The sequence below is a fragment of the Paracoccus ferrooxidans genome (assembly GCF_029909815.1).
In the GTDB taxonomy this organism is placed as follows: Bacteria; Pseudomonadota; Alphaproteobacteria; order Rhodobacterales; family Rhodobacteraceae; genus Paracoccus; species Paracoccus versutus.
The window spans coordinates 404,116-626,545 of the sequence record NZ_CP038202.1; the positions used below are offsets into that span (position 1 = coordinate 404,116).

Here is a 222,430-nt window from a genome sequence, read left to right on the forward strand (position 1 = left end):
ACAAATCGGCAAGCACCTGCTCATTCATATCCATAATCCTCCTCCCTGCCTCGCGATTTCCTGTTCCTGCCGCCCGGTTTCATACGGAAAGGGGCGCGGATATTACCGAGGGATTTCCATGTTCCTGGGCATCCTCGCCTTGCGGATTGGCCGCGGTTTCGGAAAGCCGCCGCCGCCAGCCCAATCTTCGTTGATCATCGCAGGGCCCGACCGATCTTTTTCGTCGAGGTGGATCCATTCCTGGCAAGCTGGGGGATCATCCGCGTCTCTTTTGCTTACTTTCGAGTAAGTAAATCTAATCCCGATTCGCGTCAACATGTTTTGCGAAGCGAAACTGGATGTCGCAATGTATTCGACACACCCTCCGCTCTGCGCCGCAACAACGGCTTGCGTCACCCCACGGGCCCGTCCGCAAGGCGCAAAGGCGCGGGCCGATGCGCGGCCGCAGGTCAGGCGGCGTTGTCGGCGCGGATCATCTCTGCCGCCTTCTCGGCGATCATGATGGTGGGCGCATTCGTGTTCCCCGAGATGATCGCCGGCATGATCGAGGCATCGACGACGCGCAGCCCTTCGAGCCCATGCACCCGCAGCCTTTCGTCCACGACCGCCATCGGGTCGCTGGCCGGCCCCATGCGGGCCGTGCCGCAATGGTGAAAGGCGGTGCCGCCGAACTGGCGGGCAAAGTCCAGGATCTCGTCGTCGGTCGAGACCTTGTCGCCCGGAAATTCCTCGCGGACGTAATAGGGTGCGAAGCTTTTCGCGCCCAGCAGTTGCCGCGCGTATTTCAGCACCTGGACGATGGCCATGCGGTCGCGTTCCGTCGCCAGGTAGTTGGGCTGGATCTCGGGCTGGACCGCCAGGTCGGTGGACACGGCCCGCACCCAGCCCCGGCTTTCCGGGCGCTGCATGTAGCCGCCGCAGGTCATGCCCGGATAGCGGTCCAGAAGCCCCGCCACCCCTTCGCGATAGCTGGCCGGGGTGAAGGAAAGCTGAAGGTCGGGCGCATCCAGCGCCGGGTCCGAGCGCATGAAGACCCGCATCGGCACCGGCCCCATGCCCAGGATGGTGTCGCGGCTGCCAAGGGCCCATTTCGCGACCTCCGAAACCAGCGCCAGGCCCCGGCCGCGTTCGTTGACGGTGCGGATGTCCTTCAGCCGCACCGCCGCGCGCACCTGGTAGTGGTCGGTCAGGTTCGCGCCCACGCCGGGCAGGGCGGCGACCGGGTCCACCCCCAGCCCGCGCAGATGTCGAGGATCGCCGATGCCCGAGATCTGCAGCAGCCGCGGACTGTTCAGCGCGCCCGCCGACAGGATGACCTCGCGCCGGGCGCGCACCTCGCTCGGCGTGCCATGCGGGCCGCCGGCATGATAGCGCAGGCCGATGGCGCGCTTGCCCTCGAACAGGATGCGCGCCGCATAGGCATGGGGCCGCACCGAGACCCGGCCGGTTCTTTCGGCCGGATGCAGGAAGGCGCGGGCCGTGCTCATGCGGACCGAGCGCCGGCCCGACAGGTCGATGGTGAACTGGAAGCCGCCGACGCCTTCCTGCGCGGCGGCGTTGTAATCCTCGACCTCGGGGATGCCCATTTCCCTGGCCGCCTCGACGAACATCCGGCACAGCGGGCTGTCGAAGGCCGGGTCGGTCACGGTCAGGGGGCCGTCGGTGCCGCGATAGTCCTGATCGGCAGCGCCGCCCCGCTTTTCCGAGCGGCGAAAGGCGGGCAGCACGTCGTCATAGCTCCAGCCCGGATTGCCGCGCTGCGCCCACCCGTCATAGTCGGCCCGCTGGCCGCGATTGTAGACCATGCCGTTGATGGCGCTGGAGCCGCCCAGTGTCTTGCCCTGCGGCAGCCCCACCGAGCGCCCGCCGATGCCGGGGACCGGCTGGCTGACGAAGCCCCAGGTCAGATCCTTGTTCATGACGTTCTTCACATATCCGGCGGGGATATGGATGAAGGGGTTGCGGTCCGGCGGGCCAGCCTCGATCACGCAGACGCTATGGTTGCCCGTCTCGGTCAGCCGATGCGCCAGGACGCAGCCCGCGCTGCCGGCGCCGATGATAACATAGTCGAATTCTTCCAATGCCCTGCCCTTGCGTTGATGCCCCGGCGACAAGAGATCCGCCCCGCCGCAACGGATGTCGCGGCGGGACCGGCCGCTGTCGCGTCAATCGGCTGCGGCTTCCTGATGCGCCCTCAGCACCTCGCTGCCCGGCAGGCCGGCCTTGTCCATGACCTCGGCCCAGTGGACTGCGCCCTGCTTCAGCCGTTCGACGAATTCCTCCTGGGCGGGGCCTTCCAGGGTGGTGACGGTATAGCCGTCCCGCGCCGCGACCTGGTCCCGAAGCTCGCTGTTGTTTTCGTCGATATAGGCGCAGAACGACTGCTGCGCGGCCAGCGCCGCCTCGCTCATCACCGCGCGCTGTTCCTCGGTAAGGCGGTCCCAGCTGCGCTGGTTGACGGTTATGAAGAACACGCCCGAGCCGAAGTTGACCCCGTCGACCGCATATTTCAGCACCGGCTCAAGCTCGTACTGGACCAGGCCGGAATAGGGGAACACGGCGCCGTCGACGGTGCCGCGGGTGGCGGAATCGTAAAGCTCGGTCGAGGAGACCTTGATCGGCACGCCGCCCATCTCGGCAATGGCCTTTTCGGCCGCCGGGCCGCTGGACCAGATCTTCAGGCCGCGCACGTCGTCCAGCTTTTCGACCTTGCGGCTGCCGGTGAACAGCACATAGGGGGCCAGCATGTTGGCGTTCAGGACGCGCAGCCCCTTGGGCGCGAACTCCGCCTGGTCCAGGATGCCGCCGGGCTGGGTCAGCGCCCACATCTTGGCCGAGCCCTGGCAGGCACTTCCGGCGCCTTCCGGCAGCTCCCCGACCGAGGACAGCGGGAACTTGGCCGCATAATGCCCGGTGATGACGACGCCCAGGTCCAGCAACCCGCTGCCCATGGTGGCGGGCACGTCCTTGCCAAGCTGCGCGGCGGGATAGCTTTCGAACTTGATCGCGCCGTTCGTCCTTTGCTCGACATCCGCCATGAAGACATCGACCAGGTGCTGGTGGATATAGTGCCCGGCGGGCAGGACGCTGCCCAGCTTGAGCGTCACGTCCTGCGCATATGCGGCCGAACCGGCCGCCATGCCAAGGAACGCCATCGCCGTTCCCGCATGCAATGCTGTCCTTGCCAGCGAGATGGTTTGTTTCATGTCTTTCTCCTCCCCAAGATGAAATGCAAGAAACCTGCCGGCGGGGCAGGGCGCGCCCTTCGCTTTGGCGCGGAAAGCGCGCGCGGCCGAGGCGCGGCAGGTCGTCCTTCCTCGGGCAAATTACTTTTAGGAAATGTGTTTTGCAATACGGAATTTGATGCCGTTTTTGTAAATTTTGCAAAGCGCCGGCAAGGCAGGGTTTTTGGCAATGCTGGCGGGGATCAAGGATGCAGCACATCGCCCGCATGAAGCGGCGGCGATCGTCAGCAAGAAGGTGGGCAAGGTTCCCTGTCAATCCCAGGGAGGGGTTATCGAACAAGGCCATTCGGGCACTTGTCTTCGATATGCGAATACGGCGCGGCTTTTCGCGCCAATGACGTCATAGTTGTCGCAGGAAACCATCTCGTATTTTTCGGTCTGCGCAACCGAAATGGTCGGGCGCATATCCGTATTAAGGATACGCCTAAACTTTCCGAATTGCAGAGATCGCCTTCCGGTCGGTTTCCCGCCGGGCGCAGCCTATCCCTGCGGGCTCATCCACATCTCCCCCACGCTTACTTTCTAGTAAGTAAACCTCGTTTCGATTCGTGTCAACATCATTTTGCAGGGCGGAATCTTTGGGCGTATACCGCGGAGCCGCCCAGGTCTCATGTCGCGGCGCAGGGCTGACCATCATGAAGTTAGTTTACTGTTTTCGCTAGGTAGTATTCCGCAGGGGGACCTCTCTCCGTCAGGGCCTCTGATGCTGGAATCCTCGGCGCGACCTTCCGCCCCGCGGCGGCTGGGCGCTTGCCAGTCGCGCCTCGGGCGGTTAGGTTCGGTCCGGTGATCCTTCCTTATAACAGCCCCCTGATCCTCGACGATTATAAGGTGAACCGAACGAAACGACCCGGTTGCTGGCGGTTCAACCAGGACAGCCGTCGTCCGAAAAACGAGATTGAGAACCGATCTGTGCGCAGTTCAAGCGGGGTTGCATGGCTCGGCAGGGAAACTGTCGCCCGAAAGATCAATGGGCGCTGTTCATGGGGCAAATGCCATCATGGCCGCGCGACGGACGAGCAACAATAATTCCTTGATGACGAGAAGCCACGACCATGACGCCGATCTCAAGAACTCCGAATGCGCGGCCCAACCTGACCAGGGACGAAATTTTGCGGGTTTCGGCGGATCTGTTCCGAAAGAAGGGGTATCGCGGCACCAGTCTCCAGGAGGTTGCCGACCACTTCGGCGTGCGCAGGCCCGCGATATATTACTGGTTCAAGAGCAAGTCCGACATCCTTCTGGAAATACACCAGAGATTCATGGAGATGTCGACGGCGCAGCTCAATGAAATCCTGGAAATGGATATTGGCCCGCATGAAAAGCTGGTCAGGATCATGAGCGGCCGGATCGACATGTTTTCCTCGAACATGGCCGACCTTGCCGTATATATCGAAAACGAATCCGAGCTTCCGGAAAGCGCGCTGGTCCAGGTCCGGGAAGTCAAGAAATCATACCTGCGCACGGTAGAGCAGATATATCGGGAGGGCGTCGAAAAGGGGGTTTTCGTGGATGTCGATCCTCATATAGCTGCAAGCATAATTCTGGGGATGACGCTCTGGATGTATAAGTGGTATCGCCCCGGCGGGCGGCATTCGGTGGAAGATGTCACCTCGGCCATCATCAATTTTGCTTGCCATGGGTATCTGAAACCGGACAACCTGCCCGCCGGGCTTTCGCTGACACCCGCATCGGCAGAGGCCGGAGGGGAGGCTGAAGGCATCGGGCACGGCTCCGGCCGGCCGCAAAGATAGCCGTTCGGCCCGAGCCCACCGGCCGGATGCGGTCGATACCGTCGGCATAGACCAGCCCGCTGCCCGCATGGGCTGAGAGACGCCGCCCCCGGTTCCTTCGCCATGGCATGCCGGCCCCCAGGGCCGGCTTTCAGCCCTTGTGCACCGGACGGCTCGTGCGTGTTCCGGTGCTGCGGCAGGCCTGCAGGACATGGTCGGCGACACCCAGCGCCGCCAGTTCCGCGCCCATCCGCGCCAAGGCCGCCCCGTCGATCAGGGTGGGATCGACCGTCGTGCGCACCTGGTGGGCCGTGCCGCTGGCCAGCAGCAGCCGCAGGCTTTCCCTGGCCCTGTCGCCGCTGCCGGCTGCGCCCGTCACCCGCCGATAGCCGGAAAACGGCGCCTTCACGTCGAAGCCGACCCAGTCGCAAAGCGGCAGCACCGCCGCAAGCCGGGCGGGGTAGGGGCCGGCCGTGTGCAGGCCGGTCCTGAACCCCAGGGCCCGGACCGCCCGCAACGCCTCGGGCAGGCCGCGCTGAAGCGTCGGCTCCCCGCCCGAGAACACCACGCCGTCGAGCAGGCCGCGCCGTCCCGCCAGAAAGTCCAGGATCTCTTGCCAATCCAGCGCGCCCTCGGCCTCGGGCGGGATGAGATGCGGGTTGTGGCAATAGGGGCAGTCCCAGGGACAGCCCTGCAGGAAAAGGGTGGCGACCAGCTCGCCCGGCCAGTCGCAGCTGGACAGGCGCTGCAGGCCGCCGATGCGGATCTCAGCCAAGATCGGCCCGCCGCTCGCTGAAATACAGCCGCTCGCGGAATTCGCCCTTCTTGCCGCGGTTGAACGAGGATACCGGGCGGTGATAGCCCATCACCCGCGTCCAGATCTCGCAGGGCTGGCGTTCCTCATCCGCCAGCAGGATCTCTTCCGGTCCGGTTTTCCAGTCGTCGAACATGGTCTTTTCCTTCCTCAATGCGCGGCCGATTGCCGCTTTTTCGCGATAAGCTCTTCGTCGCAGCGCGGGCAGAACGCGTGTTCGCCCGCGATATGGCCATGCCTGGGGCAGACCGAGAATGTCGGCGTGACGGTGATATAGGGCAGGCCGAAATTCTCCAGCGCCCGGCGCACCAGCTTGCGGCAGGCCTCGGCCGAGGACAGCTGCGTGCCCATGTAGAGATGCAGCACGGTGCCGCCGGTGTATTTGCGCTGCAGCGCCTCTTGCCGTTCCAGCGCCTCGAACGGGTCGTCGGTAAAGCCGACAGGCAGCTGGCTCGAATTGGTGTAATAGGGCTCGTGTTCGGTGCCGGCCTGGAGGATGCCGGGAAAACGCCTGCGGTCCTCCTTGGCGAAGCGATAGGTGGTGCCCTCTGCCGGCGTCGCCTCCAGGTTATAGAGATGTCCGGTCTGTTCCTGGAAGGCGGTGATGCGCGCCCGCAGATGGTCGAGCAGTCGCAGCGCGAAGGCATGGCCCCATTCGGTGGTGATGTCATGCGTATCGTCGGTGAAGTCGCGGATCATCTCGTTGATGCCGTTGACGCCCAGGGTCGAGAAATGATTGCGCAGCGTGCCCAGATAGCGCCGGCTATAGGGAAACAGCCCGTCGTCCATCAGCCGCTGGATCACCCGGCGCTTGATCTCCAGGCTGTCGCGGCCCAGGTCGAGCAATTCGTCCAGGCGCCGCAGCAGCCCGGCCTCGTCGCCCTTGTGCAGATGGCCCAGCCGCGCGCAATTGACGGTGACGACGCCCAGCGAGCCGGTCTGCTCGGCGCTGCCGAACAGCCCGTTGCCGCGTTTCAGCAGCTCGGTCAGGTCGAGTTGCAGCCGGCAGCACATGGACCGCACCATGTTCGGCTTGAGGTCCGAGTTCAGGAAGTTCTGGAAATAGGGCAGGCCGTATTTCGCCGTCATCGCGAACAGCAGCTTGGCGTTCTCGCTGTCCCAGGGAAAATCCGGCGTGATGTTGTAGGTCGGGATCGGAAAGGTGAAGACCCGGCCCTTTTCGTCGCCGCGCGTCATTACCTCGATATAGGCGCGGTTGATCATGTCCATCTCGGCCTGCAAGGCGCCATAGGTGAAACCCATCGGCTGACCGCCGATGACCGGCACCTGGTCGCGCAGATCCTCGGGGCAGACCCAGTCGAAGGTCAGGTTGGTGAACGGGGTCTGCGTGCCCCAGCGCGAGGGGACGTTGAGGTTGAAGATCAGCTCCTGCATGGCCTGCCGCACCTCGGCATAGCCCAGCCCATCCTTGCGGATGAAAGGGGCCATATAGGTGTCGAAGGATCTGAAGGCCTGCGCGCCGGCCCATTCATTCTGCAGCGTGCCCAGGAAGTTCACGATCTGGCCGATGGCGCTGGACAGGTGCTTCGGCGGCCCGGCCTCGACCTTGCCGGGGACGCCGTTGAACCCCTCGGTCAGCAAGGTGCGCAGCGACCAGCCGGCGCAATAGCCGGCCAGCATGTCGAGGTCGTGGATATGCAGGTCCCCCCGGCGATGCGCCTCGCCCACGGCGGCCGGATAGACATGCGACAGCCAGTAATTGGCCACCACCTTGCCCGAGACGTTCAGGATCAGCCCGCCGAGCGAATAGTCCTGGTTGGCGTTGGCATTCACCCGCCAATCGGCGCGGTCCAGGTATTCGTTGACCGACGAGGCGACATCGATGGCGACATCCCTTGCCGGCGCGATGGGCGGGGACGTAAGCGGCGCCGGCATCAACGCGCCCTCCCTTGCCTGCGGCTTGCTGCCGCCCTTGCGGTGCTGCGGACGGCGGCGCCGGCCTTGGCAGGTCTGGTGGTGAAGGATGGCCGCATCTGTTCCCCGTGCTGCTGGGGGCGGGGCAGGCCAGGACGCATGGAGCCCTGCGGCGACAAGGCCGCATTGCCAGGCGCACCGCCGGGACACCCCGCCCGTGGTTCATCGTCATCATCACGGCAGGTCTCCTGGCTCGCAGGTCGCCGCCCTTGCCGGCCTTCCCAATGCCGTGCGGCACCAGTGGCGTGATCCGGCGCAGGCTCGCTGCTTACAGTTGCGGGGGCAGCGTCGGCCTTGCCCCGAAAGGCGCACCGGCTTCCCTCTTCGCTTTCGGACCGGATCGACCCGAAAGAACCGTGATGCCTACATATAGGGATGATGGCGCCGTATCCGTCAAGATATTGTGCGGGCCTGCGACATTTTGTGCAGGATAGTCCGGCCGCCTGGGCAGGGACCACGAAGCCCGATCCCGATCCGGGGCACGGCCTTGGGCGGGCTGGTTGCGAGATTGCGCTTCGTGGACCTTCGGGTCGTCCCCCGGCCTTTGTGCCCATGGCCAGGCAGGGCTGGCACCGGAATGACCTTGGGCAGGAACCGCCAGCCATGGGCCTTTGCCAGCCTGGCTGACAGGGGCGCTAGATCGTCACCTTGACGAAGCTGTCGCGCAGCGCCGCGGACCAGGCGGCGGACATGGCCATGAAGGCCGGGTCGCCTTCCAGGATGCGGCGCTTGTGGCTGACCCGGCAGTCGTCCTTGCGGATCACCGCCAGGTCCAGCGGCATCCCCACCGACAGGTTCGAGCGCAGCGTCGAATCCATCGACAGCAGCACCGCCTTTTGCGCATCGGCCAGCGAGGTCTGGGGCGTCACCACCCGGTCGAGGATGGGCTTGCCGTATTTGTGCTCGCCGATCTGCAGGAAGGGGGTGTCCTCGGTCGCCTCGATGAAATTGCCCTCGGGATAGATCAGGAACAGCCGCATCTCGCCGCCGGCGCGCTGGCCGCCGACGATCATGCTGGCGCTGGCCTGCTGGTTCAGGTCGCGGCACTGGTCCACGATCTCGCGCCGGGTGCGGTTCAGCGTCTGGCCGATGATCGTCGCCACCTGCAGCATGGTGGAGGCGCGCATGATCGAGGTCTCTTCATCGGCCTCGGGCAGTTCGATGGCCTCTTGCAGGCGGGCGATGGTTGTCTGGGTCAGCGACAGGCTGCCGGCGGTCATGATCGCGATCACCCGCTCGCCCGGCTGCTCGAAGAAGAACATCTTGCGATAGGTCGATATGTTGTCCAGCCCGGCATTCGTCCGGGTGTCCGAGAGCAGGACGAGCCCCTCGTTGAGCTTCAAGCCGACGCAATAGGTCATGACCGTTCCATGGCACAAAATCCCCCGAGGGATACGACCGCCCCGCGCCCGGCGCAACAGGCAGGGCTACTGCTCCATCTCCTCGACCTGCACCCGCACGTCCAGGCTTTCCTCGCCCGTGCCGAAGGTGGTGCCGCGCACCGGCGCCGCGTCATCCGCATCCAGACCCGAACCCAGCCGGACATAGCGGTCGTCGGGACAGCAGGCATTGGCCGCATCGAAGCCGACCCAGCCCAGGGCGCCGACATGGACCTCGGCCCAGGCATGGGCGGCGTCATGCGGCTCGCCCCCGGCGTTGGAATGCAGGTAGCCCGAGACATAGCGTGCCGGCAGGCCGCGTTCGCGGGCGCAGGCGATCAGCGCATGGGCATGGTCCTGGCAGACGCCCTGGCCGAGCGCCAGCGCCTCGGCGGCGGTGGTGTGCGACTCGGTCACGCCGGGGACGTAGGCGATGGCGGCCGATACCGCCTCGGCCAGCCGGTGGGCCAGGTCCAGCGCATCCTCGCCCTGCACGGAACGGGCAAGCTCGCATAACCCCGGATCGGTCCCGGTCACGGCGGTCGGACGCATGTAGACCAGCGGATGCACGGTCTCGCGATGGTCGCGCAGCACGCCGGCGGTGTCCCGCGTCTCGACCTGGCCGGCGATCGAGACCACGACCTCCTGCACCGGGCCGCGCACGGTCCAGCCCTCGATCCAGTCGCCCGCGCCGTCGCGGAAGCTCGCGCCGCGCTGGCCGCCCGAGACCGAGATGGTCCAGCCCGAGACCCGCTGCCCCTGGTGGACCGAGGGGGTCAGGCGCAGGCTCTGCACCAGCCCCTGCGCCGGCGGATCGTAGAAATAGCTGGTTTCATGGATGATCTTCAGCCGCATGGCATCTGCCCCCTACATCCGCCCGCTCAGGTAATCGTCATGCACGGCGTTCGAGATGCTGGCCAGCTCGTTGATGAACCAGGACAGGAACTCGTGCAGCCCTTCGTCGAAGATCGCCTCGATGTCGCGCGCCATCAGCTGCTCCAGCGTCTCATGCGCGCGGCCCGAGGCGCTGGCCGGCACCTCGGCGCCATAGCGGCGCACCAGGCCGTCCAGATGCCAGACCGCCTCGTAAAGCGAGGTCAAAAGCGATCGCGGGCTCTCGCCGTTCAGGATCAGGAAATCCGCCACCTTGCCGGCCGTCACCTCGCCGCCATAGGCCCAGTGGAAGGCCCGATGCGCCGAAAGCGCGCGCAGGATCACCTGCCATTGATAGTTGTCGAGGCCCGAGCCCACGAACTCCACCCGCGGCAGCAGCACGAAATACTTCACGTCCAGCAGCCGCGCGGTCGCGTCGGCGCGTTCCAGCGAATAGCCCAGGTTGACGAAATGCCAGCCGTCGTTGCGCAGCTGGGTCGCATTGATCGCGCCGCGCACGGTCGAGCCGTGCCGGGTGGTGAAATCGGTCAGCATGGCGGTATCCAGCCGGGCGCGCGGCTGCCGCTCCAGCGCCCGCAGCTCCTGATAGGCCATGTTCAGCGCATCCCAGACCTGGCTGGTCAGCGCCGTGCGCACGATCCGCCCGCCCTCGCGCGCCCGCTCGATGCAGGAGGCGACCGAGGACGGGTTGGCATGGTCGAAGAACAGCCAGCTTTCGATGTTCTCCTGGGTGATCTCGTCGCCGTAGCGCTCGGCAAAGGCGGCCTGCGCCCCCGAGGCGCGCAGCAGCGATTCCCATTCGTTGCGATAGCCCTCGGCGGTGTTGGGCAGCAGGGTGATGCGCGCGCCCACGTCCAGCAGGCGGGCGGCGGTTTCGGCGCGTTCCAGGTGGCGGCCCATCCAGAACAGGTTGGCGGCGGTGCGGCTGAGCATGGCTGACCCTCCCATCATTCCGACAGGATCCAGGTGTCCTTGACGCCCCCGCCCTGCGACGAGTTCACCACCAGCGAGCCCTCGCGCAGCGCCACGCGCGTCAGCCCGCCCGGCACCAGCTCGATCCGGTCGCCGCAGAGGCAGAAGGGCCGCAGGTCGACGTGGCGCGGCGCCACCCCCTCGTCGACAAAGGTCGGGCTGGTGGACAGTGCCAGCACCGGCTGGGCGATGTAATTGCCGGGGTCGGCCTGGATGCGCAGGGCAAAGGCCTCGATCTCGGCCTGGGTCGCGCAGGGGCCGATCAGCATGCCGTAGCCGCCCGAGCCATGCACCTCCTTGACCACCAGATCCTTGAGGTTGGCCATGACATAGCGGTAATCCTCGTCCTTCCACAGCGTCCAGGTCTGGACGTTGCGCAGGATCGGCTCTTCGCCGAGGTAGAAGCGGATCATCTCGGGGACGAAGGTATAGACCGCCTTGTCGTCGGCCACGCCCGCGCCCGGCGCCGAGGCGATCGAGACCCCGCCCGAGCGATAGACATCCATCAAGCCCGGCACGCCCAGCATGGAATCGCGGCGGAAGCACAAGGGATCGAGGAACTGGTCGTCGATGCGGCGATAGATCACGTCCACCCGCTTCGGCCCCTGGGTGGTGCGCATGTAGACGAAGCCGCCATCGACGAACAGGTCGCTGCCCTCTACCAGCTCGACGCCCATCAGGTTCGCAAGGAAGCTGTGTTCGTAATAGGCGCTGTTGTAATGGCCGGGCGTCAGGATCACCACGGTCGGCGGTCCATCGCATTTCGCCGGCGCCACCGAGGCGAGCGTGCGGCGCAGCAGTTCTGGATACTGGTCCACCGGCTCGATGCAGTTGTTGCGAAACAGCGCTGGGAACATGCGCATCATGATCTCGCGATTCTCCAGCATGTAGCTGACGCCCGAGGGGGTGCGGCAATTGTCCTCGAGCACGTAGAACTCGTCCCGGCCGGTGCGGACGATGTCGATGCCGACGATATGCGAAAACACCCCGCGCGGCGGCACGAAGCCGACCACCGCCTTTTCATAGGCCGCGTTCTGGTAGACCAGCCGGGCGGGGATGCGGCCGGCGCGCACGATCTCGCCCCGGCCATAGACGTCGCGCAGAAAGGCGTTGAGCGCCCGCGCCCGCTGCTTGATGCCGCGTTCCAGCCGGCGCCATTCGCTTTGCAGGAACACCCTGGGCATCATGTCGAAGGGGATCAGCCGGTCCGGGTCGCCGCCCTCGCCATAGACCGCGAAGGTGATGCCGATGCGGCGGAACAGCGCCTCGGCCTCGGCCTGCTTCATCTGGCGGATCTCGGCAGGCATGGCCTCGATCCAGTCCGAGAGCATGGCATAGGGTTCGCGGACCCGGCCGCCATCGACCATTTCATTGTAATACATCGTCATCGCCGCCACCCTTGCCTCTGCCCATGATCTTCGCATCTGGGCGGGCACTGTCCACAGCCGGGCCGCCTGCGGCCAAAGCGAAATCAGGATTTGACGAGCGTCGGGCATTTTCTGGCGGAATAATAGGCAGAAAGCGAACCTCGCCCGCCGAAAGCGCCGGAAAGCCCTGCGATGGGGCCGCATCGTCCCTGCCGGATTTGCGGGCAGCGCGCCCAGGCGGCGCAAACGGCGTGGAAGCCGATGCCCCGCTCTCACCCCCCGGCAGCCCGCATCTGAGTCGGTCGGGCTATCTGGCTGTCAGCGGCAGCGCAAATCCTCGACGGGCGTGCAATCCTTTCACCCGCAGACATACGGCGGGTTCACAAAGTAAGCCGTCGGCTGCGCCGTGAGCGAGAATGCAACGACGATGGAGGTTTCGGTCTGGCGCGGGTCTGGTGGACCGGGGCGTCGTGGCAAGCAGACCGTGCTCGACGTCGTCAGCGGGATCCAGCGGACCGTCGATCCGTCCCTGACCTGTCGCTCTGCCTGCCGCCTCGGCATGTGCGGGATCGCCGACGGCCGGCCGCACCGGACCTGCCGCACGCATGCCAAGCGCGTGCTGGCGGATGGCGGGCTGCAGGTCCGCTGCGGAACCTGCCGGTGATCGAGGATCTGGCGGCGGACATGGACCCGTTCTTCGGCAGATGGATCAAGCCCGGCGGCGTCCATCAGCCCAGCCGGACGGGCGGGGAACGGATGAGCCCGGCCCCGTTGCCGAGGGCGATCGAATGCGGCGGGCAAGGGGTTCCGGTCCGGGGCCTATGACCGCAAGATCCTCGGCGGGATATTTCGCTCCAGTTCGGCCTGGCGCGGGCGGCCAAGGATCTGGACCTTGCCTTGATCTATGCCGCCAGCCTGAACCTGCCCTTGGGCGTCGGCGCCGCGGCCTTCCCGGTCCATGCGATGTCGCGGGCGGATGGCTTTGGGCAGAGCGGCGGGTCGGCGGTGCCGGAGACGCTCAGGCGCAAGGCCGCCTTGCCGGGCGTGGCGTTCAGCGGGTAGGGAGCCCGCTGAAGCGCCCCGGCCCGGCCGTCGCAACGTGCTGATGATCGCATGGCCCCTTGGCGGAGCCTTGCGCGGGGCCGTCATTCGATCCGGGACAGCAGCGCCTCGGGCAGGTCGATGCCTTTGGCGGCGGCGGCCTGGCGCAGGGCGATGCGCCTTGATCCGGGGATGCGGGCGTGCGGCTGCGCCTCGATGGCTGCGGCCAGGCGCTCGATATGGGGCAGGGCGTCCGTGCCGCCGATGATCCGGGAGCAAGGGCGATGATGAGAGATCGGGCGGGACGACCGCCCGTCCGCGATGACATTTCCGGCGATGACCCAGCGGGTCGCGATGGTCCTGGCAGTCGCCTGTTCGGTCGGGGTGATCCGGTTGTCGCAACTGTTGGGCGGTCGCGGCGCCGGGGCGGCGCTGGCCGATTTCCGCGCGGTCTTGCTGCCCATGGGCCTGGCGGGGGGCTTGCCGCGCTGTCCTTCCTGCGCCTTGCCGCATCGACCGGAGCGGCGGCGCTGGCCCGCCCGCCGGCCTGCCGATAGGGTTCCCGCCGGCGGCTTCCGCAGCCGGCCGTCACGTCCCGAAGCGGCCGAACCTCAGGACGACGCCGCCGAGCCGGTCGGCCTGCGGCAGCACCAGCGCGTCGTCGATCCAATGCGCCTCCAGGCCGGCCGCTGCCGCCTTCTCTGCAACATCGGCAGGCCGGGCGGTCATCAGGTCGATGGCCGCGACGCTTGGCAGGGTCGCATCGGCCAGCATGTTCGGGATGGTGCCGTGCCGCGCGATGAACCCGGCGCGGTCGGTCACGGTCCAGCCGCCCCTGGCGGTGGCGATCCGCAAGGTCCGGGGGTCCAGCCTTTCCGCCTTTGCGGCATGGATGCGCTCGAACCAGTCGACGACCGCGGCGGTGTCTTCGGGATCGGCGACCACCGTCAGCCCGGCAATTCCGGTGACGCCGTTCGGGTGATCCATCCATTCGGGATATTCGATGAGATCGCGGCGGAACTGCTGGCATGCGAACAGCGAAAGCCGCGGATGCCGGTCGTTTGCCAGGATCTTCAGCTGCGTCCGCGTCCGGTCCGGGGTTCCGTCCGAGCGGGTGACGGCGCGGCCGAAGTCGATGGTGCCGGTGACGGTCACGCCCCGCCGCCCCAGCGCCTCCGCGTCGGCGGCGGCATCGGCGGAGTTGAGCGCGGTCAGGCAGACGCCCTCGCGTTGCGCCAGATGGGCCTCGACATGGCGGCCGAAGCGAAAGCCGCCGGCCTCATGGCCATCCAGCAGCGCGGGGTCGCCGATGCCGACGATCTCGAAAAGCTGGTCCCTGAAGATCAGCACCGTCGTGCTGGTGCCCCAGGGATGCTGGCTGAAGCCGCGGCTGAGAAAGCCAAGCCGCAGGTAGCTGTCGCGCACCGCGACGATGTCGTTCACGCAAACGAGCGCGTGATCGATGCCCAGCGAACGGATCATGCAGACTCCCGCAGGAAAATGCCCAGGGGCGGGCCGGAACGCAGCATAGTCGCGGGGGATGGGCGCGGTCAAACCGCGCCGCATGGGTTGGGCGACCACTGCGGGATGCGCGTGGGATCGGCGCGGGTTGCGACCGATCCCCCGGTCACGGGAACCGCTTCCCGCGATCAGCCGGGCGCGTAGCCGAAGCTTACCGGCGGTTGGGCCGCGGTCTCGACCCAGACGCTTTTCGTCTGGGTATAGGCCAGCAGCGCCTCTTGCCCCGACGAGCGGCCATAGCCCGAGCGGCCGAAGCCGCCAAAGGGCGAGCAGACGTTGATCGTCTTGTAGCCGTTCACCCAGAAGGTGCCGGCGCGGACCGCCGCGGCCATGCGATGCGCCCGGCCCACGTCCGCGGTCCAGACCGCGCCCGCCAGGCCATAGGGGTTGTCGTTGGCCAGGGCGACGGCCTCTTCCTCGGTCTCGAAACCCAGGACCGAGACGACGGGGCCGAAGATTTCCTCGCGCGCCACGCTCATCTGCGGGGACACGTCGTCGAGGATCGTCGGGGCGAAGTAGAAGCCGCCGGTTGCCTCGAGCGATGCCGGCCGGCCGCCGCCGGCGGCGAGGCGGGCGCCCTCGGCCACGCCGGCGCCGACCATCTCGGCGATCTTCTGCCACTGCCGGCGGTTGTTGATCGGGCCGACATGCGTCGCCTCGTCGAGGGGGTGGCCCAAGGCGATCCGTTCCGCCGCCTCGGCATAGGCCGCGACGAAACGGTCCTTGATGCTGCGATGCACCAGCAGGCGCGAGCCCGCGACGCAGCTTTGTCCTGCGCCGGCAAAGATCGCCGCCTGGGCGCCGACGACCGCGCGCGGCAGGTCGGCATCGGGAAAGACGATATTGGCCGACTTGCCGCCCAGTTCCAGCACGCAGGGCACGGTGTTCCGCGCCGCCGCCGCGGCGATGGCCGAGCCCGCCTGCGCCGAGCCGACAAAGACCACCAGCCCCGTCCGGGGGTGGGTGACGCCGGCCTGCCCCGCCGTCGGCCCGGCCCCGGCGATGACGTTGACCAGCCCGCGCGGCGCGCCGCCCAACTCGCACATCCGGCCCAGGATCAGCGTGGACAGCGGCGTCAGTTCCGAGGGCTTGATCACCACGCCGTTGCCGGCGCAGATGGCGGGCGCGATCTGCCAGCCGCCGGTGAACAGCGGCGCGTTCCAGGGGGTGATCTGCATGACCACGCCGATCGGCTCGTGCCGGGTATAGTTCAGGTGGCTGGAGGGCACCGGGATCACGTCGCCGTAAAGCTTGTCGCACCAGCCGGCGTAATATTCGAACATCTCGGCCACGCGCAGCGCCTCGCCGCGGATGTCGCGGATCGGGCGCCCGGCCGAGCGGCTTTCGATCTCGGCGATGAGCGGGGCGTGGGCGCGGATCCGGCCGGCGATGGCCCACATCATCCGGCCGCGCGCGGCGGCGGGCATCGCCATCCATTCGCGCTGCGCCTGGGCCGCCGCCGCCATGGCGGCGTCGATCTCGGCCGCGCCGGCATCGGCATAGCGCGCGAAGACCTGGCCCGAGGCCGGGTCGGTCAGCTCCAGCTGCGCGCCCGAGCCGGGCAGGATCTCCCCGCCGACCAGGCTGCCGATGTCGGCGCCCGGAAAGATCTCGCGATAGAGCGCCAGGATCCGGTCGGCCTGTTCGGCGGCGTCGATTGTCGTCACGTTCATGTCCCTTACCTCATTTCGCCCGGAAATCGCCCATGCGGGTAAAATCGTCGCTGCCCTGATAGGGCGCATCGGCCCAAAGCTGCGCGGCCTTTTCGGTCAGCGGCAGTCGGGCGCCGCATTCTTCGGCCAGTTGCCGCGCCAGCCGCACGTCCTTTTGCATCAGCGCCATGGTGAAGCCGCTGTCGAAGGCGCCGTTCATCACCCAGTTGGGGAAATGCACCTCGCTGAGCATGGACCTGCCGGACGCGGCGTTCAGCACCTCCAGCACCGATTGTGCGGGGATGCCCGCCGCCTCGGCCAGGCGCAGCCCTTCGGCCGTGGTCAGCATATGGGCGGCGCAAAGCAGGTTGTTGACCAGCTTGGCCACATTGCCCGCGCCGCTGTCGCCGACATGGATCGCCTTGGCCGACAGCGCGTCGATGACGGGCCGGGCATCGGCCAGGTCGGCGGCGGAACCCCCGATCATCATGGTCAGCGCCCCCTTGGCCGCACCCGCCGGCCCGCCCGAGACCGGGGCGTCCAGGAAGCCGTGCCCCATGGTCGCCAGCCGTGCCGCCAGCGCCCGCGACACCGCGGGTTCCGAGGTCGAGGTGTCGATGACGACGATCCGCGGCCGGGCCTGCAGCACCCCCGAGACCTGGTCGATGACCCCTTCGACATCGCGCGCCGTGGGCAGGGAAAAGACGACGTGATCGGCGGCAAAGACCTGGGCCAGATCGCCCGCCGGCTCCACGCCCGCGGCGCGGGCCTGTTCGGACCGCTCGGGGGACAGGTCGAACCCCAGGGTGCGGAAACCGGCCCGGACGGCCGAGGCCGCCATGCCAAGGCCCATCGCGCCCAGGCCCACGACGCCGACGGTGGATGTTTCTGTCATGTGATCCTCTCCTGTTGATGCCCGACAATTCCCGCAACCGGGGTGCCGGCGCTAGCGGTCGGATCACGAACGAGGTGTTGCCCCCTGCGCAACATCGGCAAAGCTGGCCATGCTGCGTTCCAGATGTCCGGCCAGTTGCGCCACCGAGGCCGGCAGCCGTCGCCGCGCCCGCACCATCAGATGCGCCGTCGCCCCCAGAAGCGCCAGGTCGGCCAGTTCGCGCACCACCGCCGCGCCCTCGGCCAGGTCCATGGCGACCGAGGCGCGGGGCAGGAAGGCAAGCCCCAGCCCCGCGGTCACGAAGCGGCGCAGCGCGTCGATCGAGGTGGTCATCAGCTGCGGCGCCAGCGCAAGCCCGCTGTCCGAGGCGACGCGCGCCAGCAGGTCGGTGGTGCCGTGCCCCCTGGGCAGCAGCGCCAGGGGAAAGGCCAGGCAATCGGCCAGCCGGACCTGCGGCAGGCCGGCCAGCGCATGGCCGGGCGGCATCACCACGCAAAGCGGGTGGCTGGCCGAAACGATGCTGCGCACCGATCCCGTCACCGGCGGGTTGTAGGCGATGCCGATGTCGCTTTCGCCATTGGCCAGCGCCGCGACCACCGTGTCCGTCGAGCCGATCAGCAACTCATAGCGCACATGCGGGCTGTGCGACACGAATCCGGCCAGGCCGTTTCGGATGAAATCCGCCAGGAATCCCTCGCCGCAATGGATGCGGATGTTGCGCTGCTGGATGCCGCGCAGGTCGGCCAGCTGTTCCTGAAGGAAGCCCGCCTCCTCGACGACATGGCGGGCATGTTCCAGCACCAGGTTCCCGGCATCGGTCAGGCGCACCCCTTTCGAGCTACGCTCGAACAGCACGACGCCCAGCTGCGCCTCGAGGTCGGCGATCTGGCGCGACACGACCGAGGGCGCCAGCCCAAGCTGGTCGCTGGCGGCGCGGATCGAGCCATAGCGATGCACGGCCAGATAGATGCGGATGTCGCGGCGGTCGAGGGTCATCATCGCCTCACGATGATGACCGTCCGTCTCGGGAGTCAAGGCGCGCGCAGCTCTGCCAGCGCCAGGTCCAGCCAGAAGCCGACGGCAGGCGGGATCAGCGCATCGTTGAAATCGAAGCGCGGCGAATGCAGGCCCGGATTGTCGCCGGTCTCGCGGGCGGACCCCATCCAGAAATAGCAGCCCGGCACCTGGTTCAGCATGAAGGCGAAATCCTCGGCCGCCATGCTGGGCGGGGCATCGACGACCGAAAGCCCGCCCGCCGCCGCGACCTTCCGCACCAGGGCGGCGTTCTCGGGCGTGTTGAGGGTCGAGGGATAGCGCCTTTCATAGTCGATCCCGGCCGTGCAGCCGAAACCCTCGGCCACCGATGCGGCCAGCTTGCGCAGCCGCGCCTCGATCAGGTCGCCGACGGCCGGATCGAACCAGCGGGTGGTGCCGCGGATGACGGCCGTCTCGGGCAGCACGTTCCAGGCGTCGCCGCCATGGATCTGCGTCACCGACAGGACCGCGCTGTCCAGCGGGCTGACGTTGCGCGCCGCGATGGATTGCAGCGCCGTCACCAGATGCGCGGCGGCCAGCAGCGTATCCGCCCCTTCATGCGGCATGGCGCCATGCGCGCCCTGGCCCAGAAGGCGGATCTCGAAGGTGCCGAAGGCCGCCATCATCTCGCGGTCGCGCGCGACCAGCGTGCCGAGCGGCAGGCCGGGCCAGTTGTGCAGCGCATAGACCGCATCGACCGGGCAGTCGCGGAACAGCCCGTCCTCGACCATGGCCCGCCCGCCGCCCTCGTTCTCCTCGGCCGGCTGGAAGATGAAGCGGAGCGTGCCCTCGAACGGCATCCCGGCCAGCAGGCGGGCGGCGGCCAGCGCCACCGCCGTATGGCCGTCATGGCCGCAGGCATGCGCCCGGCCGGGATTGCCCGAGGCCCATTCGACGCCGCTGGCCTCGGCGATCGGCAGGGCGTCGATGTCGGCGCGGATGCCGATGGCGCGATTGCCGCTGCCTTTCGCCAGGCTGCCGACCACCCCGGTCCGGCCGATGCCGCGCCGGACCTCATAGCCGAATTCCGCCAGCTTCGCCGCGATGAAACCGGCGGTCTCATGCTCCTGGAACCCCAGCTCGGGGCTGCGGTGCAACTGCCTGCGCCATGCGACCGCATCGGCCACCACCTCTGCCGGCAGATCGCGCATCAGAAGAGCCTCAGGGTCAGGTCGGCGATCACCACCGAGCCCATATAGGTGCCCAGCATGACGCAAATGGCGACGATGACGATCTTCCAGCCCGAGCTTCTGGCGATGGCAAATTCCTTGGCCGACAGCGCCAGCCCGCCATAGGCCAGGGCGGGCGTGGCCAGGGACAGGAAGTTGATCTTGTCGGCCTGCCGCACCACCCAGTCCGAACCGGGAACGCCGGGGATCGTGGCGACGATGGCGATCAGCGACACCCAGGCGACGGCCGGCAGGTAGAAGGGCACGAAGCGGGCCAGCATCAGCCCGACGACCGAGCAGAGATACAGGAAGGCCATGCCCGGCAGCGCCTCGAACGCGCCGGTGCCGGTCGAGACATAGTTCGCAATCGTGCCGATGACGCAGGCGATCAGCAGCAGGATCGCGGTTTCGCCGATGCGAATCCGGCGCTCGTCCAGTTCCTCGTTGCCCAGGGGCAGGTTTTCAGCGGTCTTGCTCATGATCTCATCCCTGGTTGTAAAGCTCGGGCCGGGCCTTGCGGAACAGCCATTCGGTCAAGGGCAGGGCGACGAACATGCCGACATAAAGCCCGGTGGCATAGGTCAGCACGTTCGAGGCGCCCGCCAGGCCCAGGATCAGATCCTTCTGCTCGGGGATGACATTGACCAGCGCGCCGGTGCAGGCCGCCAGCATGGACCCCGAGCCGACGCCGCAGGACATGGCCAGCGCCCGGACGTCGAAGACGCCAAGCGCATGGATCAGGGGCGGCATGATGGCAAAGACGAAGGTGCCGATCAGCGTGCCGGTGGCATAGACGCCCATGACGCCCGCGCCCTCGGGGCTGTCGAGGCCGTATTTCTCGGCGATCAGGGCGAGGTTCGGCTCGCGGTCGATGGAATAGACCGCGCCGATGGTCTCGCGCCCCATGCGCAGCAGGAAGACGGCGACCGGGAAGGCGATGACGATGGTGCCGAGGTTGCCGATCTCTTGCAGGACCAGGGCGGGGCCGGCGTCGATGATGGCCTGGATCTGGGGGCCGACCGTCGTGCCGAACTTGGCGACGAAGGGGGTGATGGCGATGGTGATCATGCCGCCCGCGAACTTCTGCACGCCGGGGGTCAGCAGCCGTCCGGTCGCGCGCGTGATGTTCGGGTTCAGCACGATGCTCATGGCGAAGGCATAAAGCATCGGCAGCAGGATGATGGCGGCGATGCCGATGGGCAGCCTCAGCACGCCGATCGCCTCGGCGATGCAGACGATGACAAGCACGGTCGCGTGCAGCGCCCAGGTTCCGGGGCTGAAGGCAGGGGTGTCCCGCATGGGATTTCCTCTCTGTTGTGGCGGTTTTTCGACGGACTATGAAATCTTGGTGCGGGATCGACCAGTCCGGGAACTGGAACATCGCGTTGCCCGGACAGCAACGAAAGCCCCCTGGCCGGGACGGGCCAGCGCCGGCGGGCCTTGCCGTCTTGCGCCCTGCGCGGCCTTGGTGTGCGCCCTTCGCGACATTCGCTTGACGCATGGCAATATCTTTACATACGAATGTATGCATCTTCTGTCGTTCCCGAAGGGAGAGCGGGGGCCGCAGGGGCAAGCGGGGCGGGGAGGCCCCGGATCAGGGAGGAACGAATGAACGGAACAGAACCAGGCCGCCTTGCGGCACTGGCCGGAGGCGCGATGCTGACGGCAATCCTTGGCGCAACTGCGGCCGAGGCCACGAACGGCTATTTCGCCAATGGCTATGGCGGCACCTCGAAGGGGATGGCCGGGGCGGGGGTCGCGATACCCACCGGCATTCTGGGCCTGGCCCAGAACCCCGCCACGGGCACCGCATTGCCGACCCAGGCGGGGATTTGCCTGACCGGCTTTGGGCCCGAGCGCGGCTTCAGCATCGCCCCCGGCGGGCCGCTGGCGCCCGGCAGCCAGACCAGCGGCAACAGCCTTTTCTGGATCCCCTGCGGCGGGTTCAACTACAAGCTGGACGAGCAGAGCTCGGTCGCCGTCTTCATGTTCGGCAATGGCGGCATGAACGTGGAATACGGCACCAACCCCTTTGCCGCCCTTGACCCGTCTGCGTCCACCGATCCGCTGGGGATCAACCTGGAGCAGGCCTTCATCAGCCTGAACTATTCCCGCAAGCTGACGCCGCGGCTCTCGGTAGGCCTGGGGCCGGTGCTTGCGGTGCAGCGGTTCAGCGCAACGGGGCTGGGGGCCTTTGCCGGCATGTCCGCCGCGCCCGGCGCCGTGACCCATGGCGGCGACGATTGGTCGACCGGCCTGGGGGTGTCGCTGGGCGTGCTTTACCAGGTGGACAGCCAATGGACCCTGGGCGCGTCCTGGCGCAGCCGCATCGACATGCAGCCCTTCGAGGATTATGCGGGCCTTTTCGCCGACGGCGGCGAATTCGACATCCCGGCGATGGCGACGCTGGGCGTCGCCTTCCGCCCGGCCGGCCGCCCCGGCCTGACGCTGACCGCCGAATATCATCGCATCTTCTATGGCTCGGTCCCCTCGCTGGCCAATAGCGGGGCGATGCTGGCCGCGCCCCTTGGCAGCGCCGGCGGCCCCGGTTTCGGCTGGAAGGACATGGACGTCGTCCGCGTCGCCGCCGCCCAAAGGGTGAACGACAGGCTGACGCTTCGCGGCGGCATCAGCCATGCCTCGAGCTTCATCGACCAGGGCGACGAGGTGCTGCTGAACATCATGGCCCCGGCGACGCCGCGCTGGCATGCCTCGATCGGGTATAGCTACAGGCTGGGCGAGCGGGCCACGCTGACCGGCAGCTACACCCATGCCTTCCGCGAATCGAAGTCCGGCGCCAACCGGACGCCGGGCCTGGGCCAGCAGACCACCCTGTTCATGGAGCAGGACGAGGTCTCCATGGGCATCAGCTGGGATTTCTAGCCGCCTTGGGGCGCCCCTGCCGGGGGCGCCCCTTGTCCAGTCCGCTTCGGAAAAACCCCATGGCGGCCGCATCGCGCGCGGCGGCGCCGATCCCCTCTCAGGGCTCGGCCGCCTGCATCATTTCGTTGAACACCTGGTATTCATCCGCAAAATGCCGCCGCAGCCGGTCGAGTTCGTCCGCCCCGTAGTGTTTCAGGATGTCCCTGGCCGGGACCGGGTTGACATGCGCATGCCCCAGCTCCACCGGGCCGCCAAGAAGCTTTTGCGCAAAGCCCTCCAGGCTCGCCAGGGTTCCGACGGAGCCGAGCCATTTCGATGCGGTGGCGGTGTTCGGGATGTGAAAGCGATAGCCGCGCCGGATATGGGCGATCGACCGGGTGGCGAAGTCGACGGCGGATATTTCGTATTCCCCGCCCGACAATATGGCGTCGAGATAGGCGCGCGCGTCGCGGAAATGCAGGAAGGCGGTGGCTTCCTCGACGGTCCAGGGGCTCTGGTAGGTCGGCCGCCCCTGCCGCAGGCGCGACATGAACCCGCTGACGATGCGCTCCAGCGGGTCGCGCAGCACGAAGGATATCCTGATTCCGGGAAACGCCGCCCTGATCCTGGGGACGGTCCAGTCGTGATGAAAGATCAGCGGGACGCGGAACGGCTCGGCCGCAGCCACCCTTTCGGCGGCCGCCCGGAAGGTCGTCCCGCCGGTCTTGCCGATGTGCAGATAGGCTCTCGTGCGGTCGCGCCCTTCGGAAATCTGCCTGAGGATGAGGGGGTCGTCGGTCATGGCGTCCTGGAAAATCCTGCTTCGGGACCATTAATGCATCAGGCCCGGCGCTGCCAGTGCGGGCAAGATCTTGCGCATCCGCCCAGGCGGTTTGGGCAGGAACGGGCCGTGCGATTTGCCCGCGGCTGCCGCCGGCGGGGTCGGCGCGCTAAACTTGCCGGCATGGGAGCGACGCTTTTTCTGTCCATGACCGCGCTTGCCGCGTTCCTCGTCGGCCTCGACCGCAGAGGAGCCGCGCGTCTGCTGGCCTTTGGGTTCGGCGGCATGGCTGCGGCGGTGGCGCTTTGGGTGATGGCGGCGCTGATCGCGGTCTACCGGCCCTTCTGACCTTGCCCAGGCATCGCTGGCTCGGGGTGGCCGGCCGGGGGGAAATCCGTCCGGCGGGCGTATTCGCCCGAATCTGAAATTACCAAGCAATATCAAAGGGAAGTGGCGGAGAGGGTGGGATTCGAACCCACGGAACCCGTGAAGGCTCAACGGTTTTCGAGACCGCCCCGTTCGACCACTCCGGCACCTCTCCGCGCTTTTCGGGTGGTGGCGGCGATTTAGACGGGCGGGGGTTGAAGCGCAAGGGCCTTCGCGTCAAAACCGCGAAAAATTTGTCTCTCGGGGGAATCATGGGCGGAATGCGCAGGGCAGGGCGGATCGCCAGCGCCAAGGGGCCGCAGCCATGCCGCTGCTGATCGGACCGCTGGCCCATCCGCTCATCCGCGCCCGCCTTGCCCCGCAGGCGACCGGGGCCGGTTCGCTGCAAGGCCGGCTGGAGGGCGGCGGGCTGGCCGGGATCGCCGCCGACGCCTGGCCGCGGCTGGCGCCCGGCGATGACGACCTGCCGCTCTGGCAGGCCGACTGGACGCCCGCCCTGCGCCGCTATGCCGAAATCTTCGGGCTGGAGCCGCAGGGCCACCATGGCCGGGAACTGCTGGGCCTGGGCGAGCCGGCAAGCGATGCGCCCGATTGGCAGCCCGAACTCGCCGCCGCCATGGCCGACTGGCTGCTGGCCCTGCCCAAGGACCGTCCGGCCGCGGCGATCCGCAGGCGCCTGCCGATGATTGCGACCTGGGTCGCCTCGCGCCAGCGCGCCGGGGCCGAGACCCAGGGCCTGCCCCATGTCGGCCCCGCCGCGGCCGAGCGGGTCAGGATCGATTCGGTCGAGGAACCCTATGCGGAATATTTCTCGGTCGAGGCGATCCGGCTGAGCCAGCACCGCAACGACGGCGGCTGGACCGATCCCTTGGCCCGCGCCGTCTTCGTCTCGGGCGATGCGACGGTGGTCCTGCCTTGGGATCCGTTGCGCGACCGGGTCATGCTGATCGACCAGCTGCGCGCCGGCCCCCTGGCGCGCGGCGATGCGCAGCCCTGGCTTTACGAGACCGTGGCCGGCCGCGTCGATGCCGGCGAGACGCCGCAGCGTGCCGCCCGGCGCGAGGCGGTCGAGGAGACGGGCATCGCGATTTCCCGCCTGTTCGCCGCGCCGCACAACTATCCCAGCCCCGGAGCGGTGGCGGAATACCTGTATCTCTATGTCGGCATCGCCGAGCTGCCAGACGGCAGCGCCGGCCTGGGCGGGCTTGCGACCGAGGACGAGGACATCCGCTCGCACCTGATCCCGCGGGCCGAGCTGACGCGCATGGCGCTGGCCGGCGAGATCCGCAACGGGCCGCTGCTGAACCTGGCGCTGTGGCTGGAATTGCGCCACCAGGACATCCGCCGCGAATTGGCCCAGGAAGCCAAGACCGTCCCGGCGGGGTTGCCGCCGTCATGAAGCGGCGTGTAAACCGGGCGGGAACATCCTGCGAAAGGCCAAGCCCATGCGCATCTGCCCCGACCTCGCCTCTGCCATCGGCAATACTCCCCTGATCCGGCTCAACCGCGCCTCGGAAGAGACGGGCTGCGAGATCCTGGGCAAGGCCGAGTTCATGAATCCGGGCCAGTCGGTCAAGGATCGCGCCGCGCTCTACATCATCAAGGATGCGGTGGCGCGGGGCGAGCTGAAGCCGGGCGGCACCATCGTCGAGGGCACGGCCGGGAACACCGGCATCGGCCTGGCGCTGGTCGGGGCCTCGATGGGCTTCCGCTCGGTCATCGTCATCCCCGAGACGCAGAGCCAGGAGAAAAAGGACATGCTGCGCCTGGCCGGGGCCGAACTGGTCGAGGTGCCCGCGGCGCCCTACAAGAACCCCAACAACTACGTGCGCTATTCCGGCCGCCTGGCCGAGGAACTGGCCAGGTCCGAGCCGAACGGCGCCATCTGGGCCAACCAGTTCGACAACGTCGCCAACCGCCAGGCGCATCTGGAAACCACTGGCCCCGAGATCTGGGAGCAGACCGCCGGGCGCGTGGACGGGTTCATCTGCGCCGTCGGCTCGGGCGGGACGCTGGCGGGCGTGGCCATGGCGCTGCAACCCAAGGACGTCAGGATCGGCCTGGCCGACCCCGAGGGCGCGGCGCTTTACAGCTATTATACCGAAGGCGTCTTCGAAAGCCCCGGCTCCTCGATCACTGAGGGCATCGGCCAGGGCCGCATCACCGCCAACCTGGAAGGTTTCACGCCCGACTTCGCCTATCGCATCCCGGATGCCGAGGCGCTGCCGGTGATCTTCGATCTGCTGGAATACGAGGGGCTGTGCCTTGGCGGCTCGTCGGGGGTGAACGTGGCCGGCGCGATCCGCATGGCCAGGGACATGGGCCCCGGTCACACCATCGTGACGGTGCTTTGCGACTATGGCACGCGTTACCAGACCAAGCTCTTCAACCCCGAGTTCCTGCGGGCCAAGGGCCTGCCGGTGCCGGAATGGATGGCCCGCAAGCCCGCCGACCTGCCCGAGGTCTATCAGGACTGAACCGAACCATGCCCCGATTTGCCGTGCTGCCCCGGCTCGCCTTGCTGATCCTTGCGCTGTTCCTGGCGCTCGGCCAGCCCGTCCTGGCCCAGCCAGAGCAAGAGGCGCCGGACCTGGCCGCCTGGAACAAGCTGGCCGACCAGGCCGAGCAGATCCTGGAATCGGGCTCGGCCAACGACGTCCGGCTGCAGACCATCCGCGACGAGGTGGTGAAATGGCGCGAGCGGCTGAAGGCCGCCCAGGGCGTCAACGCCACCCGCATCGCTACGCTCAAGGACCAGATCGCCGCGCTGGGGCCGGCCCCGGCCGAGGGCCAGACCGAGCCCGAGGAGATAGCCGCCCGCCGCAAGGAACTGGGCGAACAGCTTGCCACGCTGCAGGCGCCGGGGTTGCAGGCGGTCGAGGCCTATGGCCGCGCCGACGGCATCGTCGCGCAGATCGACCAGACCCTGCGCGCGCGCCAGACCTTCGCGCTGATCCGCAAGACGCCGACGCCGCTGAACCCGGCGAACTGGGGTCCGGCCGTGGCCGAGGCGGGCCAGGTCGCCAGCCATATCTATGCCGAAGCGCGGGGGCGCTGGGACAGCACCGCCGGCGCGTCGGGCTTTTCCGAGCGGCTGCCGGTCTTTGCCGGGCTGCTGCTGGTCGCGCTGCTGTTGTTGTCGCGCGGCCGGCGCTGGGTCGATTCGCTGCCCTCGCGGCTGTCGGCCCGCGCCAGCGAGCGATCGCGCGCGGCGCTGGTCTTCGGCGTCTCGCTGGGCCAGATCGCCATCCCGCTGGTCGGGCTGATCCTGTTCGCCTCGGCGCTGATGTTCTCGGGGCTGTTCGCGGAATGGGGGCTGCCGCTGGTGATGTCGCTGGCCGGGGCGGGCGTGTCCTTCTTTTCCGGGCTGTGGCTGGCGCGGCGGCTGTTCCCGGCGCCCGACACCGCCGTCGAGCCACCCCTGCCCATGGGCGAGGAACGCCGCGCCAAGGCGCGCTTTCGCGCGACGCTGCTGGCCGCCTCCCTGGCGCTGCACCAGCTTTTCGCACGCTCGGTCCTGCCGCTTTCGGGCTTTCACAGCCAGAACGACAGCGACACCGTTCCCCAGCGGCTCAGCGAGGCCTCGGCGGGGGTCTGGCATTTCCTGCTGGTGCTGTTCGGCGCCTTCTGCCTTTTGCGCCTGTGCAACGTGCTGCGCGGCCTGCGCCAGCCCGAGCCCGCCGATACGCCCGACTACCGCATCCGCGTGGTCAGCTTCCTGGCGATGATGGGGCGGCTGGTGGCGGTCATCGCGCCGTTGCTGGTGGCGGCGGGCTATGTCACCGCGGGCAATGCGCTGCTGTGGTCCGCGATCATGACGCTGGCGCTGGTCGGGCTGCTGATCATCCTGCAGGATTTCATCGCCGATCTCTACGCGCTGGCCAAGGGCGGCGACCGCTCGGCGCGAGATGCGCTGATGCCGGTGCTGATCGGCTTTGCGCTGATCCTGCTGTCGCTGCCGGTGTTCGCGCTGGTCTGGGGCGCGCGCGCCAGCGACCTGGCCGAGGCCTGGACCAAGGCGCAGCAGGGCTTTTCGCTGGGCGGGGTGCGGCTGTCGCCGATGGCGCTGCTGACCTTCCTGATCGTCTTTGCCATCGGCTATTTCCTGACCAACTTCGTGCAGGGCGCCTTCCGCAGCTCCATCCTGCCCAAGACGAGGCTGGATGCGGGCGGGCAGAACGCCGTCACCTCGATGATCGGCTATGTCGGCGTGGCGCTGGCGGCGGTCTTTGCCGTGACCTCGGCGGGGATCGACCTGACCTCGCTGGCCTTCGTCGCCGGTGCGCTTTCGGTCGGCATCGGTTTCGGCATGCAGCAGGTGGTGTCGAACTTCGTCTCGGGCATCATCCTGCTGGTCGAGCGGCCAATCGCCGTCGGCGACTGGATCGAGGTCGGCGGCCAGCAGGGCATCGTCAGGAAGATGGCGGTGCGCGCCACCCAGATCCAGACCTTCGACCGCACCCAGGTCATCGTGCCGAACTCGAACCTGATCACCCAGCCGGTGACGAACTGGACGCGCGGCAGCCTGGCCGGGCGGATCATCGTGCCGATCACGGTGGGGGTGACGGCCGACAGCCGGCAGGTGGCCGCGCTCCTGCGCGAGATCGCCGAGGACCAGCCGACGGTCCTGGTGAACCCGGCCCCCGCGGTCCTGTTGCGCAGCATCACGCCGACGGGACAGAATTTCGAACTGCGCGCCGTGCTTTCCGACATCAACGGCGGCAGCTCGATCGTGTCCGAGATCAATCACCAGATCCTGGAACGCTTTGCCGCGGCGGGGATCGTCCTGCCCGGCAGTGCGCGGGGCGCGCAGGACATCTACCTGCATCAGGCCGAGGCCGAGGCGCCCGCCGCCCTCTCCCTCGCCGACGCGCAGGACGAAAAGGACCGGCCCGGCCGCAGCAGCTGAGAAGGCGCCGCGCCTTGCGCGTTCCGCGGGCCGCGCCGCGGAGGCCGTCCGGTCCAGGCCGGGCGCCGCACCTTGCGCTTCTTCGTTCCCCAAATACTCCTAGCGGCGCAGGCCGCTGGGCGGTTCCTGTTCCGGCAGGCCCTCTTGCGACAGCATGATCGCCACCGGGCGCAGCCAGGGGATCTGGGCGCAGACGATCATGATCGCCACCATGATCGGCACGGCCAGGAAGGTGCCGGCGATGCCCCAGACCACGCCCCAGAAGGCCAGCGACAGCACGATCCCGAACGAGGACAGCCGCAGCGTCTGGCCCAGCAGCATCGGATCGAACACGTTGCCGATGATGAACTGCACCGCCACCGTCAGCCCGCCCACCGTCAGCGTCACCGCCGGATCGCCGGTCTGCGCCAGCACCATGGCGATGGTGATGACCGTGGCCGCGATCGAGCCCAGCGTCGGGATGAAGTTCAGGATGAAGGTCAGCATGGCCACCGCCCCGGCCAGGTCCAGTCCCTGCACTCGGAAGATCGCCCAGATCAGCGCCGCCGTGACCGCGCTGATCGCCGCCTTGACCACCAGGTAGCGGTTCACCCGGCGCATGATCTTGTGGACCGTCTCCAGCACCTGCCGGGCCTGGGCGGGATCGCCGGTCAGGCGCTCGATCTTGTCCGGGAACCAGATCCGCTCGCTGAACATGAAGCCGACGAAGGTCAGGATCAGCACCGAGGCCGAGATCAGGTTCGACGCCTGCGCCGCGGCCGAGCGCAGCCAGCCGGCGACGTCGATGCTGCCCATGAAGGTGCCGATGGCCTCCTGCACGTTCGGTCCCCAGCGCTGGCTGAGCCGCGCCAGGGCCGCCTGTGCCCGGTCGGCATAGGCGATCGAGGTCGAGACCACCTCGTTCACCTGCGCCACCACCGCGGTCGCGGCCCAGAGCAGGCCGATGGCGATGGCGATCAGCGCCAGCGTGGTCGCCAGCCAGTTCGGCACCTTCAGCCGGGCAAAGGCGGAAATCGCGTCGCTGGTCAGCGAAAAGATGATGATGGCAAAGACCAGGCAGATCAGGATGAAACGCGCCTGCACCAGCAGGAACAGGATCAGGCCAAAGGCGATCACGCCCAGAAAGCCGGTCTGCAACCGCTCGCTCAGATGCGAGTCCCGCCCGTCCAATCGCGTCCCCTCATTCTTTCCGGCGGCGGGGCGCGGCCTGCGCGCCCTGCCTCGTCTCAGGCTTCGGCCTCATCCTCGCCATTCTCGGCGATGCGGGCAACAGAAACCACCTCTTCGCCCGGCGCCGTGTTGAAGACGCGCACGCCCCCGGCAGAACGCGAGCGGAAGCTGATGCCGTCCACCGGCACCCGGATCGACTGCCCGGTCGAGGTGGCCAGCATGATCTGGTCGTCGCGATCCACCGGGAAGCTGGCGACCAGCGGTCCGCCGCGCATCGCCTTGTCCATGGCCATCACGCCCTGGCCGCCGCGCCCGCGCACCGAATAGTCGTGCGACGAGCTGATCTTGCCGGCGCCGCGGGCGGTTATGGTCAGGATCAGATCCTCGGCTGCCGACATCTCGGCATAGCGCTCCTGGCTGATCGCGGCCTCGGCGACGGCATCCTCATCCTCATCGGCCTCGGCGCCGTCGTCCAGCGCGCCCTCGACGGCGCGGCGCATCTTCAGATAGGCGGCGCGTTCCGAGGGGTCGGCCTCGAAATGCCGGATCACCGACATGCTGACCACGCGGTCGCCGGGCGCCAGGCGAATGCCGCGCACGCCGGTCGAATCGCGGCCCTTGAAGACGCGCACGTCGGTGGTCGGGAAGCGGATCGCCCGGCCCGCGGCCGTCACCAGCATCACGTCGTCGTTCTCGGTCGCCATGCGCGCGCCGATCAGTTCCACCCCCTCGGGCAGCTTCATGGCGATCTTGCCGTTGCGCATGACATTGGTGAAATCCGACAGCGCGTTGCGGCGCACGTCGCCTTCCGAGGTGGCGAAGATCACCTGGTAGTCGTCCCAATCCTTTTCCGGGGCATCCACCGGCATCAGCGCGGCGATGGAGACGCCGGACTGGATCGGCAGGATGTTGACGATGGCCTTGCCCTTGGCCGTGCGCCCGCCCAGCGGCAGCCGCCAGGTCTTGAGCCGATAGACCATGCCGTCGGTGGTGAAGAACAGAAGCTCGGTATGGGTATTGGCGACGAACAGGGTGGTGACGACGTCGTCCTCTTTCGTGGCCATGCCGGACAGGCCCTTGCCGCCGCGGCGCTGCGACCGGAACTCGGCCAGGGCCGTGCGCTTGATATAGCCGCCCGAGGTGATGGTGACGACCATGTCCTCGCGCTCGATCAGGTCTTCGTCGTCCAGGTCGCCCGCCCAGTCGGTGATCTCGGTCCGGCGCGGCACGGCGAAATGCTGCTTCACCTCGCGCAACTCGTCCGAGATGATGCCCATGATCCGTTCGCGCGAGGCGAGGATGGCCAGGTATTCGCGGATCGCATCGGCCAGCGTCTTCAGCTCGTCGGTGACTTCCTGCACGCCCAGCTGGGTCAGGCGCTGCAGGCGCAGCTCCAGGATGGCGCGGGCCTGGGTCTCGGACAGGTTGTAGGTGCCGTCCTCGTTCACCGGATGCAGCGGGTCGTCGATCAGCTTCAGGTAGACCACGATCTCATGCGCCGGCCAGCGCCGGGTCATCAGCCGCTCGCGCGCCTCGGCGGCATCGGCCGAGCTGCGGATCGTCGCCACCACCTCGTCGACGTTCGAGACCGCCACGGCGAGGCCGCAAAGCACATGCGCGCGCTCGCGGGCCTTGCGCAATTCATAGGCGGTGCGGCGCGCCACCACTTCCTCGCGGAAGGTCAGGAAATGGGTCAGGAAGTCGCGCAGCGTCAATTGCTCGGGGCGGCCGCCGTTCAGCGCCAGCATGTTGGCGCCGAAGCTGGTCTGCATCGGGGTAAAGCGGAACAGCTGGTTCAGCACCACCTCGGCGGTGGCGTCGCGCTTCAGCTCGATCACCACCCGCACGCCGACGCGGTCGGATTCGTCCTGGACGTGGGCGATGCCCTCGATGCGCTTTTCCTTGGCAAGCTCGGCGATCTTCTCGATCAGGCTGGCCTTGTTCACCTGGAAGGGGATCTCGTCCAGGATGATCGCCTGCCGGCCGGCGCGGGTTTCCTCGATCCGGGTCTTGGCGCGCAGGATGATGCTGCCGCGCCCCTCGAGGTAAGCCTTGCGCGCGCCCGAACGGCCCAGGATGATGCCGCCGGTGGGGAAATCCGGGCCGGGCACGATCTCCAGCAGCCGCTCGGTCGGCAGGTCGGGGTTTTCGATCAACGCCAGGGTGGCGTCCACCACCTCGCCCAGGTTGTGCGGCGGGATGTTCGTGGCCATGCCGACGGCGATGCCGCCCGCACCGTTGACCAGCATGTTCGGGAAGCGCGCCGGCAGGACGGTCGGCTCGCGGTCCTTGCCGTCGTAGTTGTCCTGGAAATCGACGGTGTCCTTGTCGATGTCCATCAGCAGATAGGCCGAGGGCTTGTCCATCCGCACCTCGGTATAGCGCATGGCCGCCGGGCTGTCGCCGTCCATGCTCCCGAAGTTGCCCTGGCCGTCCAGAAGCGGCAGGGACATGGAAAAGTCCTGCGCCATCCGCACCAGCGCGTCATAGATCGAGGCGTCGCCATGCGGGTGATACTTACCCATGGTGTCGCCGACCGGGCGGGCCGACTTGCGATAGGGCTTGTCATGGGTGTTGCCGGTCTCGTGCATGGCGAAGAGGACGCGGCGATGCACCGGCTTCAGCCCGTCGCGCAGGTCGGGAATTGCCCGGCTGACGATGACCGACATGGCATAGTCGAGATAGGACGAGCGCATCTCGTGCGCGATGTCGATCACCGGGCCGTCGTGATGCATCACGGCGCGCTCCGATCCGCCGTTCTCGGGGGTATCGTCGTCGTTTTCAGGGATGTCAGCCACGGGGAAAACCTCAAGATCTTGTTGGGCACGGGTCTATCCCATACCCGCTTTGGGTGCAATCTTGACGGGCCGCCCCGGTGCGGGAATTGCGGCTCAGGCCAGCCCGGCCTCGCGCCTGCGGCCGCGGACCGAGGCCAGCCACAGCGCCGACAGCCCGGCCGAGAGGATCGCGTTCCAGCCGGCCATGGAAATGCCGAACAGGCTCCAGGCCACCTCGTCGCAGCGCACGACCGGCGCCTTTTCCAGCGCCGCCATCAGATCCTGCGTGGACATGCTGGCCAGGCCCGAGACCCCGCCCGAGCAATGCTGCGGCCCCTGCCAGACCTGCAATTCGACGCCCGCGTGATAGATGGCAAGGCCGGTGGCGCAAAGCGCGGCCAGCAGCCCCAGCGCCGCCAGCCAGCGCTTCCAGCCGAAGAACCAGATCAGCCCGCCGATGATCGCGGCGACCAGATGCGGCCAGCGCTGCAGGATGCACAGCTCGCAGGGCGCATAGCCCAGGGCCTGGAAGGTCAGCGCGGCGGCCAGCAGCGCGGCGGAACCGGCGCCGGCGGTGACGGCGACATGCTTGCTTGAAAATCCGTTCATGGCTTCCGGTTAGGACCGCGCCTCGCGACCGGCAAGTGCCAATCGCGTGAACTCAATGCGGCTTCCAGGTGACGACGCGGTAAAGATAGATCGCCACCACCGCCACCACCACCAGCTTGGACAGCGGATCGACCCAATCCGCGACCAGCGCATAGTTTTCATGCAGCATCAGCCCGGCAAAGGTCAGCACCCCGGTCCAGAGCGCGCTGCCGATCACGGTATAGAGCAGGAATTTCCACATCGGCATCCGCGCGAGCCCCGCCGGGACCGAGATCAGCGTGCGGATCGCCGGGATCATGCGGCCGAAGAACACCGCCATGGCGCCGTGGCGCTGGAACCATTCATGCGCGGCGTCGATGTCCGAGGGCGAAAGCGTGAGCAGCCGGCCGTGCCGGGCGGCAAAGCGCTTCAGCCGCTCCTCGCCGAACCACAGGCCGATGTAATACCACATCAGCGTGCCCAGGACCGAGCCGATGGTGCCGACCAGGATGGTCAGCGTCAGCGACATCCGCCCGCTGCCGGCCAGGAAGCCGGCCAGGGGCATGATCACCTCGGAGGGGATGGGCGGAAAGACGTTCTCGGCCACCATGAGCATCAGCACGCCCAGATAGCCCCAGCTCTCGATCGTCGAAACCACCCAGTCGAACATGCCTGCCCCTTTCGTTTGGGAACGTGCTGCGGGCTGGGGCCGGAACTGTCAAGCCTGCGCGCGTGTTGCGCCGTGGCGGGGTTGCGATAAGCTCGGCAGGCGGGATCACGGCGGGGAGGACGGCGCGATGGAATGGCGGGGCAGGCGCGGCAGCAGGAATGTCGAGGATCGGCGCGGCATGGGCCGGGCCGCCGGCGCGGGCGGCATGGGCGTCGTCGGCGTGCTGGTGGTGCTGGCGGTGGGGTATTTCTTCGGCATCGACATCTCGCCCATCGTCGGCGCCCTGGACGAGGGCGGCGCGCCCGGCGAGTCGCGCGAGCTGACGCAGGAAGAGCGCGAGATCGGCCAGTTCGTCTCGGTCGTGCTGGCCGATACCGAGGAGGTCTGGGCCGGCGTGCTGCCCGACCAGGCCGGCATGCGCTACCAGGATCCGGGGCTGGTTCTGTTTTCGGGCGCGGTGCAGTCGGCCTGCGGCGGCGCCTCGGCGGCGATGGGGCCGTTCTATTGCCCCGGCGACCGCAAGGTCTACCTGGACACGGATTTCTTTCGGGTCATGGCCGGCAAGATGGGGGCGGGGGGCGATTTCGCCTATGCCTATGTCATCGCGCATGAGGTCGGCCATCACGTGCAGAACCTGACCGGCACGCTTTCCGAGGTGAACGGGCTGCGCGCCCGGCTGGGCGAGCGCGATGCGAACCGGTTGTCGGTCGCCACCGAATTGCAGGCGGATTGCTATGCCGGGATCTGGGCGCGGCAGGCCAGCGAGCAGTTCGGCGCCGTCGAGGAGGGCGACATCGACGAGGCGATCAATGCCGCTGCCGCGGTGGGCGACGACACGCTGATGGAAAGCGCCGGCCGGGCGGTGGTGCCCGACGCCTTCACCCATGGCTCGGCCGCCGAGCGGCAGGCCTGGTTCAAGCGCGGCTTTGCCTCGGGGCAGATGGCGCAATGCGACAGTTTCGCGGCTTTGGGGAATTAGGGGCGGCGGCGCGGGTGGCACGGCCGCGGGGAGTATTTGCAGAACAGAGAAGGGCAGGGGTGGTGCCCCCGATGGGCCGGCCGCTATCCGTGGCGCGGTCGCAGGAGTATTTGGGAAACGGTGAAAGGCTGTGCCGCGGCGGGGTGCGCCAACCTGTCGCGGCGGCGGTCAGGGGCGCTGCAGCTGGATGCCGCGCGGGCGTTCGGTGGTGGCCCAATCGGGCCAGAGGCCGAAATGTTCGAGCCCGGCAAGCAGCAGGCCGGCCGCGATGACGCCGAGGACCAGCGCGACGGTTCGGGCGCTGGGCGGGTTTCGCGCCCAGCGGGCGGCCCGGATCAGCCAGATGAGGTTGTTCATGCGCCCGTTCCTTTGCTAGTGCTGCCCCCGGAAACCGAAAATGCGCCGGGACGACCTCTTGCCTCAGCATAGCGACAGCCGAATCCTGCCCTATAGCGCCGACCAGATGTATGCGCTGGTGGCCGATATAGAAAGATACCCCGAGTTCCTGCCCTGGAACACTGCCGCGCGCATCCGCGCGCGCCGGCCCGGCGCCTCGGGCAGCGAGGTGGTCGAGGCCGACCTGGTCATCAGCTTCAAGGTGTTCCGCGAGCGCTTCGGCTCGCGCGTGACGCTGTGGCCCGAGACGAAGCGCATCGACACCGAATACCTGGACGGGCCCTTCAAATACCTGCGCAGCGGCTGGAGCTTCGCCGACCTGCCGGAGGGCGGCTGCAAGGTCGAGTTCTTCGTCGATTTCGAGTTCCGCAACGCCATCCTGGGCAAGGTGATCGGCGTGGTCTTCGGCGAGGCGATGATGCGTATCGTGCGCGCCTTCGAGGACCGGGCGAAGGCGCTTTACGGCGCCTGACGCGCGTCCTGCCAGATGGCGCGGTCGGCGGCCAGGGCGGTGCGCAGCCGCGCCTCGGCCTCGGGCGCCAGGTCGGTGACGGCGGGGGGCGAGACATTGCTGCGCCGCAGCGCGACCGGCTTGCCGAGGCGCTGCGCCAGGAATTGCGTCAGCGCCGGCATCGCCTCGTAGCGGAAGAGGTGATCGACCGCGATCCGGCCGTCATTGTCGACGAGGAAATCGGATTGCCGGCCCAGCCGGGCATGGGCCGGGCGATCGCCGGGGCGCAGGTAGTCGTCCGCGAAACGCTCGAAGCTGACATGGGCGGTGCTGTTCGGATGGCCGATCAGCTCGTCGCGGGCGCGAAAGCGATACCAGCTGCGCAGCCAGTCCAGCGGTTCGCGGATCACCGCCACGGTTTCGAACGCGGGCCCGCCCAGCGGCTCGAGCAGCGGCCGGATGCGGCTGCGATATTGCCGCAGGTTCAGGTGCTTGATCTCGGGCCGGGTGCGAAAGACGATCTCGGCCCTGGGCGCCAGTGCCTGTTCCAGCGCCGTCGTCCCGGTCTTGGGCACCGACAGCAGCACGATGCGGGGCTGGAGAAAGATCAGCATGAGGGGGCGATGGGCAGGGGCATGGTGCCGCTTAGCGGTCCCGGCCCGTGCTGGCAAGGCGGGCCGGGATGCGGCCCGCCTGCTGCGGCATCAGATCACGCCGAAGGCGCGCATCGGTTCGGCCACCCGGATGAAGCCGGCGATGTTGGCGCCGATGACGTAATCGCCCGGCGCGCCGAATTCCTCGGCCGTGCTGTAGCAGCTGTCATGGATGTCGCGCATGATCTCGGCAAGCTTGGCCTCGGTCTTTTCGAAGCTCCAGCGGTCGCGCGAGGCGTTCTGCTGCATCTCCAGCGCCGAGGTGGCGACGCCGCCGGCGTTCGCCGCCTTGCCGGGGCCGAACTTGACGCCGGCCTGCTGGAAGGTGCGGATCGCCTCGGGGGTGCAGGGCATGTTCGCGCCCTCGCCGACCGCGGTCACGCCGTTCTTGACCAGCTTGGCGGCGTCCTTGCCGGTCAGCTCGTTCTGCGTGGCCGAGGGCATGGCGACCTCGCAGGCCACGTCCCAGATCGAGCCCTCGCCGGATTTCACGAAATAGGCGCCGTTGCCTTCGCCCTTCATCCGCACGTATTGCGAGATGCGGCCGCGGCGCACTTCCTTGATTTCCTTGAGGAGGCCAAGGTCGATGCCGCCCTCGTCCACGATATAGCCCGAGCTGTCCGAGCAGGCGATGACCTTGCCGCCGAATTCCTGCACCTTCTCGATGGTGTAGATGGCGACGTTGCCCGAGCCCGAGACCACGACCGTCTTGCCGTCGAAATCGGTGCCGCCGGTCTTCAGCATGGCCTGGGTGAAATAGGTGTTGCCGTAGCCGGTCGCCTCTTTGCGCGCCAGCGAGCCGCCGTAGAACAGGCCCTTGCCGGTCAGCACGCCCGCCTCGTAGCGGTTGGTCAGGCGCTTGTATTGGCCGAACATGTAGCCGATCTCGCGCGCGCCCACGCCGATGTCGCCCGCCGGCACGTCGGTATATTCGCCCAGGTGGCGGTAAAGCTCGGTCATGAAGCTTTGGCAGAAGCGCATGATCTCGCCGTCCGTGCGGCCCTTGGGATCGAAGTCCGAGCCGCCCTTGCCGCCGCCGATGGGCAGGCCGGTCAGCGCGTTCTTGAAGATCTGCTCGAAGCCCAGGAACTTGATGATGCCCACGTTCACCGAAGGGTGGAAGCGCAAGCCGCCCTTGTAGGGGCCCATGGCCGAGCTGAACTGCACCCGGAAGCCGCGGTTGATCTGCACCCGGCCCTTGTCATCGGTCCACGGCACGCGGAAGATGATCTGGCGCTCGGGTTCGCAGATGCGCTCGATCAGGGCGTCCTCCAGATAGTCGGGGCGCTTGGCGACGACGCGGCCAAGGCTTTCCAGAACCTCGCGCACCGCCTGGTGGAATTCGGGTTCGCCTGCGTTGCGGCGGACCACCTCCTCATAGATGGGGGCAAGCTTGTCGTCGATCTGCGGCATGTCGCGGAATCCTTTCCCTTGGGGTCGGAGGGCTCCTTAGCCCAAGGTGCGGGCAGTTTGAATGGGGCAAGAGCAATATTCGGGTAAAATGCCCGAGTTTTTGGCGTAATGCCAAATTATCCCAGGGATAAATCACGTGATATCAATGGCTAGATGGTTTTCGTTCTGCCCGTTCTGCGGGCAGCGGCTTTTTGCCACGCTTCTTGCCATGACATGTCGCTTGCAATGACACCTGCCTTGCAAAGCAAAAGACCGCCCGGCGCCTCCTCGCGCCGGACGGTCCAGTTGCGCCGGGGTCGGGGTCAGCGGCGCCCCGCCTCCAGCGCGTCCTCGAAGGTGCGCAGGCCCGTGACGGGGGCCTGCACCAGCACCGCCATGTTGCCGGGCTTGTGTTCGTTGCGCAGCATCTTCAGATGCGCGGCCGGGATTTCGGCCCAGGGAAAGACCTCGGACATGCAGGGGTCGATGCGGCGCTCGAGCATCAGCTTGTTGGCCGCAGACGCCTGTTTCAGATGCGCGAAATGGCTGCCCTGCAGGCGCTTCTGGTGCATCCACATGTAGCGCACGTCGAAGGTGCAGTTGAAGCCCGAGGTGCCGGCGCAGATCACCACCATGCCGCCCTTCTTGCAGACGAAGGTCGAGACCGGGAAGGTCGCCTCGCCCGGATGTTCGAAGACGATGTCGACGTTGTTGCCCTTGCCGGTGATGTCCCAGATCGCCTTGCCGAACTTGCGCACCTCGTTGAACCACTCCTTGTATTCGGGGGTGTTCACCTTGGGCAATTGGCCCCAGCACTTGAAGTCCTTGCGGTTGATGACGCCCTTGGCGCCAAGGCTCATGACGAACTCGCGCTTGTCCTCGTCGCTGATGACGCCGACCGCATTGGCCCCGGCGGCGTTGATCAGCTGGATGGCGAAGCTGCCAAGCCCGCCCGAGGCGCCCCAGACCAGCACGTTCATGCCCGGCTTCAGCTCATGCGGCTCGTGGCCGAAGAGCATGCGGTAGGCGGTGGCCAGCGTCAGCGTGTAGCAGGCCGATTCCTCCCAGGTCAGGTGCTGGGGGCGGCGCATCAGCTGCTGGGCCTGGACGCGGGTGAACTGGGCGAAGCTGCCGTCCGGCGTCTCGTAGCCCCAGATGCGCTGGCTGGGCGAATACATCGGGTCGCCGCCGTTGCATTCCTCGTCGTTGCCGTCGTCCTGGTTGCAATGGATGACGACTTCGTCCCCGACCTTCCAGTTCTTGACCTTGTCGCCCACCGCCCAGACGATGCCCGAGGCATCCGAGCCCGCGATGTGATAGGGCGCGCCATGGCCGTCGAAGGGGCTGATCGGCACGCCGAGGCCGGCCCAGATGCCGTTGTAGTTGACGCCCGCCGCCATCACCAGGACCAGCACCTCGTTGCTGTCGATCGGCGGCGTCTCGACCACCTCGACCTGCATGGCCTTGTCGGGCTCGCCATGGCGTTCGCGGCGGATGGCCCAGGCGTACATCTGCTGGGGCACATAGCCCAGAGGCGGCATCTCGCCGATCTCGTAGAGATCCTTTTCCGGTGCGTCATAGGGCGCGATCGGGGTGGGTTGGTCCAGGGCCATCTCAGAGTCCTCTTTTGCCGCTTTCGGCGCCGGGTTTCCGCCGCGGCGCAGAATCAGCGCGGGTTGCAGCGCCCGTTGTAAGGATGACTGCGCAACATTGCAATATTACTGATGTAGAAATTGTAATAATCTGTCGTAACGAATGCGCGAACCGCCGCAGTGCAGCGGAACCCGGCGCCCCGATGGCTGGGTCGGAGCAGGGCCTGCCGGGCTCAAGGCGGCGCTTGCCCGCCGAATCGGTGGCGCAGCGGGCGGGGTTGGGCCGTCGGATGCGCCCAGCCCGCATTTCCTGCCGCCCCCTGCCTAGGCGCGGCCGCGGTTGTTCGCCTTCCGGCCTCTAGGCCAGCCCTCGCTGCGATCCGCGCTGCACCTGCATTGCCGGGCGCAAATGCCGAATTTTCCCGGCATTTCCGGGGGCAAGGCCTGAAACGACAGGCGATGGAAGCCCGGAAATCCCTTGTTTTCCGCCATCCCAAGTGTGGTTGGACGGTGACTTTGCCCATTTGCCAAGGCCATTGGCGCTCATCGAAACTTCCCGAAAAAAAAGCCGCCCCGAGGGACGGCCTGGCCGATGAAATGCTGCGATTGCTAACTAAAGATCCGCGAGCCGATAGATTCCGCAATCGCGATTCGAGCCGTGGAGGATCGACCGGATGCCGCGCGTCCACAACTGTCGTCGGAGTTCCTCCTTTTCGAGCGAGCGCTGTCGCGCCAGGGTTGCGAGCGAGACATGAGCGGGTCGGAAGCGATAGAAACTGTCGAGTTCGATATGCCAGGGCGCCTCGCGGTCGCCGATGATCGGAACGACGCGCTTCAGTAGGGGGTGCCGTCATGATTGGCCAGCCGCAGCAGGCTGGCTACGGCGCCGTCGTCGATGCCGAGGATTTCGGCGGCTTCGTCCTTGCTGATCCGGGGGCATGCGCGGTGCGTAGAGAGCGCCCGTCATTTCCTCTTCATCGATCAGGATCGAATCGAAACCTGCCTGTCCCTGGGCGTGTGCCGCGAAGGTGTCGTTGACATGCAAATACTTATCCTCGCTGTCGGCCGGCAGGCCGAACGCGATCAGGACCGTCGTCAACGAACCTCGTGGAACACCCGTTTCATCGCAGAGCGAGGTGATGCTATGGCGCCGCCGCTGGGCTGCCACTTCGCCGAGCAAGGTTTCTCCGGCGGCGATCGACATGCTGTCAAGGATATGGCTCCGCAGGATGTCCTCGGTCGGCCGATGCCATCTGGATCGGAGAGGGCGCCGGAGTAGAGCGGGCCGTATGCGGATCGCGGCGTCGACACGGGCTGTTGCCGTTTCACGGCGCTGAAGATTTCCTCGAGGCCGTCTCGAACGCCGTCAGGCCCCCGTGAGATGAATCCGAACCCGACCTTTCCGCTCTCGTCCCATCGCTCTTGGGTCAACAAGGAGGCTTTCACCAGCGTGCCATGGAAGAGGCAGGCGCCGAGCAGTTGCGTGGCACGGGCGACCTGATCGATGCGCTGGCTGTCGAGCCACTGGGGGCCTGCCTGCCCGTCAATACGGGCTGCGACATAGGCCTGAAGCGGCGAGACCCCATGCCGAGGGGTTTCCGCGGCCAGGCGTTCGAGCGCGTCATCCGATTCGGCGAGCGCGCCCGGCAACTGGAATCGCTCCTCCTCCGTAGCGGCCTTGCGGCGGATCAGGGGGATGCCATGGCGCGGGCAGGTCCTGACAGGGGCGAACATCCAGTGCAGCCGTCCGACGCGTTGTCCATGGCTTCCGGCCGCCATTTGGCGATCTTCCAGCAGGCAGGCGGGGCAGAAGGTGATCCGCCGACGATCGAGAAACCTGATGTCGAACAACTGTCCCCGGTGCTCATGGCCCGCCTTGCCGGCCGGCAGGATCGCGGCGCGAAGCAATCCGGCCCGAGGCATGCCGCTGAGCGCCGCGATGCGCTCCACGGTCTCGGGCGCCGCTGGCATGACGGATTGGCGAGCCAGATCCAGAAAAGCCATGAACGGAAGGCCGCCATCCCGGCATGGAACCGGGCCATGCGCGCGACATAGGACATCAGGGATTCGCCGGCGGCCAGCGGAAGGAAGGGAAGAAGCGGCATGGATCAGGACCTCGACAGCTGCTTGCGTTGGCGTTCGGTGCGGATCGCGGTGGTCTTGCCACCGCCGGCGGGCTCGATCAGCGCGATGCCGCGGGTCTCCTGCCCGGCGGTGAAGCGCGCCGGCAGGGGCAGGAGGTTTCCCTCGTCATCGGTCTGGAACAGGCGCTGCAACTGGAGCTTCAGATCCCTGTCGCGGTCGCTCTCGATATGAATGCGTCGCAGCCCGGCGATGACCTGTGCGACGGGCTTGGGGGCGGCCGGCGTCGGGACTGCGGGGTATCGGCGGTCATGGATCAGTCTTCCATCTCGAAGTTGTTGGCGCGGCGTGCCGGGGCCTGCTGGGGCGCGGCATCGGTCTCCGTGTTCCGGGGAGCACGGGGTTCGATGGAGCGGCCGTAGCCATCTTCCGACCTCTGGGTCCGGGCGGTGTTCGCAGCCACCTTGAAGCTGTCGAACAGGGAGGATTCGAGCTTTTGCAGGCTCTCCACCGTCCAGTTCTTGTCGATCAGGCCGAAGGCCAGCTTGCTGGTGGTGTTCATGTGTGAACCGGCGTGCAAAATTGACCCCGTAACGGGGTAATCGGCTTCCAAAAATGACCCCCCTTACGCTGATGGTCATGATGCCTCCGAGGCTATCGGGGGGCACAGTGTGGGATGCTGGTTGTGGAGACGATTGCGAAGATCCGCCGGGCGTATTTCCAGGACAAGAAGTCGATCAAGCATATCTGCCGAGAGCTGCGGGTATCGCGGAACACGGTTCGGAAGGTGATCCGGTCCGGCGCAACGGAGATGACTTACGAGCGAACCGTCCAACCGCAGCCGAAGATCGGTCCCTGGAAAGGCAAGCTCGACGAGATGCTGGCGGCGAATGCGCGCAAGCCGAAGCGCGAGCGGCTGACCCGCATCCGGATTTTCGAAGAGCTCAGGGCCCTCGGATATGACGGCGGCTACGACGCGGTCCGACGCTATGCGGCTTCGTGGTCGCAGGCGGAGCAGGAAGCGTCAGCCGCCGCCTATGTGCCACTGAGCTTCGATCCGGGTGAAGCCTACCAGTTCGACTGGAGTCACGAGGTCGTTCTGATCGACGGCGTGACCACCACGGTGAAGGTGGCTCACGTCCGGCTTTGTCATAGCCGGATGCTGTTCGTCCGGGCCTACCCGCGAGAGACGCAGGAAATGGTGTTCGATGCCCATGACAAGGCCTTTGCCTTCTTCGGCGGCGCCTGTGCGCGTGGGATCTACGACAACATGAAGACGGCGGTGGACACGATCTTCGTCGGCCGCGACCGCGCGTATAATCGCCGGTTCCAGCAGATGTGCGGACACTACCTTGTCGATCCCGTCGCCTGCACCCCCGCGTCCGGCTGGGAGAAGGGACAAGTAGAGAACCAGGTTGGCGTTGTCCGGCGGCGGTTCTTCGTGCCGCGGCCGCGCTTCAAGAGCTACGCGGAACTCAACGCCTGGCTTCAGGATCGCTGTATTGCCTGGGCCAAGGCCCATCCGCACCAGGAATTGCGTGATCGGACAATCTGGGACGTGTTCCAGGATGAGCGGGCGAGCCTGGTGCCCTACGTCGGCCCTTTCGACGGATTCCATGCCGTGCCGGCCTCGGTGTCCAAGACCTGCCTCGTTAGGTTCGACAAGAACCGCTACTCGGTCGATGGTCGCGCCGTCGGCCGTCCGGTCGAGATCCGCGCCTATGCCGAGCGGGTCGAGGTCTGGCAGGACGGCAAGATCGTCGGCCGGCACGACCGCGCCTTCGGGCGCGACAAGGCCATCTATGACCCGCTGCACTACATCCCGGTGCTGGCCCGCAAGCCCGGCGCCCTTCGAAACGGCGCTCCCTTCAAGGAATGGGAACTGCCGCCGGCGATACGACGCGTCCAGCGTAAGCTGGGGCGCGTGCCGAACGGTGACCGTCAGATGGTCCAGATCCTGAGCATGATCCCAACGGATGGACTGGAAGCCGTCGAGGCTGCCTGCGTCGAGGCCCTGACCGAAGGCGCCCCGGCGGCATCGGTCGTTCTGAACATCCTGGCCCGACATCGCGAGCCACCACCTCCGTTGACCATCGCCACGCCGGACGCGTTGCGCCTGACCTGCGAGCCCGTGGCCGACTGCAAACGCTACGACAGCCTCAGGAGACCCCGCCATGGAAAGATCACAGGTGCTGGACGCGATGGGCCAGTTGAAGCTCTACGGCATGAAGGCCGCCTACGATGAGATCATCGCCACGGCGGTGAAGCGACAGCACGAACCGCAGCAAATCGTGGGCGACCTGCTGAACGCCGAGATCAGCGAGAAACAAGCTCGCTCGATCAAATACCAGATGACCATCGCCAAGCTGCCCTTGGCCAAGGAAGTCGACGAGTTCAGCTTCGAAGACACGCCCGTAAACGAAACGCTGGTGCGCGATCTGGCCTCCGGAGAGTTCCTCGAGCATCAGCGTAACGTCGTCCTCATCGGCGGCACCGGGACCGGCAAATCCCACCTTGCCGTCAGCATCGCCCGGGCCTGCATCCGCCGTGGCAAGCGCGGCCGCTTCTTCAACGTCGTGGACCTGGTGAACAAGCTGGACGCCGAAGCCCGCGCCGACCGACAGGGACGCACTGCGGATCTCCTGTGCCGCCTCGACTTCCTGATCCTCGACGAGTTGGGATATCTGCCGTTCGCCCAGACGGGTGGCCAGCTCCTGTTCCACCTCATCAGTCGCCTTTACGAACGCACCTCGATCATCGTGACGACGAACCTCGACTTCGGCGAATGGCCGACCGTCTTCGGAGACGCGAAGATGACAACGGCGCTCCTCGACCGACTGACCCATCACTGTGACATCGTCGAGACCGGCAACGAGAGCTGGCGCTTCAAGACGCGGGAATGACCGAGACGCCGCTGGCCCGATCCGGTTGCGCTGTATGGAGGCTACACCGCATCGGGCCAGCTACCCGTGCTGACCAAGCGGGGTCATTATTGGGCGCCGAAAGGGGGTCAAAGTTGCGTGCCGATTGACAGCGAAGTCCCAGGGCAGCAGAACCCAGGCCGGTGACCTGCCCCCCGGTCGTCCCTCGTTCATAACGAGAGTCCTTGGGGTTGATATTGGTTGGTTTCGGGTGTGGCAAGCGCGCCGGGCGCGGAGCCCTCAGATTGCTCAAGCGCTCGGCGCGCGTCGGACGGGGTCTTGTTGCCCAGCGAGGAATGGGGCCTGACGTTGTTGTAGTCGTAGCGCCAGAGGGCCAGTTTGCGGCGGGCATCAGCCAGGCTGTCGAAGATTTCCTCGTTCAGGCATTCGTCGCGCAGGCTGCCGTTGAAGCTTTCGATGTAGCCATTCTGCTGCGGCTTGCCCGGGTCGATGTAGTGCCATTCGACGCCGTTCGCGTTGGCCCATTTCAGGATGGCCTTGCTGGTGAACTCGGTTCCGTTGTCGCTGACGATGCAAGCGGGCTTGCCGTAAATCCTGACCAGCGCATCCAGTTCCCGTGCCACCCGAGCCCCAGAGATGCTCGTGTCAGCGATCAACGCCAGGTTCTCGCGGCAGCAATCGTCGTTCACAGCCAGAATGCGGAACTTGCGGCAGGCCCCGAACGTGTCGGACAGGAAGTCTAACGACCACCGCTGGTTTGGCCTCAACGGCGCTGGTATTGGCGTCCGGCTACCTCGTGCCCTCTTGCGGCCACGCCTGCGGCGCACCGACAGGCCCTCTTCCCGGTAGATGCGATAGAGCTTCTTCTCGTTCATGATCATGCCCTTGCGCTCCAGCAGGATGCCCACGCGCCGGTAGCCGAACCGCCGGCGCTTCTCGGCAATCTTGTGCATCTCCTCACGGATTTCCGGGTTGTCGGGTGGCCTGTCACGCCGCACCGTCTTCGGATCGACACCGATCAGGACACAGGCCCGACGCTGAGAGATCGGATGATCCTTCATCGCCCGCAGCACCGCGTCCCGCCGTTGCACCGGTGTCGTCAGGGCTTTCCCAAGAGATCCTTCAGAACCACGTTGTCCAGCATGGCATCGGCCAGAAGGCGCTTCAGCTTCGCGTTCTCGTCCTCGAGCTGCTTCAGCCGCTTGGCGTCCGACAGGTCCATCCCGCCATACTTCGCCTTGAGCTTGTAGAACGTCGCGGGGCTCAACCCGTGCTTCCGGCAAAGCTCGGAAGTCGGCAAACCCGCCTCCTGCTCCTTGATCATCCCGATAATCTGCGCCTCGGTGAACCGGCTTTTCCTCATGTCGTCTGCTCCTTCTCAGGTTGGGCAGACTCTACATCACAGCGAGGGAACTTCCGGGGGGCAGGTCATCCCCAAAGCACGGTTTCGTCGATCCCGGCCAGGTCACGGCAGCCGGTCAGGGCCATGGCGACCTCCAGCTCGGCGCGCAGGATGGTCAGCATATGCGCGACCCCCGCCGCGCCGCCCACCGCCAGGGCGTGGATCTGCGGCCGCCCGACCAGCACCGCCGATGCCCCCAGCGCCAGCGCCTTCAGCGCATCGGTGCCGCGGCGGATGCCGCCGTCGCACAGCACCGGGATGCGCCCGGCGACCTGGCGGGCGACGACCGGCAGCGCCTCGGCCGTCGCCGGCAGCGTGTCGAGCGCCCGGCCGCCGTGGTTCGAGACGATCACCCCGTCCACCCCCACCGCCACGGCGCGTTCGGCATCATGCGCCGACATGATGCCCTTCAGGATCACCGGCAGCCGGGTCTGCGACTTCAGCCAGGCGATGTCCTCCCAGCGCGGGGCGGCATCCATCAGGCCCAGGAAGGTCGCCGCCCGCCCCGGTTCGCTGCGGATCTGCGGCGGGCGCATGCCGTCCAGGTTGACGGCGCGGATGCCCTCGGGCAGGCGGAAGCCGGCGCGCTGCTCCATGTTGCGCAATCCGTTCACCGGCGCATCCACGGTGACGACCAGCGCGCGACAGCCCGCCGCCTCGGCCCGGCGGACCAGCGACAGCGTATCGCCGCGCTCGGGCTGCATGTAGAGCTGGAACCACAAGGGCCCCTGCGCGCGGGCCGTGATCTCTTCCAGCGGCAGGCCGGACTGGGTCGAGACCACCATCAGGCTGCCCGTCGCCGCCGCGCCAAGGGCGGTCGCGTGTTCGGCCTCGGCATGGGCGAGGCCGTGAAAGGCCACCGGCGCAAGGATCAGCGGATGCGGCAGGTCCAGCCCCAGCAGGCGCAGGCCGGTATCGGCGCCGCGCAGGTCCGCCAGCACCCGGCCCTGCAGCCGGATCGCCTGCCATGCGGCCAGGTTGGCCTGCGCCGTCAGCCCGTCCGCACCGGCGCCGTCGACATAGGCCCGCAGGGGCGCGGGCATCCGCTCGGCCGCGTGCCGCTCGTAGTCGCACAGGGCCACGACATCGGCGGGGATCTCAGCCTGGCCAGCCACCCGTCAGGTCTCGGCCCAGTGGCGGATCATGTTGTGGTAATGCGCGGTGATCCCCGTCACCGCCGGATCGTCGTCGGGCAGCATCGCGCGGATGCGCATGATCGACATGTCCAGGTCATAGAGCATGTGCCGCCGCCAGTCGTCGCGCACCATCGACTGCGCCCAGAAGAACGAGGCCCAGCGCGAGCCGCGCGTCACCGGCGTCACCGAATGCAGCGAGGTCGCGGGATAGACCACGGCATGGCCCGCCGGCAGCTTGACGCTGTGCTGGCCATAGGTGTCGTGCACGACCAGTTCGCCGCCCTCGTAATCCTCGGGCGGGGTCAGGAAGACGGTGGTCGAGACATCGGTGCGGATGCGCTGGCCGGTGCCAGGTATGACGCGGATCGAGCCGTCGACATGGGCGCCGAAGGTCATGCCCTCGTCATAGCGGTTGAACATCGGCGGCAGGATATGCGCGGGCAGCGCGGCCGAGGAATAGACCGGGCTGCGGCCCAGGGCCCGCAACACGATATTGCCCAGCTCGCGCGCCTCGGGACTGTCCACCGGCACCTGGAGGTTATGCTTGACCTTGGCCGCCTGGTCGCCGGCGGTGCTGCGGCCGTCGACCCAGTCGGTGCCTTCGAGGATCTGCCGCATATAGGCGACCTCCTCGGGCGTCAGCAGGTCCGGGATGGTGATCAGCATGGCGGTCCTCCAGCGGTGGCATGCGGGCGCAGGATAGGACCGGCGCCAAGGAAGGTTAAGGGTTTTTGTCGGACATTCGGGACGCCCGCACTGCAAGAAAGGGGGGCGGGCGATTGGACCCGCCCCCGATGCTTCCGATTCGGGGATCAGAAGCGATAGTTCAGCTTTGCGGTCACGCTGCGACCGGGCGCGCGGTTGGCAAAGATGCCGACATGCGAGGCGTCGTAAAGCCGCTCGTCAAAGGCGTTATTGACGTTGACCTGCAACTCGGCCGTCTCATTGATCTTGTAGGCGGCCATCAGGTCCACCCGCCATTGCGAGGGCAGGGCGGCCGTATTCTCGCCGTTCAGGTAACGCTTGCCGGTATAGGTCGCACCGCCGCCGACGGTCCACCTGTCGGAGACCTCATAGGTCGTCCACAGGCTGAACGAGTGCCGGGCAACGAATTGCAGGTAGTTGCCGTTATCCGCACTGGGTTCGCCGTCGTCGAAGCCGCCGTCTATCGTCTTGGCGTCGACAAAGGCATAGCCCGCCGACAAGCCCCAGCGTTCGTTGATCTGGCCGGCTGCGCCAAGCTCGAAGCCGCGGGCGCGGTTGTGACCCAGAAGTGCGACATTGCCCAGATCGTCCTCGACTCGGGCGTTCTTCTTCTCGGTCTGGAAGATGGCGGCGGTCAGCAGGAGCTGGTCGTTCAACACCTCCCACTTGGTGCCCAGCTCGATGCTCTTGCTTTCTTCGGGCTCCAAGTTGACGCTGTTGCTGGTCAGCGTGCAGGCCCCCGCGCCATCGGCGCCGCCGGCCATGCCCGCGCATTCGCCCGACGGGTTCGAGGAGGTGCCGAAGGCCAGATAGACCGACCCGTTCGGCGCCGGCTTGTAGACCACGCCGGCCGAGTAGTTCAGCAGGTTGTCCTTGCGCGAGATGGTCCCGTCGCTGACCTCGTATTTGTCATAGCGCAGGCCCAGGTTCAGCGACCACTGTTCGTTGAAGGTCAGCGTGTCGAAGATGTAAAGCGCCTTGGACGTGGTCTCGATCGGCGTGCCCCAGTCGCCCCAGACCAGCGAGCCGGTGACCGGATCCCACGGGTTGGGGTTGGCCAGGTCCGAGATCGGTAACAGCGGAGTGCCCTCGGATGAGGCTTGCCGGACCTTTTCGCGCGACAGTTCCAGGCCCACCGCGAAATCGTGCTTGACGGCGCCGGTGTGGAAATCGCCGGTCAGCGCGGTGTGGAAGGCAACCGCCGAGTTATCCCTCTTGCCCGAGCGTAGGTCGCGATAGGCTAGGTTGCGGTCCGGATCCCAATCTGGGTTAAGGATTGGCTCAAGAGCGCCGCGTGGCTGGATATATTCCGGCACCACGCTTGGCCGGCTCATGATGTATTCCTGCTCGGAGCCGATCCAGGCCAGGGTCGAGTGCAGCTTGAAATTGTTGCTGAATTCATGCTCGAATTTCAGCATCGCGCTCTGGTTCTCGACCTCGCGATAGTCGCGCAGGGCCGAGCCGTAGAAGGAGTCCTTGCCGGCCAGCTCGATCGGTAGCCAGGGATCGGACTTGGTGCCGCTGCCGAAGCGCACACCACCATTCAACTCGGGCCGGTAATCAGGATTACCTCTCGCATCGGTATTGGCCATCGGCACGCCCAAGTCCGGCGTCGCATCGGTCTTGCTGTGATAGAGGTTCAGCGACAGCTTGGACGCGCCGAAGCTTTTCGACAAAGCCGCGGCGATGCCCTTGCGGTCGTCCTGAAGCACGTCGCGGCCCGGAACGTCGGAATCCTGCCACATCAGGTTCAGTCGCGCAGCCAGCCCGTCGCCAAGGTCGACATTGCCGTCATAGGTCAGCCGCTTCTGGCTGGCATTGCCGACAAGGCCGGAAAATTCGTGGAAGGTCTCGCCTTCGCGGGCCTGTTTCGACACCAGGTTGATGGAACCACCCGTTGCACCGCGGCCGGAATAGGCGCCGCCCGGTCCCTTGGCGATCTCGACCGATTCGGTGGCGAAGGCTTCCTGCGTGGTGCGGCCCAGGTTGCGGATGCCGTCGACCATGATGTCGGTCGCCGCCTGATAGCCGCGCACGAAGGGCCGGTCGCCCATCGGCGTGCCGCCTTCGCCCGAACCCAAGGTGATGCCGGGCGTGGTGCGCAGCACCTCCAGGACCGAGGTCGCGTTCCGCTCTTCCATCTGGCGCTGGGTGACGACCGAGATGGTCTTGGGCGTATCGACCAGCGGTGCGGTCAGCTTGGGGGACGAGCCCTCGGTGACGCGATAATCGGTGGATGCCTGGGCGCCGGTCTGACGCTCGATCACGACGGTGTCCAGAACAACCGTGCCTTCCGCATCCTGCGCCACCGCAGGAGCGCCCACTGCGGCCGCGATGATCACGGCTGGCAGCAGGCCAAGGCTAGGCAACAGTGAGCCGGTCGTTTCCTGTGCTGCAAGGGATAAATTAGGTGGCGTCATAGGCTTTCGTGTCCTTCGCTGGAGCAGATGTAAAATACCCCCGATACGGGGATCGGAGGATGAAGGGCACCTGGCTGGCGAGTTGCTGGCGAATGGTGGTGTCGCATATTCCGTTCCGTCGCCGGCGGCTTAATCGGACAACAGGATCGATGCGACCGCTGACCAACACCATCATCAAATGTAGCAGTAAAGGGGCGGAAAGCGACAATTCGCGAGCGATGCAGAAAAACCGCCTGGACTGTGAATCAAACCATCCGGCTTGCCTTGAGAACCATTAATAAATTGATTTAAAATCATTTTACGAAAGATCGGGGTCGGGCTTCCCCGTGCTTCAAGTTGGCCGAGGTAGGATGCGGGCAATGAATGAGCACTACACAAGGCTACATTGGCTCCGTGGTGATGCTCAAGATTCGAAACGGCTCAGTTCGAGTGATGTCTACGGCTAGGCTGAATGGCCCGTGCATCACTGCTGCCGCTAACGATGCGTGGAACTCTTTACCTCCCACTGAGCCTTCTTCCAGCCGCGACCGAATAATTGATGGCGGTCCATATAAGGTGACGGAGCTTGGGGCGCGGCGCAGCTTCAGGCATTTGATACGCCAAAACCAAGATACCGGCACACGAAAGCCGTGTCGGATTTGCGCTGGCATGGGGACGAAAACCATTTCGACAAGGAGAGAGGCCCGGCATGGCGACTCCGATCACTGGCGTTCGGATTCGTCTGGCAATATCGGCCACGCTGGCGATCATAGGGGCTGCGGCAGGGGCTCGGCCCCTTTCTTGCGATCTGGTGGCTCGCGGGCAAGGCGCTGGCGGAGCTGGTGACTGCGGCGCAGGTCTTGCAGGCTACGCTGGCGGCGATCACGGCGCTGGCTGCGAAGTCGCTGCTTCTGTCGGCTTCCACCACCATTTCCCACAGCGCGGCTTTCACCTTGCTGTTCCGCCTGCGCAACGAGATGGTGGACGGGATCGCGGCCTTGCCGCGGGCGGTCGCGGACCGCCGGGGCACGCCGATCTGCGCCGTCTCGTGATCGAGGATATCGACCAGATCGAGGATTTGATCGCCCCTGCCATTCCCGATCCGGCTCAGGGCATTGCGCTGCCCTGTCTGACCTTCGCAGCCCTTGCGCTGATCGATTGGCGGCTTGTGCTGGCGGCAGTGACGCTGTTTCCGCTGTTGCTTTGGCGCTATCCGCTGACGATATGCGCTACACGAGAGGATTACGGTCGCTGGTATGCCGCCCTGGCCCGGCTGCGCGAAGCTACGCGCCATCTGGTCGGCGGAATCGCGGTAATCCGCGCCTTTGTCGGTGCCGAGCGCGGCTTTGATGCCCATGAGCAGGCGGTCGCGACAGTGCGCGAGACGGGGTATCACGCCGGAACCGCGTCGCTCTGGCAGATGAGCCTGCCCTATACCGGGCTGCGCGGCAACGGGCAGGTGCTGATTCCGGTCGGTGCGGCGCTTTTCCTTGGCGGCGATGCCTCCGCGCAGGATCTGGTGCTGATCCTGCTGCTTGGCCTGAACGCCTCGGCCCTGCGGCTGATCTTTACCGCCGGGAGCTTCACCTGGTGGATAAAGGCCGCGATGGCGCGGATGGCCAAGATCCGCGGCATTCCCCTTTTGGAGCAACTCGAGTCCGCCGGAGTCCCGCGCGGAAACGGTCTTGCCCTGGAACGGGTGGCGCTGTCGCCGGGCGAAAGGGTGATCCTGCAGGATATCAGCCTTTCTGTCCCCCGACGGGGGCACGCTCGCCATCGTCGGCCCATCGGGGGCGGGCAAGACGACGCTTTTGCGGGTGATGGACCCGGATGCAGGCCGGATCACCCTGGGCGGCGCCGGTCTGCGGCGAATTCCGGGCGCCATGCTGCCTGCACGGTTCTCGGCCGTGCTGCAACGGGCATGGCTGATCGATGCGACCATCCGCGAGAATATCCGCGCGGGCCGGCCCTCGGCCTCGGATGCCGAGGTGGATGAGGCGGCCCGGCGCGGGCAGGTCATGGGATTTGCCAGGGTGCTGCCCCAGGGCCTCGACAGCCGGTCGGCGAGGGCGGGCGCAACCTTTCGGGCGGCGAGCGCCAGCGGGTCGCCATCGCCCGTGCCATGCTGCGCGATGCGCCCGCGCTGCTTCTGGACGAGGCGACCGCCGCCCTCGACCCCGAGAACGGGGCCGAGGTTCTGGCGGCGCTCGATGTGCTGAAACGGGGCCGCACCGTGGTCGTGGTGGCGCATCGGCTGCACACCATCCGGCACGCCGACCGGATCGCGGTGATCGAGGCTGGCCGCCTCATCGACAGCGGCCGCCATGAGGAGCTTATCGCTCGCTGTGCGCTCTACATGCGCCTTGGCGTCTCGGTCGCCCGTGCCATCCACGACATGTCGGCATGGATTTCGGCAGCGATCTCATCGGCACGGTGCTTGCTGGGGATCCGGATCAGCCTTTGCCCCTTCACGGAATACCTCAAGCCTCTCGCGGTCTTTCCGGGCGAGGTGCTGGAGGCCGGAGATGGCCTCTGATCGCGCTGCCAGACAGGCGGCGCGGCGCTGGAGGCGTTGCCTCGAGGACCAGGGGATATCAATGTCATCCAGACGGTCCAGGCAGCCTGTTTCATCGACCGTCCATCCGCCCTCATCGGCGGGTCGATCCCGTCGCGCCTGGCACGCAGGCGCTGGTAGTGCCGCCGCAAGCGCGACTGGATCTCGGCCTGGGACGGGCCTTCCGGAGGAAACCGCAGCTCGACGAAGGGAATGCGGGTCATGGGCAAGGCTGTATCGACAGGCATGACGGCGCTCCTTCGAAGACAAGCCGATCCCGTTCGGGAAAGCGGCGCTTTCCCGGCGGAGAGGGGCGGAACTGGTGGGGCCCGGAGCGAGTGGCGGTCTTCTGCATCTGCATTGCCGCCAGCCCCGGCGGGCATGCCGCGACCATCTTCGGCAGGGGCTGCTTCGTCAACGGGAGGAGTTGAAGGGCTGGTCGCCAGGCAGAGCGATGAGCGACCCGAACTGCCGGTTTCGATAAGATCAGATAACATATTGTAATAAAATAATTGATCGAGCCGATCGGGTGGGCGCTAATGACTTGGGAAATGGGCGGCGAAATCCCAAAAATGGGCCTTGATCGCCTGCCGATTCAGCCCGCGCCAAGGCGGAGCGCGGCAAAAAATCCTTTCTGCATTGCGGCGAATTGACTGGGCATGATTATTACGTTATCGCTTCACCAGTCGTAATATTGTTGCGAGGGCAGATCGTGGCCGAGAAAGACAAACCCTGGCTTTTCCGCACCTATGCGGGCCATTCGACCGCCGAGAAATCCAACGCACTCTATCGGGGCAACCTCGCCAAGGGGCAGACCGGCCTGTCGGTGGCCTTCGACCTGCCGACCCAGACCGGCTACGACAGCGACCACGTCCTGGCGCGCGGCGAGGTCGGCAAGGTCGGCGTGCCCGTCTGCCACCTGGGCGACATGCGCATGCTCTTCGACCAGATCCCGCTGGAACAGATGAACACCTCGATGACGATCAACGCGACGGCGCCCTGGCTCTTGTCGCTCTATATCGCCGTGGCCGAGGAACAGGGCGCCGACATCGCCAGGCTGCAAGGCACGGTGCAAAACGACATCATCAAGGAATACCTGTCGCGCGGCACCTATATCTGCCCGCCCAGGCCCTCGCTCAGGATGATCACCGACGTCGCGGCCTATACGGCGAAGCACCTGCCGAAATGGAACCCGATGAACGTCTGCTCGTATCACCTGCAGGAGGCGGGGGCGACGCCCGAGCAGGAGCTGGCCTATGCGCTCGCGACCGGCATCGCCGTGCTGGACGACCTGAAGACCAAGGTCGAGCCGCAGGATTTCCCCGCCATGGTCGGGCGGATCTCGTTCTTCGTGAACGCCGGCATCCGCTTCGTGACCGAGCTGTGCAAGATGCGCGCCTTCACCGAGCTCTGGGACGAGATCTGCCGCGACCGCTATGGCATCGAGGAAGAGAAATACCGCCGCTTCCGCTATGGCGTGCAGGTGAACAGCCTGGGCCTGACCGAGCAGCAGCCGGAAAACAACGTCTATCGCATCCTCCTGGAGATGCTGGCCGTCACGCTGTCGAAGAACGCCCGCGCCCGCGCCGTGCAGCTGCCGGCCTGGAACGAGGCGCTGGGCCTGCCGCGGCCCTGGGACCAGCAATGGTCGCTGCGCATGCAGCAGATCGTCGCCTACGAGACGGACCTGCTGGAATACGGCGACCTTTTCGACGGCAACCCGGTGATCGCTGCCAAGGTCGAGGAGCTGAAATCCGGCGCCCGCGCGGAGCTGGCGACGCTGGACGAGATGGGAGGCGCCATTGCCGCCATCGAATACATGAAGTCGCGGCTGGTCGAATCCAATGCCGAGCGGCTGAACCGCATCGAGGCGAACGAGACGGTGGTCGTCGGCGTCAACCGCTGGCAGCAGGGCGAGTCCTCGCCGCTGACCGCGGGCGATGGCGGCATCATGGTGGTGGACCCGGCGGTCGAGCAGGACCAGATCGCCCGGCTGCGCGCCTGGCGCGAAGCGCGCGACGAGACGGCCGTCGAGGCCGCCCTCGCCGCGCTGCGCGATGCCGCGCAGAGGGGGCAGAATGTGATGCCGTTTTCCATCGCCGCCGCCAAGGCAGGCGCCACGACCGGCGAATGGGCGGCGGTGATGCGCCAGGTGCATGGCGAATATCGCGGCCCGACGGGGGTCTCGGCCAGCCCCTCGAACCGCACCGAGGGGCTGGAGCCGATCCGCGAGGCCGTGGATGCGGTCAGCCGCCGCCTTGGCCGGCGGCTGAAGTTCCTGGTCGGCAAGCCCGGCCTCGACGGCCATTCCAACGGCGCCGAGCAGATCGCCTTCCGCGCCCGCGATTGCGGCATGGACATCACCTATGAAGGCATCCGCCTGACCCCCGAGCAGATCGTGACCCGCGCCGCCGAGGACAATGCCCATGTCGTCGGCCTGTCGATCCTGTCGGGCAGCCACCTGCCGCTGATCGAGGATCTGATGGAGCGGATGCGCGCCGCCGGCCTGGCGCATGTCCCGGTCGTGGTCGGCGGCATCATTCCCGACGAGGACGCGGCCAGGCTGCTGAAGATGGGCGTGGCGCGGGTCTATACGCCCAAGGATTTCGAGCTCAACCGGATCATGATGGACATTGTGGCCCTGGTCGAGCCCGAGGAGGCCGCCGCCTGAGCCGGTGGCACGGCCGCATGGGTATTTGAGCAACGAAGAAGTCCGGCGCCGCGCCCTCGGCTTCTTCGTTGTCCAAATACCCATATTGCAACCACGCTGTCAGTCCTTCAGCAGCAGAAGCAGCGCGGCGACGGTCGCCAGCACCCCGGGCAGCACGGCGAGCGGCGGCAGGCCGCGGGTCAATGCGGCCTCGAGCCCGATGACCCAGATCGGCGTCAGGTAGGTATAGGCCATCACCTTGGACGAGGGCAGCCGCATGGTGGCGAATTGCACCAGCGCCGTGGTCAGCGCGCTGGCGAAGATCGCGACATAGAGCAGCGTCACCCAGACGATGGCCGGCAGATGCGCCCAATCCGTGTCGAGGATCGCCCGGCCGCCCCAGACAAGCAGGATCAGCCCGCCGGCGCAGAGCGTGGCGAAGGTCGAGACGATCGGCGTCTCGCCCCGGTTCAGCCGGCGCACCATCGGGGTATAGAGCGCATGGGCCGCGCAGCCGACCAGGTAGATCGCCTCGCCGCGGCCGAATTCCAGCCTGATCAGCGCTGCCGCGTCGCCGCCGAAGATCACCCAGAGCGAGCCCGCCGCCCCCAGCGCCAGCGCCAATGCGATGCGCCCGGTCATGCGCTGCCGCATCAAAAGCCAGCCGAAGCCCGCCGACATCAGCGGCGTCAGCGTGAACACCGCCGCCGCCGAGACCGGCAACGCGGTTTTCAGCCCCTCGAACATCAGCACGAAATAGGCGGCGAAGAGCCCGCCCAGCACCAGGTAGCGCCAGGGCGCGCGGAAGGTTTCCCGCGGGATGCCCGGCCCGGCCATGGCCACGCCGCCGACCACGCCCGCGGCGATGGCGAAGCGCGCGGCCGAGATCGCCGCCGGGTCGATCAGGTTCGCCGCCCGTGCGCCCAGCGAGAAGGAGCCCGCGATCGCGGCCGAGAACAGCAGCATCGCCGCGTGGCCCTGCAACGCCTCGCGCCGCATCTGCGGCACCGCCGAAAGCTCGGCCATCAGCCGCGCCCGAGCATGTAGAATTCGTCGTTCGGCCGGATGTCGCCCGCGTTCACCAGCCGGTTCGACATGCCGAAGAAGGCGGCGATGGCGCCGATGTCCCAGATCTCGTCCTGGTCGAAGCCGGCCTCGCGCAGCGCGACATGATCCGCCTCGCCGATCCCTTGCGCGTTCAGCGCCACCTTTTCGGCATAGGCCAGCATGGCGCGTTCGCGTGGCGTGAGGTCGGCCTTGCGCCAGTTCACCGCCACCTGGTCGGCGATGAAGGCGTTCTTTGCCCGGATGCGCAGAATGGCGCCATGCGCGACCACGCAATACTGGCACTGGTTCAGCCCCGAGGTCGCGACCACGATCAATTCGCGCTCGGCCTTGGTCAGGCCGCCCTCGCGTTCCATCAGCGCGTCGTGGTAAGCGAAGAAGGCGCGGAATTCGTCCGGGCGATGCGCCAGCGCCAGGAAGACGTTCGGGACGAAGCCCGATTTCTCGGCCACCTTGCGGATGCGCAGGGCGATGTCTTCGGGCATCTCGTCCAGCGAGGGCACGGGAAAGCGGCTGATGGGATGGGTCATGGCTCGGTCCTCCGGGGCGCGAGGTTTTCACCAAAGCCGGGGCAGGGTCAACCGGGGCGCGCTTGACTTTGGCGGGCATTGGCCCTATCCACGCCGGGATTCCCGGAAGGTCTGTCCTTCCGGTCCCCGCGCCTTGTCCGGGGATCGCCCCCCGTCAGCGCGTTGCGCCCACGGGGGCGCACCTGTTTATTCGCGCCCGTGTTCCTCGGGCAAACGGCAACCATTGGAGGGCCGCCGATGTTTGAAAACCTGTCCGACCGCCTTGGCGGCGTCTTTGACCGGCTGACCAAGCAGGGCGCGCTGTCCGAGGATGACGTGGCCGCCGCCATGCGCGAGGTGCGCGTCGCGCTGCTGGAGGCCGATGTCTCGCTGCCCGTGGCGCGCAGCTTCGTCAAGGCGGTGACGCAGAAGGCCACCGGCGCGGCCGTCACCAAGTCGATCACCCCCGGCCAGCAGGTCGTCAAGATCGTCCATGACGAGCTGATCAAGGTCTTGCAGGGCGAGGGCGCGCCCGATGCGCTGCGCATCGACAATCCCCCGGCGCCGATCCTGATGGTCGGCCTGCAGGGCTCGGGCAAGACCACCACCACGGCCAAGCTGGCCAAGCGCCTGAAGGACCGCGAGAAGAAGCGGGTGCTGATGGCCTCGCTGGACACCAACCGTCCGGCCGCCATGGAGCAGCTGGCGATCCTGGGCCAGCAGATCGGCGTCGATACCCTGCCCATCGTGCCGGGCGAGAATGCGGTGCAGATCGCCAGGCGCGCCAAGCAGCAGGCGACGCTGGGCGGCTATGACGTCTACATGCTCGACACCGCCGGCCGGCTGCATATCGACGAAGTGCTGATGGACGAGGTGCAGGCGGTCCGCGACGTGGCCAGCCCGCGCGAGACGCTGCTGGTCGTCGACGGGTTGACCGGCCAGGACGCGGTGAACGTCGCCAGCGAATTCGACGGCAAGGTCGGCATCTCGGGCGTCGTGCTGACCCGGATGGACGGCGACGGTCGCGGCGGCGCGGCGCTGTCGATGCGCGCCGTGACCGGCAAGCCGATCCGCTTCGTCGGCCTGGGCGAAAAGATGGACGCGCTGGAGGTCTTTGACGCGCAGCGCATCGCCGGCCGCATCCTCGGCATGGGCGACATCGTCGCCCTGGTCGAGAAGGCGCAGGAGGTGCTGGAGGTCGAGCAGGCCGAGCGCATGATGAAGCGCTTCCAGAAGGGCATGTTCAACATGAACGACCTGCGCAACCAGCTTGAGCAGATGCTCAAGATGGGCGGGATGCAGTCGATCATGGGCATGATGCCCGGCATGGGCAAGATGGCCAAGCAGGCCGAGGCGGCCGGTTTCGACGACAAGGCGATCAAGCGCCAGATCGCGCTGATCAACTCGATGACGAAAAAGGAACGCGCCAATCCCGACCTGCTGCAGGCCAGCCGCAAGAAACGCATCGCCGCGGGCGCGGGCATGGAAGTGTCGGAACTCAACAAGCTTCTGAAGATGCAGAAGCAGATGGCCGACACGATGAAGAAGCTGGGCAAGATGGGCAAGGGCGGCATGCTCAAGCAGGCCATGCGCGCCATGACCGGCAAGGGCGGCGGACTGCCCGACATGGCCAATGTCGATCCCGAGAAGATGGCCGAGGCCACGCGGATGCTGCAAGACCCCAAGGGGCTGGGCGGCCAGCTGGGCGGCATGGGCCTGCCGGGCGGGCTTTCCGGCCTGTTCGGGAAGAAGTGAACGCATGATCCGGCTTGCCGACACGCCCGTGCTGACGACCGAGCGGCTGGTCCTGCGCGCCCCGCAGGCCGGCGACTGGCCGGCATGGCGCGACTTCTTCGAAAGCGACCGCGCCGGCTTTGTCGGCGGGCCGATGATGCAGCCCGGCCAGTCCTGGCGCGCCTTTGGCCATTTCATCGGCCATTGGGTGCTGCGCGGCTATGGCATGTTCGTGCTGACCGAGCGTGGATCGGACCGGGCGCTGGGGGCGGTCGGGCCGTGGTTTCCCGACGGCTGGCCCGAGCATGAGATCGGCTGGACGGTGTGGTCCGCCGGGCTGGAGGGCCGGGGCTATGCGCAGGAAGCGGCCCTGGCGGCGCGCGATTTTGCCATCCGCACGCTCGGCTGGTCGCGGCCGGTCAGCTATATCGACCAGGCCAATGCGCGCTCGATCTCGCTTGCCCGGCGGCTGGGCGCCCTGCGCGATCCCAAGGCCGAGGCGCCGCATTTCGGGGATGACCGCGCCCCGCCGCATGTCTTTCGCCATCCCGCCGGAGCCGCGGCATGAATGGCGCGTCCCGTGTAGATGCGGTGCTGCGCATTTCAATCCCTGGAGACCTGAATGAGTGATCCGACCGCCCGCGCCGCGACCCTGCTCAAGGAGCATCGTGCCAGCATCGACCGGCTGGACGCGATCCTGGTCTATACGCTGGCCGAGCGGTTCAAGCACACCCAATCCGTCGGCCGCCTGAAGGCCGAACACGATCTTCCTCCGTCCGATCCCGTCCGCGAGGCGAGACAGATCGAGCGGCTGGAACGCCTCGCGCGCGAGGCCGACCTGGACCCGGAATTCGCGCGCAAATTCCTGAACTTCGTGATCGCCGAAGTGATCCGGCATCACGAGAAACTCCTCCCCTGAGGCGGGGTTTTCCCCCGCCGACCCCGCCATTCCAAAGGAGAAAACGCAATGGCAATGAAAATCCGCCTGGCCCGTGGTGGCTCGAAGAAACGCCCCCATTACGCCATCGTCGCGTCCGATTCGCGCATGCCGCGCGACGGCCGCTTCCTCGAGAAGCTGGGCACCTACAACCCGCTCTTGCCGAAGGATTCGGAAGAGCGCATCAAGATGAACCTCGAGCGCGTGCAATACTGGCTCTCGCAGGGTGCGCAGCCGACCGACCGCGTCGCCCGCTTCCTGGAAGCCGCCGGCGTCAAGGAAAAGACCGAGCGCAAGAACCTGAAGAAGGGCGAGCCCGGCAAGGCCGCCAAGGAACGCGCCGAAAAGCGCGCCGCGCGTGAAGCCGCCGCCAACGCCCCGGCCGAAGAAGCCGCTTCGGAATAATGACCGAGCGGGTCTGCGTCGGTGCGATCGCGGGCGCCTTTGGCGTCCGGGGCGAGGTGAGGCTGAAGAGCTTTACCTCGCAACCGAACGATATTGCCGCATATGCCCCGCTTTATACCGAAGACGGCAGCCGCTCGTTCACCGTCCGCCTGACGCGGCCGGTGACGGGCGGGCTTGGCGCCCGGCTGTCGGGCGTCGAGACGCGCGAACAGGCCGAGGCGCTGAAGGGCGTGACGCTCTGGGCCGACCGCGACAAGCTTCCGGCCCTGCCGGACGACGAATTCTATCATGCCGACCTGATCGGCCTGTCGGTCCATGACACCGGCGGGGCGCTGATCGGCAAGGTCCGCGCGATCTACGACCACGGCGCGGGCGACATCCTGGAGATCCACGGACCCGGACGGCGGCAGGTGCTGCTGTTGCCCTTTACCCGTGCCTTCGTGCCCACGGTCGACCTGGCCGCCGGCCGCATCGTCGCCGACCCGCCGGACGAGCAGGAATGACCGGCGGGGCGATGAAATCCCACGGCCGGCTGTCGATCCGGGCCAGCCTGCAGCCGCGCGACCTGATGGCCGAGCCGCAGGTCAGGGGCGCCTGGACCGCGCAGGTCGTCACGCTTTTCCCCGAGGCTTTTCCAGGGGTTCTGGGGCTTTCCCTGACCGGCAGGGCGCTGACCGAGGGGCTGTGGAACCTGCGCAGCATCGACCTGCGCCCCTTTGGCATCGGCAAGCACCGCAACGTGGACGACACGCCCGCCGGCGGCGGCGCCGGCATGGTGATCCGCGCCGACGTGATGGATGCGGCGCTGCGCGAGGCGGGGGCCGACCTGCCGGTGATCTATCTGTCGCCGCGCGGCAGGCCCTTTACCCAGGCCCGCGCCCGCGAACTGGCGCAGGGCCCCGGCATGACCCTGATCTGCGGCCGGTTCGAGGGCGTGGACCAGCGCGTGCTGGACGCCCATGGCGTCGAAGAGATCAGCATCGGCGACTATGTCCTGACCGGCGGGGAACTGGCGGCTCAGGTCTTGATCGACGCGACGGTTCGCCTTATACCGCGCGTGCTGGGGAATCAGGACTCTCTGGCCGAGGAATCCTTTTCCCCGGACCATGGCGGCCTGCTGGAACATCCGCAGTACACGAAGCCCGCCCTTTGGGAAGGCCGCGCGATCCCGGACGTGCTTTTGTCCGGCAATCACGCGGCTATTGCCAATTGGCGTCACGACATGGCCGAAAGGCTGACCAAGGAACGCCGCCCCGACCTGTGGCGGGCATATGAGCAGGCTCATGTGGACCCGGCAAAGGACCGACAGCTCTCGGGCGCATCAGACCAATCGCGGGACTACCGCGAGCAACCGAAGGAACCAAAGCGATGAACCTGATCGCCCAACTGGAAGCCGAGCAGATCGCCGCGCTCGGCAAGGACATCCCCGATTTCAAGGCCGGCGACACCGTTCGCGTCGGCTACAAGGTGACCGAGGGCACCCGCACCCGCGTGCAGATGTACGAAGGCGTGGTCATCTCGCGCAAGGGCGGCGGCATCGGCGCCTCGTTCACCGTGCGCAAGATCTCGTTCGGCGAGGGTGTCGAGCGCGTCTTCCCGCTCTACTCGACCAACATCGACTCGATCACCGTCGTGCGCCGTGGCCGCGTCCGCCGCGCCAAGCTGTATTACCTGCGCGATCGCCGCGGCAAGTCCGCCCGCATCGCCGAGGTCAGCAACTACAAGCCCAAAGCCGAAGCCAAGGCCTGAGGAGACGCGCCATGAAAGCAGACATCCATCCCGACTACCACCTGATCGAGGTCAAGATGACCGACGGCACCACCTATCAGGTGCGCTCGACCTGGGGCAAGGAAGGCGACACCATGTCGCTGGACATCGACCCGAACTCGCACCCGGCCTGGACCGGCGGCTCGGCCAAGCTGATGGACACCGGCGGCCGCGTGTCGAAGTTCAAGAACAAATACGCCGGCCTGGGCTTCTGATCCCGCTGCCGACCGGACTTGCAAACGCCGCCCCGAAAGGGGCGGCGTTTTTCGTTCGTGGGCGGTGGGCGGCCCAGGGGAGGGGACGCGGCCGGGCCAGGCAGGCCGCGCCGGATCGGCGGCTCAATAGGCCAGGCCGAAGATCGGCATCCAGGCGGGCATGCTGGGCGTGCGGTTCAGCGCCAGGCCGGTCAATTCGCCCCGGCCGGTGTCGATCACCACGCGGCCGTCGCGATATTCGCGCAGCACCGGCCCTTGCGCGCTTTGATAGGGCGACAGCGCGATGGTGGCATAGCCGCGGTTCGGCTTGGAGAAAACGGCGTGGATCATTGGATCGCTCCTTTCCGGTCGAGGCGATGGATGGCGGTGTCCCACCGCGCCGGATCACGGTCGCGCATCAGGTCGCGCGCGGTCTCGAAGGGGTCGCAGGTGATCAGCCGCAGCGGAATGTCGGAAATGCGATGCGGCTTGCCCGTGCGCCGGTCGATCAGGCTGACGGCATAGCGGGGCGAGACAGGCATGGCGGCCTGCAGCGCGCGATCGGCAAAGGCCGACAGATGGTTCAGCATGGTCATCTTTGGCTCCTTCCCTTGACTGACCCGGCCGGAGATCCCGGCATGGCTATATAACGACATAGCTGATCGTCTTTTGCAAGATAAATATCGACCGGCTTTGTCGTGATGAAAGAATGAAGCTGGAACAGATGGTTGAACAGCCGGCGGGGCAGGGCTGTCCCGCAGCGAAAAGCGCGCGCCGGGCCGCGATTCGGCCGGTCTCGGCGCTTTTCATCGTGCCGGGCGCGGCCTATTGTCCGGCGCGACGCGGGCCGGCATCGCAGGGGGATTCGTGGCGCATATCATCGTGGTCGGGAACGAAAAGGGCGGTTCGGGCAAGTCCACGACCTCGATGCATGTGGCGACCGCGCTGGCCCGCATGGGCCACCGGGTCGGCGCGCTGGACCTGGACGTGCGCCAGCGCAGCTTCGGCCGCTACCTGGAGAATCGCGCCGCCTTCGCCCAACGCGAGGGGCTGGACCTGCCCACCCCCCTGCTCGGGCGCCTTGAGCCCGAGACCCAGGGCGGCCCGGACCCTTTGTCGCAGGCGGTGGCCGCGCTCGAGGCGGAATGCGACTTCATCCTGCTGGACTGCCCCGGTTCGCACACGCGGCTCAGCCAGATGGCGCATACGCTGGCCGATACGCTGATCACGCCGATGAACGACAGTTTCGTCGATTTCGACCTTCTGGCGCGGATGTCGCCCGAGGGCAGGATCCTCGGCCCCTCGATCTATGCCGAGATGGTCTGGTCCGCCCGCCAGCTGCGCGGCGAGGCGGGGGCCGGGCCGATCGACTGGCTGGTGCTGCGCAACCGGCTGGGCACGCAGGCCATGCACAACAAGCGCAAGGTCGGCGGCGCGCTCGCCACCCTGTCCAGGCGCATCGGCTTTCGCGTGGCGCCCGGCTTTTCCGAGCGGGTGATCTTTCGCGAGCTGTTTCCGCGCGGATTGACGCTGCTGGATCTCAAGGACATCGGCACGGAACAGCTCAGCATGTCCAACATCGCCGCCCGGCAGGAACTGCGCGACCTGATCGGCGAGTTGAATCTACCCGGCGTCAGCGTTTCGTTCTGAAACCCGGCCGGCATTGTTGCCGATGGCCGGCGCCATTATGTTGCGCCGCAGATTGGTTTGGAGGGGACGATGACGGCAACCTGCCGGATCACCGGGATCGCGATGCTGGCGCTTGCCCTGTCCCTGGGACCGGCCGCGCCGGTCATGGCCGAGACGGCGGGCGCGGTCGAGCAGTCCGAATTGCCCGTGGTCACGCTGGCCACGGCCCAGCAGGACTGGATCGAGGCGCGGGTGCCGGTCTCGGGCTCGCTGGTCGCCCGGCAGGAGGTGCAGGTCCATGCCCTCGTCTCGGGGCACGAGATCACCAGCATCGAGGCCGAGGTCGGCGACCGCGTCGAGGCGGGGCAGGTGCTGGCGCGGCTGTCCGAGGATGTGCTGTCGGCGCAGCTGGCGCAGGCCGAGGCCGAATATCAGCGCGCCGAGGCCGGTGTCAGCCAGGCCGAAAGCCAGATCGCCAGCACCCAGGCCAGCCTGACCCAGGCGGTCTCGGCGCTGGAGCGCACCCGTAGCCTGCGGCAAAGCGGCAATGCCAGCCAGGCGGTGCTGGACCAGGCCGTCGCCACCGAGGCTTCGGCGCGCGCGGCGGCCGCCTCGGCCTCGGACGGGCTGGGTGTGGCGCGGGCGGCCGTGGCGCAGGCGGATGCGGCGCGGCGCATCGCGCGGCTGAACCTGGACCATGCCCGCATCACCGCCCCGGTCGGTGGGCTGGTGGTGGCGCGGACCGCCCGGCTGGGCGCCATTCCCGGCGGCGGCGGCGAGCCGCTGTTCACCCTGATCGCCGGCGGCGAGGTCGAGCTTGAGGCGGATGTGATCGAAACCGCGCTGAGCCAGCTCAAGCCCGGCGATGCCGCCGAGATCGAGGTCGCGGGCCTTGGCCACGTCGAGGGCAAGCTGCGGCTGGCGCCTGCGGCGGTCGATCCGGTGACGCGGCTGGGGCCGGCGCGCATCGCGCTGGACCCCGATCCGCGGCTGCGCACCGGGCTGTTCGCCAGCGGCTGGATCATCACCGACCGGCGGCAGGCGGTGACGGTGCCCGCATCGGCCGTGCTGGCCGATGCCTCGGGCGAGCGGGTGCAGGTGGTCAAGGACGGCCGGATCGAGACGCGCGAGGTCCGCAGCGGGCTGATCTGGCAGGGCCGGCGCGAGATCCTGGAGGGCGTCGCATCGGGCGAGACGGTGGTGGCCCGCGCCGGCGCCTTCTTCCGCAGCGGCGACCAGGTGCGGGCGGCGCCATGAACTTCTCGGCCTGGTCCATACGCCATCCGGTGCCGCCCATCGCGATCTTCCTCGTGCTGGTGATGATGGGGTTCTACAGCTTCAGCCGGCTGGCGGTGACGGCCATGCCGAACATCGACCTGCCGCTTGTCAGCGTGGTGGTCAACCAGCCGGGCGCGGCGCCCAGCGAGCTGACCCGGCAGGTGATCCAGCCGATCGAGGATTCCATCGCCTCGATCACCGGGGTGCGGCATATCACCTCGGCCGCGACCGACAGTTCGGCGCGGATCTATGTCGAGTTCGAGCTGGAGACCGACACCGACCGCGCCGTGAACGACGTCAAGGACGCGGTGGCCAATGTCCGCGCCGACCTGCCCGAATCCATCGTCGAGCCGCTGGTCCATCGCGTCGATGTCAGCGGCATGGCGATCCTGACCTATGCCGTCAGCAATCCCGGCATGAGCATCGAGGAACTGTCGGATTTCGTCGACGACGTGGTGTCGCGCGACCTGTCCACGGTGCCGGGCGTGGCCAGCATCACCCGCATCGGCGGTGCCGACCGCCAGATCAACGTGGACCTGGACCCGGACCGCATCATGGCCTTCGGGCTGACGGCGGCCGAGATCTCGGAGCAGCTGCGCGCCAAGAACATCGACATGGGCGGCGGGCGCGGCGACCTGGCCGGCACGGAATATTCCATTCGCGCGCTGGGATCGGCGGGCGACGTGGCCCGGCTGGCGGCGACGCCGATCCTGATCGGCTCGGGCGAGGGGGGCGGGCGCACGGTGCGGCTCGACCAGCTGGGCAGCGTCACCGACGGCGCCAGCGAGGAACGCAAGTTCGCCCTGCTCGACGGCCAGCCCGTCGTGGCCTTCGGCGTCTTTCGCGCCTCGGGCGAATCCGACCTGGAGGCGGGCGACGGCACCAAGGCCCGCATCGCCGAGATCGAGGCGCGCAACCCCGGCACCCGGATCACCCTGATCGACGATGCGACCACCTATACCTCGGGCAGCTATCACTCGACCATGGAGACGCTCTACGAGGGCGCGGCGCTGGCGGTGGTGGTGGTGTTCCTGTTCCTGCGCAACTGGCGCGCGACGCTGATCGCCGCGGTGGCGCTGCCCCTGTCGATCATCCCGACCTTCTTCGTCATGCATTGGCTGGGCTTCACGCTGAACGGCATCAGCCTTTTGGCGATCACCCTGGTCACCGGCATCCTGGTCGACGACGCCATCGTCGAGATCGAGAATATCGTGCGGCACATCAACATGGGCGTTCCCGCCTATGAGGCCAGCATGGAGGCCGCGAACGAGATCGGCCTGACCGTCATCGCCATCAGCTTCTCGATCGTCGCGGTCTTTGCCCCGGTCAGCTTCATGGGCGGGATTCCGGGGCAGTATTTCAAGCAGTTCGGGCTGACCGTCGCGGTCTCGGTGCTGTTCTCGCTTCTGGTGGCGCGGCTGATCACGCCGATGCTGGCGGCCTATTTCCTGCGCGACAACACCCGCCTGGCCGAGGAACGCGACGGGCCGGTGCTGCGCGGGCTGATGGCGGTGCTGGCCTGGACGCTGCGCCATCGCGGGCTGACGCTGCTGATGGGGCTGGGGGTCTTCGCCGGCTCGATCTATTCCGCCACGCTGTTGCCGACCGAGTTCATCCCGGCCTCGGATGTCGGCCGCAGCCAGATCAGCATCGAGCTGCCGCCCGGCGCCACGGTGTCGGAAACCGAAGCCGCGGCGCGGATGATCTCGCAGCGCATCGAGGCGGTGCCCGAAGTGCGCTCGGTCTTCGTCAACGGCGGCGAGGACGACGTGGCCAAGGCCAAGCTGATGGTCAATTACGGCCCCAAGGAAGAGCGCGAGCGGTCGAGCTTCGTGATCGAGGACGAATTGAAGCGCGACCTGTCGCAGATCCCCGACCTGCGGATCAATTTCCAGAACGAAGAGGGCAATGCCGACCTGTCGATCTCGGTCCTGGGCGACAGCGAGGCGGGCGCGGCCCAGGCGGCCGAGCGGCTGATGGCGGCGATGAAGACCCTGCCGGTGCTGGAGGGGGTGACATCCTCGGCCAGCCTGCAGCGGCCCGAGATCCAGGTCCATCCCCGCCCCGAGGTCGCGGCCCAGCTGGGCGTGACCGCCAGCGCGCTGGCGACGACGCTGCGGGTGGCGACGCTGGGCGACACGGAATCGAACCTTGCCAAGTTCAACACCGGCGACAAGCAGATCCCGATCATGGTGCGGCTGGACCAGGAGGCGCGGCGCGACCTGATGACGGTGCGCAACCTGCGGGTGCCCAGCTCGGCCGGGCAGGTGCCGCTGGAGGTGGTGGCGGATGTCTCGATCTCGGCCGGGGCGACCGAGATCGGCCGCTACGACCGGCGCTATCGCACCACGGTATCGGCGAACCTGGCGGGCGGCGCGCTGCTGGGGCCGGTGAACGCGCAGGTCACGGCCTTGCAGCAACAGGTCGAACTGCCGGCCGGGACAGAGATCCAGCCCTCGGGCGATGCCGAGATCATGGGCGAGGTGTTCCAGGCCTTCACCGTGGCGATGGTTTCGGGCGTGGTGCTGACCTATGTCGTGCTGGTGCTGCTGTTTCATAATTTCGTCACCCCGGTCTCGATCCTGATGTCGCTGCCCCTGGCCATCGGCGGCGCGATTCTGGCGCTGTTCCTGACCGGCAATTCCATCAGCATGGCGGTGGTGATCGGCTTCCTGATGCTGATGGGGATCGTGACCAAGAACGCCATCATGCTGGTGGAATTCGCGGTCAGCGCCATAGACCGCGGGGTCGAGAAGCGCGAGGCGATCCTGGACGCGGTCCACAAGCGCGCCCGGCCGATCGTGATGACCACCATCGCCATGACGGCGGGCATGGTGCCCTCGGCCATCGGCACCGGTGAGGGGGCGGAGTTCAGCGCGCCCATGGCCATCGCGGTGATCGGGGGCTTGCTGCTGTCGACGCTGCTGTCGCTGCTGTTCGTGCCCTCGCTGTTTTCCGTCGTGCATGGCGGGCAGGTGCGCATCGGCGGCTGGCTGCGGCGGCGGATCGGGCTGAACGCGGCACCCGAGGCGGCCGGGGAGTGAGGCCGGACCGGGGGCTTCGCGCCCCCGGACCCCCGCGGGATATTTGGACACGAAAGAAAAAGGGGGCCGGCGAGGGCCCCCTTTCCTTCGTTCCTGGCAGCCGGGTTCAGGCCAGCATGCCCATCGGGTTTTCCAGGTGCCCGACGATGGCTTCCAGCAGCTGGGCGCCGAGCGCGCCGTCGATTACCCGGTGGTCGACCGAAAGCGTCATCGACATGACGTTGCGGATCACCACCTCGCCATTTTCGGCCACCGGGGTCTGGATGCCGGCGCCGACGGCGAGGATCGCGCCATGCGGCGGGTTGATCACCGCGTCGAAATTCTCGATCCCGAACATGCCGAGGTTCGAGATGGCGAAGCTGCCGCCCTGGTATTCGTGGGGCGCGAGCTTCTTGGTCTTGGCGCGGTTGGCCAGGTCCTTCATCTCGGCCGAGAGCGCCGAGAGCGTCTTTTGCTGCGCGTCCTTGAGGACCGGGGTGAAGAGCCCGCCCTCGACCGCGACGGCGACGGCGACGTCGGACGGTTTCAGCTTGAGGATGCGGTCGCCGGCCCAGACGGCATTGGCATCCGGCACCTCTTGCAGCGCCAGGGCGCAGGCCTTGATGATGAAGTCGTTGACCGACAGTTTCACGCCCCGCGAGTCCAGCTGCTTGTTCAGCATGGCGCGGAATTTCATCAGCTCGTCGAGCTTGGCGGACCGGCGCAGGTAGAAATGCGGGATGGTCTGCTTGGCCTCGGAAAGCCGCGCGGCGATGGTGCGGCGCATGCCGTCGAGCGCCACTTCCTCGGTCTCGCGGTCGGCGTAGATCTTGAGGATGGTTTCGGCCGAGGGGCCGGCCGGGGCTGCGGCCGCGGCGGGTGCCGGGGCGGCTTTCGGCGCCTCGGCGGCGGCCGGCTTGGCCGCGCCGGGCTTCGCGCCCTCGACATCCGCCTTGACGATGCGGCCATGCGGGCCGGAGCCCGTCACGCCGGCAAGGTCGATGCCCTTTTCCGCCGCGATGCGCCGGGCGAGCGGCGAGGCGAAGATGCGCCCGCCATCGGCCGATTTCGGCGCGGCCGGGGCAGGGGCGGCGGTGGCCGTCGCTGCCGGGGCGGCTTCGGCTTTCGCCGTCTCGGGCTGGGCTTCCGCCTTGGGCGCCGGGGCGGCGGCGATGTCATCGGCGGATTCGCCCTCTTCCAGCAGCACGGCGATGGGGGTGTTCACCTTGACCCCCGCCGTGCCCTCGGCCACCAGGATCTTGCCCATCCGGCCCTCGTCGACGGCCTCGAACTCCATCGTGGCCTTGTCGGTTTCGATCTCGGCGATGATGTCGCCGGATTTGACCTCGTCGCCCTCTTTCACCAGCCATTTGGCCAGCGTGCCTTCCTCCATGGTCGGCGACAGGGCGGGCATCAGGATTTCAGTCGGCATCTTCTGCCCTCCCCTTAGCGATAGGTGACTTTTCTCACCGCCTCGACGACCTCGGCGGCGGTGATCAGCGCGTGTTTCTCAAGGTTCGCGGCATAGGGCATGGGCACGTCCTTGCCGGTGCAGTTGATCACCGGCGCGTCGAGCCAGTCGAAGGCGTTTTCCATGATATGGGCCGAGAGGTGGTTGCCGATCGAGGCGACCGGGAAGCCCTCTTCCACCGTCACGCAGCGGTTGGTGCGCTTGACCGATTCGATAACCGTGCCGTAGTCGAGCGGGCGCAGGGTGCGCAGGTCGATCACCTCGGCCTCGATGCCGTCGGCGGCCAGCTTCTCGGCCGCCTCCAGCGCATGGACCATGCCGATGCCGAAGCTGACCAGCGTCACGTCGCGGCCGGGGCGCACGATCTTGGCCTTGCCGAAGGGGATGGTGAAATCCTGCAGGTCCGGCACCTCGAAGCTGCGGCCGTAGAGGATCTCGTTTTCCAGAAAGATCACCGGGTTCGGGTCGCGGATCGCGGTCTTGAGCAGGCCCTTGGCGTCGGCGGCCGAATAGGGCATCACCACCTTGAGGCCGGGGATCTGCGCATACCAGGCGGCATAGTCCTGGCTGTGCTGGGCCGCCACGCGGGCGGCGGCGCCGTTCGGGCCGCGGAAGACGATCGGGCAGCCCATCTGGCCGCCGGACATGTAAAGCGTCTTGGCGGCCGAGTTGATGATATGGTCGATCGCCTGCATGGCGAAGTTGAAGGTCATGAACTCGACGATGGGACGCAGCCCGGCCAGCGCCGCGCCGGTGCCGATGCCGGCGAAGCCGATTTCCGAGATCGGCGTATCGACCACGCGGCGGGGTCCGAACTTGTCCAGCAGGCCCTGGCTGATCTTGTAGGCGCCCTGGTATTCGCCGACTTCCTCGCCCATCAGGAAGACGGTCTCGTCGCCGGACATTTCCTCTTCCATGGCCTCGCGCAGGGCTTCGCGCACGGTCATGGTCTTCATCGGCGTGCCTTCCGGCCAGTCGGGCGACTGGTCCGCGACCGGGGCCGGCGCGGGGGCCGCGGCCTGCGCGGGGGCGGCCGGAGCCTCGGCCCTGGCCTCGGCGGGCGCGGGCTCGGCCTTGGGCGCGGGGGCGGCATCGACGGATTCGCCTTCCTCGACCAGGACGGCGATGGGGGTGTTCACCTTGACCCCCTGGGTGCCCTCGGCGATCAGCAGCTTGCCGAGGATGCCTTCGTCGACCGCCTCGAATTCCATCGTGGCCTTGTCGGTCTCGATCTCGGCGATGATGTCGCCGGATTTCACGCTATCGCCTTCCTTGACCAGCCATTTGGCCAGCGTGCCTTCCTCCATGGTCGGCGACAGGGCGGGCATCAGGATTTCGGTTGCCATGGTTCCCTCCCCTCAGGCGTTCTGTTCCGCGCCGCCCTGCGGCACGTCCTGGGCGTAGATGTCGGTCCAGAGCTCCTCCAGCGGCGGCTCGGGGCTTTCCTTGGCGAACTCGGCGGAATCGTTCACGATGTCCTTGATCTCCTTGTCGATGGCCTTGAGGTCGTCCTCGGAGGCATGCTGGCCTTGCAGCAGCAGTTCGCGCACATGTTCGATGGCGTCGCGTTCGTCGCGCATCTTCTGCACTTCCTCGCGGGTGCGGTATTTCGCCGGGTCGGACATCGAATGGCCGCGATAGCGATAGGTCATGACTTCCAGGATGTAGGGCCCCTTGCCGGCGCGGCAATGCGCCACCGCCTTTTCGCCCGCGGCCCGGACCGCCAGCACGTCCATGCCGTCCACCTGTTCGCCCTTGATGCCGAAGGCTTCGCCGCGGCCGTAGAGCGTGGTCGACTTGGTCGAGCGCTTCATCGAGGTGCCCATGGCATATTGGTTGTTCTCGATGACGAAGACGACGGGCAGGCTCCACAGCTCGGCCATGTTGTAGGTCTCGTAGACCTGGCCCTGGTTCGAGGCGCCGTCGCCGAAATAGACGAAGGTGACGTTGTCGTTGCCCAGATACTTGTCGGCGAAGGCCAGGCCCGCGCCCAGCGGCACCTGTGCCGCGACGATGCCATGGCCGCCGTAGAAATGCTTTTCGCGGCTGAACATGTGCATCGAGCCGCCCTTGCCCTTGGAATAGCCGCCGATGCGGCCGGTCAGCTCGGCCATCACGCCGCGGGCTTCCATGCCGCAGGCCAGCATGTGGCCGTGGTCGCGGTAGGAGGTGATGCGCTTGTCGCCTTCCTTCGCCGCGGCCTCGAGGCCGACGACGACGGCTTCCTGGCCGATGTAGAGGTGGCAGAAGCCGCCGATCAGGCCCATGCCGTAAAGCTGGCCGGCCTTTTCCTCGAATCGCCGGATCAGCAGCATGTCGCGGTAGTATTTGAGCAGCTCATCCTTGGACACGTTGGGCGTGCTTTGCTTGGCTGCGGGCTTTCTGACCATGGGCCTCCTCCTCGGGGCGGGGATAGTTCAGCGTTAAACTAATTCTAGGCGAAGCTTTCGGGGGAAGTAAACCGGCGTTGTGCATCCGTCCAGAGGGCAGATGCGGAAAGCCGCTTGCCCCAGCCGTCGCCGGTCGCGCCGGTGGCGCGGCCGCAGGGGTATTTGGACAACGGAGAAACCGGAGGTCGGGGCCCTGGGGGGCCGTCAGCGGATGATGATCTCGTCGGCGCGCACCAGGCCCAACACGTCGCGGGCGCGTTCGTCCAGCAGGTCGATGTCGAGGTATTCGTCCGACAGCCGCCGCGCCAGGTTGCGCATCCGGTCCACCTCGGCCTGCAGCTTGTCGCGCTGCTGGACCAGTTCCTGCGTTTCGGCCTGCAGCTGCACCCGGCGCAGGATGCCCGAGGGGCCCTGCACCGCCGCATAGGCGAAATAGACGCCTAGGAGGATCATCACGACGAAGAAGATGATGGCGCTGATCGACAGGCGCTGGGTCATGCTTGGGCCATGGGGCTGCTCGTTGGGCTGCTCGTTCTTTTGGCCGGATCATGCCACAGGCGGCCCGTCGGGGGAATCCCCTAAGCGCCGCGCAGGATGTCGTCCAGCACCAGCGCCATGACGCGGGCGGAATCCTGCATGTCCTGCACGCCCACCCATTCGTCGGGCTGATGCGCCAGGTCCAGCACGCCCGGCCCGTAGGCGATGCAATTCTGCAGCTTGCCGATGCGGTCGATGTGCTTCTGGTCGTAGGTGCCGGGGCTGACGACATAGCCCGCCTCGCGGCCCAGCACCCGCCGGATGGCGGCGGCGGTCGAGCGCACCACCGGCGCCTCGCGGTCGGTCATGCTGGGGACCACCTCGAAGAGGTCGCGGATCTCGTAGGTGAAACCGGGGCGCGCCGCCTTGACCTTTTCCAGCAGCGCCGTGACCTCGCGCTTGACCTCGGACAGTTCCTCTTCGATCAGGAAGCGGCGGTCGATGGTGATGCGGCAGCGGTCGGCGACGCAGGGCGCGGGCAGGCCGGTGAAATCCGGGCCGAGATCCGGCTCGCCGCCATGGATCGAGTTGATGTTCAGCGTCGAGTTCCGCGCCCCTTCGGGGATCACCGGCATCTCGGTGCGCTTGGTCATCAGCAGCGGGAACAGCGTGCGCTCCATTTCCTCCAGCACCGCGCCCATGTGGCGGATGGCGCTGTCGCCCAGGAAGGGCATCGAGCCGTGGGCGATGCGGCCATGCGTCTCGATCTCGGCCCACCAGACGCCGCGATGGCCCAGGCAGATGCGGTCCTTGTGCAGCGGCTCGGGGATGATGACATGGCCGACATGGGCGAAGGCGCCCTGTTCTGCCAGGTAGGCCACGCCGCCGAAGCCGCCCGATTCCTCGTCCGCGGTGGCGCTGATCTCGATCTGGCCGGGATGGTCGGGGTAGAGCGCCACGAAGGCCTCCGCGGCGATGATGCTGGAGGCCAAGCCCCCCTTCATGTCGCAGGCGCCGCGGCCGTAGATGCGGCCGCCGTCCAGTTCCGCGGCGAAGGGATCGCGGCTCCAGCCGTGGCCGACCTCGACCACGTCGTGATGGCTGTTGAAATGCACGCATTCGCCGGGCGGGCCGCCGCGGTGGCGGGCGACCAGGTTCCAGCGCGGAAAGGCCTCGCTGTCGCCGGGCGCGCCATGGGCGCGGATCAGTTCGCAGGCCCAGCCCTGGGGCGCCAGCCGCGCCTGCAGGTATTCGCAGATCTCGCGATAGTTGCGGCCCGGCGGGTTCAGCGTCGGGATGCGGATCAGATCCTGGGTCAGGCGGACCAGGTCGTCGCGGCGGTTTTCGATCTCGAGGGCAAGGGCGTCCATGGCGCAAGGCTAGGCCGGGCGCGGCGGCGCGGCAATGGGGTCATTGACAGTCGCGGCGCGCCGGCCTTCCATGGGGCTGGCTTTTCGCAACCAGGGTCTGCCCGATGATCGCCTTTCTTCGCCTGATCGGCATGGTCCTGCTCGTCGAGCTGGTCTTTTACCTGCTCATCGGAACCTATATCCGCAGCCTGCGCCGCGAGGAGCTTGAAAAGGAATGGGATCGCCGCCATCCCGAGCGCGCGGGCCCGTCCCCGGAACGCGCCGAGTTCGTGCGGCGTTCGATGGTGGGCTTCAGCAAGACCCTGCGGGGGCGGCTTGCCCTGCTGGTGCTGGTCCTGCCGGTGGTCGCGATCATCGTGATCATCGTGATCGTGAACTACTATTGAGGGGGCGCCGATGCGCTGGTTCCTGACCGTCCTTGGGGTGATCTTCGGGATCGTGGTCTTTCTGTTTCTGGACTACACGCTGCCCTCGAAGCAGACGGTCCGCATCACCAACACCTACAACCGGCTGACCGACATCGGCGCCAATGCGTTCTTCTATGCCTCGCCCGATACCGGCACGGTGCAGAACGCCCAAGGCCAGCGCGACGTGCGCTTCATCGACACGGTGCGCCCGAACGGCAAGCCCCATGTCTATCGCAACGAGGATACCGGCTGGATCTGGCCGCCCTATTTCAAATACGACAGCTCGAACCTGCATGCGCAGGCGACCGACCTGCGCTCGACCGCGGCGAGCCCGGAATGGGTCAGCGTGACCTCATACGGCTGGCGCATCGCCTGGCTCTCGGTCTATCCCAACGCCATCTCGATCAAGCCGGTGGCGGGGCCCGAGGTGAAGCCCTTCAACTGGGCGGCACAGATCATCCTGCTGATCCTGGGGGCGCTGCTGTTCCTGCTTTGGCGGATGTGGAACCAGTTCCGCGAGCGCACCATCGACCCGGCCGTGCGTTCGGCGGACGAGGCATGGGACCGGCTCGACGCCCGCGCCGACGCGGCGCGCGACCGGGCACGCGGGCGGATGCGGCGCTGGTGGGACGGGCTGCGGGGGCGCTGAGCGATGGAGCGCAAGAACCCCGGCACCGATTTTCGCCTCGACTGGTTCGAGAACATCCAGGTCAACACCCCGGCGGCCGAGCGCCGCGCCGCGAGCCTGACCGCGCGCCGCAGCCTGAAAAAGGAATGGCAGGCGGCCTGGCTTCTGAATGCGGTGCGCTGCATCGACCTGACCACGCTGGCGGGCGACGATACGCCCGACCGCGTGGCGCGGCTTTGCGCCAAGGCGCGCCAGCCGGTCGATGCCGGCCAGTTGGCGGCGCTGGGGGTCGATCACCTGACCACCGGCTCGGTCTGCGTCTATCCGACCATGGTGGCGGCGGCGAAACGGGCGCTGCGGGGCAGCGCGATCCCCGTCGCCTCGGTCGCGACCGGCTTTCCCGCCGGGCTGATGCCGCTCGACCTGCGGCTGGCCGAGATCCGCTATGCGCTGGACCAGGGCGCGGACGAGATCGACATCGTGATTTCCCGCGCGCTGGTGCTGCGCGGCGAATGGGCGGCGCTTTACGACGAGATTTGCGAGATGCGCGAGGCTTGCGGCGCGGCCCGGATGAAGGCGATCCTGGCGACGGGCGAGCTGAAGACCCTGACCAATGTCGCCAGGGCCAGCCATGTCGCCATGCAGGCCGGCGCCGATTTCATCAAGACCTCGACCGGGAAGGAGCCGGTGAACGCCACGCTGCCGGTGTCGCTGGTCATGCTGCGGGCGATCCGCGACTATCGCGACCGGACCGGCTTCGCCGTCGGCTTCAAGCCGGCGGGCGGGCTGAAGACGGCCAAGGACGCGCTGAACTGGCAGGTGCTGATGGCCGAGGAGCTGGGCCGCGACTGGCTGGACCCGAGCCTTTTCCGCATCGGTGCCAGTTCGCTGCTCTCCGACATCGAGCGGCAGGTTTCCCATCACGTCACCGGGCGCTATGCAGCCGCCCATCGTCTGGCCGCGGGGTGATGATGCCGAAGGTAAGCGAGATCATGGAAAGCATGGAATACGGTCCCGCGCCCGAGGACGCCTCGGCCGTCCGCGATTGGTTGCGCGAACGCGGCAGCTTCGGCCATTTCATTGCCGGGCGGTTCACCAGGCCGGGCGAGACCTTCGCCAGCCGCGATCCCTCGAGTGGCGAGGAACTGGCGCAGGTCACGCAGGGCACCGCCCGCGACATCGCCAAGGCGGTGCGCGCCGCCCGTCGGGCGCAGCGCAGCTGGGGCGCCATGCCGGGGCACGACCGGGCGCGCTTTCTCTATGCCATCGCCCGCACCATCCAGAAGCGCGAGCGTTTCCTTGCGGTGCTGGAGAGCCTGGACAACGGCAAGCCGATCCGCGAAAGCCGCGACATCGACGTGCCGCTGGTGGTGCGGCATTTCTACCACCATGCCGGCTGGGCCGAACTGGCCGAGACCGAGTTTCCCGGCCATGCCGCCTTGGGCGTCTGCGGCCAGATCATCCCCTGGAACTTTCCGCTGCTGATGCTGGCCTGGAAGGTGGCGCCGGCCCTGGCCGCCGGCAATTGCGTGGTGCTGAAGCCTGCCGAATACACGCCGCTGACCGCGCTGGCATTCGCCGAGATCTGCGCCCATGTCGGCCTGCCCGCCGGGGTGGTGAACATCGTCACCGGCGATGGCGAGACCGGCGCGGCGCTGGTTCAGGCCCCGGTGGACAAGATCGCCTTCACCGGCTCGACCGAGGTCGGGCGCGGCATCGCCCGTGCCACCGCCGGCTCGGGCAAGCGGCTGACGCTGGAACTGGGCGGCAAATCGCCTTTCGTGGTCATGGAGGACGCCGACCTGGACGCCGCGGTCGAGGGCGTGGTCGAAGGGGTCTGGTTCAACCAGGGCGAGGTCTGCTGCGCCGGCTCGCGCATCCTGGTCGCCGAATCGGTCGCCGCGCGGTTCGAGACGCTGTTGCGGGCGCGGATGGGCAAGCTGCGGCTGGGCGCGCCGCTCGACAAGTCCACCGATGTCGGCGCCATCGTCGATCCGGTGCAAAAGGACCGCATCCTGCGCATCCTGGACCGCGCGACCGCCGCCGGGGCGGAACTGGTCGGCGGCGCCGCGGCGCCGGGCTGCTTCATCGCGCCGGGCTATCTGCGCAACATCGCCCCCGCCAATCCCGGCATGGTCGAGGAGATCTTCGGCCCCATCGCCACGCTCTCGACCTTCCGCACCCCGGACGAGGCGGCGGATCTGGCCAACAATACCCGCTATGGGCTGGCGGCCTCGGTCTGGTCGGAAAGCGCGACTGTGGCCACCGACATGGCGGCGCGGATCAAGGCGGGCGTGGTCTGGGTGAATTGCGCCAACCTTTTCGACGCCGCCGCGCCCTTTGGCGGCCTGCGCGATTCGGGCTATGGCCGCGAGGGCGGGCGCGAGGGGATGCTGGACTATCTCGCCGCCCCGGTCGCCGCGCAGCGCGACCCGGCGCCGTCGGAAATCGCCCCGGCCGAGGCGCCCGAGATCGACCGCACGGTCAAGCTTTACATCGGCGGCGCGCAGAAGCGCCCCGACGGCGGCGCCAGCTATGCGGCGCAGGACGAACTGGTGCCCCTGGGCAACCGCAAGGACATCCGCAACGCGGTCGAGGCGGCGCAAGGGGCCTTGGCGAAATGGCAGGGTCTGGGCGGCCACGGCCGCGCGCAGGTGCTGTATTTCCTGGCCGAGAACCTGGCGCAGCGCCGCGCCGAATTCGCCGGCTATGCCAGCCCGGCCGAAGTCGATGCGGCGATCCGCCGCTGCTTCTTCTATGCCGGTTTCGCCGACAAATACGACGGCGCCACGGTTTCGGCCAAGCCCGGCCACCTGTGCCACGTCCAGCCCGAGCCGCATGGCGTCATGGGGCTGGTCGCACCCACGGCCGCGCCGCTGGCGGGCTTCATGGCGCTGGTGCTGCCGGCCATCGCCATGGGCAATGCGGTGGTGGCGATCCCGTCGCAGGACCGACCGATGGCGGCGCTGACGCTGGCGCAGGTGCTGGCCTGTTCGGACGTGCCGGGCGGCGTGGTCAATATCGTCACCGGCCCGCGCGACGAACTGGCGCGGGCGCTGGCCGGCCATGACGGCGTCTCGGCGATCTGGCATGCCGGCCAGGGCGAGGGGCTGGCCGAGGTGCAGCGCGCCGCGGCCGAGACCCTGATCCCGGTCTGGACCCCGGCGCCGCGCGACTGGAGCGATCCGCAGGCGCAGGGCCGCGAGTTCCTGCGCGCCGCCAGTCGGACCAAGACCGTCTGGCTTCCCTATGGCGCGCTTCCCGCCGGCACCGGCAGCGCGGCCTATTAGCAGGCTGCTGAAAAAAGATTTTGAGAGGGCGGCGCAGCGGAAATCGTTCTGGATCCAGCTAATATCGGCCCGAAAATGGGGTGTTTTCGGCAAATTTGAGGCGGATTTCCTGGTTCCCCGCCCGCGCTGTCCTGTCGCAAGGACTTTTTCAGCAGCCTGTTAGTTCATCGACTGCGGTGGGCGGATGGCGTTGTCATCCGCCCGCCCAGCGGACAAACTCGGGCGGTCCCAGCATCGGAATCGCCCATGTATATCCCGCCGCATTTCCACGAGATCGACCCGCAGGAGATCGCTGCGCTCATCGAGGCGGCGCCCCTGGCCTGCATCGTGGCGCAGACCGCCGAGGGGCTGGTCGCCAACCACGTCCCGCTGCTGGCCGGTCCCGACGGCACGCTGATCGGCCATGTGGCGCTGGCCAACGACATGCACCGGCTGATCGCCGAGGGCCAGGAGGTGCTGGCGATCTTTCGCGGCGAGGACGGCTATGTCTCGCCCAATTTCTACCCGACCAAGCCCGAGCACCATCGCCACGTCCCGACCTGGAACTACCAGGTGGTCCATGTCCATGGCGGCATTGCCTTCCAGCATGACGAGCGCGCCAAGCGCGCGGCGGTCGGCCTGCTGACCCGCAGCCACGAGCGGCGGCTGAACGGCGCCGATGCTTGGCGCATGGCCGATGCGCCGGCCGATTACATGCAGCAGATGCTGGCCGGCATCGTCGCCTTTCGCATCGAGATCCGCCGGACGCTGGCAAAGTCCAAGCTGAGCCAGAACCGCGAGGCGCGCGATTACCAGGGCGCCATCGCAGGGCTGAGGGCCAGCGGGCACGCGGCGATGGCCGAAACGATGGCAAGGCGGCGGCCGGGGGATGCCTAGCCGCTGAGCCTCGATAACGGCGGCCGGGACAGGCGCGACAAGCGGCTGGACGGCGGGATTTGAACGGTGCGGCGCGCTGGTCCGCGCCTGCGCCATTGCCGGAGAACGAGGGCTTCGATCCCTCGGCGGGTCGATCGGTTGCGTTGCAACGGCTATCCCCGGCCTTCCGTGGCATCCTGCGCCGGCGAAGCGCAAAGATCACGGCATTCGCCGACGAACACCACGCGCTTTGCGGCGGCGTTCTTTCCCTGCCACGGGCCGCCCTCATGGTCCTGGCGCCGAAACCTCGGCTCGCCGCAGGGCTGCGACTCCGGTTCGGAGGCGGCGTGCTGCGGATCGGTTCCACCGAACCTGCCTTTGGTTCGAGGGCTGGCAAACCTTGCGAGGGGATCGCGAAAGGATATTCGCCCGCCGACCGGAAAATCCCACCATGGGATCGCGGAGGCCATTTGTTCGCAGGCCGGCAAGCCTTGCCGGGGGTGGCAAAGGACATTCATCCGAAGGCCGACAAGCCCCGCCATGGGATCGCAAGGAACAGTCGCCAGCAGGCTGGCAAATCTCATGAGGGGAACGCAAAGGCCAGCGCCCCGCCGCGGCAAGCCCGACCTCGGTCGCGGTGCCGGGTGGCTTGGCCGGTGCCGAGGGCTGCAAGCCTCCAATCCGCCGCCGCACCGTCCGGGTCGAGGGGACGCGGTCCGTGCGGCGCGCGCGGTCGAAAACCGCGGGCAGAGGCGCCCCGCCGCCCGGTCAGGCCAGGCGCAGCCAGCGCAGCTTGGCCTCGGTCGAGGTGCCGGGCGGTTTGGCCGTGCCCCAGGGCTGCAAGCCCGCGATCCGCCGACGCATCGTCCGGGTCGAGGGGACGCGGTCCGGACGGTGCGCGCGGTCGAAAACCGCAGGCAGGGGCGCCCCGCCGCCCGGTCTGGCGAGGCGCAGCCAGCGCAGCTTGGCCTCGGTCGCGGTGCCGGTGGCCTAGCCGGTGCCGAGGGCTGCAAGCCTCCAATCCGCCGAACGCCTGCCGTCCAAGCCGAGGGGACGCGGTCCGGGCGGTGCGCGCGGTCGAAAACCGCAGGCAGAGGCGCCCCGCCGCTCGGTCAGGCCAAGCGCAGCCAGCGCAGCTTGGCCTCGGTCGCGGTGCCGGGTGGCTTGGCCCGTGCCGAGGGCTGCAAGCCCGCGATCCGCCGACGCATCGTCCGGGTCGAGGGGACGCGGTCCGGACGGTGCACGCGGCCGAAAACCGCAGGCAGACGCGCGCCGCCGCTCGGTCAGGCCAGGCGCAGCCAGCGCAGCCCGGCTTCGGTCGAGGTGCGGGGGGTGTATTCGGCGCTCACCCAGCCGCCATAGCCCGAGGCGTCGATGGCGCGGAACAGTTCGGCGAAGTCGATGTCGCCCTGCCGCGGCTCGTGCCGGCTGGGCCAGTCCGAGATCTGGATGTGCCGCACCCGGCGGGCATGGCGCTGCCAAACGGTCAGCGCATCGCGATGGATCATCTGCGCATGATAGACGTCGAATTGCAGGCCCAGGTTCGGGGCCCCGACCTCGTCCAGGATCTCGGCCGCCAGTTCGAAACTGTCGAGGAAATAGCCCGGCATGTCGTTGCGGTTCATCGGCTCGATGGTCAGGCTGGCGCGGGCGTCGCGGGCGCAGGCCCATTTCAGGTTCTCGACGAAGGTGCGCCGCGCCAGCCCGCCCTGGGCCTTGCCGGCCATCACATGCAGATGCTTGACCCCCAGCGCCCGGCCGAAGCGCAGGGCACGGTCGAAATCGCCGCGAAAGCGCGATTCGTTGCCCGGCTCGGCGGCAAAGCCGCGCGGGCCGCCGGCCCAGTTCGGCGGCGGCGTGTTCATCAGCACGAACTCCACCCCCGCCGCCTGCGCGGCCTGGGCCAGTTCCTTGACCGCGAGGTCATAGGGAAACAGGATTTCCACCCCGCGAAAGCCCGCGCGCTTTGCGGCGGCGAAGCGCTGCAGCATGGGCATTTCGGTGAACAGATAGGTCAGGTTGGCGGCGAATCGCGCCATGGTCAGGGCTCCAGGGGAAAGACCGTCCCTCCCGAGTGCAATTCCATACGCCCGTTTTCGCCGGGCATAGCCGCATCGGCCAGTCGGTAGAATGTCTTGCGGTCGATCAGTGCCCAAAGACCGCGGCGGATATGGACATAGGGCCGCGGCTCCTCCGGCGTCCCGCGCATTTCTATCGCATGCTCGGGGCCGGCGCTGACCCGGTCGCCCACATTGGTGGTGAAGACGATGTCTTCGCCGATTTCGGCATCGACGGCGATGAAGGGCGCGTCGACCACGCGGATGCCGACCTTTTCGACCGGGGTGACGAGGAAATAGCCATCCCCCTCGCGCTTCAGGATCGAGGCGAAAAGCCGCACCATTTCCGGCCGGCCGATGGGCGTGCCGTTGTAGAACCAGCTGCCGTCGGCGCGGATCTCCATGTCCAGGTCGCCGCAGAAGGGCGGGTTCCACAGATGCACCGGCGGCGGCCCCTTTTTCGAGGCGCGGCTGGCCGAGGCGGCGATTCCGGCCGCATCGCTCACGGCATTGTCAGTCTTTTCCTCCATTCCCTGTGGACCCCGTCACACCTGCCTTTATGTTGTCCTAGAACAGAAACGGGGCATTGTCATGGCCGAGAATGAGAAACTGGTTTCCGAAGTCCTGACGCTGACCGACCGCCTGGCCCAGGCCCGCGCCAGCGTCGAGCATCGCTTCGTCGGCCAGCATGCCGTGGTCGAGCAGGTTCTGGCGGCGATCCTGTCGGGCGGCCATGCCCTGCTGGTCGGCCAGCCGGGGCTGGGCAAGACCATGCTGGTCGATACGCTGGCCACCGTGCTGGGGCTCGACTCGGCGCGCATCCAGTTCACCCCCGACCTGATGCCGGCCGACATCCTGGGCTCCGAGGTGCTGGACATCCGGCCCGACGGCACCCGCGCCTTCCGCTTCATCGAGGGGCCGGTCTTCACCCGGCTGCTGATGGCCGACGAGATCAACCGCGCCAGCCCGCGCACGCAATCGGCGCTGCTGCAGGCCATGCAGGAGGGCGAGGTCACCATCGGCGGCGAGCATCGCCCGCTGGGCCGGCCCTTCCACGTGCTGGCCACCCAGAACCCGATCGAGCAGGAGGGCACCTATCCGCTGCCCGAGGCGCAGCTCGACCGTTTCCTGTTGCAGATCGACGTGGACTATCCCGACCGCGATACGGAGCGCGCCATCCTGCTGGCGACGACCGGGGTCGAGCAGGGCCGGGCCCATGCCGTCTTCGACGCCGAGGGGCTGGTCGCGGCGCAGGCGCTGATCCGGCGCATGCCGGTGGGCGAGACGGTGCTGGACGCGATCCTGGACCTGGTGCGCGCGGCGCGTCCCGGCGCGCCCGAGGCGCCGGGCTGGATCGCCGACACGCTGGTCTGGGGGCCGGGGCCGCGCGCGGCGCAGGCGCTGACGCTGGTCACGCGGGCGCGGGCGGCGCTGAACGGCCGCTTTGCCCCGACGCTCGACGATGTCGAGGCCATGGCCGCCCCGGTCCTGCGCCACCGCATGGCGCTGAGCTTTGCCGCCCGCGCCCGCGGCGAGACCATCGAGGGCGTGATCGCGCGCCTGCTTGGCGACCGGATGCGGGCGGCGGCGTGAAACCCCAGGCCGATCAGCTGCGCGCCGGCGCCGAGGCTGCCTCGGCCGCCCTGCCTGCGCTGATGCTGTCGGCCGAGCGGCTGGCGGCGGCGCTGGTGCCCGGCGCGCATGGCCAGCGCCGCGCCGGCATGGGCGAGGATTTCTGGCAATACCGTCCGGCCACGGCGGGCGATACGGCGCGCAGCATCGACTGGCGCCGCTCGGCCCGGTCGGATGCGCAGTTCGTGCGCGACCGCGAGGCGCAGGTGGCGCAATCGGCGGCGATCTGGGTCTCGGCCGCGGCGGGCATGGATTACACCGGCAGCGCCGAGCGGCCCAGCAAGCGCGACCGCGCCGACCTGCTGGCGCTGGCGCTGGCCATGGCGCTGCTGGCGGGGGGCGAGCGGGTGGCGCTGGCCGGCCAGCCGCCGCGCCCCGGCCGCCTGCAGGCCGAGCGCATGGCCGAGGCGCTGGTCGCGCGCGCGCCCCTGCCGGGCGACGAGGACGCCCCCCCGGCCGAGGCCCTGCGTCCCGGCCAGCGGGTCATCCTGTTCGACGATTTCCTGGGCGATCCGCAGCCGGTGCTGGACTATCTGGCCCGTGCCGCCGGCCTGGGCGTGCAGGGCGCGCTGCTGCAGGTGCTGGACCCGGACGAAGAGGGCTTTCCCTGGCGGGGGGCGGTGCTGTTCCGCTCGGCCTCGGGGGCCTTGCGCCACGACACGCGCGACGCGGCCGGGCTGCGCGCGGCCTATCTGGCGCGGCTGGCCGAGCGCCGGGCGCAACTGACGGGCGCCGCACGCATGGCGGGCTGGCATTTCGGCACGCATGACACCGGGGCGGCGCCGTCGCAGGCGCTGCTGTGGCTCTGGTCGGTGCTGGAGGGCTGATGCTGCTGATCGGTCCCATCGGCTTCCTGACGCCCTGGATCCTGGCGGCGCTGGCGGCGCTGCCGGTGCTGTGGCTGATCCTGCGCGCCATGCCGCCTTCGCTGAAGCTGGTGCGCTTTCCCGGCACGCGGCTGCTGCTGGGGCTCAAGGATCCGCATCCGGTGGCGCGGCACACGCCCTGGTGGCTGCTTCTGCTGCGGGTGCTGGCGATCGCGGCCCTGATCCTGGGCTTTGCCGGCCCGGTGTGGAAGCCCTCGCCGGATCAGGCCGGGCAGGGGCCCTTGCTGGTGGTGATGGATGCCGGCTGGGCGGCGGCGCCAGACTGGCCGCAGCGCCAGGCCCGCGCCCTGCGCGCGCTGGACCGCGCGGCGGCGGCGGGACAGCCGGCGGCGCTGCTGGTCGCCGACGGCACCGCGACGGGCGCGCTGCCTTTCCTGCCCGCGACCGAGCTTGCGGCGCAGCTGCGCGCCCTGCGTCCCGCGGCATGGGAGACGCGCTATCCCCCCGACCCGCAGGCGGCGCTGGCCGAGGCGCCCGCGGGCCTGTCGGTGCTGTGGCTCAGCGACGGGCTGGACCATCCCGGCCGGGCGGAATGGCTGGCGGCGCTTGCCGGGCGCGGCGGCGTGACCGTGGTGCCGCCCGACGGCCCGCGGCAGTCGCTGGAACTGGTGGCGGGCGACCAGCCGGCGCTGCGGCTGCGCTCGACCGGGGCGGCCGCTGTCGATGTGCTGGCCATCGGCCTCGACCCGCAGGGCACGCCGCGCGAGCTGGCGCGGCTGCGCCCCGGCGAGGGCGGCGGGGCTTCGGCGGATGCGGGCGTGACCAGCTGGCTGGTGCCCATCGACCTGCCCTCGGAATTGCGCAACCGCATCACCCGCTTCGAGGTCGAGGGCCATGGCTCGGCCGGGGCGGTGCTGCTGGCCGACGATTCCCTGCGCCGGCGCAAGGTCGCGCTGGCGGGCGACGACCGCGCCGGCGAGGGCCAGCGGCTGCTTTCGCCGCTGCACTACCTGCGCCGGGCCCTGGCGCCGACCACCGACCTGATCGAGGGGGGGCTGGGCGACGTGCTGCAAGCCTCGCCCGACGTGATCGTGCTGGCCGACCAGTTCGGCCTGGCCGAAGAGCCGGGCCTGCGCGAATGGGTCGAGGGCGGCGGGCTGTTGATCCGCTTTGCCGGGCCGCGCATGGCCGCCTCGGAACGGCTGGCCGAAGAGCCGCTGCTGCCCGTGCGGTTGCGCGCCGGCGGGCGCGACATCGGCGGCGCCCTGGCCTGGGGCGAGCCGCGCAGCGTCGCGCCCTTTGCCGCCGACGGGCCCTTTGCCGGGCTTTCGCTGCCCCAGGACGCCACCGTGCGCGCCCAGCTTTTGGCCGAGCCCGCGCCCGACCTGGGCGATCGCACCATCGCCCAGCTTTCCGATGGCACGCCCTTGGTCACGCGGGCGGCGCTGGGGCAGGGGCAGCTGGTGCTGTTCCACACCACGGCCAACGCGGAATGGTCGAACCTGGCGATCTCGGGCCTGTTCGTCGAGATGCTGGACCGGCTGGTGCGCAGCGCGCGGGTCGGCAGCGCGGCGCCCGAGGCGGATCGCGCCGAACAGCCCTTCTGGCTGCCCGAACTGGTGCTGGACGGCTTCGGCCGCACGACCGAGCCGCAGGATGCCACGCCGGTCGCCGCGGCCGATTTCGCGCGCGGCCCGGCGCCGGGCGCCCCGGCCGGGCTTTATCGCGGCGGCGAGCAGGTGGCGGCGCTGAACGCGGGCGGGCCGATGGCGCCCGCCGACTGGCCCGGCGCCCGCATCGAGCGCGCGGCCGAGGCGCCGGGCCTCGACCTGCGCGGCTGGCTGGTCGCGCTGGCGGCGGTCCTTTTCGCGCTGGATGCGCTTGGCAGCGCCTGGCTGGCGCGCGGCAGGCAGGGGGCGACGGCATGAGGTGGCTTCTGACCCTGGCCGCGCTGATCTGGGCCGGCGCGCTTTGGGCGCAGGACGATCCCGCGGCCCCGCCCGACCCCCATCTGATGCGCGCCGCCGACGAGGTGGCGCTGGCCTATGTGATCACCGGCGATGCCGAGGTCGATGCCGCCTCGGAAGCGGGGCTGCGCGGCCTGTCCCATGTCCTGACCGCCCGCACCACGGTCGAGCCGGGCACGCCCATCGGCATCGACCCCGAACGGGACGACCTGTCGCTGCTGACCTTCCTTTACTGGCCGGTGACCGAGGCGCAGGCCCCGCCCTCGCCCCAGGCCTATGTCCGGCTGAACCATTTCCTGCGCTCGGGCGGGATGATCCTCTTCGACACCCGCGACGGCGACATCGCCGGGCTGGGCGGGCCGGACGGCGGCGCCGCGCTTCAGGGGCTGGCGGCGCCGCTGGACATCCCGCCGCTGGCGCCGATCCCCGCCGATCACGTCATCACCCGCAGCTTCTACCTGCTCAGGGATTTTCCCGGCCGCTACCAGGGCCGCGAGGTCTGGGCCGAGGCGCCCCCCGCCGATGCCCAGGCGGCCGAGGGCGTGCCCTTCCGCAATCTCAACGACGGCGTCTCGCCGGTCATCATCGGCGGCAATGCCTGGGCCGAGGCCTGGGCGATGGATGAGAACGGCCTGCCCATGTTCAGCATCGGCTCGGGCTTCGAGGGCGAGCGGCAGCGCGAGATGGCCTATCGCTTCGGCGTCAACCTGATCATGTATGTGCTGACCGGGAACTACAAATCCGACCAGGTGCATGTGCCCGCCCTGCTGGAGCGGCTGCGGCAGGAGGAGGTCGTGCAATGAGTGGCCTTGCCTTCGATCCGCTGCTGCCCTGGCCCTTGGTCGGCGGGCTTGCGGCGCTGGCGCTGCTGGTGGCGCTGTGGTCGCTGTGGCGCGGCCTGCGCGGCTGGGCCTGGCGCGGCATCGCCGGGCTGGCGGCGGCGGCGGCGCTGGCCGGGCCGGCGCTGGAATCGGGCATCCGCCACAAGCTGTCGGACATCGTGATCCTGCTCGACGACCGCAGCGCCAGCCAGTCCCTGCCGGGCCGGGCCGAACAGACAGACGCCGCCGTCGAGGAACTGACCCGCCAGCTTTCCGCCCTGCCCGATACGGAAATCCGCCGCGTGACCGTGGGCGACGACCCGGACGGCACCCAGGCCGGCACCGCGCTGACCCGCGCGCTGGCGGCCGAGCCGCAGGCCCGGCTGGCCGGGGTGATCGCCGTCACCGACGGGCTGGCCCATGATGCGCCGATGGTCCCGGCCTCGGCCCCGGCGCCGGTGCATGTGCTGCTGACCGGCCAGGCCCAGGACTGGGATCGCCGGCTGGTGATCGAGGAAGCGCCGGCCTACGGGCTGATCGGCAAGCCCGTCACCATCCGCCTGCGCGTCGAGGACCAGGGCGCCGTTCCCGTCGAGGTGGCGCAGACCTCCGCCCGGCTGCGCATCCTGCTGGACGGAGAAGAGATGCGCAGCCTCGACCTGCCGCCGGGGGTGACGCTGGACCTGCCGGTGGTGCCGGAACATGCCGGGCAGAACGTGGTCTCGATCGCTTTCGACCCGCCCGAGGCGGCGGTGCCGGAACTGACCGACCGCAACAATGCGGCCGCCGTGCAGATCCAGGGCGTGCGCGACCGGCTGCGGGTGCTGCTGGTCTCGGGCGCGCCGCACGCGGGGGAACGGACCTGGCGCAACCTGCTGAAATCGGATGCGAACGTGGACCTGATCCACTTCACCATCCTGCGGCCGCCGGACAAGATGGACGCGGTCCCCGTCGAGGAGATGTCGCTGATCGCCTTTCCGACCCAGGAGCTGTTCATGGAGCGGATCCGGGATTTCGACCTGATCATCTTCGACCGCTACCGGGTGCGCGGCATCCTGCTGCCGCAATATTACGACAACATCCGGCGCTATGTCGAAGAGGGCGGCGCGATCCTGGTCTCGGCCGGGCCCGAGATGTCCTCGGTCGAAAGCCTGAACCTGTCGCCGCTGGGCGCGATCCTGCCCGCGCGCCCGACCGGCCGGGTCTATGACGAGCCGTTCCTGCCGCGCCTGACCGACGAGGGCGAGCGCCACCCGGTGACCGCCGGCCTGCAGGGCGCCCCGGTCGAAGGTTCGCAAAGCCATTGGGGCCGCTGGCTGCGCATGTCCCAGGTCATCCCCGATCCGCGCACCCAGGTGGTGCTGAGCGGCGCGCGGGACGAGCCGCTGCTGCTGCTCAGCCGGGTGGGCGAGGGGCGGGTGGCGATGCTGACCTCGGACCAGGTCTGGCTCTGGGGCCGCGGCTTCGAGGGCGGCGGGCCGCAGCTCGAGCTGCTGCGCCGCATCGCGCATTGGTCGATGCAGGAGCCGGAATTGGAAGAAGAGGCGCTGCTAGCCGATGTCGGCGGCGAGCTGACGGTGACGATCACCCGCCGCACCATGAACCCGACCGCCGGCCCGGTGACGATCACCCGCCCCGATGGCCGGACCGAAGAGGTGGCGCTGGCCGAGGCCGGCCCCGGCCGCTTCACCGCGCGCTGGACCGCGCCGGGGCCTGGGCTCTACCGGCTGGCGGATGGCGAGATCAGCCGGGTTCTGGCGCTCGGCCCCGCCGCGCCGCGGGAGTTCGAGGAAACCGTCGCCTCGGGCGCCGTGCTGGGCCCCTTGGCCCAGGCGACGCAGGGCGCGGTGCTGCCGCTTTCCGACGGCATGCCCGGCCTGCGCACGGTGCGCGAGGGACGGCCGGCGCATGGCCAGGGCGTGGGCGGGCCGTGGATCGCCATCACCCCGCGCAATGCGGCCTCGGTCAGCGGCATGACCCATCGCCCGCTGCTGCCCGGCTGGGCCTGGCTTGCGCTGATCGCCGGGCTGGCGCTGGCCGGCTGGCTGGCCGAGGGCCGCGGCCGGCTGCGCGCCCAGGCGGCGGCAGGGGGCTGACGCGCGAAACTTGCCAAGATCGCGCGCCGTTGCTAGGCAAATGAAAACATTCCAAGAGGACCGCATGGCCGCCGCCCCGAACGATGACCAGACCGCCTATATCCCGCCGACCGAAGTCGATCTGGCGATGGTCAAGCGCATCCTGCCGCATCGCTATCCCTTCCTGCTGGTGGACAGGGTGCGCGACATCGTGCCGGGCGAAAGCTGCGTCGGCGTCAAGAACGTGACCTCGAACGAGCCGCATTTCGAAGGCCATTTCCCGCAGGAGCCGGTGATGCCCGGCGTGCTGATCATTGAGGCCATGGCGCAATCGGCCGCGGTGCTGGTCGGGGTGACGCTGGACCTCGCCGACAAGGGCATGGGCACCTATTTCATGTCCATCGACAAGTGCCGCTTCCGCCAGAAGGTGGTGCCGGGCGACGTGCTGGAACTGCACATGAAGACCCTGCGCGGCGGCGGCAAGATCTGGAAGTTCGAGGGCCGCGCCCTGGTGAACGGCCAGCTCGCCGCCGAGGCCGAGGTCATGGCCATGCTGAACCGTGGCGAGAATGGCTGAGACCCGCATCCATCCCTCGGCCGTCGTGGACCCTGCCGCGAAGATCGGCGCGGGATGCGAGATCGGCCCCTTCTGCGTCCTCGGCCCCGAGGTCAGCCTCGGCCGGGGCGTGGTGCTGAAATCGCATGTCGTGGTGGCGGGCGAGACCGCCATCGGCGACGAAACCACGGTCTTCCCCTTCGCCTCTCTGGGCGAGGTGCCGCAGGACCTGAAGTTCCGGGGCGAGCGCACGCGGCTGGAAATCGGCGCCCGCAACCGCATCCGCGAATATGTGACGATGAACCCCGGCACCGAGGGCGGCGGCGGCGTGACCCGCATCGGCGACGACGGGCTCTTCATGGCCGGCAGCCATGTCGCGCATGATTGCCGGATCGGCGACCGGGTGATCCTGGTCAACAACGCCTCGGTCGCCGGCCATTGCGTGCTGGAGGACGACGTGATCGTGGGCGGGCTGTCGGGCGTGCATCAATGGGTGCGCATCGGCCGCGGCGCGATGATCGGCGCGGTGACGATGGTGACGGCGGACGTGATCCCCTTTGGCCTGGTGCAGGGGCCGCGCGGCCATCTGGACGGGCTGAACCTGGTGGGGCTGAAGCGCCGCGGCGCCTCGCGCGAGGACATCCACGCCCTGCGCGACATGTTGGCGCAGCTGGGCCGGGGCAGCTTCCGCGACACCGCCCGGCACCTGGCCGAGGCCGAGAACGGGCCGATGGTGCGCGAGGTGCTGGATTTCATCCTCGGCCCCTCGGACCGCAGCTTCCTGGCCCCCCATCCGTGAGAGCGCATCCATGAGCCGCATCGCCCTGATCGCCGGCGAGGGCAGCCTCGCCCCCGCCATCGCCGCGGCGCTGGACCAACCGCTGGTCTATGCGCTGGACAACCTCAGGCCCGAGGTCGAGGCGAAGCCCTTTCGCCTCGAACGGCTGGTGCCCTTCCTGGACGAGCTGGCCGACCAGGGCGTGACGCAGGCGGTCTTCGCCGGCGCCATCCGCCGCCCGAAGATCGAGCCCGAGCTTTTCGACCCCCGCACCCTGACCATCGTGCCGCGCATCCTGATGGGAATGCAGTCGGGCGACGACGCGGCGCTGCGCGCGGTCCTCGACGTCTTCGAGGAAGCGGGAATATCCATCTGTTCCGTCGACCAGATCCTGCCGGACCTGGTGCCCGGCGAAGGCGTCCTGGTGGGCGAGCCCGGCCCGCGCGACCAGAAGGACGCGGCCCGCGCCGCCGAGATCGTCGCCGGGCTCGGCGCGTTGGACATCGGCCAGGGCGCGGTGGTGGCGCAGGGGCTCTGCCTTGCCGTCGAGGCGCTGCCGGGCACCCAGGCCATGCTGGAATTCGCAAGGCTGCATGCCGGGCTGAAACCCGATCCCAAGGGGGCTGGCGGCGTGCTCTACAAGGCGCCGAAACCCGGCCAGGACCGGCGCATCGACCTGCCGACCATCGGCCCCGAGACCGTGACCCAGGCCGACGAGGCCGGGCTGGCCGGGATCGCCTGGGAGGCGGGCAGCGTCATCCTGCTGGACCGGGCCGAGGCAATGCGCCGCGCCCAGGCGGCGGGGCTGTTTCTCTGGGCGCGCGGGTGACATGAGTATTCGGGAAACGGTGAAAGAGGCTTGCTTCACCGTTTCGCAAATACTCAAGTGACAGGGCCGCGAGAGCGGCGGGAGGGTATTTGGAGAACGAAGAAATCCAGGTCGCTTCTCTGTTCTTCAAATACCCATGTCGGGGCATGGCAAGCGGAGCGGCGCGATGAAATTCTTCCTGATCGCGGGCGAGCCTTCGGGCGACAACCTGGGCGGTGCCCTGATGGCCGGGCTGAAGAGCCTTGATCCCGGCGCCGAATTCCTGGGCGTCGGCGGTCCTGCCATGGCGGCGCAGGGGCTGGAGAGCCGCTTTCCCATGGAAGAGCTGAGCCTGATGGGCATCTGGGAGGTGCTGCCGAAATATCGCGCGCTCAAGGCGCGGATCGCCGAGACCGCCCGCGCCGTCGCCGAGGCCCGGCCCGATGCGCTGATCACCATCGACAGCCCGGATTTCTGCCTGCGCGTCGCGCGCCAGGCGCGGGCGCTGCACCCCGGCCTGCGCACCATCCATTATGTCGCGCCCTCGGTCTGGGCCTGGCGGGCGGGGCGGGCCGGGAAGATGGCCGAGGTGATCGACCATGTGCTGGCCATCCTGCCCTTCGAGCCGCCGCTGATGCGGGCGGCCGGCATGAGCTGCGATTTCGTCGGCCATCCCGTCGCCGCCGAGCCGGTGGCGGGCGCGGCCGAGGCGGCGGCCTTTCGCGCCGCGAACGGCATTGCGCCGGATGCGCCGCTGGTCCTGTGCCTGCCGGGCTCGCGCCGGACCGAGGTGGGCCGGCTTGGCCCGCGCTTCGACGAGGCGCTGATCCGGCTGCGCGACCGGGTGCCGGAGATCCGCGTGGTGATCCCGACCGTGCGCGGCGTCTCGGTCCTGGTGCGCGACATGGCGCGGCGCTGGCCTACAGCGCCAGTCGTGGTCGAGAACCCCGAGGAGAAGCGCGCCGCCTTTGCCGCCGCCGACCTGGCGCTGGCGGCCTCGGGCACGGTCAGCCTGGACCTGGCCGCGAACGACGTGCCCATGGTGATCGGCTATGACGTGGCGCCGCTGAGCCGGCTGGTCATCGGGCTGTTGCTGCGGACCGATACGGTGACGCTGGTCAACCTGGTCAGCGAGACCCGCGCCGTGCCGGAATTCCTGGGCCGCAACTGCCAGCCGGGGCCGATGTCGCAGGCGCTGTTCCGGCTGATCGAGAACGGCGATGAGCGGGCCGAGCAACTGGCGGCGATGGCGCTGACCATGGAGCGGCTGGGGCGCGGCGGCGAGGCTCCGGGCCTGCGCGCCGCGCGGTCGGTGATGGCGGCGATCAGTTCTGCGCCGCGACCACGATGATCTCGACCTTGTAGTCGGGCGTCGCCAGCGCCGATTCGCCGGTGGCGCGGGCAGGCGCGTGGCCGGGGGCGACCCAGGCGTCCCACACTGCGTTCATCTCGGCGAAATCGCCCATGTCGGCCAGCCAGACCTGCGCCGACAGGATGCGGGTCTTGTCCGAGCCGCATTCCGCCAGCAGCCGGTCGATCTGGGCCAGCACCTCGCGGGTCTGCTCGGCCACGGGTTCGCCCGGCTTGCCGACCTGGCCGGCCAGGTAGACGGTGCCGTTGTGGACGACCGCCTGGCTCATGCGGGGGCCGGTCTCGATGCGCTTGATCTCGGACATGGAAAATCCTTTCGGGTTGGGCTGGCGTCAGAAGAGCCGCCAGAAGAACAGTGCCGTCATGCCAAAGCCGATGGCCGCGATCAATGCCCGTAGCGCCGGGACCGGGATGCGCCGCGCCACCGGCGCGCCCAGGTAGCCGCCCAGGATGGTGCCGAGGCTCATCACCGCCGCGGGCCACCAGGCGACCTGCCCGCCTGCCGCGAAGATCGCCAGCGAGATCACCGACAGCGCGAAGGACAGCCAGTTCTTCAGCCCGTTCATCTGGTTCAGCTGCGTCATGCCCCAAAGCGCGAACAGCGCCAGCAGCACGATGCCCAGCCCGCCGTTGAAATAGCCGCCGTAGATCGCCACCGGCACCATGGTCCCGGCGCCGAAGGGCGCGGCCGCGTTGCGGTGCTGCGCCGCCCATTCCCGCACCTGCGCGCCCCAGATGAAGACCGAGGTCGCCGCCAGCAGCAGGAAGGGCACCAGCACCGCGAAGGCCTGGTTCGAGGAGACCAGCAGCAGGCACGAGCCGACGATGCCGCCGGCCAGCGTCCAGAAGGTCAGCCGCAGCACCAGCGCGCGTTCGATCTGCGCGATCTCGCGACGGAACCCCAGCGCGGCGGACAGATAGCCGGGCAGGGCGGCGACCGTGCTGGTGGCATTGGCCGAGACCACCGGCACGCCGCTGGCGACCAGCGCAGGGAAGGTGATGAAGGTGCCGCCCCCGGCGACGGCGTTCAGCATTCCGCCAAGGAAACCGGCGGCAAGCATCAGCAGGGTATCGGTCATGCCGGGCGGCTCCTCTTCGTGGCGGGCGCCCATGCTTAGCCCTGCGGCCCTTGGGCGTCCAGCCGCCGCGGGCCGGGCAGGAAAGCGCCCGGAGGGGGGCTCCGGGCGCTGTCGGCTAGAAGATGCCGGTCAGGTAAAGCAGGATGATGACGAAGATCGGAACGCCCAGAAGCCAGGCGATGATGCCTTTCATTATTCTCTCCCTTGCTGGTCGAAAGCGGAACGCGACCCGAGGGCGATGGTTCCCGCGCCGCCTTGCCTGAAAAAATCGCCATCCGCCGGGAATGGATCGCGCCGTGCCGCGTAATCCCCCTGCAACCTTCGGATCAAAGGATGAAGCGCATGGCACATTTTCGCATGATTCTGACGGCGGCCGCATTCGCGGCGACCCTTCCGGCAGCGGCCCTGGCGGATGACGACGACTTTCCCCGCCGTTTCCACCGGGACGGGGTCGAGCGGCTGTTGCTGCGCGTCCCGGACGGCTGGGCCTATCGCGGCTGGTGGCAGGGCGACGACGACCGCCGCGCCTTCCGCCATCGCGGATGGGGCGATGACGACGATGATGATCGCCCGAGGCGGCGGCGGAGGCGGGATCGCGACGACGACGATGACGACTACGACGATTGAGGAGGCGGCGACCCCGCCCGATCCGCTAGCAAGGCCGGCCCCGAACGGGCCGGCCTTGTCCCGTCAGCGCCCCTGCCGCATGAACGGCGATTGCGGAAATTTTCCATACACAATGTAAGGAATTGATATTTAATTATAATAAAAACGATGGGGGAACGCGTCTTTATCTTGCAATAAACGATAAACTCTGTCGTAATTATGGTCATGAAGCTCCCGTAAGCAGAGCAAGGAGGACAAGCATCATGACCCGCATCGTTCCCGCAACCGATAATCCGACGGCCGATGGCCGGTCGATTCGCTCTCGCGGCGCGGAGGAGTCCAGGTGCAGGGGTGCCGGTGCGGCGGCACCGGGATTGCGGCGCATCGCGGCGATCGTGGCCAGCGTGGTCGGGCTGGGGCTGGCCGGCCCGGTCCATGCCGACAACAGCCTGCTGAACGTCAGCTACGACCCCACGCGCGAGCTTTACCGCGAGGTGAACGCCGCCTTCGCCGCGAAATGGCAGGCCGAAGGGCATGCGGCGCCGACCATCGAGACCTCGCATGGCGGCTCGGGCGCGCAGGCGCGCTCGGTGATCGACGGGCTCAAGGCGCAGGTGGTGACGCTGGCGCTGGCCTCGGACATCGACCAGATCGCGACGCGGGGCCTCTTGCCCGAGGACTGGCAGTCGCGCCTGCCGCACAACAGCGCGCCCTATACCTCGACCATCGTCTTCCTGGTGCGCGAGGGCAATCCCAAGGGCATCCAGGACTGGGGCGACCTGGTCAAGGAAGGCGTCGAGGTCATCACCCCGAACCCCAAGACCAGCGGCGGGGCGCGCTGGAACTATCTTGCCGCCTGGGCCTGGGCGCAGAAGAACGGCGAGGACCCCAAGGGCTTCGTGTCCGAGCTGTTCAAGCATGTCCCGGTGCTTGACAGCGGCGCGCGCGGCTCGACCACCACCTTCACCCAGCGCGAGATCGGCGACGTGCTGCTGGCCTGGGAGAACGAGGCCTACCTGGCGCTGAACGAGCTGGGCGAGGACAGGTTCGACATCGTCGTGCCCTCGGTCTCGATCCTGGCCGAGCCGCCGGTCGCCATCGTGGACAAGAACATCGCCGATGACGAGCAGAAGGCGCTGGCCGATGCCTATCTGGCCTTCCTCTATTCGCCCGAGGGGCAGGCGTTGGCCTACAAGCACTACTATCGCGCCTGGGACGACAGCGCCGCCGATCCCGAGGACGTGGCGCGGTTCCCGCAGCTCGATCTGGTGAGCATCGCCGATTTCGGCGGCTGGAAACAGGCCCAGCCCGAGCATTTCGGCGACGGCGGCACCTTCGACCAGATCTATTCGGGGCAATGACCGATGGCGCTGGCGTTCCGCTTGCAGAAATCCCCCATGCCGGGCTTTGGCCTCGGCATGGGCATCACCCTGGCCATGCTGTCGCTGATCGTCATCCTGCCGGTTGGCGCGCTGCTGGCACGCGGCATCAGCTACGGCCCCGAGGCGGTCTGGGCCACGATCAACACGCCGCGGGTCTGGGCGGCGCTGTATCTGTCCTTCCGCCTGGCCTTTCTGGCCGCGCTGGTCAACCTGGTCTTCGGCACGCTGCTGGCCTGGGTGCTGGCGCGCTATGACTTTCCGGGCCGGCGGCTAGTCGACGCGCTGGTCGACCTGCCCTTTGCCCTGCCGACGGCGGTGGCGGGCATCGCGCTGACCGCGCTTTACGCGCCGAACGGCGTCTTCGGCAGCATCGTCCGGGACCTGGGCGGCAAGGTCGCCTATACGCAATGGGGCATCCTGATCGCGCTGATCTTCGTCGGCCTGCCATTCGTCACCCGCACCGTGCAGCCGGTGATCGCCGAGATCGAGCAGGAAGTCGAGGAAGCCTCGGCCACGCTGGGGGCGGGGCGGTTCCACACCCTGCGCCGGGTGATCCTGCCCATGCTGCTGCCCGCGGCGCTGACCGGCTTTGCGCTGTCCCTGGCGCGCGCGGTCGGCGAATACGGCTCGGTCATCTTCATCGCCGGCAACCTGCCCATGAAGACCGAGATCGCACCGCTCTTGATCGTCATCAAGCTCGAGGAGTTCGACTATGACGGCGCGGCGGCCATCGGCATCGCCATGCTGCTGATCTCGTTCGCCATGCTGCTGGCGATCAACCTGATCCAGATCTGGAGCCGGCGGAGGATTGGCCATGTTTGACAGCACGCTGCACGCTGCCGCCAGCGAAAAACCCGCGAAATGGCGTCCGGTGGCCGAGGAAAGCCGGCCGGTCCGCGTCCTGCTGATCGCCCTGGCGCTGGGCGGGCTGGCCGTCCTGGTGGTGGCGCCGCTGGCCGTGGTCTTTGCCGAGGCCCTTGCACGCGGCGCGGGCCAGGCGCTTGCCTCGCTCACCCGGCCCGAGGCGACCTCGGCCATCCGGCTGACGCTGATCGTCGCGGCGATCTCGGTGCCGGTGAACGCGGTCTTCGGCATCGCCGCCGCCTGGACGATCACCAAGTTCGACTTTCGCGGCAAGGCCTTCCTGATCACGCTGATCGACCTGCCGTTTTCCATCTCGCCGGTGGTGGCGGGGCTGGCGCTGGTGCTCTTGTTCGGCACCAACAGCCTGATCGGCGGCTGGCTGGTCGCCAGCGGCTTCCCGATCATCTTCGCCCTGCCGGGGATCGTGCTGGCCTCGATCTTCGTCACTTTCCCCTTCGTCGCGCGCGAGCTGATCCCGGTGATGATCGAGCAGGGCCGGGCCGAGGAAGAGGCGGCGCTGACGCTGGGCGCCTCGGGCTGGCGCACCTTCCTGACCGTGACCCTGCCCAACATCAAATGGGCTCTGCTTTACGGCGTGCTGTTGTGCAATGCCCGCGCCATGGGCGAGTTCGGCGCCGTCGCGGTGGTCTCGGGCAAGATCCGCGGCCAGACCGCGACCATGCCGATCACCATCGAGATGCTCTACAACGAATATCTTTCGGTCGCCGCCTTCAGCCTGGCCGCGGTGCTGGCGGCACTGGGCCTGCTGACGCTGGCGCTCAAGACCGTGCTGGAATGGCGCCACGCCGACCAGCTTGCCGCAACGCGCCGCCATTGAGGTGTCCCATGCATATCGAGATCGATGAAATCGCCAAGAGCTTCGGTTCCACCACCGCGCTGCACCCGGTCAGCCTGGCCATCCCCTCGGGGGCGCTGGTGGCGCTGCTGGGGCCTTCCGGCTCGGGCAAGACCACGCTTCTGCGCATCCTTGGCGGGCTGGAGTTCCCGACGTCCGGCCGGGTGCTTTTCGACGGGCAGGACGCGACGGGGCTGACGGTGCAAGAGCGCCGCGCCGGCTTCGTCTTCCAAAGCTATGCGCTGTTTCGGCACATGACCGTGTTCGAAAACATCGCCTATGGCCTGCGCGCCCGCCCGCGCCGCTCGCGCCCCAACCGGGCCGAGATCGGGCGCCGCGTGACCCGGCTTCTGGACCTGATCCAGCTGCCGCAGATCGGCGGGCGCTTTCCCAGCCAGCTGTCGGGCGGCCAGCGCCAGCGCGTCGCCCTGGCCCGCGCGCTGGCGATCGAGCCGCGCATGCTGCTGCTGGACGAGCCCTTCGGCGCGCTGGATGCCCGCGTGCGCAAGGAATTGCGCCAGGGCCTGCGCGAGATCCACGACAGCACCGGCCTGACCACGGTCTTCGTCACCCACGACCAGGACGAGGCGATGGAACTCGCCGACCTGGTGGTGGTGATGTCCATGGGCCGGATCGAGCAGGTCGGCCGCCCGCAGGACATCCGCGCCCGCCCGGCGACGCCCTTCGTGCGCGAGTTCATCGACGCCTGACGCGGCGGCGGCGCGCGCGCATCCCGCGCGTGCCCTCAGTCGATCGGATAGTCGTATTGGCGCAGGAAGCGCCAGATGTTGCGGTTCAGCTGGGACAGCATCTCCAGGTCCTGGTCCAGCCGCAGCATCTCGTCGCTGCCCAGGGTCTGCTTGCGGCCCATGTGGATGCGGTCGCGCCGGTCGGCGATCCGCATCAGGATGGTCGAGACCGAGCCGTCCTCCTGGAAGGACCAGATGCTGTGGTTGTAGCGGTGGCGGACGGCGGACAGCCGGGCGAAGCGCGCCGTCAGCTCCAGCAGTTCCTGCTGCTCCTGCCCGGCGGGCAGGCGCAGCTTCGCAAGACGCTCGACCATCTCGATGCGGCCGCGCGTCGACGTGACCGACAGAAAGACCACCACCGCGGCGCTCTTGTCCATCCCGGTCAGCCCGGCGAGCATGTGGATGAGCAGGCTTTCGGTATTGCTCCAAGCATAGTTCAGCCGCCCGACCCGCAGCAACACGGCATCCAGGTCGGGTTCGACCGCGCTGGCCCCGGCTGTCGGCGGCGGCGCCGTCACGATCGTAATGCGCGATAGCGCATGGCGGCCTCGGTGCGGTTGTGGGCACCCAGGCGCAGGCTGGCATTGCGCAGGTGCAGCTTGACCGTATGGACCGACAGGCCCAGGCTCAGCGCGATGCGCTTGTTGGACTGGCCGTCGGCGACCAGGCGCAGCACGTCCTGCTGGCGCTGGGTCAGGCCAAGCTCGTCCGGGACCGCGGCCGGCATCGCGACGCCGGCCGAGGACATGATCTCGGGAAAGATGTAGTTGCCGCCATGCGCCACCAGCTTGATGACGGAAAGCCAGACGTCGAGCCGGATGTTCAGCGGCAGGATGCTGGCAGCGCGCCGCCGCAGCTCGGCATCCTCGTAGCAGGCCCGGCCGAAGGCGCCGGTGCAAAAGGCGATGGCCAGCGCCACGTCGTTCAAGGCCAGCAGATAGGTGCGATCCTCCTCGGTCAATCCGCGCATGGTCGGTTCGTCCAGAACCAGCAGCGTCGGCCTTTCGCCGGTCAGTTCGGACAGGCTGCGGAAGTCGTCGAAGGATAGTGCGGCCGCCACGGTGATATGACCCAGCTCCTGACTGGTCACTGAAATCAGGCTGTGGGAAAAGTTGCATTGCGTTCCGACAAAGAGAACCTCTGCCGTTCCACGCGCAGGCCGGCCAGACAGCGTACGAATTTCACTGGATACGCCATCGCAAGATGCCATGTTCATGTCATTCCTACCTTCTTGCGTATGGTTTTACTCCCCCGTCCCGGTCGGCCCTCCCAAGCCGACCGGACGGTTCAGCCTAGCAAGTTTTCGCCCGGCCTTAAAGGAAAGAGCGAAAGATAAGTTCAAGAATCACTACAACTTAGTTGTAATATGACCGGGCCACTCCCTCCAAGGTAGAGGCCCCGCTTCGGCGCTTGTCCTTTTGGCGAGGTCGGCCGGGGCCGGGCCCGGTGCCCCTGGCGAAAGGGATTAATCCTTTCGGGCGATGCGGGGGATGCCCGGGGCCGGTCGGCTATAGGCCCAATAGGGGTTCTTCGGGTATTCGGGCAGCCCCCCTCTAGCCTTTTCGAGCAGCTAGGCCGAATCGGTGGGCGGGGCGTAGCCTTCCTTCAGGTCGGCGAACCGGGTTTCCTCCGGGCCGGCCGCAGGGGGCCGCGCAGGGTGGTATGCGGATCCCCCTTATCAGCAGCAGGACGGGGACGGTCGTGCCGTCGTGACGGTGGGCATTTGCCCGGCGACCGCAACCGGCTTGCCTTCATCCACCGAAACCGGGCGGGCAGGCGTGCTTGTGAAGGATCTGGCCGCATCTCCCCCGCCTCTAGAGGAGGAAATGACGATGGTTGGCAGCCGCAACATGAATCTCTTCGCCTGGCCGATCAACAACCAGAACCAGGATCAGGACCAGGATCAAGACCAGGATCAGGGCCAGGGTCAAGGTCAGGGCCAGGGCCAGGGACAGGGCCAGCTGAACAAGCAGGGCCAGGATCAGGACCAGGACCAGGGTCAAGGCCAGGATCAGGGCCAGGGCCAGGACCAGGGCCAATCCCAGACCCAGAGCAACGCGAACGACAACGCGAACTCCAATGCCAATGCGAACAGCAGCGCCTCCGAGACGCTTGCCTATAACGCTGCGGGCAACGTGGCGGGCAACCTTGCCGGCAATGCGGCCAAGAACAAGGCCGACAACGACGCCAGCAACGATGCGCATAACGACGCCAACAACGACGCGCGCAACGATGCGACGAACGACGCCTACAACAAGGCGGTGAACACGGCCTATAACAACACCGACGTCGAGACCAACGTCTCGACCAATGTCAGCGTGGGCCTCGATCTCGACGGGTGGCAGCCGACCGACAATGACTATGCCGACATCGACCTGAACAACGCGCATGGCAGCATGGGCGATTTCCTGGTCAACCGCGACGGCAACATCAGCATCGGCACCGACGACATCAATATCGAGAACGTGCTGAACAACGCCCTGAACGGCGGCGGTGCCGATGTGGGCATCATCATCCCGCAATCCGGGACGATGAACGACCAGGACGACCTGAGCGACGCCCATGTCTCGAACAATGCCGACTTCAACCAGAACGGCAGCGTCAACGGCGGCACGGCCACGGCCGAGCGCGGCATCGATGCCGGCAGCGAAGGCGGCCGGGGCGGCAGCGGCGGCAGCGCTGACGGCGGCTCGGGCGATGCGGATGCCGATGGCGGCAAGGCACTGGCCTCGGGCAGCCATTCCGATGGCGGCAACGGCGGCGACGCCGCGGCCTGGGGCGGCGACGGCGACGGCGGCGGGGCCCTTGGGCTTGGCCTGGGCGCCGGCCAGGGCGGCTCGGCCGATGGCGGCGATGCGGCAGGCCTTGGCGCCGGCATCGGTGCCGGGCTGAGCGGTGACGCAAGCGGCGGCGACGCCGGGGCCGGCAGCCTGGCAGGCGCGCTTGGCGCCGGGGCCGGTGGTCCGGGTGGTGCTGGCGGGGCCGGTGGCTCGGGCGGCGGCACCGGCTCGGCCGATGCCGGTCCGACCGGCGCGCTTGGCCTGGGCCTGGTCGGCGTGGGCGTCAACAGCGACAGCGGCAATGGCGGCACCTCCGGCGACGGCGGCGACGGCGGCGCGGGTGACGCGGGCGGCGCCGGCGGCATCGGTGCCGGGATCGGCGCGGCGCTTTCCGCCGCGGCGGCCATGGCGGGCGATGCGACCTCGGGCGATGCCGGTGGCGCGGGCTTCGGCGCTGCCCTGTCGGCGGCCGGCAACGGCGGCCGTGCGGACGGCACCGGCGAAGGCTACGGCGATGCCGTGGGCGGCAACGGCCTGGGCGGTGCGGCCAATGGCACCACCGGCGGCGCTGGCGGCGCGGCCAGCTCGACCGGCGGCTATGCCCTGGGCGGCAGCGGCATGAACACCAGCAGCGGCAATGGCGGCGACGGCGGCCAGGTGATGTCGGGCGACGGTGGCTATGCTCATGCCGGCACCTGGGGGTCGAACAATGGCGATGACGGCTATGTCAACGGCTATTCGACCGCCTCGGCCGACTCGATCCTGGATACCTCGGCGTTCAACCAGAGCATCGTGATGGGTGCGAACGTGCTGGGCAACACCGTCGACATGACCGTGGTCGGCGGCGATCTCAGCTCGTCGGTGATCGGCCAGGACGATCTGGGCTGACAGGCCCCCACGCGAACGTCCTGCGCAGGGTCTTCCTGCGCAGGTTTCCGTTTAATTGATTTCCCTCGGCCTTGCCGGAATTGTTTTATCGAGGAAGGTGGCAGACATGCTGGTGATCGACGCGACAGAAGAAGCGATCTGGCACTTCATCGGAATTTTCCACCTTGCGGAAGAACATGGGCGGATGCGGATCGAATACGATCGCCTGACCGCCCGGAAGGCCGGCCCCGACCTGGGCCCGGTCGAACCGACCCACCAGGCGGCCGACCATCCCTATCAGCCGCTCGATTACCAGCCCGAGATCCGCTACGCACCGCCCTATCGCCCCGGCGAGGGGCTTTCGGCCGATCCGGTCCCGCCCGTGCTGGTGCTGGACCACCATTTTCCGCGCGCCTCGGTTTCGCCCGAGGTGATGTCCGCCAGCATGCCCAATGCCGGCGTGCCCTGGTCCGCCAAGCCGCCGGGCGGCGTGGTGACGCCGCCGGTGCCGGAATGGGTTCTGCCGGTGCCGGGCTCGGTCGCCGTCATCGTGGTCCAGAAGACCCGGCTGGCCGATGACGACCAGGTGAATGCCGACGCCATGCGCGAGGGGGTGGTCGATCTGCAGCTGTTGACGGACCGGCTGGAATCGCTGGCCGCGCAGGCCGAGCAGCTGGGCATCGCCCTGCCGGTGGCGATGCCGGCGGACGAGCCCGCCTTTCGCCTGATCGCCGAGACCTTCCGCCAGACCGACCTGCCCGAGACCGAAGCCCCCGGCGCCGAGGTCCATGCGCGCCAGGGCGCCGATGCCGAGGGCCTGTACCAGAACGGCCTCAAGGTCGATGCCCGCCCCGACATCGACGCGCTCATGCCCGCATACCGCCAGGAGGTGGCCGCCGAGCAGGCGCGCGAGGCGCAGGAGGGCGCCCCGGTCACCAGCCGCGACGGCCCGACCTCGGCCGGTCCAACCAGCGTTGCCGGCCCCGGCGAGATCGGGCAGGGCCATGACCTGATCCTGGGCAACAATACGCTGATCAACCAGGTCACGATCCATTCCGCCGCGGTGACGGCGCCGGTCGTCGCCGTGGCGGGGGGCGTCTACAGCTACAACATCATCAGCCAGACCAATGTCTGGAGCGATACGGATGCGCTGGGCGGCCTTGCCGCCGCCGCGCAGGGCCAGGCCAGCCCGACGCAGGGGCTGAACTTCGCCAGCTACACCAGCTTCTCGAACCCGATGCCGGTGCCGCAGGGCGACGACGATGCGCCGCAATACTGGGTGACGGCGACGCTGGAGGGCAGCCTCATCAGCATGAACTGGATCGAGCAGTTCAACCTGATGTCGGACAACGACATCGCCTCGATCACGCTTCAGGCCAACCAGACCCTGCTGCTGATGGGCGAGAACGGTGCCTTGAACCACGTCTCGCTGCTGGAGCTGGGGATGAGCTACGATCTCATCATCGTCGATGGCCAGGTCATCAACCTGAACGCGATCCTGCAAACCAACGTGCTGCTGGACGACGACCGCATCATGGTCAGCGACGGCCATGGCGGCAGGATCAGCTCGGGCGACAACCTGCTGATCAACGATGCGACCATCCATCAGGTCGGCCTGTCCGGCGTGGTCGCGACCGGCGCGGACCATGCGGCGATGCTGGCGGGGGCGGCGGCAGGCGATGTCAGCCTGCCGCAATCGGTGCTGAACGATCCCGCCTTCCAGGGCCTGGACCTGGTGCGGGTGCTGCATATCAAGGGCGACATGGTTTCGGTCAACCTGGTGCGGCAGACGAACGTGCTGGGCGATGCCGACCAGATCGAGGTCTATCGCGACGACCTTCTGCAGGCGGGGGGCGAGATCAACGTCGTCACCGGCTCGAACCTGCTGGTGAACGCGGCGGTGATCGCCGAGTTCGGCGTCGATGCGACGATCTATGCCGGCGGCGAGGTCTATTCCGACGCGCTGCTGCACCAGGCCGAACTGGTCATGACCCACGATCCGCTGATGCCCACCCCGCCGCCCGGCCTGGCCAGCGAGGCGGTGCTTTTCCTGGCCGAGGGGATGCTCGGCGACGATGCCGGCGACGGCGATTTCGTGCCGATCGGCACGAATGCCGATGTGCCCGCCGACATCATGCAAACGGTGCTGGCATGACCCGATCCGACAAGACCAGCGAGCGGTTGGTGCTCGAACCCGAGATGTGCGTCGATTGGCAGGGCGAGAAGCCCCGCCCGCCGGCCTCGAAGCCCATGGGCACCGGCCCCACCATCGAGCGGCAGGCCGGGCGCATTCCCCCGGCGCCGGCCACGGTGCAGGCAAAGGACGGCGCCGCCTTCCACAAGCGGGTGTCCGAGCCCGACATCGCCGGGGCGCTGGGCGCGACGATCCGCCGGATCTGGGCCAATATCCTGGGGGTGCTGCTGTTCAGCGGCGTCTCGAACATGCTGGTGCTGGCGATCCCGATCTACCTGTTCCAGATCTCGGACCGGGTGCTGACCAGCCGCTCGATCGACACGCTGGTCATGCTGACGGTGGTGATCGTCGGCGCCGTGCTGCTGCAGGTGGTGTTCGACGCCATCCGGCGTGGCATGCTGCTGCGCAGCTCGGTCGACATCTCGGCCCGGCTGGGCGCGCCCATCCTGTCGGCGGCGGCGCGCGCCTCGCTGCAAAGCGCCGGGCAGGAATACCAGACGCTGGGCGATCTGCAGCAGGTGCGCAGCTTCCTGGTCTCGGGCACGCTGCTGTCGCTGCTGGACCTGCCCTTTGCGCCGCTGTTCATCCTGGCGATCTTCCTGGTCCATCCGCACCTGGGCCTGATGGTGCTGACCACGGCGGTCCTGCTGATGGCCATCGCGATGATGAACCAGCGCGCCACCGCGAAATCCTTTGCCGAGGCGAACCGGCACCTCAGCCGCGCCAACCTGCACCTGGATTCGATGATGCGCAATTCGCAGATCATCAACGCGCTGGCGATGATCCCCGAGGCCGTGACCATCTGGGGCCGCGACGCCGCCAGCTCGATGACGGCGCAGGTGCGCGCCCAGGACCGCAACATCGCCTTTGCCGGCGCCTCGCGCGCGGTGCGGCTGCTGACGCAGGTGGGGCTGCTGGGCTGGGGCGCCTACCTGGCGCTGCACGGCGAGATCACCGGCGGCATGGTCATCGCCGCCTCGATCATCGCCGGCCGCGCGCTGGCCCCCATCGAGGGCGCCATCGAGGGCTGGAACCACGTGCTCTTGTCGCGCGCCGCCTATGGCCGCATCTCGGCGCTGCTGAAATCCTCGCCGCTGAACCAGCAGCGGCTGAAGCTGCCCCATCCCGAGGGCCGGCTGGATGTCGAGCGGCTGCTCTACGTCCCGAACGGGACCAAGCGGGTGGTGCTGAACGCGATCACGTTCTCGTTGAACCCCGGCGCATCGCTGGCCATCGTCGGCAATTCCGGCGCCGGCAAGACGACGCTGGGCAAGATGCTGGTCGGCTCGATCCTGCCCACCTCGGGCAGCGTGCGGCTGGACCTGATGGACCTGCGCAACTGGGACCAGCGCCAGCTGGGCCAGTGCATCGGCTATCTGCCGCAGGACGTGCAGCTGTTCCCCGGCACCATCAAGGACAACATCGCCCGGATGCGGCCCGACGCCCGCGACGAAGAGATCTACCAGGCCGCGGTGCTGGCCGATGTCCACGACATGATCGCCAAGCTGCCCGAAGGCTACGAGACCATCGTGGCCGCCGACGGATCGCCGCTGTCGGGCGGGCAGAAGCAGCGCATCGGCCTGGCGCGGGCCTTTTTCGGCGGCCCCCGCCTGGTGGTGCTGGACGAGCCGAACTCGAACCTCGACACGGCGGGGGACCGCGCGCTGTCCAGGGCGATGGCGTTGGCCAAGAAGGACGGCATCACCATGATCGTCGTGACGCAGAAATACCAACTGCTCCAGGACGTGGACAACATCATGCTGCTGGCCGACGGGCAGATCGCCGCCTTCGGCGCGCGCGACCAGATGCTGGAGCGGCTGGCGAGCCGCAAGCCGCCGCCGGGCAACCAGCCCCCCGCCATGGCCCGCCCGCCGCAAGCCCAGACCCCGCAGGCTCATGTTCAGCCCCAGGCCCAGCAGCCGCCAGCCGCCCCGCCCCAGGCCGGACCGGGCCGGCAGCCCGCGACACCCCCCGCACCGGAGGCAGGCCGATGACCAGCAGATCCGACCCCGACGGCCTCTATGACCGGGTTCCGCGCTCGGTGACGCGGCATCTGGTCTTTGGCATCGCCCTGCTGGTGCTGTCCCTGGGCGGGTTCGGCACCTGGGCCTTCCGGGCGCCGCTTGCCGCGGCGGTGATGGCGCCGGGCAGCTTCGTCGCCACCGGCCGCAACAAGATCGTCCAGCACCTGGAAGGCGGCATCATCCGCGAGATCCTGGTCGACGAGGGCGAGGAAGTGACCGAAGGCCAGGTGCTGATCCAGCTGGACCGCACCGCCGCCATCGCCAACCGGCGCGAGCTGGAATTGCGCCGCGCCCGGCTCGAGGCGATCAGCGCCCGGCTGCGGGCGGAATATGCCGGCGCCGAGACGCTGGTCTTCGACGGCTTCCTGCGGGAATATGAGGACGAGCCCAGCTTTGCCGCCATCATGGCCGAACAGCAGGCGGCCTTTCGCGCCGCCCGCGCCCGGCTGGATGGCGAGGTCATCCTGCTGCAAAGCAATATCGCCGCCAGCCGGTCGCGCATCGAGGGCTACCAGGGCCAGCTGGCCGCCATCGAGACCCAGCTTGCCCTGCTGCGCGAGGATCTCGGCGCCCGCGACACGCTGCTGCAGCGCGGGCTGGTGCGGCGCAGCGACGTCAACGTCCTGGCGCGGGCCATCGCCGATGCCGTGGGCGAGGCGGGCCGCATCAGGGCGCTGATCGCCGAGACGGAAGAGGCCGTGCGCAAGGCCGAAAGCGAGATCGAGCAGGCGCTGACCCAGCACAAGCAGGCCGCGCTGAACGAAAGCCAGGGCATCGAGGCCGAGCTGGACAGCGTCCGCGAGCAATCGCTGAAGGCGCAGGACGTGCTGGAGAGGGCCTATATCACCTCGCCCGTGTCGGGGACCATCGTGCGCATGCATTACCACACGCCCGGCGGGGTGATCGAGGCGGGCAAGCCGATCCTCGAGATCCTGCCGCAGGATGCGCCGCTGATCATCGAGACCCATGTCGCGCGCACCGACATCGATGAGATCGAGGTCGGGCAGAAGGCGGCGGTGCGGCTGACTTCGCTGAACCAGCGCACCACCCCGGTGCTTCAGGGCCACCTGGTCTATGTCTCGGCCGATGCGCTGGCCACGCAGACCGACGGTATCCAGCGCGAGGTCTATGTGGTGCGCATCGACCTGCCGCCCTCGGAGCTTGGGCGGGTGCATGGCTTCCGGCCGACGCCGGGGATGCCGGCGGAGGTCATGATCGAGACCTCGGCCCGGACCTTCGCGCAATACCTGGTCAAGCCGATCGAGGACAGCCTGTCGCGGGCCTTCCGCGAGAATTAGCCTTGGCGGCGGCGGGCCGGCCCGGCAGTGCCGGTTGGCGTGGCTTTCGGCGCGGAACCGGACTTGGCGTTGAAGAGAAAGGATAATTTCCCGCGCAGCGGCCGGTTTTGCCGCGGCACCCCTGCGGGCCGGCCCGGCGGCGGGCCGGGCTGGGGATTGCCCCTTGCCCGGCCTGCGGCTATCGCAGGCAAAAAGGGGTCCGGCAATCATGAGCTTCAACACCTTCGGTCGCGTCTTCACCTTCACCACCTGGGGCGAAAGCCACGGTCCGGCGCTGGGCGCCACGGTGGACGGCTGCCCGCCGGGCGTGGCGCTGGACGAGGGCTGGATCCAGCAATTCCTGGACCGCCGCCGCCCCGGCAGTTCGAAATTCACCACGCAGCGGCAGGAGCCGGACCGGGTGCGCATCCTCTCGGGCGTCTTCGAGGGGAAAACCACCGGCACGCCGATCCAGCTGATGATCGAGAACACCGACCAGCGCAGCAAGGATTACGGCGAGATCGCCCAGGCCTTCCGCCCCGGCCATGCCGACATCGCCTATCACCTGAAATACGGCATCCGCGACTATCGCGGCGGCGGCCGTTCCAGCGCGCGCGAGACGGCGGCGCGGGTCGCGGCGGGCGGCGTCGCGCAGGCGGTGCTGCGCGAGCTGGCACCGGGGCTGAAGATCACCGGCTACATGGTGCAGATGGGCGAATTGCACCTGGACCGGGCGAATTTCGACGCGGCCGAGATCGGCAACAACCCGTTCTTTCTGCCCGACGCCTTGGCCGTGCCGGCCTGGGAGGATTACCTCAACGCCATCCGCAAGGCGCAGGACAGCGTCGGCGCCGCCGTCGAGGTGCTGGTCCAGGGCTGCCCGCCGGGGCTGGGCGCGCCGGTCTATGCCAAGCTGGACACCGACCTGGCCGCCGCGATGATGTCGATCAACGCGGTCAAGGGCGTCGAGATCGGCGAGGGCATGGCCGCCGCCGCCCTGACCGGGACCGCGAATGCCGACGAGATCCGCATGGGCAACGAAGGCCCGCGTTTCCTTTCGAACCATGCCGGCGGCATCCTGGGCGGCATCTCGACCGGGCAGGACATCCTGGTGCGATTCGCCGTCAAGCCGACCAGCTCCATCCTGACCCCGCGCCGCACCATCGACCGGCGGGGCGAGGAGATCGAGTTGATCACCAAGGGCCGCCACGATCCCTGCGTCGGCATCCGCGCCGTGCCCATCGCCGAGGCCATGGCGGCCTGCGTGATCCTGGACCACCTGCTGCTCGACCGGGCGCAGACCGGCGGGCAGCGCGGCCGGATCGGCTAGGCAAGGCGCGCGATGGGCGGGGAAGGGAACGCCGTTCCCCTCTTGGCCCGTTCCGGGCCAATTCACCCCATGGGGTATTTGGAAAACGGAGAAGGCCCTGGCGCGGCGGGTTTCAGCCGTTCACCGTTTTGCAGATACTCCTGCATTGTTGCGGAACTGTTACATTGCTTTCGCATAACCGTCGCATCGGCGTTCTAGAGAACGCACAGGCCGAGTCCGGCCCCATGGAAATGTCAGGAGTGATCCTATGAAATCCGCGAAATTCACCGTGTCGGCGCTGGCCGTGATCGCCGCTTCGGCCACGGCCGCCGCCGCCCGCGACCAGATCCAGGTCTCGGGCTCGTCCACGGTGCTGCCCTATTCGACCATCGTCGCCGAGGCCTTTGGCGAGAATACCGATTTCCCGACCCCGGTGGTGGAATCGGGCGGCTCCTCGGCCGGGCTGAAGAAATTCTGCGAGGGCGTGGGCGAGAACACCATCGACATCGCCAACGCCAGCCGTCCGATCAAGGCCAGCGAGATCGAGGCCTGCAAGGCCGCCGGCGTGACCGAGATCATGGAAGTCCGCATCGGCTATGACGGCATCGTCTTTGCCAGCGACATCGCCGGCAACGACTTTGCCTTCACCCCGGCCGACTGGTTCAACGCGCTGGCGGCCGAAGTCGTGGTCGACGGCAAGGTCGTTGCGAACCCCCATGCCAAGTGGAGCGACATCCGCGCCGAGCTGCCCGACCAGGAGATCCTGGCCTTCGTGCCCGGCACCAAGCACGGCACCCGCGAGGTCTTCGAGGAAAAGGTGATCGCCGCGGGCTGCGAGGAATCGGGCGCCGCCGAGGTGCTGAAGGCCGAGAAGGGCGAGGACGAGGGCGCATCGGCCTGCATGGCGCTGCGCACCGACGGCAAGTCCATCGACATCGACGGCGACTATACCGAGACCCTGGCCCGCATCCAGTCGGCCAAGAACGGCATCGGCGTCTTCGGCCTGTCCTTCTATGAGAACAACACCGACAAGCTGAAGGTCGCGACCATGGCCGGGGTCAACCCCTCGACCGAGACCATCGCCTCGGGCGAATACCCGGTTTCGCGCCCGCTGTTCTTCTATGTCAAGAAACAGCATATCGGCACCGTGCCGGGGCTGAAGGAATTCGCGGAATTCTTCGTCTCGGACGAGCTGGCCGGGCCGGAAGGGCCGCTGGCCGCCTATGGGCTGGTGGCCGACCCGGAACTGGCCGCGACCCAGGCCGCCGTCGCCGACGAGGCGATCCTTTCCGAATGACCTGCCGGGCGCGGGGGGCCGCCCCCCGCGCCCGTTCCGTTTCCCTGGCTCGAGGGCTCACATGCCTGTCTCATGGACCTTGCTCGTCGTCCTTGCCCTTGCCGGCGCGGGCTATCTTGTCGCCCGCGCGCGCGTCGTCGCGATGGCCGGGGGCGATGTGCGGCGGCTGCATTCGCGGCCCAGCTATCACGGCTGGAACGCCGCCTTGCTGACGGCGCTGCCGGCGCTGTTCCTGATCGCGATCTGGCGCTTCGTGCAGCCGGCGGCGAACCCGACGCCCGTCGCCATCCTGGCGCTGGTGCTGGCCGCGGCCGGGCTGGGCCTTGCGCTTTTCCGCGCCGCGCCGGGCTTTCGCGCCCGCAACGCGGTCGAAGCCATGGTCAAGGGCCTGCTGATCCTGTGTTCCAGCATCGCCATCCTGACCACCGCCGGGATCGTCTTTTCGATGCTGTTCGAAACCGGGCATTTCTTCCAGAAATATTCCTGGCACGAGTTCTTCTTTGGCACCACCTGGTCGCCGCGTTTCGGCGGCGGCTCGCAGCTGGGCATCCTGCCGCTGCTGTGGGGCACGATCTACATCTCGCTGATCGCGCTGGCGGTCTCGGTGCCGATCGGGCTGTTCGCGGCGATCTACATGTCCGAATACGCCTCGGCCAGGCTGCGCGGCGTGGCCAAGCCCATGATCGAGGTGCTGGCCGGCATCCCGACCATCGTCTACGGCCTTTTCGCGCTGATCACCGTGGGGCCGATGCTGCGCGACTACTTCGCCCAGCCGTTGGGCCTGGGCAATTCCGGCTCGTCGGTGATGACGGCGGGGCTAGTCATGGGCATCATGCTGATCCCCTTCGTCAGCTCGCTGTCGGACGACATCATCAACGCCGTGCCGCAATCCTTGCGCGACGGCGCGCTGGGCCTGGGCTCGACGCAATCGGAAACCGTGCGCAAGGTGGTGCTGCCCGCCGCGCTGCCGGGCATCGTCGGCGCCGTCCTGCTGGCCGCGTCCCGCGCCATCGGCGAGACGATGATCGTCGTGCTGGGCGCGGGGGCCGCCGCCCGCATGGACCTGAACCCGTTCGAGGCCATGACCACGATCACCGTCAAGATCGTCAGCCAGCTGACCGGCGACAACGATTTCGCCGCGCCCGAGACGCTGGTCGCCTTTGCGCTGGGGCTGACCCTTTTCGTCATCACGCTGGGGCTGAACATCGTCGCCCTCTACGTCGTGCGCAAATACCGGGAGCAATACGAATGAGCGACGCAACCCTGCAAGGCGCGCAGCCCCGCCCGTCGCTGCTGGCCGCCGACCCGCGCACCCGCAAGCGCAACGCCGCCGAGGCGCGGTTCCGCGCCTATGGGCTGGGCGCCATCCTGGTCTCCATGGTGATGCTGGTGATCCTGCTCTTCACCATCCTGACCGGCGGCATCGGCGCCTTTCGCCAGACCTACCTGGAAATCCCGGTCGCGCTGGACGCGGCGCAGCTGGACAAGAACGGCAACCGCGACCCCGCCGACCTGCGCAAGGTGCTGACCCTGACCTATGGCAAGATCCTGCAGCAATCGCTGGAACAGTCCATCGCCGACAAGGGCATCGCCATCGCCGAGCTGTCCGACAAGGACGTCTCGGGCCTGATCTCGAAAGAGGCCTCGGCGCAGCTGCGCAACCGCGTGCTGGCGGACCCCGAGCTGATCGGCCAGACCGTCGAGGCCCGCGTGCTGGTGAACGGCCGGGTTGACGGCTATTACAAGGGCCGCGTCAGCATGGAAAGCGCGGCGCGCGACGCCAATACCTCGCCGGCGCAGCTGCAACTGGCCGATGCGCTGAAGGCGCAGGGCATGCTGGCGACCCAGTGGAACTGGTCCTTCCTGACCAGCCCCGACGCCTCGGACCAGCGCCCCGAGGCCGCGGGCGTCGGCATCGCCATCCTCGGCTCGCTCTACATGATGCTGGTGGTGCTGGTGCTGTCGGTGCCGATCGGCGTCGCCGCCTCGATCTACCTGGAGGAATTCGCGCCCAAGAACCGCTGGACCGACATCATCGAGGTGAATATCTCGAACCTGGCCGCGGTGCCCTCGATCGTCTTCGGCATCCTGGGCCTTGCCGCCTTCATCAACTTCGCCGGGCTGCCGCAATCGGCGCCCATCGTCGGCGGCCTGGTGCTGACCCTGATGACGCTGCCCACCATCATCATCGCCACCCGCGCGGCGCTGAAGGCGGTGCCGCCCTCGATCCGCGACGCGGCGCTGGGGGTGGGGGCGTCCAAGATGCAGTCGGTGTTCCACCACGTCCTGCCGCTGGCCATGCCGGGCATCCTGACCGGCACCATCATCGGCCTGGCCCAGGCCCTGGGCGAGACCGCGCCGCTGCTGCTGATCGGCATGGTGGCCTTCGTCAAGAACTTCCCCTCGGCCCCGCCGGACGGGCTGTTCGAACCCGCCTCGGCCCTGCCGGTCCAGGTCTATAACTGGACCCAGCGCGCCGACCCCGCCTTCATCGAGCGCGCCTCGGGGGCGATCATCGTGCTGCTGGTGTTCCTGCTCTGCATGAACCTGCTTGCCATTCTCCTGCGCCGCAAGTTCGAGCGCCGGTGGTAATCTCGGGAAGGAGACCCGATATGAACGACATGAGACTTCTGGAGCGCAGCGTGGACCAGTCGGAAATCAAGATCGCGGCCCGCGACGTGCAGGTCTGGTATGGCGAAAAGCACGCGATCAAGGACGTGAACGTCGATCTGCTGGACAAGACCGTGACCGCCTTCATCGGTCCCTCGGGCTGCGGCAAGTCCACCTTCCTGCGCTGCCTGAACCGCATGAACGACACCATCGACATCAGCCGGGTCGAGGGCAAGATCACGCTCGACGGCGAGGACATCTACGACAGGCGCGTGGACCCGGTGCAGCTGCGCGCCCGCGTCGGCATGGTATTCCAGAAGCCGAACCCCTTTCCCAAGTCGATCTATGACAACGTGGCCTATGGCCCGCGCATCCACGGCCTGGCCCGCAACCGCGCCGAGCTGGACGAGATCGTCGAGAAATCGCTGCGCGGCGCGGCGCTGTGGAACGAGGTCAAGGACCGGCTGAACGATCCCGGCACCGGCCTGTCGGGCGGACAGCAGCAGCGGCTTTGCATCGCCCGCGCCGTGGCGACCCAGCCCGAGGTGCTGCTGATGGACGAGCCCTGCTCGGCGCTGGACCCCATCGCCACCAGCCAGGTCGAGGAGCTGATCGACCAGTTGCGCGCCCAGTTCTCGGTGGTGATCGTGACCCATTCCATGCAGCAGGCGGCCCGCGTCAGCCAGAAGACCGCCTTCTTCCACCTGGGCAACCTGGTGGAATACGGCAACACCGACGACATCTTCACCAATCCGCGCGATCCGCGCACCGAAAGCTATATCTCGGGCCGCATCGGCTAGGCCGGAAAGGGATCTGACATGAACAACGAACGCCACATCCTGTCCGCCTTCGACCGTGACCTGGAAACCGTGCAGGCGCTGGTCGTCAAGATGGGCGGCATGGTCGAAAGCGCCATCCACGACGCCGCCATCGCGCTGGAGACCCGCGACGGCGAGCTGGCCGACGACATCCGCCGCCGCGACAAGGCCATCGACGCGCTGGAGCACCAGATCAACGAGGAGGCGGCGCGCCTGATCGCGCTGCGGGCGCCGCGGGCGACCGACCTGCGCATGGTGCTGTCGGTCATCAAGATCTCGCATATCCTCGAGCGGGTGGGCGATTACGCCAAGAACATCGCCAAGCGCAGCAACGTGCTGGCCGACATGCCCGCCATCGACGGCGCCGGCATGGCGCTGCGCCGCATGTCCGCCACGGTCGAGGCGATGATGAAGGACGCGCTTGACAGCTATATCCAGCGCGACGCCGCGCTGGCCGGCGACGTGCGCAAGCGCGACCTCGAGGTGGACCAGATGTATAACGCGCTGTTTCGCGAGTTCCTGACCCATATGATGGAAGACCCGCGGAACATCACCGCCTGCATGCACCTGCATTTCATCGCCAAGAACATCGAGCGCATGGGCGACCACGCCACCGGCATCGCCGAGCAGGTGATCTACCTGGCCACGGGCGAGTTGCCCGAGGATCCGCGCCCCAAGGGCGAAAGCGTGCCGCGCATGGAGGGGGCCTGATCCATGGCGCAGACCCAACCCTGTGTCCTGGTCGTCGAGGACGAAGGCGCACAGCGCGAGGTGCTGAAATACAACCTCGAGGCCGAAGGCTTCGACGTCGTACTGGCCGAGAACGGCGACGAGGCCATGCTGCTGGTGGCCGAGGAGCAGCCCGACCTGATCGTGCTGGACTGGATGCTGCCCAATGTCAGCGGCATCGAGGTCTGCCGCCGGGTCAAGGCCGACCCCTCGACGCGGCAGATCCCGATCATCATGCTGTCGGCGCGTTCCGAAGAGGTGGACCGGGTGCGCGGGCTGGAGACCGGCGCCGACGACTATGTGGTCAAGCCCTATTCCGTGGTCGAGCTGATGGCGCGGCTGCGCACCCAGCTGCGCCGCACCCGGCCGGCCTCGATGGGCGAAAGGCTCAGCTTCGGCGACATCATCCTGGATGCGGGCGAGCATCGGGTGTTCCGCGCCGGCCAGCCGCTGCACCTGGGGCCGACCGAATTCCGCCTGCTCTCGACGCTGATGGAAAAGCCCGGCCGGGTCTGGACGCGCGAGCAATTGCTGGACCGGGTCTGGGGCCGCGACATCTATGTCGACACCCGCACCATCGACGTCCATGTCGGCCGGCTGCGCAAGGCGCTGATGGCCCATGGCGGCGACAACCCGGTGCGCACGGTGCGCGGCACCGGCTATTCGCTGGGCTGAGGATCCGGCTACCGCCGTTTTCCCGCCCGTTGCCATGGCTGGCGGCCCCCGCCTGCATGCGCGGCCGGTGCGGCCAAGGGGCTCAGAGCTTTCCAGGCTTACCCCGCCAGGGAGCCTCGATCCGCGAAATCCTGCGGCCGCAGCTCCGGCCCGGTCCTGAGCTGGCGGATGCCCGGCGGACCGCAGCGCGCCACGCCTTCGCAGAGGAGCGCCGGCGGTTCGGGAGTGCCGCGTGGCTTCCAGGTTCTGCACTCGCAAGCGGGCTTCCGTTTGGGAACGGTTCGTGCTTCGAGCGTCTTGCGGAGCTTGAATGGCACCTCTCGCGCTGAGGGATCGGGAATGGGCGCGGATTGCACCGCTTCTTCCCGACAAGCCTTGGTCTTGCGCGGACGCACGACCGGCGCGTCCTGAACGGGATCTTCTCCATCCTGCGGACAGCGCCGCCCTGGCGCGACCTTCCCGAGCGCTACGGTCCACATGCGACCGCTTCTAACCGATGGGCCAGGGTGGGCGTTTGGCTTCGGGTTTTCGAGGCCTTGGCGGCCGCTTCGCTCCAGTCGATGCCGTTGATTGACAGTTCCATCATCCGGGCTCACCAGCATGCCGCCGGCGAAAAGGGGCCCCGGATCATGCCATCGACCGCTCTCGTGGAGGACTGACCAGCAAAATCCATGTTGTGCTCGACGAAAGCGGACTGCCGGTTCGCCTCGCTCCTGCGGCGGGCCAGGCTTCCGACAAGGTGCGGCGCCCGCGCTGCTTGAACAGCCGCCTGCATCGTCGCTGCCGGTCGCGGCTATCACGGGCAGCATCTGGTCGATCTGGTTTCCCGACGGGACGGGCAAGCCCAGATCCCCACCCAGCGCAACCGCAAGGTCCAGCGATCGCTCGACCCAGCAGCCATCTGCCGCTAGGGTCTACGGGTCTACGGGTCTACGGGTCTTGCCGATCCGGGGAACTTCCCTTCCGATTGCCGGGTCGTGCAGACGACAACCGCCAGCCGCGGAACCAGTTTCCGCGGCTGGCTTTCGGTCTCGCGGCTGCGGGCTTGAGTTCCCACGCCCCGCAGTCAGTTCTGCGCCAGCAGGTCGGTGATGCGGCGCACGGCGACGCGGCGGTTCTGCCGCTCGGGCCCGTCGGTCGACACCAGCAGGAACTGCTCGCCATAGCCCTGCACCACCATGTTCTCGGGCGGCACCTGGAAATATTCCGCCAGCGCCAGCGCCACCGATTCCGCCCGGCGGTCGGACAGCGCCAGGTTGGCGGCATCCGAGCCGACGGCATCGGTATAGCCCTCGATCATGTAGATCTCGCGCGGGTTCTGGTCGATGCTGTCGCGGATCACCTTGCCCAGCGTCGCCAGTTGCTGCGCCTGGTCGGGGGTGATCGCCGAGGAGCCGGTGTCGAAGGTGATCTCGGGCACGTTCACCGGAGCGACCAGGGCGCGGACCTCGGGGATGTTGCGGACCTGGCCCAGGCTGAAGCGGCGGTCCACCGCCGCCTCGCGGTTCAGCGCCTCGCGCAGCGCGGCCTCGTCCAGCCGCTCGCGGTTGATGCGGACCGGCGGCGGCGCCGGCAGGGTCGAGATCTGCACCGGCTGCGCCTGGGTATCGTCGATCAGCCGGGTTTCCGTGCCATCGGCACGCAGCAGGGTGCGGCGCAGGATGTTCATGTTCGCGTCGCGGATGGTGACGACCCGGCTGCCGTCGGCACGCACCACCGTGGTCCGGGTCGAGCCGTCGTCGAAGGTTTCCGTCTGCACGTTCGAGCCGGGCCGGTACAGCAGGGTATTGTCGTCCTTGATCACCTGCTGGCTGCCGTCGGGCAGGGTGACGACCACCCGGTCGCCGGTGTTCAGCGCCACCTGGCGGTCGTTGGACAGCATCTTGCCGACCGCCATCCCGGCCGCACCGGCAAGCAGCAGCTTGGCGATGTCCTTGACCGTGTCGTCGTCATCGTCGTCCTGGCGCGCCTCCTGCGCTTGCGGATCGGCGGCGGGCTGCTGCTGTTGCTGTTGCATGCCCTGCATGACCGAGGTGGCGAATTCCTCGGCCGAACTGCGGGCGTTTTCCTCGGTGATCTGCATCTCGTCCAGCTGGCCCTGCGCCGGTTCGGCATCGCCGGCGGCCAGGGCGGCGGCTGCTGCGGGGGCCGCTTCCTCGGCCGCGCGCTGCGCGACGGCGTTCGGCTGCGCCTGGGCCTCGGGTGCCTGCACCTCGGCGGCCTGTTCCGGCTGGCCTTGCTCGGGTTGGGGCTGCTCCGGCTGGGCCTGCCCGGTTTGGGCCTGCCCGGCCTGGCCTTGCTCGGGCGCGGTCTCTTCGGGTTGCGCGGACTGGCCGTCGGCCTGTTCCTGCAAGCGGCGCTCCAGCTCTTGTGCATCGGGGCGCGGTTCTTCGCCCGTGGCCTGTTCGCCGGGCAACGGCTGCTCCGAGGGCTGGTCCGATTCGGGCCCGCTCTCTTGCGCCTGCTCTTGCAGGCGGCGTTCCAGTTCCTGCGCATCGGGGGTCTGGGAAGGCTGGGCCTCGTCCACCGGGGCCGGGTCGGCCTGCGGTTCCGCCTGCCCGGCCGATTGCGGCTCTTCGGCCGAGGTCTCGGCCTCGAGCGCCTTCTTCAGCGCCTCGGCGTCCTGGGCCGGTTCCTCCGCCTGCCCGGCCTGGCCGGCATCCTGCGGCGTGGCCGCATCCGGCTTTTGCGCGGGGGCGGGATCGGTCGTGGTCACGGCTTCGGGCGTATCCGGCTTGGGCGCAGGCTCGCCTTGCGGGGCCGCCTGCTCGGGTTGCGCGGCCTGGGGCTTGGCCGGCGGCTCGGCCGCCTCGACCACCGGAGGCTTGGGCTGCGGCTCCTCGGCCTGGGTCACTTCGGGCTTGGGCGCCGGGGAAGGGGCCGGCTGCTCTTGCGGTGCGGCCTCGCCCTGGGCCCGCGGCTCTGCGGCCGGTTCGGCGCCGGGCTCTGCGGCCGGTTCCGCGGGGGCTTCGGTTTCGGCGCCCTGCGCCTGGGGCTCGGCGGAGGCCTCGCCCTCGGCCTGCGGCTGTTCGGCCGGTTCCGGGGCAGGCTCTGCCGCGGGTTCGGGCGGCTCTTTCGGCTGCCCGGCCTCGGCCCCAGCTTGCTGGTCCGGGGGCAGGATGACCTGTTCGTCAGCGCCTTGGCCCTGCTGGTCCTGCGCCACCGCCAGTTGCGGGGCGATCAGGGACAGGCAGGTCACCATCGCGGTCGTGGTCTTGTAGATGCGGCGCATGTCGGTCCTCTTTTTCCGATGGTCGCTTGATCCCGGATCAACCTTCGGCCATCGGTGCAGTTCCCCAACAAGCGCGTGACCGCCGCGTGATCGGAGAGGCGAGGGGCCTTAGCCGCCGCTCAGCGCCAGCCTGCCGCCGGCCATGCGCTGCACCCGGCCCGACAGTTCCAGCGACAGGATCGCGGGGGCAAGGACCGCGGCGGGCACCCCCAGGTCGCGTATCAGCATGTTCTCTCCGGTCGGGCTGGGGCCAAGCCGCGCCAGGATCCGCCCCTCCAGGTTCACCGGGCCGCCGGCGTCGCGCGGCCGGTGCGTCACCACCGGGCGGGGGGTGTCGTGGCCCAGTTCCGCAAGCCGGCGGGCGACGGCGGCCGGCTGCCTGACCCGCCCGGAAACCGCGGCGGTCGGGGTGGCGGCCGGCGCGGGCTGTTCCGCCGCGGCCGCCGGGCCGTTCGATTGCAGCGCCGCCAGCACATCGGCGGAATTGCGCACCAGCAAGGCGCCGTCGCGGATCAGCGCATTGCAGCCGGCGGCCCGCGCATCCATCGGATGGCCCGGCACCGCCATCACCTCGCGCCCCTGGTCCAGCGCGCAGCGCGCGGTGATCAGGCTGCCCGAGCGATGCGCGGCCTCGACCACGACCACGGCGCGCGACAGGCCCGAGATGATGCGGTTGCGGGCCGGGAAATGCCGTGCCACGGGTTCCGTCCCCGGTGGCTGTTCGGTGACGAGCAGGCCGGTTTCGCAGATCGCCTCGGCTAGGGCCGCGTTTTCGTTGGGATAGATCATGTCGATGCCGCCGGCCATGACCGCGATGGTGCCGCCGTGCAGCGCGGCCTCATGCGCGACGGTGTCGATGCCGCGCGCCAGCCCGGCGACGACCGCCGTGCCCGACTGCGACAGGCCCGCGGCCATGCCCCGCGCCATGCGCAGGCCCAGCGACGAGGCGTTGCGCGCGCCGATCACCGCCACGGGCATGCGCTCCAGCACCGCCATGTCGCCGCGCAGCCACAACACCGGCGGCGCCTCGGCCACCGTGCGCAGCAGGGCGGGGTAATCCGGGTCGCCCCAGGTCACCAGCCGGGCGCCGGCGCGGCGGCCGGCCGCGATCTCGGCCTCGGCGACCGAAAGGGGGCAGGGGGTGTAATCCTGGATCCCCGCGGCCTGGGCCATCGCCGGCAGGGCGGCCAGCGCCGCCTGGGCGCTGCCATGTTCGCCCAGCAGCCGGTGGAAGGTCGCCGGCCCCACCTTGCGAGAGCGGATGAGGCGCAAGGCCGCAAGCCCCTCCCCTTTTGGGCGGGGTTCGTGGTGGGGGTCCAAGGAAAGCTGCCTTGCCATCATGTTCCATGCCTCTGCCTGATCCGCAGGCCGAAACATCGCATGGCAAAGGTTAAGAATGGGTTAGCCGGCGAAGAATTTCTTCAACCCCTTGGAATCGCGGCTGTTCAGGTCGCCGAGCCGCCGATGGTCAGCCCGCCGATGCGCAGTGTGGGCAGGCCGACGCCGACCGGAACCCATTGCCCCTGCTTGCCGCAATTGCCGATTCCCGGATCCAGCGACAGGTCGTTGCCGATGGCGCGGATCTGCCCCAGCGCGGTCGCGCCGTCGCCGATCAGGGTCGCGCCGCGGATCGGGTCGCCGACCTGGCCGTTCTTCACCCGATAGGCCTCGGTGCAGGAGAACACGAACTTGCCGTTGGTGATGTCCACCTGCCCGCCGCCGAAGCCGACCGCATAGATGCCGTCCTCGAGCCCGGCAAGGATCGAGGCCGGATCCTCGGACCCCGCCAGCATGAAGGTATTGGTCATGCGCGGCATGGGCGCATGGGCATGGCTTTGCCGGCGCCCGTTGCCGGTCGGCGCCACCCCCATCAGCCGGGCGTTCTGCCGGTCCTGCATGTAGCCGACCAGGATCCCGTCCTCGATCAGGACGTTGCGGCCGGGGGGCGTGCCCTCGTCATCGACCGAGATCGAGCCGCGCCGGTCGGGAATCGTGCCGTCGTCGACCACGGTCACGCCGGGCGCGGCGACGCGCCGGCCCATCAGCCCGGCAAAGGCGGAGTGCCCCTTGCGGTTGAAATCCCCCTCGAGCCCGTGGCCCACGGCCTCGTGCAGCAGGATGCCGGGCCAGCCCGGCCCCAGCACCACGTCCATCACGCCTGCAGGCGCCGGGACCGAGCGCAGGTTGACCAGCGCGATGCGCAGCGCCTCGCGCACCAGCCCCTGCCAATGCTCGGGCGCGACCAGGCCCGTAAGGCCGATGCGCCCGCCGCCGCCGGCGGTTCCCGATTCGCGCCGCGCGTTGGATTCCACGATGACCGAGACGTTCAGCCGCGCCATCGGACGGATGTCGGTGGCCAGCCCGCCCTCGGGGCGCAGGATCGCCACTTCCTGCACCGAAGTCGCGATGCTGGCCGAGACCTGGACCACCCGCGGGTCCAGTCCGCGCGCGAATGCGTCGATTTGCCGCAGAAGCGCCACACGGGCGGCAAAGGGCACCTCTTCGGCCGGGTCGATGGCGGCGTAAAGCGGGCGGATTTCGCCTTGCGGTGGCAAGGCCAGCGTGCCGCCGCCGGCGCCGACCGCCAGCCGCACCGTCTGGGCCGCCTTCTTCAGCGCGGCCTCGTCGATCTCGGTCGAATGGGCATAGCCCGTCACCTCGCCGCGCACGGCGCGCAGGCCAAAGCCCTGTTCGGCGTCATAACTGGCGGTGCGCAGCCGGCCGTCGTCGAAGACCAGCGCCTCGGAACGCGCGCGTTCCAGGAAAAGTTCGCCGTCATCCGCGCCCGCCAAGGCGTCGCGCAGGATGCGCAGCGCGCGGTCCTGATCGAGATGCGTCCGAAAGGGCGAAAACGAAGCGTCTGTCATGGAACCGGTCCTTGTCATGTCGCCCGGCCTAGGGGTTTTTTGACAAGAAGTCGATAGGTATGGCTTGCCCGCCGGGGTAAGATATGGTTCTGGTGCAGGACCGAATGCTGGGGGCTCTGGGACAGGGGTCTGCCGGTGGCATGATAGGCAACGGGATGGGATGATGGCAATTGCGACCAAGCGCCGCGGGGTGGCGGCGGTGATGAGCCTGGGAGTTGCGACGATGACGGCCGTGCCGGCCGGGGCGCAGGACGTGCTGGGCGATCTGCCGGTGATCGGCAAGCCGGTGAACGGCGGGATGAACTTCCAGCCGGCGTCGAGCCCGCTGGCGCATGACCAGCAGTGGCTGGATCATTTCGTGCTCTACATCATCACGGCCGTGACGATCTTCGTCTGCCTGCTGCTGCTGATCTGCATCGTGCGCTTCAACCGCCGGGCGAATCCGGTGCCGGCGCGCTTTACCCACAACACCCCGATCGAGGTGATCTGGACCCTGGTCCCGGTGCTGATCCTGGTCGCCATCGGCGCCTTCTCGCTGCCGATCCTGTTCCGCAGCCAGGAGATGCCGAACGATCCCGACCTGGTGATCAAGGCCATCGGCCACCAGTGGTATTGGTCCTATGAATATCCCAACGAGGCCATCGCCTTCGATGCGCTGATGCTGGAGAAGGAAGCCCTGGCCGACGCCGGCTATTCCGAGGACGAATACCTGCTGGCCACCGACAATCCCGTCGTGGTCCCGGTCGGCAAGAAGGTGCTGGTGCAGGTGACGGCGACCGACGTGATCCACGCCTGGACCGTGCCCGCCTTTGCCGTCAAGCAGGACGCCGTGCCGGGCCGCATCGCGCAGCTGTGGTTCTCGGTCGACCAGGAAGGCGTCTATTTCGGCCAGTGTTCCGAGCTTTGCGGCATCAACCACGCCTATATGCCCATCGTCGTCAAGGCGGTCAGCCAGGAGAAATACGACGCCTGGCTTGCCGGCGCGAAAGAGGAATTCGCCGCCGACGCCTCGGACTACCTGCCCGCCAGCCCCATCAAGCTGGCCTCGGCAGAGTAAGGTCGGGCCGTGGCCGATATCAACGCATACGAGGGGCCCGCCGAGGCGGGCTTCGGCGACTATGTCGCGCTGCTGAAGCCGCGCGTCATGTCGCTGGTGGTGTTCACGGCCTTCGTCGGCCTGTGGATCGCGCCGCAGCCGGTCAACCCCTTCGTCGCCTTCTGCGCGGTGCTGTTCATCGCGCTGGGGGGCGGCGCCTCGGGCGCCCTCAACATGTGGTATGACGCCGACATCGACGCGGTGATGCGCCGCACGGCGGGCCGTCCGGTGCCCTCGGGCCGCGTGACCTCGGGCGAGGCGCTGGCGGTCGGCATCGCGCTGTCGGGCCTGTCGGTGATGATGCTGGGGCTGGCGGCGAACTGGTTCGCGGCCGGGTTCCTGGCCTTCACCATCTTCTTCTATGCCGTGGTCTACACGATCTGGCTGAAGCGCTCGACGCCGCAGAACATCGTCATCGGCGGCGCGGCGGGGGCGTTTCCGCCGATGATCGGCTGGGCCTGCGCCACCGGCGGCATCGGCATCGAGTCGCTCTTGATGTTCGCGCTGATCTTCTTCTGGACGCCGCCGCATTTCTGGGCGCTGGCGCTGTTCATGAAGGACGACTATTCCAAGGCCGGCGTGCCCATGCTGACCGTGACGCATGGCCGCAGGGTGACGCGCTGCCACATCTTCGCCTATACGCTGGTGCTGGCGCCCTTTGCGATCTGGCTGGGCTTCACCTCGGTCGGCGGGCCGCTCTACCTGGCGGTCTCGGCGGTGCTGAACGTGCTGTTCATCGCCGGCGGCTGGCAGATCCTGCGCCGCGACGAGGACCAGGCCCAGGCCGACGGCTACCGGGTCGAGAAGCGCTATTTCCGCCTGTCGCTTTACTACACCTTCCTGCATTTCCTGGCGCTGCTGGTCCAGCATTGGATCGGGGGGTGGTGATGCTGCCCCAGGTCGAACACGAGCTGCACAAGCGCCGCCGCAGCCGCAACATCGGGCTGCTGGTCGTGCTGCTGGCCTTCGTGGCGCTGGTCTTCGGGCTCTCGGTGGTCAAGATCACCCAGGGCGACATGATGCAGGGCTATGACCACCGCCCGCGCGCCTCGATGCTGCCGCAGGATCCCGATCCGCCGGCGGCCAATGCCGCGCCGGTCGCGGCGCCGGGCACGCCGGCGGCCAACCAGGAGGCAGGCGAATGAGCGGGCAACCGAGGTCGAACGGCCGCACCGTGGCCATGCTGGCCGGCGTCGTCGTGCTGATGGGCGCGCTTTCCTGGGCGGCGGTGCCGTTCTATTCCTGGTTCTGCAAGGTGACGGGCTTTGCCGGCACGACCAACGTGGCCGAGGCCGCCTCGGATACCGTGCTGGAGGAAAAGATCCGCGTGCGCTTCGACGCCAATGCCGACAGCAACCTCGGCTGGACCTTCCGTCCCATGCAGCGCGAGATGGAGCTGAAGATCGGCGAGAACGCCATCGCCTTCTACGAGGCGATCAACAATACCGACCAGCCCGTCACCGGCACCGCCAGCTATAACGTGGCGCCCGATGCGGCCGGTTATTTCTTCAACAAGATCGAGTGCTTCTGCTTTACCGAGCAGACGCTGGCACCGGGCGAGCGGGTCGAGATGCCGGTCAGCTTCTTCGTCGATGCCGATCTGGTGAACGACCGCGACGCGGGCCGCATCCGCGACATCACCCTGTCCTATACCTTCCACCGGACCGATCCTCCCGCGCCCAAGCAGGCGGCGCTGGACGCGAAAACGGAACCGACCGTAAACTGAGCAACAAGAACCAGCAACAGCCGGGAACGCAGCCATGGCCCATGTAAAGAACCACGATTATCAGATCCTGCCGCCATCGATCTGGCCCTTCCTCGGCGCGATCGGCGCCTTCGTGATGCTGACTGGCGCGGTCGCCTGGATGAAGGGAATCACGGTCTTCGGGCTGCCGGTCGAGGGGCCGTGGATGTTCCTGATCGGCCTGGCCGCCGTTCTCTACACCATGTTCGGCTGGTGGGTCGATGTCGTGAACGAGGGCGAGTCGGGCGAACATACCCCGGTGGTGCGGATCGGCCTGCAATACGGCTTCATCCTGTTCATCATGTCCGAGGTGATGTTCTTCGTCGCCTGGTTCTGGGCCTTCATCAAGAACGCCATGTATCCGATGGGGCCGGACAGCCCGATCAAGGACGGCGTCTGGCCGCCGGAAGGCATCGTCACCTTCGACCCCTGGCACCTGCCGCTGATCAACACGCTGATCCTGCTGCTGTCGGGCGTCGCCGTGACCTGGGCCCACCACGCCTTCGTGCATGAGGGCGACCGCAGGACGACGATCAACGGGCTGATCGTCGCCGTGATCCTGGGCGTCTGCTTCACCGCGCTGCAGGCCTATGAATACAGCCACGCCGCCTTCGGCATGGCCGACACGGTCTATGCCGGCACCTTCTTCATGGCCACGGGCTTTCACGGCTTCCACGTCATCATCGGCACGATCTTCCTGTTCGTCTGCCTGATCCGCCTGATCAAGGGCCAGATGACCCAGCAGCAGCATGTCGGCTTCGAGGCCGCCGCCTGGTACTGGCACTTCGTCGATGTGGTCTGGCTGTTCCTCTTTGTCGTGATCTATATCTGGGGCCGCTGATCCCGACAGACATTTCCACGGCGCGGGGCAGATGTTCCCGCGCCGTTTGCTTTGGAGGCCCACCCATGCGCCGTTACCTGTTCCCGCTGATCGTCGGCGTGCTGGGCTGCGCCATCCTGGTCTCGCTGGGCGTCTGGCAACTTCAGCGGCTGGACTGGAAACAGGGGATGATCGCGCAGATCCAGCAAAGGATCGAGGGCGCGCCCGTGGCCCTGCCGGCCGCGGTGGACCCGTCGATGAAATACATGCCGGTGCTGGTCTCGGGCCAGACCACGGGCGAGGAAATCAACGTGCTGTCCGGCACGCGCGAGCTGGGCGGGGGCTACCAGGTGGTCTCGGCCTTCCTGACCGACGACGGGCGCCGGATCCTGCTGGACCGCGGCTTCGTCGACCAGGACCACAAGCGCGACCCGCGCCCGCCGGTGCGGCTGGAGGTCGCGGGCAACCTGCATTGGCCCGACGAGAAGGGCAGCGCCACGCCCGAGCCCAACCTGGCCGAGAACGTCTGGTTCGCCCGCGACGTGCCCGCCATGGCCGCGCAGCTGGGGACCGAGCCGATCCTGGTCGTCGCGGCCGAGGTTCGCGGCGACGCCCAGGGCGTGCAGCCGATCCCGGTCGCGGTCGAGGGCATTCCGAACAACCACCTGAGCTATGCCGTGCAATGGTTGATGATCGCTGCGGTTTGGGCAGGGATGACAGTGGCGCTGATCTGGCGTATCAGGCAGCGACAATACTAGGGGAGACGCGATGCGTTACGTTTCGACTCGGGGGCGGACTCCGGTCCTGGACTTCGAACAGGCGATGATGACCGGGCTGGCGCGCGACGGCGGGCTCTACCTGCCCGAGGCGATCCCGATGTTCTCGGCCGACGAGATCGCCCGCTTCGAGGGCCTGCCCTATGAAGAGGTCGCGCGCCGCGTCATCAGCCCCTTCGTCGGCGAAAGCTTCAGCGATGCCGAGCTGCGCGGCGCCATCGCCCGCGCCTATCAGGGCTTCGACCATATCGCCCGCGCGCCTCTGGTCCAGCTTGCGCCGGGCCATCACCTGCTGGAGCTGTTCCACGGGCCGACGCTGGCCTTCAAGGACTTCGCCATGCAGCTGATCGGCCAGCTGTTCCAGCTGGCGCTGGCGCGTTCGGGGCAGCGGGTCACGATCCTGGGCGCGACCTCGGGCGATACCGGCTCGGCCGCGATCGAGGCGTTCCGGGGCCTGTCGAACGTCGATGTGTTCATCATGTATCCGCATGGCCGCGTCAGCGAGGTGCAGCGCCGGCAGATGTCGACGCCCGCCGACACCAATGTCCATGCGCTGGCGATGGACGGCACCTTCGACGATTGCCAGGCGCGGCTGAAGGATCTGTTCAACGACCACGACTTCCGCGATGCGGTCGGGCTTGCCGGCGTCAACTCGATCAACTGGGCGCGGGTGCTGGCGCAGATCGTCTATTACTTCACCGCCGCCGTCAGCCTGGGCGCGCCGCGGCGCGAGGTGGATTTCACCGTGCCGACCGGCAATTTCGGCGACGTCTTCGCCGGCTCCATCGCCAAGGCCATGGGCTTGCCCATCGGCCGGCTGGTGGTGGCCACCAACCAGAACGACATCCTGCACCGGGCGCTGACTGGCGGCGAATACCGGGTGGGCACGGTCGAGCCCTCGATCAGCCCGTCGATGGACATCCAGGTCAGCTCGAATTTCGAGCGGGCGCTGTGGCTGGCCTATGACCATGACGGCATTGCCGTGTCGCGGCTGATGGACGAGCTGAAATCCGGCGGCTTCGCCATCAGCCAAGGCGCATTGCAGGCGCTGCGCGAGACCTATGTCTCGGGCCGCGCCTCGGAGGCGGAGACGACGGCGATGATCGCCACCATCCGCGCCGAGACCGGCGAGGTGATCTGCCCGCATACCGCCGTCGCCGTGAAGGTGGCGCGCGAGCATCTGCGGCCGGGCGTGCCGATGATCTCGCTCTCGACCGCGCATCCGGCGAAATTCCCCGACGCGGTCGAGGCCGCGACCGCCATCCGCCCGCCCCTGCCACCGCATATGGCGGACCTGTTCGAGCGCGACGAGCGCATCACCCGCATTGAAAACGACGCCGAGGCCATTAAATCGCTGATCCTTGAACGGAGAACAGTGTGAGCCAGATCCGCAACAGCATCCTTCCCAACGGGCTGCGCGTCGTCAGCCGCGACATGCCCGGCCTGCATTCCGCCGCCATCGGCATCTGGGTCAATGCCGGCTGCCGCGACGAGCGCGCCGAGCAGAACGGCATCGCCCATTTCCTGGAACACATGGCCTTCAAGGGCACCGCCCGGCGCAGCGCGCTGGAGATCGTCGAGTCGATCGAGAATGTCGGCGGCTATATCAACGCCTATACCTCGCGCGACGTGACCTCGTATTATGCGCGGGTGCTGGCGGGGGATGTGGAGCTGGCGCTGGACGTGATCTCGGACATCGTGATGAATCCGGTCTTCGACCAGCGCGAGATCGAGGTCGAGCGCGGCGTGATCCTGCAAGAGATCGGCCAGGCGCTGGACACGCCCGACGACGTGATCTTCGACTGGCTGCAAGAGGCGGCCTATCCCGACCAGCCCATGGGCCGCACCATCCTGGGCCCGGCCGAGCGGGTCAGCCGCTTCGACCGCGCCGACCTGTCGGGCTTCATCACCGAGCATTACGGCCCCGAGCGCATGATCGTCGCCGCCGCCGGTGCCGTCGATCACGACCGCATCCTGCGCCAGGTCGAGGCGATCTTCGGCGGCCTGCCGGCGCGCGCCCTGACCACCCGCGAGCCCGCCCGCTGGCAGGGTGCCGAGGCGCGCCGCGTCAAGGGGCTGGAGCAGGCGCATTTCGCGCTGGCCTTCGAGGGGCCGGGCTACCAGGCGCCCGATTTCTATGCTGCGCAGATCTGGACCTCGGCGCTGGGGGGCGGCATGTCCTCGCGCCTGTTCCAGAAGCTGCGCGAGGAAAAGGGCCTGTGCTATTCGATCTTCGCGCAGTCCGGTTTCCACGACGATACCGGCATGGTGACGATCTATGCCGGCACCTCGGGCGAGCAGATCGCCGACCTGGCCAACCTGACCGTGGACGAGCTGAAGCGTTCGGCCGAGGACATGACCGAGGCCGAAGTGGCCCGCGCCCGCGCCCAGCTCAAGGCCGGGCTGCTGATGGGGCTGGAAAGCCCGACCGGCCAGGCCGAGCGCATGGCGCGGTCGCTGGCGATCTGGGGCCGGGTGCCCGACCCGGCCGAGGTGGCGGAACGCATCGACGCCGTGACCGTGGCCGACATCCGCGCCCATGCCGAGCATCTGATCGCCCATGCCCGCCCGGCGCTGGCGCTTTACGGGCCGGTCGCCGGCGCGCCTTCGCGCGAGGTGCTGGCCGAAAGGCTTGCCGCCTGATGTTCTCGCGCCGCCGTCCGCCGCGCCTGGAAACCGAGCGGATGGTGCTGCGCCTGCCGGCGCATGCGGATTTCGCCCTCTGGGCCGGGCTGCGGGCCGAAAGCCGCGCCTTCCTGACCCCATGGGAGCCGGTCTGGGCGCCCGATCACCTGACCAAGCGCGGCTTTACCAACCGGGTCTATTGGGCGCAGCGTGCCAGCCGCAACGGCACGGCGCTGCCCCTGTTCCTGATCCGGCGCGACGGCGCGCTGCTGGGTGCGATCACGCTGGACAACATCCGCCGCGGCCCGGCGCAATCGGCGACCATCGGCTATTGGATCGGCCAGCCCTTTGCCCGGCAGGGCTATATGCGCGAGGCGATCGGCGCGCTCGTGCAGCACGCCTTCGGCGAGATGGACCTGAGCCGGATCGAGGCCGCCTGCCTGCCGGAAAACACCCCTTCGCGCGGTGTGCTTGAGCGTTCCGGCTTCAAATACGAGGGCGTGGCGCAAAGCTATCTCCAGATCAACGGGCGCTGGCGCAACCATGTGCTTTACGCCAACCTGCGCCACGACCGGCGCGGCAAGACCGAGGTGCGCTGATGCTGAACCCGGCCGATGACGCCCTGGCCGCGATGCTGCCCGCAGGCGTGTTGCGCGAGGTGACACCCGCCTACCTGGAAGAGCCGCGCGGCCGCTACCTGGGCCGGGCCGGGCTGGTTGCCGCCCCGCGCAGCACGGATGAGGTCGCCGCCGTGGTCCGCGCCTGCGCCGCGGCGCGCGTGGGCATCGTGCCCCGCGGTGGCGGCACCGGCCTGGTCGCGGGCCAGGTCATGCCCGACGGCCCTGCGGCGCTGATCCTGTCGCTGGAACGGATGACGGCGCTGCGCGGCATCTGGCCCGAAGAGAACGTGCTGGTGGCCGAGGCCGGCATGACCCTGCAAGCCGTGCGCGACGCGGCCGAAACCGCCGGCCGGCTGTTCCCGCTGTCGCTGGCCAGCCAGGGCACCGCCGCCATCGGCGGCTGCCTTGCGACCAATGCCGGCGGCGTCACCGCGCTGCGCTATGGCACGGCGCGGGCGCTCTGCCTGGGGATCGAGGCGGTGCTGCCCGACGGCTCCGTGGTGCACGACCTCAAGCGGCTGCGCAAGGACAATACCGGCTATGACCTGCGCGACCTCTTGATCGGGGCCGAGGGCAGCCTGGGCATCATCACCGCCGCCAGCCTGAAGCTGGTGGTGCCGCCGCCGAACATCGGCACCGCCATGCTGCAGGTGCCCGGCCCCGAGGCGGCGCTGACCCTGCTGTCGCTGGCCGAGGGGCGCATGGCCGGCGGCGTCACCGCCTTCGAGCTGATCGGCGGGCAGGGGCTGGCCTTCCTGGCCGAGGTGCTGCCCGAGATCCGCCAGCCCTTGCCCGGCGCCGAATGGTCGGTGTTGGTCGAGGTCGGCCTGCCCGAGGGGCTGCCCCCCGAGGCGGCGCTGGAGGGGCTGCTGGTGGACGCGATGGAGCGCGGCCTCGTCACCGACGGGGTGATCGCGCAATCGGGTGCGCAGGCGGCGGGCTTCTGGCACCTGCGCGAACATATCCCCGAGGCGAACCGCCGCATCGGCGCCGTCGCCAGCCACGACATCAGCCTGCCTCTGTCCGAGATCGCCGGCTTCATCCGCGACGCCGGCGAGCGGCTTGCGGGCGAGGGGCTGCGGATCAACTGTTTCGGCCATCTGGGCGACGGCAACCTGCATTACAACCTGTTCCCGGCGCCAGGTCGCAGCCGTGCCGAATACGACGACCGGCGCAAGACGCTGTCCGAGCTGGTGCATGGCATGGTGGTCGCGCGCGGCGGCTCGTTCTCGGCCGAGCATGGCGTCGGGCGGCTGAAGGTCGGCGACCTGGAGCGCTGGGGCGATCCGGCGCGACTGACGGCGATGCGGGCGATCAAGGCGGCGCTTGATCCGCTGGGGATCATGAATCCGGGCGCGGTGCTTTCAGCAGCGGGCTGAGCGCCATGCGCAGGTGGTCCAGATAGGCCGTCAGCCGCGGCGGCATGAAGGGCTGCGGCAGATACAGCGCCTGGATGTCCAGCTGCGGCCGCAGGAAATCGGGCAGCAGCCGTTCCAGCCGGCCCTCGGCCAGGTCGCGGGCGACGACGAAGCTGGGGATCATCGCGATCCCCTCGCCCTCCAGCACCAGGTGCCGCACCGCCTGGGCGCTGTTCACGGTGATGCGGCCGGGCAGGGGGACGCTGACCGCCTTGCCATCCACCAGGAAGACGGCGCGGCCGGGGTTCTGTGCATTGCTGTCGCGGATATTCGCATGGTCGCGCAGATCCTCGGGCCGGGCGGGGCGGGGATGCGCGGCCAGATAGGCGGGGCTGGCGACGGCCCAGGCCTCGGTCTGGCCGATGCGGCGGGCGATCAGGCTGGAATCGGGCAGTTGGCCGATGCGCAGCGCCAGGTCGAAGCCCTCGGCCGCCAGGTCGACATAGCGGTCCGACAGGTTCAGGTCGATCTCGACCCCCGGATGCGCGCGGGTGAAATCGCGGGTCAGGGTGGTCGCGAACATCTCGCCGAAGGTCACGGGCGCGGTCACGCGCAGCCGGCCGGCCAGCGCGCCTTCCTCGGCATGGGCCTGGGCGTCCAGTTCCTCGACCGCGGCCAGCACGCGGCGCGCGGCGGCCAGGTAACGCTCGCCCGAGGGGGTCAGCGACAGGGCGCGGGTGGTGCGGTGCAGAAGCGTGACCCCCTGCTGCCCCTCCAGCGCGGCGACATATTTGCTGACCAGCTTGTTCGAGATCCCCAGCCGCTCGCCCGCCCGCGTGAACGAGCCGGCATCGACCACGGCGACAAAGGCGCGGATGCCGTCGATCCTGTCCATCGCAATCTCCATGTCGGCGATAATATTTCCATGAATATGGCCGTTTTCGCGACAATCGCCAAGGGCTATCTGAGGACCAGCGAACAGTTCAAGGAAACGCATCATGACCGACCTCAGCCATGGCGGCACGACCGCCGCCACGCGCAATGCCGACATTGCCGCCTTCATCCTGCGGGTCTCGACCGGCCTGTGGTTCCTGGTCCACGGGCTGACGAAGCTGCTGGTCTTCACGCCCGCCGGCACGGCCGGCTATTTCCAGTCCATCGGCCTGCCGGGCGTGCTCGGCTACCTGACCATGCTGGCCGAGATCCTGGGCGGGCTGGTGCTGGTCGCCGGCCTGTTCACCCGCCAGGTCGCGCTGGTCCTGGCCGCCGTCCTGCTGGGCGCGGCCTGGTTCGGCCATGGCGGCAACGGCTTTGCCTTCGGCAATCCCGGCGGCGGCTGGGAATATCCGGTGCTTTGGGCCGTCACCATGGTCGCGCTGGCGCTGCTGGGCGACGGGGCCTGGTCGCTGGGCAAGCGCCGCTGATCCGGGCGCGAAACGATCTTGCGGCGGCCGGCCTTCGGGCCGGCCTTTCCTTGCGCGCATGGCTGGGTTGATTTGTCAGTCCTGCGCGATGGCTCTAATCATCGCCCGAGTTCCAGGGAGGCCGCCATGACCGAGGATTACCTTCACCGCATCCGCCACAAGGCCCTGCGCCAGCGCGTGGTCGGCGCCGACCAGGCCGCCAGCCTGATCCGCGACGGCATGGTGCTGGGCATGTCGGGCTTTACCCGTGCCGGCGAGGCCAAGGCCGTGCCCCTGGCGCTGGCCGAACGCGCCCGGCGCGAGCCGCTGAAGGTGACGCTGATGACCGGGGCGTCGCTTGGCAACGACCTCGACAAGACCCTGGCCGAGGCGCATGTGCTGTCGCGCCGCATCCCCTTCATGTCCGACCCGGCCCTGCGGCGGGCGATCAATGCGGGCGAGGTGATGTATATCGACCAGCACCTGTCCGAGACGGTCGAGCAGCTGCGCACCGGACAACTGCCGCCGGTGGACATCGCCATCGTCGAGGCGGTGGCGATCACCGAGACCGGCGGCATCGTCCCCACCACCTCGGTCGGCAATTCGGCCAGCTTCGCGCTGCTGGCCGAGAAGGTGATCGTCGAGATCAACCTGAGCCAGCCCGAGGCGCTGGAGGGGCTGCACGACATCTATATCCCGACCTATCGCCCGACGCGCACGCCGATCCCGGTGGTGACGCCGGAAAGCCGGGTCGGCTTCCCCTTCATCCCGGTCCCGCCCGAGCGTATCGCGGCCATCGTGATCTCGACCAAGCTGGACAGTTCCTCGACCATCCACGACCCGGACGCCGAGACCCGCGCCATTGCCGGCCACCTGACCGAGCTCCTCAAGCACGAGGTGGCGCGCTCGCGCCTGCCCAGCCACCTGCATCCCTTGCAGGCCGGCATCGGCACCATCGCCAATGCGGTGCTGCACGGCTTCATCGACAGCCCGTTCCACGACCTGACGATGTATTCGGAAGTGCTGCAGGATTCGACCTTCGATCTGATGGATGCGGGCAAGATGGTCTTTGCCTCGGGCTCGTCGATCACGCTTTCGGCGGCGAAATACCGCGACGTGATGGCGCGGTTCCACGAGTTCAAGCCCCGGCTGGTGCTGCGCCCGCAGGAGATCTCGAACCACCCCGAGGTGGTGCGGCGGCTGGGGCTGATCTGCATCAACACGGCGCTGGAATTCGATCTTTACGGCAACGTCAACTCGACCCATGTCATGGGCACGCAGATGATGAACGGCATCGGCGGCTCGGGCGATTTCGCGAGGAATGCCTATCTGTCGGTCTTCGTCACCAAGTCCATGGCCAAGGGCGGGGCGGTGTCGTCGGTGGTGCCGATGGTCAGCCATGTCGACCATAGCGAGCATGACGTGGACATCCTGGTGACCGAGCAGGGGCTGGCGGACCTGCGCGGGCTGGCGCCGCGCGAGCGGGCGCGGGTGGTCCTAAAGAATTGCGTGGCGCCGGAATGGCGCGACGGGCTGGAGGATTACCATGCCCGCGCGCTGGCGCGGGGCGGGCATACGCCGCATCTGGTCGAGGAGGCGCTGAGTTGGCACGACCGGCTGCGCCGGACCGGCAGCATGAGGCCGGAATGAGGCAAACGCGCCCGGCCGATCCTGCGCGGGCGCGTTGCGTGTCAGGCGGTGGCGGGGGCTCTGCCCCCCGCCGATCCGACCCCTCGACGGGGTCGGATCGGCGTCCCCCGGGGTATTTTCACAACAAAGAAGATCACCAGGCCGGGATGACGGCGCCCTGGTATTTCTCTTCGATGAACTGCTTCACCGCCGGGTCGTGATAGGCCTCGACCAGTTGCTTGGCCCAGGGTGCGTCCTCGTTCCCCTTGCGCACGACGATGATGTTGGCATAGGGGCTGTCGGGTTTTTCCATGGCGATGGCGTCCTCGTTCGGGTTCAGCCCGGCATCCAGCGCATAGTTGGTGTTGATGATGGCGATGTCCGCATCGGCCAGCGCGCGCGGCAGCTGGGCGGCGTCGAGTTCCAGGAACTTCAGGTTCTTCGGGTTCCCGATCACGTCGAGCGGCGAGGGGGTGAGGCCGGTGTCCTCGGCCAGGGTGATCGCGCCCTTGTCCTGGAGCAGCAGCAGCGCGCGGCCGCCGTTGGTGGGGTCGTTCGGGATCGCGACCTTGGCGCTCTCGGGCAGTTCGTCCAGCGATTTCAGCTTGTCGGAATAGACCCCCATCGGCGTGGTGATGGTCTTGGCGATGCTGACCAGATCGAAGCCGCGGTCCTTGATCTGGTTGTCCAGATAGGGCTGGTGCTGGAAGCTGTTGGCTTGCAGGTCGCCATCGGCCAGCGCCTGGTTCGGCACGACGTAATCGGTGAATTCGACGATGTCGATGGTCAGGCCCTTGTCCTTGGCGACCTTGGCGACCTCTTCCATGATCTCGCCATGCTCGCCCGGCGAGACGCCGACCTTGATTTCCTCGGCCGCGGCCAGGGTCGCGGAGAGGGCGAGCGCCGAGGTCAGGGCGGCAAGGCTGAATTTGCGCATGGGTCTTGGTCCTTTCAGGTTATCGGCCCCGGTTGCGGGGCGCGCGCTTGTCGAAACGGGCGGCGATCCATTCGCCGGCCGATTGCACCAGTTGCACCAGCACGATCAGGATCACCACGACGGCCAGCATCACCTCGGGCATGAAGCGCTGGTAGCCGTAGCGGATGCCGAGATCGCCCAGCCCCTCGCCGCCGACGGCGCCGACCATGGCCGAATAGCCGATCAGGCTGACCACGGCGAGGGTCAGGCCCAGGATGATGCCGGGCATCGCCTCGGGGATCAGCACCTTGCGCACGATCTGGCCGGGCGTCGCGCCCATGGCGCGGGCGGCCTCGATCAGCCCGGCATCGACCTCGCGGATGGCGGTTTCAATGAGCCGGGCGATGAAGGGGGCGCTCGCGATGGTCAGCGGCACGATGGCCGCGGTGGTGCCGATCGAGGTGCCGGCGATCAGCCGCGTGAAGGGGATGATCGCCACCACCAGGATGATGAAGGGGGTCGAGCGTGCGGCGTTCACCACCAGTCCGAGGACGGTGTTCAGCCAGGGCGCCGACAGCAGCTCGCCCCGGCGCGAGGTGGCCAGGAACACGCCCAGCGGCCCGCCGATCAGCGTGCCGAGCAGGGTGGAGAGGGCGACCATGTAGAGCGTCTGCAGAGTTGCCTGCCACAGGATCGGGATCAGGTTAGCCGACATAGCCAAGCACCTCGGTCAGAAGCCCGTGTTCCTCGAGGAAGCGGCGCGATTCCTCGAGCCGCGGGGCGGGCAGGGCGACGATCAGGCTGCCGAAGGGCCTGGTGCCGATCTCTTCGATGGCGCCGGCCAGGATGTTCACGCTGACCCCGCGTTCCGAGGTCAGACGTGCCAGCATCGGGTCGGTGGCATGGCTGCCGATGAAGGTGATCTGCACCACCGCCTCGGCCTCGGGGGCCTGGGGCGCGTCCCGCATCTGGCCGGCGACGAATTGCGGCACGGCAACGCCGGTCACGCCGGTCAGGAACGAGCGCGTGGTGGGATGGGCGGGTTTCGAGAAGACCGCGTAGGTCTCGCCCGCCTCGACGATGCGGCCGCCCTCGATCACCGCCACGTGGCTGCAGATGTCGCGCACCACCGCCATTTCATGGGTGATGAGCAGGATGGTCAGGCCCAGGTCGCGGTTGATGGCCTGCAGCAGGTCCAGCACCTGCCGCGTGGTGTCGGGGTCGAGCGCCGAGGTCGCCTCGTCCGACAGAAGCACGCGCGGCCCGGTCGCCAGCGCGCGGGCGATGCCGACGCGCTGCTTCTGCCCGCCGGACAGCTCGGCCGGGTAGCGGCCGGCCTGGGCGGTGAGGCCGACGCGCTCGATCAGCTCGGTGACGCGGGGGGCGATCCTGGCGCGTTCCTCGCCGGCGATCTCCAGCGGCAGGGCGATGTTCTCGGCCACGGTGCGGCTGGCCAGCAGGTTGAAATGCTGGAAGATCATGCCGACCTCGCGCCGGATCCGGCGCAGGCTGGCATCCGAGGCGGCGCCCATGTCGCGCTCGTTCACGATCACCTTGCCGGCGCTGGGGCGTTCCAGCCCGTTCACCATGCGCAACAGCGTCGACTTGCCGGCGCCGGACCGGCCGATGATGCCGGTGATCGCGCCCTGCGGCACGTCCAGCCAGATGTCGTGCAGCGCCACCACGTCGCTGCCGCCCTTCTGCGGATAGCGGCGCGTCACGCCCTGGAATGAGATTGCCGGCCCTGTCATCGCCCCTGCCTTGAATGTCAGGCGAGACCTATGCCCGCCGGGCCGGGCTTGGCAAGGGGCAGGTGCCCGGCAAAAGGGCAATGCCATTCCAAACCGGAGGGTTCGGATGGAATGGCGTTCCTTTCGCCGGCGTTACGCTGCGGAAAGCGCGGCGATGATCGGGCCGAAATCCTCGGCCTTGAGGCTGGCGCCGCCGACCAGCGCCCCGTTCACATGCGGGATGGCAAAGATCTCGGCCGCATTGCCGGGCTTGACCGAGCCGCCATAGAGCAGGGCGAAGTCGGCGCCGTCGGCGAAGCGCGCGGCCAGGCGGTCGCGCATCAGGGCGTGGACCTCGGCGATCTGGTCGTTCGTGGGGGTGCGGCCAGTGCCGATGGCCCAGACCGGCTCATAGGCGATCACCGTGTTCGCGGCCGTCGCGCCATCGGGGACGGAACCGGCAAGCTGGGCCGAGATCACGTCGAGCGTCTGGCCGGCGTCGCGCTGCGCCTCGGTCTCGCCGACGCAGATCACCGCGACCAGGCCCGCCTGATGCGCGGCGACGGCCTTGGCGGCGACCTGGGCGTCGGTTTCGGCATGGTCGGTGCGGCGCTCGGAATGGCCGAGGATCACATGGCTCGCGCCCGCGTCCTTCAGCTGCGCGGCGGCGATGTCGCCGGTATGGGCGCCCGAGGTCCTGGCGTGGCAATCCTGGCCGCCGGTGGCGATGCGGCCTTGCGCGCGGGCGGCCATGGCATGGACCAGGGTGGCGGGGGGGCAGATCAGCACATCGCAGCCCGGTGCCGGATGATCGGCCAGCAGCCGGTCGATCTCGGCCAGCGAGGCCAGGGTTCCGTTCATCTTCCAGTTGCCGGCGGCGAGTTTGCGCGGGGCCATCTGCCTCTCTCCCTTTTCATGGACTGACAGGGGATTAGGCCGGGGATTTCGCGCGATCAAGACGGCTGGGCGATGTGGGCGCTAACTTGCGGCAAAAAGGCTCAGGCTTTGGCGGCCGAGCCCTCCAGCGGGGTGAAGCTGACCGATTCGCCGCAGCCGCAGCTGTCGGTGACATTGGGATTGCGGAACTTGAAGCCGGATTCCAGCAGGCCGGATTCATAGTCGATCTCGGTCCCGAACAGGAACATCTGCGCGGTGGGGGCGATCAGCACCCGCGCCGCGCCCTGCTCGACCACCTCGTCGCCGGGGGTGGCGGTCTCGGCCAGCTCCATGGTGTATTCCATGCCGGCGCAGCCGCCCTTCTTCAGGCCGATGCGCAGCCCGCTGGCGGATTTCTGGGCCATCAGCCGGGCGATCTGCCGCTCGGCCGCCTGGGTGATGGTCACGGGGGATTTGCCGGGGATCGAAAACATCTCGGGCCCTTTTCTGTTCGCTGTTTCTCATTTAGGAGCATCGGGGCTGCCGCTCAAGGGGTGCTTGACTCCGGGCACGGGGCGGCTATAAGCGCCGCTTCATTGGTGTTGGTGGACCCCGCAAGGGGAATCCTGTCGGGCAATATGCCAAAGGACAACGCCCTTCGAGAACATAACATAAAGAAGGAGATCAGCGATGACCAAACGCACCGCTGCCAAGTACAAGATCGACCGCCGCATGGGCGAGAACATCTGGGGCCGCGCCAAGTCGCCGCTCAACCGCCGCGAATACGGCCCCGGCCAGCACGGCCAGCGCCGCAAGGGCAAGCTGTCGGACTTCGGCACCCAGCTGCGCGCCAAGCAGAAGCTCAAGGGCTATTACGGCGACCTGACCGAAAAGCAGTTCCGCCGCATCTACGCCGAGGCCGAGCGCGTCAAGGGCGACACCGGCGAGAACCTGATCGGCCTCTTGGAGCGCCGCCTGGACGCGGTGGTCTATCGCGCGAAATTCGTGCCGACCATCTTCGCCGCCCGCCAGTTCGTGAACCATGGCCATGTCGAGGTGAACGGCAAGCGCGTGAACATCGCCTCGTATCGCGTCAAGGAAGGCGACGTGATCTCGATCCGCGAGCGGTCGCGCCAGCTGGCCATCGTGCTGGAATCGGTCGGCCTGGCCGAGCGCGACGTGCCGGACTACCTGGAAGTGGACCACAACAAGATGACCGCGAGCTTCGTGCGCACTCCGGCCCTGGGCGACGTGCCCTATGCCGTGCAGATGGAGCCGAACCTGGTCGTCGAATTCTACGCGAAGAACTGATCCCTTCAGGATCGCAGGAATTCCGGGCCGTCCCTTCGGGGGCGGCCTTCGCTTTTCCGGCGCCGTCGCAGGGAGTATTTGAGGAACGAAGAAGCCTGTGGGCCTGCCGGTGTGGCCGGCGGAGTATTTGGAAAACGGTGCAGCGCCGCGCCGTTCACAATCGGGCAAGCGCGGGGCGAGCGGCTTGCATGGCGACGAAACATTCTGGCAAATCGGCACGCAGGGCAGATATGGGGAAGGCGATGCGCGGGCTGGTGGTGGCTTTGATCGGGGCGATGGGATTGCCTGCGCCGGCGGGCGCGCAGGAGAATCCGGCCAGGGACGAGCGGCTCTGGACCTGCGAGACCTCGATCGCCGGCGAGCGGACAGCGATCAATTATCTCCGCGATGACGAGTTCCGCGCGAATGTCGGCCGGTTGGAGAAGAATTTCTCCGGTTGGGGACGGATCTCCTGTCCCGGCTACGTCACCCTGCGCGAGATCCTGCGGCGCAACCAGATGGCGGACGACGGCAGCTATTGCCTGCTCTGGGACAAGCAGCACGACACCTATATCGGCGCGCAGAAGGGGCCGCGCAAAGGGAATGCGTTATGCCGCAAGACCTTTTGCGAACGGGTGAACACGGCGCGGCAGGCGACCTTCCGCAATGCCAATGCGCTGGCGGTTGCCGGCTATGACGCGGTGACCCAACGGCCCGGCGCCACGATCCTGGCCGCGACCTCGGGGCAGATGGTCGGCACGCTCGAAGCGGCGGGGGCAGCGGCGATGGGCATGGCGGCCTCGCCGGTAGCGGTGGGTTCGCTGGTGATCGGTTCGGCCGCCGTGGGCGGAAGCCTGTGGTATTGCACCGAGGAATAGGCTCGCCGCCGCCGGGCGCGGCATCCGCCTTCACCGTCCTGCAAATACTCCGCCGGCCATCCCGCCAGGCCCCAGGCTTCTTCGTTCCTCAAATACTCCCTGCGACGGCGCCGGAAAAGCGAAGGCCGCCCCCGAAGGGACGGCCCGTCATTCCTGGCCTCCGGCATTCCTGGCCGATGGCCCTGGATCAGGCTTTCGCCAGGTTGCGCAGCACGTAATGCAGCACGCCGCCGTTCTCCAGGTATTCGATCTCGACCTCGGTATCGACGCGGGCCTTGAGCTGGATCACCTTCTCGCTGCCATCGGCATAGCGGATGGTGCAGGCGACCTGCGACAGCGGCTTGAACTCGCCCGCCAGCCCGTCGATCGAGATCACCTCGTCGCCCTTGAGGTTCAGCGTCTTGCGGTTCTCGCCGCCGGTGAACTCGAAGGGGATCACGCCCATGCCGACCAGGTTCGAGCGGTGGATGCGCTCGAAGCTTTCGGCGATGACCGCCTTGACGCCCAAGAGGTTGGTGCCCTTGGCCGCCCAGTCGCGCGACGAGCCGGCGCCGTATTCGACCCCGCCGAAGATCACCAGCGGCGTGCCCTGCGCCTGATAGGCCATCGAGGCGTCGAAGATCGAGGTCTGCTGCCCGTCCGGGCCCAGGGTATAGCCGCCCTCGACCCCGTCCAGCATCTCGTTGCGGATGCGGATGTTGGCAAAGGTGCCGCGCATCATCACTTCGTGGTTGCCGCGGCGCGAGCCGTAGCTGTTGAAGTCCTTGGGCGCGACCTGGCGCTCGGTCAGGTATTTGCCGGCCGGGGTGGTCGGCTTGAACGAACCGGCGGGCGAGATGTGGTCGGTGGTGATCATGTCGCCCAGGATTGCCAGGATGCGGGCGCCGTCGATATTGCTGATCTGGCCCGGATCCTTGGACATGCCGCGGAAATAGGGCGGGTTCTGGATATAGGTCGAGGTCGGCGGCCAGTCATAGGTCTCGCTGTCGGTGATCTCGACCGCCTGCCAGCGCTCGTCGCCCTTGAACACGTCGGCATATTTCTTCTGGAAGGCCTCGCGCGTCACGGTGGCCTCGACCAGTTCCGCGACCTCCTGCGAGGTCGGCCAGATGTCCTTGAGGTAGACGTCCTTGCCCTCGGGCGTCTGGCCGATCGGATCCTTGGTCAGGTTGATGTTCACGTCGCCGGCGATGGCATAGGCCACGACCAGCGGCGGCGAGGCCAGGTAGTTCGCGCGCACGTCCGGCGAGATCCGGCCCTCGAAGTTGCGGTTGCCCGACAGCACGGCGGTGGCGACCAAGTCGTTGTCGTTGATCGCCTTGGAGATCGCCGCATCGCCCAGCGGCCCCGAGTTGCCGATGCAGGTGGTGCAGCCATAGCCGACCAGGTTGAAGCCGATGGCGTCCAGGTCTTCCTGCAGGCCGGCGGCCTCCAGGTATTCGCCCACCACCTGCGAGCCGGGGGCCAGCGAGGTCTTGACCCAGGGCTTGCGGGTCAGGCCGAGCGCGCGGGCCTTGCGCGCCACCAGGCCGGCGCCGATCATCACATAGGGGTTCGAGGTGTTGGTGCAGGAGGTGATCGCCGCGATCACCACCGAACCGTCGCGGATGGCATAGTCCTTGCCCTCGACCGCCACGCTCTTGCGCACGTCGGTGCCCGAGGTGGCGACCACGCCGCCGCCTTCCTCGACCATCTCCTCGGCCGCGGCCGACATGTCTACGCCGCGATATTCGGCCACGGTCTTGTAGAAGGCGCGGGCGGCAAGGTTCAGCGGCGTATAATCCTGCGGACGCTTCGGACCCGAGATCGCGGGGACGATGTCGCTCATGTCCAGGTGCAGCGTGTCGGTATAGACCGGCTCGTAATCCGCGCCGCGCCAGAAGCCGTTCTCTTTGGCATAGGCCTCGACCAGGGCGATGCGGTCCTCGTCGCGGCCGGTGTTGCGCAGGTAGCGCAGCGTCTCGGCGTCGATGGGGAAGAAGCCGCAGGTCGCGCCGTATTCGGGCGCCATGTTGGCGATGGTGGCGCGGTCGGCCAGCGGCAGGTGGTCGAGCCCCTCGCCGTAGAACTCGACGAACTTGCCGACGACGCCCTTCTTGCGCAGCATGGCCACGACCTTCAGCACCAGGTCGGTCGCGGTGGTGCCTTCCATCATCTTGCCGGTCAGCTTGAAGCCGACGACCTCGGGGATCAGCATCGAGACGGGCTGGCCCAGCATCGCCGCCTCGGCCTCGATCCCGCCGACGCCCCAGCCCAGCACGGCCAGGCCGTTGACCATGGTGGTGTGGCTGTCGGTGCCGACCAGCGTGTCGGGATAGGCGACGGTCTCGCCCGCCTGGTCGGTGTCGGTCCAGACGGTCTGGGCCAGGTATTCCAGGTTCACCTGGTGGCAGATGCCGGTGCCGGGCGGCACCACGCGGAAGTTGTTGAACGCCTTCTGACCCCATTTCAGGAAGGTGTAGCGTTCCAGGTTGCGTTCATATTCCAGCTCGACGTTGCGCTGGAAGGCGCGGGGGTTGCCGAAATCGTCGATCATGACCGAGTGGTCGATGACCAGGTCCACCGGGTTCAGCGGGTTGATCTTTTGCGCGTCGCCGCCAAGCGCCTTGATGCCGTCGCGCATCGCGGCCAGGTCCACCACCGCCGGGACGCCGGTGAAGTCCTGCATCAGCACGCGGGCCGGGCGATAGGCGATCTCGCGCGGGTTCTGGCCGCCTTGCCGCGCCCATTCGGCGAAGGCCCTGATGTCCTCGACGCTGACCGTGCGGCCGCCGTCCTCGAAGCGCAGCAGGTTTTCCAGCACCACCTTGAGCGAGGCCGGCAGCTTCGAGAAATCGCCCAGGCCGGCCTGGGTGGCGGCGTCGATCGAGTAATAGGCATAGCTCCGAGAGCCCACCTGAAGCTGGCGGCGCGTCTTGGCGGTATCGGTTCCGGTTTCGATGGGCATGGACTCGGCTCCCTATCCTTGAAAAAGGTGGCTGAATGGCGGTGCTGCCTGCCATTTGCCCCTTTTCGGCATGGGGTTCAAGAGGGCGGGGCAGGCTTTGTATGCCATTGTATGCCAAATTTTCGCTGCGGCGGCAAGATGTGGGTTTTCCATCACGGTCACGCTGCGGGAACGGGGCACTAACAAAGCATTGATTTGTCGTTCCCCGGCGCGGCGGTTTAGCTGTTGCGGATCGAAGGGGCCGGGAAAACGGGCGACATGACGGCAAGGCGCATCAAGACGACGGCTTGGGGACAGGGGCGGAAGGCGGCGATCCTGCCGGGGCTGGCCTGCGCCCTGTGGGTGCTGCTGGGCGGATTTGCCGCGCCCGCCTTGGCGCAGGACGCAGGCGGGGCGGCGGCCCCCGATCCCGCAGCGGCGAGTGCCGCGGCCCCATCGCCCCAGGGGCCATCCTCCGGGACCGGCGGCGATGGGGCCGCCTTCGCGCCCCTGGCCCCGCCCGCCGCCCTGTCCGAATCCGCCCTGTCCGAAGATGAGGACGACGGCATCATCGGCCTGATCGAGGCGCCCGAGGGCGCGCCGGGCGTTCCCGCCGAGGGCATGCCGCCGGTCATCGACCCCGGCGCGCTGGCCGCCTCGGCCATGGTTTCCTTTGCCGAGGTGCAGCCGCGCGCCGGCATGATGGGCCCCATCGGCCACCCGCCGGTGGTGGTCGAGCTTTTCACCTCGCAGGGCTGCTCGTCCTGCCCGCCGGCGGACGAGCTGCTGGCCGACCTGGCCGACCGCGAGGATGTCCTGGCGCTGTCCTGGCATGTCGATTACTGGGACTATCTGGGCTGGGCCGATGAATTCGCCCGCCCCGAATTCACCCGCCGCCAGCAGGTCTATGCCCACCAGGCCGGCGAGCGCGCGATCTATACGCCGCAGATCGTCGTCGGCGGCACCGATACGCTGATCGCGCTGCGCCCGGCCGAGCTGATGGGCCTGCTGCAGACCCAGATGGCGCGGCCTGCGCCGGTCATGGTCTCGTCCAGCCAGGGCAAGGATGGCTTTCGCATCGAGCTGACGCCGCGCGGCGCCATCGCCGACCGGGTGGCGATCATCCTGGTGCGCTATGCGCCGCAGCGGCGGGTGGCGATCAAGGCCGGCGAGAACCGCGGCATCGCGCTGGAATACCGCAACGTGGTGCTGGCGGCCGAGCGCATCGCCGAATGGGACGGCCGCACGCCGCTGCGCATGACCGTCCGCCGCGACAGCCAGAACAGCGCCGATTTCCCGGCCGATACCCGCCATGCCATCCTGGCGCAGGAACTGGGGCGGGGCGATGCGCGCTCGGCCAGCGGGCCGATCCTGGCCGCGATCCGGCTGGACTGAACCGCGCCTGCGCCGCCCCGGCTTGCGCCGGCGCAGGCTCCGGGGCAAAACCCGGCCCGTGCCGCAGACGATCATCCCAGACAGGAGCCTCCCTTGACCGAATCGCGCAAGATCGCCCCCTGGCTCAAGGCCGCATTGGAATTCGGCCCGCTGATCCTGTTCTTCCTGGTCTTCATGCGCTTTCGCGACCAGACCGTCAGCCTGGCGGGGCGGGACTATTCCGGCTTCATCCTGGCCACGCTGGTCTTCGTGCCGGTGCTGGCGCTCAGCACGCTGGCGCTGTGGCGGCTGACGGGCAGGCTGTCGCCGATGCAGATCGCGACGCTGGTGCTGGTCGTGGTCTTCGGCGGGTTGTCGGTCTGGCTCAACGACCCGAAATTCTTCAAGATGAAGCCGACGATCATCTACCTGATCTTTGCGGGCCTTCTGGGCGCCAGCCTGGTCCTGCGCCGCAACTGGCTGGAGCTGGTCCTGTCCGAGGCGCTGCCGATGAACGCCGAGGGCTGGCGCATCCTGACCCTGCGCATGGCGCTGCTGTTCCTGACCCTTGCCGCGGCGAACGAGGCGGTCTGGCGGCTGATGTCGGAAACCGCCTGGGTGAACTTCAAGACCTTCGGCCTGCCGGCGATCATGGTGGTCTTCTTCGTCGCCAACGCCCGCCTGTTCGAGCGCCACGCCCAGCCCCGCGACGGCGAATAGCGCCGGCTGCACCCTTGCATGGCTGGCCGGGCGGGTTTAACCCGAATCCCTGAGCATCAGGAGCGAGCCATGTCCCCGGAGTCGAAGTCCCAGGAGCCGAATCAGCCTCTGCATCCGCGCACCCGCGCGGTCCATCACGGCATCCGCCGCAGCCAGTATGGCGAGATGGCCGAGGCGCTGTTCATGACCCAGGGCTTTTCCTATGACAGCGCCGAACAGGCCGAGGCGCGCTTTCTGGGGGCCGGCCCGGACGAGTTCATCTATGCCCGCTACGGCAACCCGACCTCGCGCATGTTCGAGGACCGGATCGCCGACTTGGAGGGCACCGAGGACGCCTTTGCCACCGCCAGCGGCATGGCGGCGGTCAACGGCGCGCTGATGTGCTTTCTCAAGCCCGGCGATCATATCGTCTCGTCGCGGGCGCTGTTCGGTTCCTGCCTCTACGTGCTGGACCTGCTGGCCCGGTTCGGGGTCGAGGTGTCCTATGTCGACGGCACCGACATCGACCAATGGCGCGCGGCGCTGCGGCCCGACACGCGGGCGGTGTTCTTCGAATCGGTGTCGAACCCCACGCTCGAGGTGGTGGACATCGCCGCCGTCGCGGAACTGGCCCATGCGGTCGGCGCGCTGGTGGTGGTGGACAATGTCTTTGCCACCCCGGTCTATTCCCGCGCCGCCCGGCAGGGCGCCGACGTGGTGGTCTATTCCGCGACCAAGCATATCGACGGCTCGGGCCGCTGCCTGGGCGGGGTGATCTGCGGCACGCGGGCCTTCGTGCGCGAGGTGGCCGAGCCCTATCTGAAACACACCGGCGGCGCGATCAGCCCCTTCAACGCCTGGCTGATGCTGAACGGGCTGGCCACGGTGGAGCTGCGCGTGCGCGCCCAGACCGACAGCGCCCTGCAGCTTGCCGCCGCGATGAAGGACCAGGCCGGGATCGCCCGCGTGATCTATCCGGGCCTGCCCGAGCATCCGCAGCACGACCTGGTCATGCGGCAGATGGGCGCGGGCGGCACCATGGTCGCCCTCGACCTCGGCTCCAAGGAGGCGGCCTTCGCGGCGATGAACCGGATGCGCATCTTCCAGATCTCGAACAATCTGGGCGATGCGAAATCCATCGTCACCCACCCCTCGACCACCACGCATCAGCGCCTGCCCGAAGAGACGCGCCTTGCGCTTGGCATCACGCCCGGCCTGCTGCGCCTGTCGATCGGGCTGGAGGATGCCGGCGACCTGATCGCCGACATCCGCCGGTCGCTGGGCTGAGCATCGCGCGGAAGTGCCGGAGACCCCTTTCTTTTCCGGCACCGAGCCCCCAGATAGGAGCCGTCCTGACAGGGAGACGACCATGACCGACGCCCGTCCCGTCGCCACCGAGCGCGCCTATCCGGCGCTGAGCCGCGAATACCCGGCCGATTTCCGCGTGGACGACAGCTACAAGGCCAGCCTGCCGGACCTGCAGAACGGCCCGGCCAGCCTGATCGTCGGCGCCCGCGCGCCGATCCAGCATGTCGGCATCTCGAACTTCCGCCTGCCGATCCGCTACCTGACGCAAGAGGGCGGCGAGATCGCGCTGGAAACCAGTGTCACCGGCACCGTCAGCCTGGAAGCCGACCGCAAGGGTATCAACATGAGTCGCATCATGCGCTCGTTCTACGCCCATGCGGAAAAGCAGTTCTCGATGGGCGTGCTCGAGGCGGCGCTGGAGGATTACAAATCCGACCTGGGCAGCTTTGACGCCCGCATCATGATGCGGCTCAGCTATCCGATGCGGGTCGAATCGCTGCGCTCGGGCCTGTCGGGCTGGCAATATTACGACATCGCGCTGGAACTGGCCGAACGGGCCGGGCAGCGGCTGCGGATCATGCATTTCGACTATGTGTATTCCTCGACCTGCCCCTGCTCGCTGGAACTCAGCGAACATGCCCGCCAGATGCGCGGCCAGCTGGCGACGCCGCATTCGCAGCGGTCGGTGGCGCGCATCTCGGTGGTGATGCAGGGCGATACGCTGTGGTTCGAGGACATGGTGGCGCTGTGCCGCCGCGCCGTCGCCACCGAAACCCAGGTCATGGTCAAGCGCGAGGACGAGCAGGCCTTTGCCGAGCTGAACGCCGCCAACCCGATCTTCGTCGAGGATGCGGTGCGCGCCTTTGCCGCCGAGCTGATGGCCGAGCCGCGCATCGGCGATTTCCGCGTCGTCGCCAGCCACCAGGAATCGCTGCATTCCCATGACGCGGTCTCGGTGCTGACCCGGGGCGAGACCTTCGCCCATGCCAGCCTGGACCCTGCGATCTTCGCCGGCCTCAGGGCGTAATGCTGTGGTTGTCCAGCGGAATGGTCTGTCTTCTGACGGCCCGGCTGGCGGCAATCTGGCTTTGTCTGGGCCATCGCTATCCTGAATGGCGCCGGCGACGGCTGGCCGAGGGGCGGGCGTCCGGTCCCCTCGCGTTCGGGATGCTCCATGCCAATCCGCTGTTCGACGGCCAGGGGTTTCTGGACTGGCACCACCCGCGCAACCGCCGCGAACGCATCCGGTGCTACGCGGTCGGTGCGGTTTTTCTCGCCCTGGCCTTTCTGGTTTTCTGGGGACTCACCGCCGCGGTAGGCGGCCTGTGAACGAAATGAGAACGACGGGCTTTCCCGTGCGCGGCTGCGGGGCTATGGTGCGGGCATGAGCAATTTCGACGACTCGGACGCCTTCGAGGCCGCAGCCGCCCCGGTTCCGCTTTCCCAGCGTGCCATGGGCGTGCGGCCCGCGCCCTATCTGGACGGGCTGAACCCGGCGCAGCGCGCCGCGGTCGAGGCGCTGGACGGCCCCGTGCTGCTGCTGGCCGGCGCCGGCACCGGCAAGACCCGCGCCCTGACCACCCGCATCGCGCATCTGCTGAACCTTGGCCGCGCGCGTCCGGGGCAGATCCTGGCCGTGACCTTCACCAACAAGGCCGCGCGCGAGATGAAGAACCGCATCGGCCGTCTTCTGGGCGAGATGGTCGAGGGCATGCCTTGGCTCGGCACCTTCCATTCGATCAGCGTCAAGATCCTGCGCCGCCACGCGGAACTGATCGGCGATGGCGCGCTGCACCTGAAGCCCAGCTTCACCATCCTGGACACCGACGACCAGGTCCGGCTGCTCAAGCAGCTGATCCAGGCCGAGAATATCGACGAAAAACGCTGGCCGGCGCGCCAACTCGCGCATCTGATCGACGGCTGGAAGAACCGCTGCCTGTTCCCCGCCAAGCTGCCCCAGGGCGAGGAACGCGCCTTCGACGGCCGCGGCGGCCGGCTTTACGCCGCCTATCAGCGCCGGCTGCTGGAGCTGAACGCGGTCGATTTCGGCGACCTGCTGATGCATTGCGTGAACCTGTTCCAGGCGCATCCCGACGTGCTGCGCGGCTGGCAGGACCGTTTCCGCTATATCCTGGTGGACGAATACCAGGACACCAACACCGCGCAATACATGTGGCTGCGGCTCTTGGCGCAGGCGCATCGCAACATCTGCTGCGTCGGCGACGACGACCAGTCGATCTACGGCTGGCGCGGCGCCGAGGTCGGCAACATCCTGCGCTTCGAAAGCGATTTCCCCGGCGCCCAGGTGATCCGGCTGGAGCAGAACTATCGCTCGACCCCGCATATCCTCGCCGCCGCCTCGGGGCTGATCGCGGCGAACAAGGGGCGCTTGGGCAAGACGCTCTGGACCGAGGCCGAAGAGGGCGAGCGCGTCCGCCTGATCGGCCATTGGGACAGCGAGGCCGAGGCGCGCTGGATCGGCGAGGAGATCGAGGCCTTCCACGGCGGCCATCGCCACAGCGTCGGCCGGCGCAGCCTGAACGACATCGCCATCCTGGTGCGGGCCAGCCACCAGATGCGGGCCTTCGAGGACCGCTTCATGACCATCGGCCTGCCCTACCGGGTGATCGGCGGCCCGCGCTTCTACGAGCGGCAGGAAATCCGCGACGCCATGGCCTATTTCCGCCTGGCGGTCAGCCCCACCGACGACCTGGCCTTCGAGCGCATCGTGAACGTCCCCAAGCGCGGGCTGGGCGACAAGGCGGTGCAGAAGATCCAGGTCGAGGCGCGCGAACGCGGGCTGTCGCTCTTGGAGGGCGCGGCCTCGGCCGTCGCCACCGGCGCGATTGGCGGCAAGGGCGCGGGGGCGCTGCGCCAGTTCACCGAGGCGATGGGCCGCTGGCACGCCGATGCGCTGGACAGCCGCGTGAACCATGTCGAGCTGGCCGAGCGCATCCTGGACGAATCCGGCTATACCGCCATGTGGCAGAACGACAAGAACCCCGACGCGCCGGGCCGGCTCGACAACCTCAAGGAACTGGTCAAGGCGCTGGAGGAATTCGAGAACCTTCAGGGCTTCCTGGAACATGTCGCGCTGGTCATGGACAATGACAAGGGCGAGCAGTCCGAGGAGGTCAGTATCATGACGCTGCATGCCGCCAAGGGGCTGGAATATCCCATCGTCTTCCTGCCGGGGTGGGAGGACGGGCTGTTCCCCAGCCAGCGCAGCATGGACGAAAGCGGCATGAAGGGGCTCGAAGAGGAACGGCGCCTGGCCTATGTCGGCATCACCCGCGGCGAGGAGCTGGTGACGATCAGCTTCGCCGGCAACCGCCGCATGTATGGGCAATGGCAGTCCAGCCTGCCCTCGCGCTTCATCGACGAACTGCCCGAGGATCATGTCGAGGTGCTGACGCCGCCGGGCCTCTATGGCGGCGGCTATGGCGCGGCGGCCCAGCCCTTTGCGCAATCGGTGATGCACGAACGCGCGGCGCGGGCCGATGTCTACAACTCGCCGGGCTGGAAGCGGATGCAGGAACGCTCCGCCCAGCGGGCCCAGCCCGTGCATCGCACCCCGGTCGTCATCGATGCCGAGCCGGCGGCGCGGTTTTCGGTCGGCGACCGGGTATTCCACCAGAAATTCGGCAATGGCACCATCATGGGCATCGCCGAGGACACGCTGACCATCCAGTTCCCCACCGGCTTCAAGACGGTGAAGGCGGGCTACGTGCAGCCCTCGTCCGGCGGCGGCGCGCTGGACGACGTGCCGTTCTGACGCGCCTGCGCCGCGCACCCCGCCATCCCGACCGCGCGCCTTGATTGCACCCGCTGAACCGGCGGATCCTCTACAACCGCGCCTCCGGCCATCCCGCGCGGTTGCACCGCCGCAGCCGTCTTCTTCGTTCTTCAAATACTCATCCGGCGGCGCAACCGGCGCGGCGCTTGACCCCGAAGGCGCCGCGCCCTATCTGAGCCTTGCGCGGATGGCCGGATGACCGCGGCGGCGACGTCGAGGAAAGTCCGGACTCCATGAAGGCACGGTGCCGGGTAACGCCCGGCGGGGGCAACCCCAGGGAAAGCGCCACAGAGATGAGACCGCCGGCGGCACGCCGCAGGCAAGGGTGAAACGGTGGGGTAAGAGCCCACCGCGGGGCTGGCAACAGTCCCGGCACGGCAAGCCCCACCGGGAGCAATGCCGAATAGGGACCGCGCGTCGCAAGACAGGGCCGCCTTCGCCCCAGCAGGTCCGGGTTGGCAGCTAGACCCCGTCAGCAATGGCGGGGCCAGAGGAATGGTCATCGAAGGGGGCGACCCCGGAACAAAATCCGGCTTACAGGCCATCCGCGCAAATCTTTCCTGATCGCTCCGCCAAGCGGCCCGCGGGCCTTTGGCGGGCGCGGTTCGGGGGCGGTCGATTTTCGCCGCAAGGCCGACGATTTCCGGCCGATTCCCGGTTGACTTCGCCCGTTCTGCCGCTAAAAGGCGGGCTTCAAGAGAATTCCACGGGGTTGGCGAGACGCATTTTGCCCCGCAGCAGGAGCGAAAGAGATGGCGAAGCCGACGACGATCAAGATCCGTCTGAACTCGACGGCCGGGACCGGGCATTTCTATGTCACCAAGAAGAACGCCCGCACGATGACCGAAAAGATGACGGTCAACAAATACGACCCGGTTGCGCGCAAGCATGTCGAATACAAGGAAGGCAAGATCAAGTAGGATCTGCCCCTTCGACGGGACCATGCAAGGCCGCGCCCCGCAACGGGCGCGGCTTTTCCTTTGGGCCGCCGCTCCGCCAGCCCCTCAGGCGGCCGTGGCGACCAGGAAGCTGCGCGGAAAGGGCAGTAGCACCCGGCCCGCGGCTTCGGGGTAATGGGGCGCGATCCCGCGGCGATAGGCGGCAAGGAACTCGGGCCGCTCGGCCTTGTCCAGCCGGTCCAGATAGGGTCGCAGCGCCGAGCCGAGGAACCATTCCACGATCCCTTCCAGCCCGCCCAGCTCGACATGATAGACCGTGCGCCAGACATCGACGCGGGCGCAGAACGGGCGCAGCAGGGCATGCAGTTCTGCCGGCGACAGCAGCGGCCGGCGTTGCCCCGCCGCCCCGGCCAGCCGGGCCGACCAGCGCGGATCGCCGGCGGCGCGGCGCATGGCCACATGGCTCGCCTCGTCCAGATTGTCGGGCATCTGCACCGCCAGCACGCCGCCGGGGCGCAGCAGCCCGACCAGATGCGGCAGCAGCGCCTGGTGATCGGGCACCCATTGCAGCGAGGCATTGGCAAAGATCAGCTCGGGCGGCGCCTCGGGACGCCAGCTTTCGACATCCCCCTGCACGAAGCGGCAGCCGGGCAGGGCGGCCTGGGCGGTGCGGATCATGTCGGCGTCGGGATCAAGGCCGACGATCTGCGCGCCAGGAAAACGCTCGGCCAGCAGCGCGGTGGAATTGCCCGGCCCGCAGCCGATGTCCACCACCAGGCCCGGCGTCTCCAGCGGCACCGCCGCCAGCAGGTCGCGCGCCGGGCGGGTGCGGTCGCCCAGGAATTTTGCATATTGTGCGGCCGACCATTGCACGGCGTTTCCTCCGCCCCCGATTCGTCCGCAGCCTAGCGGATGGGCCGCGGCGGAAACAGGGCGCGCGCCGGTCGCGGCCCTAGTGGAAATCGCGCGATTTCGGCAACACCCTGACCTGGCGCGGATGGCCGGCGCGCGGGGCCGGCAGGGCCGGGGAGGTCTCTCCGGCCAGGCGCAGCAGCGCGTCGGAGCGGTCGCCCAGCCAATGCGCGACGATATGGGTCACGCCCGCGGCGCGCTGCAGCTGGCCATGCACTTCCAGCAGGCGGGCGGTCATCACCACCTTGCGGAAACGCGCGAAGGTCTTTTCCCAGATCACCAGGTTTGCCACCCCGGTCTCGTCCTCCAGCGTGACGAAGCAGGTGCCATTGGCGCTGCCGGGACGCTGGCGCACCAGCACGATGCCGGCCATGCGCAGGCTGGCGCGGTTCGGCAATCGCGCCAGGCCCGCCGCCGGGACATAGCCCTGCGCCGTCAGGCTGCGGCGCAGGAAGGCCATGGGATGGGCCTTCAGCGACAGGCGCAGCGTCTGGTAATCGGCGGCGACATGTTCGCACAGGGCCATGGCGGGCAGGGCGACGGCGGGCTCGGCCCCCTCGTCCCGGCGCCCGAACAGCGGCAGTTCCGGCGCGTCGCGCAAGCCGCGCGCCTGCCACAGCCCCGCCCGCCGGTCGAGCCCCATCGAGCGCAGCCCGTCCGCCGCCGCGATCAGCCGGATGGCGCGGGCATCGAGTCCGGCGCGCGCCTTCAGGTCCGCCAGGTCGGCATAGGGTTCGTCCCGTGCCGCGGTGATCCTGCCGGCCAGCGCCTCGGACAGCCCGTCGATCTGGCGCAGGCCCAGGCGCAGGGCGAAGGCGCCGTCGCAGGGCTCCAGCGTATTGTCCCATGCGCTGATGTTCACATCGGCCGGCAGCACGGTGACGCCGTGGTCGCGCGCGTCGCGCACGATCTGGGCGGGCGCGTAGAAGCCCATCGGCTGGCTGTTCAAGAGCGCCGCGGCGAAGGCGGCCGCGTGATGGCATTTCAGCCAGGCCGAGACATAGGCCAGGTGCGCAAAGGCCGCCGCATGGCTTTCGGGAAAGCCGTAATCGCCGAAACCCTTGATCTGGTTGAAGCATCGCTCGGCGAAGTCGCGGGTGTAGCCGCGTTCGACCATGCGGCCGACCATGCGGACCTCCAGCCGGCCGATGGTCCCGCGCGAGCGGAAGGTGGCCATGGCCTTGCGCAGCTCGTCCACCTCGTCGGGGGTGAATTCGGCGGCGACCATGGCGATCTTCATCGCCTGTTCCTGGAAGATCGGCACGCCTTCGGTGCGGAACAGGATATTTTTCAGCTCGTCCGGGTCGCCATCCTTGGGGCCGGGGTAATCGACCGTCTCCAACTTCGCCCGGCGGCGCAGGTAAGGGTGGACCATGTTGCCCTGGATCGGGCCGGGACGGACGATGGCGACCTGGATCACCAGGTCGTAGAACTCCTTGGGCTTCAGCCGCGGCAGCATGGCCATCTGCGCCCGGCTTTCGACCTGGAAGGTGCCGATGCTGTCGCCCCTTTTCAGCATCTCATAGGTCGGCTGGTCGTCATGGTCGAAGTCCGAAAGCGCCAGCGCCTTGCCGTAATGCACCCGGACCAGCTCGAAGCATTTGCGGATGCAGGTCAGCATCCCCAGCGCCAACACGTCGACCTTGAGGATGCGCAATTCGTCGATGTCGTCCTTGTCCCATTCGATGAAGCTGCGCTCGGGCATGGCGGCATTGCCGATGGGCACGGTTTCCGACAGCGGCCCCTCGGTCAGCACGAAGCCGCCGACATGCTGCGACAGGTGGCGCGGCATGCCGATCATCTCGTCGGCCAGCCTGACCGCGCGCCGCAGCAGCGGGTCGTCCAGGTCGAGCCCCGCCTGGTCGGTCGAGGCGGCGGAGATGTCCTTGCCCCAGCTGCCCCAGACCGTGTCGGCAAGCGCCGAGGTCACGTCCTCGGACAGGCCCATGACCTTGCCGACCTCGCGGATGGCGCTGCGCGGGCGATAGTGGATCACCGTGGCGCAGAGGCCGGCACGGTCGCGGCCGTATTCGTCATAGATGTGCTGGATGACCTCCTCGCGCCGCTCATGTTCGAAATCCACGTCGATGTCGGGCGGCTCCTTGCGGTTTTCGCTGATGAAGCGCTCGAACAGCAGCTGATGCTTGGCGGGGTCGACCGGGGTGATGCCAAGGACGTAGCAGACCGCCGAATTGGCCGCCGAGCCGCGGCCCTGGTGCAGGATCGCCGCATCATGGGCAAAGCGCACGATCTCGTGGATGGTCAGGAAATATTGCGCATATTCTTTGCGTGCGATCAGATCCAGTTCCTTGCGAATGGTGGCTTGGACCTGCGGCGGGATGCCGTCGGGATAGCGCCGGCGGGCACAGCGCCAGGTCAGATCCTCGAGATGCTGTTGCGGGGTCAGGCCGGCGGGCACGGTCTCCTTGGGATATTCGTATTGCAACTCGTCCAGCGAAAAGCAGCAGCTGTCGGCGATCTCGCGCGTGGCGCGGATGGCATGGGGCCAGTCGGAGAACAGGCGCACCATCTCGGCCGGGGGCTTCAGGTAACGCTCGGCGTTCTGCGCCAACAGCAGGCCGGCCTCTACGATGGTGGTGCCCTCGCGGATGCAGGTCATCACGTCCTGAAGCGGGCGGCGGTCGGGCGCGTGGTAATGCACGTCGTTCACCGCGACGATGGAGAGCCCCGAGGCCCGCGCCCCCCGGTCCAGCCGGTTGATCCGCGCCCGGTCGTCGCCGCGATAAAGCCAGCTTGTCGCGACATGGGACAGCTGCGGCAGGCGCGCGGCCAGTCCGGGCAGGGGCGACAGATCCTCGCCCGGCAGCCAGACCAGCCGCATCCCCTGCGCATGGGCGGCCAGGTCGTCAAGGCTCAGGTCGCAGCGCCCCTTCTGCTGCCATTTCCCATCCAGGTCGTGCCGCTGCCCCTTGGTGATGAGCGCGGCGAGCCGGCCATAGGCGGCGCGGTCGGTGGGATAGGCCAGGAAGGCGGTGCCGTCCGCCAGCACGATCCGCGCCCCGATCACCGGGCGCAGCTGCAGCTTCTTCGCCGCGGCATGCAGCCGCACCACGCCGGCCAGGCTGTTCAGGTCGGCGATCCCCAGCGCGTCATAGCCCATCAGATGCGCCGCCAGCGCCAGTTCGCGCGGATGCGAGGCGCCGTGCAGGAAGCTGAAGGCGCTGGTCACGGCCAGTTCGACGTAATCCGCGGGCGGGTTCGGGGCCTCGACCTTGGGCAGCAGGATCTCGGGGCGGGAATGATGGTCGGGCATCAGGCGAATATCCCGTGCAGGAACCAGCGCGGCGTGCCGCCGCGGCCGTCATGGACCAGCCCCTCGCGATAGATCCACAGCCGCAGGCCGCTGTCGTCCTCGATGCGGAAATAGTCGCGCAGCCGCGTGCCGGGGCGGTCGTGCCACCATTCCGGGGCGATGCGCTCGGGCCCGGCATGGCGGGCGACGCGCAGGGTCTGCCGACGCCAGACGAACTGCGCCGGCGGCCCCTCGGGGATGACGTAGAGGACGCGGATCTCCTCGGGCGGGTTGAGCAGGCGGATGGGCCGGTCGGGGCGCGCGGGCGGGGCCGGGTCGGCGGCCAGCGGCGGGCCGGGGGTTTCGGCGCGTTCGGGGACATGGCTTTCGCGCGGCAGCGGGCGGCTGATCGCAGCCGTGCCGAAGCGCGCCGCCAGCCGGTCCACCAGCCGCGCCAGCGCCAGCCCCTGGGGCGCGGCGCCGTCGAGGCCGGGCTGGGCCTGGGCCAGCGGCTCGACCGCCTCGGCGGCCAGCCGGATCAGGTCGAAGCCATAGCCGGGGTCCAGCCGCTCCAGCCGGCCGTCGAACAGCCGCAGCAGGTGGCCGGGATCGCGCGTGGGCGCAGCCATGGCGACGCGGATGTCGCGCCGCTCGCCATCGACGCGAAAGACTGACAGGCACAGCCGCCGGCAGCCGCGATCCGCCGCCGCCATCTGCGCGCAAAGCGCCTCCAGCAGGCCGGGCAGCCAGTCGGATGGGTCCATCACCGGCTCGGCCAGCCGGGCCTCGGCGCTGTATTCGGGCGCGGGCTCGGGCGCGTCCAGCGGCTCGGCCGCCCGCCCCAGCGCCTGGTCGAGCCGGACCAGCGGGTTGTCCTGCGGCAGGGCGCGGGCAAAGCGGCGCATCAGCGACAGGCGCGGAATGGCGGCCAGGTCGCCGATGGTCCTGAGCCCCAGCCGGCGCAAGAGCAGCAGGGTCTCGTCCGACAGCCGCAGCCCCGCGACCGGCAGCGGCGCCAGCGCCGGCAGCGGATCGGTGCAGATCGCGCGTTCGGGGCCAAGGCGGGCCAGCGCCCAGGCCGCGCCGCGCGTCGGCGCCAGCGCCAGCCCGGCCGTCAGCCCGGCGCGGGCGAAGCCGGCCTGGATCTGGGCCAGCATCGCCGCCTCGCCGCCGAACAGATGCGCGGCGCCGGTGGTGTCGAGGACGATGCCGTCATCGCCGTCGGGCGTGCTCCAGGGCCCCCAGCGTCGCGCCCAGAAGGCCAGCCGCGCCAGCCTGGCCGCGTCGCGGTCGGGCTCGGCCGGCTCGATGCGCAATGCGGGGCAGATGGCGCGGCAATCCACGGCGCGGGCGCCGATCCGGGCGCCCGCCTGCTCGGCGGCCCGGTTCGCGGCATGGATCACGGGCCCATGCGGGCCGGGCGCGGCCAGGGCCAGCGGGATCTCGTCAGGCCAGGCGTCGCCCCGGCGCGCGGCCCGGCTCTGCCAGCTCTCGATCGCGAGGCGGGGCAGAGAAATCGAGACGATCCGCCGCCCGGTCATGGCGCGCCACCCAGGTCGAGGGGGGCCGGCCGCGCGCCCGGAACAGTTCCGCCAGCCAGCGCGGCTCGCCCGGCGCCTGCGGGTCGTCCGGGTCGGGGACCGAGGGCAGCGGCGCCAGCCGCCAGCGCATCCGCGCCGCGCTGGGTTCGGGCCGGGCGGCATGGCGGATCAGCCAGCAGGGCAGGCCCGCCGCCTCGGCCCGCAGCGCCAGGCGGCGGCTGGCGGTAAAGCTCAGCGCCGGGGCGGGGCCATGGATCTCGCCCACCACGGCGGCAAGGGCGCGGCCTTGCAGCCCGTCCTCCAGCGCGGCCAGCACATCGGCGGGGCGCGTCAGGTCCAGCCGCAGCAGATCGCGGCCCATGCCGGGCAGGAAGGGGGCGCCGAACTCGGCCCGGCTCAGCCGGTCCTGCGCCCAAAGCACCAGCCCCGGCGGCAGGGCGGCCAGGACGAATCCGGGCGCCGCCCCCGCCAGCGGACGGGTGCCGAAGGCTTCGGACAGGGTCGGCGCGGTCGGCTGCGGCGCCGCGGGGACTGGCGCCCGTCCGAAAGGCGCCACCCCGGATGGGAAAGGGCGAGCGGACATGGTTTCAGTCAATGTGTTCCTGATTTGTTCCTATCCCTTGTCCAGGGATTCGTCAATCCGGCCGCACCAGGGAACATTGCACCGCCAGCGCGGTTGAGACCCCTGACGCCAGAGATGCAGGAGGAAAGCGCCATGGCCCATGCAAGCCGCAAGAAATTCGGGGCAGGGCAGCAGGATCAGGGCAAGGGCGACGCCTCGGGCGGCATGACCCCCGGCACGGCCGAGAACCTGCCCGAGAACGAGGTTCTGTCCAACCGCGACACCGCGCGGCATTCGCAGCAGCGCGGGCTCGACAGCCGGCATGTGCAGAACCAGCAGCACCACGACCACGCCGGCAACCGCGAGCGCGCGGAGGGGGACGACCTGCCCGACCGCCGCCCGGATGACGGGCCCATCCGCGACGAACCCTGATGGCGCCGCGTTCCTTCTGGACGGGCTATCTGAAGCTGTCGCTGGTCACTTGCCCGGTGTCGATGATGCCGGCCACCGGCGAGGGCGAGAAGCTGCGCTTCCACACGCTCAACGCCCGCACCGGCAACCGCGTCGTCAGCCGCTATGTCGATGCCGAGACCGGCAAGCCCGTGGCCGAGGAGGACGAGGTCAAGGGCTATCCCCGCGGCGAGGACGACCACGTGCTGCTGGAGGATGACGAGATCGCCTCGGTAGCGCTGGAAAGCGCCCGCACCATCGACATCGACATGTTCGTGCCGGCCGATTCGATCGGCTGGATCTGGTATGACAAGCCGCATTACCTGGTGCCGGACGATCCCATCGGCGAGGAAGCCTATGGCGTGATCCGCGACGCCATGGGCGCGACCGGGACGGTGGGCATCTCGCGGCTGGTGCTTTACCGCCGCGAGCGTGCGGTGATGCTGGAGCCGCGCGACAAGGGCATCGTGCTGTGGACCCTGCGCTATGGCGACGAGGTGCGGCCCGAGGCGGATTACTTCGACCGGATCGGCGACGAAAAGGTCGATGCCGGGCTGCTGAAGCTGGTCACGCGGCTGATCGAGGAGCGCAGCGTGCCCTGGGAACCCTCGCTGGTGGCCGATCCGGTGCAGGAGAAGCTTCTGGACATCATCGCGGCCAAGACCAAGGGACGCAAGCGCGCGGCCAGGGCGAAGCCCGAGGCGCCGGCCACGGCGGGCAATGTCATCAACATCATGGAGGCGCTGAAGAAAAGCATCGCCTCGGAAAGCAAGCCCAGGCGGCGCTAGCCGGCCTTCCGGCGGCGGCTGCGCGGCGCCTCGAGCGGTGCGGCGGCGGCGCGGAACCCGTCCCAGGGGTCCGAGCCCAGCGTGGCCAGCCGCGTCGGCATGTTCTGCAGGGTGAACCAGGCCGGGCCGATGCCGGCGTCCAGCTCGTCCCAGCGCAGCGGGGCCGAGACGGCGGCGCCGGGCCGGGCGCGGGTGGAATAGGCGGCGACGGCCGTCGCGCCGCGCTGGTTGCGCAGATAGTCGATCAGGATCCTGCCCCGCCGCCGCGCCTTGCTGATGGTCGAGACATAGCGGCCGGGATCGTCGGCAGCCATGGCATCGGCCAGCGCCTTGGTGAAGGCCTTGACCGCCGGCCATTCCGCCTGCGGGCGCAGGGGCGCGACCACATGCAGCCCCTTGCCGCCCGAGGTCTTGACGAAACCGGCAAGGCCGTGATCCTCGAGCCGCCGGCGCAACTCCCGCGCCGCCTCGACCACCAGCGGCCAGGCGACGCCTTCGCCGGGGTCGAGGTCCATGGTGATCATGTCCGGCCGTTCCCAATCGGCGGCGGTCGCGCCCCAGGGGTGGATCTCCAGCGCGGCCGATTGCACCAGCCCCATCAGCCCGTCCAGATCCTCGATGCCGATCAGCGGCTCGCCCTGCGGCTCCCTGGGATCGCGCAGCAGCGAGATATGCGGGTTCAGCCCCTTCCAGGCGTGCTTTTGGAAGAACCGCTCGCCGTCGATGCCGTTCGGGCAGCGCAGCAGCGCCAGCGGCCGGCCGGTGATCCAGGGCGCGATCCAGCGCCAGACCTCGGCATGGTAATCGGCAAGCCCTTCCTTGGTCACGCCTTCCTCGGGCCAATAGAGCCGGTCGGGATGGGTCAGCCGCACCCGCCGCCGCTGCGGCGCCGGGGGTTTCGCGGCAGGCTTCGCGGTTTCGCGCACGATCTCGGCCGCCGGCTTGTCCTCGCGCAGGCCGCGGAAGGCGGCGTGGCGCAGGTGGCCGTCGGCGGTCCAGGCGCGGAACTCGACCTCGGCCACCAGTTCGGGGCGGACATAGCGGGCCTGCCGCGCCTCGTCAGTGGTCAGGCGTTGGGCAAAGGGACTGTCGGGGATGCGCATCCGCTCCAGCCGGCGGAACAGATCCTCGGCCACGGCGGCGGAAAAGCCGGTGCCGACGCGGCCGACATGCTGCAAGCCGCCCTGTTCGTAAACGCCCAGGATCAGCGAGCCGATGGCGCGGCGCGACACCGACGAGGGGACATAGCCCGCGACCACGAATTCCTGCCGGGCCGAGCATTTCGACTTGATCCAGGCCCGGCCGCGCCCGGCGCGATAGGGCCCGTCGCGCAGCTTCGACACGATCCCCTCGAGGCTCAGCCGGCAGGCATGGCGCAGGACCAGTGCGCCGCCTTCGTCGAAATGGGTGCTGAACCGCAGGATGCCGCCTTCCTGGCCCAGAAGCCGGGCGAGCAGCGCCTTGCGCTCGACCAGCGGCACCCTGCACAGGTCGTATCCGTCCAGATAAAGCAGGTCGAAGGCATAGAAGGCGAAGCGGTCGGATCGCCCGGCGCTGAGATCTGCCTGCAGGGCCGAGAAATCCGAGGCGCCGGCATCGGTCTCGACCACCAATTCGCCATCCAGGATGGCCGCGCCCACCGGCAGGTCGCGCAGGGCGGCGGGCACGGCCTTGCCGAAGCGCGTCGTCCAGTCCAGCCCGCTGCGGGTCAGAAGCTTGACCCGCCCCGCCTCGATCCGCGCTTGCAGGCGGTAGCCGTCGAACTTGATCTCGTGCAGCCAGCGTTCGCCCTGCGGGGCGGCCGAGGCCAGCGTGGCCAGCATCGGCTCGACGAAACCCGGCATCGCCGCCTTGCGCGCGCCCTTGACCGCCGCCGGTTCGGGCGGCTCGGGGTCCGGCTCCGGCGCGGCCCTGGGCTTTTTCGCCCGCCCGGCCGGCTTGCGGATGCGCCCGGTCTTCGAGGACCAGCCCGGCGCCTCGCCCGCGACATCGGCGATCTGCCGGCCGGTCTTGACCGATTCCGGCCGCTCGTCGAGGATGTCGGGCGCGTCCTCGGTCCGGGCGAATTCGTCCTCGCCCTTGATCAGCAGCCAGTTCTCGCGCTTTTCGCGCGGCTTGCCGCGCATGCGGACCAGATGCCAGCGGCCATGCAGCTTTTCGCCATGAAGGGTGAATTCCAGATGGCCCTTGGCATAGCCCTGATGCGGATCGCCGACCGGCGTCCAGGTGCCGCGATCCCACAGGATGACGGTGCCGCCGCCATATTCGCCCTTGGGGATGGTGCCCTCGAAATCGCCATATTCCAGCGGGTGGTCCTCGACATGCACCGCCAGGCGCTTTTCGCCGGGCACCAGGCTGGGCCCCTTGGCGACGGCCCAGCTTTTCAGCACCCCGTCCAGCTCCAGCCGGAAATCGTAATGCAGCCGCGTCGCCGCATGTTTCTGGACCACGAAGGCGTCGCCGCCCTTGCGGATGCGCCCGCCCTTGGGTTCCGGCGTCGCGGCGAAATCGCGTTTCTTGCGATAGGTCTCCAGCGCCATGGCTTAGCCGCCGCCCCGTTGCGGAAAGCGGCCGGGCCACGGGACGCGCAGGCCCGCTGCCGGCCGGTCCTGCCGCCCGATTGGCGGGTTGGTTCGGGCGTTTGCGGCAAGCGGCGGTCTCATGCTGGGGCCTCATTCCGGTTGAGGGGGCGTTCCGGCAGGGGGATTTTCCAAACCCCCTGCGCCGGCCTTGGTTCCCGTGCAAGGCGCAGGACCAAGCGAAATCGAGGCGGCCCGTTCGGCAGCCGTCCAGCCCCCGCCGTGTCCGGCAGCAGGGCGGCGACCGCCAGGGGCAGGGCCGCCTCGACCCCGGAAACCGCCGGCCGCGACCGGGACCGCCACCGCTTTTGCGATTGCGTCCCGACTTGTCGGGGCACGAGAGGGACATCGCTTGCGCCGGCCTGTGCTTCCAAGGTGAATGTGAACCTGCCAAGCGCGCGAATGTTCCCGCAAATGCGCGGTCAGCCGCCCACCAGCCCCCAGCCCCGCTTCAGATCGGCCCGGAACCGCCTGCGCTCGGTCTCCCGCTCGGCCGCATCGCGGATGCGCAGCAGCCAGGAGGGATGGATGGTCACGATCATCGGCATGCCGCCCTCCAGCCGGCGGATCTCGCCGCGCAGGGACGAGATCGTCGCCGGTCGCCCCAGCAGGCTGCGCACCGCCGTCGCGCCCATCGCCACCAGGACGGCGGGGGCCACCAGCTTGAGTTCCTGCCCCAGCCACCATTTGCAGCGGTCGATCTCGCCGGCATTGGGGCGGCGGTGCAGGCGGCGCTTGCCGCGGGGCGCGAACTTGAAATGCTTGACGGCATTGGTGACGAAGACCTGCCCGCGCGGGATGCCCGCCTCGGCCAGGATCTGGTCGAAAAGCTGCCCGGCCGGACCGACGAAGGGGCGGCCGGCAAGGTCTTCCTTGTCGCCGGGCTGTTCGCCCACCACCATCATCCGCGCCTGCCGGTGCCCTTCGCCCGGAACGACCTGCGTGGCGTGGAGATAAAGCGGGCAGCGCGTGCAGGCCGCCTCGGCCTGGGCCAGTTCGGCCAGCGAGCCGGCCTCAATTTCCGCGGTGGACATGCGCCGCCTCCTTCCCGGTCCCGCCGCCCGGCGGCCTGGGCGCACGCAGCCGGGCGGCGTGGAAAAATCCCATGGCTTTCATCCCGTCCATGTCGGGGCCAACCTTCCGGCCGCGGCTTTGTTCCACCGCCCGCGCGACCCTTGCGAGCCGCGCGCCAAGCGCCTAGAAGGCGGGGCAGCCTTGCCAGGGGAAATGCCATGCTCGACCATCTGACCTATACCGCCCCCGAACCGAAAACCATCCAGGGTGCGAAACAGGACTGGGAACTGGTCATCGGGCTGGAGGTCCATGCCCAGGTCGCCTCGAACGCCAAGCTGTTTTCCGGCGCCTCGACCGGCTTCGGGGCTGAGCCGAACAGCCATGTCGCCTTCGTCGACGCCGCCATGCCGGGGATGCTGCCGGTCATCAACGAATTCTGCGTGGCGCAGGCGGTCAAGACCGGGCTGGGCCTGAAGGCGGCGATCAACCTGGTCTCGGCCTTCGACCGCAAGAACTATTTCTATCCCGACCTGCCGCAGGGCTACCAGATCAGCCAGCTCTATCACCCCATCGTGGGCGAGGGAGAGGTGATCGTGGACATGGCCCCCGGCGTCGCCCGCCGCGTCAGGATCGAGCGCATCCACCTGGAACAGGATGCCGGCAAGTCGATCCACGACATGGACCCGAACATGTCCTTCGTCGACCTGAACCGCACCGGCGTCGCGCTGATGGAGATCGTCAGCCGCCCCGACATCCGCGGCCCCGAGGAAGCGGCCGCCTATGTCGCGAAACTTCGCCAGATCATGCGCTACCTGGGCACCTGCGACGGCAACATGCAGAACGGCAACCTGCGCGCCGACGTGAACGTCTCGGTCTGCGCGCCCGGCGCCTATGAGCGCTACCAGGAGACCGGCGATTTCAGCCATCTCGGCACCCGCTGCGAGATCAAGAACATGAACTCGCTGCGCTTCATCCAGGCCGCCATCGACTACGAGGCCCGCCGCCAGATCGCCATCATCGAGGACGGCGGCAAGGTGGTGCAGGAAACCCGGCTCTACGACCCCGACCGGGGCGAGACCCGCTCGATGCGCTCCAAGGAAGAGGCGCATGACTACCGCTATTTCCCCGATCCCGACCTGCTGCCGCTGGAGATCGAGCAGGGCTGGGTGGACGAGATCGCCGGCGCGATGCCGGAACTGCCGGACGAGAAGAAGGCGCGTTTCGTCACCGAGCTGGGCCTGTCCGAATACGATGCCGGCGTGCTGACCGCCGAGGTCGAAAGCGCCGACTATTTCGAGCAGGTCGCCGCCGGGCGCGACGGCAAGCAGGCGGCGAACTGGGTCATCAACGAGCTGTTCGGCCGGCTGAACAAGGAAGGGCTGAGCGTCGAGACCTCGCCCGTCTCGGCCGCCCAGCTGGGCGGCGTGATCGACCTGATCGGCTCGGGCGCGATCTCGGGCAAGATCGCCAAGGAGCTGTTCGAGATCCTGTGGACCGAAGGCGGCGATCCGGCCCAGATCGTCGAGGCGCGCGGCATGAAGCAGGTCACCGACCTCGGCGCCATCGAGGCGGCGGTGGACGAGATCATCGCCGCCAATCCGGCGCAGGTCGAAAAGGCGCGGGCCAATCCTAAGCTGGCCGGCTGGTTCGTGGGCCAGGTGCTGAAGGCCACCGGCGGCAAGGCCAACCCGGCCGCGGTGAACGAACTGGTGGCCAAGAAGCTCGCTCTGGCCTGATCCGCCGCGGACAGCCGGCCCACGCCGCGGCGCGGCTTGGGCGGGGCAGGGCAAGGGGCCTTTCCGGCCCCGCCCAGCCGCGCAAGGGCAAGCCCTTCGGCCGTTTCCCGCCACGCGGTCCGGCCTATCGGCAAGCCTCCGCCATTCCCGCCTGGCATGAAAAACCCGCACCTTTCCGCCATGTCTGCGGTCTGCAGCAGCCTTCACTATGGGCCAGCGGGAGATTGCCCATCCTGGGCGATATGCTCGTGCTGCGGGGGCGAGTTTGGTTATCAAGATCAGACCCCTGAGGGCGCCCTCAGCCATCGTTCAGGATGGCTGGCACGAGGTCTGGCCCGAGATAGACAAGCCGTCTGGCTGGCATCCGGGCCGGCAGCTGCTGATACCGGAGCCGTTTCGCGACTGGCCGCGTCGTCCCGCATCGCAGGCAGGTCATCCTCGGATGACCTTGGCGAACACTCCCCATGGAAAAGGCCCCGCGCCGGAACGCGGGGCCGTGGTCAGGCGGGGCCGGGGATCACTCCTCGACCGTCACCTTGACCATGTAGTCGGGCTCGACCACCGCGCCATTGGCGGCCGGGTCGCCCTTCTTGATCGCGTTCAGCACGTCCCAGCCGTCAACCAGCTGGCCGACCACAGTATATTGCCCGTCCAGGAAGGTCGCCGGCGCCAGGTCGATGAAGAACTGGCTGTTGGCGCTGTTGGGATCCTGCGCCCGCGCCATGCCCACGGTGCCGGCCTGGAAGCTGACATCGTTGAACTCGGCCGCCAGGTCCGGCATGTTCGAGCCGCCCATGCCCGCCCGCGCGGTATCGCTGCCGTGCTTGCCGAATTCGACATCGCCGGTCTGGGCCATGAAGCCGTCGATCACGCGATGGAACACCACCCCGTCATAGGCACCCGATTTCGCCAGCGTCACCAGGCGCTCGACATGGTTCGGCGCCTTGTCGTTGTAAAGGTCCAGCACGATCCGGCCCTTGGCGGCGCCCTTGGAATCGGCCACCTCGATCACCAGGTTCGGGCCCGGCCCGTCGGTGACGCCCGGCAGGCCCTGGGCCAGGACGGGATGGGCGGCGGCGCCGGCGGCCAGCACCAGGGCGGGAACCAGCAGCTTATTCCACATCGGCCGCAACCTTCACCGAGATCATCCGGTCGGGATTCGCCGGCGGCTCGCCGCGGGCGATCTTGTCGACATGCTCCATGCCCTCGATGACCCGGCCATAGACGGTATACTGGCCGTTCAGGAAATGGTTGTCCTTGAAATTGATGAAGAACTGGCTGTTGGCCGAGTTCGGGTTCATCGAGCGCGCCGCGCCCAGCGTGCCGCGGTCATGCGGCAGGCGCGAGAACTCGGCCGGCAGGTCGGGCAGGTCCGAGCCGCCGGTGCCGGCGCGGCCCGGATTGTAGTTGTTTTCCATGTTGGCATGTTCCACGTCGCCGGTCTGGGCCATGAAGCCCTCGATCACGCGGTGGAAGGCCACGTTGTCGTATTTCCCGGCGCGGGCCAGTTCCTTCATGCGCTCGGCATGTTTCGGCGCCACGTCGGGCAGCAGCTCGATCACCACCGGGCCGTCCTTCAGCTCGATGATGACCGTGTTCTCGGGATCCTTGATCTCGGCCATGGGGGTCTCCTTCTGATGGCTTGGGCAAAGGCATAAGCGTTTCGCCCCGCCCAGACAACGCCCGCCGGCGCCGCGCGTTTCGCCGCATGCCCGGCTTCTGCCGCCGGTTGACGAAAATGTCATGATGCGGGAAAACCCCGGCGGGGGACGGTCAGCCCAACATGAAAGGGACATGAGCATGGCGGATTTCAACACGATCGACGACCTGGAGCTTGACGGCAAGGTGGTGCTTGTCCGCGTGGACGTGAACGTCCCGGTCGAAAACGGCCAGGTCAGCGATGCCACGCGGATCGAAAAGATCGTGCCCACCGTCAAGGACATCCAGGCCAAGGGCGGCATCCCGGTGCTGCTGGCGCATTTCGACCGCCCCAAGGGCAAGCGCGTGGACAGCATGAGCCTGAAGGTGGTGGTGCCCTCGCTCGAGCGCGCCCTGGGCCAGGAGGTCAAGTTCGCGGACGAGGCCATCGGCGGGCCGGCCAAGCGCGCCGTGGCCGACCTGAAGCCGGGCGATGTCCTGCTCTTGGAAAACACCCGCTTCTATCCGGGCGAGGAAACCAACGACGCGACCTGCGCCGCCTCGCTGGCCGCCCTGGGCCAGGTCTATGTCAACGACGCCTTCTCGGCCGCGCATCGGGCGCATGCCTCGACCGAAGGGATCGCGCGGCTCCTGCCCGCCGCGGCCGGCCGGCTGATGGAGGCGGAGCTGAAGGCGCTGGACGCCGCGCTCGGCAATCCGCAGCGCCCGGTCGCGGCCGTGGTCGGCGGCGCCAAGGTCTCGACCAAGCTCGACCTGCTCGGCAACCTGATCGAGAAGGTGGACCACCTGGTCATCGGCGGCGGCATGGCCAACACCTTCCTGGTCGCCCAGGGAATCGAGGTCGGCAAGTCGCTGGCCGAGCGTGACATGGCCGATACCGCGCGCGAGATCATGGCCAAGGCGGAAAAGACCGGCTGCACCATCCACCTGCCGGTGGACGTGGTGGTGGCGCGCGAATTCAAGGCCGGCGCCGACAGCGAGACGGTGGCGGCGGACGCCTGCCCGGCGGACGCGATGATCCTGGACGCCGGCCCCGCCACGGTGGCGAAGATCCGCGAGGTCTTCGAGGCCAGCCGCACGCTGATCTGGAACGGCCCGCTCGGCGCCTTCGAGATCCCGCCCTTCGATGCCGCCACCAATGCCGCGGCGCAAGAGGCGGCGCGGCTGACCCGCGAGGGCAAGCTGATCTCGGTCGCCGGCGGCGGCGATACGGTGGCGGCGCTGAACAAGGCCGCGGTCTCGGGCGATTTCACCTTCATCTCGACCGCGGGCGGCGCCTTCCTGGAATGGATGGAGGGCAAGGAACTGCCCGGCGTGGCGGCCCTGCAAAAGCGCTGAGCCCTGCGTGACGGGCTGCGAAAGGGCCCTTTGCGGGGCCTTTTCCGCCCGGAAATCTTGGGCCTTAAATCCTGGGCCTTAAATCCTGTGCCTTGCCGGATCGGCGCATTCGCGTCGGCGGCAGGGGGCACGGATGCGTCCCCTGCCGGCTGCGGTCAGTTCCCCTCGGCCGGCGCGGTCGCGGCGGGCGGCGCATTGCGCGAGACGTCGCGCGAGTCGGTGTCGAGGAACAGGATGTAGAGAAAGGCCCCGATCGAGACCACGAAGGCCAGTCCCAGCACCAGGAAGAAGGGCCGGTTCTGGCGGATCTGTTCGGGAATGCCGTCGGGATCTTCGTTCGCCATTGGAAATTCCCCCCAATTGCCCCCCTGTTCCAGCGCAAGAGCAACGCCCGGTGCCGGCAGGGGGTTCCGTTAGCGCAATCGCGATTGCCCTTGCCGGCTGGTCTGTTAATCAGCCCGCATTCAGACATGGAGTTCCCGATGCAGATGACCGATACCGTCCGCAAGATCCTCGCAAATTACGAGGGCGAAGCGCCGGGTGTGAAGGCACAGCTGGCCCGCATGCTGATGACCGGCAAGCTGGCCGGCACCGGCAAGATGATCATCCTGCCCGTGGACCAGGGGTTCGAGCATGGCCCCGCGCGCAGCTTTGCGCCGAACCCGGCCGGCTATGACCCGCATTACCATTACCAGCTGGCGATCGACGCCGGGCTCAACGCCTATGCCGCGCCCCTGGGCATGATCGAGGCGGGCGCCGACACCTTCGCCGGCCAGATCCCCACGATCCTGAAAGTGAACTCGGCCAATTCGCTGATGTCGGACACGGCCGGCAAGAACCAGGCGATCACCGCCTCGGTCGACGATGCGCTGCGGCTGGGCTGCTCGGCCATCGGCTTCACCATCTATCCGGGCTCGGACATGGCGCTCGACATGATCGAGGAGATCGTCGAGATGCGCAAGGAAGCCGCCGCCAAGGGCGTGGCGACCGTGATCTGGTCCTATCCGCGCGGCGAGGCGATCAGCAAGGACGGCGAGACGGCGATCGACATCGCCGCCTATGCCGCGCAGATCGCGGCGCTGATCGGCGCCCATGTCATCAAGATCAAGCTTTCGACCGACCACCTGGAACTGGGCGAGGCGAAAAAGGTCTACGAGGCCAAGGGCATCGACATCTCGACCCAGGCCAAGCGCGTGGCGCATTGCATGCAGTCGGCCTTCAACGGCCGCCGCATCGTGGTGTTCTCGGGCGGGGCGGCCAAGGGCGCGGATGCGGTCTTCGACGATGCCCGCGCCATCCGCGACGGTGGCGGCAACGGCTCGATCATCGGCCGCAACAGCTTCCAGCGCTCGCGCGAGGATGCGCTGGAGATGCTGGGCAAGCTGGTGGACATCTACCTGGGCAAGGCATGATTGCCGTGGGGCTCTGCCCCACACCCCGGAGTATTTTCAGAACGAAGAAGGGGCGTCCGGTTCGGGGCGCCCTTTTCCTTTGGCCTCGGAAGCCCTAGGTTCTGCGCCACAAGCAGAAGGATGGGTGCATGTCGTTTTTCTCGAAGCTGCGCGACCGGCTGACGCGGTCCTCGTCGAAGATCGGCGCGGGGCTGGACGAGATCGTCTCGGACGGCGCCGGCGAGGAAAAGCCGGCATCGGCACCCGAACGGCCCGCCGGGCTGGCGCCGGCGCCCGCCCCGGCGGCGCAGCCCATGCCGGCCCCGGTCGCGGAGCCCCAACCCACCGCCGATCCTGCCGCATCGCCCGACGCGCGTCCGGGGATGCTGGGCCGCATCTTCGGCCGCGCGCCCGCCATCGCCGAGCCGCGCCGCGAACTGGACGATGAGATGCTGGAGCAGCTCGAGGAGATGCTGATCCAGGCCGACATGGGGGTCGAGACGGCGCTGCGCGTCACCGCCAATATCGCCGAGGGCCGCATGGGGCGCCGCATTTCCGCCACCGAGCTGAAGGAGCTTCTGGCCGGCGAGATCGCCCGCATCATGACGCCGGTGGCCAAGCCGCTGCCGCTTTATCCCAAGCGGCCTCAGGTGGTGCTGGTGGTGGGCGTGAACGGCTCGGGCAAGACCACGACCATCGGCAAGCTCGCCAGCCAGTTCAAGGCGGCGGGCAAGAAGGTGGTGATCGCCGCGGGCGACACCTTCCGCGCCGCCGCCGTCGAGCAATTGCAGGTGTGGGGCCAGCGTGCCGGCGTGCCGGTGATGACCGCGCCCGAGGGCACCGACCCAGCAAGCCTTGCCTTCGACGCCATGACCAGGGCCGACGCCGAGGGCGCCGACCTCCTGATGATCGATACCGCCGGCCGCTTGCAGAACCGCCAGGACCTGATGGAGGAACTGGCCAAGATCGTGCGCGTCATCCGCAAGAAGGATCCCAGCGCACCGCACAACACCCTGCTGGTGCTGGACGCCACCACCGGCCAGAACGCGCTGAGCCAGGTCGAGACCTTCCAGAAGCTGGCCGATGTCTCGGGCCTGGTCATGACCAAGCTAGACGGCACCGCGCGCGGCGGCGTGCTGGTGGCCCTGGCCGACCGCTTCGGCCTGCCGATCCATGCCATCGGCGTGGGCGAGCAGATCGACGATCTCGACGCTTTCGACGCCCGCGAATTCGCCCGCGCGCTGGTCGGGCTTGGGGACTGACCCCGGCTTCTTCGTTCTTCAAATACCCATGCGACCGCACAGCCGGCGCGGGCGTCACGGCTTGACGAGATGCGCGTCCGTCCTGGTGTCCTCGACCGGCGCCACATTGCCCGCCGGGTCGGCCATGGGCTCGACCACGTCCTGCGGCGGCGTAAAGGGCGCGGTCAGCTCGGCGGTTCCCGCCTGCTTGTCATAGATGCAGACATAGCGGTCCACCCCGCCATCGGCGAGCGTGGTGATCAAGAGCGCCGCGCCATAGCTCTCCGAGCCGAAGGGGTTGACCTCGATCGCCGTCTCGCCCGCCTCGGGCGCCAGCGCCGTGCAGGCGCTCTCGACATCCTTGCGGAACTGCTCCCAGGCCTCTTCGGACGAGGCCAGCGCGGGGCTTGCGGACAGGATCAGCATCAGGGCGGCCAGGCGCATCATCTTTCTCCCTTGGCGGTGCGGGACATCAACGCTTCCGCCCGGCCGCGGGTTTCTAAAGCCCGAGCCGCGCCGCGAAATCGCGCACCTCGGCCTCGTCCCCCGCCGCGCGCGAGCGCAGAAGCGTCGCCTGCGAGCGCAGGATCGGTTCCTCGCCGATGATCTTCAGGTGATTGGCCCGCAGCGTCTCCCCGGACGAGGTGATGTCGGCGATGGCCTCGGCGGTCAGGTTGGCCACCGTGCCCTCGGTCGCGCCCTGGCTGTCCACCAGCTGGTAATCCGCGACTTCCTCGGCCGAGAGCCAGGCGCGCACCAGCCGGTGATACTTGGTGGCGATGCGCAGGCGAAAGCCGTGCTCGGCGCGGAAATCGCGGGCGATGGTGGCGAAATCGTCCAGGGTCTCGCAATCGCTCCAGCAGGCGGGCACGGCGAGGATCAGGTCGGCATGGCCGAAGCCCATCGGCGCCAGTTCCTCGACATGGCTGCGCCAGCCCGCCAGCTTCTCGCGGATCAGGTCGGTGCCGGTCACGCCCAGGTGGATGCGGCCGGCCATGAGTTCGCGCGGGATCTCGCCCGCCGACAGCAGCACCAGCGCCACGTTGTCCGCCCCATCGACCCGGCCAGCATATTCGCGGTCCGAGCCGGCGCGCGACAGGGTTACGCCGCGGGCGGCGAACCAGTCGAAACATTGCTCCATCAGCCGCCCCTTGGACGGCACGCCCAGCCGGATCATCCGATGCCTCCCAGTTCATGGACCAGACCCGGCCGGATGATGCCGCCGACCGCGGGGATCGAGCGGCCCTGCGCCTGTCCCAGCACCGCCGCCAGCGCGTCGTAGCGCCCGCCCGAGGCGACCGGCGGCCAGTCCGCGCGCCCCGCCGCGGCAAAGCTGAAGGTCATGCCGTCGTAATATTCCATCGTGTGCCGGCCGTGGCTGGCGTCGAAATGGATGGCGCCCACGTCGATGCCGCGTGCCGACAGCGCCGCCAGGTTGCGCTCCAGCCGGTCCACGGCCTCGGCGATATCGGGGATCTCGGCGGCGAGGGCGCGGAGCTGCCGCAGCGCCTCGGGCGCCGGGGCCTCGATGGCGAAAAGCCGCTCCAGCCGCTCGACCCATTGTGGCGGCAGCGGGGCCTCGGCGGCGTCGCTGCGCAGCCGGTCGATGCGGGCCTGCATCTCGGCCGGCGAACGCAGCCCGGTCCAGGGCGCGGCGCTTTCGGGAAACTCCCGCGGCTCGGCCGGGGCGGCAAAGCGCGCGAGCGCCTTGGCAAAGCGGTGCGGCCGCCAGATGTGATGCAGAAGCGCGGCGCGGCGGGCGCCGGACAGCGGCAGGGCGCGCACAGCATCCATCAGCAGGTCCATGTCGCCCATGCTGGCCTGCAGCCGCAAGGGCGCGAGGATGTGGTGGAAGAGGGCAAAGACCTCGGCATCGGCCTCGGGGTCGCGGGCGAAAAGCTCGAAGCCGGCCTGCAGGTATTCGTTGTCGCGCGGATGCTCGGGCCGGGTCTCGCCATGGTCCTGCTTGCGAAACACCTCGCCCAGGTAGCAATAGCGGGCGGGCTCGGCGCCGTTCGCCATGTGCATCTGCACCACCGGCACGGTGAAGTCGGGGCGCAGCATCATCTCGCCCCGGATCGGGTCTTGCGTCACATAGGCGCGGGCGCGGATGTCCTCGCCGTAAAGGTCCAGCAGCGTCTCGGCCGGCAGCAGCAGGTCGGGCGCCACTTCCTCGGCGCCCGCGGCGCGAAAGGCGGCCAGGATCTGCTGGCCGATGGCCTGTTTCTCGCGCTTGCTCATCCTTCGCCTCTTAGACGAGCCTGCGATCGCTTACGTGAAGCAATGGTCCGCTCGAGACCCTGGACAGCTTCAGCAAGCTCATCGCGAGGAATTTCTATCTGGGTAGGATGAGATTTCCATTCTTCATGGCTCAGGTTTGTATTTGAAATAATTGCTCCCAGATGCAAATCCTTGATCTGAACCACACCCCTGGCGGCTTCGTCTGCACCCTGGATGATCGCAATATCAGAACTGCGCTTGTCGGCATATTTCAACTGGTTGCCGAAGTTCTTGGGGTTGCCCAGATAGACCTCGGCCCGGATGCCGGCCTGGCGCAGCTCGGCGGCCATGGCCTGGTAATCGGCCATGCGCTCTCGGTCCATGACGGTGACGACGACCGGGCCCTGCGCGGTCCCGCCCATCAGCCCCTTGGCGCGCAGGGCGGCGAGCAGGCGGTCCACGCCGATGGAAACCCCGGTTGCCGGCACCTTCTGGCCGGTGAAGCGTTCCACCAGCCCGTCGTAGCGCCCGCCGCCGGCGACCGAGCCGAACTGGCGCTTGCGGCCCTTGTCGTCCAGGATCTCGAAGGTCAGCTCGGCCTCGAAGACCGGGCCGGTGTAATAGCCCAGGCCGCGCACGATCGAGGGGTCGATGACGGCGCGATCCTCGCCCACGCCCATGGCGGAAAGCATCTCGGCGATCTGGGCCAGTTCCTCGACCCCCTCGGCGCCGGTGGCCGAGGCGCCGACGGCGGCGCGCAGGTTCGAAAGCGTCTCGGCGTTGTCCGCGCCCTTGGAGGTCAGGAAGGCGATGACCGGCCCGGCCTGTTCGGGGGCCAGCCCCACGCCCTCGATGAAGGCGCCGGAATCGTCCTTGCGGCCGGTGGTCAGAAGCTGGCGCACCCCGTCCTCGCCGACCTTGTCGAACTTGTCGATGGTGCGCAGCACGTCGTCGGCGGGCTTGCCCTGCGCGACGCCCATGGCCTCCAGGATGCCGTTCAGCACCTTGCGGTTGTTGATGCGGATCAGGTAGTCGCCGCGAGCGATGCCGGCATGTTCCAGCGCCGCCGCCAGCATGGCGCAGATCTCGGCATCCGCCGCGACCGAGGCCGAGCCCACGGTATCGGCGTCGCATTGGTAGAACTGGCGGAAGCGGCCGGGACCGGGCTTTTCGTTGCGCCAGACCGGGCCCATGGCATAGCGGCGATAGGGCGAGGGCAGGTCGTTGCGGAACTGCGCGGCGACGCGGGCCAAGGGCGCCGTCAGGTCATAGCGCAGCGCCAGCCAGTCGCCGGAGCCGCCGCCGGGGACGTCCGATTCCTGCCAGGCGAAGACGCCGGCATTGGGCCGGTCCACGTCGGGCAGGAACTTTCCCAGCGCCTCGACGGTTTCCACGGCACTGGTTTCCAGGGGCTCGAAGCCGTGGCGATGATAGATCTCGGCGATGCGGTCGAGCATCTGCTTGCGTTCGGTCACGTCCGCGCCGAAATAGTCGCGGAACCCCTTGGGCGTCTCGGCCTTGGGACGGGGCTGTTTCTTCTGATCTTTCGCCATGGTTTGCCTCGGGCTTTTCCATGCGGCGGTCTAGCGGATGGAGGATGGATGGACAAGCAGACGCAGGAACGGATCGAACGGCTGGAGGAGGCCGTGGCCTATCTGGCGCGCAGCGTCGAGGATCTGTCGGGCATCGTCGCCCGGCAGGAAGGCGAGATCGGGCGGCTGGCGCGCCATGTCGGCATGCTGATGGAGCGCGAGGCGGAACGCGAGGCCGAGGCGGGGACCGTGCCCTTGGCCGACCAGCGGCCGCCGCATTGGTGAGGGGGTAAGGGGCTCTGCCCCTCGCCCCCGTTCCGGGGGCTCACCCCGGAGTATTTGGAGAACAGAGAAATCAGCGGCTGGCCGGGCCCAGGCGCGGGCCCGCGGGGGCCGGGGCTTGCGGTGCGGTCAGCGGCGGTTCCGCCATGCGCGGGCGCAGGTTCGGCGCGGCCGGGGCCGCGGGTTTCGGCGCCGCCCGCATCGGCTGGCTGAACGGGCCGCGGGCGGGGGGCTCGGGTTCCGGCTGGGACTCGGCTGGGGCCGGCTGCGGCTGCGGTTGCTGCTGCGTTGCGGCGGTGGGCCGCTCTTCGGCCTGGGCGAGCGGGCGGCGGAAGACCAGCAGGTTGTGATAGACCGTGGTGCGGCTGGTCAGGCCCGAGCGTTCCTCGGCCGGCAGGGTTTCGGCGCGGACATAGTCCCAGCCGTCGCGGGCCATCTCGTTCAGGACATCGGCGAGGGTGGCGGCGAAACGCTCGATGCCGCTGCGCGCGCCCCTGGTCTTTTCGCCGCGCGCGGGGGCGGGGATGACGGTGTATTCATAGCTGCTCATGCATGGGCCTTTCCTTTGCGCCGCAGGTTAGGCGAGATGCGCAGGCAAGGGAAGCGCCGGGCCGCGCGTTGCACGCGGCCGTGAGGGGCGGGCCGGGGAGGGGCCCGGCCCGGCCCGGCTTGCGCCTATCCCAGCTGCACCATGCGGTGCTTTTTCTTGCCGACCGAGACCTTCAGCCCGTCGCCGATCAGCGCCGCGTCGACCGCCAGCTGCGGGTCGCTGACGGCTTCGTTGTTGAGCCGCAGCCCCCCTTCGGCGATCAGGCGCTTGGCCTCCTTGCCCGAGGCGGTGATGCCGGTCTGCGCCAGCAGCTGCACCACGGTCAGGCCCGAGGCCAGCGCGTCGGCGCTGACCGTCACCACCTCGAGATCGCCGCCGGCGCCGCCCTGCTCGAAGACTTCGCGTGCGGTCGCCTCGGCCGAGGCAGCCGCCTCGGCGCCGTGCAGCAGCGTCGTCACCTCATTGGCCAGGATGATCTTGGCCGCGTTGATCTCGGAGCCCGAAAGCGCGCCGAGGCGGTCGCATTCCTCGACCGGCAGCTCGGTGTAGAGTTTCAGGAACCGGCCCACATCGGCGTCGGTGGTGTTGCGCCAGAACTGCCAGAATTCGTAGGGCGACAGCATCGCCCCGTTAAGCCAGACCGCGCCGCCGGCCGACTTGCCCATCTTGCGCCCGTCCGAGGTGGTCAGCAAGGGCGAGGTCAGGCCCCAGATCTCGGCATCCAGCACCCGGCGGGTCAGGTCGATGCCGTTGACGATGTTGCCCCATTGGTCCGAGCCGCCCATCTGCAGCCGGCAGCCGTAGCGCCGGTAAAGCTCGAGGAAGTCATAGGCCTGCAGGATCATGTAGTTGAATTCGAGGAAGCTCAGCGATTGCTCGCGGTCGAGCCGCGACTTGACCGATTCGAAGCTCAGCATGCGGTTGACGCTGAAATGCCGGCCGATGTCGCGCAGGAAGTCGAGGTAGTTCAGGCTGTCCAGCCATTCGGCATTGTTGAGCATCATCGCATGGCCGTCGCCATAGTCGAGGTAGCGGGCGAAGACCTGCTGCATGCCGTCGATGTTGGACTGGATCGCATCCGGGGTCAGCAGCGGGCGTTCCTCGCTGCGGAAGCTGGGATCGCCGACCTTGGTGGTGCCGCCGCCCATCAGCGTGATCGGGCGATTGCCGGTCTTCTGGAACCAGCGCAGCATCATGATGTTCAGAAGGTGCCCGACATGCAGGCTGGCCGCCGTCGCGTCATAGCCGATATATGCCGTCACCGGGCCTTCGATCAGGGTCTCGTCCAGCGCCTGCATGTCGGTGCAGTCCGCCAGGTAGCCACGCTCGATCATCACGTTCAGGAAATCGGATTTGGCACGGTAGGTCATGGGCTTTTCCTTTCGACTGGCGCGGATATACCGGGGGAAGGGCCGAAGGGAAAGCAGGATGATCCAAGCGCTGGGGATGATGTCGGGCACCTCGCTGGACGGGGTGGACGCGGCGATGATCGAGACCGACGGGACGCGGATCGCCGGTTTCGGCCGCAGCGCCTATCGCGCCTATTCCGGCAACGAATCCGGCCTGCTGCACGCGGCGCTGGGGCAATGGCCGGGCGGGCCGGACGTGGCGGATGCCGCCGCGCTGTCGGTCGCCGCCCATGCCGCGCTGGCCGAAGGGTTCCCCGATGCGGAACTGGTCGGCTATCACGGCCAGACGCTGGCGCATGATCCGGGGGGGCGCGGCACGCATCAGGCCGGCGATGGCGCCGCGTTGGCGCGCAAGCTGGGCCGGCCGGTGGTCTGGGATTTCCGCAGCGAGGACGTGCGGCAAGGCGGTGAGGGGGCGCCGCTTGCGCCCTTCTTCCACTGGGCCTGCGCGGAATGGGCGATGGGGCGGGGGCTCTTGCTGCGCGCGCCGGTCGCCTTCCTGAACCTGGGCGGCGTGGGCAACCTGACATGGGTCGATCCCGCCGCCGGGGCGCCCGAGGCGCCGGGGGCCTGCATCGCCTTCGACACCGGCCCGGCGAATGCGCCCGTGAACGACCTGATGCGCGCCCGGCGCGGGCTGGCGCGGGACGAGGGCGGGCGGCTCGCCTTGCAGGGCAGGCCGGACGAGGGTGTCGTCGCCCGCTTCCTGGAACATCCGCATTTCGCCCGGCCGCTGCCGAAGTCGCTGGACCGCGACGCTTTCCCCACGCTTGCGGCCGAGGTGGCGGGGCTTTCGGACGCCGATGCGGCGGCGACGCTGACCCATGCCGCGGCCGCGGCGGTGGCGGCGGGGGTGGCGGCCCTGGAGCGGGCGCCGGGGCTGGTCCTGGTCTGCGGCGGCGGGCGGCACAATGCCGCGATGATGGCGGCGCTGGCGGCGCGGCTGCCGGCCCGCGTCGCGCCGGTCGAGGAGGCGGGGCTGGACGGCGACATGCTCGAGGCGCAGGCCTTCGGCTGGCTGGCGGTGCGGGTGCTGCGCGGGCTGCCGACCTCGGGGCCGGGAACCACCGGGGCGCCGGGGCCGGTCTGCGGCGGGCGCATCAGCCATCCGCCGCGGCGCTGAGGCGGCCTGCGGCCGGGGCGCGATCACAGGCGGATTTCCGCCTTGTGATTGTTTCGGCGCCATTTCGCGGGAACGATGCGGCGGATGGTGACGTTGGACGGGCATATGACGGCACCCGCCGTCCGTGACAACGACAACCGGAAAGGACATCGTCCATGAAACCTCTTGTCATCGCCGCCACCACCCTGGCCCTTGCCGGTTCTGCCTTTGCGCAGACCGAGACCACGCCGCCGGCCGAGATGCCCGCCGAGCAGGTCGAAGACGCCGCGACCGCGACCGAGCAGGCGGCCGACCAGGCCGAGCAGGCCGCCGATCAGGCGGAACAGGCTGCCGACCAGGCGGCCGAGGAAACCGGCGACGCCGCGGCCGAGGCCGCCCAGGACACCGCCGAGGCCGCCGATGCGGCCAGCGATGCCGCCAATGATGCGACTGGCGCCGCCGCCGGCATGGGCGCTGCCCCCGGCGCGCCTGCGGGCGACGCCGTGCCCGAAGCGGCCGAGGATGCCGCGACCGATGCCGCCGGCGCCGCCGAGGAAGCCGCCGATGCCGCGGGCGACGCGGCCGATGCCGCCGCGGATGCCTCGGCCGAGGCGCCGGTGACGCCGCCCGACGTCAACCCGCCGGCAATCTCGGAGGCCGAGCCGGGCGTGCTGTCGAGCTGGCTGACCAGCCGCCGCATCTGGACCACCAACCAGCCCTCGACCACCGAATGGACCGAGCCCGCGCTCGAGGAGCGACCGGCCGAATGGCAGGACATCGCCAAGGTGAACGACATCGTGCTGGATGATTCGGCCCAGGTCGTCGGCTATGTCGCCGATATCGGCGGCTTCCTGGGCATCGGCGCCAAGAAGGTGCTGCTGGGCGTGGATGCGATCCACCTGGTGACCATCGGCAACGACACCTTCTTCGCCACCAACTACACCAAGGCCGAGCTGGAGGCCCTGCCGGATTTCGACGAGAAGACCGTGCGGAAATAAGGCTTGCGGCCGTTTTCGGACCAAAGCGGGGCGCCTTTCGGGGCGCCCTTGCATTTTTTGCACAAGATCGGCCTTGACGGCATCCGCCGCCATGCGTAAACCCCCTCGCACCCCGGACGGCGATCCGGGGGAAGTGGTCTGCGCGGTTGTAGCTCAGTTGGTTAGAGTACCGGCCTGTCACGCCGGGGGTCGCGGGTTCGAGCCCCGTCAACCGCGCCACCACCACCATATATCGCCGAAAAGATGCGCGGTTGTAGCTCAGTTGGTTAGAGTACTGGCCTGTCACGCCGGGGGTCGCGGGTTCGAGCCCCGTCAACCGCGCCATCTTTCCCCTTCATCCTCCATGGCTTTGCGGCCGCGCTTCCGGCGCGGTTTTTCGGGTATTTGGGGAACGAAGAAGCCGGCCGGCGGTCGCGCCCGGCAGCGGCGCAAGGGGCTTTTCAAGCCGCCTCAATTCCCTATGCTGGCCCCCAATCACGACGGAGGGCGCCATGGCACGCGGAATAGATTACGGCGGAATGATGCACCGGGCCATGCAGCGGCTGATCGCGGATGTGCTGCAAACGGTGGCCACCGAGGGGCTGCCGGGCGAGCATCATTTCTTCATCACCTTCGACACCCGCGATTCGCAGGTGCAGATGGCCGACTGGCTGCGCGAGCGCTATCCCGACGAGATGACCATCGTCATCCAGCATTGGTTCGAGGATCTCTCGGTCACGCCCGAGGGCTTTCACATCACGCTGAATTTCGGCAATTCGCCCGAGCCGCTCTATATCCCCTTCGACGCGCTGCGCACCTTCGTGGACCCTTCGGTCGAGTTCGGCCTGCGTTTCGAGAACCACGAAGAGGAAGAGGACGAGCCCGAAGAGGAAGAACCGCCCGTGGCCGAGGCGCCGGGCGAGGAGGGCGCGAAGGGCGGCGCCGAGGTGGTCAGCCTGGACAAATGGCGCAAGTGAGGCGCTGTTAGCGCATGGCATACCACGGCATGCCGATTGCCAATCCGCGCCATCGGGCCTAGAACCCTCGCAACACCGTGAGGGAGCATGCCATGACCAAGACCACCCGCACCGAGACCGACAGCTTCGGCCCGCTGGAGGTGCCCGCCGACAAGTATTGGGGCGCCCAGACCCAGCGCTCGATCCAGAACTTCCCGATCGGCTGGGAGCGCCAGCCGGTGCCGATCATCCGCGCGCTGGGTGCGATCAAGCAGGCCGCGGCCGAGGTGAACATGGCCAGCGGCAAGCTGGACCCGGCCATCGGCAAGGCCATGGTGCAGGCGGCCGCGGAAGTGGTGGCGGGCAAGTTCGACGACAACTTTCCGCTGGTGGTCTGGCAGACCGGCTCGGGCACGCAGTCGAACATGAACGCCAACGAGGTGATCTCGAACCGCGCCATCGAGATCCTGGGCGGCGAGATGGGCTCGAAGAAGCCGGTCCATCCGAACGACCACGTGAACATGGGCCAGTCGTCGAACGACACCTTCCCGACCGCCATGCATGTCGCCATCGCCATGCAGGCGCGCGACGTGCTGCTGCCGGGGCTGGAAAAGCTGCACAAGGCGCTGGTCGCGAAGTCCGAGGAATTCAAGGACATCATCAAGATCGGCCGCACCCATACCCAGGATGCGACGCCCCTGACCCTGGGCCAGGAATTCGGCGGCTATGCGCATCAGGTCCAGAAGGGCATCGAGCGGGTGAAGCTGGCCCTGGGCGACATCTACGAGCTGGCGCAGGGCGGCACTGCCGTCGGCACCGGGCTGAACACGAAAAAGGGCTGGGACACGGCCATCGCCGCCAAGATCGCCGAGATCACCGGCCTGCCCTTTGTCACCGCGCCGAACAAGTTCGAGGCGCTGGCCGCGCATGACGCGATGGTGTTCTTCTCGGGCGCGCTGAAGACCGTGGCCGCCTCTCTGTTCAAGATCGCCAACGACATGCGGCTGCTGGGCTCGGGTCCGCGCTCGGGCCTGGGCGAGCTGATCCTGCCCGAGAACGAGCCGGGCTCGTCGATCATGCCCGGCAAGGTCAACCCGACCCAGGCCGAGGCGCTGACCATGGTCTGCGCCCATGTCATGGGCAATGACGCCGCCATCGGCTTCGCCGGTTCGCAGGGCCATTTCGAGCTGAACGTCTACAACCCGATGATGAGCTACAACGTGCTGCAATCCATGCAGCTTCTGGGCGATGCGGCAGGTTCGTTCACCGACAACATGGTCGTGGGCACCGAGGCGAACATCCCCCGCATCGAGAAGCTGATGAAGGAATCGCTGATGCTGGTGACGGCGCTGGCGCCGACCATCGGCTATGACAATGCGACCAAGGTGGCCAAGACCGCGCACAAGAACGGCACCACGCTGCGCGAGGAGGCGATCGCGCTCGGCTTCGTCGACGGCGAGACCTTCGACCGCATCGTGCGGCCCGAGCAGATGATCGGCCCGGAAGACTGATCTTGGCCGGGTCCGGTTCAGGCAAGGTCGTGAACCTGCGGGCGGCGCGCAAATCCGCCGCCCGCGATTCCGCCCGCAGGCAGGGCGACGAGAATGCGGCGAAATTCGGCCGCAGCAAGGTCCAGAAGCTGGCCGAGCAGGACGCCGCCGCGCGCGCCGCCCGGCACCTGGACCAGCATCGCAAGGGGCCGGAGCAAGGCGATGAGTGACCTGCCGCCGCTGCCGCCGCTGCCGCCGATGTCCGCGCCGGTGAAGCGCTCGATCACCATCGGCGGGCATCGCACCTCGGTCAGCCTGGAGGATGCCTTCTGGCGCGAGCTGCGCGGCATGGCCCGCGCCGGCGGCCGCACCACCGCAGCGCTGATCGCCCAGATCGACGCCGCCCGCCCGCCCGAGGTGGGGCTGGCCACCGCCCTGCGGCTTTACGTGCTGGCCGAGATCGTCAAGAATCGGGCGTAATGCTTGCGGCCTGCGCCCTGGCTGACTAAAAGCCGCTGCACATATCCAAATTTCCGGGAAATACCATGGCAGGCCATTCCAAATGGGCCAATATCCAGCATCGCAAGGGCAAGCAGGACAAGCTGCGCTCGAAGCTGTTTTCGAAACTGGCCAAAGAAATCACCGTCGCCGCCAAGATGGGCGACCCTGACCCCGACAAGAACCCGCGGCTGCGCCTTGCGGTGAAGGAAGCCAAGTCGAACTCGATGCCGAAGGACGTGATCGACCGCGCCATCAAGAAGTCGCAGGGCGGCGATGCCGAGAGCTATGACGAGATCCGCTACGAGGGCTATGGCCCCAACGGTATCGCCATCATCGTCGAGGCGATGACCGACAACCGCAACCGCACCGCGTCGAACGTGCGCAGCTATTTCACCAAATATGGCGGCGACCTGGGCCAGACCGGCTCGGTCAGCTTCATGTTCGACCGCAAGGGCGAGATCCTGTATCCGGCCGGCGCGGGCGATGCCGACACGGTGATGCTGGCCGCGATCGAGGCCGGGGCCGAGGATGTCGAAAGCGACGAGGACGGGCACTGGATCTATACCTCGGACACCGACCTGGCCGAGGTCTCGAATGCGCTGGAGGCTTCCCTGGGCGAATCCGAGCATGCCAAGCTGATCTGGAAGCCGCAGGCGCCGACCGAGATCGACCTGGAGACGGCGCAGAAGCTGATGAAGCTGATCGACGCGCTGGAAGAGGACGACGACGTGCAGAACGTCACCGGGAATTTCGACATTCCCGAGGATGTGGCGGCGCAGCTTTGAATTTCCGCCTCCGGCGGGGGTATTTGGGGAACAGAGAAATCAGGGTCGCAGTTCTGCTGCGGCCCTTTTCCTTATGGCGGCGGTCAGCGGGGCGAGGGCGGGCGCCATGGCGCGCTGCACATGCCAGTAGAGCGCCACGTCCAGGGCCAGGTCGGGGAGCAGCGGTTGCAGCCGGCCGTCGCGCAGCGCCGGGGCGGCCATGGCTTCGGGGACCATGCCCCAGCCGAGACCGAGCTCGATGGCGCGGGCAAAGGGTTCCGAGGCCGGGATCAGGTGGCCCGCCAGGTGCAGCGGCCGGCCTATGGCCCTGTGCGCCCAGCGTGATTGCAGCGCGTCCTTGGCGTTGAAGATGACGGCGGGGGCGGCGCGCAGCGTGGCCTCGGTCACGCCGTCGGGGAAGTGCCGGGCGCGGAAATCGGGGGTGGCCAGCGCCAGGTAGCGCATGGTGCCCAAGGGCAGCGCGTCGCAGCCCGGCACCGGGTCGGGGTCGGAGCTGATCGCCGCCGAGACCTGGCCCTGGCGCAGCCAGTCGCCGGCATGGTCCTGGTCGTCCAGCACCAGGTCGTAGAGCGCCGGCAGCGCCGCCATTACCGGCAGGAACCAGGTCGCCAGGCTGTCGGCATTGACCGCGAGCCGCAGCACCGCCGGTCCGGGCGGGCGCAGGCTGGCGGCGAGCGTGGTTTCCAGCAGCCGCACCTGGTCCAGATGCTGCATCAGCCGCAGCCCGGTTTCGGTGCCGCGGGCCGGCGGGCCGCGATGGACCAGCACCTGGCCCAGCCGCTCTTCCAGCCCCTTGATGCGCTGCGACACTGCCGAGGGGGTGACGCCGAGCGCTGCCGCCGCCGCCTCGAAGCTGCCGCGGCGGATGATCTCGGCCAGCACGGCCAGGGCGGCATAGTCAAGCATTAAGGAAACCTTAACCAGCGTAACGATTTTGAATTTGCCTGAAGTGGCAGGCCAGGGCAAGACGGCGGGCGAAGGAGAGCCGCATGCATGCCTATTTCGCCGGTCTTGGCACCGCCCTGTCGCTGATCGTCGCCATCGGGGCGCAGAATGCCTTCGTGCTGAAGCAGGGGCTGATGCGCCGGCACGTGCTGGCCACCTGCGCCTTTTGCGCGGTCTCGGATGCGGTGCTGATCACCGCCGGGGTTCTGGGCGCGGGCGCCATTGCCGCGCAGGCGCCCTGGTTCCTGGCGGCGATGCGCTGGGGCGGGGCGGCCTTCCTGCTGGCCTATGGCGCGCGCGCCTTTCGCGCCGCCTGGCGCGGCGGCGAGGCGCTGCGGGCCGGGCAGGGCCCTGCCGCGGGGCTGGGCGCCACGCTTCTGGTGCTGGCGGGGCTGACCTGGCTCAACCCGCATGTCTGGCTGGATACGGTGGTGCTGATCGGCTCGGTCTCGGCGGGGTGGGAGAACAAGCCGGGCTTCGTCGCCGGCGCGGTCTCGGGCTCGGTGCTGTTCTTCTTTGCGCTGGGTTACGGCGCGCGCTGGCTGTCGCCGCTGTTCGCGCGGCCGGCGGCCTGGCGGGTGCTGGACGGGCTGGTCGGGCTGGTGATGTGGTCGATCGCCCTGGGCCTGCTGCTGGGCGGCTGAGCCTTGCGCCGGCCGTGCCGGCAGGGCATGGCTGTGGGGATGAGCAGGACAACCCATTCCCTTGCGCGCAACGACCTGCCGGGCATCCTGTGGATGCTGGCGGCGGGTCTGTGCTTCGTCGCGGTCAACGGCACGGTGCGCTGGTTGGGGCAGGCGCTGCCCGCGGCCGAGGGCGCCTTCATCCGCTTCGCCTTCGGGCTGCTGTTCCTGGTCCCGGCGCTGGCGCCGGCGCTGCGGCAGGGCTTCGCCCCGCGCATCTGGGCGCTTTTCGCGCTGCGCGGCGGGCTGCATGTGCTGGCGGTGATCCTGTGGTTCTATGCCATGGCCCGCATCACCGTGGCCGAGGTCACCGCCATCGGCTTTCTCAACCCGGTCGTGGTCACGCTGGGCGCGGCGCTGCTGATGGGCGAGCGGATATCGTGGCGGCGCGGGCTGGCCATCGCCGTGGCGCTGGCGGGGGCGATGATCGTGCTGCGGCCCGGCATCCGCGCGCTGGAGCCCGGCCACCTGGCGCAGCTGGGCGCCGCGGTGATCTTTGGCGGCTCCTACCTGGTGGCCAAGCGGCTGTCGGAGCTGGTGCCGGCCTCGGTCGTGGTGGCGATGATGTCGCTGACGGTCTGCATCGGCCTGGCGCCGGTCGCGGCGCTGGTCTGGGTGCCGCCGACTCTGGCGCAATGCGCGGTGCTGGCCTGCACCGCCTTTTTCGCCACCGCCGGGCATTACGCGATGACGCGGGCCTTTGCCGCCGCGCCCCTGACGGTGACGCAGCCCGTCACCCTGCTGCAGCTGATCTGGGCCAGCCTTCTGGGCGCGCTGGCCTTTGCCGAGCCGGTCGACCTGTGGGTGCTGGTCGGCGGCGCGATCATGATCGGCGCCATCAGCTATATCACCTGGCGCGAGGCGCGGCTGCGGCGCCCCACGATCACCCCGCCGGCCGAGGCGACGCGGGAAAGCTAGGCCGGGTGTTCCAGCGCGCCGCCGGCCTGGCCGCGCTGCACCACCAGGCGCGACATGATACCCTGCCGCGTCACCCGGCCGCCGCCCTGCAAGGGCAGCATCTCGGCGCCGGTCTCGGTCATGGCCTGGATGACCTGGCGCACCGGGGTCTGGCGGTCGATGGGGGTGCCGGTGGCCTCGCCCGGTTCGGCCATGTCCTCGGCCCTCAGCACCGCCAAGGGGTTCATGTGGGCGACGAAATCCTCGACATAGGCGTTCGCCGGATGGGCGATGATCTCGCGCGCGGTGCCGACCTGGACGATGCGGCCGCCCTCCATCAGCGCGATGCGGTTGCCGATGCGGAACGCCTCGTCGAGGTCGTGGCTGACGAAGACGATGGTGCGGCGGAACCGCTTCTGCAATTCCAGCAATTCGTCCTGCAGCCGGTTGCGGATCAGCGGGTCCAGCGCCGAGAAGGGCTCGTCCATCAACAGGATCGGCGCCTCGGTGGCGAAGGCGCGCGCCAGGCCCACGCGCTGCTGCATGCCGCCCGACAGGTCGCCCACCTTGCGCTCGGCCCAGTCGGCCAGGCCGACGGTGGCCAGCTGCGCATCGACGCGGCGGCAGCGTTCGGCGGCGGGGATGCCGGCCAGCTCCAGCCCCAGCCCGACGTTCTCGCGCACCGAGCGCCAGGGCAGCAGGCCGAATTGCTGGAAGACCATGGCGATGCATTCGCGGCGCAGCCGGCGCAGCTCGGCGCCCGAGGCCTTGGTCACCGAGGCCATGCGGTCGCCGTCCCAGACCCGCACCTCGCCGCGGCAGACCGGGTTGAGCCCGTTCACCGCCCGCAAGAGCGTGGACTTCCCCGAGCCGGAAAGGCCCATCAGCACCAGGATCTCGCCCTCGCGCACGGTCAGCGAGCAGTTGTGGACGCCCAGCACCTGCCCGGTCTCGGCCTTGATCGGGCCGCGGTCCAGGCCCTGGTCCATCAGCGGCAGCGCGGCCTGGGGCGCGTCGCCGAAGACGATGTTCACATTGTCGAACTCGACCGCGTTATGCGCGGCTTGCCTGGCCTCAGTCATGGCCCCCCCTTACCCGCAGCATCCGGTCCAGCATGATCGCGACCACCACGATGATGAAGCCGCTTTCGAAACCCAGCGCCGTGTTCACGCTGTTCAGCGCCCGGACCACCGGCACGCCCAGCCCCGAGGCGCCGACCAGCGCCGCGATGACGACCATGGACAGCGACAGCATGATGGTCTGGTTCAGGCCCGCCATGATCTGCGGCGTGGCGCTTGGCAGCTCGACCTTCCATAGCAGCTGGCGCGGGGTGGCGCCGAAGGCGGTGGCGGCCTCGACCAGCGCCCTGGGCGTCGAGGAGATGCCCAGATGCGTCAGCCGGATCGGCGCCGGCAGCACGAAGATCACCGTGGCGATCAGGCCGGGCACCATGCCGATGCCGAAGAAGACGATGGCCGGGATCAGGTAGACGAAGGTCGGCAGCGTCTGCATCAGGTCCAGCACCGGCCGCATCCAGGCGTAAAGCCGCGGCCGGTGCGCGGCGGCGATGCCCATGGGCACGCCGATCGCCATGCAGACGACGCAGGCGGCAAGCACCAGGGTCAGCGACTGCATCGTCTCTTTCCAATAGCCCTGGTTGAGGATGAACAGGAAGCCCAGGGCGACCAGCAGGCAGGTCTTCCAGCTGCGCTGCAAGGCCCAGGTCAGGGCCACGGCCAGCAGGGTGAAGACCAGCGGATGCGGGAATTCCAGCATCCTCAGGATGCCGCCGATCAGCCCCTCCATCAGCCGCGAGACGGCATTGAAGACCACGGCGGCATGGGCGTTGAGCCAGTCGAAGATCGCCTTGGCGGTCCGGCCCACCGGGATCTTGGTCTCGGTCAGGAATGCGGTCAGTTGGTCCATGCGTCCCTTTCTTTTTGCCGTGCGGGATCGTCGGGGCTCCGGGGGGTTGCGCCGCAGGGTCTCGGCGGCACGGCCCGGACGCGCCATCCCGGCCAAGGTAGAGAAAACCGTCCCATGAGCAAGGCGGAGCAGGCGGCGGCGCCCCCGCCTGCCCGGCCCTTATTCGGAAAGCACCTTGTCCAGTGCCGCCTGCGCATCGCCGCCGTCGGCGGCGGTGACGCCCGCGATCCAGGGCTGCGCCGCTTCCGGGTTGGTGCGGAGCCATTTCAGCGCCGCCTCGGCTGGCTGCATGCCGTCGTTCAGGATCAGGCCCATGACCTCGTTCTCCATGGGCAGGGTGAATTCCAGGTTCTGCAGGAACTTGCCGACGTTCGGGCAGGTCTCGGCATAGCCGGCGCGGGTATTGGTATCGACGCGCGCGCCGCCGAAATCGGGGCCGAAGACCTCGTCCCCGCCGGCCAGGTAGGTCATCTGGAACTGGCTGTTCATCGGATGCGGCTCCCAGCCCAGGAAGACGACCGGCTTGCCGGCGGCCTCGGCGCGCGCGACCTGCGCCAGCATCCCCTGTTCGCTGCTTTCGACGACCTCGAAGGTGCCCAGGTCGAACTTGTTCCCGGCCACCATCTCCAGCAGCAGGCGGTTGCCGTCGTTGCCCGGCTCGATGCCGTAGATCTTGCCCTCCAGCGCGTCCTTGTGCGCGGCGATCCCGGCGAAATCGGCGATGCCCAGCTCGGCCCCGGCCTTGTTCGTCGCCAGCGTGTATTTCGCCCCGGTCAGGTTGGTGCGCAGGATGTCCACGGTGCCCGCCTCGCGATAGGGGGCGATGTCGGCCTCCATCGTCGGCATCCAGTTGCCCAGGAACACGTCCACGTCGTCGGTGGACAGCGCCGTATAGGTCACGGGCACCGACAGGATCTTGGTTTCGGTCTGATACCCCAGCGCCCCCAGCACGGTCGAGGCCAGCGCGGTGGTGGCGCTGATGTCGGACCAGCCCACGTCCGAGAAGACGACCTTGCGGCACTCCATCGGCTCTTGCGCCGCAGCGATGCCGGCCGTGGCGAGCGAGGCGACCAGCCCGGCGGCAAGAGCTGCGGAAGTGCGGCGAAATGTCATCTTTATCTCCTAGGTTCGTTGACGGGTGATGTGATTAAGGCTTTCATTGATTGACGAGTCAATCAATGATCTGCCAGATACGGGTCTCTTGCACGAATTTTCCAACGGAATTGCACCATGGTGTCCTGTCATGCCCAAGCTTGGCGCTGAACCTATCCGAAAAGCGGCGCTGATCAACGCCGCGATTGCCACGGTGGGCCGGGCGGGCTCGCTGGACGTCACCGTGGCGCAGATCGCGCGCGCGGCGGGCATGTCCTCGGCGCTTGCGCATCACTATTTCGGCTCGAAGGAGCGGATCTTCCTGGCGGCGATGCGGCATATCCTGGCGCAATACGGCGACTCGACCCGCGCTGCGCTGCGCGGTGCCGAAACGCCGCAGGAGCGGCTGCGCGCCATCATCGCCGCCAGTTTCGACGCCGCCAATTTCGAACATGACACCATCGCCGCCTGGCTGAACTTCTATGCGCTGGCGCTGGTCGAGCCCGAGGCGGCGCGGCTGTTGCGGGTCTATCACCGCCGGCTCGCCTCGAACCTGCTGACGGCCTTGCGCCCGCTGGCCGGGGCGGGGGCCGAGCCCATCGCCCGCACGCTGGGGGCGCTGATCGACGGGCTTTACCTGCGCGCGGCGCTGTCCAACGAGGCCGATGCCGCCGCCGCCGAACGAACCACGCTGGACTATCTGGAAAAGGTGCTGCCATGAGCCATGACGCGCAACCGCCGGCAAGCCTTTACATCGACGGCGCCCATGTCGAGGGCGAGGGCGCGGCGCTGCCGGTGCATTACCCCTATGACGGCGCGGTGATCGCGCGGCTGCGCGAGGCGTCCCCGGCGCAGGTTGCGCAGGCGACCGCCGCCGCTGCCGCCGCGCAGCCGGCCTGGGCGGCGCTGCGCCCGGTCGAGCGCGGCCGGGTGCTGGTCCGGGCGGCGCAGATCATCCGCGAACGGGGCGAGGAACTGGCGCGGCTGGAGACGCTGGACACCGGCAAGCCGATCCAGGAGACGCGGGTGGCCGACTGGCCCTCGGGCGCCGATGCGCTGGAATATTTCGGCGGGCTGGCGCCGACCGTCACCGGGCAGATGATCCCGCTGGGCGGCGATTTCGTCTATACGATTCGCGAACCGCTGGGGGTCTGCGCCGGCATCGGCGCCTGGAACTATCCCAGCCAGATCGCCTGCTGGAAGGCGGCGCCTGCCTTGGCCATGGGCAATGCGATGGTCTTCAAGCCCAGCGAGGAAACCCCGCTGGGCGCCCTGAAGCTGGCCGAGATCCTGGCCGAGGCCGGTTTGCCTGCCGGTATCTTCAACGTGGTGCAGGGCCGTGGTGCGGTCGGTGCGGCGCTGGTGACGGATCCGCGCGTGGCCAAGGTGTCGCTGACCGGCTCGGTCGCGACCGGGCAAAGGGTCTATGCCGCGGCGGCCGAGGGCATGCGGCATGTGACGATGGAACTGGGCGGCAAGTCGCCGCTGGTCGTCTTCGACGACGCCTCGCTGGAGGATGCGGTCGGCGCGGCGATGCTGGCGAATTTCTATTCCTCGGGCCAGATCTGCTCGAACGGGACGCGGGTCTTCGTGCAGCAAGGCATCCTGCCCGCCTTCCTGGACCGGCTGGCCGAGCGGGTGGCCAGGATCAGGATCGGCGATCCGCTGGACGAGGCGACCCAGCACGGCCCCATCGTCAGCCCAGGCCAGGCGGCGAAGATCCGTGCCGCCATCCAACGCGGATGCGACGAGGGCGCGCGGCTGGTCTGCGGCGGGCCGGGTGAGGGCGCCTTCGTGCCGCCGACCGTCTTTGCCGATGCCTCGGATGAGATGTGGATCGTGCGCGAGGAGATATTCGGCCCGGTCATGTCGGTGCTGGGCTTCGCGACCGAGGAGGAGGCCGTCGCCCGCGCCAATGCCACGCCCTACGGGCTGGCGGCGGGGGTGTTCACCCGCGACCTGGCGCGCGGCCACCGGGTCGCGGCGGCCCTGCAGGCCGGGACCACCTGGATCAACGCCTATAACCTGACCCCGGTCGAGGCGCCCTTTGGCGGCGTCAAGCTGTCGGGGATCGGGCGCGAGAACTCGGCCGCGGCCATCGAGCATTATTCGCAGCTGAAATCGGTCTATGTCGGCATGGGAGGCGTCGATGCGCCCTATTGATCGGCGCCGCGCCGGCAGCACGGTCGGCATGGGTATTTGGACAACGAAGAAGCCCGCCAGGGCGATGCAGGGGAGGCAGGCGTGATCCCGGATTATGTGATCGTCGGTGCCGGATCGGCTGGTTGTGCGCTGGCTTACCGGCTGGTGATGGCCGGCAAGCGCGTGGACATCGTCGAATATGGCGGCAGCGATGTCGGGCCTTTCATCCAGATGCCGGCGGCGCTGTCTTATCCGATGAACATGCGCCGCTATGACTGGGGGTTTTCATCCGAGCCCGAGCCGCATCTGGGCGGGCGGCGGCTGGTCACGCCGCGCGGCAAGGTGGTCGGGGGGTCGAGTTCGATCAACGGCATGGTCTTCGTGCGCGGCCATGCCAGGGATTTCGACTTCTGGGCCGAGAGCGGCGCCAGCGGCTGGGCCTATGCCGACGTGCTGCCCTATTTCAAGCGCATGGAGACCTCGCATGGCGCGGTCAGCGACTATCGCGGCAGCGAGGGGCCGCTGCATGTGACGCGCGGCTCGCGCAAGAACCCGCTGTTCGACGCCTTCATCCGCGCCGGGCGCGAGGCCGGCTATCCGACGACCGAGGATTACAACGGCGCCCGCCAGGAAGGCTTCGGCGCCATGGAGGCGACGATCTGGGAGGGGCGGCGCTGGTCGGCCGCCAATGCCTATCTGCGCCCGGCGCAGGAGACCGGGCTGCTGCGGCTGCGGCGCGGGCTGGCGCGGAGGGTGGTCTTCGAGGACTGCCGCGCCGTGGGCGTCGAGGTCGGCAACACCCGCGGCATCACCGTGTTCCGCGCGCGGCAGGAGGTGATTCTTTCGGCCAGCTCGATCAATACGCCGAAGCTTCTGATGCTGTCGGGCATCGGCCCGGCCGGGCATCTGCGCGCGCATGGCATCGAGATCCTGGCGGACCGGCCGGGCGTGGGCGCGAATCTCCAGGACCACCTGGAGGTCTACATGCAATATACCGCGACCCAGCCGGTCACGCTCTACAAGCACTGGAACCTGTGGGGGAAGGGCTCGATCGGGGCGCAATGGCTGGCGACGGGGACGGGCCTCGGGGCCTCGAACCAGTTCGAGAGCTGCGGCTTCATCCGTTCGGCCGCCGGGGTGGAATACCCGGATATCCAGTATCACTTCCTGCCCTTGGCCGTGCGCTACGACGGCCGGGCGGCGGCCGAGGGGCACGGCTTCCAGGTCCATGTCGGGCCGATGCGGTCGAAGTCGCGCGGCACGGTGCGGCTGAAATCCGCCGACCCCAAGCAGGCGCCCGAGATCCGCTTCAACTACATGTCGCATCCCGACGACTGGGCCGAGTTCCGCGCCTGCGTGCGGCTGACGCGCGAGATCTTTGCCCAGCCCGCCTTCGCCGCCTACAAGGGCCACGAGATCCAGCCCGGCGAGGGCGTGGTGAGCGACGACCAGATCGACGCCTTCATCCGCGACCATGCCGAGTCGGCATTCCACCCCTGCGGCACGGCGCGGATGGGCGCGGCCGACGACCCCTTGGCGGTGGTCGACCCGGAACTGCGGGTGATCGGGGTCGAGGGGCTGCGCGTCGCCGACAGCTCGGTCTTTCCGCGCATCACCAACGGCAACCTGAACGCGCCCTCGATCATGACCGGCGAGAAGGCCGCCGATCACATCCTGGGCGCGGGGATGCTGGCGCCGCTGAACCTGGGGCCGGAGATGGCGCCGGATTGGCAGATCGCCCAGCGTTCCGCCTAGTTCAGGAATCCTTGGGGTTTTTCAGCAGGTCGGCAAGCCCGGCGAAGGGCTTGCGCGCCTCTTCCTCGGGCGGAGGTTGGGGGGCGTCGAGCGCCGCGCCCTCGGCCCGCGGGTAAAGCGGCAGCGCCAGCGCCAGCGCCTCGGTCATGATCGCCTCGATGTCGATGAACTGGCCCAGGGGCTCCAGATCCTCGTCCGGCATCTCGACCTCGTCGCCTTCGGGCGTGCCGGCAAGGGGCGAAAAGACGCGGTGCAGGGATTCGCGCAATTCGGTCTCGACCGGGGCCAGCGTCACCACGCAGGGCTGCACGACGCGGGCCGAAAGCGTCCCCGTCACCTCCCAGGCGTCGCTGGCGACGGCGCGGATGCGGCCGGAAAAATCCAGCCGGGGCAGGGCGATCAGCCCCAGCTCCGCCGCCAGCGCCCGGCGGGCGGGCGCTGTGGGGGCCAGCGCGAAATCGGTCGGCTGGCGCGGGTTCAGATGGGCCACCCGGAACCGGGTCTGCGGGGCTTTGGAATCGGTCATCGGTGGCCTTTCGCGGGCAAAACCGCCCTTGGTCTGGATATTCTTGAGCGTGGGGCATGAGTTTGCTAAGCCGGTCGCGCGGCGTCAACAGGCGCGTAAGAGGGCAGAGAAAAGATGAAGATTTCCCGGCGGCAGATCATGGCTTTTGCACTGGCCGCACCTCTGGGCCTTTCCGCCTGCCAGGCCACCTATCGCAACCACGGCTATATCCCGCCCGAGGAGCAGCTGGCCCAGGTCGTCGTCGGCCAGACCCCGCAGGCCGAGCTGGAAGGGCTGATCGGCCGGCCTTCGGCGCAGGGGCTGCTGACCGGCTCGGCCTGGTATTACGTGGGCTCGCGCTGGCAGTTCTACGGCCCGCGCGAACCGCGCGAGATCGACCGCCAGGTGGTCGCCATCAGCTTTGCCGAAAGCGGCGTGGTCAGCAATGTCGAGCGTTTCGGGCTGGAGCGCGGGCAGGTCGTGGTGCTGTCGCGCCGCGTCACCGATACCGGCGTGACCAGCCTCGGCCTGATCCGCCAGCTTCTGGGCAATGTCGGCCGCGTCCAGGCCGGGGATTTCCTGGGCGATTGATCGGGGTGGGGCGGGGCGCCTTGTCGGGCGTCCCCTTTCGCGGCTTGGCCGCCCTTCAGCCCGGCTCCGGCACGAAGCGCAGCGCCACGCCGTTGATGCAATAGCGCAGGCCCGTCGGCGGCGGGCCGTCGGGGAAGACATGGCCCAGATGCGCGTCGCAGCGGTGGCAGCGCACCTCGGTGCGGATCATGCCGTGGCTGGTGTCGCGATGCTCGTCGATGTCGCCCGCCGGGCTGGGGCGGGAAAAGCTGGGCCAGCCGCAATGGCTTTCGAACTTGGCGTCGCCCTCGAACAGCCGGGCCCCGCAACAGGCGCATTCGTAATGCCCCGGCCCCTTGGGAAAGCCCGGATGCGAGAACGGCCGCTCGGTCCCCGCCTGCCGCGTCACGCGATAGGTCTCGGCGTCCAGCTCTGCCCGCCATTCCGCGTCGTTCTTGATGATCCGTTCCGACATCTTGGCCCTTCAATCCTGCCATGCTGCTGTTACAAGATAGGCGCAGTATGGATGTTAACAAGTCGGAGCGGGCCGGTTTACGGGCCGGGCGGGAACGCCATGATTTCACTCAGCAAGGGCCGTTACCAGGTCGGCTTTGCCGAAGGCCCCGCAGAGATCCGCGAGGCGCAGCGGCTGCGCTGGCTTTGCTTTCTGGGCCGGCGCGGTGCGGGCGCGGGGGATGGCGAGCCGCCGCTGGATGCCGACGATTACGACGACCGATGCAGCCATGTGCTGATTCGCGACAAGGCCGGCGGCAGGCTGGTCGCGTGCTTTCGCATGCTGACGCTGACCTGCGGCTCCCAGATCGGCGACAGCTATTCCGCGCGCCATTACAACCTGTCGCGGCTGCGCGATTTCCGCGGCCCCATGGTCGAGATCGGCCGCTTCTGCATCCACCCGGAATGGCACGACCCGGACATCCTGCGCCTTGCCTGGGGCGCGCTGGCGCGGCATGTCGACGACGCGCGCATCGAGATGCTGTTCGGCTGCTCCAGCTTTGCCGGCACCGACATCCACGGCTACGAGGACGCGTTCGCCATGCTGCGCGAGCGGCATCTGGCGCCGAAGCGCTGGCTGCCGCGGGTCAAGGCGCCGCAGGTGTTTCGCTTTGCCCGCGCGTTGCGGCTGCGCAAGGCGGACCCGCGCCGGGCGATGGCGGCGATGCCGCCGCTTCTGCGCTCATACCTCGCCATGGGGGGCTGGGTCAGCGACCATGCGGTGGTGGATCGGCAGATGGATACGCTGCATGTCTTCACCGGGCTGGAGATCCGGGCCATTCCCCCGGGACGGGCGAAACTGTTGCGCGCGGCCGGGGCGTAAGGGCGGCTTTGCATCCGCCGGCGAAACCCCCTATCTGCGCAGGCATGAGCGACAGATTCCAATTCACCGTCCACGCCACCGACGGCCGCGCCCGCAGCGGCGTGATCCAGACCCCGCGGGGCGAGATCCGCACCCCCGCCTTCATGCCCGTGGGCACCGCCGCCACGGTCAAGGCGATGCTGCCCGAATCGGTCCGCGCCACCGGCGCCGACATCCTGCTGGGCAACACCTATCACCTGATGCTGCGCCCCGGCGCCGAACGCATCGCCCGGCTGGGCGGGCTGCACAAGTTCATGAACTGGCCGCGCCCGATCCTGACCGATTCGGGCGGCTTCCAGGTCATGTCGCTGGCGGGCCTGCGCAAGCTGACGGAAGAGGGCGTGACCTTCTCCAGCCATGTCGACGGCTCCAAGCACCACCTTTCGCCCGAGACCAGCATGGAGATCCAGCGCCTGCTGGGCTCGGACATCGTCATGGCCTTCGACGAATGCCCGGCGCTGCCCGCGACCGAAGAGGAGGTGGCGAAATCCATGCGCATGTCGATGCGTTGGGCCGAGCGTAGCCGCGACGCCTTCGGCGACCGGCCGGGACATGCGCTGTTCGGCATCATGCAGGGTGGCGTCACCCGCGAATTGCGCGAGGAATCGGCCGAGGCGCTGAAGGCGATCGGCTTCGACGGCTATGCCATCGGCGGTCTCGCCGTGGGCGAGGGGCAGGAGGCGATGTTCGGCGTGCTGGACTATGCGCCGGGCTTCTTGCCGCAGGACAAGCCGCGCTACCTGATGGGCGTGGGCAAGCCCGACGACATCGTCGGCGCGGTGGTTCGCGGGGTGGACATGATGGATTGCGTACTGCCCTCGCGCTCGGGGCGCACGGGGCAGGCCTGGACCCGGCGCGGGCAGGTCAATATCAAGAACGCCCGCCATGCCGACGACCCGCGCCCGCTGGATGCCGATTGCAGCTGCCCGGCCTGCACCGGCTACAGCCGCGCCTATCTGCATCACGTCTTCCGCGCCGGCGAGATGATCTCGGGGATGCTGCTGACCTGGCACAACCTGCATTACTTCCAGGAGCTGATGGCCGGGCTGCGCGACGCCATCGCGGGCGGAACCCTGGCCGAGTTCGTTGCCCGATTCGAGGCAATGCGGGCACAGGGCGACATCGAACCGCGTTGAAACGCCGGGTCGCGCCTTGAATTTCGGCGAACCTTCGATAATCCCGAAAGGAATCGCCGGCGGAAGGACCGCCCCCTGAAGGAACCCTATGCCCGCAAAAGCAACGAACGATCAAAAGCCCGAGATCCGCACCCTGACCACCACGGCCGAACTGGCCGAGTTCTGCGCCCTGGCCAAGACCCAGCCCTATGTCACGCTCGACACCGAATTCCTGCGCGAGCGGACCTATTATTCCCGGCTTTGCCTGATCCAGGCCGCGCTGCCCCCGGCCTCGGCCGCGAAGGCGGCGGGGGGCTCGGCGGTGCTGATCGACCCGCTGGTCGAGGGGCTGTCGCTCGAGCCGCTCTACGACCTTTTCCGCCACAAGGCGACGGTCAAGGTATTCCATGCCGCGCGGCAGGATCTGGAGATCTTCTTCCACGACGCGGGCGTGATGCCCGATCCGTTGTTCGACACCCAGATCGCCGCCATGGTCTGCGGCTTTGGCGAGCAGGTCGGCTACGAGACGCTGGTCAAGAAGATCGCGCGCCAGCCGCTGGACAAGTCGTCGCGCTTTACCGACTGGTCGCACCGGCCGCTCTCGGATGCGCAGGCGGCCTATGCGCTGGCCGACGTGACGCATCTGCGGGCGATCTACGAGTTCCTCTCGACCCAGCTCGACAAGACCGGGCGCGCGCCCTGGCTGGCCGAAGAGGTCGCGGTGCTTCTGAACCCCGAAACCTACATCACCCGCCCGGAAGAGGCGTGGGAGCGGGTGCGCACCCGCTCCGGCTCGCCCCGCTTCCTGGCCGTGGTGCGCGAACTCGCGCGTTTCCGCGAGACCTATGCGCAGGAACGCGACATTCCGCGCGCCCGCGTGTTCAAGGACGACGCGCTGATCGAGCTGGCCTCGACCAAGCCGCTCTCCGAGGCCGACCTGGCCAAGTCGCGGCTGCTTCTGCGCGACGCACGCCGTGGCGAGATCGCCAATGGCATCCTTTCGGCCGTCAAGGCCGGGGTCGAGGCCAAGGATCTGCCCAAGCCCGCCCCCGACGAGCCGGGCCGGCCGGGCAATGCCGCGCTGGCGGAGCTGCTGCGGGTGCTGCTGAAGGCCAAGGCCGATGCGGCCGGGGTGGCGCCGCGGCTGATCGCCTCGGCCTCGGATCTGGACGCCATCGCCTCGGGCATGCGCGACCTGCCGGCGCTGTCGGGCTGGCGCGCCGAGGTCTTCGGCCGCGACGCGCTGCGGCTGGCGGCCGGCGAGATCGCGCTATCGGCGCAGGGCGGCGCGGTCAAGGTTGTGCCGGTCGCGCCCTAGTCCTCTTCCCCCTCCGCCACGTCGCGGGCGGCGGGGCTGACCAGGACGCGGATCAGATACAGCACCGCCATGGCCATGGCGGTGGCCATCAGCGCCAGGCGCAGGTCGCCGGTGCCGCAGCACAGGCCGATGGCGCCGCAAAGCCACATCGAGGCGCCGGTGGTGATGCCGCGCACATTGCCCTTGTTGATGACGATGGACCCCGCGGCCAGGAAGGCCACGCCCGCCGTCACCGCCTCGATCAGCCGCAGGGGGTCGGTGCGCTGCTGCTGCTCGTTCACCGGGCTGAAATCGACCAGTTCCATCGCCACCAGCGTAAAGCAGGCCGCGGCCAGCGCGATCAGCATATGGGTGCGCAGCCCGGCGGCGCGGGATTTCACCTCGCGCTCCCAGCCGATCACCCCGCCCAGCAGAACCGCCATGGTCAGCCGCAAGGCGACCACGCCGGCGGGCAGGCTCATGGGGCGCGAGAACTCGCCCGCCAGCATGTCCAGCATATTGTCACTTTCGAGACGCTTTTTCCTCGATCCCCGAACGCCCCTCGCGGCGGTCGAGTTCATTTTCCACGTCGGAAAGCGTCACGTCGCGCGCCGCCAGCATGACCAGCAGGTGGTAAAGCGTATCGGCAGCCTCGGAAATCAGCCGCTCGCGGTCGCCCTTGACCGCCTCGATGATCGCCTCGACGGCCTCTTCGCCGAATTTCTCGGCGCATTTCTCGGGGCCCTTGGCCAGCAGCTTGGCGGTCCAGCTGCTCTCGGGGTCGGCGCCCTTGCGCGCGGCGATGGTCCCGGCCAGGCGGTGCAGGCCGGTGGTCAGGGGATCGCTCATGTCAGCCGCACCGGGATGCCGGCGGCGGCCAGATGCTCCTTGGCCTCGCGGATGGTGAAGGTGCCGAAATGGAAGATCGAGGCAGCCAGGACCGCCGAGGCATGGCCCTCCAGCACGCCCTCGGCCAGATGCTCCAGCATGCCGACCCCGCCCGAGGCGATCACCGGGATGCCGACCGCATCGGCCACGGCGCGGGTCAGCGGGATGTTGAAGCCCGACTTGGTGCCGTCGCGGTCCATGCTGGTCAGCAGGATCTCGCCCGCGCCCCTGGCGGCGACGGTGCGGGCGAATTCCACGGCGTCGATGCCGGTGGGCTTGCGGCCGCCATGGGTGAAGATCTCCCACTTGCCCGGCGCCACGGTCTTGGCGTCGATGGCGCAGACGATGCACTGGCTGCCGAAGCGGTCGGCGGCCTCGGCGATCACGTCGGGGTTCGCGACGGCGGCCGAGTTGAAGCTGACCTTGTCCGCGCCCGCCAGCAGCAGGTCGCGCACGTCCTTGTGGCTGCGCACGCCGCCGCCCACGGTCAGCGGCACGAAGCAGGCCTCGGCGGTGCGCGTCACCAGGTCGTACATGGTGCCGCGATTCTCATGCGTGGCATGGATGTCGAGAAAACAGATCTCGTCCGCGCCGGCGGCGTCATAGGCGCGCGCCGCCTCGACCGGGTCGCCGGCATCGACCAGATCGACGAAGTTCACGCCCTTGACCACGCGGCCATCGGCGACATCCAGGCAGGGGATCACACGGGTCTTCAGCATGATGCCTTGTTACCTCGCCCCGCGCGCTCAGGCCAGCGCCTTCAGCGCCGCATGAAGGTCGATGGCGCCGTCGTAGAGCGCCCGGCCCGAGATCGCCCCGGCGATGACCCCGGTCGCCCGCAGCGCCAGCAGATCCTGCATCGAGGAAACCCCGCCCGAGGCGATGACCGGAATGTTGACCGCCCGCGCCAGGGCCTCGGTCGCGGCGATGTTGGGGCCGGCCATGGCGCCGTCGCGGTCGATGTCGGTATAGATGATCGCGGCCACGCCCGCGTCCTGGAAGCGATGCGCCAGGTCGACGGCCATCACGTCGGTCTCCTCGGCCCAGCCGCGGGTCGCCACCCGGCCGTTGCGGGCGTCGATGCCGACGGCGATCTTGCCGGGGAACGCCATCGCCGCCTCGCGCACCAGGTCGGGCTGCTCGACCGCCACCGTGCCCAGGATCACCCGCGCCAGGCCGCGCTCCAGCCAGGCCTCGATGGTCGCCATGTCGCGGATGCCGCCGCCCAGCTGGGCGGGCACGTCGATGGCGGCCAGGATCGCCTCGACCGCGGCGCCATTGACCGGCTTGCCGGCGAAGGCGCCGTTCAGGTCGACCAGATGCAGCCATTCCGCCCCGGCATCCTGGAAGGCGCGGGCCTGCGCGGCGGGGTCCGAGCCGAAGACGGTCGCCGCCTCCATGTCGCCGCGCAGCAGGCGCACGCAATTGCCGTCCTTGAGGTCGATCGCGGGATAAAGGATCATCGCATCTCTCCTGATAGCGTGGCGCCCCTTTGCCACAGCCGGCGGCGGACCGAAAGGCCCCGGATCCGCCGGCCGCGACCTCACGTCAGGCTTGATCGGTGGTCCGGGGCGCGCCCATCCTGCGCCCCGGACCATAACCCTGGGGAGGGGGGAATCACCATGAGGACATTGGCTCTTGCCACGCTGCTCGCGCTTGCGGGCGCCACCGCGCAGGCCCAGGGCATCGGCGGCATCTTCCAGACCCAGGCCAATGACGACGGCAATGTCGGCATGGTCGAGTTCTACGACTGCGGCGGCAAGTATTGCGGCCGGCTGGTCAGAAGCTTCGACAAGGCGGGCAAGCAGATCAAGTCGCCCCATGACGGCAAGAACATCGTCGCCGGCATGGCCGACGTGGGCGGCGGCAAGTTCTCGGGCGGCACGATCTGGGATCCCGGCGCCGACAAGACCTACAAGTCGAAGATGCAGCTCGACGGCAAGACGCTGAACGTCTCGGGCTGCGTCGCGGTCTTCTGCAAGACGCAGCAATGGGTGCGGGTCAAATAGCCGCCCGGCTTCCGCTGCGGCTTTCTCCGTTTTCCAAATACTCCGGGGGACGCCTTTCAGGCCCCGTCGAGGGGCCTGGAAGGCGGGGGGCAGAGCCCCCGCCACCGCCCGTCACGGGCGCCAGCGCAGGAAGTTGCCGATGATGCGCAGCCCCACGGCCTGCGACTTCTCGGGGTGGAACTGGGTGCCGACGATGTTGTCCCGCCCGACCACCGCCGTCACCGGCCCGCCGTAATCGGCGGTCGCCAGCAGATGCGCGGGATCGGCGACCCGGAACTGCCAGCCATGCACGAAATAGGCATGGTCGCCCGTCGCGATCCCGTCGAGCAGCGGGTGCGGGCGCAGCACCCTGAGGTCGTTCCAGCCCATATGCGGCACCTTCAGGCCGGGCGCCCGGATCGCCTCGATCTCGCCGCCGATCCAGCCCAGCCCCGCGGTGTCGCGATATTCGTGCCCGATCTCGGCCAGCATCTGCATGCCGACGCAGATGCCCATGAAGGGCACGGCGCGGGCGATCACCGCCTCGTGCAGCGCCTCGACCATGCCCGGCACGGCGTCGAGCGCCGCCCGGCAGGCCGGAAAGGCGCCGTCGCCCGGCAGCACGATGCGCTCGGCGCGCGCGACCTCGGCCGGGTCGGATGTCACCACCACCTCGGCCCCCGCCTCGCGCCCCATCAGCGCAAAGGCCTTTTCGGCCGAATGCAGGTTGCCGCTGTCGTAATCGACCAGCGCCACCCGCATCACAGCGCGCCCTTGGTCGAGGGCAGCACGCCCGCCATGCGCGGGTCGGGCTCGACCGCCTCGCGCAGGGCGCGGGCGACGGCCTTGAAGGCCGCCTCGGCGATGTGATGGGCGTTGAGCCCGTGCAGCCGGTCGACATGCAGGGTGATCCCGCCATGGGTCGCAAGCGCCTGGAAGAATTCGCGCACCAGCTCGGTGTCGAAGCCGCCGATCTTCTGCGCCGGGAAATCCACGTTCCAGACCAGATAGGGCCGCGCCGACAGATCCAGCGCCGCGCGCACCAGCGCATCGTCCATCGCCAGGTGGAAGGCGCCATAGCGGCGGATGCCCCGCTTGTCGCCCAGCGCCTGCGTCAGCGCCTGGCCGATGGCGATGCCGGTATCCTCGACCGTGTGGTGGTCGTCGATATGCAGGTCGCCCCTGGCCCGCACGGTCAGGTCGATCAGCGAATGCCGGGCCAGCTGGTCCAGCATGTGGTCGAAGAATCCGACGCCGGTCCGGTTGTCGTAGCGGCCGCTGCCGTCGAGGTCCAGTTCGACCTCGATCTGCGTCTCGGCCGTCTCGCGGGTGATCTTTGCGCGGCGCATCGCGTCTCTCTCCATCATGCAGGCTTGCCGCCTTATAGGGTCCGATCCGGCGGCTGAAAAGCCGATGCGGCGCCGCAGGCCCGGCGGGAAAACCCCGCCGCGTCCCGCCCGTCCTTGTCATATGGCCGGTGCAATGCGAAAAGTGGTGGGCGAGCCCCGAAGGACAAGCGACCCGAAAGGATCCTGGCCGATGAGAGATGATCTGAACGTCAGTGAAAAACGGCTGATCGCGGCCCTGGACCGCATCGACCAGTTCCTGGACCGTACCGCCGCGTCGCGGCATGCCCCGCAGCCCGTCCCGGCGGATGCGGAGGCCGCCTCGCAGCTGCACGAGCTTCAGGCCGAAAACCGCCGCCTTTCGCAAGAGCTTGCCGCCCTGCACGAGCACCAGTCCGTCACGCTTTCCGACTGCGAGCAGAGGCTGGCCGAGGCGCATCGGCGCCTGGTCGAGGCCGGGGAGGAGGCCGCCCGGCTTTCGGCCGCCAACGAGGCGCTGGCCGAGGCCAACCGCGCCCTGATCGCGGCGCAGCAGGGGGACGGGGCGCAGGACGAGGCCCGCCGCGCGCTGGAGGCCGAGGTCGAATCGCTGCGCGCCGCCCGCGCGGCCGAGGTCGCGCAGATGGGCGAGATCGTCGATGCGCTGGACCGCATGATCGAGGCCCCCGCCACCGCGGAGGGCGTTTCGGAGACGGCGCCGGACACGGCCGAGCATGCCGATGCGGCGCTGGACGAGGGAAGGGGCTGAACCATGGCGGAAGTGGATTTCTCGATCGGGCACAAGTCCTATACCCTGGCCTGCCAGGAGGGCGAGGAGCGGCTGCTCAAGCGCGCCGCCGGCCTGCTGGATGCCGAGGCGCGGGTGATTCTGGAACAGGCCGGCCGGATGCCCGAGCCGCGGCTTTTGCTGCTGTCGGGGCTGATGCTGGCCGACCGCACCTCGGCGCTTGAGGATCGCCTGGCCTCGCTGGAGCGCGAGCTGGCGCGGCTGAAGGCCAACCCGCAGCGCGTCGAGGTGCCGGTGGTGCCCGAGAGCCTGGGCGAGGCCATGGCGGAACTGGCCGCGCGGGCCGAGGCCCTGGCGCAGAAGGCCGAGGACCAGCTGGCGGACTGAGTGCCGGCGCCGCCGATCCCGGAGTATCTGCAAAACGGCGAAGGGGCGGGCTGCGGGGTGCGCGCCCGTGCCCCCTTTTGGCCGGTGCGGTCCTGGCTGTATAGCGCGGGCCGACCATCCATTCAGGAGCATTCATGGAACGCCTTCTCGAACGCAGCCTTTTCGCCAGCCGCTGGATGATGGCGCCGATCTATGTCGGTCTGGCGCTGTCTCTGCTCATCCTGCTTTGGGTCTTTGCGCTGGAGCTTTGGCATCTGATCGGCATCCTGCCGGTGATGACGGTCAACGATGCGGTGCTGGGGGTGCTGGCGCTGATCGACCTGAGCCTGGCGGCGAACCTCCTGCTGATCGTGATCTTCTCGGGCTACGAGAATTTCGTCAGCCGCATGGACCTGAGCGAACACGAGGACCGGCCGGAGTGGCAGGGCGAGGTGGATTTCTCGGCGCTGAAGCTGAAGCTGGTGGCCTCGATCGTGGCGATCTCGGGCATCCACCTGCTGAAGGTGTTCATGGATGTCGGCAAATACGCCCCCGAGCAGATCCGCTGGATGGTGGTGATCCACCTGGTCTTCGTGATCTCGGGCGTGCTGCTGGCGGCGATGGACTGGATCGCGAGCCACGGCAAGTCGCTGAAGAAGGGCAAGGCGCCCCAGTTCTGAGCCCTCGGCCCGGCGGCGCGGCCGCATGGGTATTTGGGCAACGAAGAAGCGCGGGGCGGCGCCTGGCCGGCGGCGCCGCTTTCCGTGGCGGATTTTTGGCCGGGCGGGCGGCGCGGACCCTTGCGACTTCGCCCGCCATGGCTATAACCCCGGACGATTTATCAGCCGCAAGCCCTGGGGACCGTCATGCCGAAAAGAACCGATATCAAATCCATCCTGATCATCGGTGCCGGTCCCATCGTCATCGGGCAGGCCTGCGAATTCGACTATTCCGGCGCCCAGGCCTGCAAGGCGCTGCGCGAAGAGGGCTACCGGGTCATCCTGGTGAACTCGAACCCCGCCACGATCATGACCGATCCCGAGATGGCGGATGCGACCTATATCGAGCCGATCACTCCCGAGGTGGTGGAAAAGATCATCGCCAAGGAGCGGCCGGATGCGCTGCTGCCGACCATGGGCGGGCAGACCGGGCTGAACACCGCCCTGGCGCTGGCCGACATGGGCGTGCTGAACCGCTACGGCGTCGAGCTGATCGGCGCGCAGCGCGCCGCCATCGAGATGGCCGAGGACCGCAAGCTGTTCCGCGAGGCCATGGACCGCATCGGGCTGGAGAACCCGCGCGCCACCATCGTCGCCGCGCCCAAGCATCCGAACGGCAAATACGACATCGCGGCCGGGGTCTCGATGGCCATGGAGGCGCTGGAGGAGATCGGCCTGCCCGCCATCATCCGCCCCGCCTTTACCCTGGGCGGCACCGGCGGCGGCGTCGCCTATAACCGCGACGATTACGAGCGCATCGTGCGCTCGGGGCTGGAAGCCTCTCCGGTGGCGCAGGTGCTGGTGGACGAGAGCCTGCTGGGCTGGAAGGAATACGAGATGGAGGTCGTGCGCGACCGCGCCGACAATGCCATCATCGTCTGTTCCATCGAGAACGTCGATCCGATGGGCGTGCATACCGGCGATTCGATCACCGTCGCCCCGGCGCTGACCCTGACCGACCGCGAATACCAGCGCATGCGCAACGGCTCGATCGCCGTGCTGCGCGAGATCGGGGTCGAGACCGGCGGCTCGAACGTGCAATGGGCGATCAATCCGCGCGACGGCCGCATGGTGGTGATCGAGATGAACCCGCGGGTCTCGCGCTCCTCGGCGCTGGCGTCCAAGGCCACGGGCTTCCCCATCGCCAAGATCGCCGCCAAGCTTGCGGTGGGCTATACGCTGGACGAGCTGGACAACGACATCACCCGCGTCACGCCGGCCAGCTTCGAGCCCTCGATCGACTATGTCGTGACCAAGATCCCGCGCTTCGCCTTCGAGAAGTTCCCCGGTTCCAAGCCCGAGCTGACCACGGCGATGAAATCCGTGGGCGAGGTCATGGCCGTCGGCCGCACCTTCCACGAATCGCTGCAAAAGGCGCTGACCTCGATGGAGAACGGGCTGACCGGGCTTGACGACATCGAGATCCCCGGCGCGCCCGACAAGGCGGCCATCGTCAAGGCGATCAGCCAGCAGACCCCCGACCGGCTGCGCCTGATCGCCCAGGCCATGCGCCACGGGCTTTCCGACGACGAGATCCAGCACGCGACCAGCTTCGACCCCTGGTTCCTGGCCCGGCTGCGCGAGATCGTCGATGCCGAGGCCGAGCTGTGCGCCCAGGGCCTGCCCGAGGATGCCGAGGGCCTGCGGCGGCTGAAGATGATGGGCTTTACCGATGCGCGGCTGGCGAAGCTTGCCGGCAAGGCCGAGGCCGAGGTTCGCCAGGCCCGCCGCGCCCATGACCTGCACCCGGTCTTCAAGCGCATCGACACCTGCGCGGCCGAGTTCGAGGCCCAGACCCCCTATATGTATTCGACCTACGAGGCCCCGGCGATGGGCGATGTCGAGAACGAGGCCCGGCCCAGCGACCGCAAGAAGGTGGTGATCCTGGGCGGTGGCCCGAACCGCATCGGCCAGGGCATCGAGTTCGACTATTGCTGCTGCCACGCCTGTTTCGCGCTGACCAAGGCCGGCTACGAGACGATCATGGTCAACTGCAACCCCGAGACGGTCTCGACCGATTACGATACCTCGGACCGGCTGTATTTCGAGCCGCTGACCCTGGAGCATGTGCTGGAGATCCTGGCGGTCGAGCAGGAGAACGGCACGCTGCACGGCGTCATCGTCCAGTTCGGCGGCCAGACGCCGCTGAAGCTGGCCAATGCGCTGGAGGAGGAGGGCATCCCGATCCTCGGCACCACGCCCGACGCCATCGACCTGGCCGAGGACCGCGAGCGCTTCCAGAAGCTGCTCAACGACCTGGGGCTGAAGCAGCCGATCAACGGCATCGCGCATTCCGACGTCGAGGCCATCGAGATCGCGCAGCGCATCGGCTTCCCGCTGGTCATCCGTCCGTCCTATGTGCTGGGCGGCCGCGCGATGGAGATCGTGCGCGACATGGACCAGCTCAACCGCTATATCCGCGAGGCGGTGCAGGTTTCCGGCGACAGCCCGGTGCTTCTGGACAGCTATCTCTCGGGCGCCATCGAGGTCGATGTCGATGCGCTGTCCGACGGCAAGACCGTGCATGTCGCCGGCATCATGGAGCATATCGAGGAAGCAGGCGTCCATTCCGGCGACTCGGCCTGCTCGCTGCCGCCGCATACGCTGGACGCCGCCACCATCGCCGAGCTGAAGGTCCAGACCGAGGCGATGGCCCGCGCGCTGAACGTCGTCGGGCTGATGAACGTGCAATTCGCGCTGAAGGACGGCGCGATCTATGTGCTGGAAGTGAACCCGCGCGCCTCGCGCACCGTGCCCTTCGTCGCCAAGGCCACCGACAGCGCGATTGCGTCCATCGCCGCGCGGTTGATGGCGGGCGAGCCGATGTCGAACTTCCCCGCCCGCGCGGCCTATCCCGAGGGCGTCGGCCCCGACGATCCGCTGCCCTTTGCCGATCCTCTGACGCTGGCCGATCCCAACACGCCCTGGTTCTCGGTCAAGGAGGCGGTGCTGCCCTTCGCCCGCTTCCCCGGCGTCGATACGCTGCTTGGCCCGGAAATGCGCTCGACCGGCGAGGTCATGGGCTGGGACCGCAGCTTCCCGCGCGCCTTCCTCAAGGCGCAGATGGGGGCGGGGACGCAGCTGCCCGAAGGCGGGCTGGTCTTCGTCTCGGTCCGCGACGCCGACAAGACCGCCGATCTGGCCGAGGCTGCGCGCGAGCTGACCGCCATGGGCTTCAAGCTGGTCGCGACCCGCGGCACGGCCGAGTTCCTGCGCGGCGCGGGGGTCGAGACCGAATTGGTGAACAAGGTCTATGAGGGCCGCCCGAACATCGTGGACCGGCTGAAGAACGGCGAGATCGCCATGGTGCTGAACACCACCGAGGGCGCCCAGGCCATCGCCGATTCGCGCGAGATCCGTGCGGTCGCGCTGAACGACAAGATCCCCTATTACACCACCGCCGCCGGCAGCATCGCCGCAGTCGCGGCGATCAAGTCGCGCGGCGAAGGTGAAGTCGGGGTGAGGTCGCTTCAGGCCTAGGACCGATCTGGCCGGTTGGAGGAGGTCGGGGTGATTCCGCGCCCCGGTCCCGGCCGGCAAGGCATGGAAGGCTGGCGACCCGCCGGGCAAATGCGACGGCTGAACGGGGGGACCGATCCGGTTCCGCAACGCCACGATCCGCAAGGGCGAACCGGCCGGCGCTTTCATCGGCGCCGCCGAGGGCGATCCGCTGAAACTCGTCAGGCGCCCCGCCTGCGATCATGCGGTGGCGACAGGTGATTGCCTGGCCGCTTCCCGGCGCGGCTTCATCTGTCGGGGTGGCGACATTCGTCCGGCAGGATGAATAAACCAGGCGACGGCTTTACGATTTGCGCAAGGCGGGGGCGACCCGCTTGGTCCATGCTGGGGCGATGGAATACGAAATCATCGCGTTCCTTGCGCAAAAGACGCCATCTGTCCCAAGGTGGCAGGGCGCGCGCGGCTGGCGGATGGCGGCATGAGTAAATTGCCCTCATCCCACGAATTGCAGGACAATCGCAGCTTTCAAGCCATCGAAAATAAGGGATGAAGTGGCAGCCCGTAGGGGAACCTACGGATTGCCAGAAAACCTATAAAAATCAGGGGCTCTTCTGGGACACGCGCGGCGTTTTCGGGTGTTTGGAGAACAATGGGTTATGTGTCGAAAAGGGACACGTTCTCAGGGAGAGAAAAGGAAACCCCAGCTCGGCGGCAACCGAAACCGGGGTCAAAGCTCATTCGAAAGCGTCCAGCCTTCGTAGCTATTATACTATTAGCGCTTCCTTCGAATCAACTGCCGTAAGAGGTCTTGCGTGCAGAAAATCGGCGGTGCGGACATGATGCAGCACCTCACGCATGCCGGCTTGCCGGCTGATCTGACCCGCTGGCAGTTGTTGCGCCTGGTCGAGAGCGCGCGCCGGCCGCTCGGGCTCAGCAAGGGCGCCGTGGGCTATCTGCGCCATGCCATCGGGCTCACCACGGACGGCGACTTCGCCAAGGGCCGAATCTGCGCCTTCTGGGCTTCGGTCACAGAAATCGCGGCCTCACTGAGCATGGAACGCCGGCAGATCACCCGGATCGAAGCCGAACTGATTGAGCGGGGACTGATCCACAAGTCCAGCACCAATCGCAGCCGCCGCAGCGGTCATCGGCTTCACGGCGTGATCCGGCACGAGTTCGGCATCAACCTCGCCCCGCTGATTGGGCGCGCACGAGAAATCCAGGCGCTGGCGCAGCGGGCCATGCAGGAGCAGGTCGCGGCCAAGGCGCTGCGCAAGCAGATCAACAAGCTGTTCGAGCGCATCCGTGGGCTTGGCTGTGATGAGGCAGAGCTCGCCGCCGATGCCGTCCTGCCGAACCACCGGCCATCCACGATCCAGAGCTTTCAGCGCCTCAGGCAGGTTGCCGCTGCACTGGAGGCGGTGCTGGCCGATTTTTCGGCAGACGCCGGTGGGGGTGAAATGTCCCACCAGTGCGACATTTCTACCCTACCCAATACCAATCCTGATCAGATCGATAAAACCTGTAGGGCTGAGAACAGGGCAGCGCGGCAGCCGATCCGCACCACGCCGGCGCAGACCTGGCTGCTGGCATCGGAGCGGTTCAGGGAATATCTGGCGTTTTACGCTGCCGGCCTCGGATCCGGCCGTGCCCCGGATGAGCAATGCTTCGTAATGGCGGCGCGCGATCTTGCGATGAATATCGGGATCTCCACTCGGGCATGGCGGCAGAGCTGCGAGATTCTCGGCGAGGCCCGGACGGCGCTCTGCCTGCTGATCGCGGATCGGAATGCCTGTCGCCACGACGATTTCCGGGTCAGGGATGCTGCCGCGGCCTTTATCGGTATGGTGCGGAAAGAGGCACGGCAGGGTGCCGTGGTCGATGCGCTGCTGGGTGAGCTGACGGCCTTCAGCCGGGAGACCGGCCATGCCTGACCGCGCCGGGAAGTCGATCTTTGCGCACAAGCAGACCTATTCGCGCAAGGGTAACAGCAAGAGCCGGTCGGTCAGCGATATCGCCGATGAGGCCGAGCGGCTGGATGGAGCCTGCCCGCATGTCGGGAATCCGCAGCCGCCCATCATCCTCGAAGGCATCCGGCCCTCGGAGGTAGTCGCGCTGATCGAGCAGCGCATTGCCGAACAGAACAAGCTGCTGCGTCGGCGGCGCAAGGAGCAGCCGGATCGAAAGGATGCCTTGCGGGGCATCCGCAGCGACACGCATGTGATGATCGCCAGCGTGTTCAGCTTTCCCGATCCAGTGGAGGGGATGGATCAAGCCGAGTATCTGCGCTGGCGCAGGGACGTGATCGCCTTCGCCAAGGCCGATGCGGTTCGGAACAAGGCCGAAGTGCTGAGCATCGTAGAGCATCTCGATGAAGCCCACCCGCATGTGCATGTGCTGGCCGTGCCCATATGTGCAAATGACAATATGCGCATGGACGCCAAGCGCTGCCACGAGGGCCATCGCGAGCAGGACCGGCACAAGGACCACGGCTGGTCCGGCTCGCCATCGCGCAGCTACAAGCAGGCGATGCGCGGCTGGCAGGACCGCTATCACGCCGAGGTCGGCGCGAAGCATGGGCAGGCCCGGACGGGGCCGCGCCGCCGCCGTCTGGACCGGGCTGCGTGGAAGGCCGAGCAGGAACGGCTGAAGGCGCAGAAGGACGCAGAGATTGCCATCTTGCGCGCCGAAGAGGCTCGTCGCCTTGCCGACGAGGAAGAGCGCCGCCGCGATGCGGTCATGCAGGACACGGTCGCCAGCCGGCTTCAGGAGGCCGAGACGGTGCATGCCATCGCCACCGGCGGGCTGATCGCCGCCATCCGGCAGGTCGATCCCGACCCGGTGCTGATTGAGCGGCTGGAGACCCCCGGACAGATGGGCAGCTGGACGAACCACGACGCGGATCGCAACCGCGAGATGTCCCTCGCGCTGGCGCCTGTGCTCAGTGACGGGTTGGAAGCCTTGCGCCAGCCACCGGCAGGACCGGGGTTGTTCGAAGGGCTCTCCGGTTTCCTGCGCGGCCTGGCTGGCTGGGTCAATCGCCTCGCAGATGCCAGTCCGCGCTGGCTGAAATGGCCGGAGACCGTGGCCTATGTGGCGCAAGGGGCGAAGCAGGCGTTCGGCACGACTTACACGGCCTCGACCCTGGCCGGGGTCATCGAAGCCTCGCCGGTATGGCAGTCCTTCACCGGTGAGGCAAAAGCACGGCTGGATCAGGCACGCGCGGTGCAGGCGCTGGCGCATCCGCGCGACTCTCGGCCAGACGCTTCATCGCAGAGGGGCATAGAGGGCGTCGACCTCGACCAGTTCATTGTCCGCAAGATGGCCGGTCGCAACGCATGAAGGCGTTGGCCTTCATTATCAAATTTTTCCGAAAGCCATCTTGAATCGGCTAAAATCCGCTCATACTTGAACGGAATGGCGCTCAATTGGGGGCGTTCAGTTACGTGTTTAAACTGTCAAGGCCAGTTTCGCAGCCGGTGCAGATCGCGAGTACCAGCATTTGGGCTCCTCTCGCCAGCCACGCGGGCGGCTTTGCGGCAGTCCGGCAATACCACATTGCCAGCTGCTTCACAGTATACACGACCACGTCGAAGACGAACGCACACCGCAGAACGGCGGGGGCGGAGATGTTAAGGGTCAGTGCGTTGATCTGATGCTCTTGCCCCCTCTCGCGAGGGTTGATGGAAGACGATTTCGATTTCACGGCCAAGGATCTTAAGTACTATCCGCATTTTGATGCGCCGATCACTCTAAGAGAAATTCGACGTCTCGTCTCTGACCCAGAAAAGGTCAGGACCAACTCATTCTATCCTTTTTTCCTTTATGAAGAGTCATGGCAACCGTACCGCTCCACCGATGCGGCAGCGCCGGACAAGAAGACACGTCCGATTAGGTACGGCGCACGACGCGATGCCTACATCTTTGCTTACTATCGCCGGAAGCTTTCTCGCCTGTATGAAGCACGACTTCGTGAGATGGGTATTGAGGATTGCCCGATAGCTTATCGACAAGTGCTGAAGCCTGGACGGGGCGGCGGGAAATGCAACATTGATTTCGCCAAGGATGCCTTTGATGAAATCGATCGCCTCGGGGATTGTGTTGCCGTGGCGCTTGACATCAAGGGCTACTTCGAAAACTTGGATCACAAACGGATTAAGCGCCTCTGGTGCGACTTGCTGGGCGTCACTAAACTGCCGCCGGATCACTACGCGGTCTTCAAGAACATTACCAACTACAGTTTTGTCGATCAGCGCTCCGTTTACTTGCGTTTAGGGTATTTCGGGATGCGCGAGCGGAACGGGAAAATGATCCCGGGCTTCCTGATTCCCTTCTGTGACATGCCTAAGCAACTCTGCTCCAATTCAGATTTCCGCGCCAAGATTTGTGGCGGTGATCCGCAATACGGCCCGTCACTTATCCAGAAGAACCTCGTCCCACATGGCGTACCTCAGGGCGCTCCGATCTCCGATCTGATCGCGAACTTCTATCTTTTGGAGTTCGACAGGGTGATGGCTGACTACGTCCGGGCGCGGGATGGTCGTTACATGCGCTATTCCGACGACATTCTGCTCATCCTGCCCGGTGGAAGCTCAGAGGCGCGCGCGGCCGTCGACTTCGCTACGACAGAAATGCGCAAGCATGGGCCGGAGTTGCGAATCAAGGATACCAAGACTTGCGTTGCCCAGTTCCAGCGTGTTCCCGGCGGGCTCCAGTTCCGCCACCTGAAACAAAGACCCGACGAGACGATGAAGAATGGCTTTGAGTACCTTGGATTCCGGTATGATGGGTGGCGAGTCTATGTGCGCGACAGCACCATTTCGCGGTTCTATGGAAAAGTGGCCAGTGCGGCGAAGCGAGACGGGCGGCGGCACGCCGAGAAGAACCCGACGCTGGACGCCGGGATGCTGATCGGCAGTTTTAACTTCCCGCTGTTTTCCCAGCGGTTCAGCAAGGTCAAGAAGACGAATCTGACAAGCGACTACCGAAGTTGGACGTTTTATTCATACCTCAAGCGCTCTGCCGATGCATTCGGCCCAAAGGGCGGCAATATCCTGCGGCAGGCACGGGGTTTCGAAGATTTCATGCACGCGCGAGTGACAGCTGCCCTAGTTTCGGCGGTGGCGAGGCGGAAAGTTCCTGTCTCTGCGGGGAGCTAGCAAGCAGTTGGCCGTAGGCAAATGAGCGGATTGCAATATTGGCATATGCGCCTGTGGACATGGAGGCCCTGGAGATGACTTATCTGCTCAGCGATTATCCGATTCTGGCGCGGCTCGCGACCGGCAGAACCAAGGCAACGCTGCTTGACGTCAGCGCCTGCCGCCGGCTCTACGCACTGGCGACGGACGACGATCTGTGCGCGATGGGGCCGGAAGAGCGCGGGTTTTACGACAGCCTGGCCGCGAGCGAACCGGTGCCGGGTTCCGGCGGGCCGATTGCAGCGCTTCAGGCGCAGGTCAGGGCTGATGGTTTCCGGCGCATGGCCGATGAAAAGGCCTTCATGGACGATCTGTCCGGCGAGCCGGACATGATCCCCGGTCCCTTCAGGGTGAAATGCCTGCTTTGCGATAGCGTCGCTGAAAGCTGGCATCGGGACTTTCCCGCCCCTGCAAAGGCAAGGATTGGCATGGCCAGTTGTGCATGCGGGAATGTCAGCGCCGATTCGATGGGGTTTCTCGGCTATGGGCGCATCCTGTCGCGCCAAGCCGATAGTTTCGAGGTCCTGGATCTGACCTGATTCGAGCGGAACACACCTGCCCGGCCTCCTGCTGTAGCCCATGGCCCAAGGTGGCCTACTTTTCGCGATTTCGCCAAATATTAGTGACCGACTATTATTTTGCGGGGCCCGGTGCAAAGCACCACCCGCAAAATGTCGGACCGGCGGCTCGCGCCCCGGTACCCAGCTTCCTCCGCCCAGGAAGAGGATCGCTCCCCCCAATACCGCCCGATGGGCGGCCGCATTGCTTACGGCTGAAGCGCCAGCAGATCCCGCCCGAACTGGTGCAGCGACATCACCTCGATGCAATTCGGCAGCGGGAAAGCCTCGTCCCCCGGATAGACCACGATCCGCCGCGCAGGTTGCAGGTCTTCGCAGGCCGAGTGAAAGCCGCGCTCGACCTTGGGCGCAAGGTTGCGCTTGACCTCAACAGCCCAGACTGCGCCGCCGGGCAGCGTCAGCACCAGATCGACCTCGGCCCCCGCCCCGCTGCGGTAGTGACCTGCCCCCCGGTCGTCCCTCGTTCATAACGAGAGTCCTTGGGGTTGATATTGGTTGGTTTCGGGTGTGGCAAGCGCGCCGGGCGCGGAGCCCTCAGATTGCTCAAGCGCTCGGCGCGCGTCGGACGGGGTCTTGTTGCCCAGCGAGGAATGGGGCCTGACGTTGTTGTAGTCGTAGCGCCAGAGGGCCAGTTTGCGGCGGGCATCAGCCAGGCTGTCGAAGATTTCCTCGTTCAGGCATTCGTCGCGCAGGCTGCCGTTGAAGCTTTCGATGTAGCCATTCTGCTGCGGCTTGCCCGGGTCGATGTAGTGCCATTCGACGCCGTTCGCGTTGGCCCATTTCAGGATGGCCTTGCTGGTGAACTCGGTTCCGTTGTCGCTGACGATGCAAGCGGGCTTGCCGTAAATCCTGACCAGCGCATCCAGTTCCCGTGCCACCCGAGCCCCAGAGATGCTCGTGTCAGCGATCAACGCCAGGTTCTCGCGGCAGCAATCGTCGTTCACAGCCAGAATGCGGAACTTGCGGCAGGCCCCGAACGTGTCGGACAGGAAGTCTAACGACCACCGCTGGTTTGGCCTCAACGGCGCTGGTATTGGCGTCCGGCTACCTCGTGCCCTCTTGCGGCCACGCCTGCGGCGCACCGACAGGCCCTCTTCCCGGTAGATGCGATAGAGCTTCTTCTCGTTCATGATCATGCCCTTGCGCTCCAGCAGGATGCCCACGCGCCGGTAGCCGAACCGCCGGCGCTTCTCGGCAATCTTGTGCATCTCCTCACGGATTTCCGGGTTGTCGGGTGGCCTGTCACGCCGCACCGTCTTCGGATCGACACCGATCAGGACACAGGCCCGACGCTGAGAGATCGGATGATCCTTCATCGCCCGCAGCACCGCGTCCCGCCGTTGCACCGGTGTCGTCAGGGCTTTCCCAAGAGATCCTTCAGAACCACGTTGTCCAGCATGGCATCGGCCAGAAGGCGCTTCAGCTTCGCGTTCTCGTCCTCGAGCTGCTTCAGCCGCTTGGCGTCCGACAGGTCCATCCCGCCATACTTCGCCTTGAGCTTGTAGAACGTCGCGGGGCTCAACCCGTGCTTCCGGCAAAGCTCGGAAGTCGGCAAACCCGCCTCCTGCTCCTTGATCATCCCGATAATCTGCGCCTCGGTGAACCGGCTTTTCCTCATGTCGTCTGCTCCTTCTCAGGTTGGGCAGACTCTACATCACAGCGAGGGAACTTCCGGGGGGCAGGTCAGACCCTCTCACCCGGGGTCAAAATCTCGCGGATCGGCCCCGATGGCGTGACCTTTAATTACAGGGTTAACGAAGATGACGATTCCGGGGGAAGCGGCTCCGGTGGTTTTCCCGATAGACCTTTCAGCGCGAGGGGGAAGAATGGCTGACTATTTACGGTCGCGCCAACGCCGTGGCCGCTGGTTTCATTACTACCGACGTTTCACTGGAGGTGCATGGCCTTCCCCCTCATGATCCACGTGTCATGGCTGCTTATTGGGCCGAGCACGTTCGATGGGAACATCGCCCGCCGGATGCTGTCACTCCGAAAAGGCACACGTTCGCGTGGGCCGTTGACCTGTATCTGTCCGGTTGTAACGATTGGGCGGAATACGCTGAAAGCACCAAAAAAACTCGTCTTGCGATCCTGCGCCGCTATGTCGCTGCACAAGGTGATCGTCTGCTTTCCGAGATCACCCAGAAGGCCATAGAGATCGCGCTTTACGAAAAGGGCGGGCAGGCCGCTGTTGGCGAATACAAGGCGTTGAAGCCGGTTTTTGAGCATATGCGCCGCCTGCACATCATCGAGCGTAACCCGATGGCCGGTATGGAACTGGATCGTCCGAAATCGAAAGGCTTTCCGACGGCAGATGCCGAAGACATTGCCGCTTTCATCGCGCATTGGGATATCGGCACCGTCGAGCGTCTGGTATTCGATCTGGCGCTGTATACGGGCGCGGCCCGCGTCGATCTGGCCGCTATCGGTCGGCACAACATGGGCAGTGGTCTCCTGACATTCGACCGACAGAAAACCGGCGTGACCTGCAATGTGCCGCTGACCGCTGAGCTGCGTGGCGTCATAGCCCGGACGCCGGATATTGCCCCGACCTTCATCCTGAACAAATACGGCAAGCCCTACACCCCCGAAAGCCTTGGCAACCTGTTCAGGGATGCCGCCGTGGCGGTCGGCATGAAGGCGCGCCTTCATGGGCTGCGAAAAGCCTTCTGCGTCTATTGGGCCGAGCAAGGGAAATCGACCCATCAGATTGCAGCGATGGCCGGGCATCTGACGCTAGGCGAAGTCGAGCGATACACCCGTGCCGTGGACCGTCAACAGATTGTCCGGTTGATCGTGGAGGGCGTCTAAATTGGGACACTCGATTCCGACGAATGGGACACAAATTTCCAACTCACTGAAAGAAAGGAGAAAATCGTGACGAATACGAAAAAGTGGCAGCCCGTAGGGGAGTCGAACCCCTCTTTTCAGGTTGAAAACCTGACGTCCTAACCGATAGACGAACGGGCCACTTTTTCGTATCCGCCGGGTCTTGCCCTGCGGCGTGGGGCGGTATTTAGGTTCTCTGCCGCGGGGCTGCAAGCGGAAAAATCACCTTGCGCCAAAGTTTTTTCCCGGCCGGTGGCGGGGGCTCAACCCACCGGCGCGGCGTCGTCCAGGCGCAGCCGCACCCGCTCGCGCCCGCCCCATTGCGTAAGCTCCAGCTTGCCCGCCAGGTGGAAGCGGCGCCCCCTTGCGCCCAGCAGCGCGGGGCCCAGCGGGCCGTTCATCGCGCCCCAGGCCACCGCCTCCAGGGCCGGGCTGCCGGGGCTGCGGAAGCGCAGGCGCAGGTGGCTGTCGCCCATCGCCCCGGCGCTGTCGATCAGCTGCTCGGCAAAGGCGAAACGCGGCGCCGGCGCGGCCTGGCCGAAGGGGCCGGCGCGCTCCAGCATCTGCATCAGTTCGACCGTGGCGCCCGAGGGGTCCAGAAGCCCCGAGATGCGCAGCTCGCCCGCGCCGGGACGCTCGGCCATCTCGCGCGAAAGCAGCTGCGACAGGCGCTCCATGGCGGCGGGGATCATGGCCTCCTCGATGGTCAGGCCGGCCGCCATCGCATGCCCGCCGCCCTTCAAGAGCAGCCCCTCGGCCGAAAGGCGCTGGATGGCGCGGCCCAGGTCCACGCCGGGCACCGAGCGGGCCGAGCCCTTGCCGATGCCGCGCTCGACCCCGATCACCACCGCGGGCAGGCCGGTCGCCTCTTTCACCCGCGCGGCGACGATGCCGACGACGCCGGGATGCCAACCGTCGCCCGCCGCCCAGGCGACCAGGCTGTCGCCGGCCTGGGCGCGCGCCTCGACCTGGGCCAGGGCCTCGTCGCGCACGGCGGCCTCGATGGCGCGGCGGTCGCGATTCAGCGCGTCCAGCTCGGCCGCCAGCCGCTCGGCCTGGCGGCCGTCGGTGCAGGACAGGCACAGCGCGCCCAGGTCGGCACGGCCGACGCGGCCGCCGGCATTGATCCGCGGTCCCAGCAGGAAGCCCAGGTGAAAGGCGTTCGGCGCCGAATCGAGCCGTGCCACGTCGGACAGCGCCACCAGGCCGGGACGCTCGCGCCGGGCCATGACCAGCAGCCCCTGCCGCACGAAGGCGCGGTTCACCCCCACCAGCGGCGCCACGTCGGCCACCGTCGCCAGCGCCACCAGGTCCAGCAGCGGGATCAGGTCGGGCTGCGGATGTCCGCCCCGGCGCAGCAGGCTGTTGCAGCGCACCAGGGTCAGGAACACCACGCCGGCGGCGCAGAGATGGCCGAGGCTGCCGTCCTCGTCGGCGCGATTCGGGTTCACCACGGCCGCGACCTGCGGCAGGGTCTCGCCGCCCTGGTGGTGGTCCAGTACGATCACGTCGCAGGTCGAGGCCGCCAAAGCCTCGTGGCTGAGCGTGCCGCAATCGACGCAGACGATCAGGTCGTGATCCTGCGACAGCGCCGCGATGGCGGGGGCGTTGGGCCCGTAGCCCTCGTCGATTCGGTCGGGGATGTAAAGCGTGGCGTCGCGCCCCTGCCGGCGCAGCCAGTCCAGCAGCAGCGCGGCCGAGGCGCCGCCATCCACGTCGTAATCGGCGAAGATGGCGATGCGCTGGCCGGCGAGAAGGGCGGCGACCAGCCGCTCGGCGGCCTTGTCCATGTCGCGCAGGCTCAGGGGATCGGGCAGCAGGTCGCGCAGCTTGGGATCGAGGTAAAGCGGCGCCTCATGCGGGGGCACGCCGCGCGCGGCCAGAACCCGGCTGACGGGCAGGGGCAGGCGGCTGTCCTGGGCCAGCGCCTCGGCGGCGCGTTCCAGCATGGCGTCGGGACCGCGCCAGAGGCGGCCGGTCAGCGAGGAGGTAACGGAAAGAAAGGCGGTCATGCGGGCTTCATCCCCCATGACCGCCTGCTGTTCAAGCCCGTCCGGCAGGGCTTACCTGATCGGGTTGCGATAGATCATGCGCCGGACCGAGCCGGTCTTGGAACGCATCAGGATGGTTTCGGTCTGCAGGTAATGCGGCTCGCGCTTGACGCCGGCCACGATCGAGCCGTTCGTCACCCCGGTCGCGGCAAAGATCACGTCGGCCGTCACCATCTCGTCGCGCGAATAGATGCGGTCCAGGTCGGTGATGCCGGCCTTGGCGGCGCGGCCGCGCTCGTCGTCGTTGCGAAACAGCAGCTTGCCCCACATCTGCCCGCCCATGCATTTCAGCGCCGAGGCGGCCAGCACCCCCTCGGGCGCGCCGCCCGAACCCATGTACATGTCGATGCCGGTCAGCTCGGCCTCGGCGCAATGGATGACGCCGGCCACGTCGCCATCGGTGATCAGCCGGATCGCCGCGCCGGTCGAGCGGACCTCGGCCACCAGATCCTCGTGCCGCGGCCGCTCCAGGATGCAGACGGTGATGTCGCTGTCCTTGACGCCGCCGGCCTTGGCCAGGGCGCGCACCCGCTCGGACGGGGTCATGTCCAGGCTGACCACGTCCTTGGGATAGCCGGGGCCGATGGCCAGCTTTTCCATGTAGACATCGGGCGCGTGCAGCAGCGTGCCGCGCGGCGCCATGGCGATCACGGTCAGCGCGTTCGGCATGTCCTTGGCGGTCAGCGTCGTGCCCTCCAGCGGGTCCAGCGCGATGTCGACCGCGGGGCCCTGGCCGGTGCCGACCTCCTCGCCGATGAACAGCATCGGCGCCTCGTCCCGCTCGCCCTCGCCGATGACGACGACGCCCTTGATGTCGAGCATGTTCAGCTGGTCGCGCATCGCGTTGACGGCGGCCTGGTCGGCGGCCTTCTCGTCGCCGCGGCCGATCAGCCGCGCCGAGGCATGGGCGGCCGCCTCGCTCACGCGGGCAAGGCCGAGCGACAACATGCGATCGTTGAAATCCTTGGGCGAGGTCATGCGGAAATTCCTTGTGCTTTCTGGCTTTCCGGGCTTCTACGCCCGGTGCCCCGGCCCGGCAAGCCTGCGCGCGCTAACGGGTCAGTTTTCCGCCAGTTCCAGCGCCAGCGCATGGATGCGCGGCACGATGTCGCCCAAGCTGGCATGCACCAGCCGGTGGCGCGCCACATGACCCAGCCCGGCAAAGCGGGCGCTGGCCATGCGGATGCGGAAATGCGTCTCGCCGCCCTCGCGCCAGCCGCCATGGCCGCGATGGCTCTCGCTTTCGTCGATGATTTCCAGCCGCGACGGCTGAAGCTCGGCCAGTCTTTTCCGCATCTCGTCGGCAATCATGCGCTTGCCCCCTTTCATGTCCCGCGAAATAGCCTAAACTGCCTGTCCCGTTCAGGACAAGGCAGGCAGATGAGCAACAGCGACCCGTTCGGATTCGACATTTCCGCGGCCTCGGACAAGAAACGCCGGGCCAAGGGCCGGCGCGGCATGTCCGGCGCCTTCGAAACCTCGACGCGGCGATGCGACAAGGAGGGCTGCGACCAGCCTGGCCAGTACCGCGCGCCGAAATCGCCCCGCGCGCTGGACGAATACTATTGGTTCTGCAAGGACCATGTGCGCGAATACAACCTGAACTGGAACTATTTCCAGGGCCAGTCCGAGGCCGAGTTCCAGGAGTTCCTGGACAATGCCACGGTCTGGGAGCGCCCGACCAAGCCCTTCGGCCGCGCCGCGCAGGAACAGAAATGGGCGCGCCACGGCATCGACGACCCGCTGGAGATCCTGGGCGCGAACGGCACCAACCCCGAGATGCGCACCCGCACCGCGCGCAAGCTCCCGCCGACCGAGCGCCGGGCGCTGGAGATCCTCGAGGCCAAGGAGACCTGGACCCGCGCCGAGATCCGCAAGCAATACAAGTCCCTGGTCAAGGATCTTCACCCCGACATGAACGGCGGCGACCGCTCGGACGAGGACCGCCTCCAGGAGGTGGTCTGGGCCTGGGACCAGATCAAGGACAGCCGCAGCTTCAAGGATTGAAGGATGGGGGCTTTGCGCCCCCACGCCCGCCGGGCAAGCCCGACGGGCTTCCCCCGCAGGATATTTTTCCACGAAAGAAAGGGAAGTAGGCGCCCTGGCTTCTTTCGTGTCCAAATATCCTGGGGGAGCGCGGAACGCGCGGGGGCAAAGCCCCCTGCGGCCTTACAGCTCGCGCTTGATCGCCTCGACGAGGTCGGTCCGTTCCCAGGAGAAGCCGCCATCGGCATCGGGCGCGCGGCCGAAATGGCCATAGGCCGCGGTGCGGCGATAGATCGGGCGGCAAAGCGCCAGATGCTCGCGGATGCCGCGCGGCGTCAGGTCCATGGCGCGCGAGACGGCGCGCTCGATCTCGGTCTCGGGGATCTCGCTGGTGCCGAAGGTGTCGGCATAGATCGACAGCGGCTTGGCCACGCCGATGGCGTAGGACAGCTGGATCACGCAGCGTTTCGCCAGGCCCGCGGCGACCACGTTCTTGGCCAGGTAGCGCGCGGCATAGGCGGCCGAGCGGTCCACCTTGGTCGGATCCTTGCCCGAGAAGGCGCCGCCGCCATGCGGCGCTGCGCCGCCATAGGTGTCGACGATGATCTTGCGCCCGGTCAGGCCGGCGTCGCCGTCCGGCCCGCCGATGACGAAGGTGCCCGTCGGGTTCACCCACCATTCCGTATTCTCGGTCAGCCATTCCGCGGGCAGCACCTCGCGGATATAGGGCTCGACGATGGCGCGGATGTCGTCCGAGCCCTGGCTTTCGTCCTTGTGCTGGTGCGACAGCACCAGGCAGGTGATCTCGACCGGCTTGCCGTTCTCGTAGCGCAGGCTCAGCTGGGACTTCGCATCCGGGCCCAGTGTCGGCTCGGCGCCGGATTTGCGCGCCTCGGCCAGGCGGCGCAGGATCGCATGCGCATATTGGATCGGCGCGGGCATCAGTTCCGGCGTCTCGTCCACGGCATAGCCGAACATGATGCCCTGGTCGCCGGCGCCGTCGCGGTCCACGCCCTGGCTGATATGGGCGGATTGCTCGTGCAGGTAGTTGTGGACGTGGCAGGTGTTCCAGTGGAACTTTTCCTGCTCATAGCCGATGTCGCGGATCGTCTCGCGGGCGATCTCGCTGATGCGGCCCATGTATTCGCCCAGCTTCTTCTGGTCGGTCAGGCCGATCTCGCCCCCGATCACCACGGTGCCGGTCGTCGCGAAGGTTTCGCAGGCGACGCGGGCGGCCGGATCCTCGGCCAGCAGTGCGTCCAGCACGGCGTCCGAGATCTGGTCGCACAATTTGTCGGGGTGGCCCTCGGAGACGGATTCCGAGGTGAACACATAGTTCTGTCTGGCCATGAAGATGCTCCGTTGAAATGACGCCGCCACGCCAGGAAGCCGTTGTGACGGTCAGGCGAAGCGTTAGTGGACGCGCCCGCCGCCGTCAACTGCGCAACTTGCGCCGCGGCCCCAGGGCGGCCAGCAGGAAGGCCGCCAGCGCCATCGCCACGGCCGGCCAGTCGCCGAGCCGCGACCAGGGCGTGGGCGGCAGCGCCGCGGGCAGGGCAGCGTCGATGCGGCCGGCGCGGTTCAGGCCCAGCGTGGCGCGCAAGGCCCCGCGCGCGTCGATCACCGCCGAGACGCCGGTATTGGCCGCCCGCATCAGCGGCAGGCCCGATTCGATGGCGCGCAGCCGGGCCTGGGCCAGGTGCTGCCACGGGCCGGAAAGCTGGCCGAACCAGGCGTCGTTGGTGACTTGCAGAAGCCAGCCCGGCCGGTTTTCCCCCGCGATCAGGTGATGCGAGAACACGGCCTCGTAGCAGATCAGCGGCTGCATCGGCGGCAGGCCGGGCAGGCGCATGACCTGCGGGCCGGGACCGGCGGAATAGCCGAAACCGTGCTGGGCGGCAAAGGCGCGGATGCCGAACTGCGCCATCATGTCGCCCCAGGGCGTGTATTCGCCAAAGGGAACCAGGTGGAACTTGTCGTAGACGGGACCGATTCCTTCGGCCGAGAACTCGGTCAGGCTGTTGAAGTAGCGGCTGCCCTCGACCCGCTGGATGCCCAGCACGACCGGGGCGCCGACATAGGCGGCGATGTCCTGCGGCGCGGTGCCGGATTGTTCGAGCAGGAAGTTCACCGCCGTCTCGGGCCAGATCACCGCGTCCGGCGGCGGCAGGTCGGGATCGCGGATGGCCGACAGGTCGAGCAGGCGGCGAAAGAACACCTCGGACCACCAGGGATCCCATTTCAGCGCCTGGGTGGCGTCGGGCTGGATCAGGCGCAGGCGCAGGCCGGTATCGGGCGGCAGGGGCTGGGCCAGGCGCGCCAGCCCCGCGCTCCAGGCGGTGGCGACGACCAGAGCGGCCAGCACCGTGCCGGGCAGGGCCGGGAACCGGCCGGGGCGGTGAAAGCACAGGGGCAGGGCGGCGGCCAGCATGGTCAGGCCGGACAGCCCGATCGCGCCCAGGGTGGCCGCGACCTGCCCGGCGGGGGTGTCGATCCAGACATGGCCGGCCAGCGCCCAGGGCAGGCCGGTGAAGATCCAGCCCCGCATCCAGTCCGACAGCACCATCAGCGCGGCGAAGCCCAGCCCCTGGCGGGGAAAGCCCGGCGCGAGGCGCACGGCGAGCCAGGCGGGCACGGTCCAGAACAGCGCCCCGCCCGCCGCGGTCAGCACCAGCGCGAAGGGGGCCATCCAGCCATAGGTTTCGGGCTCGACCAGGAAGGGCTCGACGATCCAGGCCATCGCCAGCGCGAAATGGCCCAGCCCGGCGGCAAAGGCGTGCCAGGCGGCAGCGCGGGGCGTTTCCGCCCGCGCGACCTGCCGGCACAGCAGGGCCAGCGCCAGCAGCGTCAGCGGCCAGAGATCCCAGGGCGCCTGACCCAGCGCGGCCATGGCCCCCAGCCCCACGCCAAGGGCGAGCGTCGCCCAGGACGGGCGCCCGCGTCGCGAGGATGGCGTGAAGGCCGAAAGGGCCGCCATGGAACCGGCTCAGGCCCCGGCGGTGGTGTCGTCCGGGCTCGGCGCGGCATCGGCGCCGGGTGCGTCGGGGGCGGCCGCTTCGGCCTCGGCCGCCTTGGCCTTGGTCTTGCGCGGCGCGCGAGGCTTGGCCGGCTTTTTCGCCGCCTTGCGGGCGGGCTTGGCGGCGGGTTCGGCTTCGGCCGAGGCGTCCGGCTGTTCGGGCGCGGGTTGATCCGCCTCTGCCGGAGCCTCCGCGGCGGCGGGCTCGGCCTTGGCCTTGGGGGTGCGCGGCTTGCGCTTGCGGACGGGCTTTTCCTTGGCCTCGGGCTGGGCTACCGGCTCGGCGGCGGCTTCCACGGGCGCGGGTTCGGGGGCCGTTTCCGGTTCGGGGGTCGATTCCGCTGCCGGTTCCGCGGGCTGGATCGCCGGCTCGGCCAGGGCTTCGGCCGGGGCCGGAGTCGGGGCCTCGGCGGGCTTGGGTGCGGGCACGACGGTCGGCTCGGCGGTCGGCTCGCCGGCGGCGGTCTCGGCAGGCGGCGCGGCCGCCTTGGTCCGGGCGGATTCGCCCCGGCGGCGTTTGCCGGGCCTGCGTTCGGCGGACGGCTGTTCGGCAGGCTGGCGCTCGGCGGCGCCTTCGGCCGGCTCGGGTGCGACCTCGTCACGCAGGGGCTCGGCCGTGGCCTCTTCGACCGGGGATTCCTCGATCGGGTCGCGGAAGCCGGGGCGGAAGCTGCGGGTCAGGAACTCGGGCATATGCTCGCCCATGCCCATGACCGGATGGCGGTCGGTGCGGCGATCCTCGCGCCGGTCGTGACGCTCGCCATGGCGTTCGCGACGTTCGTCCCGGCGTTCCTCGCGGGGGGCGCGGTCGTGCCGGCGCTCGGCCTGTTCGACGGGCTTGGCCTCGGCGCGGGGCTCGTGGGCCTGGACGGGCGCCTGGGCGCGCTGTTCGCTGTCGTCGCGCCGGCCCCGGCGGTCGCGGTCGCGCCCGCGTTCCTTGCGGCCGGATTCGCGCGCCGGGCGCGGCGCGCCCTGGGCGGCGGTGGAAAGGGCAAAGCCCTCGGGCACCGGCGCGCGGGGCAGGGTTTGCTTGACCAGCGATTCGATGGCGCCCAGGTATTTCTCGTCCGCGGGGGTCGCGATGGAAATCGCGGTGCCCAGCCGCCCGGCGCGGCCGGTGCGGCCGATGCGGTGGACATAGTCCTCGGCATGGCTGGGCAGGTCGAAGTTGAACACATGGCTGACCGCCGGGATGTCGAGCCCGCGCGCCGCCACGTCCGAGGCGATCAGGAAGCGCAGCGTCCCTTCGCGGAACCCGTCCAGCGTCGCCATGCGGTGGCGCTGGTCCAGGTCGCCGTGGATCGGCGCGGCGTCGAAGCCATGCGCCTTGAGCGACTTGGCGACGATGTCCACCTCGGTCTTGCGGTTGCAGAAGATGATGGCGTTCTTGAGCCCCTCGCCCTCGGCGCGGATCAGCGCGCGCAGCAATTCGCGCTTCTGCTTGGCGGTCTGGTCGCGGCGGGTGGGGGTGATCTCGATCAGCTTCTGGGTGATCGTCTCGCTGGTGGTGGCCTGGCGGGCGACCTCGATGCGCTCGGGCGCATGCAGGAAGGTGTCGGTGATGCGCTCGATCTCGGGCGCCATGGTGGCGCTGAAGAACAGCGTCTGCCGGGTGAAGGGCGTCAGCTGGAAGATGCGCTCGATGTCGGGGATGAAGCCCATGTCGAGCATGCGGTCGGCCTCGTCCACCACCATGATCTGCACGCCGGTCAGCAAGAGCTTGCCGCGCTCGAAATGATCCAGCAGCCGGCCGGGCGTCGCGATCAGCACGTCGACGCCGCGGTCGATCAGCTTGTCCTGTTCCCCGAACGACACGCCGCCGATCAGCAGCGCCTTGGTCAGCCGGGTGTGCTTGGCGTAGATGTCGAAGTTCTCGGCCACCTGGGCGGCCAGTTCGCGCGTCGGGCACAGCACCAGCGACCGCGGCATCCGGGCGCGGGCGCGGCCGCGGCCCAGCAGGGTGATCATCGGCAGGGTGAAGCTGGCGGTCTTGCCGGTGCCGGTCTGGGCGATGCCCAGCACGTCGCGCCCTTCCAGCGCCGGGGGAATCGCCCCGGCCTGGATCGGCGTGGGCGTTTCATACCCCGCCTCGGAGATGGCTTTCAGAACCTTGGGGTCCAGCTTCAGATCGGAAAACTTGGTCATTCAGGGCTTTCGTATCAATGCGCGGAACCAGCCCGCGCCGTTCATGCGTCCATCGCCGCCATCCGGGAAACCGGATTTTCGCGGCGGGTCGGGACGCAATTTCCGCACGCCCCTCGCCTTGCCTGCCGGATGCAGACAGGGCGGGCCTAGCGGAAAACCCGCTCTTCGTCAATCTGATGCGCGACTGCCGTTCGGCGGGCCGGTTGACGGCCCCCTTGGGCAGGCGCTATCCCCGGACGATCTTACGGATGGAAGCCATGAACCTTTTCTCGGATATCCGCGCGCTGGTCCTTGATGCGCTGGCGCAGATGGAACAGGCGGGCGCGCTGCCCGCGGGCCTCGATACCGCCAACGTGACGGTCGAGCCGCCGCGGGACGCCGCGCATGGCGACATGGCCACCAATGCCGCCATGGTGCTGGCCAAGCCCGCCGGCCTGAAGCCGCGCGACATCGCCGAGGCGCTGGCCGCCCGCCTGGCCGCCGATCCGCGCATCGCCTCGGTCGAGGTGGCGGGGCCGGGCTTCCTGAACCTGCGCCTGGCGCCGGGCGAATGGCAGGGCGTGGTGCGCGCCGCACTGGCCGAGGGCGGGGACTACGGCCGCTCGGACATGGGCAAGGGCCAGCGGATCAACGTGGAATTCGTCAGCGCCAACCCGACCGGACCGATGCATGTCGGCCACACCCGCGGCGCGGTCTTTGGCGATGCGTTGGCGGCGCTTCTGGATTTCTCGGGGCATGCGGTCACGCGCGAATACTATATCAACGACGGCGGCGCCCAGGTCGATGTGCTGGCGCGTTCCGCCTATGAACGCTATCGCGAGGCCAACGGGCTGGAGCCCGAGATCCGCGAGGGGCTTTATCCCGGCGACTACCTGATCCCGGTGGGCGAGGCGCTGAAGGCGAAATACGGCACCAGCCTGCTGGAGCGGCCGGAATCGGAATGGCTGGCCGAGGTGCGCGATTTCGCCACCCAGGCGATGATGGACATGATCCGCGAGGATCTGGCGCTGCTCAACGTCCACATGGACGTGTTTTCCAGCGAGAAGGCGCTTTACGGCACCGGCCGGATCGAGGCCGCGATCGAGCGGCTGCGCCAGGCCGGGCTGATCTATGAAGGCGTGCTGGAGCCGCCCAAGGGCAAGACCCCCGAGGATTGGGAGCCGCGCGAGCAGACGCTGTTCCGCTCGACCGCGCATGGCGACGACGTGGACCGGCCGGTCAAGAAATCCGACGGCTCCTGGACCTATTTCGCGCCCGACATCGCCTATCACTGGGACAAGATCGAGCGCGGCTTCGACGCGCTGATCGACGTGTTCGGCGCCGACCATGGCGGCTATGTCAAGCGCATGACCGCGGCGGTCAAGGCGCTGTCGAACGGCCGGGTGCCGCTGGACGTCAAGCTGATCCAGCTGGTCAAGCTGTTCAAGAACGGCGAGCCCTTCAAGATGTCCAAGCGCGCCGGCACCTTCGTCACCCTGCGCGACGTGGTCGAGCAGGCGGGCGCGGACGTCACCCGCTTCCACATGCTGACGCGCAAGAACGATGCGGCGCTGGATTTCGACTTCGACAAGGTGCTGGAGCAGTCCAAGGACAACCCGGTCTGGTATGTGCAATATGCCAGCGCGCGGGTGAACTCGGTCCTGACCAAGGCGGCGGCGATGGGCGTCGATACCTCGGATGCTGCGCTGGCGCAGGCGGATCTGGCGCAATTGTCGCATCCGGCCGAGCTGGAACTGGCCCGCAAAGTTGCAGAATGGCCACGCACGGTCGAAATCGCCGCCCGCGCGCATGAGCCGCACCGGATCGCGTTTTTCCTTTACGACATCGCATCCGAGCTGCATTCGCTGTGGAACCGCGGCAATGACGAACCCGCCCTGCGCTTCCTGCAAGAGGGCGATCCGGTGGCCATGGCGGCGAAAATCGCGTTGGCACGGTCCGTTGGCGTTGTCATTTCGGCCGGTCTTGGTATCTTGGGGGTGACTCCGGCCAAAGAAATGCGCTGAATAACGGCGCCCTGCCGGGGACGAGCAGATAAACGAGCAGCGTCGGAACAACCGGCAGGCAGGCAGGAATGACGGTAGTAGATTTCCGCTCTTCGGGCGGGTTTGACGGGTCGCAGCCCCACAGGCTGTCGCAGGGCTATCCCCATGCCGACGGGCAGCAGGGCTATGCCGAGGATTGGCAGGACCAGGACTG

At 68.1% G+C, this 222,430-nt stretch carries 208 protein-coding genes, 4 tRNA genes, 1 other RNA gene, 2 pseudogenes and 2 riboswitches (2 of these 217 running past the window's edge); of the genes and pseudogenes, 117 read left to right on the top strand and 98 right to left on the bottom strand.

What is annotated here, in order from left to right:
* From E3U26_RS19110 to dctP, 3 genes are all read right to left on the bottom strand, one after another.
* On the bottom strand, positions 1-34 hold the start of the coding sequence (locus tag E3U26_RS19110; RefSeq protein WP_499107259.1) for an MmgE/PrpD family protein. Its footprint begins 932 nt before the window's first position; 34 of the gene's 966 nt are visible here — the first part of the coding sequence; it begins with the start codon at positions 32-34; its stop codon lies beyond the left edge, outside the window.
* Positions 35-449: 415 nt separating this feature from the next.
* Complete coding sequence (locus tag E3U26_RS19115) at positions 450-2,081, bottom strand: GMC family oxidoreductase (RefSeq protein ID WP_499107261.1); 1,632 nt, start codon at positions 2,079-2,081, stop codon at positions 450-452.
* A gap of 84 nt (positions 2,082-2,165) precedes the next feature.
* Positions 2,166-3,206, bottom strand: coding sequence for a type 2 periplasmic-binding domain-containing protein (gene dctP, locus E3U26_RS19120; protein WP_499107262.1), 1,041 nt, complete (start codon positions 3,204-3,206; stop codon positions 2,166-2,168).
* Positions 3,207-4,300: 1,094 nt separating this feature from the next.
* Here dctP and E3U26_RS19125 point away from each other — a divergent pair.
* On the top strand, positions 4,301-4,999 hold the full coding sequence (locus tag E3U26_RS19125) for a TetR/AcrR family transcriptional regulator (protein WP_499107263.1): 699 nt from the start codon (positions 4,301-4,303) through the stop codon (positions 4,997-4,999).
* A gap of 130 nt (positions 5,000-5,129) precedes the next feature.
* Here the strand turns inward: E3U26_RS19125 and E3U26_RS19130 are convergent, their stop codons facing one another.
* From E3U26_RS19130 to E3U26_RS19160, 7 genes are all read right to left on the bottom strand, one after another.
* Positions 5,130-5,753, bottom strand: a complete 624-nt coding sequence (locus tag E3U26_RS19130) for an anaerobic ribonucleoside-triphosphate reductase activating protein (protein ID WP_499107264.1) — start codon at positions 5,751-5,753, stop codon at positions 5,130-5,132.
* On the bottom strand, positions 5,746-5,928 hold the full coding sequence (nrdD, locus tag E3U26_RS19135; RefSeq protein ID WP_036752628.1) for an anaerobic ribonucleoside-triphosphate reductase: 183 nt from the start codon (positions 5,926-5,928) through the stop codon (positions 5,746-5,748). Before nrdD ends, E3U26_RS19130 begins: the two co-directional genes overlap by 8 nt.
* A gap of 14 nt (positions 5,929-5,942) precedes the next feature.
* Positions 5,943-7,688 carry an anaerobic ribonucleoside-triphosphate reductase gene (locus tag E3U26_RS19140; protein ID WP_499107266.1) on the bottom strand — a complete coding sequence of 582 codons (1,746 nt, stop codon included), beginning with the start codon at positions 7,686-7,688 and terminating at the stop codon, positions 5,943-5,945.
* A 200-nt stretch (positions 7,689-7,888) separates the two neighbouring features.
* A riboswitch (cobalamin riboswitch) is annotated at positions 7,889-8,101 on the bottom strand.
* Positions 8,102-8,362: 261 nt separating this feature from the next.
* Positions 8,363-9,088 (bottom strand): proteasome-type protease, encoded by a 726-nt coding sequence (locus tag E3U26_RS19145; protein ID WP_243785401.1) that lies wholly within the window; start codon positions 9,086-9,088, stop codon positions 8,363-8,365.
* Between the two features lie 66 nt (positions 9,089-9,154).
* Positions 9,155-9,961 carry a transglutaminase family protein gene (locus E3U26_RS19150; protein ID WP_499107267.1) on the bottom strand — a complete coding sequence of 269 codons (807 nt, stop codon included), beginning with the start codon at positions 9,959-9,961 and terminating at the stop codon, positions 9,155-9,157.
* Between the two features lie 12 nt (positions 9,962-9,973).
* A complete protein-coding gene (locus tag E3U26_RS19155) occupies positions 9,974-10,933 on the bottom strand; it encodes an alpha-E domain-containing protein (protein WP_114536544.1) in 960 nt (319 codons plus the stop codon).
* A gap of 14 nt (positions 10,934-10,947) precedes the next feature.
* Positions 10,948-12,360, bottom strand: a complete 1,413-nt coding sequence (locus E3U26_RS19160) for a circularly permuted type 2 ATP-grasp protein (protein ID WP_116221202.1) — start codon at positions 12,358-12,360, stop codon at positions 10,948-10,950.
* Between the two features lie 406 nt (positions 12,361-12,766).
* Here E3U26_RS19160 and E3U26_RS19165 point away from each other — a divergent pair, with 406 nt between their 5' ends.
* Together E3U26_RS19165 and E3U26_RS19170 are read left to right on the top strand one after the other, a co-directional pair.
* Positions 12,767-13,003, top strand: coding sequence for a 2Fe-2S iron-sulfur cluster-binding protein (locus tag E3U26_RS19165; RefSeq protein WP_499107270.1), 237 nt, complete (start codon positions 12,767-12,769; stop codon positions 13,001-13,003).
* Positions 13,004-13,236: 233 nt separating this feature from the next.
* Positions 13,237-13,401: a hypothetical protein gene (locus E3U26_RS19170; RefSeq protein ID WP_499107271.1), complete on the top strand. Its 165-nt coding sequence runs from the start codon at positions 13,237-13,239 to the stop codon at positions 13,399-13,401.
* 83 nt (positions 13,402-13,484) lie between these two features.
* Here E3U26_RS19170 and E3U26_RS19175 read toward each other — a convergent pair whose 3' ends face one another.
* The 8 genes from E3U26_RS19175 to E3U26_RS19210 all read right to left on the bottom strand — a co-directional run bounded on the left by E3U26_RS19175 (position 13,485) and on the right by E3U26_RS19210 (position 20,951).
* Positions 13,485-13,844: a hypothetical protein gene (locus tag E3U26_RS19175; protein WP_499107273.1), complete on the bottom strand. Its 360-nt coding sequence runs from the start codon at positions 13,842-13,844 to the stop codon at positions 13,485-13,487.
* Between the two features lie 124 nt (positions 13,845-13,968).
* The gene (locus E3U26_RS19180; RefSeq protein WP_244294976.1) at positions 13,969-14,862 is read right to left on the bottom strand and encodes a VOC family protein; all 894 of its coding nucleotides are present in this window, start codon (positions 14,860-14,862) and stop codon (positions 13,969-13,971) included.
* 167 nt (positions 14,863-15,029) lie between these two features.
* Positions 15,030-16,574: an aldehyde dehydrogenase family protein gene (locus E3U26_RS19185; RefSeq protein ID WP_499107274.1), complete on the bottom strand. Its 1,545-nt coding sequence runs from the start codon at positions 16,572-16,574 to the stop codon at positions 15,030-15,032.
* Between the two features lie 10 nt (positions 16,575-16,584).
* Positions 16,585-17,448, bottom strand: coding sequence for an NAD(P)-dependent oxidoreductase (locus tag E3U26_RS19190; RefSeq protein WP_449044085.1), 864 nt, complete (start codon positions 17,446-17,448; stop codon positions 16,585-16,587).
* A 63-nt stretch (positions 17,449-17,511) separates the two neighbouring features.
* Entirely contained in the window at positions 17,512-18,444 is a 933-nt protein-coding gene (locus E3U26_RS19195; RefSeq protein WP_499107276.1) for a LysR family transcriptional regulator, read from the bottom strand.
* A gap of 35 nt (positions 18,445-18,479) precedes the next feature.
* Positions 18,480-19,634 (bottom strand): M20 aminoacylase family protein, encoded by a 1,155-nt coding sequence (locus E3U26_RS19200; RefSeq protein WP_499107277.1) that lies wholly within the window; start codon positions 19,632-19,634, stop codon positions 18,480-18,482.
* The gene (locus E3U26_RS19205) at positions 19,634-20,131 is read right to left on the bottom strand and encodes a hypothetical protein (protein WP_036752590.1); all 498 of its coding nucleotides are present in this window, start codon (positions 20,129-20,131) and stop codon (positions 19,634-19,636) included. Before E3U26_RS19205 ends, E3U26_RS19200 begins: the two co-directional genes overlap by 1 nt.
* 4 nt (positions 20,132-20,135) lie before the next feature.
* Positions 20,136-20,951 carry a DUF3100 domain-containing protein gene (locus E3U26_RS19210; RefSeq protein ID WP_499107279.1) on the bottom strand — a complete coding sequence of 272 codons (816 nt, stop codon included), beginning with the start codon at positions 20,949-20,951 and terminating at the stop codon, positions 20,136-20,138.
* Between the two features lie 357 nt (positions 20,952-21,308).
* Here E3U26_RS19210 and E3U26_RS19215 point away from each other — a divergent pair, with 357 nt between their 5' ends.
* Complete coding sequence (locus E3U26_RS19215; RefSeq protein ID WP_499107281.1) at positions 21,309-22,535, top strand: OmpP1/FadL family transporter; 1,227 nt, start codon at positions 21,309-21,311, stop codon at positions 22,533-22,535.
* A gap of 97 nt (positions 22,536-22,632) precedes the next feature.
* On the opposite strand, the gene E3U26_RS19220 is transcribed toward E3U26_RS19215, so the two are convergent.
* The gene (locus tag E3U26_RS19220; protein ID WP_499107283.1) at positions 22,633-23,316 is read right to left on the bottom strand and encodes a sulfotransferase family protein; all 684 of its coding nucleotides are present in this window, start codon (positions 23,314-23,316) and stop codon (positions 22,633-22,635) included.
* 186 nt (positions 23,317-23,502) lie between these two features.
* Here E3U26_RS19220 and E3U26_RS19225 point away from each other — a divergent pair, with 186 nt between their 5' ends.
* A complete protein-coding gene (locus E3U26_RS19225; protein ID WP_157034065.1) occupies positions 23,503-23,643 on the top strand; it encodes a hypothetical protein in 141 nt (46 codons plus the stop codon).
* Positions 23,644-23,746: 103 nt separating this feature from the next.
* Here E3U26_RS19225 and E3U26_RS19230 read toward each other — a convergent pair.
* Positions 23,747-23,836: transfer RNA gene (locus E3U26_RS19230), tRNA-Ser, on the bottom strand.
* A 150-nt stretch (positions 23,837-23,986) separates the two neighbouring features.
* Here E3U26_RS19230 and E3U26_RS19235 point away from each other — a divergent pair.
* Genes E3U26_RS19235 through E3U26_RS19245 form a run of 3 tightly spaced genes read left to right on the top strand, consistent with a single transcriptional unit; the run spans position 23,987 to position 28,591 of the window.
* Positions 23,987-25,081, top strand: a complete 1,095-nt coding sequence (locus E3U26_RS19235; protein ID WP_499107285.1) for an NUDIX hydrolase — start codon at positions 23,987-23,989, stop codon at positions 25,079-25,081.
* 46 nt (positions 25,082-25,127) lie between these two features.
* Entirely contained in the window at positions 25,128-26,159 is a 1,032-nt protein-coding gene (locus tag E3U26_RS19240) for a cysteine synthase A (RefSeq protein WP_499107287.1), read from the top strand.
* Between the two features lie 8 nt (positions 26,160-26,167).
* Positions 26,168-28,591, top strand: coding sequence for a DUF3772 domain-containing protein (locus E3U26_RS19245; RefSeq protein ID WP_499107289.1), 2,424 nt, complete (start codon positions 26,168-26,170; stop codon positions 28,589-28,591).
* A 99-nt stretch (positions 28,592-28,690) separates the two neighbouring features.
* Here the strand turns inward: E3U26_RS19245 and E3U26_RS19250 are convergent, their stop codons facing one another.
* From E3U26_RS19250 to E3U26_RS19265, 4 genes are all read right to left on the bottom strand, one after another.
* Positions 28,691-29,761 (bottom strand): AI-2E family transporter, encoded by a 1,071-nt coding sequence (locus E3U26_RS19250; protein ID WP_499107291.1) that lies wholly within the window; start codon positions 29,759-29,761, stop codon positions 28,691-28,693.
* Between the two features lie 56 nt (positions 29,762-29,817).
* Positions 29,818-32,559, bottom strand: a complete 2,742-nt coding sequence (gene gyrA, locus E3U26_RS19255) for a DNA gyrase subunit A (RefSeq protein WP_175562360.1) — start codon at positions 32,557-32,559, stop codon at positions 29,818-29,820.
* Between the two features lie 93 nt (positions 32,560-32,652).
* Positions 32,653-33,147, bottom strand: a complete 495-nt coding sequence (locus tag E3U26_RS19260; RefSeq protein WP_036752529.1) for a disulfide bond formation protein B — start codon at positions 33,145-33,147, stop codon at positions 32,653-32,655.
* Positions 33,148-33,199: 52 nt separating this feature from the next.
* Positions 33,200-33,796: a DedA family protein gene (locus E3U26_RS19265; protein WP_036752519.1), complete on the bottom strand. Its 597-nt coding sequence runs from the start codon at positions 33,794-33,796 to the stop codon at positions 33,200-33,202.
* A gap of 127 nt (positions 33,797-33,923) precedes the next feature.
* Between E3U26_RS19265 and ypfJ the strand changes: the two genes are divergently transcribed.
* Positions 33,924-34,775, top strand: coding sequence for a neutral zinc metallopeptidase (ypfJ, locus tag E3U26_RS19270; RefSeq protein ID WP_499107294.1), 852 nt, complete (start codon positions 33,924-33,926; stop codon positions 34,773-34,775).
* A 168-nt stretch (positions 34,776-34,943) separates the two neighbouring features.
* Here the strand turns inward: ypfJ and E3U26_RS19275 are convergent, their stop codons facing one another.
* Complete coding sequence (locus tag E3U26_RS19275; RefSeq protein WP_036752516.1) at positions 34,944-35,132, bottom strand: hypothetical protein; 189 nt, start codon at positions 35,130-35,132, stop codon at positions 34,944-34,946.
* A gap of 58 nt (positions 35,133-35,190) precedes the next feature.
* Here E3U26_RS19275 and E3U26_RS19280 point away from each other — a divergent pair, with 58 nt between their 5' ends.
* Positions 35,191-35,643, top strand: a complete 453-nt coding sequence (locus E3U26_RS19280) for a type II toxin-antitoxin system RatA family toxin (RefSeq protein ID WP_036752698.1) — start codon at positions 35,191-35,193, stop codon at positions 35,641-35,643.
* On the opposite strand, the gene E3U26_RS19285 is transcribed toward E3U26_RS19280, so the two are convergent.
* From E3U26_RS19285 to E3U26_RS19315, 7 genes are all read right to left on the bottom strand, one after another.
* Positions 35,631-36,236, bottom strand: coding sequence for a gamma-glutamyl kinase (locus tag E3U26_RS19285; RefSeq protein WP_499107296.1), 606 nt, complete (start codon positions 36,234-36,236; stop codon positions 35,631-35,633). The two genes, E3U26_RS19280 and E3U26_RS19285, sit on opposite strands and share 13 nt — an antisense overlap.
* 90 nt (positions 36,237-36,326) lie before the next feature.
* Positions 36,327-37,688, bottom strand: a complete 1,362-nt coding sequence (gene gdhA, locus E3U26_RS19290) for an NADP-specific glutamate dehydrogenase (protein WP_036752510.1) — start codon at positions 37,686-37,688, stop codon at positions 36,327-36,329.
* Positions 37,689-37,990: 302 nt separating this feature from the next.
* On the bottom strand, positions 37,991-39,280 hold the full coding sequence (gene ccrA / locus E3U26_RS19295) for a crotonyl-CoA carboxylase/reductase (RefSeq protein ID WP_036752507.1): 1,290 nt from the start codon (positions 39,278-39,280) through the stop codon (positions 37,991-37,993).
* 829 nt (positions 39,281-40,109) lie between these two features.
* Positions 40,110-40,358 carry a hypothetical protein gene (locus E3U26_RS19300; protein WP_140847959.1) on the bottom strand — a complete coding sequence of 83 codons (249 nt, stop codon included), beginning with the start codon at positions 40,356-40,358 and terminating at the stop codon, positions 40,110-40,112.
* The gene (locus E3U26_RS19305) at positions 40,355-41,263 is read right to left on the bottom strand and encodes a TniQ family protein (protein WP_499107299.1); all 909 of its coding nucleotides are present in this window, start codon (positions 41,261-41,263) and stop codon (positions 40,355-40,357) included. The genes E3U26_RS19300 and E3U26_RS19305 overlap by 4 nt, the downstream gene beginning before the upstream one ends.
* Before the next feature lie 104 nt (positions 41,264-41,367).
* Positions 41,368-41,535, bottom strand: a complete 168-nt coding sequence (locus E3U26_RS19310; protein WP_157034063.1) for a hypothetical protein — start codon at positions 41,533-41,535, stop codon at positions 41,368-41,370.
* Positions 41,536-41,657: 122 nt separating this feature from the next.
* Positions 41,658-41,903 (bottom strand): hypothetical protein, encoded by a 246-nt coding sequence (locus E3U26_RS19315; RefSeq protein ID WP_499107301.1) that lies wholly within the window; start codon positions 41,901-41,903, stop codon positions 41,658-41,660.
* Positions 41,904-42,017: 114 nt separating this feature from the next.
* On the opposite strand from E3U26_RS19315, the gene istA reads away from it, so the two are divergent.
* Both istA and istB read left to right on the top strand, forming a co-directional pair.
* A complete protein-coding gene (gene istA / locus E3U26_RS19320) occupies positions 42,018-43,586 on the top strand; it encodes an IS21 family transposase (protein ID WP_028717560.1) in 1,569 nt (522 codons plus the stop codon).
* On the top strand, positions 43,516-44,244 hold the full coding sequence (istB, locus tag E3U26_RS19325; RefSeq protein ID WP_024843951.1) for an IS21-like element ISPkr1 family helper ATPase IstB: 729 nt from the start codon (positions 43,516-43,518) through the stop codon (positions 44,242-44,244). Before istA ends, istB begins: the two co-directional genes overlap by 71 nt.
* Before the next feature lie 188 nt (positions 44,245-44,432).
* Here istB and E3U26_RS19330 read toward each other — a convergent pair.
* The 5 genes from E3U26_RS19330 to E3U26_RS19350 form a co-directional block, all read right to left on the bottom strand.
* Positions 44,433-45,586, bottom strand: a protein-coding gene (locus E3U26_RS19330) for an IS3-like element ISPfe1 family transposase (RefSeq protein ID WP_114537220.1) whose coding sequence is annotated in 2 segments (ribosomal slippage) — positions 44,433-45,340 and positions 45,340-45,586 — 1,155 coding nt in all. Because the reading frame shifts where the segments join, the coding sequence is not laid out codon by codon here.
* Positions 45,587-45,651: 65 nt separating this feature from the next.
* A complete protein-coding gene (locus E3U26_RS19335; RefSeq protein WP_499107303.1) occupies positions 45,652-46,740 on the bottom strand; it encodes an alpha-hydroxy acid oxidase in 1,089 nt (362 codons plus the stop codon).
* Between the two features lie 3 nt (positions 46,741-46,743).
* Positions 46,744-47,427: a Fe2+-dependent dioxygenase gene (locus E3U26_RS19340; RefSeq protein ID WP_072460856.1), complete on the bottom strand. Its 684-nt coding sequence runs from the start codon at positions 47,425-47,427 to the stop codon at positions 46,744-46,746.
* 146 nt (positions 47,428-47,573) lie between these two features.
* Positions 47,574-49,835 (bottom strand): TonB-dependent receptor, encoded by a 2,262-nt coding sequence (locus tag E3U26_RS19345; protein ID WP_499107306.1) that lies wholly within the window; start codon positions 49,833-49,835, stop codon positions 47,574-47,576.
* Between the two features lie 634 nt (positions 49,836-50,469).
* Positions 50,470-51,642 (bottom strand): hypothetical protein, encoded by a 1,173-nt coding sequence (locus E3U26_RS19350; RefSeq protein ID WP_499107308.1) that lies wholly within the window; start codon positions 51,640-51,642, stop codon positions 50,470-50,472.
* Positions 51,643-51,682: 40 nt separating this feature from the next.
* Here E3U26_RS19350 and E3U26_RS19355 point away from each other — a divergent pair.
* The 3 genes and pseudogenes from E3U26_RS19355 to E3U26_RS19365 all read left to right on the top strand — a co-directional run.
* Positions 51,683-51,829 (top strand): annotated as a pseudogene (locus tag E3U26_RS19355) (hypothetical protein); the annotation flags it as partial.
* Between the two features lie 59 nt (positions 51,830-51,888).
* Positions 51,889-52,401: an ATP-binding cassette domain-containing protein gene (locus E3U26_RS19360; RefSeq protein ID WP_499107510.1), complete on the top strand. Its 513-nt coding sequence runs from the start codon at positions 51,889-51,891 to the stop codon at positions 52,399-52,401.
* 730 nt (positions 52,402-53,131) lie between these two features.
* Positions 53,132-55,090, top strand: coding sequence for a protein meaA (locus E3U26_RS19365; protein ID WP_072460913.1), 1,959 nt, complete (start codon positions 53,132-53,134; stop codon positions 55,088-55,090).
* 99 nt (positions 55,091-55,189) lie between these two features.
* Here E3U26_RS19365 and E3U26_RS19370 read toward each other — a convergent pair whose 3' ends face one another.
* Together E3U26_RS19370 and E3U26_RS19375 are read right to left on the bottom strand one after the other, a co-directional pair.
* The gene (locus tag E3U26_RS19370) at positions 55,190-56,095 is read right to left on the bottom strand and encodes a DMT family transporter (protein WP_499107310.1); all 906 of its coding nucleotides are present in this window, start codon (positions 56,093-56,095) and stop codon (positions 55,190-55,192) included.
* Positions 56,095-56,664 (bottom strand): carboxymuconolactone decarboxylase family protein, encoded by a 570-nt coding sequence (locus E3U26_RS19375; protein ID WP_499107312.1) that lies wholly within the window; start codon positions 56,662-56,664, stop codon positions 56,095-56,097. Before E3U26_RS19375 ends, E3U26_RS19370 begins: the two co-directional genes overlap by 1 nt.
* Positions 56,665-56,901: 237 nt before the next feature.
* Here E3U26_RS19375 and ffh point away from each other — a divergent pair, with 237 nt between their 5' ends.
* Genes ffh through rpmE form a run of 8 tightly spaced genes read left to right on the top strand, consistent with a single transcriptional unit; the run spans position 56,902 to position 61,701 of the window.
* Positions 56,902-58,398, top strand: coding sequence for a signal recognition particle protein (gene ffh / locus E3U26_RS19380; RefSeq protein WP_036755754.1), 1,497 nt, complete (start codon positions 56,902-56,904; stop codon positions 58,396-58,398).
* A gap of 4 nt (positions 58,399-58,402) precedes the next feature.
* On the top strand, positions 58,403-58,945 hold the full coding sequence (locus E3U26_RS19385; protein WP_499107315.1) for a GNAT family N-acetyltransferase: 543 nt from the start codon (positions 58,403-58,405) through the stop codon (positions 58,943-58,945).
* Between the two features lie 54 nt (positions 58,946-58,999).
* Positions 59,000-59,296: a chorismate mutase gene (locus tag E3U26_RS19390; RefSeq protein WP_036755750.1), complete on the top strand. Its 297-nt coding sequence runs from the start codon at positions 59,000-59,002 to the stop codon at positions 59,294-59,296.
* A 48-nt stretch (positions 59,297-59,344) separates the two neighbouring features.
* Positions 59,345-59,719 (top strand): 30S ribosomal protein S16, encoded by a 375-nt coding sequence (rpsP, locus tag E3U26_RS19395; protein ID WP_036755747.1) that lies wholly within the window; start codon positions 59,345-59,347, stop codon positions 59,717-59,719.
* Positions 59,719-60,222, top strand: coding sequence for a ribosome maturation factor RimM (rimM, locus tag E3U26_RS19400; RefSeq protein WP_036755743.1), 504 nt, complete (start codon positions 59,719-59,721; stop codon positions 60,220-60,222). The genes rpsP and rimM overlap by 1 nt, the downstream gene beginning before the upstream one ends.
* Entirely contained in the window at positions 60,219-61,091 is an 873-nt protein-coding gene (gene trmD / locus E3U26_RS19405; RefSeq protein ID WP_036755741.1) for a tRNA (guanosine(37)-N1)-methyltransferase TrmD, read from the top strand. The genes rimM and trmD overlap by 4 nt, the downstream gene beginning before the upstream one ends.
* Positions 61,088-61,468: a 50S ribosomal protein L19 gene (gene rplS, locus E3U26_RS19410; RefSeq protein ID WP_024844932.1), complete on the top strand. Its 381-nt coding sequence runs from the start codon at positions 61,088-61,090 to the stop codon at positions 61,466-61,468. Before trmD ends, rplS begins: the two co-directional genes overlap by 4 nt.
* 11 nt (positions 61,469-61,479) lie before the next feature.
* Entirely contained in the window at positions 61,480-61,701 is a 222-nt protein-coding gene (gene rpmE / locus E3U26_RS19415) for a 50S ribosomal protein L31 (protein WP_011750118.1), read from the top strand.
* A 123-nt stretch (positions 61,702-61,824) separates the two neighbouring features.
* Here rpmE and E3U26_RS19420 read toward each other — a convergent pair whose 3' ends face one another.
* Complete coding sequence (locus E3U26_RS19420; RefSeq protein WP_036755739.1) at positions 61,825-62,031, bottom strand: hypothetical protein; 207 nt, start codon at positions 62,029-62,031, stop codon at positions 61,825-61,827.
* Entirely contained in the window at positions 62,028-62,276 is a 249-nt protein-coding gene (locus E3U26_RS19425) for a hypothetical protein (protein ID WP_036755737.1), read from the bottom strand. The genes E3U26_RS19420 and E3U26_RS19425 overlap by 4 nt, the downstream gene beginning before the upstream one ends.
* A 271-nt stretch (positions 62,277-62,547) precedes the next feature.
* Here E3U26_RS19425 and E3U26_RS19430 point away from each other — a divergent pair, with 271 nt between their 5' ends.
* The 3 genes from E3U26_RS19430 (at position 62,548) to E3U26_RS19440 (ending at position 67,631) form a co-directional block, all read left to right on the top strand.
* The gene (locus E3U26_RS19430) at positions 62,548-63,330 is read left to right on the top strand and encodes a division plane positioning ATPase MipZ (RefSeq protein ID WP_036755844.1); all 783 of its coding nucleotides are present in this window, start codon (positions 62,548-62,550) and stop codon (positions 63,328-63,330) included.
* A gap of 69 nt (positions 63,331-63,399) precedes the next feature.
* Positions 63,400-64,566: an efflux RND transporter periplasmic adaptor subunit gene (locus tag E3U26_RS19435; RefSeq protein ID WP_449043324.1), complete on the top strand. Its 1,167-nt coding sequence runs from the start codon at positions 63,400-63,402 to the stop codon at positions 64,564-64,566.
* Positions 64,563-67,631 carry an efflux RND transporter permease subunit gene (locus E3U26_RS19440; RefSeq protein ID WP_114537230.1) on the top strand — a complete coding sequence of 1,023 codons (3,069 nt, stop codon included), beginning with the start codon at positions 64,563-64,565 and terminating at the stop codon, positions 67,629-67,631. The genes E3U26_RS19435 and E3U26_RS19440 overlap by 4 nt, the downstream gene beginning before the upstream one ends.
* Positions 67,632-67,737: 106 nt before the next feature.
* Here E3U26_RS19440 and E3U26_RS19445 read toward each other — a convergent pair whose 3' ends face one another.
* The 5 genes from E3U26_RS19445 to E3U26_RS19465 all read right to left on the bottom strand — a co-directional run bounded on the left by E3U26_RS19445 (position 67,738) and on the right by E3U26_RS19465 (position 73,318).
* The gene (locus E3U26_RS19445; RefSeq protein WP_499107321.1) at positions 67,738-69,042 is read right to left on the bottom strand and encodes a dihydrolipoamide acetyltransferase family protein; all 1,305 of its coding nucleotides are present in this window, start codon (positions 69,040-69,042) and stop codon (positions 67,738-67,740) included.
* 14 nt (positions 69,043-69,056) lie between these two features.
* Positions 69,057-70,427 (bottom strand): pyruvate dehydrogenase complex E1 component subunit beta, encoded by a 1,371-nt coding sequence (locus tag E3U26_RS19450; protein ID WP_499107323.1) that lies wholly within the window; start codon positions 70,425-70,427, stop codon positions 69,057-69,059.
* A gap of 12 nt (positions 70,428-70,439) precedes the next feature.
* A complete protein-coding gene (gene pdhA / locus E3U26_RS19455; RefSeq protein WP_036755720.1) occupies positions 70,440-71,471 on the bottom strand; it encodes a pyruvate dehydrogenase (acetyl-transferring) E1 component subunit alpha in 1,032 nt (343 codons plus the stop codon).
* A gap of 204 nt (positions 71,472-71,675) precedes the next feature.
* Positions 71,676-71,969, bottom strand: a complete 294-nt coding sequence (locus E3U26_RS19460) for an FtsB family cell division protein (RefSeq protein WP_036755717.1) — start codon at positions 71,967-71,969, stop codon at positions 71,676-71,678.
* 80 nt (positions 71,970-72,049) lie between these two features.
* Positions 72,050-73,318, bottom strand: a complete 1,269-nt coding sequence (locus tag E3U26_RS19465) for an acetylornithine deacetylase/succinyl-diaminopimelate desuccinylase family protein (protein WP_499107326.1) — start codon at positions 73,316-73,318, stop codon at positions 72,050-72,052.
* A 104-nt stretch (positions 73,319-73,422) separates the two neighbouring features.
* Between E3U26_RS19465 and E3U26_RS19470 the strand changes: the two genes are divergently transcribed.
* The 5 genes from E3U26_RS19470 to E3U26_RS19490 all read left to right on the top strand — a co-directional run bounded on the left by E3U26_RS19470 (position 73,423) and on the right by E3U26_RS19490 (position 78,519).
* Positions 73,423-73,704 (top strand): hypothetical protein, encoded by a 282-nt coding sequence (locus tag E3U26_RS19470; RefSeq protein WP_072460842.1) that lies wholly within the window; start codon positions 73,423-73,425, stop codon positions 73,702-73,704.
* A 10-nt stretch (positions 73,705-73,714) separates the two neighbouring features.
* A complete protein-coding gene (locus tag E3U26_RS19475) occupies positions 73,715-74,374 on the top strand; it encodes a DUF1523 family protein (protein WP_036755708.1) in 660 nt (219 codons plus the stop codon).
* Positions 74,375-74,377: 3 nt separating this feature from the next.
* Entirely contained in the window at positions 74,378-75,322 is a 945-nt protein-coding gene (deoC, locus tag E3U26_RS19480) for a 2-deoxyribose-5-phosphate aldolase (RefSeq protein WP_499107329.1), read from the top strand.
* Positions 75,323-75,324: 2 nt separating this feature from the next.
* Positions 75,325-77,643 (top strand): aldehyde dehydrogenase family protein, encoded by a 2,319-nt coding sequence (locus E3U26_RS19485; protein ID WP_499107512.1) that lies wholly within the window; start codon positions 75,325-75,327, stop codon positions 77,641-77,643.
* Positions 77,644-77,889: 246 nt separating this feature from the next.
* Positions 77,890-78,519, top strand: a complete 630-nt coding sequence (locus E3U26_RS19490) for an FMN-binding negative transcriptional regulator (RefSeq protein ID WP_243785650.1) — start codon at positions 77,890-77,892, stop codon at positions 78,517-78,519.
* Between the two features lie 1,262 nt (positions 78,520-79,781).
* Here the strand turns inward: E3U26_RS19490 and E3U26_RS19495 are convergent.
* Both E3U26_RS19495 and E3U26_RS19500 read right to left on the bottom strand, forming a co-directional pair.
* Positions 79,782-80,537 carry a hydroxypyruvate isomerase family protein gene (locus tag E3U26_RS19495; RefSeq protein ID WP_036755700.1) on the bottom strand — a complete coding sequence of 252 codons (756 nt, stop codon included), beginning with the start codon at positions 80,535-80,537 and terminating at the stop codon, positions 79,782-79,784.
* A gap of 2 nt (positions 80,538-80,539) precedes the next feature.
* Positions 80,540-81,085, bottom strand: a complete 546-nt coding sequence (locus E3U26_RS19500; RefSeq protein WP_036755697.1) for a DUF1285 domain-containing protein — start codon at positions 81,083-81,085, stop codon at positions 80,540-80,542.
* Positions 81,086-81,146: 61 nt separating this feature from the next.
* On the opposite strand from E3U26_RS19500, the gene E3U26_RS19505 reads away from it, so the two are divergent.
* From E3U26_RS19505 to lpxB, 9 genes are all read left to right on the top strand, one after another.
* Positions 81,147-82,148 carry an AAA family ATPase gene (locus E3U26_RS19505; RefSeq protein ID WP_036755694.1) on the top strand — a complete coding sequence of 334 codons (1,002 nt, stop codon included), beginning with the start codon at positions 81,147-81,149 and terminating at the stop codon, positions 82,146-82,148.
* Positions 82,145-83,014: a DUF58 domain-containing protein gene (locus E3U26_RS19510; RefSeq protein ID WP_499107332.1), complete on the top strand. Its 870-nt coding sequence runs from the start codon at positions 82,145-82,147 to the stop codon at positions 83,012-83,014. The genes E3U26_RS19505 and E3U26_RS19510 overlap by 4 nt, the downstream gene beginning before the upstream one ends.
* On the top strand, positions 83,014-84,942 hold the full coding sequence (locus E3U26_RS19515) for a BatA domain-containing protein (RefSeq protein ID WP_499107334.1): 1,929 nt from the start codon (positions 83,014-83,016) through the stop codon (positions 84,940-84,942). Before E3U26_RS19510 ends, E3U26_RS19515 begins: the two co-directional genes overlap by 1 nt.
* Positions 84,939-85,784 (top strand): DUF4159 domain-containing protein, encoded by an 846-nt coding sequence (locus E3U26_RS19520; RefSeq protein WP_338117739.1) that lies wholly within the window; start codon positions 84,939-84,941, stop codon positions 85,782-85,784. Before E3U26_RS19515 ends, E3U26_RS19520 begins: the two co-directional genes overlap by 4 nt.
* Entirely contained in the window at positions 85,781-87,898 is a 2,118-nt protein-coding gene (locus tag E3U26_RS19525; protein WP_499107335.1) for a hypothetical protein, read from the top strand. Before E3U26_RS19520 ends, E3U26_RS19525 begins: the two co-directional genes overlap by 4 nt.
* Positions 87,899-88,025: 127 nt before the next feature.
* Positions 88,026-88,454, top strand: a complete 429-nt coding sequence (fabZ, locus tag E3U26_RS19530; protein ID WP_370362694.1) for a 3-hydroxyacyl-ACP dehydratase FabZ — start codon at positions 88,026-88,028, stop codon at positions 88,452-88,454.
* On the top strand, positions 88,447-89,232 hold the full coding sequence (lpxA, locus tag E3U26_RS19535) for an acyl-ACP--UDP-N-acetylglucosamine O-acyltransferase (protein ID WP_114536351.1): 786 nt from the start codon (positions 88,447-88,449) through the stop codon (positions 89,230-89,232). Before fabZ ends, lpxA begins: the two co-directional genes overlap by 8 nt.
* 10 nt (positions 89,233-89,242) lie before the next feature.
* Positions 89,243-90,040, top strand: a complete 798-nt coding sequence (locus E3U26_RS19540) for an LpxI family protein (protein ID WP_499107336.1) — start codon at positions 89,243-89,245, stop codon at positions 90,038-90,040.
* A 166-nt stretch (positions 90,041-90,206) separates the two neighbouring features.
* A complete protein-coding gene (gene lpxB / locus E3U26_RS19545) occupies positions 90,207-91,370 on the top strand; it encodes a lipid-A-disaccharide synthase (RefSeq protein ID WP_449043334.1) in 1,164 nt (387 codons plus the stop codon).
* On the opposite strand, the gene E3U26_RS19550 is transcribed toward lpxB, so the two are convergent.
* On the bottom strand, positions 91,345-91,695 hold the full coding sequence (locus tag E3U26_RS19550) for a RidA family protein (RefSeq protein WP_036756808.1): 351 nt from the start codon (positions 91,693-91,695) through the stop codon (positions 91,345-91,347). The two genes, lpxB and E3U26_RS19550, sit on opposite strands and share 26 nt — an antisense overlap.
* A gap of 27 nt (positions 91,696-91,722) precedes the next feature.
* Positions 91,723-92,469 carry a sulfite exporter TauE/SafE family protein gene (locus E3U26_RS19555; RefSeq protein WP_036756811.1) on the bottom strand — a complete coding sequence of 249 codons (747 nt, stop codon included), beginning with the start codon at positions 92,467-92,469 and terminating at the stop codon, positions 91,723-91,725.
* A 342-nt stretch (positions 92,470-92,811) separates the two neighbouring features.
* Here E3U26_RS19555 and E3U26_RS19560 point away from each other — a divergent pair, with 342 nt between their 5' ends.
* The 5 genes from E3U26_RS19560 (at position 92,812) to E3U26_RS19580 (ending at position 96,887) form a co-directional block, all read left to right on the top strand.
* Positions 92,812-93,096 (top strand): hypothetical protein, encoded by a 285-nt coding sequence (locus tag E3U26_RS19560; RefSeq protein WP_499107338.1) that lies wholly within the window; start codon positions 92,812-92,814, stop codon positions 93,094-93,096.
* Positions 93,097-93,449: 353 nt separating this feature from the next.
* A complete protein-coding gene (locus E3U26_RS19565) occupies positions 93,450-94,436 on the top strand; it encodes a sulfate ABC transporter substrate-binding protein (protein ID WP_499107340.1) in 987 nt (328 codons plus the stop codon).
* A 3-nt stretch (positions 94,437-94,439) separates the two neighbouring features.
* Positions 94,440-95,279: a sulfate ABC transporter permease subunit CysT gene (gene cysT / locus E3U26_RS19570; protein WP_036756820.1), complete on the top strand. Its 840-nt coding sequence runs from the start codon at positions 94,440-94,442 to the stop codon at positions 95,277-95,279.
* On the top strand, positions 95,272-96,159 hold the full coding sequence (cysW, locus tag E3U26_RS19575) for a sulfate ABC transporter permease subunit CysW (protein WP_181180931.1): 888 nt from the start codon (positions 95,272-95,274) through the stop codon (positions 96,157-96,159). Before cysT ends, cysW begins: the two co-directional genes overlap by 8 nt.
* Positions 96,160-96,167: 8 nt before the next feature.
* On the top strand, positions 96,168-96,887 hold the full coding sequence (locus E3U26_RS19580; protein ID WP_036756950.1) for a sulfate/molybdate ABC transporter ATP-binding protein: 720 nt from the start codon (positions 96,168-96,170) through the stop codon (positions 96,885-96,887).
* Positions 96,888-96,922: 35 nt separating this feature from the next.
* Here the strand turns inward: E3U26_RS19580 and E3U26_RS19585 are convergent, their stop codons facing one another.
* Positions 96,923-97,444, bottom strand: coding sequence for a hypothetical protein (locus E3U26_RS19585; RefSeq protein WP_052095984.1), 522 nt, complete (start codon positions 97,442-97,444; stop codon positions 96,923-96,925).
* Positions 97,441-98,016 (bottom strand): helix-turn-helix transcriptional regulator, encoded by a 576-nt coding sequence (locus E3U26_RS19590; RefSeq protein ID WP_052095986.1) that lies wholly within the window; start codon positions 98,014-98,016, stop codon positions 97,441-97,443. The genes E3U26_RS19585 and E3U26_RS19590 overlap by 4 nt, the downstream gene beginning before the upstream one ends.
* Positions 98,017-98,758: 742 nt before the next feature.
* Here E3U26_RS19590 and E3U26_RS19595 point away from each other — a divergent pair.
* The 12 genes from E3U26_RS19595 to E3U26_RS19650 all read left to right on the top strand — a co-directional run bounded on the left by E3U26_RS19595 (position 98,759) and on the right by E3U26_RS19650 (position 114,165).
* Positions 98,759-100,594 (top strand): hypothetical protein, encoded by a 1,836-nt coding sequence (locus E3U26_RS19595; RefSeq protein ID WP_499107343.1) that lies wholly within the window; start codon positions 98,759-98,761, stop codon positions 100,592-100,594.
* Positions 100,595-100,700: 106 nt separating this feature from the next.
* Positions 100,701-102,728 carry a hypothetical protein gene (locus E3U26_RS19600; protein WP_499107344.1) on the top strand — a complete coding sequence of 676 codons (2,028 nt, stop codon included), beginning with the start codon at positions 100,701-100,703 and terminating at the stop codon, positions 102,726-102,728.
* Positions 102,729-102,772: 44 nt separating this feature from the next.
* A complete protein-coding gene (locus E3U26_RS19605; protein ID WP_499107514.1) occupies positions 102,773-104,761 on the top strand; it encodes a type I secretion system permease/ATPase in 1,989 nt (662 codons plus the stop codon).
* On the top strand, positions 104,758-106,089 hold the full coding sequence (locus E3U26_RS19610) for an HlyD family secretion protein (protein WP_499107346.1): 1,332 nt from the start codon (positions 104,758-104,760) through the stop codon (positions 106,087-106,089). The genes E3U26_RS19605 and E3U26_RS19610 overlap by 4 nt, the downstream gene beginning before the upstream one ends.
* Before the next feature lie 208 nt (positions 106,090-106,297).
* Positions 106,298-107,398, top strand: coding sequence for a chorismate synthase (aroC, locus tag E3U26_RS19615; RefSeq protein WP_243784669.1), 1,101 nt, complete (start codon positions 106,298-106,300; stop codon positions 107,396-107,398).
* Positions 107,399-107,645: 247 nt separating this feature from the next.
* Positions 107,646-108,674, top strand: a complete 1,029-nt coding sequence (locus E3U26_RS19620; RefSeq protein WP_499107348.1) for a type 2 periplasmic-binding domain-containing protein — start codon at positions 107,646-107,648, stop codon at positions 108,672-108,674.
* A 61-nt stretch (positions 108,675-108,735) separates the two neighbouring features.
* Positions 108,736-109,926, top strand: coding sequence for a phosphate ABC transporter permease subunit PstC (gene pstC / locus E3U26_RS19625; protein WP_214273979.1), 1,191 nt, complete (start codon positions 108,736-108,738; stop codon positions 109,924-109,926).
* On the top strand, positions 109,923-111,266 hold the full coding sequence (pstA, locus tag E3U26_RS19630) for a phosphate ABC transporter permease PstA (RefSeq protein WP_036756844.1): 1,344 nt from the start codon (positions 109,923-109,925) through the stop codon (positions 111,264-111,266). The genes pstC and pstA overlap by 4 nt, the downstream gene beginning before the upstream one ends.
* A gap of 20 nt (positions 111,267-111,286) precedes the next feature.
* Positions 111,287-112,084 (top strand): phosphate ABC transporter ATP-binding protein PstB, encoded by a 798-nt coding sequence (gene pstB / locus E3U26_RS19635; protein ID WP_036756845.1) that lies wholly within the window; start codon positions 111,287-111,289, stop codon positions 112,082-112,084.
* 18 nt (positions 112,085-112,102) lie between these two features.
* Positions 112,103-112,813, top strand: a complete 711-nt coding sequence (gene phoU, locus E3U26_RS19640; RefSeq protein ID WP_114534901.1) for a phosphate signaling complex protein PhoU — start codon at positions 112,103-112,105, stop codon at positions 112,811-112,813.
* A 3-nt stretch (positions 112,814-112,816) separates the two neighbouring features.
* Complete coding sequence (gene phoB / locus E3U26_RS19645) at positions 112,817-113,506, top strand: phosphate regulon transcriptional regulator PhoB (RefSeq protein ID WP_036756851.1); 690 nt, start codon at positions 112,817-112,819, stop codon at positions 113,504-113,506.
* 350 nt (positions 113,507-113,856) lie between these two features.
* On the top strand, positions 113,857-114,165 hold the full coding sequence (locus E3U26_RS19650) for a transposase (RefSeq protein ID WP_499107350.1): 309 nt from the start codon (positions 113,857-113,859) through the stop codon (positions 114,163-114,165).
* Positions 114,166-114,572: 407 nt separating this feature from the next.
* On the opposite strand, the gene E3U26_RS19655 is transcribed toward E3U26_RS19650, so the two are convergent.
* The 3 genes from E3U26_RS19655 to tldD all read right to left on the bottom strand — a co-directional run bounded on the left by E3U26_RS19655 (position 114,573) and on the right by tldD (position 119,605).
* Entirely contained in the window at positions 114,573-116,738 is a 2,166-nt protein-coding gene (locus E3U26_RS19655; protein ID WP_499107352.1) for an OmpA family protein, read from the bottom strand.
* A gap of 108 nt (positions 116,739-116,846) precedes the next feature.
* Entirely contained in the window at positions 116,847-118,079 is a 1,233-nt protein-coding gene (dprA, locus tag E3U26_RS19660; RefSeq protein WP_499107354.1) for a DNA-processing protein DprA, read from the bottom strand.
* A 104-nt stretch (positions 118,080-118,183) separates the two neighbouring features.
* Positions 118,184-119,605 (bottom strand): metalloprotease TldD, encoded by a 1,422-nt coding sequence (gene tldD, locus E3U26_RS19665; RefSeq protein WP_036756863.1) that lies wholly within the window; start codon positions 119,603-119,605, stop codon positions 118,184-118,186.
* A 160-nt stretch (positions 119,606-119,765) separates the two neighbouring features.
* On the opposite strand from tldD, the gene coxB reads away from it, so the two are divergent.
* The 10 genes from coxB (at position 119,766) to E3U26_RS19715 (ending at position 128,665) form a co-directional block, all read left to right on the top strand.
* On the top strand, positions 119,766-120,662 hold the full coding sequence (coxB, locus tag E3U26_RS19670; protein ID WP_499107356.1) for a cytochrome c oxidase subunit II: 897 nt from the start codon (positions 119,766-119,768) through the stop codon (positions 120,660-120,662).
* Between the two features lie 9 nt (positions 120,663-120,671).
* On the top strand, positions 120,672-121,589 hold the full coding sequence (gene cyoE / locus E3U26_RS19675) for a heme o synthase (protein WP_036756869.1): 918 nt from the start codon (positions 120,672-120,674) through the stop codon (positions 121,587-121,589).
* On the top strand, positions 121,589-121,846 hold the full coding sequence (locus E3U26_RS19680; RefSeq protein ID WP_036756965.1) for a cytochrome c oxidase system small membrane protein: 258 nt from the start codon (positions 121,589-121,591) through the stop codon (positions 121,844-121,846). The genes cyoE and E3U26_RS19680 overlap by 1 nt, the downstream gene beginning before the upstream one ends.
* On the top strand, positions 121,843-122,427 hold the full coding sequence (locus E3U26_RS19685) for a cytochrome c oxidase assembly protein (RefSeq protein WP_072460818.1): 585 nt from the start codon (positions 121,843-121,845) through the stop codon (positions 122,425-122,427). The genes E3U26_RS19680 and E3U26_RS19685 overlap by 4 nt, the downstream gene beginning before the upstream one ends.
* 34 nt (positions 122,428-122,461) lie before the next feature.
* On the top strand, positions 122,462-123,286 hold the full coding sequence (locus tag E3U26_RS19690) for a cytochrome c oxidase subunit 3 (protein ID WP_072460817.1): 825 nt from the start codon (positions 122,462-122,464) through the stop codon (positions 123,284-123,286).
* A 65-nt stretch (positions 123,287-123,351) separates the two neighbouring features.
* A complete protein-coding gene (locus tag E3U26_RS19695) occupies positions 123,352-124,023 on the top strand; it encodes an SURF1 family protein (protein WP_499107358.1) in 672 nt (223 codons plus the stop codon).
* 10 nt (positions 124,024-124,033) lie between these two features.
* Positions 124,034-125,422: a threonine synthase gene (gene thrC / locus E3U26_RS19700; RefSeq protein ID WP_499107360.1), complete on the top strand. Its 1,389-nt coding sequence runs from the start codon at positions 124,034-124,036 to the stop codon at positions 125,420-125,422.
* Entirely contained in the window at positions 125,419-126,684 is a 1,266-nt protein-coding gene (locus tag E3U26_RS19705; RefSeq protein WP_072460814.1) for a M16 family metallopeptidase, read from the top strand. The genes thrC and E3U26_RS19705 overlap by 4 nt, the downstream gene beginning before the upstream one ends.
* On the top strand, positions 126,684-127,265 hold the full coding sequence (locus tag E3U26_RS19710; RefSeq protein WP_036756879.1) for a GNAT family N-acetyltransferase: 582 nt from the start codon (positions 126,684-126,686) through the stop codon (positions 127,263-127,265). The genes E3U26_RS19705 and E3U26_RS19710 overlap by 1 nt, the downstream gene beginning before the upstream one ends.
* Entirely contained in the window at positions 127,265-128,665 is a 1,401-nt protein-coding gene (locus E3U26_RS19715; protein ID WP_499107362.1) for an FAD-binding oxidoreductase, read from the top strand. Before E3U26_RS19710 ends, E3U26_RS19715 begins: the two co-directional genes overlap by 1 nt.
* On the opposite strand, the gene E3U26_RS19720 is transcribed toward E3U26_RS19715, so the two are convergent.
* Positions 128,628-129,539 (bottom strand): LysR family transcriptional regulator, encoded by a 912-nt coding sequence (locus tag E3U26_RS19720; protein ID WP_499107364.1) that lies wholly within the window; start codon positions 129,537-129,539, stop codon positions 128,628-128,630. The two genes, E3U26_RS19715 and E3U26_RS19720, sit on opposite strands and share 38 nt — an antisense overlap.
* 103 nt (positions 129,540-129,642) lie before the next feature.
* On the opposite strand from E3U26_RS19720, the gene E3U26_RS19725 reads away from it, so the two are divergent.
* Both E3U26_RS19725 and scpC read left to right on the top strand, forming a co-directional pair.
* Positions 129,643-130,068 carry a DoxX family protein gene (locus E3U26_RS19725; protein WP_499107365.1) on the top strand — a complete coding sequence of 142 codons (426 nt, stop codon included), beginning with the start codon at positions 129,643-129,645 and terminating at the stop codon, positions 130,066-130,068.
* A gap of 126 nt (positions 130,069-130,194) precedes the next feature.
* Complete coding sequence (gene scpC / locus E3U26_RS19730) at positions 130,195-131,697, top strand: acetyl-CoA hydrolase/transferase family protein (RefSeq protein ID WP_499107366.1); 1,503 nt, start codon at positions 130,195-130,197, stop codon at positions 131,695-131,697.
* A gap of 133 nt (positions 131,698-131,830) precedes the next feature.
* Here scpC and E3U26_RS19735 read toward each other — a convergent pair whose 3' ends face one another.
* From E3U26_RS19735 to E3U26_RS19755, 5 genes are all read right to left on the bottom strand, one after another.
* Positions 131,831-132,613, bottom strand: a complete 783-nt coding sequence (locus E3U26_RS19735; RefSeq protein ID WP_499107367.1) for a MetQ/NlpA family ABC transporter substrate-binding protein — start codon at positions 132,611-132,613, stop codon at positions 131,831-131,833.
* A gap of 19 nt (positions 132,614-132,632) precedes the next feature.
* Entirely contained in the window at positions 132,633-133,307 is a 675-nt protein-coding gene (locus E3U26_RS19740) for a methionine ABC transporter permease (protein ID WP_114534911.1), read from the bottom strand.
* The gene (locus E3U26_RS19745) at positions 133,297-134,343 is read right to left on the bottom strand and encodes a methionine ABC transporter ATP-binding protein (protein WP_499107368.1); all 1,047 of its coding nucleotides are present in this window, start codon (positions 134,341-134,343) and stop codon (positions 133,297-133,299) included. Before E3U26_RS19745 ends, E3U26_RS19740 begins: the two co-directional genes overlap by 11 nt.
* Positions 134,344-134,475: 132 nt before the next feature.
* On the bottom strand, positions 134,476-135,219 hold the full coding sequence (tpiA, locus tag E3U26_RS19750; RefSeq protein WP_036756903.1) for a triose-phosphate isomerase: 744 nt from the start codon (positions 135,217-135,219) through the stop codon (positions 134,476-134,478).
* Positions 135,220-135,320: 101 nt separating this feature from the next.
* A complete protein-coding gene (locus E3U26_RS19755; RefSeq protein ID WP_072460807.1) occupies positions 135,321-135,692 on the bottom strand; it encodes a HesB/IscA family protein in 372 nt (123 codons plus the stop codon).
* 196 nt (positions 135,693-135,888) lie between these two features.
* On the opposite strand from E3U26_RS19755, the gene rpsD reads away from it, so the two are divergent.
* Both rpsD and E3U26_RS19765 read left to right on the top strand, forming a co-directional pair.
* Positions 135,889-136,509 (top strand): 30S ribosomal protein S4, encoded by a 621-nt coding sequence (gene rpsD / locus E3U26_RS19760; protein ID WP_036756914.1) that lies wholly within the window; start codon positions 135,889-135,891, stop codon positions 136,507-136,509.
* A 242-nt stretch (positions 136,510-136,751) separates the two neighbouring features.
* Entirely contained in the window at positions 136,752-137,366 is a 615-nt protein-coding gene (locus E3U26_RS19765; RefSeq protein ID WP_072460905.1) for a hypothetical protein, read from the top strand.
* 187 nt (positions 137,367-137,553) lie between these two features.
* Here the strand turns inward: E3U26_RS19765 and acnA are convergent, their stop codons facing one another.
* Positions 137,554-140,313 carry an aconitate hydratase AcnA gene (acnA, locus tag E3U26_RS19770; RefSeq protein ID WP_036756917.1) on the bottom strand — a complete coding sequence of 920 codons (2,760 nt, stop codon included), beginning with the start codon at positions 140,311-140,313 and terminating at the stop codon, positions 137,554-137,556.
* Positions 140,314-140,571: 258 nt separating this feature from the next.
* Here acnA and E3U26_RS19775 point away from each other — a divergent pair, with 258 nt between their 5' ends.
* The 8 genes and pseudogenes from E3U26_RS19775 to rpmG all read left to right on the top strand — a co-directional run bounded on the left by E3U26_RS19775 (position 140,572) and on the right by rpmG (position 148,389).
* Complete coding sequence (locus E3U26_RS19775; RefSeq protein ID WP_243784657.1) at positions 140,572-141,687, top strand: DUF1223 domain-containing protein; 1,116 nt, start codon at positions 140,572-140,574, stop codon at positions 141,685-141,687.
* Between the two features lie 93 nt (positions 141,688-141,780).
* A complete protein-coding gene (locus E3U26_RS19780) occupies positions 141,781-142,386 on the top strand; it encodes an inner membrane-spanning protein YciB (protein WP_036756925.1) in 606 nt (201 codons plus the stop codon).
* A 69-nt stretch (positions 142,387-142,455) separates the two neighbouring features.
* Positions 142,456-143,652 (top strand): PLP-dependent aminotransferase family protein, encoded by a 1,197-nt coding sequence (gene metZ, locus E3U26_RS19785; RefSeq protein ID WP_499107369.1) that lies wholly within the window; start codon positions 142,456-142,458, stop codon positions 143,650-143,652.
* A 118-nt stretch (positions 143,653-143,770) separates the two neighbouring features.
* Positions 143,771-144,700: pseudogene (gene folE2, locus E3U26_RS19790) on the top strand (GTP cyclohydrolase FolE2); the annotation flags it as partial.
* 20 nt (positions 144,701-144,720) lie between these two features.
* Positions 144,721-145,002 carry a hypothetical protein gene (locus E3U26_RS19795; RefSeq protein ID WP_499107370.1) on the top strand — a complete coding sequence of 94 codons (282 nt, stop codon included), beginning with the start codon at positions 144,721-144,723 and terminating at the stop codon, positions 145,000-145,002.
* Between the two features lie 55 nt (positions 145,003-145,057).
* Positions 145,058-147,448 (top strand): ATP-dependent helicase, encoded by a 2,391-nt coding sequence (locus E3U26_RS19800; RefSeq protein WP_499107371.1) that lies wholly within the window; start codon positions 145,058-145,060, stop codon positions 147,446-147,448.
* 204 nt (positions 147,449-147,652) lie between these two features.
* An RNA gene (gene rnpB / locus E3U26_RS19805) (RNase P RNA component class A) lies at positions 147,653-148,022 on the top strand.
* Positions 148,023-148,221: 199 nt separating this feature from the next.
* On the top strand, positions 148,222-148,389 hold the full coding sequence (rpmG, locus tag E3U26_RS19810; RefSeq protein WP_036638206.1) for a 50S ribosomal protein L33: 168 nt from the start codon (positions 148,222-148,224) through the stop codon (positions 148,387-148,389).
* Between the two features lie 84 nt (positions 148,390-148,473).
* Here the strand turns inward: rpmG and tam are convergent, their stop codons facing one another.
* The 4 genes from tam to E3U26_RS19830 form a co-directional block, all read right to left on the bottom strand.
* Positions 148,474-149,241: a trans-aconitate 2-methyltransferase gene (gene tam / locus E3U26_RS19815; protein WP_499107372.1), complete on the bottom strand. Its 768-nt coding sequence runs from the start codon at positions 149,239-149,241 to the stop codon at positions 148,474-148,476.
* Positions 149,242-149,320: 79 nt separating this feature from the next.
* Complete coding sequence (locus tag E3U26_RS19820) at positions 149,321-152,554, bottom strand: error-prone DNA polymerase family protein (RefSeq protein ID WP_499107373.1); 3,234 nt, start codon at positions 152,552-152,554, stop codon at positions 149,321-149,323.
* The gene (locus tag E3U26_RS19825; protein ID WP_499107375.1) at positions 152,554-154,074 is read right to left on the bottom strand and encodes a Y-family DNA polymerase; all 1,521 of its coding nucleotides are present in this window, start codon (positions 154,072-154,074) and stop codon (positions 152,554-152,556) included. The genes E3U26_RS19820 and E3U26_RS19825 overlap by 1 nt, the downstream gene beginning before the upstream one ends.
* On the bottom strand, positions 153,980-154,657 hold the full coding sequence (locus E3U26_RS19830) for a hypothetical protein (RefSeq protein WP_036749394.1): 678 nt from the start codon (positions 154,655-154,657) through the stop codon (positions 153,980-153,982). The genes E3U26_RS19825 and E3U26_RS19830 overlap by 95 nt, the downstream gene beginning before the upstream one ends.
* 132 nt (positions 154,658-154,789) lie before the next feature.
* Here E3U26_RS19830 and E3U26_RS19835 point away from each other — a divergent pair, with 132 nt between their 5' ends.
* On the top strand, positions 154,790-155,068 hold the full coding sequence (locus E3U26_RS19835) for a hypothetical protein (protein ID WP_214273963.1): 279 nt from the start codon (positions 154,790-154,792) through the stop codon (positions 155,066-155,068).
* Entirely contained in the window at positions 155,068-155,874 is an 807-nt protein-coding gene (gene ku / locus E3U26_RS19840) for a Ku protein (RefSeq protein ID WP_499107377.1), read from the top strand. The genes E3U26_RS19835 and ku overlap by 1 nt, the downstream gene beginning before the upstream one ends.
* On the opposite strand, the gene ligD is transcribed toward ku, so the two are convergent.
* Together ligD and E3U26_RS19850 are read right to left on the bottom strand one after the other, a co-directional pair.
* Entirely contained in the window at positions 155,871-158,414 is a 2,544-nt protein-coding gene (gene ligD / locus E3U26_RS19845) for a DNA ligase-like domain-containing protein (RefSeq protein WP_499107379.1), read from the bottom strand. The genes ku and ligD overlap by 4 nt on opposite strands.
* Positions 158,415-158,875: 461 nt before the next feature.
* Positions 158,876-159,487: a uracil-DNA glycosylase family protein gene (locus tag E3U26_RS19850; protein ID WP_499107380.1), complete on the bottom strand. Its 612-nt coding sequence runs from the start codon at positions 159,485-159,487 to the stop codon at positions 158,876-158,878.
* A 198-nt stretch (positions 159,488-159,685) separates the two neighbouring features.
* Here E3U26_RS19850 and gatB point away from each other — a divergent pair, with 198 nt between their 5' ends.
* The gene (gene gatB, locus E3U26_RS19855) at positions 159,686-161,203 is read left to right on the top strand and encodes an Asp-tRNA(Asn)/Glu-tRNA(Gln) amidotransferase subunit GatB (RefSeq protein ID WP_036749405.1); all 1,518 of its coding nucleotides are present in this window, start codon (positions 159,686-159,688) and stop codon (positions 161,201-161,203) included.
* Between the two features lie 517 nt (positions 161,204-161,720).
* Here the strand turns inward: gatB and E3U26_RS19860 are convergent.
* Together E3U26_RS19860 and E3U26_RS19865 are read right to left on the bottom strand one after the other, a co-directional pair.
* Positions 161,721-162,326 carry a peptidylprolyl isomerase gene (locus tag E3U26_RS19860; protein WP_072460794.1) on the bottom strand — a complete coding sequence of 202 codons (606 nt, stop codon included), beginning with the start codon at positions 162,324-162,326 and terminating at the stop codon, positions 161,721-161,723.
* A complete protein-coding gene (locus E3U26_RS19865) occupies positions 162,316-162,825 on the bottom strand; it encodes a peptidylprolyl isomerase (RefSeq protein ID WP_011748208.1) in 510 nt (169 codons plus the stop codon). The genes E3U26_RS19860 and E3U26_RS19865 overlap by 11 nt, the downstream gene beginning before the upstream one ends.
* Positions 162,826-163,003: 178 nt before the next feature.
* Between E3U26_RS19865 and E3U26_RS19870 the strand changes: the two genes are divergently transcribed.
* On the top strand, positions 163,004-164,200 hold the full coding sequence (locus tag E3U26_RS19870) for a phosphoglycerate kinase (protein ID WP_499107516.1): 1,197 nt from the start codon (positions 163,004-163,006) through the stop codon (positions 164,198-164,200).
* Positions 164,201-164,355: 155 nt separating this feature from the next.
* Here the strand turns inward: E3U26_RS19870 and E3U26_RS19875 are convergent, their stop codons facing one another.
* Positions 164,356-164,544 carry a hypothetical protein gene (locus tag E3U26_RS19875; protein WP_499107382.1) on the bottom strand — a complete coding sequence of 63 codons (189 nt, stop codon included), beginning with the start codon at positions 164,542-164,544 and terminating at the stop codon, positions 164,356-164,358.
* A gap of 138 nt (positions 164,545-164,682) precedes the next feature.
* Between E3U26_RS19875 and E3U26_RS19880 the strand changes: the two genes are divergently transcribed.
* Both E3U26_RS19880 and ftsY read left to right on the top strand, forming a co-directional pair.
* Entirely contained in the window at positions 164,683-165,612 is a 930-nt protein-coding gene (locus E3U26_RS19880) for a class I fructose-bisphosphate aldolase (RefSeq protein WP_036749719.1), read from the top strand.
* A 128-nt stretch (positions 165,613-165,740) separates the two neighbouring features.
* Positions 165,741-166,853: a signal recognition particle-docking protein FtsY gene (gene ftsY, locus E3U26_RS19885; RefSeq protein WP_499107383.1), complete on the top strand. Its 1,113-nt coding sequence runs from the start codon at positions 165,741-165,743 to the stop codon at positions 166,851-166,853.
* 54 nt (positions 166,854-166,907) lie between these two features.
* Here ftsY and E3U26_RS19890 read toward each other — a convergent pair whose 3' ends face one another.
* From E3U26_RS19890 to hisS, 4 genes are read right to left on the bottom strand one after another with little or no spacing between them, the layout of a single operon-like run.
* Complete coding sequence (locus E3U26_RS19890) at positions 166,908-167,279, bottom strand: hypothetical protein (RefSeq protein WP_240540459.1); 372 nt, start codon at positions 167,277-167,279, stop codon at positions 166,908-166,910.
* A 52-nt stretch (positions 167,280-167,331) separates the two neighbouring features.
* Entirely contained in the window at positions 167,332-168,009 is a 678-nt protein-coding gene (hisG, locus tag E3U26_RS19895) for an ATP phosphoribosyltransferase (protein WP_036749418.1), read from the bottom strand.
* Complete coding sequence (locus E3U26_RS19900; protein ID WP_036749423.1) at positions 168,006-169,073, bottom strand: ATP phosphoribosyltransferase regulatory subunit; 1,068 nt, start codon at positions 169,071-169,073, stop codon at positions 168,006-168,008. Before E3U26_RS19900 ends, hisG begins: the two co-directional genes overlap by 4 nt.
* The gene (hisS, locus tag E3U26_RS19905; protein ID WP_499107385.1) at positions 169,070-170,605 is read right to left on the bottom strand and encodes a histidine--tRNA ligase; all 1,536 of its coding nucleotides are present in this window, start codon (positions 170,603-170,605) and stop codon (positions 169,070-169,072) included. The genes E3U26_RS19900 and hisS overlap by 4 nt, the downstream gene beginning before the upstream one ends.
* Before the next feature lie 48 nt (positions 170,606-170,653).
* Between hisS and E3U26_RS19910 the strand changes: the two genes are divergently transcribed.
* Positions 170,654-170,869 (top strand): SlyX family protein, encoded by a 216-nt coding sequence (locus E3U26_RS19910; RefSeq protein WP_072460790.1) that lies wholly within the window; start codon positions 170,654-170,656, stop codon positions 170,867-170,869.
* 70 nt (positions 170,870-170,939) lie between these two features.
* Here the strand turns inward: E3U26_RS19910 and E3U26_RS19915 are convergent, their stop codons facing one another.
* Positions 170,940-171,416 (bottom strand): DUF4177 domain-containing protein, encoded by a 477-nt coding sequence (locus E3U26_RS19915; protein ID WP_114534927.1) that lies wholly within the window; start codon positions 171,414-171,416, stop codon positions 170,940-170,942.
* A gap of 125 nt (positions 171,417-171,541) precedes the next feature.
* On the bottom strand, positions 171,542-172,786 hold the full coding sequence (tyrS, locus tag E3U26_RS19920; RefSeq protein ID WP_499107387.1) for a tyrosine--tRNA ligase: 1,245 nt from the start codon (positions 172,784-172,786) through the stop codon (positions 171,542-171,544).
* Positions 172,787-172,844: 58 nt separating this feature from the next.
* On the opposite strand from tyrS, the gene E3U26_RS19925 reads away from it, so the two are divergent.
* The 9 genes from E3U26_RS19925 (at position 172,845) to E3U26_RS19965 (ending at position 178,636) form a co-directional block, all read left to right on the top strand.
* Complete coding sequence (locus E3U26_RS19925) at positions 172,845-173,948, top strand: anhydro-N-acetylmuramic acid kinase (protein WP_499107388.1); 1,104 nt, start codon at positions 172,845-172,847, stop codon at positions 173,946-173,948.
* 155 nt (positions 173,949-174,103) lie between these two features.
* Positions 174,104-174,925 carry a PRC-barrel domain-containing protein gene (locus E3U26_RS19930; protein ID WP_499107390.1) on the top strand — a complete coding sequence of 274 codons (822 nt, stop codon included), beginning with the start codon at positions 174,104-174,106 and terminating at the stop codon, positions 174,923-174,925.
* Positions 174,926-175,067: 142 nt separating this feature from the next.
* Positions 175,068-175,144, top strand: a tRNA-Asp gene (locus E3U26_RS19935).
* 28 nt (positions 175,145-175,172) lie between these two features.
* A tRNA-Asp gene (locus tag E3U26_RS19940) sits at positions 175,173-175,249 on the top strand.
* 167 nt (positions 175,250-175,416) lie between these two features.
* Positions 175,417-175,881, top strand: coding sequence for an SspB family protein (locus tag E3U26_RS19945; protein WP_084196773.1), 465 nt, complete (start codon positions 175,417-175,419; stop codon positions 175,879-175,881).
* A gap of 92 nt (positions 175,882-175,973) precedes the next feature.
* Positions 175,974-177,371 (top strand): class II fumarate hydratase, encoded by a 1,398-nt coding sequence (gene fumC / locus E3U26_RS19950; protein ID WP_116221099.1) that lies wholly within the window; start codon positions 175,974-175,976, stop codon positions 177,369-177,371.
* Between the two features lie 29 nt (positions 177,372-177,400).
* The gene (locus E3U26_RS19955; protein WP_243700108.1) at positions 177,401-177,580 is read left to right on the top strand and encodes a DUF4169 family protein; all 180 of its coding nucleotides are present in this window, start codon (positions 177,401-177,403) and stop codon (positions 177,578-177,580) included.
* Positions 177,573-177,830: a ribbon-helix-helix domain-containing protein gene (locus tag E3U26_RS19960; protein WP_499107392.1), complete on the top strand. Its 258-nt coding sequence runs from the start codon at positions 177,573-177,575 to the stop codon at positions 177,828-177,830. The genes E3U26_RS19955 and E3U26_RS19960 overlap by 8 nt, the downstream gene beginning before the upstream one ends.
* A gap of 65 nt (positions 177,831-177,895) precedes the next feature.
* Positions 177,896-178,636 (top strand): YebC/PmpR family DNA-binding transcriptional regulator, encoded by a 741-nt coding sequence (locus E3U26_RS19965; protein ID WP_036749451.1) that lies wholly within the window; start codon positions 177,896-177,898, stop codon positions 178,634-178,636.
* A gap of 39 nt (positions 178,637-178,675) precedes the next feature.
* Here E3U26_RS19965 and E3U26_RS19970 read toward each other — a convergent pair whose 3' ends face one another.
* A complete protein-coding gene (locus tag E3U26_RS19970; RefSeq protein ID WP_499107393.1) occupies positions 178,676-179,542 on the bottom strand; it encodes a LysR family transcriptional regulator ArgP in 867 nt (288 codons plus the stop codon).
* Positions 179,543-179,625: 83 nt separating this feature from the next.
* Between E3U26_RS19970 and E3U26_RS19975 the strand changes: the two genes are divergently transcribed.
* The gene (locus E3U26_RS19975) at positions 179,626-180,225 is read left to right on the top strand and encodes a LysE/ArgO family amino acid transporter (RefSeq protein WP_114536122.1); all 600 of its coding nucleotides are present in this window, start codon (positions 179,626-179,628) and stop codon (positions 180,223-180,225) included.
* Between the two features lie 39 nt (positions 180,226-180,264).
* Positions 180,265-181,182 carry a DMT family transporter gene (locus tag E3U26_RS19980; RefSeq protein ID WP_243700107.1) on the top strand — a complete coding sequence of 306 codons (918 nt, stop codon included), beginning with the start codon at positions 180,265-180,267 and terminating at the stop codon, positions 181,180-181,182.
* Here the strand turns inward: E3U26_RS19980 and choV are convergent.
* The 3 genes from choV to choX all read right to left on the bottom strand — a co-directional run bounded on the left by choV (position 181,179) and on the right by choX (position 184,200).
* Complete coding sequence (gene choV / locus E3U26_RS19985; RefSeq protein ID WP_243784039.1) at positions 181,179-182,243, bottom strand: choline ABC transporter ATP-binding protein; 1,065 nt, start codon at positions 182,241-182,243, stop codon at positions 181,179-181,181. The two genes, E3U26_RS19980 and choV, sit on opposite strands and share 4 nt — an antisense overlap.
* Positions 182,236-183,087 (bottom strand): choline ABC transporter permease subunit, encoded by an 852-nt coding sequence (gene choW, locus E3U26_RS19990; RefSeq protein WP_243784038.1) that lies wholly within the window; start codon positions 183,085-183,087, stop codon positions 182,236-182,238. The genes choV and choW overlap by 8 nt, the downstream gene beginning before the upstream one ends.
* A 159-nt stretch (positions 183,088-183,246) precedes the next feature.
* Positions 183,247-184,200 carry a type 2 periplasmic-binding domain-containing protein gene (gene choX, locus E3U26_RS19995; RefSeq protein ID WP_499107396.1) on the bottom strand — a complete coding sequence of 318 codons (954 nt, stop codon included), beginning with the start codon at positions 184,198-184,200 and terminating at the stop codon, positions 183,247-183,249.
* Positions 184,201-184,330: 130 nt separating this feature from the next.
* Here choX and betI point away from each other — a divergent pair, with 130 nt between their 5' ends.
* The 3 genes from betI (at position 184,331) to betA (ending at position 188,076) form a co-directional block, all read left to right on the top strand.
* On the top strand, positions 184,331-184,900 hold the full coding sequence (gene betI / locus E3U26_RS20000; protein ID WP_036749472.1) for a transcriptional regulator BetI: 570 nt from the start codon (positions 184,331-184,333) through the stop codon (positions 184,898-184,900).
* Complete coding sequence (betB, locus tag E3U26_RS20005) at positions 184,897-186,342, top strand: betaine-aldehyde dehydrogenase (RefSeq protein ID WP_499107397.1); 1,446 nt, start codon at positions 184,897-184,899, stop codon at positions 186,340-186,342. Before betI ends, betB begins: the two co-directional genes overlap by 4 nt.
* Before the next feature lie 81 nt (positions 186,343-186,423).
* Entirely contained in the window at positions 186,424-188,076 is a 1,653-nt protein-coding gene (gene betA / locus E3U26_RS20010; RefSeq protein WP_499107399.1) for a choline dehydrogenase, read from the top strand.
* A 1-nt stretch (position 188,077) separates the two neighbouring features.
* Here betA and E3U26_RS20015 read toward each other — a convergent pair whose 3' ends face one another.
* Positions 188,078-188,602 carry a YceD family protein gene (locus E3U26_RS20015; protein ID WP_499107400.1) on the bottom strand — a complete coding sequence of 175 codons (525 nt, stop codon included), beginning with the start codon at positions 188,600-188,602 and terminating at the stop codon, positions 188,078-188,080.
* A 138-nt stretch (positions 188,603-188,740) separates the two neighbouring features.
* Between E3U26_RS20015 and E3U26_RS20020 the strand changes: the two genes are divergently transcribed.
* Positions 188,741-189,172 carry an outer membrane protein assembly factor BamE gene (locus E3U26_RS20020; RefSeq protein WP_240540457.1) on the top strand — a complete coding sequence of 144 codons (432 nt, stop codon included), beginning with the start codon at positions 188,741-188,743 and terminating at the stop codon, positions 189,170-189,172.
* Positions 189,173-189,227: 55 nt separating this feature from the next.
* Here the strand turns inward: E3U26_RS20020 and msrB are convergent, their stop codons facing one another.
* Positions 189,228-189,626, bottom strand: a complete 399-nt coding sequence (gene msrB, locus E3U26_RS20025; protein WP_499107402.1) for a peptide-methionine (R)-S-oxide reductase — start codon at positions 189,624-189,626, stop codon at positions 189,228-189,230.
* 99 nt (positions 189,627-189,725) lie between these two features.
* On the opposite strand from msrB, the gene E3U26_RS20030 reads away from it, so the two are divergent.
* The 3 genes from E3U26_RS20030 (at position 189,726) to rnd (ending at position 192,959) form a co-directional block, all read left to right on the top strand.
* Positions 189,726-190,487, top strand: a complete 762-nt coding sequence (locus E3U26_RS20030; RefSeq protein WP_499107403.1) for a GNAT family N-acetyltransferase — start codon at positions 189,726-189,728, stop codon at positions 190,485-190,487.
* 44 nt (positions 190,488-190,531) lie between these two features.
* Positions 190,532-191,662 carry a tRNA guanosine(34) transglycosylase Tgt gene (tgt, locus tag E3U26_RS20035; RefSeq protein WP_072460774.1) on the top strand — a complete coding sequence of 377 codons (1,131 nt, stop codon included), beginning with the start codon at positions 190,532-190,534 and terminating at the stop codon, positions 191,660-191,662.
* 124 nt (positions 191,663-191,786) lie between these two features.
* Complete coding sequence (gene rnd / locus E3U26_RS20040; protein WP_036749739.1) at positions 191,787-192,959, top strand: ribonuclease D; 1,173 nt, start codon at positions 191,787-191,789, stop codon at positions 192,957-192,959.
* Here the strand turns inward: rnd and E3U26_RS20045 are convergent.
* The 4 genes from E3U26_RS20045 to hisA are packed head-to-tail and all read right to left on the bottom strand — an operon-like array spanning position 192,956 to position 195,289.
* Complete coding sequence (locus E3U26_RS20045) at positions 192,956-193,456, bottom strand: MgtC/SapB family protein (RefSeq protein WP_499107405.1); 501 nt, start codon at positions 193,454-193,456, stop codon at positions 192,956-192,958. The genes rnd and E3U26_RS20045 overlap by 4 nt on opposite strands.
* 4 nt (positions 193,457-193,460) lie before the next feature.
* Positions 193,461-193,787 carry a phosphoribosyl-ATP diphosphatase gene (locus tag E3U26_RS20050; protein WP_499107407.1) on the bottom strand — a complete coding sequence of 109 codons (327 nt, stop codon included), beginning with the start codon at positions 193,785-193,787 and terminating at the stop codon, positions 193,461-193,463.
* On the bottom strand, positions 193,784-194,545 hold the full coding sequence (gene hisF / locus E3U26_RS20055; protein WP_116221089.1) for an imidazole glycerol phosphate synthase subunit HisF: 762 nt from the start codon (positions 194,543-194,545) through the stop codon (positions 193,784-193,786). Before hisF ends, E3U26_RS20050 begins: the two co-directional genes overlap by 4 nt.
* Before the next feature lie 27 nt (positions 194,546-194,572).
* Positions 194,573-195,289 carry a 1-(5-phosphoribosyl)-5-[(5-phosphoribosylamino)methylideneamino]imidazole-4-carboxamide isomerase gene (gene hisA, locus E3U26_RS20060; RefSeq protein WP_036749502.1) on the bottom strand — a complete coding sequence of 239 codons (717 nt, stop codon included), beginning with the start codon at positions 195,287-195,289 and terminating at the stop codon, positions 194,573-194,575.
* Positions 195,290-195,448: 159 nt separating this feature from the next.
* On the opposite strand from hisA, the gene E3U26_RS20065 reads away from it, so the two are divergent.
* The gene (locus E3U26_RS20065) at positions 195,449-195,835 is read left to right on the top strand and encodes a DUF2147 domain-containing protein (protein ID WP_499107409.1); all 387 of its coding nucleotides are present in this window, start codon (positions 195,449-195,451) and stop codon (positions 195,833-195,835) included.
* 111 nt (positions 195,836-195,946) lie between these two features.
* Here E3U26_RS20065 and hisH read toward each other — a convergent pair whose 3' ends face one another.
* Both hisH and hisB read right to left on the bottom strand, forming a co-directional pair.
* Positions 195,947-196,576, bottom strand: a complete 630-nt coding sequence (hisH, locus tag E3U26_RS20070; RefSeq protein ID WP_499107411.1) for an imidazole glycerol phosphate synthase subunit HisH — start codon at positions 196,574-196,576, stop codon at positions 195,947-195,949.
* Complete coding sequence (hisB, locus tag E3U26_RS20075; protein ID WP_116221087.1) at positions 196,576-197,163, bottom strand: imidazoleglycerol-phosphate dehydratase HisB; 588 nt, start codon at positions 197,161-197,163, stop codon at positions 196,576-196,578. The genes hisH and hisB overlap by 1 nt, the downstream gene beginning before the upstream one ends.
* A 190-nt stretch (positions 197,164-197,353) precedes the next feature.
* Here hisB and E3U26_RS20080 point away from each other — a divergent pair, with 190 nt between their 5' ends.
* The 8 genes from E3U26_RS20080 (at position 197,354) to E3U26_RS20115 (ending at position 208,168) form a co-directional block, all read left to right on the top strand.
* Positions 197,354-197,908, top strand: a complete 555-nt coding sequence (locus tag E3U26_RS20080) for a hypothetical protein (protein WP_499107412.1) — start codon at positions 197,354-197,356, stop codon at positions 197,906-197,908.
* Between the two features lie 3 nt (positions 197,909-197,911).
* Complete coding sequence (locus E3U26_RS20085) at positions 197,912-198,274, top strand: cell division protein ZapA (RefSeq protein WP_024843277.1); 363 nt, start codon at positions 197,912-197,914, stop codon at positions 198,272-198,274.
* Positions 198,275-198,408: 134 nt separating this feature from the next.
* Complete coding sequence (locus tag E3U26_RS20090) at positions 198,409-198,933, top strand: YqhA family protein (RefSeq protein WP_499107413.1); 525 nt, start codon at positions 198,409-198,411, stop codon at positions 198,931-198,933.
* A 186-nt stretch (positions 198,934-199,119) separates the two neighbouring features.
* A complete protein-coding gene (gene carB / locus E3U26_RS20095) occupies positions 199,120-202,452 on the top strand; it encodes a carbamoyl phosphate synthase large subunit (RefSeq protein ID WP_499107415.1) in 3,333 nt (1,110 codons plus the stop codon).
* 791 nt (positions 202,453-203,243) lie between these two features.
* A complete protein-coding gene (locus tag E3U26_RS20100) occupies positions 203,244-204,365 on the top strand; it encodes a helix-turn-helix domain-containing protein (protein ID WP_499107416.1) in 1,122 nt (373 codons plus the stop codon).
* On the top strand, positions 204,358-205,773 hold the full coding sequence (locus E3U26_RS20105; RefSeq protein WP_499107418.1) for a plasmid recombination protein: 1,416 nt from the start codon (positions 204,358-204,360) through the stop codon (positions 205,771-205,773). Before E3U26_RS20100 ends, E3U26_RS20105 begins: the two co-directional genes overlap by 8 nt.
* Before the next feature lie 341 nt (positions 205,774-206,114).
* Positions 206,115-207,590: an RNA-dependent RNA polymerase family protein gene (locus E3U26_RS20110; RefSeq protein WP_499107419.1), complete on the top strand. Its 1,476-nt coding sequence runs from the start codon at positions 206,115-206,117 to the stop codon at positions 207,588-207,590.
* A 74-nt stretch (positions 207,591-207,664) separates the two neighbouring features.
* On the top strand, positions 207,665-208,168 hold the full coding sequence (locus tag E3U26_RS20115; protein WP_499107420.1) for a hypothetical protein: 504 nt from the start codon (positions 207,665-207,667) through the stop codon (positions 208,166-208,168).
* Positions 208,169-208,395: 227 nt separating this feature from the next.
* On the opposite strand, the gene E3U26_RS20120 is transcribed toward E3U26_RS20115, so the two are convergent.
* On the bottom strand, positions 208,396-208,611 hold the full coding sequence (locus E3U26_RS20120; protein ID WP_499107422.1) for a DUF4143 domain-containing protein: 216 nt from the start codon (positions 208,609-208,611) through the stop codon (positions 208,396-208,398).
* 60 nt (positions 208,612-208,671) lie between these two features.
* Positions 208,672-209,825, bottom strand: a protein-coding gene (locus E3U26_RS20125) for an IS3-like element ISPfe1 family transposase (RefSeq protein ID WP_114537220.1) whose coding sequence is annotated in 2 segments (ribosomal slippage) — positions 208,672-209,579 and positions 209,579-209,825 — 1,155 coding nt in all. Because the reading frame shifts where the segments join, the coding sequence is not laid out codon by codon here.
* Positions 209,826-210,136: 311 nt separating this feature from the next.
* Here E3U26_RS20125 and E3U26_RS20130 point away from each other — a divergent pair.
* The gene (locus E3U26_RS20130) at positions 210,137-211,018 is read left to right on the top strand and encodes a tyrosine-type recombinase/integrase (RefSeq protein ID WP_499107424.1); all 882 of its coding nucleotides are present in this window, start codon (positions 210,137-210,139) and stop codon (positions 211,016-211,018) included.
* A gap of 84 nt (positions 211,019-211,102) precedes the next feature.
* Here E3U26_RS20130 and E3U26_RS20135 read toward each other — a convergent pair.
* From E3U26_RS20135 to E3U26_RS20150, 4 genes are all read right to left on the bottom strand, one after another.
* A tRNA-Glu gene (locus E3U26_RS20135) sits at positions 211,103-211,177 on the bottom strand.
* A 122-nt stretch (positions 211,178-211,299) separates the two neighbouring features.
* On the bottom strand, positions 211,300-213,048 hold the full coding sequence (gene recJ, locus E3U26_RS20140) for a single-stranded-DNA-specific exonuclease RecJ (protein WP_276241755.1): 1,749 nt from the start codon (positions 213,046-213,048) through the stop codon (positions 211,300-211,302).
* A gap of 51 nt (positions 213,049-213,099) precedes the next feature.
* The gene (gene glpX / locus E3U26_RS20145; protein WP_036749520.1) at positions 213,100-214,065 is read right to left on the bottom strand and encodes a class II fructose-bisphosphatase; all 966 of its coding nucleotides are present in this window, start codon (positions 214,063-214,065) and stop codon (positions 213,100-213,102) included.
* An 81-nt stretch (positions 214,066-214,146) separates the two neighbouring features.
* Positions 214,147-214,398: a BolA family protein gene (locus E3U26_RS20150; RefSeq protein ID WP_036749743.1), complete on the bottom strand. Its 252-nt coding sequence runs from the start codon at positions 214,396-214,398 to the stop codon at positions 214,147-214,149.
* A 69-nt stretch (positions 214,399-214,467) separates the two neighbouring features.
* On the opposite strand from E3U26_RS20150, the gene E3U26_RS20155 reads away from it, so the two are divergent.
* The gene (locus E3U26_RS20155; RefSeq protein WP_114536136.1) at positions 214,468-215,094 is read left to right on the top strand and encodes a J domain-containing protein; all 627 of its coding nucleotides are present in this window, start codon (positions 214,468-214,470) and stop codon (positions 215,092-215,094) included.
* Between the two features lie 162 nt (positions 215,095-215,256).
* Here E3U26_RS20155 and metK read toward each other — a convergent pair whose 3' ends face one another.
* From metK to E3U26_RS20170, 3 genes are all read right to left on the bottom strand, one after another.
* Positions 215,257-216,423 carry a methionine adenosyltransferase gene (metK, locus tag E3U26_RS20160; protein ID WP_499107426.1) on the bottom strand — a complete coding sequence of 389 codons (1,167 nt, stop codon included), beginning with the start codon at positions 216,421-216,423 and terminating at the stop codon, positions 215,257-215,259.
* A 5-nt stretch (positions 216,424-216,428) separates the two neighbouring features.
* Positions 216,429-216,477: riboswitch (SAM-SAH riboswitch) on the bottom strand.
* Positions 216,478-216,508: 31 nt separating this feature from the next.
* Positions 216,509-218,050 (bottom strand): apolipoprotein N-acyltransferase, encoded by a 1,542-nt coding sequence (gene lnt / locus E3U26_RS20165; RefSeq protein WP_499107427.1) that lies wholly within the window; start codon positions 218,048-218,050, stop codon positions 216,509-216,511.
* 9 nt (positions 218,051-218,059) lie between these two features.
* A complete protein-coding gene (locus E3U26_RS20170) occupies positions 218,060-220,234 on the bottom strand; it encodes a DEAD/DEAH box helicase (protein ID WP_499107428.1) in 2,175 nt (724 codons plus the stop codon).
* A 257-nt stretch (positions 220,235-220,491) separates the two neighbouring features.
* Here E3U26_RS20170 and argS point away from each other — a divergent pair, with 257 nt between their 5' ends.
* The gene (gene argS, locus E3U26_RS20175) at positions 220,492-222,237 is read left to right on the top strand and encodes an arginine--tRNA ligase (RefSeq protein WP_499107430.1); all 1,746 of its coding nucleotides are present in this window, start codon (positions 220,492-220,494) and stop codon (positions 222,235-222,237) included.
* A 68-nt stretch (positions 222,238-222,305) separates the two neighbouring features.
* Positions 222,306-222,430: the 5' end (the start) of an SPOR domain-containing protein gene (locus E3U26_RS20180; RefSeq protein WP_499107432.1), read on the top strand. Its footprint extends 1,042 nt past the window's final position; only the first 125 of its 1,167 coding nucleotides appear in the window; it begins with the start codon at positions 222,306-222,308; the stop codon falls past the right edge of the window.

What these genes read in the sequence shown, in the direction of transcription:
- dctP (WP_499107262.1), bottom strand. Translation starts at nt 3,206, where the DNA reads ATGAAACAAACCATCTCGCTGGCAAGGACAGCATTGCATGCGGGAACG.
- E3U26_RS19125 (WP_499107263.1), top strand. Translation starts at nt 4,301, where the DNA reads ATGACGCCGATCTCAAGAACTCCGAATGCGCGGCCCAACCTGACCAGG.
- nrdD (WP_036752628.1), bottom strand. Translation starts at nt 5,928, where the DNA reads ATGTTCGACGACTGGAAAACCGGACCGGAAGAGATCCTGCTGGCGGAT.
- E3U26_RS19140 (WP_499107266.1), bottom strand. Translation starts at nt 7,688, where the DNA reads ATGCCGGCGCCGCTTACGTCCCCGCCCATCGCGCCGGCAAGGGATGTC.
- E3U26_RS19145 (WP_243785401.1), bottom strand. Translation starts at nt 9,088, where the DNA reads ATGACCTATTGCGTCGGCTTGAAGCTCAACGAGGGGCTCGTCCTGCTC.
- E3U26_RS19150 (WP_499107267.1), bottom strand. Translation starts at nt 9,961, where the DNA reads ATGCGGCTGAAGATCATCCATGAAACCAGCTATTTCTACGATCCGCCG.
- E3U26_RS19155 (WP_114536544.1), bottom strand. Translation starts at nt 10,933, where the DNA reads ATGCTCAGCCGCACCGCCGCCAACCTGTTCTGGATGGGCCGCCACCTG.
- E3U26_RS19160 (WP_116221202.1), bottom strand. Translation starts at nt 12,360, where the DNA reads ATGACGATGTATTACAATGAAATGGTCGATGGCGGCCGGGTCCGCGAA.
- E3U26_RS19165 (WP_499107270.1), top strand. Translation starts at nt 12,767, where the DNA reads ATGGAGGTTTCGGTCTGGCGCGGGTCTGGTGGACCGGGGCGTCGTGGC.
- E3U26_RS19175 (WP_499107273.1), bottom strand. Translation starts at nt 13,844, where the DNA reads ATGGGCAGCAAGACCGCGCGGAAATCGGCCAGCGCCGCCCCGGCGCCG.
- E3U26_RS19180 (WP_244294976.1), bottom strand. Translation starts at nt 14,862, where the DNA reads ATGATCCGTTCGCTGGGCATCGATCACGCGCTCGTTTGCGTGAACGAC.
- E3U26_RS19185 (WP_499107274.1), bottom strand. Translation starts at nt 16,574, where the DNA reads ATGAACGTGACGACAATCGACGCCGCCGAACAGGCCGACCGGATCCTG.
- E3U26_RS19190 (WP_449044085.1), bottom strand. Translation starts at nt 17,448, where the DNA reads ATGACAGAAACATCCACCGTCGGCGTCGTGGGCCTGGGCGCGATGGGC.
- E3U26_RS19195 (WP_499107276.1), bottom strand. Translation starts at nt 18,444, where the DNA reads ATGACCCTCGACCGCCGCGACATCCGCATCTATCTGGCCGTGCATCGC.
- E3U26_RS19200 (WP_499107277.1), bottom strand. Translation starts at nt 19,634, where the DNA reads ATGCGCGATCTGCCGGCAGAGGTGGTGGCCGATGCGGTCGCATGGCGC.
- E3U26_RS19205 (WP_036752590.1), bottom strand. Translation starts at nt 20,131, where the DNA reads ATGAGCAAGACCGCTGAAAACCTGCCCCTGGGCAACGAGGAACTGGAC.
- E3U26_RS19210 (WP_499107279.1), bottom strand. Translation starts at nt 20,951, where the DNA reads ATGCGGGACACCCCTGCCTTCAGCCCCGGAACCTGGGCGCTGCACGCG.
- E3U26_RS19215 (WP_499107281.1), top strand. Translation starts at nt 21,309, where the DNA reads ATGCTGACGGCAATCCTTGGCGCAACTGCGGCCGAGGCCACGAACGGC.
- E3U26_RS19220 (WP_499107283.1), bottom strand. Translation starts at nt 23,316, where the DNA reads ATGACCGACGACCCCCTCATCCTCAGGCAGATTTCCGAAGGGCGCGAC.
- E3U26_RS19225 (WP_157034065.1), top strand. Translation starts at nt 23,503, where the DNA reads ATGACCGCGCTTGCCGCGTTCCTCGTCGGCCTCGACCGCAGAGGAGCC.
- E3U26_RS19235 (WP_499107285.1), top strand. Translation starts at nt 23,987, where the DNA reads ATGCCGCTGCTGATCGGACCGCTGGCCCATCCGCTCATCCGCGCCCGC.
- E3U26_RS19240 (WP_499107287.1), top strand. Translation starts at nt 25,128, where the DNA reads ATGCGCATCTGCCCCGACCTCGCCTCTGCCATCGGCAATACTCCCCTG.
- E3U26_RS19245 (WP_499107289.1), top strand. Translation starts at nt 26,168, where the DNA reads ATGCCCCGATTTGCCGTGCTGCCCCGGCTCGCCTTGCTGATCCTTGCG.
- E3U26_RS19260 (WP_036752529.1), bottom strand. Translation starts at nt 33,147, where the DNA reads ATGAACGGATTTTCAAGCAAGCATGTCGCCGTCACCGCCGGCGCCGGT.
- E3U26_RS19265 (WP_036752519.1), bottom strand. Translation starts at nt 33,796, where the DNA reads ATGTTCGACTGGGTGGTTTCGACGATCGAGAGCTGGGGCTATCTGGGC.
- ypfJ (WP_499107294.1), top strand. Translation starts at nt 33,924, where the DNA reads ATGGAATGGCGGGGCAGGCGCGGCAGCAGGAATGTCGAGGATCGGCGC.
- E3U26_RS19275 (WP_036752516.1), bottom strand. Translation starts at nt 35,132, where the DNA reads ATGAACAACCTCATCTGGCTGATCCGGGCCGCCCGCTGGGCGCGAAAC.
- E3U26_RS19285 (WP_499107296.1), bottom strand. Translation starts at nt 36,236, where the DNA reads ATGCTGATCTTTCTCCAGCCCCGCATCGTGCTGCTGTCGGTGCCCAAG.
- gdhA (WP_036752510.1), bottom strand. Translation starts at nt 37,688, where the DNA reads ATGCCGCAGATCGACGACAAGCTTGCCCCCATCTATGAGGAGGTGGTC.
- ccrA (WP_036752507.1), bottom strand. Translation starts at nt 39,280, where the DNA reads ATGGCCCTGGACCAACCCACCCCGATCGCGCCCTATGACGCACCGGAA.
- E3U26_RS19305 (WP_499107299.1), bottom strand. Translation starts at nt 41,263, where the DNA reads ATGGCTTTTCTGGATCTGGCTCGCCAATCCGTCATGCCAGCGGCGCCC.
- E3U26_RS19315 (WP_499107301.1), bottom strand. Translation starts at nt 41,903, where the DNA reads ATGAACACCACCAGCAAGCTGGCCTTCGGCCTGATCGACAAGAACTGG.
- istA (WP_028717560.1), top strand. Translation starts at nt 42,018, where the DNA reads ATGCTGGTTGTGGAGACGATTGCGAAGATCCGCCGGGCGTATTTCCAG.
- istB (WP_024843951.1), top strand. Translation starts at nt 43,516, where the DNA reads ATGGAAAGATCACAGGTGCTGGACGCGATGGGCCAGTTGAAGCTCTAC.
- E3U26_RS19340 (WP_072460856.1), bottom strand. Translation starts at nt 47,427, where the DNA reads ATGCTGATCACCATCCCGGACCTGCTGACGCCCGAGGAGGTCGCCTAT.
- E3U26_RS19350 (WP_499107308.1), bottom strand. Translation starts at nt 51,642, where the DNA reads ATGGCGAGCGTGCCCCCGTCGGGGGACAGAAAGGCTGATATCCTGCAG.
- E3U26_RS19370 (WP_499107310.1), bottom strand. Translation starts at nt 56,095, where the DNA reads ATGGCCGAGCTTTCGGCGGTGCCGCAGATGCGGCGCGAGGCGTTGCAG.
- E3U26_RS19375 (WP_499107312.1), bottom strand. Translation starts at nt 56,664, where the DNA reads ATGACCCATCCCATCAGCCGCTTTCCCGTGCCCTCGCTGGACGAGATG.
- ffh (WP_036755754.1), top strand. Translation starts at nt 56,902, where the DNA reads ATGTTTGAAAACCTGTCCGACCGCCTTGGCGGCGTCTTTGACCGGCTG.
- E3U26_RS19385 (WP_499107315.1), top strand. Translation starts at nt 58,403, where the DNA reads ATGATCCGGCTTGCCGACACGCCCGTGCTGACGACCGAGCGGCTGGTC.
- E3U26_RS19390 (WP_036755750.1), top strand. Translation starts at nt 59,000, where the DNA reads ATGAGTGATCCGACCGCCCGCGCCGCGACCCTGCTCAAGGAGCATCGT.
- rpsP (WP_036755747.1), top strand. Translation starts at nt 59,345, where the DNA reads ATGGCAATGAAAATCCGCCTGGCCCGTGGTGGCTCGAAGAAACGCCCC.
- rimM (WP_036755743.1), top strand. Translation starts at nt 59,719, where the DNA reads ATGACCGAGCGGGTCTGCGTCGGTGCGATCGCGGGCGCCTTTGGCGTC.
- trmD (WP_036755741.1), top strand. Translation starts at nt 60,219, where the DNA reads ATGACCGGCGGGGCGATGAAATCCCACGGCCGGCTGTCGATCCGGGCC.
- rplS (WP_024844932.1), top strand. Translation starts at nt 61,088, where the DNA reads ATGAACCTGATCGCCCAACTGGAAGCCGAGCAGATCGCCGCGCTCGGC.
- rpmE (WP_011750118.1), top strand. Translation starts at nt 61,480, where the DNA reads ATGAAAGCAGACATCCATCCCGACTACCACCTGATCGAGGTCAAGATG.
- E3U26_RS19420 (WP_036755739.1), bottom strand. Translation starts at nt 62,031, where the DNA reads ATGATCCACGCCGTTTTCTCCAAGCCGAACCGCGGCTATGCCACCATC.
- E3U26_RS19425 (WP_036755737.1), bottom strand. Translation starts at nt 62,276, where the DNA reads ATGACCATGCTGAACCATCTGTCGGCCTTTGCCGATCGCGCGCTGCAG.
- E3U26_RS19435 (WP_449043324.1), top strand. Translation starts at nt 63,400, where the DNA reads ATGACGGCAACCTGCCGGATCACCGGGATCGCGATGCTGGCGCTTGCC.
- E3U26_RS19440 (WP_114537230.1), top strand. Translation starts at nt 64,563, where the DNA reads ATGAACTTCTCGGCCTGGTCCATACGCCATCCGGTGCCGCCCATCGCG.
- E3U26_RS19445 (WP_499107321.1), bottom strand. Translation starts at nt 69,042, where the DNA reads ATGCCGACTGAAATCCTGATGCCCGCCCTGTCGCCGACCATGGAGGAA.
- E3U26_RS19450 (WP_499107323.1), bottom strand. Translation starts at nt 70,427, where the DNA reads ATGGCAACCGAAATCCTGATGCCCGCCCTGTCGCCGACCATGGAGGAA.
- pdhA (WP_036755720.1), bottom strand. Translation starts at nt 71,471, where the DNA reads ATGGTCAGAAAGCCCGCAGCCAAGCAAAGCACGCCCAACGTGTCCAAG.
- E3U26_RS19460 (WP_036755717.1), bottom strand. Translation starts at nt 71,969, where the DNA reads ATGACCCAGCGCCTGTCGATCAGCGCCATCATCTTCTTCGTCGTGATG.
- E3U26_RS19465 (WP_499107326.1), bottom strand. Translation starts at nt 73,318, where the DNA reads ATGGACGCCCTTGCCCTCGAGATCGAAAACCGCCGCGACGACCTGGTC.
- E3U26_RS19470 (WP_072460842.1), top strand. Translation starts at nt 73,423, where the DNA reads ATGATCGCCTTTCTTCGCCTGATCGGCATGGTCCTGCTCGTCGAGCTG.
- E3U26_RS19475 (WP_036755708.1), top strand. Translation starts at nt 73,715, where the DNA reads ATGCGCTGGTTCCTGACCGTCCTTGGGGTGATCTTCGGGATCGTGGTC.
- deoC (WP_499107329.1), top strand. Translation starts at nt 74,378, where the DNA reads ATGGAGCGCAAGAACCCCGGCACCGATTTTCGCCTCGACTGGTTCGAG.
- E3U26_RS19485 (WP_499107512.1), top strand. Translation starts at nt 75,325, where the DNA reads ATGCCGAAGGTAAGCGAGATCATGGAAAGCATGGAATACGGTCCCGCG.
- E3U26_RS19490 (WP_243785650.1), top strand. Translation starts at nt 77,890, where the DNA reads ATGTATATCCCGCCGCATTTCCACGAGATCGACCCGCAGGAGATCGCT.
- E3U26_RS19495 (WP_036755700.1), bottom strand. Translation starts at nt 80,537, where the DNA reads ATGGCGCGATTCGCCGCCAACCTGACCTATCTGTTCACCGAAATGCCC.
- E3U26_RS19500 (WP_036755697.1), bottom strand. Translation starts at nt 81,085, where the DNA reads ATGGAGGAAAAGACTGACAATGCCGTGAGCGATGCGGCCGGAATCGCC.
- E3U26_RS19505 (WP_036755694.1), top strand. Translation starts at nt 81,147, where the DNA reads ATGGCCGAGAATGAGAAACTGGTTTCCGAAGTCCTGACGCTGACCGAC.
- E3U26_RS19515 (WP_499107334.1), top strand. Translation starts at nt 83,014, where the DNA reads ATGCTGCTGATCGGTCCCATCGGCTTCCTGACGCCCTGGATCCTGGCG.
- E3U26_RS19520 (WP_338117739.1), top strand. Translation starts at nt 84,939, where the DNA reads ATGAGGTGGCTTCTGACCCTGGCCGCGCTGATCTGGGCCGGCGCGCTT.
- E3U26_RS19525 (WP_499107335.1), top strand. Translation starts at nt 85,781, where the DNA reads ATGAGTGGCCTTGCCTTCGATCCGCTGCTGCCCTGGCCCTTGGTCGGC.
- fabZ (WP_370362694.1), top strand. Translation starts at nt 88,026, where the DNA reads ATGGTCAAGCGCATCCTGCCGCATCGCTATCCCTTCCTGCTGGTGGAC.
- lpxA (WP_114536351.1), top strand. Translation starts at nt 88,447, where the DNA reads ATGGCTGAGACCCGCATCCATCCCTCGGCCGTCGTGGACCCTGCCGCG.
- E3U26_RS19540 (WP_499107336.1), top strand. Translation starts at nt 89,243, where the DNA reads ATGAGCCGCATCGCCCTGATCGCCGGCGAGGGCAGCCTCGCCCCCGCC.
- lpxB (WP_449043334.1), top strand. Translation starts at nt 90,207, where the DNA reads ATGAAATTCTTCCTGATCGCGGGCGAGCCTTCGGGCGACAACCTGGGC.
- E3U26_RS19550 (WP_036756808.1), bottom strand. Translation starts at nt 91,695, where the DNA reads ATGTCCGAGATCAAGCGCATCGAGACCGGCCCCCGCATGAGCCAGGCG.
- E3U26_RS19555 (WP_036756811.1), bottom strand. Translation starts at nt 92,469, where the DNA reads ATGACCGATACCCTGCTGATGCTTGCCGCCGGTTTCCTTGGCGGAATG.
- E3U26_RS19560 (WP_499107338.1), top strand. Translation starts at nt 92,812, where the DNA reads ATGGCACATTTTCGCATGATTCTGACGGCGGCCGCATTCGCGGCGACC.
- cysT (WP_036756820.1), top strand. Translation starts at nt 94,440, where the DNA reads ATGGCGCTGGCGTTCCGCTTGCAGAAATCCCCCATGCCGGGCTTTGGC.
- cysW (WP_181180931.1), top strand. Translation starts at nt 95,272, where the DNA reads ATGTTTGACAGCACGCTGCACGCTGCCGCCAGCGAAAAACCCGCGAAA.
- E3U26_RS19580 (WP_036756950.1), top strand. Translation starts at nt 96,168, where the DNA reads ATGCATATCGAGATCGATGAAATCGCCAAGAGCTTCGGTTCCACCACC.
- E3U26_RS19595 (WP_499107343.1), top strand. Translation starts at nt 98,759, where the DNA reads ATGGTTGGCAGCCGCAACATGAATCTCTTCGCCTGGCCGATCAACAAC.
- E3U26_RS19600 (WP_499107344.1), top strand. Translation starts at nt 100,701, where the DNA reads ATGCTGGTGATCGACGCGACAGAAGAAGCGATCTGGCACTTCATCGGA.
- E3U26_RS19605 (WP_499107514.1), top strand. Translation starts at nt 102,773, where the DNA reads ATGTGCGTCGATTGGCAGGGCGAGAAGCCCCGCCCGCCGGCCTCGAAG.
- E3U26_RS19610 (WP_499107346.1), top strand. Translation starts at nt 104,758, where the DNA reads ATGACCAGCAGATCCGACCCCGACGGCCTCTATGACCGGGTTCCGCGC.
- aroC (WP_243784669.1), top strand. Translation starts at nt 106,298, where the DNA reads ATGAGCTTCAACACCTTCGGTCGCGTCTTCACCTTCACCACCTGGGGC.
- E3U26_RS19620 (WP_499107348.1), top strand. Translation starts at nt 107,646, where the DNA reads ATGAAATCCGCGAAATTCACCGTGTCGGCGCTGGCCGTGATCGCCGCT.
- pstC (WP_214273979.1), top strand. Translation starts at nt 108,736, where the DNA reads ATGCCTGTCTCATGGACCTTGCTCGTCGTCCTTGCCCTTGCCGGCGCG.
- pstA (WP_036756844.1), top strand. Translation starts at nt 109,923, where the DNA reads ATGAGCGACGCAACCCTGCAAGGCGCGCAGCCCCGCCCGTCGCTGCTG.
- pstB (WP_036756845.1), top strand. Translation starts at nt 111,287, where the DNA reads ATGAACGACATGAGACTTCTGGAGCGCAGCGTGGACCAGTCGGAAATC.
- phoU (WP_114534901.1), top strand. Translation starts at nt 112,103, where the DNA reads ATGAACAACGAACGCCACATCCTGTCCGCCTTCGACCGTGACCTGGAA.
- phoB (WP_036756851.1), top strand. Translation starts at nt 112,817, where the DNA reads ATGGCGCAGACCCAACCCTGTGTCCTGGTCGTCGAGGACGAAGGCGCA.
- E3U26_RS19655 (WP_499107352.1), bottom strand. Translation starts at nt 116,738, where the DNA reads ATGCGCCGCATCTACAAGACCACGACCGCGATGGTGACCTGCCTGTCC.
- dprA (WP_499107354.1), bottom strand. Translation starts at nt 118,079, where the DNA reads ATGATGGCAAGGCAGCTTTCCTTGGACCCCCACCACGAACCCCGCCCA.
- tldD (WP_036756863.1), bottom strand. Translation starts at nt 119,605, where the DNA reads ATGACAGACGCTTCGTTTTCGCCCTTTCGGACGCATCTCGATCAGGAC.
- coxB (WP_499107356.1), top strand. Translation starts at nt 119,766, where the DNA reads ATGATGGCAATTGCGACCAAGCGCCGCGGGGTGGCGGCGGTGATGAGC.
- E3U26_RS19680 (WP_036756965.1), top strand. Translation starts at nt 121,589, where the DNA reads ATGCTGCCCCAGGTCGAACACGAGCTGCACAAGCGCCGCCGCAGCCGC.
- E3U26_RS19685 (WP_072460818.1), top strand. Translation starts at nt 121,843, where the DNA reads ATGAGCGGGCAACCGAGGTCGAACGGCCGCACCGTGGCCATGCTGGCC.
- E3U26_RS19690 (WP_072460817.1), top strand. Translation starts at nt 122,462, where the DNA reads ATGGCCCATGTAAAGAACCACGATTATCAGATCCTGCCGCCATCGATC.
- E3U26_RS19695 (WP_499107358.1), top strand. Translation starts at nt 123,352, where the DNA reads ATGCGCCGTTACCTGTTCCCGCTGATCGTCGGCGTGCTGGGCTGCGCC.
- thrC (WP_499107360.1), top strand. Translation starts at nt 124,034, where the DNA reads ATGCGTTACGTTTCGACTCGGGGGCGGACTCCGGTCCTGGACTTCGAA.
- E3U26_RS19710 (WP_036756879.1), top strand. Translation starts at nt 126,684, where the DNA reads ATGTTCTCGCGCCGCCGTCCGCCGCGCCTGGAAACCGAGCGGATGGTG.
- E3U26_RS19715 (WP_499107362.1), top strand. Translation starts at nt 127,265, where the DNA reads ATGCTGAACCCGGCCGATGACGCCCTGGCCGCGATGCTGCCCGCAGGC.
- E3U26_RS19720 (WP_499107364.1), bottom strand. Translation starts at nt 129,539, where the DNA reads ATGGACAGGATCGACGGCATCCGCGCCTTTGTCGCCGTGGTCGATGCC.
- E3U26_RS19725 (WP_499107365.1), top strand. Translation starts at nt 129,643, where the DNA reads ATGACCGACCTCAGCCATGGCGGCACGACCGCCGCCACGCGCAATGCC.
- scpC (WP_499107366.1), top strand. Translation starts at nt 130,195, where the DNA reads ATGACCGAGGATTACCTTCACCGCATCCGCCACAAGGCCCTGCGCCAG.
- E3U26_RS19735 (WP_499107367.1), bottom strand. Translation starts at nt 132,613, where the DNA reads ATGCGCAAATTCAGCCTTGCCGCCCTGACCTCGGCGCTCGCCCTCTCC.
- E3U26_RS19740 (WP_114534911.1), bottom strand. Translation starts at nt 133,307, where the DNA reads ATGTCGGCTAACCTGATCCCGATCCTGTGGCAGGCAACTCTGCAGACG.
- E3U26_RS19745 (WP_499107368.1), bottom strand. Translation starts at nt 134,343, where the DNA reads ATGACAGGGCCGGCAATCTCATTCCAGGGCGTGACGCGCCGCTATCCG.
- tpiA (WP_036756903.1), bottom strand. Translation starts at nt 135,219, where the DNA reads ATGGCCCCGCGCAAACTCGCCGCCGGCAACTGGAAGATGAACGGAACC.
- E3U26_RS19755 (WP_072460807.1), bottom strand. Translation starts at nt 135,692, where the DNA reads ATGTTTTCGATCCCCGGCAAATCCCCCGTGACCATCACCCAGGCGGCC.
- rpsD (WP_036756914.1), top strand. Translation starts at nt 135,889, where the DNA reads ATGACCAAACGCACCGCTGCCAAGTACAAGATCGACCGCCGCATGGGC.
- E3U26_RS19765 (WP_072460905.1), top strand. Translation starts at nt 136,752, where the DNA reads ATGCGCGGGCTGGTGGTGGCTTTGATCGGGGCGATGGGATTGCCTGCG.
- acnA (WP_036756917.1), bottom strand. Translation starts at nt 140,313, where the DNA reads ATGCCCATCGAAACCGGAACCGATACCGCCAAGACGCGCCGCCAGCTT.
- E3U26_RS19775 (WP_243784657.1), top strand. Translation starts at nt 140,572, where the DNA reads ATGACGGCAAGGCGCATCAAGACGACGGCTTGGGGACAGGGGCGGAAG.
- metZ (WP_499107369.1), top strand. Translation starts at nt 142,456, where the DNA reads ATGTCCCCGGAGTCGAAGTCCCAGGAGCCGAATCAGCCTCTGCATCCG.
- E3U26_RS19795 (WP_499107370.1), top strand. Translation starts at nt 144,721, where the DNA reads ATGGTCTGTCTTCTGACGGCCCGGCTGGCGGCAATCTGGCTTTGTCTG.
- E3U26_RS19800 (WP_499107371.1), top strand. Translation starts at nt 145,058, where the DNA reads ATGAGCAATTTCGACGACTCGGACGCCTTCGAGGCCGCAGCCGCCCCG.
- rpmG (WP_036638206.1), top strand. Translation starts at nt 148,222, where the DNA reads ATGGCGAAGCCGACGACGATCAAGATCCGTCTGAACTCGACGGCCGGG.
- E3U26_RS19820 (WP_499107373.1), bottom strand. Translation starts at nt 152,554, where the DNA reads ATGCCCGACCATCATTCCCGCCCCGAGATCCTGCTGCCCAAGGTCGAG.
- E3U26_RS19825 (WP_499107375.1), bottom strand. Translation starts at nt 154,074, where the DNA reads ATGACCGGGCGGCGGATCGTCTCGATTTCTCTGCCCCGCCTCGCGATC.
- E3U26_RS19830 (WP_036749394.1), bottom strand. Translation starts at nt 154,657, where the DNA reads ATGTCCGCTCGCCCTTTCCCATCCGGGGTGGCGCCTTTCGGACGGGCG.
- E3U26_RS19835 (WP_214273963.1), top strand. Translation starts at nt 154,790, where the DNA reads ATGGCCCATGCAAGCCGCAAGAAATTCGGGGCAGGGCAGCAGGATCAG.
- ku (WP_499107377.1), top strand. Translation starts at nt 155,068, where the DNA reads ATGGCGCCGCGTTCCTTCTGGACGGGCTATCTGAAGCTGTCGCTGGTC.
- ligD (WP_499107379.1), bottom strand. Translation starts at nt 158,414, where the DNA reads ATGGCGCTGGAGACCTATCGCAAGAAACGCGATTTCGCCGCGACGCCG.
- E3U26_RS19850 (WP_499107380.1), bottom strand. Translation starts at nt 159,487, where the DNA reads ATGTCCACCGCGGAAATTGAGGCCGGCTCGCTGGCCGAACTGGCCCAG.
- gatB (WP_036749405.1), top strand. Translation starts at nt 159,686, where the DNA reads ATGCTCGACCATCTGACCTATACCGCCCCCGAACCGAAAACCATCCAG.
- E3U26_RS19860 (WP_072460794.1), bottom strand. Translation starts at nt 162,326, where the DNA reads ATGTGGAATAAGCTGCTGGTTCCCGCCCTGGTGCTGGCCGCCGGCGCC.
- E3U26_RS19865 (WP_011748208.1), bottom strand. Translation starts at nt 162,825, where the DNA reads ATGGCCGAGATCAAGGATCCCGAGAACACGGTCATCATCGAGCTGAAG.
- E3U26_RS19870 (WP_499107516.1), top strand. Translation starts at nt 163,004, where the DNA reads ATGGCGGATTTCAACACGATCGACGACCTGGAGCTTGACGGCAAGGTG.
- E3U26_RS19875 (WP_499107382.1), bottom strand. Translation starts at nt 164,544, where the DNA reads ATGGCGAACGAAGATCCCGACGGCATTCCCGAACAGATCCGCCAGAAC.
- E3U26_RS19880 (WP_036749719.1), top strand. Translation starts at nt 164,683, where the DNA reads ATGCAGATGACCGATACCGTCCGCAAGATCCTCGCAAATTACGAGGGC.
- ftsY (WP_499107383.1), top strand. Translation starts at nt 165,741, where the DNA reads ATGTCGTTTTTCTCGAAGCTGCGCGACCGGCTGACGCGGTCCTCGTCG.
- E3U26_RS19890 (WP_240540459.1), bottom strand. Translation starts at nt 167,279, where the DNA reads ATGATGCGCCTGGCCGCCCTGATGCTGATCCTGTCCGCAAGCCCCGCG.
- hisG (WP_036749418.1), bottom strand. Translation starts at nt 168,009, where the DNA reads ATGATCCGGCTGGGCGTGCCGTCCAAGGGGCGGCTGATGGAGCAATGT.
- E3U26_RS19900 (WP_036749423.1), bottom strand. Translation starts at nt 169,073, where the DNA reads ATGAGCAAGCGCGAGAAACAGGCCATCGGCCAGCAGATCCTGGCCGCC.
- hisS (WP_499107385.1), bottom strand. Translation starts at nt 170,605, where the DNA reads ATGGCGAAAGATCAGAAGAAACAGCCCCGTCCCAAGGCCGAGACGCCC.
- E3U26_RS19910 (WP_072460790.1), top strand. Translation starts at nt 170,654, where the DNA reads ATGGACAAGCAGACGCAGGAACGGATCGAACGGCTGGAGGAGGCCGTG.
- E3U26_RS19915 (WP_114534927.1), bottom strand. Translation starts at nt 171,416, where the DNA reads ATGAGCAGCTATGAATACACCGTCATCCCCGCCCCCGCGCGCGGCGAA.
- tyrS (WP_499107387.1), bottom strand. Translation starts at nt 172,786, where the DNA reads ATGACCTACCGTGCCAAATCCGATTTCCTGAACGTGATGATCGAGCGT.
- E3U26_RS19925 (WP_499107388.1), top strand. Translation starts at nt 172,845, where the DNA reads ATGATCCAAGCGCTGGGGATGATGTCGGGCACCTCGCTGGACGGGGTG.
- E3U26_RS19930 (WP_499107390.1), top strand. Translation starts at nt 174,104, where the DNA reads ATGAAACCTCTTGTCATCGCCGCCACCACCCTGGCCCTTGCCGGTTCT.
- E3U26_RS19945 (WP_084196773.1), top strand. Translation starts at nt 175,417, where the DNA reads ATGGCACGCGGAATAGATTACGGCGGAATGATGCACCGGGCCATGCAG.
- fumC (WP_116221099.1), top strand. Translation starts at nt 175,974, where the DNA reads ATGACCAAGACCACCCGCACCGAGACCGACAGCTTCGGCCCGCTGGAG.
- E3U26_RS19960 (WP_499107392.1), top strand. Translation starts at nt 177,573, where the DNA reads ATGAGTGACCTGCCGCCGCTGCCGCCGCTGCCGCCGATGTCCGCGCCG.
- E3U26_RS19965 (WP_036749451.1), top strand. Translation starts at nt 177,896, where the DNA reads ATGGCAGGCCATTCCAAATGGGCCAATATCCAGCATCGCAAGGGCAAG.
- E3U26_RS19970 (WP_499107393.1), bottom strand. Translation starts at nt 179,542, where the DNA reads ATGCTTGACTATGCCGCCCTGGCCGTGCTGGCCGAGATCATCCGCCGC.
- E3U26_RS19975 (WP_114536122.1), top strand. Translation starts at nt 179,626, where the DNA reads ATGCATGCCTATTTCGCCGGTCTTGGCACCGCCCTGTCGCTGATCGTC.
- E3U26_RS19980 (WP_243700107.1), top strand. Translation starts at nt 180,265, where the DNA reads ATGAGCAGGACAACCCATTCCCTTGCGCGCAACGACCTGCCGGGCATC.
- choV (WP_243784039.1), bottom strand. Translation starts at nt 182,243, where the DNA reads ATGACTGAGGCCAGGCAAGCCGCGCATAACGCGGTCGAGTTCGACAAT.
- choW (WP_243784038.1), bottom strand. Translation starts at nt 183,087, where the DNA reads ATGGACCAACTGACCGCATTCCTGACCGAGACCAAGATCCCGGTGGGC.
- choX (WP_499107396.1), bottom strand. Translation starts at nt 184,200, where the DNA reads ATGACATTTCGCCGCACTTCCGCAGCTCTTGCCGCCGGGCTGGTCGCC.
- betI (WP_036749472.1), top strand. Translation starts at nt 184,331, where the DNA reads ATGCCCAAGCTTGGCGCTGAACCTATCCGAAAAGCGGCGCTGATCAAC.
- betB (WP_499107397.1), top strand. Translation starts at nt 184,897, where the DNA reads ATGAGCCATGACGCGCAACCGCCGGCAAGCCTTTACATCGACGGCGCC.
- E3U26_RS20015 (WP_499107400.1), bottom strand. Translation starts at nt 188,602, where the DNA reads ATGACCGATTCCAAAGCCCCGCAGACCCGGTTCCGGGTGGCCCATCTG.
- E3U26_RS20020 (WP_240540457.1), top strand. Translation starts at nt 188,741, where the DNA reads ATGGCTTTTGCACTGGCCGCACCTCTGGGCCTTTCCGCCTGCCAGGCC.
- msrB (WP_499107402.1), bottom strand. Translation starts at nt 189,626, where the DNA reads ATGTCGGAACGGATCATCAAGAACGACGCGGAATGGCGGGCAGAGCTG.
- E3U26_RS20030 (WP_499107403.1), top strand. Translation starts at nt 189,726, where the DNA reads ATGATTTCACTCAGCAAGGGCCGTTACCAGGTCGGCTTTGCCGAAGGC.
- tgt (WP_072460774.1), top strand. Translation starts at nt 190,532, where the DNA reads ATGAGCGACAGATTCCAATTCACCGTCCACGCCACCGACGGCCGCGCC.
- E3U26_RS20045 (WP_499107405.1), bottom strand. Translation starts at nt 193,456, where the DNA reads ATGCTGGACATGCTGGCGGGCGAGTTCTCGCGCCCCATGAGCCTGCCC.
- E3U26_RS20050 (WP_499107407.1), bottom strand. Translation starts at nt 193,787, where the DNA reads ATGAGCGATCCCCTGACCACCGGCCTGCACCGCCTGGCCGGGACCATC.
- hisF (WP_116221089.1), bottom strand. Translation starts at nt 194,545, where the DNA reads ATGCTGAAGACCCGTGTGATCCCCTGCCTGGATGTCGCCGATGGCCGC.
- hisA (WP_036749502.1), bottom strand. Translation starts at nt 195,289, where the DNA reads ATGATCCTTTATCCCGCGATCGACCTCAAGGACGGCAATTGCGTGCGC.
- E3U26_RS20065 (WP_499107409.1), top strand. Translation starts at nt 195,449, where the DNA reads ATGAGGACATTGGCTCTTGCCACGCTGCTCGCGCTTGCGGGCGCCACC.
- hisH (WP_499107411.1), bottom strand. Translation starts at nt 196,576, where the DNA reads ATGCGGGTGGCGCTGGTCGATTACGACAGCGGCAACCTGCATTCGGCC.
- hisB (WP_116221087.1), bottom strand. Translation starts at nt 197,163, where the DNA reads ATGCGCCGCGCAAAGATCACCCGCGAGACGGCCGAGACGCAGATCGAG.
- E3U26_RS20080 (WP_499107412.1), top strand. Translation starts at nt 197,354, where the DNA reads ATGAGAGATGATCTGAACGTCAGTGAAAAACGGCTGATCGCGGCCCTG.
- E3U26_RS20085 (WP_024843277.1), top strand. Translation starts at nt 197,912, where the DNA reads ATGGCGGAAGTGGATTTCTCGATCGGGCACAAGTCCTATACCCTGGCC.
- E3U26_RS20090 (WP_499107413.1), top strand. Translation starts at nt 198,409, where the DNA reads ATGGAACGCCTTCTCGAACGCAGCCTTTTCGCCAGCCGCTGGATGATG.
- carB (WP_499107415.1), top strand. Translation starts at nt 199,120, where the DNA reads ATGCCGAAAAGAACCGATATCAAATCCATCCTGATCATCGGTGCCGGT.
- E3U26_RS20105 (WP_499107418.1), top strand. Translation starts at nt 204,358, where the DNA reads ATGCCTGACCGCGCCGGGAAGTCGATCTTTGCGCACAAGCAGACCTAT.
- E3U26_RS20110 (WP_499107419.1), top strand. Translation starts at nt 206,115, where the DNA reads ATGGAAGACGATTTCGATTTCACGGCCAAGGATCTTAAGTACTATCCG.
- E3U26_RS20115 (WP_499107420.1), top strand. Translation starts at nt 207,665, where the DNA reads ATGACTTATCTGCTCAGCGATTATCCGATTCTGGCGCGGCTCGCGACC.
- E3U26_RS20130 (WP_499107424.1), top strand. Translation starts at nt 210,137, where the DNA reads ATGGCTGCTTATTGGGCCGAGCACGTTCGATGGGAACATCGCCCGCCG.
- recJ (WP_276241755.1), bottom strand. Translation starts at nt 213,048, where the DNA reads ATGACCGCCTTTCTTTCCGTTACCTCCTCGCTGACCGGCCGCCTCTGG.
- glpX (WP_036749520.1), bottom strand. Translation starts at nt 214,065, where the DNA reads ATGACCTCGCCCAAGGATTTCAACGATCGCATGTTGTCGCTCGGCCTT.
- E3U26_RS20150 (WP_036749743.1), bottom strand. Translation starts at nt 214,398, where the DNA reads ATGATTGCCGACGAGATGCGGAAAAGACTGGCCGAGCTTCAGCCGTCG.
- E3U26_RS20155 (WP_114536136.1), top strand. Translation starts at nt 214,468, where the DNA reads ATGAGCAACAGCGACCCGTTCGGATTCGACATTTCCGCGGCCTCGGAC.
- metK (WP_499107426.1), bottom strand. Translation starts at nt 216,423, where the DNA reads ATGGCCAGACAGAACTATGTGTTCACCTCGGAATCCGTCTCCGAGGGC.
- lnt (WP_499107427.1), bottom strand. Translation starts at nt 218,050, where the DNA reads ATGGCGGCCCTTTCGGCCTTCACGCCATCCTCGCGACGCGGGCGCCCG.
- E3U26_RS20170 (WP_499107428.1), bottom strand. Translation starts at nt 220,234, where the DNA reads ATGACCAAGTTTTCCGATCTGAAGCTGGACCCCAAGGTTCTGAAAGCC.
- argS (WP_499107430.1), top strand. Translation starts at nt 220,492, where the DNA reads ATGAACCTTTTCTCGGATATCCGCGCGCTGGTCCTTGATGCGCTGGCG.